We start from the raw sequence: 230,686 nt of genomic DNA, 5'->3' as shown, positions 1-230,686 counted from the left end.
GCCTATTGCACTTACTGGATGGAGAAGACCTTCGGTGCTGATGCTAGTCTAGAGCGCTGCTTATTATTCACCACTTATACATCAACTCCGATGTTCCTTTCAGGATTAATCGGTTTGGTACCGATTCTGTGGCTGGACGTTTTTGTGGTAATGGCAGCAGTTGCTTATACCGTGTATTTGCTATACGCAGGTGTGCCAATCTTTATGAATATTCCAGAGGAGCGTGGTTTCATCTTCGCGAGCTCCATACTTACAGTTGGCTTATGTGCGTTGGTGGGGCTTATGGCCGCAACAGTAGTGCTGTGGAGCATCGGTTTTTCTCCGCAAATTATTATGGGATGAGACTTTCTTAATTAGGGTAAAGGCCAGCTTAGCTGGCCTTTTTTATGTCTGTTTACTGGTTACCCAATCGAGCTTTCCTGTTCTAGACTCAATAGTATGCGAGAAAATTTAGGTTGTTAGTATTACATGGAAGAGCAGCAAGCCGACTTTTGGGACCTGAAGCTATTACCCGGTCAAATCCTTTATCTTGAGTTTGAAGGTTATACAAAAACCCGAGAGAAATCGGTGCTGGTTGGTTATCGGCGTAATGGCTCATTAATTGTCACCACGCCCTATGAAAATGGTACACCAATCAAAGTTAGAAATGATGAACCAATTAATGTGCGCTTATTTGTCGGTAAACGTAACAGTGCATGCGCCTTTCAAACACATGTGCTGTTTGCAACCAATGTTCCGTTTCAACATATTCACCTCAAAATGCCTGATTACGTGATCACCGGAGAGATTCGCAAAAGTGTTCGCGCGGAAGTGGAGATTATCAGCCGCTTGAGTTTTGAGGGGAATGGTGAGGTAAAGAATACGACTGCTAAAATCCTGGATCTAAGCTTTAACGGTGCTCGCATTGCAGGTAAGCGCTTTGAGTTTGAGGCAGGCACCGCTATCGACTTGGAATTTGAACTGCAGGTGGCCGGTATTGAAGTAACGGTAAACGTTCCGGGGGTCGTACGCAGTATACAAGAGATCGATAATGGTATGTCTGCGGGTGTTCAATTTGAGGATGTGGATGATCTTCATAAAATTGCCATTCAAGCATATGTTTTGAGCCAGATTAATTAGCATCGAAGCTGTTACACGCGCAACACACTGATTCATCACTAAAAATCCATCAAAACCCCGTGTTCTCTCGCTTCTCTTGGTTTTAACTAAGGTCGCAACAGGCTATAATTCGCCCCCTATTTTTAGCTCTTTAACACAGGATTTGCCATGCGCTGTCCCTTTTGCGGTGAACAAGATACCAAAGTAATCGATTCTCGCTTAGTTGCCGAAGGTGACCAAGTGCGTCGACGCCGCCAGTGCCAAGCCTGTGATGAACGATTTACCACGTTCGAATCTGCCGAATTAGTCATGCCTAAGCTCATCAAGAGCGATGGCACCCGCGTTCCTTTCGATGAAGAAAAGCTTCGTGCTGGTATTCAGCGAGCCTTAGAAAAGCGTCCTGTCAGTGTTGAAGACATTGAGGCTTCCATTAATCGCATCATGGCTCGTGTTCGTGCCACTGGCGAGCGAGAAGTCCGCAGTTTACTGGTTGGCGAAATGGTGATGGATGAACTGCGTAAGCTTGATCAGGTCGCTTATGTCCGATTTGCTAGTGTTTATCGTCAATTTCAAGACATAGATGAGTTCCGCCAAGAAATTGATCGCATTCGACATGATAAACGCAGTAACGATGCGCAGTTAGATATTCTGGCCGAGGAAATTACAGATAACGTGGCCGAAGGATCAAAACACTAGCCTATGCCATCTCATATTGATTTTATGGCGAGAGCCATACAACTGGCCAAGCAGGGTTTATACAGTACTGACCCTAATCCTCGAGTAGGTTGTGTCCTGGTAAAAGAGGGCAACATCATCGGCGAGGGCTATCATGTGCGTGCTGGTGAAGGACATGCAGAGGTCAATGCTTTAGCGCAGGCAGGCAGCGCAGCTCAAGGCGCCACTGCTTATGTGACATTGGAACCCTGCAGTCATTTTGGGCGAACGCCGCCTTGTAGTGACACTCTGATAAAAGCAGGCATCCGCACTCTGGTTTGTGCGATGCAAGACCCCAATCCAGAGGTTAGCGGACGTGGTTTTGAGAAAATGCGCGCGGCAGGCATTGAGATTATCTCCGGCGTGCTTGAGAGCGAAGCCAAGAAGTTAAACCCAGGCTTTATTAAGCGCATGTCGGGCGGCCTGCCATATGTGCGGGTGAAGATCGCTTCTAGCTTGGATGGCCGCACAGCCATGGCCAGTGGTGAAAGCCAATGGATCACAGGAGGCAATGCACGAGCAGATGTGCAGCGGTTACGCGCACGCAGTAGCGCTATCATTAGTGGTATCGACAGTATTCTTGCTGATGACTCATCATTAACTGTACGTGAAGATGAATTGGCTCTGGCCGATGCTGAGCTTGCAAAGCGTGCCATTGAAAAGCAGCCCCTGCGAGTGATTCTGGATAGTCATGGACGCATTCGGCCTGATCATAAAGTTGTGAATCAATCTGGGCAAACCCTCGTATGCGTTCGACACGGTGTGCAGTTGCCCAATTTTGTAGAGAGTCTAGCCTTAAATCATGGGGAATCAGGTCTTAATCTACGTGAACTGTTAAAAGCCCTTGCGGATCGTCAATGTAATGAAGTTTTAGTGGAAACGGGTTCGACATTGGCGGGTCAATTTATCCAGCAGGGCTTAGTGGATGAAGTAGTGCACTACATGGCGCCATGCTTAATGGGCAGCGAAGCTCGTCCAGTATTTGCTATGGACATCGAAACCATGGCGGACAAAATACCAGTCCAGATTAGCGATGTTCGTCATTTTGGAAACGACATACGCTTTACGTATACGCTTCAAAGCCAAAATAAAGATTGAGTTAATTAATATGTTTACTGGAATCATTGAGGCCCAAGGGCGAGTAGAAAGAAAGCAAGAGAAAGACGGCGATCTAATGGTCACCATCAGTAGTCACTCACTTGATTATAGTGATGTAAAACTCGGAGACAGCATTGCGGTAAACGGTGTGTGCTTAACGGTCGTTGCCCAGAATGGCAATGCTTTTGATGCAGACATCAGTAATGAAACTCTAAGCTACACTCGATGGTCAGATATTCAAGTTGGTGAAACCGTTAATTTAGAAAAAGCGTTAATGCCAACCAGCCGCTTAGGTGGCCATATTGTGAGTGGACATGTGGATGGCATTGGCGAAGTTATGTCACGGCAGGAAGACGCCCGCAGTATTCGCTTTTTAGTAAAAGCACCACAGGATTTAGACAAGTACATTGCGCATAAAGGCTCCATCACCGTGGACGGAATTAGTTTAACGGTGAATAAAGTGACAACAGACGGATTTGAATTGAACATCGTTCCGCACACGGCGAAAGAGACCACCCTGTATAAAACAAAACCGGGTGACAAAGTGCATTTAGAAGTGGACGTCATTGCACGCTATTTAGAGCGTCTGATTAATCCACAGCAGACCACGAAAACCAGTCATGTAAGTGAAGCTTTTTTAGCGGAACATGGTTTTTTAGGTTAACACCCATTTTTTTGTATTTGAGATTGTTATGTCATTAAACAGTATTGAAGAAATTATTCAGGATATTAGCGACGGTAAAATGGTTATCCTTATGGATGACGAAGATCGCGAAAACGAAGGCGATATTATCGTTGCGGCAGAAAAAGTAACGCCAGAAATCATTAACTTTATGGCCAGCAAAGCCCGTGGTTTGATTTGTCTTACCTTGACGCCTGAACGTTGTGACTTTTTAGGTTTGCCATCCATGGTGTCCGGTAATGGTTCTAAGTTTTCAACACCGTTTACCGTGTCCATTGAAGCTGCCGAGGGTGTTACCACAGGTATTAGCGCGGCTGATCGCGCTGTTACTGTTCGCGCTGCGGTAAACCCTATGGGTAAGCCTGATGACATCGTACAGCCAGGTCACATCTTTCCTTTGCGAGCACAGGCGGCTGGCGTATTAAGCCGAGCGGGTCATACTGAAGCGGGTTGTGATCTTGCTCGTTTGGCGGGCCTGCAACCCAGTTCGTGTATTGTTGAGATCATGAATGAAGACGGTACTATGGCGCGTCGCCCTGAGCTGGAAGAATTTGCTAAAGAACATGATATTAAAATCGGAACGATAGCCGATTTAATTCAATATCGCATGGCTAATGAGCAAACCATCGAGAAGATCAGCAGTGATACATTGCAAACGGTTTATGGCGATTTCTTGTTGCACGTTTATCGAGATACCATCAATCAAGATACCCACCTAGCGATTACAAAAGGCGATGTGGAAGCTTGTGAAGCACCGTTAATTCGTGTGCAAGCTGCTGAAACACTGCGCGATCTATTAGGTGCGGTTATGCCCAATTCACACAGCTGGTCCATGGCCAATAGCTTGCAAGCCATCGGTGATAGCGATGCAGGTGCATTAGTTATGCTGAACGCTGGAGAGAAAGAAGACGTGGCAACGGCGATCGAAACCTTCTATGGCCGTCAAAAGCCACAACGCACAACAGATGTAGATAGCTCAGGCGCATATGTGACGATAGGTACTGGCTCACAGATTCTGCGTGATTTAGGTGTGTCTAAGATGCGCTTATTGAGCAGCCCAATGAAATTTGCAGGGATATCAGGCTTTAACTTAGAAGTCGTTGAATATATCCCTTGTGAGAAATAATTTTTAAAATAGGAATTGATAAAAAATGAAAACAATTAGCGGAAACTTTGCCCCGATGGAAGCCAAATTTGCCATCGTTCAGACGACTTGGAACGAGTTCGTTGTAGATAAATTGGTTGATGGTGCAGTCCGTGGCCTGACTCGTCACGGTATTAGCGAAGACAATATTACACTTGTCCATTGTCCAGGTGCATTTGAAGTGCCATTAGTGGTAAAAAAATTAGCACAAAGCGGTGAGTATGATGCTGTGATTGCACTGGGTGCCGTGATTCGTGGTTCTACACCGCACTTCGATTACGTGGCTGGTGAAGCGGCGAAAGGTTTAGGCCAAATCACTTTAAATACTGAAGTGCCTGTTTCCTTTGGTATCTTAACTGTTGATACGATTGAACAAGCGATTGAACGAGCAGGTACTAAAGCAGGAAACAAAGGTGAAGAAGCCGCGATGTCTGCTTTTGAAATGGTTAGCTTATTACGTCAACTGGAGGCTTAATGAAACAGACTCCAATTTCGAGAAAAGAACACTCAGGGCGCCCTAATCCAGGCGCTCGCCGTAAGGCGAGACACTTCGCTATGCAGGCTTTATATCAATGGGATTTGGCTGGAGCAAGCTTAAGCAATATCGAAGCGGAATTTCTCACAGACAATGATATGTCCAAAGTGGATACAGAATATTTTCGTGATATTTTACGCGGCGTGCCGAGAGAGCTAGATGATTTAGATGAAAAATTAGCGCCATGTTTAAGCCGTAACATGCAAGAGGTAACGCCTGTTGAGCGTGCGATTCTTCGCTTAGGCGCGTATGAATTATTACATCGTATTGATGTACCATATCGCGTGGTGATTAATGAAAGTGTGGAGCTCTCTAAAAAGTTTGGCGCTAATGAAAGCCATAAATTTATAAATGGTGCGTTGGACAAACTCGCACAAGCAGTACGTGTTGTAGAAATTAAAAAGTAATCGCTAGTTATTTCTATACAATTGTGGGTAGCAGATAAAAATAAAAAGGAAATGCTGTGAACGAATTCGATATGATTAAGCAGTATTTCCAAGACCCGCAATTACATTTCCCTCATCCCAATGTCCGGTTTGGTATTGGCGACGATTGCGCATCAATTTTGCCCGACGAAAATCATGAACTTGTTTTTTCCATGGACACCTTAGTGGATGGCGTACATTTTTTGCAAACATCGAATAGCTTCGATATTGGCACTCGTGCGTTGTGTGTAACCTTGAGTGACTTAGCCGCTATGGCAGCAACCCCCATAGGTTTTACATTAGCGTTAACGATTCCAGAGGCGCACTCTACATGGTTGCAAGGGTTTTCCCAAGGCTTGGCAGAAATAGCTCAACGATTTCACTGTCCCATTGTTGGTGGTGACACTACTCGTGGTCCTCATTGCGTGATTACCATTCAGGTACATGGCCAAGTGAAAAAAGGTAAAGCCTTGATGCGTTCAGGAGCTAAGCCCGGTGATAAAGTATTCGTCAGTGGAGACCTTGGTGATGGTGCTGGAGCGTTATCACAGGTATTAGAAAACCCGTTAGATTCAACTGGATTGGCGCAGCGCTATTTCCAACCATTACCTGAAATTGAATTTGCTCAAGCCATTCAATCCTACGCAACCAGTGGGATGGATATTAGTGATGGTCTGCTTCAAGACCTAGAACATATTTGTCGAGCAAGCCAAGTCGGGATGATGATTGATCCCGAAAGCATTCCAATGTCAGCGGACTTAATCGACAAGGTGGGTTACCAGCGAGCAATGAAGTTTGCTCTAACGGGCGGTGATGATTATCGCCTTGTTTACACTGCACCTGATTGCGCTCATGGTATACAAATTGGTGAGGTGGTAGCAGAACCTAAGTCGGTCAATGTTTCAGGTTTGGATGCCGATGATTTGCTTAGCACCGGATACCAACATTTTCGCTAGCAAAGCTATTCTTCAGGCACAAAAAAGCCAGCGTTAGCTGGCTTTTTGATTCACGATAGTGAACTATTGGTTTTCCATGTTGGCGATTTCTTTAGCCAACTCATCAAACCCTTTCTTGGCTTGGAACTTCTGCCACATTGCACGCTCGTTATTCATAGACGTCTTAAGGGCTGTCTCATGAATCTTACTGGCCGCTTGATCATCAAGACCGACTAATACATACAGCGCACCATTCGGGCTACGACGAGTTTTGTAGATACGAGTACCAACCAAGCTCTCATTAGTGATTTGCTTAGTAACAGATGAATTTACTAGATCAACGGTTTCACTATCGGCTACACCTGTGGTTTCAGCAAATTGCTTCACCATGTTTTGTACTTGTACTTTCATCATTTGCGCTAGTTGCACGCGAGCTGCTGCAGTAGCTTGTTGTTTCATGAAGTTAATACCAGCACCAGACTTATCTGCAGAGCCTACAGCTGATACCGCAAGACCATCTACTGGTTCATCACATACCCAGCCAGGCGCTGCAACTTGCGGTGCGTCCGGGAAGGTACAATCAGGCACAGCAGCTTGTTTTGGGCTACTTGAACATGCAGCCAATGTTGCAGCTAAAGCACTAACAGAAAGAATACGTAACAAGGTCATCCTTATCTCCTTGAAGGAAGGGTTATGAGTTCCATAACCATAACCAATAACTGGGTTTCTCGCCACCTCGGAGTGCGACAAATCGTGAAACAGTCAGCTGTTTTTATGAATCTTAAAACCAGCCAAGGTTATAGGCTAGGCCAAGGCTTACCAATGGAATAATAACGAATACATGTATACGCCAAACTTTCCAGAAGCGTTTACGCTGATAGCCCTCGCCCATGAGCGCTTTCAAGATATGATGTTGGCGAATGTACCAAGCTAAAACTAACGTAATTAATACACCGAGTAGGGGTTGCATGTAATTCGTGGTGAAGGTGATTAGTGTGCCAAACATTTGCGCCATATTTTGTGTTGTAAACCCTATGACGAGCGCGGCAACGGCGGTAACAGCGATTAGGCATGCTTTACGGTTTAAGCCAGTCTTTTCTTGTAGGGTATTGACTGGAGGCTCCATCATAGATATCGATGATGTAATGGCTGCGATCAAGAGCAATACAAAAAACAATATGCTTATCAATAAGCCAGTCACACCTAAGTTTGCGAATAGTGCTGGTAGAATATCAAACACTAGTTTATCTGAGCCGATTAATTGTCCAGCGCCATTAAACACTGTAATACCCTGTGCTTGAGCCGCACTTAATGCAGGTAAAATGAGCAGGCCAGCCAAGAATGCTACAGAAGTATCCAACAGTGTCACACTGGCAACCGTTTTTGGTAGACCGCGACTGCGTTTAAGATAAGCGCCATAGGTCATCATTCCGGTAACACCAATGGACAAAGAGAAAAATGCTTGTCCTAAAGCACGACCTAGTAGCTCAGGTGATAATTGTGAAAAATCGGACGTAAAGTACCAGCTAATACCTTTACTGGCGCCATCTAATGTTAGCACCCAGATAATCATAATGATCAACAAGAGTAACAATGTGGGCATAAGAATTTTGGATAAGCGTTCTATACCATTTTTAACGCCTAAAACGATTACACAGGCAGTTAAGGCGAGAAATCCATATGCGCTCAACCACAAGGGGATGCTTGGCATTGCTATATTCAGCAAGGAGTTTACTTGCTGAATGACTGCGTTCATGATCCAAGCACCGACGACGCTATAAAAGCTGAGAATTAAAAGAATCGTTAACGTGCCGGCCCAACCGATACCTGCTAGAACGATACGAGATTTGGCTTTTTGAGTTAAACGAGACAGCGCGTCAATGGGATTGGCTTGTGCTAAGTTGCCAATGGTCACTTCAGCCAAAAGCATGGGGTAGCCCACCAAGACAACCATGGCAAAGTAGATTAAGAGGAAAGTACCGCCACCATTGTTTGCTGCTTCAGTAGGAAAGCCCCAAATATTACCCAAGCCCACGGCGGAACCAGCTGCAGCGGCAATAAAGCCAAGTTTTGATGTGAAATGTGCATGCGCCATGAGAAGGGAAAATCCTATATTAGCTATTACAAGGGCTGCGGGTCTGGACAGCTCGAAAAATTAGCGGCGAATTCTCCCACAGAGGGGTAAAACCTGTCTACAAGGTCAGATAGCTTGTTACAAAAAATTATAAAGAGGTTTGCTCGTCTTCCGCAGAATCAGTTTTGCGTTTTTGCACAAGATTGCCGAACAAAATACCCGCCTCAAACAATAGATACATAGGCAAGGCCAATACAGTCTGACTAATGACATCCGGCGGTGTCACTAGCATTCCTACCACAAAGCAACCAATGAAGATGTACGGGCGTTTTTCTTTGAGGCTTTCTACTGTGGTAATACCAGCCATGATCATAAGTAAAGTGGCCACAGGTATTTCAAACGCGATGCCAAAGGCAAAAAATATTTTTAAGATGAAATTAAGGATATTATTGATATCGGGTAAAAAACTCACGCCTTCTGGCCCAATAGCCGTAAAAAAGCCAAACACGATAGGCAATACGATAAAATAAGCGAAGGCTATGCCGGCATAAAACAGCAGGATACTGCTTAATAGCAATGGAATGGCAAAGCGTTTTTCATTTTGATAAAGACCTGGGCTAATAAACGCCCATGCCTGATGCAAAATAAACGGGATCGCTAGAAAAACGGCAGCAAACAAGGATAATTTGAAGGGGACCAGAAAAGGCGAGGCCACCCCAGTCGCAATCATTGAGCTTTGTTCAGGTAATAAGTCTTTCAATGGCTGAGAAACTATCAAATATAGCTCGTTAGAAAAGCTATAAAGACCGGCAAATACAATCAACACCAGAAGTAATGATTTAAGCAAACGATTGCGCAGCTCAATTAAATGACTAATAAGCGGCTGTTCTTGCTGCATGCGCGCTTTTTCTTCTTTGCTTTGCTTGGCCATGATCTATTGGCGATCCTGATCTTTTGTCGGAGTGCTTTCAGGTGGTGTAAGACTGGTTTGCGATTCGCCACTCGTCGGTGACTCTTGGTACTCTTCGTAGCGGCGATTTAATTCTTCTTCGCTTAAGTAGGTACGCATCGGATCCTTGAGTTTCTCGCGAATTTCTTGATTGCGAACTTCTTGCTCAATTTCCTGTTGTATACCACTCATGGTGCGTCGAATACGCCCGATGAAGAGACCCACAGTGCGCGCTGCTTTAGGCAAGCGCTCTGGACCTAATACAATTAGGGCCAGTACGCCAACAATGAGCAACTCGGCAAAGCCAATATCAAACATACGGTATTAGCCTACTTGGTTTTGTCTTTTTCAGATTCGTCGTGCTTCTCTGAAAACTGCGCATCTTGCTCTTTCGCTTCGAGTTTATCGGTTTCTTTGTTTTTCTCCTCGTCACTCATGGCTTTTTTAAAGCCTTTTACAGCGCCGCCTAGATCACCACCCAGAGTGCGTAGTTTCTTTGTGCCGAAGATTAAAATTACAACCACTAAAATAATCAGTAGCTGCCAAATGCTGATACCACCTAACATGGGATTCTCCTATTTAAAAACCGGGCAGGCTTTTTCCTGCCAAAACATGCCAGTGCATGTGAAAAACTTCTTGTCCGCCTTTTTCACCATTATTGGTGATCACACGAAACCCTTCTAGCTTTTCTTGCTCGGCGATTGTATTGATGCTTTGTAACACCTTAGTGACAAGCGGCCATTGATCCTCTTTCACATCGGGCAAATTTACAATATGCGTTTTTGGAATCACCAGAATATGGGTTTCTGCTTTAGGAGCAATGTCATGAAACGCCAATACATGGTCATCTTCGTACACTTTGTTAGCAGGAATATCACCTGCAATGATGCTGCAAAAAATACATTGGCTCATGGCGATTACTTCTTCGTCCGATTCGCTTTTTCTTCTAAACCGGATAGATCAAAGCGGCGTTCGAGTTCAGCGATAACCGCTTCTGGGCCTTCTCCTAGCTCAGATAGCATAACAAGAGTATGGAACCAAAGGTCAGCGGTTTCATAGATGACTTCTTCATTGTTGCCGTTGGTTTTAGCATCTTTAGCAGCAATGATGGTCTCAGTGGCTTCTTCGCCTACTTTTTCGAGAATCTTATTGAGGCCACTGCGATAAAGGCTAGCCACATAGGACTTTTCAGCATCTGCCGCTTTGCGCTCTTCTAGAATCTTGCCTAGCTCGCTTAATACCTGACTCATAGTCTGTGCCGTATCCTGTTCATTTGCGTTGAATCATACCGCAAATTGAGCCATTGGGAAAAACTAACCACGCAGCAGGATCCAAGCAATGCCAAGCGCAATGAGAGAACTACTGGCTTGTGCATCCCACATGTAGGGCGTATGCAGGCTGACCAGCCCAAGAGCCGCCACAAGGGTGCCTACTGCTCTGTGTTTGCGACCTTTTGCTTGGCCGTCTAATGAGGACTCGATGTTTTCTAAACGTTTATTCAGTTGCGCTTGATGTTGCGGATATTGATTAAAGCTAATTAGGCTATTGCGAATAAGTTCGGGCATTTGTGGACCATGGGCGATCCATGCAGGGGCTTGGCGTTTAATTTCTTGCCAGATGGCTTGCGGACCCATTCGACGCTTCATCCAGCTTTCTAAATACGGCTTGGCAGTACTCCAAAGGTCTAACTGTGGATAAAGTTGGCGACCTAAGCCTTCAATGTTCAGCAAGGTCTTTTGCAATAAGACGAGTTGAGGTTGCACTTCCATATTGTAGCGGCGTGCCACTTGGAATAGGCGCAGTAATAATTGACCAAAGCTGATTTCTTCTAAAGGCTTTTCAAAAATTGGTTCGCATACACTGCGGATAGCGCCTTCAAATTCATTGATACGAGTTTCAGCTCCTACCCAGCCAGATTCTACATGTAGACGAGCTACTTCGTGATAATCTTGATTAAAGAAAGCCAGAAGGTTGCGTGCTAGATAGTCTTGATCCACCTCACTCAGTGTTCCGACGATGCCGCAATCAATAGCGATATAGCGTGGGCTTTCTGGATCTTGGCAATCCACAAAGATATTGCCAGGATGCATATCCGCATGAAAAAAGCTGTCTTGGAATACTTGGCGAAAGAATATCTCCACGCCGCGTTCGGCCAAGACTTTCATGTTAGTGCCTTTGCTAATTAGGGTTTCCACATCACCAATGGGTGTGCCATAAATACGTTCTTGCACCATGACGTTCTCGCGACACCAATCCCAATAAACGTCAGGCACATAGAGCAAAGGGCTGTCTTGGAAGTTGCGACGTAATTGTGCGCAGTTTGCTGCTTCCGACATTAAATCTAGTTCACCAAAAATGGTATGGCGATAATCTTCAACTACTTCGATGGGCTTTAAGCGCTTGCCGTCACGGGCGTAGCGTTGAAACAAACGCGCCGCAACTAGCATCAAGCGAATGTCTTTTTCGATGGTTCTTTCAATGTTTGGGCGTATCACTTTTACGACGACTTCTTCACCGCTTAACAATTGGGCTGCATGCACTTGCGCGATAGAAGCACTTGCTAAAGGATCAGTATCAAAGCGAGCAAAGATTTTACTAACATCATCTTCAAGCGCTTGTTCAATGATGTTTTTCGCCAAGCGAGAAGAAAAGGGTGGAACCTTATCTTGTAGTTTGGCGAGTTCTGCAGCCAGTTTTGGTGATAATAAGTCACGGCGAGTAGAAAGAATTTGCCCAAACTTAATAAAAATTGGCCCTAATTTAATTAATGCTAAACGCAGTCGTTTTTCTTTGGGCATGCGTTTCGGAAGTGGATTAAGACGCCAAGGTGCCAAATAGAATGCAAGGCGTAGATACCAAGGCAAAAGATGCACGGGTACAAAGTCATCTAAACGGTATTTAATGAACACGTAGGCGATGGTAATCAGGCGTCGCAATTGCTGCATCTTGGTTCGTCTTATTTGATTTTTTGTTTTAGGCGCTCGATACGCGCTTGTAAACGTTCGGTATCGAGTTTTAGTTTGTGAATCTGGCTAAAGCGCTGTTCGCCTTCTAAAGCATGGGGCGCTAGCGCCAATTCATCACGCACATATTCAACACTGTCTTGCTTGAATTTGTCGCCACTGGCTTTTAACCATGAGCCCAGCTTGCGCAGGTTTTTGCCCAGCATATGGGCGGCCACAGGGCCTGTAAATTTAGCGACCATGGCTTCAAAGTCGATATCCAAGTTGGCCATAATATTGGCCACAGACATGGCTAGTTGGCTTGAGCCTTTAATGTGAATATCACTTTTCATGAGCGCAGCTTGCTTGTCGCTGGCTCTGGCCAAATTCAAAAAGGCAGATAGCTCACCACTGAGCAAAGTGTCTGCGTCATGCTCTTGATGTTGAGCCAAGCGAACCTCGCCATTGTCCATAAAGTTCATAAAGAGCGTGATATCAGGAGAACTGATGTGTATCGCAAGGCAACGTCCGCCGAGTTCAGCCAGCGCCTGCTTGCTGGCTGGATCGTATTGCAATGCTTGCTTGATACTTGTTTCAGCAAGACTGAGACCGGCTTGAATCAAAGTGGCGTCCATAAGAGATTCCTAGGGCTTGATGCCTTTATGCAGGGCCACAATACCACCGGTTAAGTTGTGGTATTCACAGTTAGCGAAGCCTGCTTGTTCAAACATGGCCTTAAGTGTGTCTTGATCCGGATGCATGCGAATGGACTCCGCCAAATAGCGATAACTGTCGGCATCGTTGGTAATGATTTTACCCATAAGTGGTAACGCCGAGAAACTATAGAAGTCATAGGCTTTGCTTAACAACGGATTGTTGGTTTTTGAGAACTCCAATACCAATAAACGGCCGCCGGGTTTCAACACACGATTGAATTCGCGAAGTGCTTGGTCTTTATCCGTTACATTGCGCAGACCAAATGCCATAGTGATAACATCGAAGCTGTTATCATCGAAAGGTAAAGATTCAGCATTGGCTTGTACGCATTCAATATTCCCGCTGTAGCCCTTGTCTAATAGGCGATCACGTCCGACTCTGAGCATGGATTCATTAATATCGGCTAGAACCACTCGCCCCTCAGGGCCGACTAAATCCGAGAACTTCATGGTGAGATCGCCGGTGCCACCAGCAATATCCAGTACAGAATCACCTTTGCGCACACCGGTAAACTCCATGGTGAAACGCTTCCAAAGACGATGAATACCAAACGACATAAGATCGTTCATTAGGTCGTACTTTGCGGCAACACTGTGAAAGACTTCGGCGACTTTGCCTTGTTTTTCCTCTCTGGCCACGGTTTCGTAACCAAAGTGCGTGGTTTTTTCCTCAGACATGGACACTTCTCTCTGATATTTGTCGCTATTTTAGCGAGGTTGAGGCGCTATGTCTTGATATACGTCGATTCTGATGAAAAGGCTCAAGTAAATAGCGAAAGATGAGATTAATCCACCGATTTAAATTGAATGGTTTTGGCTTCTCTACTTGCACCAGCAGCTTGTAATTTGTCCAAATACGCCTGCCAGAATTTCGCTTGTTCGGCTGCCAGTTGTTTCAGGTAAGACCAGTTAAACAAGCCTGAATCATGACTGTCATCAAAACTGATTTTTAAGGCGTAGTTTCCAACCGGTTCCAGTTTGAGAATACGCACATCCTTTTTTCCTGTTTGAAGAACTTCATTGCCCACGCCATGTCCACGCACTTCAGCACTGGGACTATGGACACGCAAAAACTCGGCACTCATTTGATAACAGTCGGCTTGCCAGCATAGCTCTAACATTTGGCTTTGCTTGTGAAATTTGATGTGACTTGGGATATCAGACATGAGACTGCTCAGCTTCAACTTGATTTAATAGAGTCATGCTATCAATACAAGGACTGCCTTGTCCCATAGCATGGGCGGTTTTAACTAGCTCGATGAGTTTACTGTTTACCGGGGTTGGCACATTCACTTGTTGGCCTAGCTTTACAAGCTCTCCGGTAATGTAGTCCACTTCTACTGGTCGTCTATTTTGCAAGTCCTCCCACATACTTGAACGTGCTTCTGGGTCAATGGCCAACATTTTTTGGGCAACCCGTTTGAATAAGAAAGTGGGTAGAGCCAAGACAACGGGGACAAGTCCCATAGGAACGGCAGCGACTTGTCCAGGATTGATACCAGCAGAACGTAACACGGCTAAACCTTCCTGAATGGCAAGGCGAAAAATTTTGCGGTAATGCTTATCTTCTAGCTGCTGCTTGAGCGGAATACCGGCTAATGCATTGATAGGATTATTTAGATTAAGCAGTAGCTTACTCCAAAGAATATTCACCATGTTTGGTTTGTACTCCATGGCTAATCCAGCTTGCTGAGCAGCTAACATCAAGGTTTCTGATGCACTGTCGTTTTGGCAGAAAAGCGTACCCTCTGTGCCGCAATGAAAATGAGCGGCTTTGTTCTTGGACCCTGGGGTGTATAAAACATTATAAGGAACCATGACTGGCATGATGGTATGTTCAGGCAGTTCCGTTTTTAGCACCGCAACATTACCGACACCGTTCTGAAAGCTAAAGATAGTTGCTGTTGTATTACCAGAACGTTTAATGGTTTGTGCCATGGCTAACGTATCTCGGCTTTTCACGCTGACAATAATAATATCGGCATCTTTTAGTATTCGATCGTGAGAACTAATTTCGATGCTAGATGGGTCTAAATTAGCTGAGTAGCCTTGCCAATCACTTACTTTCATTCCATGTAGGTCGATATCATTCTGAATACGCTCGCGAGCAAGAAAGCTAACGCGCGCCCCCCCATGAGCTAAACGACCACCAACATAGCAGCCAACACTACCCGCTCCTGCGATAACAATGTGGGGTGAATTTGATGACATGTAAAAGTTTCCGTTTTTATTCGTATTTTATAATGGTCGGTTGCGCATTTTTATAGCGCGGCATTGTCATGCCAAGTTTCGCATTGATATAAGTCGGATCGGCAACCACATACTGAGTTCCATTAAATGGTACATGGTCTCCTTCTATACCATTTACTGCAATGGCCGTGGCCACATGGCCATCATACAAGAGGCCGATACTCCTTATGTCGAGTATTTGGTCCAGCAAATAGGCATACAAAGCGGAGCGATCTTCGCAGTCACTGTAGGGGTAATACAAGGTCTCTGTGGCGAACAGATAGTTTTCTTGTTGGAACTGTTGCTGATCAGTTTGATAAGGGAAAGCACTATGAATAAATGTTAACAAAGTTTGAGCCGCTTCCGCTTTACTTTGTCCCTGAGTTATTGCTTTTAAATAACTAAATAAAGAGTTGGCCGTGATGTCAGTCAAACCAGAGTTAAAATATATATCCATATCTAACTGAGGGTAGGTATCAAGTAGCTGAATGTGTGGCTCAGAATACTGCACCTCAATAACTTGATCGGCAAACTTTAACTTTCGGATTTTGAATTGGCCTGCAACCAGTGGAGCCTGTTTGGGCTTAATAATGAATTCACGGCTGGCACTGTCATGCTGTTGCTTATAAGTGTAAACGGCACCACGATGATTATGCTGAGTACTACCTGGTCGCAATGTGTAGTAGCGCTTGCCTGAGAAAACGAAGTAGCTTGCGCGATAAAGCGTTTGTGGACTGGCGGTTAGTAAAATAAGTTTTTGCTTATCATGAGCAAGCCGAACATCAAAATTGGATTTTAATAAAAAGAACCAGTTGATTAAGGTTTGCTTATTGTCGTCACGTGTTAGTTGTCTGGCGAAAGCATGTACTAGATTGGCATAAGCCCAATTATCTAATCGTAGTTTGGATTGGTAATGCTGTAACGCTTGCAGTGTTTTATCGTACGTTGACTTAGCTAGGTGCTCAAAACCATTAGCAATGTTCTTGTTGTTCACAGAGTAGAAAGAGAAGCTCGCCATGGTTTGGCTACCAGGAATCTCTAAGGCGTGTCCTAGAAACTCTACTTTTATGGAAGGGGCGTTTGGTTTTTTTGCAGGAGGCGCGACTGGAGAAACATTTATCGCTGGTGGTTTGGGTTTCGAGTCAATAACAGGTTTTACTTCTGGGATAGAAATGATTGGTTTACTAGGTGCCTCGGGGATATTAACCGGCTTTGGTGTAGAGTCACGCTCTGGAGTCTGGTCTATTTGCTTTTTAACCCAATCCTGTTTAATGAAATTACTAAAAGCCTTGTCCTGTTCTGATAGATAACTGTCAAATTCGTCTTGGGTTTGTTGCAGCCATGCTTCATATTCCGTCAATGCTAAGGCAATACCACTGATCGTAAATAAGCAAAGAAATAGGATTACACGCATGAACTTGGCTCCAATGGGATGCGACAGTATTGACGTCCGTTTAATCCACTATTGTAGCGAGATTAAAGTCGATGGGAAGTGCTTTGCTGCAATCGTTTTTCTAATTCTGCTTGCTGCTCGATGTAGTGCTCCCGGTAGGCTGGTTGGTCGGTTAAGCGAAGTGCTTTGCGATAATTTCTAAGTGCGGCTGCTAGGTCTTGGTTTTCAACTTGAATCGATGCTAGTTGATGGTAAAAAAAGTGCACATCAGATTTCAATTGTATGGCTCGCTTTAATGAACGCATCGCCAAACTGAGTTGTCCTTTTTTCTTGGCATTTTGTGCCTTCCATGCCAAATAGTATGGATTATTATTACGATAAGGGTTGGCCAGTTCATCGATTTCTTGGGCTTTTTCTATATCACCTTTATCTCGATATAAGAATGCCAGATTGCTCCAAGCAACAATGTTGCTTGGGCTAAGGTGTATGGCTTGCTGATAACTGATTTCTGCTAAATCGTGATGGCCAAGACGTCGATACAAGGTGGCAAGGTTGTTCCACAAATTGCTGTTATGTGGATCGAGGTTAACGGCCGCTAGCCCATGACGAAACGCTAAGAGCACGTCATCTTGTACCATGTATTCGATACTGCGATTAGCGAAAAATAAAGCTTTGAAGGCATTCTCAGAAAGAGTACGCATGGGCATTGTAGGGTGAAAATTTTCGGCGCTGAAATCCACATACTCTACGCCATGAAAGGGCAAGATCACTTTTGCATTAACGTGGTCGTAACGCAAAAAGGTTTTCTGGCTTTCACTGATTTGCCATCTTGGTGGAACTTTGACGTGATTAAATTGCACATTGAGATTGAGAGCCTTTGCATAGGCATAAAACACAGCGGTTAATGATAAACAGTTACCGACACCATGACGGATCGTTTGCATAGCTGTACGCGTATAGTCATTGCGGTACAGCATAAGTGTTTGCTCGCCACTCTTGAGCCAATCGATTAGGGCTCTATATTTGTGCGAGCTGCGCCACTTTGGATTTACGTGTTTGAATAGTGCTTGCTTGGCATCCTCACTGAGGTAAAGCACGTCATCATTGCTGATTAAGTTAAGGGGTTTGGCAATGGCTTGGCCATAGACATTCAAACCTTGCTGAGCTCGCGCTAGCTGAAGATTATTTGGTTGATTAGTCTTTGGCAGCGAACTGCATGCAGATAGTAAAGCAAAAACACATAGCAGCGTTGGAATAAGCTTTAGCATAAATTCACCTCACTATGCTCAGTATAGTCCAGCTAACGCTGCAGAATGAGATTGGCGAATCAGAAACGAAAAAACGGCCCATTTGGACCGTTTTCGTTATATAGCGAAGGTGATGTTATTACAAAATGAAGCGACTTAAATCTTCATCCTGAGCAATATCGCCTAAGTGCTCATCTACAAATGCTGCATTGATTTGCAGAGGTGTTTGACTGTACTGTGTTGCCAAGCTCTCTGCATCAAAGCTGACTTTTTCCAGTAGGCGTTCCATCATGGTATGCAGGCGTCGAGCACCAATGTTTTCTGTCGTCTCGTTCACTTTGAATGCGGTTTGCGCAAGGCGCTCAATACCATCTTCAGTGAATTCAACGCTTAACCCCTCAGTACCTAGTAATGCCTTGTACTGTTCGGTGAGAGAAGCACTCGGCTCCGTCAAAATGCGTTTAAAGTCATCTGGCGTCAGGGCTTCTAATTCAACACGAATAGGAAGACGACCTTGTAGTTCTGGAATTAAATCCGAAGGCTTGCTTAAGTGGAACGCACCAGAGGCAATAAACAAAATATGGTCAGTTTTCAACATGCCATATTTGGTGCTCACGCTGCAGCCTTCGATCAGAGGCAAGAGGTCGCGCTGTACACCTTCTCGGCTAACATCACCGCCACCGGCTTCTTGGCGCTTGGCCACTTTATCGATTTCATCAATGAAAACGATGCCGTTCTGTTCAACCAGTTCCACAGCCTGAGATTTCAATTCGTCGATGTTCAACATGTTGTGGGCTTCTTCATCTTGAATCATTTTCAGCGCATCTTTCACATTCATTTTGCGCTTATTGGTTTTATTGCTGCCGCCCAAGTTGCTGAACATGCTTTGAATTTGGTTGGTCATGTCTTCCATGCCTGGAGGCGCCATGATTTCCACACCCACTTGTGGCTGTGCCACATCAATTTCAATTTCCTTGTCGTCCATTTCGCCATTGAGAACTTTTTTACGGAATAAAATTCGAGTGCTGCTATCTTCAGGTTTATCGGCTTCTGTTTCATAGCTGTTGCGAGCAGGGCGCAAAAGGGCATCCAGTACACGCTCAACCGCTGCTTCTTTTGCGCGTTCGCTGACGTTAGCCATCTCTTGTTCGCGCAGTAGTTTGAAACCCGTTTCTACAAGGTCACGAATAATGGTTTCGACGTCTCGACCCACATACCCAACCTCAGTAAATTTTGTGGCTTCGACCTTAATGAAAGGTGCGTTTGAAAGCTTTGCCAAGCGGCGTGCAATCTCTGTCTTACCTACGCCTGTAGGGCCTATCATTAAGATATTCTTAGGCGTAATTTCATTGCGAAAATCTTCTGGCAGTTGCATGCGGCGCCAGCGGTTACGTAAGGCGATGGCAACCGAGCGTTTAGCAACGGATTGGCCAACGATGTGCTTATCCAGTTCTTTGACTATTTGAGCAGGTGTTAAGTTAGCGTTGTTCATATTCGGTATCGCAATCGGTTATTTGATTTTTAGGCTTTCGATGGTGAGATTGTGGTTGGTAAACACACATATATCTGCGGCTATGGTTAAGCCTTTTTCCACAATGTCACGAGCCCCCATATCTGTCTCATGGTAAAGCGCTTTTGCAGCAGCCAAGGCATAATTGCCTCCACTGCCAACAGCAATAAGACTGTCCTCGGGTTCCAGTACATCGCCATTGCCCGTAATGATTAAACTGGCGTCTTTGTCGGCTACTGCCAAGATGGCTTCAAGTTTGCGCAATGCGCGATCACTACGCCACTCTTTGGCCATTTCCACCGCGGCCCGAGTAAGATGCCCACCGTGCTTTTGCAAATGGCCTTCAAACTTTTCAAACAAAGTAAAAGCGTCGGCAGTGGCACCAGCAAATCCTGCGATGACTTTACCGTCGTATAAGGTGCGTACTTTTCTCGCGTTTCCTTTCATCACGGTATTGCCAAGACTTACTTGGCCATCACCGCCCATGACGACTTCGTCTTCGCGGCGCACACTTAGAATGGTTGTCATATGGAAATACCACCTACGGAAATAATTTGACGTTAATGGACCGTAATGGGGGTATTCTATGAAAATTCAAGCCAGTTAAAACTGATAGCCTACACCTAAAGCAAATCGCTTCGTGGTATCACCGCTAGTGAGAGGGCTGTTGTTGAAATCACTACCATGTTGGTAGTGGCGATAAACCACAATCAGTTTCCAGTTAGGATTGAGATCATAGCGGCCTAATAGCTCTGCTTCGTAGGTCCACTCTGCATCTGGCTTATATTGTTCTGTGCCTACGTAGTACTGCATTAAATCTTGGCTTTGATATTGGCCTGCCAATGTCGTCACCCATAATCCACCCAGCACCGAAAACCTCTTATATACGGCCACCTCCAGTTCCTGTGCTTCGTGACGTTGGCTAACATCTTGCAAAAGGCTCACCTGAGCGACATAGCCAGAACCTAACAGAATTGAAGCTTGTGGACCTAGCTCGATGGCTCGCTTACGATCTTGATCGGTGAGGGTGGTTTCACTGGCATCCAAATATTGATGGGTGCGCAATTGTCCCATGAGGCTGAGACTGCCCCAAGCAAAGCGCTTTAAAGGTAAACCCGCTCGATTACCCTCAATAAATACAGAACCTAAGCGACCGAGGATGAGTAAAGACGCTTGAGTTTCAGTCTCTATCTGCTGGTAGGGCAAGTCTTCGTGTAATACGGCGGGAGCAATAACTCCTGTGAACTTGGGTAGTTCAACCGCGAAGCTCAAGGTTGGAAATAAGATAGTAACGAAGATCAGAATTCGGCCCATGGCGCCCTCGATAGGATAGTCTTTCCCTATCTGACGCCACAGTCGAAGGTTTCTTACATGCTGGCTTGCTTAGGAATGGTCTGCTTGATCACAACGCTTTTAATGCCCAGCTCCACCAATTGGTCTTGGGCCTTATTCATTTGAGAGCGATTAGCAAAAGGGCCAGTGAATACGCGATACCAGGTTTTGCCATTCACTTCGGCGGGTTGAATATCAACGCTAAAGCCATTAAGTAGCAACTGTGCTTTTTGACGATCGGCACCGTCGCTTGAAGAAAATGAGCCTGTACGCAATTGATATTGGATACGATTACCTTCAGCATCCATCCCCTTTGGTGTAGATTTGTATTCAGGGACTTCTTCTACTTTGACTTCACTTTTTTCCAAAATCTCGAAGAACTGGTAATTATCCAGTACCTTGTTGGCTGTATCTTCCGATACCCCCTCGGGCAGCTGAGATTTGATTTGTTCTTTCAGTTCGTCTTCAGCCAGAGTTTTACCTTTGTCTTTGAGCGCCTGTTGAGCTTTTTGCATTTGCTCATTGAGCTCTTGCGTTACTTTATCCACATCATTGCCTGCTGGCACAGTGGTGAGGTAAAGCAAGAAACCCGCAAACGAAAGCGCTACTAGCGGTGTAAAAATCCAAATTAAACGGGGACCACCGTCTTTTGCCATGAATAACTCCCTTACATTTCCTCTGGTGCAGCAATGCCCAGAAGGTATAGACCATTAAACAGAACCTGACGTACCGCTTGCGTTAATGCAATGCGTGCATCTCTTAGATCCTGATCTTCCACAATGGTTTTATGATTATTGTAATAACCGTGGAAGTCACTGGCTAATTCATGCAAATAGTTAGCGACCTGGTGTGGAGCGCTTTGTTCACCGGCAATCGCAACAACTTCAGGGAAGCGTGCTAGTTTATTGGCCAGTAGTTTTTCTTGATCTTCTTCTAAACGATCCAGTTTGCTTAAACCATTGTGCTGATCCCAGCTCTGACCTTCGCTTTCCAGTTTGCGCAAAATGCTGCAAATACGAGCGTGTGCATATTGAATGTAATAGACCGGGTTATCGTTAGATTGGCTACGGGCCAAATCAATATCAAAAGTGAGCTGTGAGCTGGGTGCACGGGCAGCCAAGAAATAGCGTGTTGCATCACGACCCACTTCATCAATCAAGTCGCGCAGAGTCACATAGCTACCGGCACGCTTAGAAATTTTCACTTCTTCGCCGCCTTTCATAACCGTTACCATTTGGTGCAAGACATAGTCAGGATAGCCCTCTGGAATGCCGGCTTGTAGTGCCTGAAGGCCAGCACGTACTCGAGTGATGGTTGAGTGGTGATCCGCACCTTGCTCGTTGATGACCTTTTTAAAACCACGTTGCCATTTGTTTTGGTGATAGGCTACGTCTGGCACGAAGTAGGTGTAGCCACCATCTTTTTTGCGCATAACGCGGTCTTTGTCATCGCCAAATTCAGTGGTCTTTAACCACAGGGCGCCACCATCTTCATAGGTGTAACCGTTTTTAATGAGGTTTTGTACGGTTTCTTCTACTTTTCCATCGGCGTATAAAGAACTTTCAAGGAAGTACACATCAAAGTCTACTTCAAACGCTTTCAAATCTAAGTCTTGTTCGCGACGCAAATAAGCCACAGCAAAGTGACGGATACCTTCGAGATCATCGGCGTCTTTTGTGCCAGTAAAGCTTTGATCTGCGCTCTCAATGGTATCGCCATTCATGAAACTATTCGCTAGATCCAAAATGTATTCACCGCGATAGCCATCTTCAGGCCAGCCAGCATCGTCGGGCGTTAACCCTTTGCAGCGTGCCTGCACGGATAGCGCAAGGTTGTCGATTTGAGCACCCGCGTCGTTGTAGTAAAACTCACGAGTGACTTTCCAGCCGTTGGCTTCCAACAGGCGAGAAATACAGTCACCCACTGCTGCGCCACGACCATGACCTACGTGTAAAGGGCCCGTCGGGTTAGCGCTCACAAATTCAACTTGTACCGATTGGCCTTTACCAGAATCGTTGTGGCCAAACGTCTCTTTGGCATCCAGAATAGTTTCCACTACCGAGAAGCTAGCGGCTTCGGTAACAAAGAAGTTGATAAAGCCTGGTCCTGCGATTTCAGCCTGCTTGAGAATTGGGCTGTCGGGTAGGGCGTTAACAATCTCTTCTGCCCATTGACGAGGATTCATGCCAGCCATTTTAGAGCTAACCATGGCGATGTTAGATGCATAGTCCCCATGGGCTTTGTCTTTGGTGTTATCCACCATGATTTTTGGGCTGGCATCTGCAGGGAGTTGGCCTGCTTGCTTCAATGATTCTAGAGTTTGTTCAATAAGGCTGGTGAGTTCTTGCTTCATAGATTCAGGAAACCTGTGTTCAGTGCGTGAGTGCACTTGTGTGTATGCACAAAAATTGCGCGCATTATCCCAGTTTGTTGGTAGCTTTTCCAGATAACCACTGTAAACCTGTAAGCTTTTTGTTGCATTCTCGACCAATGCTGAAATAACAAGGATTTCCTATGCGCATTCTATTCGTCTGTACACACAATCGCTGTCGCAGCATCTTGTCAGAAGCCTTAGCCCAGCATGCCAAATTGCCTCATATCCAAGCAGCCAGTGCGGGTAGTGACCCTGCAGGAGAGGTACATCCAGATACTTTGCTTCACTTGGCTGAAGCTGGTGTGAGTACGCAAGGCTTGCGCAGTAAAAGCTTGATGGAAGTAGAGGACTTTCAACCGCAAATGGTGATCATGGTGTGCGATAGTGCCGCGCAAAGCACATGTCCAACTTGGACAGGCGAGGCTTTAGAGGTGCATTGGACGCTTGAAGATCCTTCTAAAATTGACGACGAAGCGCGACGCCGGCTTGCTTTTAAAGAATGTATTCAAGAAATACAGACGCGCATACTTAAGCTATCTCAGGCAATCGAGAAAAGTGCAGAAAATAGAGACGCTCTGATCATAGAGTTAGAGCGTCTCGGTGCCGATGTGGTGGATCACTCGTCGTTAAACTCGTAATCCATGCCTTCAGTCGGGCCTTGCAAGTAGTACCCTTGAATAAAGCTCACGCCACTGGTCCATAATTGCGCGACGATATTGGCGTTCTCCACGAACGGCACAATGGAGGCTTTCTCGTATTCACCGATTTTGGCCAATAGCTCTTTCAAGCTATCCATACCCTTGTCGGTATTAAGTTCCTTGGTAAAGGAGCCGTCGATTTTGACGAGGTCCACGTGCAAGTGTTCAAACAGCTTGAATGGATCGATACCGCTACCAAAGCGCGTGATGGCCACTTTACAGCCCAGTTTGGCAAGGGTTTTGGTCATGGCTTGGGCTTGCTTCAAGTGATTGATGGCGTCCGATTCAGAGAACTGGAAAATCATTGAGCCACTTGGAACCTTGCTGGCTTGCAAGACTTTTTGTAACCAAGGAATCAAGCTTTCATCGATCAAGGATTCGTTGGTGAGGTTAATAAACAAGCGTGTATCATTACCCTCAGAGCGCTGCTTGGCTAAACGCTTACTTGTATTAAGAATCACCCAACGGTCTACTTTGCGCTTCAAATCTGTGGGAATCTCAGATAAGAAGTCTTGTGGTGAAACATCGCTACCATCGTCCACAAGGCGCAGCAAAGTTTCGTAGTGTTCCCCTGCTTCGTCGCGCAAATTGATCACAGGTTGGAATAAGAGTTTAAAGTTGTTGTCGTTGATGGCTTCTTCAACTTTAGCCTGTAGGCGCTCACTATCAGAACCTGCCAATTGAGCAGGATTGTAAAGATAAACTCCATTGCCTTTGTCGTGGCCTTCTAATTTGCGCACATGGTAGCTGGCTTCATGGGCGTGCTGAAGCACTTCTTTTGGATTACGGGAGCTATCGTTGATTAGTGCTAAACCGATGCTCACCGTCACTTGAATCGTGCGTTGATCTACCGCCACTAGATGTTCTTCAATGGCTTTGCGGATATGTTCTGCAAATCCTTGCGCTTGTTCAGCGTTGCTACCGCTTAGTAAGATTCCAAAAACATCCTCACCAATACGTGCCACCAAGTCTTCTTCGCGACACTTGCTGCGAATTAAATGAGCGACATCGCAAATCACAAGGTCAGCGCCTTCGATACCAATACTGCCTTTGCACTGACCGAAGTTATCGATATTAATGTAGGCAATGGCACCTTTGGCGCCACCAATGACCGCTTGGTCAACAGCGTCGCCTAACTGCTCATTAAAATACTGCTTGTTATACAGACCCGTGAGCAGGTCTTGAGAGCTGATTTGTTTTAGCTTGTGCTCGAGATCCGCGTTCCCCGTATTCGCGCGAATAATCACTTGAATGCATGGTTCATCGTCGTAGGTCGCACGGGCGAATAGCATGCGTGTATCAATTTCTTTGTCGGCGACATTGAGCATTTTGCATTGAAATTCGCCGCTACGGGTTTTGCCGCTATTAAAGTCTTTCAAGAAAATTTTGAAACGTCCCTGGTCTTTGGTGCTGACCATGTCCATCAACGGCATAGTGAGTAAATCGTCTGCGTCCTCATAGCCAAAGATATTGGCGTAACTGTCATTGACGAATAAATGCATTCCGTCTTGCACATAAGCGATAGCGTCTTGCGCACTTTCTAATAGTACTTGGCAGCGCTTTTCTGCTTCGCGCAACAAGGCCTCTGCTTCGCGCAGTTCACGACGCAGTTTTAAGTTTTTTATTTCACGCAAGACCACTTGCAGAATATGGTTATATTCTCCGGCGGGTACAAGATCGACGGCACCACCTTTCAGTGCTTTTTCTACGGCAATGCTGTCGACATCATCATGGAAATAGATGGTAGGAATATCTTTGCCCTGACGCAGAATTTCACTGAGCACGTCTTTGCCCGTGACTTCTTGCATCTCAAGCCGACATAGGCAGACATCCCATGTTTGCTCGTTCAGTTTTTCTTTTAGGCCATCAATGCTCTGTACCAAGCTGGCACGAGTCGCATGGCCAGCGTTGCGTAACAGGCTGGTTAGGGTTTCCGCTTCGTGCTGCGATTCACTACAAATCAGCAAACGAATCGCTTCTTTAGCCTGCATATGGGGTTTCCAGTTAATCTTGTTCTAATTCGGTTTCCTCTGATTATAGCGCGATGTGCAAGTCGCTATAAGGGGCAAACCGGTATTAGATAGTATTTTCTGAAATCTAAACTGAACGGCTTTACAGTTTGTCCCAGATAGAGGCAAATTCATCATCGCCGCCATCAGCTTGATTTTGCTTGTTTAGAAGCTGAGTAAGCGGGTTGTAGCTGTATTGAACAAAACTGCGAGAAGTATTGTGGCGTTGCAGTAGCTGAACTTTTTGCTGCTGGATGCCATCCATAATCTCGGCTTTAGAGCCTACTTTGAAAGGCATAATTGGCAATACAAGCGTGGCATCTTGGCCGGCAGCCGGTAAAGCGGGAATGCGTAGACCACGTAAAAACTCACCGTTTTCACCGGTTTTATTAAGTATGCGAGCGGCGATGGCTTCTGCCTTGGGTGCAATTAATTCAATGCCTAATTGTGTCGGTTGATCTTTTTGCGAGCGAATCCAGCGAATACAACCTAAAGACCAGTTCAGCATTTTGGGTTCTTTTATCACAACCAGCTCACCGGTTTGAACGCTGGCGGGAGGGTTGTCGATAGCGATACCGTAACCTCCGGGGCTCGTGTCCAATATTTTTGAAACGATGGCAGTACCTTTAGGTCCAGTATCCGGTTCTTCTTTGTCACCATGTTTACTAATAAACGAGATACTATCGAATTCGATAGCATCACTATCAAAACCGCTACCACCTGCATCGAAGCTTTGATCCCAAACGTCCATGCTGGCTTTTTTACTACTTTTCTTTTTCTCGGGTAGATCCATGTTCCAAGATTTAAGTAGGAAGGGAAAGCTTTTTTCTTCTGCACAAAAATAGTGGCAAGCCAATAAACCGATTGCAATTTCTGCTTGGCCGGAATGCTGAGTGCGATGGAAGCTGCGTTGCACCATTGCTCCCCAAGCATTGGCAATGTGATTCACCAATGCATCACTCAAGTTACCAGGAACCGTGATGCCAGAACTTTCTTTATTTAAATGCTTTTGCAAAGCGGTTGCTAAGTTACTGGGATTTAAACCGCGGCTGACTCCACTGGGTAGGCTTTTTATTAGCGAACGATATACCGGTGCATGATCTTTGTGCTGCGCCAAAATAAATAAAGATTGCTTATCGCTACCAATGGAGACTTTGACTAAGCTGGTCCACAGTTCCGTGGCCGCGTAGAGCAAGCTTAATTCTTTTTGGCGTAATTGGTTGGGTTTGGCGCATCCTAATAACAGCGTACGAACATAGGCATCGGTAATGGAACAAGCGGAAACGTATTTGCCTCGGTTATCTTTGACCGAATATTCATGAATACGCTTGGCTTCTGCAAGACCGTAAAGTTGGTGAAGCTCCAACCAAGCATTTGCAGGCGCAGGGCTATACAACTGATACGCTCTTAAAATCGTTTGGCTTAAGTCCGCAATGGCGCGGTGAATAGCAAATGTTAAAGCCTTGGTTTCTTTGCCAGGGCCTTGCGCAATTTCATCGAGTACAATGTGCTTGTAACCAATGGCGAGTTGATTTTGTAGGGTTTGTGCAAGGGTGAAGACTTTTAAATCACTTTCACCCAGTTTGATCGATTGACTTAGGATGCGTTTGTTTAAAACTTCACAAATGTCGTAAATCGCATTACGAATAATTTCAAGCATTTTGTAGCGCTTGATGGGGGGGATGCGAGTCACGTTGAGTTCGCGGCTAGCTTGAAAGAGGAGTTTCGCGGCGGCACCGGTGTTCGCCATGGGCAATGAGTTTGTCCATGCTTCGAAGCCGTCTAGTGAACCATCACAGAACGACAACTTGCTCTGCTGTATTTTGGGTACAGCAATGCGTATTGGCGACTTTTGCCCTTCCATGTTCGCTCTCTCGTTGATATCAGCCAGCAAGATAACATCCCCTATTATTATTCTGCGCTGTGTCTTCTTATCCTTAAGTACCGACAGGAATATAGAACTCCGTCTTTTACATAGTAATCACTAACGTCGCTATTCGCCATTCAAACGGCGGATTTAAGCGGTAAAACCCGCTATTTTGGCGGTTTCTGCGTATAAATCAGGGTCTTACTGGCCTCTCCGGGGACTTCTCTTACCAGCTTGGGCACTAAAAAGCCCGGAAGCTGTGCTTGTAGTTGGTCCATTAAAGACAGTGCGACATCTGTGGCGACATGGTAATGATGGGCGCCAATTACCGGATCCAGCAAATGCAAATAATAGGGCATTACGCCCGCGGCAAATAATTGCTCGCTTAAATCGATCAACGCTTGGGTTGTATCGTTTATTCCTTTAAGCAATACGGTTTGATTCAGTAAGTGGATGTTTTCTGAGCGCAATCGCGTCATGGCGCTATGAACGTCTTGACTGATTTCATTGCCATGATTGGCGTGCACCACCATCACGATATTAAGGCGACTACTGCCTAGGCGCTGGCACAGGTCTGGGGTGATTCGGTTGGGCAGGGTGATTGGCAAACGGGAGTGAATGCGCAGGCGGGTAACATGAGGGATGGCCTCAATGGCGTCAATGAGTTTAAACAGGCGCTTATCATTACTGCTAAGGGGGTCGCCTCCACTCATAATGACTTCGTTAATAGATGGATTATTTTCGATGTATGTGAGTGCTTGCTCCCATTCGGATAGGCTAAGGTTATTATCTTCGTACGGGAAGTGGCGTCGAAAGCAATAGCGACAATGAATCGCACAGCTGCCGTTTACGATCAAAAGCACACGTCCTTGATACTTATGCACAATGCCCGGTACCGGGTTAGCAGCATTCTCTTCCAGTGGATCCGTCACAAATCCTAATGGCGGTGTTTCTCCCTCAGCGGAAAAAGGCCAGATTTGTAAAAATAGCGGGTCCTGCGGATTACCGGGTTCTATGCGATCGATAAAGCTTTGCGGCACGCGGATGGGGAATTGCGCCGCGCCAAGCTCTGCGCCTTCCAGTAATTCAAGTGGCATACTTAACTGTTCTAGCAGGTCTTGAGCACTGATTTGTGCTTGAGATAATTGCTTTTGCCAGCTTGCTGGGGTTGATTTTGCTGCGGTTGCGATTAAATCCGAGGGCATATTGCGTGTTAATAACCTGCATATTGAGAGCGGAATAAGGTATCATGGCCGCCCTTTTTGTAAAGTTTGCCCATGTAAGATGTGAATCCGCAGGGCGTTTGATTTAAGAGAGACGATTCATGGCTAGCTATTCTACCAACGAATTCAAATCCGGTCTTAAAGTAATGCTGGATGGCGACCCTTGTTCCATTCTAGAAAACGAGTATGTAAAGCCTGGCAAGGGCCAAGCCTTTAACCGTGTGAAACTGCGCAACCTAAAAAGCGGTCGTGTATGGGAGCGTACCTTTAAGTCGGGTGAAAAACTCGATGGTGCTGACGTAATGGATTACGACCTAGAGTACCTGTACACAGATGGTGAATTTTATCACTTCATGGCGACTGACGGTTCTTTTGAACAGTATGGTGCGAGTGAAGCTGCCGTTGGCGACACCAAGAACTGGTTGAAAGAACAAGAGAAATACGAGGTTACACTATACAACGGCGAGCCTATCTCTGTGACTCCGCCAAACTTTGTTGAATTAGAAGTGACTGAAACCGACCCTGGTTTGAAAGGTGATACAGCACAAGGCGGTTCTAAGCCAGCAACCTTATCCACAGGCGCAGTTGTGCGTGTACCATTATTCATCGAGCAAGGTGAAGTATTGCGCATTGATACGCGCTCTGGCGAATACGTATCACGCGCGAAAGGCTAATTCCTTTCTGTTTGCTTAATACCCGTTAAACGATTAAGGCTGCAATCATTGCAGCCTTTTTTATGAGGTTTTTATGACTTGGCAACCGAATGCATCTATCCCTGCTTTGCAGGAGCGGGCGAACTTTTATCGCTACCTTCGTGAGTTTTTTTTACAGCGCTCTGTATTAGAAGTAGAAACCCCAATGCTGTCGAAAGCGGCGGTCAGTGATGCTAATTTGCAGCCAGTAAGCGCACAGGTAATGAATGCCCCTGCGTTTTTGCATACCTCCCCTGAATATCCTATGAAGCGTTTACTCGCGGCAGGCAGTGGTGATATTTATCAAATTTGTAAAACCTTCCGCGATGGTGAACAAGGCAATCGACACAATCCAGAATTTTCCATGCTGGAGTATTATCGTTTAGGGTTCAACTTAGAAACATTAATGGATGAAGTTGCACAATTGGTTGGCGATTATTTAGCGATTCAGCAGCGCCAAAACTTCACTTATGCGCAAGCACTGGATACCTATGCGGACCTTGATCCATTTAATATGAGTGATGATGAGTTACGTGCGCGTTGTAACGAGTTTGTAGGCACCGACGTAGACCTCGGTCGTGATGCCTGTTTAGATATCATCATGAGTCATGTGGTGGAGCCTCAGCTACCTAAAAATACGCTGGTTTTTATTTACAATTATCCTGCATCTCAAGCTGCACTGGCAAAAACATACGAGCGCTTTGATGGTATTCAAGTGGCAAAACGTTTTGAGCTTTATGTAAATGGTTTAGAACTGGCTAACGGTTATGATGAGCTGGTGGATGTGCAAGAACAAAAAAGCCGCTTTGATGTAGAGGCAAAAAAACGTGAGCACGAACAACGAGTGGACGATGAATATTTCTTACAAGCATTGGCATCCGGTTTGCCCGATTGCAGCGGTGTGGCTATTGGTTTAGATCGCATCTTAATGCTCAAGCTTGGTCTAAGTAATATAAGTGACGTGTTGAGTTTCGACTTTTCGAGAGCATAAAAAAAGCCGATGATGCGTTTTGCATCATCGGCTTTTCATTTCACTTAAGAGCTGACTTAGACGTTTGCTAGCGCCTGTTCAACATCCGCAATGATGTCATCAATGTGTTCGATACCTACACTGATGCGTACCAAGTCTTCGCTAACACCTGCGCTTTTTAGCTCTTCAGGGTTTAGCTGACGGTGAGTGGTTGTAGCAGGGTGACAAGCCAGTGATTTAGCATCACCAATGTTTACCAAACGCAAGATCATTTGTAATGCATCAATGAAACGAGCACCGGCTTCACGGCCACCTTTTACACCAAAGCTCAAAATACCTGATGCTTTACCACCAGAGGTTTTCTGACAGGTTTCATAGTATGGGCTGTCTTTTAGAGCAGCATAATTCACCCAGCTTACTTTCTCGTGGTTATTCAAATATTCAGCGAGTTTCTCTGCGTTTTCACAGTGACGTTCCATGCGCAATGCAAGTGTTTCTAAGCCCTGAAGTAACTGGAACGCATTCATTGGTGAAAGTGCCGCACCGGTATTACGCAAAGGCACTACACGACAGCGACCAATAAATGCAGCAGCGCCTAGCGCTTCTGTGTATACCACACCATGGTAAGAAGGATCGGGTTCATTCAATACCGCGAAACGTTTTTTGTCAGCGGCCCAATCGAACTTACCGCCGTCGATAATCATACCGCCTACAGTAGTACCGTGACCGCCGATATATTTGGTAAGCGATTGAATAACAATGTCCGCACCTAATTCGATAGGGCGACAAAGAATTGGAGACGCAACGGTATTATCCACCATTAAAGGTACACCGTGCTTATGTGCAATTTCCGCAAGCTTAGCAATGTCTACAACATTACCTGCTGGGTTACCAATCGACTCGCAGAAAACCGCTTTTGTATTTTCATCAATGGCTTTTTCAAAGCCTTCGAAATCGTTGGCGTCCACCATTTTTACGTTAATACCCTGTTTAGGCAGAGTATGAGCGAACAAATTGTAAGTACCACCATATAACTGGCTGGTGCTAACGATATTAGAACCCACTTCACATAGACACTGAATGGCATATGTAATCGCAGCCATACCCGACGCCAGCGCCAGACCAGCGATACCGCCTTCCATTGCAGCCACGCGTTGCTCAAGAACCGCATTGGTTGGGTTCATGATGCGCGTGTAGATATTACCTTCGACTTTCAGGTCGAACAGATCTGCACCGTGTTGAGTATCATCAAAGGTGTATGAAGTCGTTTGATAAATAGGTACAGCGGCGGCTTTAGTCGTCGCTTCTGACTCATAGCCATGATGTAGAGCAATGGATTCCAATTTCATTGGGCAAGGTCCTTTATGATTCTTATGTGTGAATTTAGGAACGGCAATAATGCATCTAGACATAAGCTGACGCAAGAGCCAGCGGTGAAAGCTTTTTATATGTTAAGCTGATTGAAAACAATAATAAGTGATCGAAACTATGGACTTCTCGTTAAGTGAAACACAGCAACTGATTCAAGATACGGCCCGCCGATTTGCACAGACTCAATTACAACCTAATGCAGCCGCATTGGCAGACCCACAGAATCGCCCACAATTTTTGGATAATATTAAAGCCCTAGCGGAATTAGGTTTTATGGGGCTTGAAATCCACGAAGACCATGGCGGTACGCAAGCAGGCACAGTAGCCTTTAGCCTTGCTATGACCGAGATCGCAAAAGGCTGCGCGTCAACCGCAGTAACTATGTCCGTCACCAATATGGTGGCCAGCGTGATACAAGCCGTGGGCAGTGATGAGCAAAAACAAAACTATTTACCCAGGCTTTGCAGTGGCGAATATCGCGCGGGCGCATTTTGCTTAACCGAAAGCCAAGCCGGATCTGACCCAAGTGCCATGAAATGCCAAGCCAATAAGACCGAAAAGGGTTGGCAAATCAGCGGCAGCAAACTGTATATCACCAGTGGCGCCTACGCCGACGTACTTATTGTATGGGCGGTTACCGATAAAACTGCTAAACCGGGCAAGGGCATCAGTTGCTTTGTAGTGGAAGCCAATCGACAAGGCATCAGTATTGGTAAAGAAGAAAATAAAATGGGACAAAGCGGTAGCGCCACCAACGAAGTCATCTTTGAAAACGTTGTCGTTACTGAAGGCGATTTATTGGGCGAGGTAAACCAAGGTTTTAAGATTGCGGTCGGTGAACTAGCTGGTGGACGCATTGGTATAGCCTCTCTTGCCTTGGGGATAGCGCAAAGTGCTCACGATTACGCCATAGAATATGCAAAAGAACGCCAGCAGTTTGGCCAAAGTATTGCTGACTTTCAGGGCATTCAGTGGATGCTGGCCGAAGCCGAAACTAAACTTAATGCAACGCGTTTATTAGTATTAGAAGCGGCGCACCGTAAAGAACAAGGTCAAGAGTTTGCCACCCAAGCCTCAATGGCAAAGTTATTCGCCAGTGAAGAAGGCAATCGTATTTGCTACAACGCATTACAAATCTTAGGTGGGGCGGGCTACTTGAAAGACTATCCACTGGAGCAAAAAGTTCGGGATATTCGCATTACTTCTATTTATGAAGGCACCAGCGAAATTCAAAAACTGATTATTGCACGCAACTTACTGGCGCAAGCACGCGCTTAAGAAGGCGAAAAAGTGAAAGCGGTATTACACGATACCGCTTTGTAAAATCCCATCAATCATAAACTGAACCGCCAACGCACATAACAACACACCGAAAATACGGCTAATGACATGCATACCGGTTAAGCCAAAAAACCTCTGAACGTTTTTAGCAAGCAATAATAAAACAAGTGAGATCGCCATAATTGAAAAGATGGCCAAAATCACCATGGCTTGATGGGACACATCACTACTGGCTTTTGCCATTAATAGAATCGTGGCACCCATGGCACCAGGGCCTGCTAACAGTGGCGTTGCCAATGGGAAAACAGAAATATCTTGCTTGCCGGAAGCTTCGGTTTGCTCCTCATCCGTAGTGGAATTACCAGAGGAGCTACGGGCATACACCATATCTACCGCCATCAATAGCAATAAGATACCACCGGCGATCTTAAGGGCAGGTAATGAAATCCCAAGCTTGGCTAGAAGCAACTCACCAATAAAAGCGAAAATCAACAAAATAACAAGGGCAATAGCAACGCCACGGTACGCCATACTCTTACGCTCAGCCGAGCTGGTACCCACTGTAATAGCGGCATACACAGCGCTCACATCAATAGGGCCGACCACTGCAAAAAGCGTGGTAAATGCAATAACAAAGGTTTCTAACATAAAGCACGTATTATTTAGATTTTTTTAGAACAAGTGCGAAGTGTAACGGGTTTTGGAAAAAGCGCTAGAGTCTACTCCTATGCAGGTTTTAAACGGTATGCATGCCGCATAACACAAAATCAGCCGATAGGCTGAAAGGTACGTGAGTAGGGCGCTATAGGTGTTTATCAACAAGTAGCTTAAGTTATGCGGCACTGTGGATGAGTTATGCGAACCGGCGTTTTCAAACTAAAACTGGCGTGCTATGGTTGTGGATAACATTAACTCGGCTAATGGATATAGCGGTAAGTCATTGAGAAGAAAGGGATATTCATCCCCTCCTCCAAGCCGCATATAGTTTATTAACAGTATCTAGGCCGTATAACACGCTGTTAGCATGCAAGGAAAGCCGTGAAGCACATTTCATTCTTGGTTGCAGTACTTCTGATTGGGTGTTCCTCTTCTTGGAGTGAAGGACCCTATGAAGTTTACTTGATAGACGGCGTTAAAAGCCTTGGATTTAACGTTGGTGATGGAGCATTTATTGGTCGTATTGATGAGCCTAAGAGTATCAATGCAAATGAAAAATACATTTCAGTATATGCTTGCCCAGAACAATCGTGTGCTTACTACTACATAGATCGGGAAAAAGACCATAAGTTTGCGGATGCTACTGAGTTTGTCTTTGGTCCATACACGAGAGAATCGTTCATTGATATTCAAAAGAAATTGGTATTGCCAGAGATAAATGAGCAGTAAAAATGCTAACAAGGCCAGGCACGGCGACGACTTTTCCGTTACGGCTTCGCCTCCACAACAAAGCCGCGCGTGCTGGCGGCGTTATGCCCTGAGGAGAGACAGTGGCAATAAAAATTAGTCCTGAGTGCGGTAAAATAAACGCCCTATTATTTAAAAATGAGAATGTCGGCTTGCCGATGACTCTATTTTTATCGATCTCGATAGATTTAGATGAGCTTGAGTTTCAAAACGAAACTGAAGAAACCTGTATCCAGCTAGATTTTATTAAGATCCACTTTAGATCTTTTTCCGATCTTCAGGACAAAGAATTCGAGTTCCCAGTTAACCCTGAAGAGGGGTATATAGACGGGTCTGTTTATCTTGATAGCCAGCACATACCGGTTGATGTAACCAAGATAAGCTTTTGCTCATTTGATGGAGATAACATTAAAGCTAAAATATTCGGCGAAGTCCTATTCGATTACTGCGGTTACAAAGAACCTAACCAAGAGTTTAATCTTGAAGCTACTTTGAAGTTTGAAAATATATTCATACCTCCTGATATTGTTTCACCGAGTGAACAGAATCTCGATATAGTCAAAAATATGCTCTCTGAGTTTTTCAATATCAGTGAATTATCCGAACCAATAATAGAAAATAACGGGTTTCGTGATGCCATTGTATTTCACAAATCAACAAAATAGGCATAACAAGCCAATGCACGCGGAGCCAGCTACGTTGCGCAATTTTTGTGGTGTCGCTTCGCTCTTGTACCACAAAAATTGCTCCACTACACTGGCTCGGTGATTGGGGCGTTATATTTTTCAGGAAGAATTGTAGATGATTGTAGGTGATGCATATTTAAAGCTGGATAAAGATTGGGACATGCAAGAGTTGGCATCCCTTTCCAAGTTATATATACAGTGCTACAGCCTAGTATACTCTTTATCTGGCTTTGAAGTTGACTCTACAGATGAAAGAGTAATCGACTGGTTTCAGGGCGCTTATGCGAAGTACCCATGGCGCGGTGGATTTAGTACAGTTAATTTTTATCGTTCTTTGTACGCTAAAGTCCCATATGCGGAAAGGCCACAAATCCAAGAGATTCAGTATGCATCACCGGGCCACATTAAACTTAAAGAAGCTCTTTTGGTCGCAGGGATATTGGCAGGTATCGTTACTGCTGTTACGTCATCTATCGACGAAATTCACGATACCTATAATTCTATACAAAAGGGGCTATCCGAAAGGAAGCTAACAAAACTTGAAGTGCAGCTCAAAGAGTTGGAGCTTGATTCTGCACGCCTTAAGTATGTTCAAGAATCTAAGAAAGCACTTATCGAAGGCATGAGTATTCCTCCCAAAATGCAAAAAGAGCTTATGCGTCGAAGTGAAGGGAATGAATTAATGGAACTAAAAATATTAATGTCTTTTCATCGCCGAATCGAGCCAATTGCGATTATGCAAGGTGTGGGTATGCTTGAGGTGGAAGCACCAGAACAAGAAATTCAAGATGATGAGTAAATCGGAATACAGAAACGTATTTTATTGGGCTGGCATTCCACTTCACTCCGACCAGTCTAAAATGCAAGTGTTATATGTCTAAATGGCTTAGAGATAAATGAAGTTACTTAGTGAAAATGCCCTATTAGGGGCTTTCGTTGCAGGCATTGCAGTCATCATTGTTGCAGCAATAGCTCAGTGGCTTTACCGGAGGTTTGTAAGGGCTCCAAAGGTATACTCAGCTTTAGAGGCCGGTTTGATTAAGCATAAGTGCACTTTTCTACCATCAACATTTCTCGCTTCGGAAACAAACTATACAGTCGCTGAAATTGAAAGGCTCTGTACAATACATCCCAAAATCATGAGGAATAAGAAGCAACTTGAAAGTTGGTGTATCAAATAATGCGCAATACATATAACAAGCGCAACCAAAATCGCCCCTTCGGGGCTAGGACGCCTGGCGGCGCCCTTGTTGCGAACGTTAGGTGTCCATGAGAACTGAAACTAAAACTCAAGAGTGGTTCCTGAAAGATCCGAGAACAAGAAAATGGATAAGGCAGTGTGCTGCCTGCGGCCAGTACGGCAGAGATCCAGAAACTCCGGATAATATTCCAAAGGTAAATTTTGAGAATATGTTTCCTGAAATGGAGTTAGATGATCGCGGGTTATGTCAATTTTGTGCTCCAAGGTTTAAATAAACAATGTGCCAAACGAAAACACCTAACAAGTTTGTCAACGATCGCCCTTCGCGCTGGACCGCTAAAAGCGTGGCTTCGCCACAACGCGGCCCGTTACAAAGGCGTTAAGTGTTCAAGGAGCGAAGATGAGTATGCTTAAATTTTTATTCAAGAAAAAGAAACCATCTCTTGAGAAAGAAGATGGATCGCCCAAAACAAGTGGCGAGCTTATTGCCGAAGTCACAGATGGGGCTAATTTAGTAGATGGCAAACAAACATGGGAGATTGCTGAAGACAGTAAGCATGATATTGAGGCAATGAAACGTTGCTGTGATGCCGAGCTAAAAACAATGGATAAATCCGGCTTGGTCCCTGCACCATACTATTTTGAGCGAGTCGCTATTCTTTCCAGAAAAGCAAAAAACTACAAACAAGAAGTCTTCTATTGCGAGCAGTATATTGAGAAAGTTGAGGCGTTTTATTCTAAAGTTGGCTCAGAGTCAGTGGCTGACGTAAGAAAAGGTCCTAGGTATCAAGCTATCGTAAAACGGTTGCCAAAGGCGCGAGAACTTTATGCCAAACAATGCACTTAACTAGGCCATCATAGGGACATTGTTTGCTCCGCGGCGCTTTGGGGTGGCTTCGCCACTTTACCCCAAAGCACCACTCCACAAACAATGCCCCAAATGCGGGCGTTATTTGTATTCATGCAGAAATAGGTGAATAGACATGAACGATGATCAACTAGATCGAAGTCTCCGCTCTATTGGGAAGGCATGCTTTGTTAAATACTTTGCCGAATTTTCGGATCTAGCTATTAGTAGTGAAGACTTGATTGACATGCTTATGCAACAAGAGGGATATACCGAGTCTGGATGTAAAACGAGAATTTCTAACTCGCGGCGAATAATATCTTCGGGGCGTCAAGATGAAGCGCTTGCGATGATCATTGCTTCGGAACGTGTTGAAGCCGAGATAGTAGATAAAGCTCGTGAACTACGACGCAACAAATAACAAGCGGCCGTTGAGGCCACTGAAAAGCGTCGCTGGACGCGAAAAAAGCACGCGCCCCAAGGCCGGGCGTTAGGAGGCCGCAATATCTAGGCTCACGGAGGGCAAATGAACGATATTATTTCTTCTTTGAAGGAAAATATAAACGTAAGGCTCAAGAATCCACTATTAGGTGCTTTTGTTTTTGCTTGGGTTTCCTTACACATAAAAGGCTTTGGCATATTTATTCTCGTAGATACACAAGAAAAAATAGCAATGCTACGGAAAAAGGAATGGTTGTTGTTTGATGATGTATTCTTGCCTTTTCTTCTTTCCATAATTTTTCTTATATTTTTGCCTTTAGTAAACTTACTTTACGATAAGTTTGAGGGAGGTTGGATTGTTCCCAAAAGGCTCAAGATTCTAAGAGCAAAAACTATTGCTGAAGTTCGCGCTGAAAGAAGTTATGTAAAAGAGTTCGAATATGAAAACTTATCAACACTCGCAAACTCCAAAAGAAAACTAGAACTTTCAACTGCTGATTTGTCTGATATCGTCGAAGAGATCAAAGATAATTGCACAAAAGCGGATGAAGAAAGGGTTATCAAGCTACTATCCGCAACTCACGAAATTAAAAGTGCTGTCACGGAATTATCATCATCGGCTAAAAATCTCGAAAAGTAGTTTTTGAGGATTAGGATTCACTGATTTATAGACAGCTAACAAGTCATTAAAGAAGGACATGAACTTCCCCCGATAATGTGGACACTTTTAAATAACTTAACGGTGTATCAATGCCAAAGCATAATAACCCGCGACCGGCCATGCCCTAAAAAACAAAAAGCCAGTTAATTTTTAACTGGCTTTTCTCTTAAGTGTTGGCAGATCTTAAAGTTAAGCGGTTGCGCAGCACTTCTTGTATTTCTTACCTGAGCCGCATGGGCAAGGGTCGTTGCGACCCGCTGCTTTAGTGGTTTGAGCTTGAGCAGTGTTCTTACGTTCTTGCAGGATTTCTAGGTCGCGAATATTTTCTTCTTGATCTGGATTCACTTCAATTTTGCTGGCCCAGCCGTGCTCAGTGAATATGGCAATGAGTTCTTCTTTACGGTCTTCACTTTGCACACTGATTTGAGCTGGGGCTTTGTCCGTCCCTAAGTACACGGTGGCATTGGTTTCAAAACCCGGGCTCGAATGAGAGGGCTTTTTCATGGGGCGGCCTTTATAGAAGAATTTGGACATGGATTACCAGTTGGTTTGAAAATTGTATAGTTGTTGACGGATATTATAGCGTAATTCTCTTTCTATAGCCCTTAATTCATTGTGCAGCGCTCACGGCGTTGGTGCGACAGACGTTATAAGGCGTTGTTTCGGGATATTCGCGCCTTTTGCCATGTTCAGGGAGTCAAAATTGAAACATTATCTATTTCTTGGATTATTAGTGATCGCAGCGAACAAAGTCTGTGCTGAGTCGGTTCCTGTTATGGTAGGAGGTTATGAAGAGCTAGATGCATGCTCTACCTTGGCAGCCATCACCGAGAGAATGCCATTGTTTTCAGCACCGAATGCAAGCACTAAGGTGGTAGTAACCATGGAAAAGGGTACGTATTTTGTGATCTGCGATTCTGCTATCGGTGGATGGAGTGGGATTGTTTTTGGAGATGATTTATCTTCTTGTGGATTAACTAGTCCTATAGCAACACGTAAGCCATATGGAGGGGAGTGTCACTCTGGCTGGATAAAAAGTGAGAAGATTGAGATTATTGCAGGTTGATTCTATCGGATAGCTGAAAACTATTTTTAGAGTTCGTATTCGGCTATTCTGGATTTCTATAATTATCTACTCTTCCTAAGTTGAGAAAATGAAAAACCTATTACTAGTAATACTACTATTCTTCGTCACTGCGCATTCAAATAGTGAATCGCTGTGCTTGCCTTCTGAGAAGACCTACTTTAGCTGTGCGACTAAAAAGAACAAATTCATATCAGTCTGTGGCTCTCCAAAAATAAAATCCAATCAACGTTCTTATATCCAATATCGATATGGAACATTCGATAATATTGAACTCGAGTATCCCAAGGATAGAAAGGGTTCCCTGAACTCCTTTTCTTTCACGCACTATTTCCGATCTCAATACGATTTAACTGAATTAGAGTTTGTGAACTCAGATTATCAGTATTCGATATTCTGGATATATGATGGTGAATCAAAGCAGGATCGGAAGGTGGATTCGGGTATTAGAATTAAAAAAGTTGGTACACAGAAGAAATTTAAGATTAGCTGTAGTAGCCAGATAATTATGAACCTAGCAGATTTAGAGGATCTTGTTCCTTGTAATAAAAGCAACCCATTGGCATTCTGCTGATGAGTTTCAAGATGTTTATTAAAAGTTTTATGGCTCCGTTTTTATGAATAGATTATTTCATCTTATAAAGGAGAAGCTATCCAGTAGGGCTGCCTTAAAATGGAATTTTATTTTTACATTAGGCGTCAATGTCTTTAGCTACTTTAGTTTTATTCATATAGATCCTACCTTCTTACTTGCACCGATATTCTTGTCAACAATTTTTTCTGTGGCAATATTGTATAAAGGCCGTGGCACTATCGTTAATCTAGAGACACTGGATGGCAAGTATTTTCTGCCTTTTATTTATTTAATGCCCTATGCGATCTTCACTTTTTTTTCTGGAAGTATCGGTGCGCCAGATGGCAGTACTAGAGCACCCTCAGAAGACGTTCGTATAATTGATGGTTTTTATTATTTAGTCCGTTCCGGGCTTCCTGCAAGAGAGATATCAGAGTCAGAATACTGGTCATATTTGTACGGTGGCGTGCGGATTTTTACTGGGCACTCAATTATTTTTGCTTACCTTGCTTATATAGGTAGATACGGAACTAGACGGACTTAATGTAATGTTCCTCTCGTTTGTCAGTAGCATATTCTATATCCGTGCTAGTTGAACGTCGGTATTAGAACTTACTTTTTATCAGTTATACCTTTGAATAATAACATCAGACTCTCTTTTCTTTTTCTGTTAAAATTTAGGTTTTACGTCGTTACCAGTATTTCCAGTAAAGACCCTGAGTGAGTTGTCTATGTCGGGTATTTTATATTCCTTTCGTCGCTGTCCCTACGCTATGCGCGCACGTTTAGCTATCGCCTACTGTCTGCCTGCAAGCAGTTTTGAATTACGGGAAGTCGTGCTGAAAGATAAGCCGGTTGAAATGATTGAGATCAGCCCAAAAGCAACGGTTCCTGTGCTTCAGCTTGCAGATAGTGATGTCATTGAGGAAAGCTTAGATATTATGTTGTACGCGCTTGCTAAGAATCCTGAGGTGAAAAAAGTTTTATTACCTGAATCGAAAAAGGCAGAAATAATAGCTTTGATTCAAGAAAATGATGGTGACTTTAAGTGGGCTTTGGATCGCTATAAATACAGTGATCGATTTGAGCATAGTGAGCAGCACTATCGCGAAAAAGGAGAGGTCTTTCTAAGTCAGTTAAATGAGCGACTACAAAATCATACTTATATCATGGGAGCTGAGATGACCTTGGCTGACTTAGCGATTTTCCCATTCATCCGTCAGTTTGCTCATGTGGATAAAACATGGTTTGAGGCAAGCCAGTATACTGCGTTGATTCAATGGCTTAATCATTGGCTAGATTCGGATCTGTTCAAAAGTATCATGAAAAAGTATCCACAGTGGCATGCAGGTGATGAGCCTGTTTATTTTCCTGAGTCATAAGAACACGCGATGCGTAAAACGGATAAGAAATTAGATAATCAGCTGAGGCAATCCTTAACGGATGTATGCGAAATCGCATTGCAGGAGTTAGCTGGGTTTCAGTGGTTAACGCATACGGTTGATTATTCTCGTTTTCCACAAAGCCTGAAGATTGTCTGTGTATTTGATATGAACGATGAATTGCAGGGGTATCTAGAGTCAGACAAAAAACATTTATTGAAAGGCCTAATTGAGGCGGAGCTCAGTAGCTTAAATATTACGTTACCGAACAAAGCCAAGCAGGTTATTTACGATACAGAAGAAAACTGTCGTGATCAGCATGATGGCAACTGGTCGAAACGATTATCATAAAGATATTCTCTTCCAAAATTCTTTGTGCCATGTCGGAAATATTCAATATCTTATATCACTTGTCTTCTATCTTATCTTCTAAGCTTAATAACTAAGGAGATAAGCCCCATGAGAGCCAATTACTTTGAACTTGCTGGCAAAGCCATGAAAATCCTAATGTCTCAAGAACAGTATCTGATTGAGCAGTTTACCCAGTCAGAAACCGTTCCCAAAGCCACTTGGGAATTGGTTAAGCTGCGTATTTCACAAATCAACCAATGTGCTTTCTGCATTGATATGCATACGAGTGAAGCATTAGGCGATGGCGAATCTCCAGAGCGTATTATTGGTTTAAGCGCATGGAAAGATATGCCTTTTTATTCTGAAAAAGAGCGCGTTGCTTTAGCGTGGGCTGAGCAGCTAACCTATGGTAATCTTGTGAACGATGAACAATATCAGAATGTGGTAAAGGTATTAGGTGAGCAAGCTGTGGTGGATTTAACCATTGCGATTAATGCCATCAATAGTTGGAATCGTATTGCTAAAACCTTCAAACCTGAGGTAGGAAGCTATAAAGCAGCTTAGTGTGGATAAGCAAGGTTTTCACTTTCAACTGTCTCAGCCTTCGGGACGGTTGTCTGCCATGATACAAGGGTTTTGGGTTGCTTCTGTCGATCAGGCAGAGGCAATCACAAAGCCGCTGTATTCGGACGCAGGCAGTGGAATTGTGTTGAACTTAAACGGTGGTGTGGAAATCGAGGGTCAATCAATTCCCAGCGGTATCATCATGTTGCCTACAAGTATGCAGGCGGAGCACGTTTGTATGCAACCTGGATGTCTATTTGTAGGCATCCGCTTTCATCCTGCTATTGGCTATGGAGTGTTGGGTCGTCACTATATTGAACCGACGCTGCTGGCAAAAGAAGACGACATATTTCAACTTCATTCATTACATACATCATTGAAAAATGAGCCTGATATACAGCAATACATACCTATGCTGTACGAATGGGCAGAACAAAATCTAGACTTCACAGATGTTATTCCTCAAACCCTTGAAAAGTCATTGCAGTACATTAGCCAAGCCGCTTCTTTAAGCACCTTACAAAGTGAGGTAGATGTCAGCCAGCGACAAATTGAACGTATCTGCAAACTCTGGCTGGGTATGACACCAAAACACTATCAGCGCATATTACGAATTCGTAAAGCCATTGAGTGTTTGCGCGAAAATCCATCGGCCAATCTTGCCGATGTAGCCCATGATTTTGGTTTTAGTGACCAAGCCCATATGACGCGGGAGTTTCGTACGATTGCACGCTTGACGCCCAAGCAAGTTTTGCAAAAGAAAGTCATTCGCTGATAGCGTTAGGCTTTGTCCCCATCATTTAAAGTATACTTTTCAATACATTATCTTTACACACAAAGTGATGATGCAGTGCCGAATACTGAATAGACTGTCTCATTCGATTTTGATGTTTATTAACGCAGGAGTATGAACAAGCTGTCAGCAATAAAAGAGCTTTTCCTGACCCTCATCAATGACGCAGTTGTACTATGAGACATAAGCTTTTAGAGGGTGCCAGTGGGAGGCAGATAAAAGGAGTCTTATCATGGAATATATTACCCTTACGCCGGAAAACATCAGTGAAGAACATATTTGCTGCGCTTTTTCCGATAAAAAGTGTCAGGATAGTTATGATGCAAAGAAACAGTGGCTGAAACAGGAGTTTAAAAACGGCTATGTTTTTAGGCGCCTAGATGAGCGCGCTAAAGTCTTTATTGAATATGGTCCGGCAGAACACTTCTGGGCACCGGTCAAAGCCGATAACTTTTTAATGCTAGGGTGCTTTTGGGTATCCGGAAAGTATAAAGGGCATGGACAGTCGATTTGATAAGATTATCAATGCCGCTAAGTGAATCGAGAACGGCAAAAAAAGCACCTCTATGGTTGTCCAAATAAGCTGGCTTAGTTTTGACCCTTTCGTATCGCTATTTGAGTGAGAACCGGACCTATCAATTCAAATATAACGGTGGTGCTGATCACCAAAGACAGCAGTAATTGACGCTGTTCCGGCAAGGCGTTGCTTGCCACCAACGCCATACCAATGGCGACGCCCGCTTGTGGTAATAGGGCCAGCCCCATCCAGTTTTGTGTGGCTTGGGGTGCATGAGAAAGTTTGCCAGCTAGCCAAGCGCCACTGTATTTCCCGAATGCACGCAGACCAATGTATAGCAAACCGATGGCGCCGATGTTCTGTAGTGTGGATAACTCTAATGATGCACCGGCAAGAACAAAGAATGTCACCATGAATGGCCATTCTATGTTTTCGATGGCATGGAACGGATAATCATGATGTTTAGCCAGATTCGCAATCACGGCCCCCATCACCATGGTCGCTATGAGATGACTAAAGCCAAAGAAAATTGCAATACCGCCACATACAAACACCACACCCAGCGCTTCCGTGATACCGGGTTCACCGGGATTAATACGGCCGGTTAAATAGGCGGCGGGCAGGCCAATCAATAAACCAACGACTAAAGCCCCTCCTATTTCTCGACCGGCATGCAAAAGCGATGTCCATTCTAATGTGCCGTTTTGCATGCCTGACACGATGGCTAAGCCAATGGCAAACAAAAGTAATGCCCAAACATCATCTAACGCAACAATGGCAATCAATAAACGGCCAAAGCGCGACTCAGGACCATTTTCCATGACTAGGTCGAGAATGGCGGCAGGTGCGGTCGCTGCTGCGATACAACCTAGGATGATAGAAAGCTGCACACTGACCCCACAAGCATAAAGGCCAAGGGCAACAATCAATGTGGTTGCGAGGGCGGCGATAATGGATATAGCCAATACCTGTGATGCCGTCTCCTGTAGATGTTCTTTTGTGAGTTTACTGCCAATCAAAAAGCCCACCATTAGCAATGTCATGTCGGCAATTAAATCAAAATGGGAGGTAAATAAATGAGGAATTAGATTAAGTGCTTCAGGACCAATGAGAATACCGAACAGTAATAATAAAGTAATACGTGGTAGCACCGTCCTTTTAGCGATAGTGGATGTGATTAAGCCAATAAGCAGAATGCCGCCGATGGTTAAAACAAAACTATCGCTACTAACCATGTTATAAGTTCCTTAGTGAGTGGCCTTACTTTTGCCCTTTAATTTTTGAATCAGTATGCCTGCAATAATTAAGCATAGCCCCCAAATCGTTGCACTATGAATGGCTTCTCCCAGTATTTGTGAAATAAACACAAGAGACAAAAATGGGCTTAAAAATATTAGGCTACTGATACCGGCCGTATGCTCGGTTTTGTGCAAGGCTGTTTGCCACAGCCAAAAGGTCACACCCATTTCAAATAGACCAACATAGCTGGCGGCTAGCAAACCCTGCCAACCCCATGTCACAGGTTCTGAAAAAACCAAAGCAATAAGCCAAACGGGAATCAAAGCAATGGTAAAACCAATGAATAAGCTCAACACTGGATCATCTTGGTTACGGGTATTAAATATCCAATACAAAGCCCAGAATAGTGTGCTGGCAAACGCGAGTATCACACCGGGGATATTCGAGAAGTTAAGCCCTAATACATCCCCTTCCGTGGCGATAATCAGCGCCCCTGCGTAGGCCATGATTAACGCAATGATGTCTTGCAGTTTTAGCTTGTGACCAAGAAAAGGCACACTCAATAAGCTAAGGGTGATGGCCCATGTATAGTTGATGGTTTGTGCTTGCTGGGCGGGTAAAAGATCATAGGCTTGAAATAGAATAATGTAATAAAGTGTTGGATTAATAGCCGCTAATAAGAGATACAGTTTTTTTTGTTTTTGAAAGTGAGGTAAAGCTTGTGACAGCTTGCCTTGCTTAATTAAAACCGCCAATAAAAAAACAGCAGATACAGAAACAGCAATAGCCAATAAATAAAGTGGCGTTAAAAATTCCAAAGCGATCTTGAAGGCAGTAGCTACCGTGGACCAAAGTAGTACTGCTGATAGAGCGTAGATGTAGGCTTGTTGATGCTGGCTCATATTGTCCCGAATAAAAACTGAAATATTCTTTTATTATTTGCGTTGCTTTAACCACCCGTTACGAACAGCCAACGCTATTTTTTCTTTAAACCAAGCATGCACATCTGGATTAATATCTGCAATAAAGGCATGGGCTTTTTCTACTTGATCTACGTAAACCCCGTTTTCTTGCCACGCTTTTCCTTCGCTTTGCACATTGAGCATAAAGGGTAAAACGCGATCCATTACTTTTAAGAGTTTCGTTTCTTCTGAGTCGCCGTATTCTTGTTCATCCCACAGGGTTAAAAGCTGTTGGATGGGATTGCCATCATGGTTTTGCAATAGCTCTAAACCTTTGCGCTCTTCGCTATCGGCTTGCGATCGTTTATCGCTATAAAGAAACGTATCGCCTGCATGGATTTCACCAAGGTCGTGTACAAGTGCCATCTTGATAAGTTTTTCCTGATCATAATCATAGGGCAGGTATTCCGCCATGGCCCAGCAGGCCATGGCAAGATGCCATGAATGTTCGGCACTATTTTCATAGCGCTCAGCCCCAGTCACGTAGCTTTTACGATTAACCAGTTTCAGCTCATCAAGGGCATAAAAAAAATCAGTGAGTGAATGGATGTTTGTGGATTGCTTAGACATAAGAATAAACGCACGGTAAATGTGCGTTTATTCTACTGGCAAAAGAGAGGCTTTTATAGCGAGATGGAGAGTTTACTTTTAGAACCGTTTTTCCAGGGTGGCTTTGATACCTGCCGCATCAATGCCCATTTCCGCCCATTGTTCTTTTTGGCTACCATGTTCAATGCATTCGTCAGGAATACCCAAGAAAGTAACGTTTGTTTGAATATCTTTCGAGGCAAAGAATTCGCTCACTGCACTGCCGGCACCACCCATAATGGCGTTGTCTTCTAGGGTCACGAAATACCTATGATCGCTCGCTAACTGGATTAGCAAGGTTTCATCTAAAGGTTTAGCGAAGCGCATGTCTACTAGGGTAATGTCTTGACCATTTGCCAATTCTGATAATGCTTTTTCGGCTTCTTCCAGTAGTGGGCCAAAACATAACACTGCAATGCCAGACTGACCCTTTTGCAATACTTTAGCTTTACCAATTTCTAAGGTCTCTTGTTTAGCGGTGACGTTTACTTCTTTACCGCTTCCGCGTGGATAACGCACTGCAGCCGGTCCATTGAACTGATAAGCCGTATTTAAAAGTAAGCGACATTCGTTTTCGTCACTTGGGCAAGCAATTACCATATTAGGAATACAGCGCATAAAGCTAATGTCGTAGGCGCCTGCGTGAGTTGGGCCATCGGCCCCTACGACACCGGCACGGTCTACTGCAAACGTCACATCCAAATTTTGAATGGCTACGTCATGAACCAGCTGATCATAACCGCGCTGCAAGAATGTGCTGTATATGGCGACCACAGGTTTGCTGCCTTCGCAGGCCATGCCCGCGGCTAATGTCACTGCATGTTGTTCTGCAATAGCCACGTCAAAATAACGATCAGCATAGTCTTCACTGAATTTTACTAAATCGCTGCCTTCGCGCATGGCTGGGGTTATACCAAACAGCTTTTTATCCGCCGCAGCTTGGTCACAAATCCATTCACCAAAAATATTGCTAAAGCTTTTGGCTTTTTTCTGATTGGGATTCACTTTCGTCGTTTGCGGTGAAAGTGCGTGATATTTAATTTGTTCCTGTTCAGCGGGTTCGAATCCTTTACCTTTTTTGGTAATGATATGCAGGAATTGCGGGCCTTTCAGCTCGCGCATATTGCGCAAGGTACGAACAAGAGCATCCACGTCATGCCCATCAACGGGGCCTACGTAATTGAAACCCAGTTCTTCAAATAGAATGCCCGGTGTTAAGAAACCTTTAACATGCTCTTCCGTCTTCGTGGCCAGTTCCCACGCGTGAGGAATGTTACTTAATACTTTGCGTGAACCTTCGCGCATCACGGCATAGGTCTTACTGCTTAAAATTTTGCTGAGATATTTATTAAGGCCACCAACGTTTTCACTAATCGACATATCGTTATCATTTAAGATCACTAACATATCGGTATCGGTGTGACCTGCGTGGTTCAATGCTTCAAATGCCATCCCCGCAGTCATGGCACCATCGCCGATAACGGCGGCGACTTTTTTATCACTACCTTGCTGGCGTGCGGCTATAGCCATACCTAAAGCGGCGCTAATTGAGGTAGAGCTGTGGCCGACACCAAAGGTATCAAAAATACTTTCTTTGCGTTTAGGGAAAGGCGATAAACCTTCTTTCTGGCGAATGCTGGGTAATTGTTCGCGACGACCCGTTAGCGCTTTATGAGGGTAAGCTTGATGACCCACATCCCATACAAGCAGATCCTCCGGTGTATCGTAGACGAAATGCAATGCCACGGTCAGCTCGACTACACCAAGACCGGCACCAAAGTGTCCACCGCTTTGTCCGACACTATAGAGCAGGTAATGACGTAGCTCTGTAGCCAGTTGTGGCAGTTGCTTGGCATCGAGCAAGCGTAAGTCAGCAGGCTCGTTTATCGTATCAAGCAAAGGCGTTGATGGCCGAGTGGTTGGGATATGATGGAACATGAATTACCGCAGTTCTTTAAAAAGGCGCCATTTTACCCATAAAACAGTGAAATGGCATGATTTGATTTAATACGTTCGCTCAATAATATAGCGAGCGATATCCTCTAGTGGGCTTGTGTCCGCATCCAATTTCCTCAAGGCATCCCGCGCTTGTTGATGTAGATCTTGCGCTTTGCGTTTAGCACCATCCAACCCTAATAAGGAAACATAAGTGGGTTTATTGCGCGATTCATCAGACCCTTGAGGTTTCCCTAGTGTACGGGTATCACTGATCACATCCAAGATGTCATCCTGTACCTGAAAGGCTAAGCCAATTGCTTGGGCGTAGACAGATAAGTAGCTGAGTTGTTGCTCGCTGGCATTGGCGCATAGGCCACCCAATTTTACGCTAGCCTCAATTAATGCGCCGGTTTTGTGCAAGTGCATGTTTTGCAGATATTCGATATCTACTTGTTTGTCGACGGCCTCTAAATCAAGACTTTGACCACCGGCCATACCCGCCAAACCACTAGCGTGAGCCAAGGTTTGTACCATGCGTAATTGCTGCTGTGGTGCCATGCCATCAATTGGCTGTACTAATACTTGGAAAGCTTGTGTTTGCAGGGCGTCACCGGCCAATATGGCGGTGGCTTCGTCAAACGCAATATGACAAGTGGGTTGGCCGCGGCGCAGTTCATCGTCATCCATGGCAGGTAGGTCGTCATGCACAAGGGAATAGGCATGGATCATTTCCACGGCAAGGGCACATTGATCAGCGGCTTGCAGATCTCCAGAGAGTGATCGTGTCGTGGCATATACCATTAATGGACGAACACGCTTGCCACCGTTGAGCAGGCTGTATGTCATGGCGTCTTTTAAACGTTGCGCATCGACGTTGGGAAGTACGTAATCAGCCTTCAAAATCGATTGGAAGCGATCTTGACTCCATGTTTGAAATTCTTGAAATGTCATGGCGTTAGTCTACGTCGCTCTCAAAATCTTGAGCAATGCTTTCACCATTTTGCTCCATCAAAATCTGTACTTTTTGTTCCGCATCCGACAGAGCTTTTTGACATTCGCGAGTCAGTTTTACACCGGTTTCGAACGCTTTAAGAGATTCTTCTAGGCTGTATTCGCTGTTTTCTAGTTTATCTACGAGCTCTTCTAACTGCTTGAGGGACTTTTCAAAGTTCTGTGCCATGACTGATATCGTCTATCCAAATATGCGTGCTTCGGATTGTATCGCAATCTGCAGTGCAAACTCTAATTTCGTGTCTAAACTTTAAATGAGATCGGTATTTTTAACGCCAGACGGGACTGCAAAGGACGTTACAGATGGTGAAATGGAGTAAAGCGTGGATTTAGCGACACTGGTTGGCCTCATTGGTTGTTGGGTCATTATCGCCGTAGCCATGGTGCTTGGTGGCGACCCAGCTATGTTCTTCAACGTACCTTCTTTATTAATCGTGGTGGGTGGCGCCTTGTTTGCCGTGCTCATGAAGTTTGAGCTTGGGCAGTTTCTTGCTGCCGGCAAAGTGGCCGGTAAAGCGTTTAGTTTTAAGCTACCCAAGCCAGATGCCATGATTGATGAGATCGTTGAGCTGGCAGGTGAGGCTCGTAAAAATGGCTTATTGGCCCTTGAGGGCAAGGAAGTGAGCTACGACTTCTTAGCCAAGGGTATTCAGCTTTTAGTGGACGGACATGATCCAGAGGTTGTGAAAACACTTCTTAGCAAAGATATGCGTCTTGCCGCAGATCGCCATAATACCGGCAGTGCTATATTTACCCAGATTGGTGATGTGGGGCCTGCCATGGGCATGATCGGCACACTGATTGGTCTCGTTGCCATGCTTGCGAATATGGATGATCCCAAGGCCATCGGGCCTGCCATGGCCGTTGCTTTGTTAACGACCCTATATGGTGCAATGTTGGCCAATATGTTGGCCTTACCGATTGCTGACAAATGTAAATTGCGTGCAGCAGAAGAGGGAAGATTGCAAGCCATGGTCTTGGACGCTTTGCTGGCTATTCAAGCTGGCCAAAACCCTCGTGTGATAGATTCGATTCTGCGTACCTATTTGCCTGAATCAAAACGCGGCGCAGAGGCAGAGTAAGTATGGAATTACCTGTGCTCATGATGATGCACATGGGAGAGCATCATGGCAGATGAAGAAGAACAAGAATGTCCCGAATGCCCCCCTGGGTTACCCGCATGGTTAGCTACCTTTGGCGACTTAATGTCGCTATTGATGTGCTTCTTTGTGCTTTTACTGTCGTTCGCTCAGATGGATGCTCAGAAATTTAAGCGGCTTGCAGGTGAGTTGCGTATGGCGTTTGGTGTGCAGACCACGATTCGTGCGGATGATCCACCTAAAGGAACCAGTGTTATTGCTAAACACTTTAGCCCTTCTATCCCCGAACCTACTCCGATTAATGAGATACGACAAAAGACATCTGATGTGACGCAAAGCTCATTAGAGGTCCTCTGCCAAGATGCTATTACCGCGCAAACCGAAGCTAAGGGTAATACGGGCAAGCAAACCCGTGAGATTACGGTGCCAAAGGAAAGTGAGTCACAGAAAAAACAAGCAGAACAAGCAGAAGAAACCGCCTTTGAATTGGCAACCGAGCTTGAGCGAGAAATTAGCAAAGGCCAAGTAGAGCTGGAAACACAAGGCAGTAAAATAGTGATTCGCATTCGTGAAAAAGGCTCCTTTAATGCGGGCGGTGCTTACGTGGAAGATGAGTTCCTACCGGTGTTGGATACCATTCGAGAAGTTTTGGTTGAAGTTCCTGGGCGCATTAGTGTTGAAGGGCATACCGATAGCACTCCTTTAGGAAGAGGGGGGCGTTATAATTCTAACTGGGAACTCAGTGCTGCTCGTGCAGCCGCAGTCGCGGAGTATTTATTCATTGCACCTGAGATGCCAGAGAGCCGTTTCCGAGTGGTTGGTCATGGTAGCGTGCGTCCTGTGGCTGAAAATAAAACCGCTGAAGGGCGCGCTAAAAACCGTCGAGTGGAGATCATCGTATTACGCAGTAAGCCTCAAGATAATGATGATCAGCCTGACTTGGCTCCAGGTGAAACCGGTTTTGAGAATCAACTAAATGCAACACCCGAAGACTTTGGGTTGGACCCAGAAGAAATATTTTAAGGTAGCGTGAATGCAGCAGGAACGTCGGCGTTATTTTCGTATTGATGATGAGATTGCACTGAGTTTTACCTTGGTGGATGATTTGCAAAAGGTTGAACCTGATCATCAGCAAATGGACGAGGATACGCGAGAATACCACATGAGTTTAGAAGTGCAGCTGCGTCACGCCATGGTTGATGTTCGTGCGCAATCCCCTAAATTAGCTCATGTGCTAGATCTAATGAACCAAAAGATCAATTTATTGCGCTCGAGTGAGAATTTACACGAAAACCATCCAACCATGAAAAGCGCCAATATCAGTGCTTGTGGGATGGCCTTTACTTGGTCGGAAAAACTTGATGTTAATCAGGCTCTTATGGTTAATCTGTATCTTCAGCCCCATCATGAACTCGTACGAACCAAGGCGTACGTGGCTGCGGTTAGTGACAATCCAGAGGCCGAAGATGAGCAAGATGCCTATCTCATTCGTTTGGACTTTGTAGAGATGAATCAAGCCTATCAAGAGATCTTGATTCAGCATGTGGTACAGCGTCAAGGTCGACAATTACGCCAACGTCGCGATGATGAAGAAAGTAGTGAATAATACGCTGTCACATCCTTAAAAATTTCATCTAAATGCAAGGTGTTTGACGCATAAGCGTGTATAATCGGCCCCATGAGTAAAACAAAAAAGAGCAACAAAACTATCAAAGATCCTTTCGCCAAGCGTGAAGCTGGCAAATATGACAATCCTATCGTGAGCCGTGAGGCGATTTTAGCCCACTTAGAAAAGATCAATACTCCCCAAACCCATTGGCAAATGGTAGAAGAATTCCATCTGCAAGACGATGAACAAATTGAAGCCTTACGTCGTCGACTGATTGCTATGTGTCGTGATGGGCAACTTTTTGAGAACCGTCGTCGTCAGTTTATGCCCATTAGTGCGGCCGAATTAATCCAAGGTCGGATTCAAGGGCATAAAGATGGCTATGGTTTTGTCATACCAGATGACGGCAGTAGTGATCTTCATCTAAGTCAGAAGCAAATGCGTAAAGTGTTTGATGGCGATAAAGTGAATGTGCGCGAAGTGAGTGATAACCGAGGTAAGCGCGAAGCCATCATTGTCGAAATTATGCAGCGTAATACGCATCAAATCGTGGGACGTTTTTACATGCAAGGTGAGGCAGGTTATGTGGTACCTGATAACCGTCGCATTACCCAAGAGATTCTTGTCAATCAGCAGGACATGAAAGATGCGCAGCATGGTCAGTTTGTGGTGGCCGAGATTCTAGTGCAACCTGATAACCGACAGAATCCTATTGGACGAATTACAGAAGTATTAGGTGATCATCTGGCACCAGGTATGGAAATTGATGTAGCCCTTCGTAGCCATGAGATTCCCCATGAGTTTAATCAAGCAGTTTTAGATCAAGTCAAAGCCATTCCTGATGAAGTAGAAGAAAAAGACAAAGCCCAGCGCATCGATTTACGTGACTTGCCGTTAGTGACTATCGATGGTGAAGACGCAAAAGACTTTGATGACGCTGTGTATGCTAAATACAATCCTAAGACTAAGGGTTATACCCTGTACGTGGCGATCGCAGATGTTAGCCATTATGTGGGTGTGAATACACCGTTAGATATAGAAGCACAAAACCGTGGTAATAGTGTTTATTTCCCTGAGTTTGTGGTGCCTATGCTGCCAGAAAAACTCAGTAATGGATTATGCTCTCTAAAACCTAAAGTGGATCGCCTTTGCATGGTTTGTGAAATGACCATCAGCCAAAAAGGTCGCCTAAGTGGTTATAAATTCTATGAAGGCATTTTGCATAGTCATGCTCGCTTAACCTACAACTTAGTAGGCAAGATCCTGAGTGAAGACTCAGAAAACGAAGCAGCTATGGAAGAGCGTGAGCAATTAAGAGAGCAATACGACTATATCGTTCCGCAATTGGAAGACCTACACGGCTTATATAAAGTTTTGCGTAAGTCTCGCACAGAGCGCGGTGCTATTGATTTCGAAACCACTGAAACACGGATTATCTTTAACAGCGAGCGCAAGATTGAAGATATCGTACCGGTAGTACGCAATGACGCCCATAAGTTAATTGAAGAGTGCATGCTGATTGCCAACGTGGCGACAGCGCGCTTTTTAGAAAAACAGGGTATGCCTTCACTGTACCGTGTACACCAAGGTCCTACTGAACAAAAACTGGCAAACGTAAAACAGTATCTAAACGAGCTTGGCATTATCTTAAGTGGTGGTGAGAAGCCCACACCCAAAGACTACGCAGAGGTATTGCAACAGGTGCAGGATCGTCCTGATGCGCACTTAATCCAAACCATGTTACTACGTAGCATGAGCCAAGCAGTGTACCAGCCTGATAACGAAGGCCACTTCGGTTTAGCGTTTCCCGCATATACACATTTTACCTCGCCGATTCGTCGCTATCCTGATTTATTGGTGCATCGTGCTATTCGCGGCTTAATTCGCAGTACAAAAGATGATGAAGCTTTGCTAAAACACATTCGTCGAGTGGATGGCGCTAAACCGATTCCGCAAAAGCACATTTATCCATACGACACCACAGTGTTATTGCAGCTAGGCGAGCAATGCTCAATGACGGAACGCCGCGCAGATGATGCTACCCGTGATGTGGCCGACTTCCTTAAATGTGAATATATGCGCAGTCATATTGGTGATCAATTTACTGGTGTGGTGAGCTCGGTTACCAACTTTGGTTTGTTCGTTGAATTAAATGAGCTTTTCATAGAGGGTCTCGTGCATGTCAGCAACTTAGATAGTGACTTCTATAATTTTGACCCAGTGCGCATGGTGTTGAAAGGCGAACGCACAGGCAAGCGTTTCCACATGGGTGACACAGTGGAAGTGATTGTCAGTCGAGTAGATCTTGATGATCGCAAGATTGATTTTCAGCTGGTGGATGGTAGCAGTGTTAAGCGCTTTAAACCGAAGAAGAAATCATCGAGCAAGTCAGCCAAAGGTGTGCGTAAGCGTGCAGTGTCTGACAGTGATAAGAAAGAGGTGATTGAGCATAGTCGCAGTAAGAAAAAGGCTTTAATGGAAGAAGCTAAGCAAGCTAGCAAAAAGAAAAAACCTAGCAAACGACAAAAGCTCAATAAAAAGAAAAGCGCGGCTAAAAAAAGCAAGAAGTCGAAGAAAAAGTAGTAACCGAAAATGAATGACGAAATTGTATTTGGTATCCATGCCGTTAAAAATTTGCTAAAGCGCAGTCCAGAAAGGGTTCGCGAAATCTTTTTACAAAAAGGTCGTGACGACGAGCGCTTGATGGATATTGTTCAGTTAGCTAATAAGAACAGTATTAATTTACAAGCGGTTAAAAAGACCGTGCTAGACGATCGTGCCCAAGGCAACCACCAAGGTGTGATAGCGCGAGCAAAGCCTGTTCAATCGAAAGACGAAAATCAATTGTTACAGCAGCTTGATAGTTTAGATGAGCCGGCCTTTTTATTGGTCTTGGATAGTGTGACGGATCCACATAATTTAGGCGCTTGTTTGCGCACAGCGGATGCAGCGGGTGTGCATGGTGTGATCGCTCCAAAAGATAAAGCAGTGGGCTTGACTGCAACCGTTAGCAAAGTAGCGTGCGGTGCTGCTGAATCAGTGCCGTTTTATCAGGTGACGAATCTTGCCCGTACCATGAAAGAACTTCAAGAGCGTGGAATCTGGCTGTATGGCACAGCAGGAGAAGCCAGCGAATCGGTTTTTAAAACGGATTTAAAAGGTCCGATTGCCATCGTCATGGGTGCCGAAGGAAAAGGTTTACGCCGTTTGACTCGAGAAGCGTGTGATCATTTGATTAACATTCCTATGGCAGGCGATGTGAGTTCCCTGAATGTCTCTGTGGCAACCGGTGTGTGCTTATTTGAAGCCGTGCGTCAGCGTCAATCGTCGTAATTTACACTGACCCAAATTGATCAATCTATGCTAAGGCGATTGCTTGATTTGGTTCAATGTATCTAGGGACACTTTAAGCCGATCACGCGGCGATTGCATTTCTAAAATGGCTTGTTGTACGTCGCCATTCATGCGAATCACAGAGAACAGTTTAAAACTAAATTCCTCTACTGGCATATCCACCCATTCTGATGAGGCTAATCGATCATTTATGCTGGGGTCACCGCCACTCAATGCCATTAAGCGATGTAATATTTTATCTTGCAGTTGCGATGCTTCTTCGTGTTCGTTTTCGCTCATGGGCTTGTCTTTATACAAGCGGCACTTCGCGATCATGAATGGCAATGTTTGAACTTCTTCAACCCATTCATAACGCTTTTCAATTAAAACGTTTATCAATAAGCGTCCGTCTGTCGTGGTATCTACTAATTTACAGTGACCTGCACCAAAAACGGCATACGGTTTATAGGTATCTTGATTGCTTTGTAAGGCTTCTCGGATGTCTTGCTCCGGTTGATGCTCATGCAGTAGCTTTTCAGTGTGACAAACAGCAAGGGGTAAGTTGTTGTCTAAGCAGTGTTTGACCATAGTACGATATCGAGGCTCAAACACATGCAACGGAAAAACAGTGCCTGGAAATACAGCACATTCCGGTATGGGAAAGAGGGCAATATCGACTAATTTCTCATCATTCATATTACCTCTATACGGTAAGTGTTGGATAATAGATGACTGCCAGTTTTTACCAGAATGCTTCTTCGTCCACGTCGGGTGGTGGCGAGTCGTATGGATTATTCTCACTTTCGCGACGTTGTTGCAGTTCCTCTAGTATAGTTCCTGTGCGACCGATGGCCTCATCGCGTTCTTCTTCTTTAACGGCAGCGCCCGCTTCTTGAATATACCCACCGGCACGAGACTGAATGGCTTGTTCGGTGCGTTTGTTCAATACAACAATGGCGATACGGCGGTTCACCGGATCGGTTGGGTCTTCGATATTAAAGTGCGCCTTATCGCCCATACCCACCACCTGCGCGATTTTTTCACTGTCCAGTCCCGCATCGGCAAGAGCTCGACGAGCTGCGTTAGCGCGACCGGCTGAAAGCTCCCAGTTACCCGTATCCCATGGATTGGCGCTACCTGAGCTGTCGGTGTGGCCTGTAATTGAAATTCGATTCGGCACCGCTTGTAAGATAGGCGCCATTTCGTAAAGAATGTCCTCGGCATAATATTTTAAACGCGAACTTCCTGGGTTAAACATAGGGCGATTGGTTTTATCCACGATTTGGATACGTAGGCCTTCCCGCGTGATATCCACTTTTAACTGATCTTTGTAGGGAGTGAGTGTGGCACTGGCATTGATTTTATCCATGACCTCGGATTGCAATGACTCCAAGCGTGCTCGCTCAATAGCTTCGGCGGCACTTTCAATCTCTTCGGCTTGCAAAACTTTGGTGGGATCTACGGTTTCGCTGACGGCTACGTTGTCTTGCACACTGGGGCTACCGCCTAAGTCGATGACCCATTTACTCGGCACTTTGTTGCCATCTTCATATGCGGCAGGATCATTAAAGTAACCTGCAACGGCTTCGATTTCTTCTTGGTTTGAACTATTGATTAGCCATAAGATCAGGAAGAGGGCCATCATCGCCATGGCAAAGTCAGCAAGCGCTACCTTCCATGCGCCACCATGATGGCCATGGCCACCTTTTTTTACGCGTTTGATGATGATCTGTTGTTGATCAAACTTGTCCATAAGACCTCAAAGGGCTTAGCGAGCCCGAACTTTACTTTCCAACTCGCTGAATGTTGGGCGGTCATGGGCGAATAACACTTTACGACCAAACTCTACTGCTAGCTGAGGTGGCAGACCGTTCACGGATGCTACTATGGTTGCTTTAGCGCTTTCATATAGCTTGATCTCTTCGTGAGCGATGTGCTCCATTTTGGATGCGATGGGGCCAAAAAAACCGTAGCCAAATAGCACACCGGAGAAAGTACCCACCAATGCGGCAGCAATGTGTTTACCGATTTCTTCCATTGGGCCATCTATGGCTCCCATGGTTATGACGATGCCTAATACTGCTGCAACGATACCAAAACCGGGCATGGCGTCAGCGATTTTTTGAATGGCACTACCCGGTTGACTCAGTTCATGCATGCGCGTATCGATTTCCATATCCATGAGGGCATCAAGTTCATGAGCTTGCATGTTACCTGCGGCAATTAGACGAAAATAGTCAGCAATAAAATCGGCAAGATGATGATTTTGCTGAATGGCCGGATATTTAGAGAAAATTCCAGAGCTTTGTGGATTTTCCACATCGGCTTCGATGGACATCATGCCTTCTTTCCGGCTCTTGTTAAGAATGTCGTAGATGAGACTGAGACAATCCATATGCATGGCTTTATTAGCTTTACCGCCAGTAATTACCTGCGGCAACATCTTGAATACGTCTTTGTGCACACCACCGGGGTTGCTAACGATGTGGGCCCCAATGCCAGACCCTAAAATGATAATGAATTCATAGGGTTGCCAGAGGGCAAGTAATACACCGTGCGCGCCAAGGTAGCCAAAAATTACGCTACAAATGACCACGGCCATACCAATGAAAAATAGCATGCGTCTTCCCTTAACGGCTCATTCCTACATCCCTGAGCCAAAACCTTTCAACATGAACTAAAGTTAATTAAAGGTCAGAAAATCATATTCCACAAATACATGAATGCAAAAATGGCAAATGGAACCCGGCAATGGGTGGAGAAGTTAGTATCAACTCCCCTGCCAGTGCAGAAGGCGTCAGCCAAACTGTTAACCAAACAAATCAAAGAGCAAGCGTCATTGGCGGATATGGCCCATACGGTGGCCCGAGATCCCGCTTTGTGTCTGCATCTGTTCCGCGCGGCCAATCGCGTAACTCAGTCTGATGATGCCGAAGTGTTGAGCTTGAATCATGTCATGTCTACTTTGGGTATGCAGGGCATTATTGATATTGTGAAAAAGGCACCCAAGATTCAAACCCCCGCCAAAGACGCATTTCGTGGAGCCTATGTGCAAGCGCAAATCAGCAGTGGTTTGTCAGGTTTTTTGGCAGAACATTGGGGGCAGAAATGCCATATTGGTAATCCCGAGCGCTTAAAGTGGGCTGCCATATTGGCGGGCGCTCCTTACTGGGGACTATGGCGCATTGGTTATCAGAAAATGCGGCAGTGGCAATGGCAAGTATGGGTAGAGGGCAAGCACCACCAAACCGTAGAGCAACAATTGTTCGGTTCTCATCTGGAGGACATCGTGCGCATAGCGGGTCGCCAATTGGGACTGCCAAATCTGGCTCAACACTCTCTAGAGCGGGCGGAACTGCCGGATACGAAACAGTGGGCCATGTTAGCGGAGGATAATTATCGCGAGTTTATGGATGAAGACGCTTCTCTTCGACATCTTTGGCGTAAGCCAGAAACCTTGCTCTCCATTTTGCAGCGCTTGTCACAACAACAAGAACTGGGCTGGTGGCACGGGCGCAATCAAATGTTTCATATCATGCTTGCCCATCTCAGTAACCAGCCTCTTTTCAAGGCTTATCAACAGCATCATCAAATTGCAGTTGCCTATAGTCGAGAGTTTTCTATGGTCGATGGTTTTTTACCTGCGTATTCGTTGGTTTGGAGTTATACACCTGAGACACCTTTCATTCGACGTCCAGTAGATTGTGTACAGCAGGCTCAGGATGCAGTGGTTGCTAAACCTAAAAAAACGGTGCCCAAGGTAGAAAAACCTCGTGCGGCCAATGTCGACCTGATTCAAGAGTTAGTCACTAAATTTAGGCAACAAGTGAGCGACTTCGAAAACATCCATGATATCTTGTTAACAACTAACCGGGCTTTATATGAAGGTCTGGGTATGCAGCGGGTTTTTGTTTGTGTCTTAAATAAAGATGGTTCGGCGTTGCGTCCGCTTTATTGCCAAGGGGTTAGCAAAGAAAGCCCTATTCGAAGCTTGAAGATCGTCCTAGATAAAAATCGATTATTTTCGAAGCTGCTTAATCATCAAAGCAGCTTTAAAGTTGATAAAAGCAACTATCGACAGGCGCAGAACATGTTGTCTTCTGACGTCGTCATGACACTTGGTCAAAAGGACTTTATGGCCATGAGTTTGTTCGCTAACGACAAGCCCATTGGTGTGGTCTATGCCGATACCACAGGCGGTGAATCCCCTCTTACTGAAAAAGAGTACAAGGCCTTTAAAACCATTTGCCAAGGGGCAAGTCATGCGTTAGGGGCATTCGCTCGGCAGCGATCATCGTAAAAGATTACCTGACACTCTCGCTTAGCTTGTTTAGAATAGCGCCAATCCCATAAAAGAGGTTACGCATGGCATTACCATTGATTATTGAGCCACAGGACTTGCAAGCTGCAATGCAAGCGTCTCAGAAATTGCTCATTATTGATTTAGGCAAAGCCGAAACCTATCAACAGGCTCATGTTCCTGGCGCGGTACACGTACCTCCGGCGGATATTCAGCTAGGTACCAAACCGGCGCCAGGTAAATTACCGCCAGCACAGCAGTTAAGTCTGCTATTCAGCCGCTTAGGTTTGACCCCTGATACACATGTTGTGGTATATGACGATGATGGTGGTCCTTGGGCGGGGCGCATGATTTGGGTATTGGATAGTATTGGTCATCGCGATTACAGCTTTTTGAATGGCGGTATTCACGCTTGGTTGGCAGAAAAGATGCCAGTGGAAAGCCAATCGGCTCAGCCTCAAGCCAGTGATTACACCGTAGGCGAGATTGATACCAGTGTAAGCATTACGAAAAATGAATTGTTGAAGGCGATTCAAGAGAATCAAATTCAGATATGGGATGCCCGTTCTTATCAAGAATATACGGGTGAAAAAGCCGTAAGCGCTCGCGGTGGTCATTTACCCGGAGCCCGTAGTTATGAGTTCAGCCGAGCCTTAGACATGAATGCCCATATGCGCTTGCGCCCTCTAGATAGCATCAAGCAAGAATTGATGGATATGGGGATTAATGGCGAACAAACCATTGCCACCCATTGTCAGACCCATAGACGCTCTGGATTAACCTATGTGATTTGCAAAGCATTGGGTTGGCCGGTGCAGGCCTATGATGGTTCTTGGAGTGAGTGGGGCAACGACGAAAGCACCCCAATTAATACTGGCGAACAGCCGTAACGAATTAATTTAGCAATATATTGGAATTAACTGAGTGAATAAAAAAGATCTATTTGTATTAAGCCAATACTTGGTGCCTCAGCATTCGCTATCCCGTCTTGTGGGATGGTTTGCAAGCACTGAGATTAACTGGATTAAAAATACCTTTATTGAAAAGTTTGCTGCCAAATACGACGTCAATATGGACGAAGCATTGGAAGAAGACTTGCGTGCTTATAAATCCTTTAACGATTTCTTTACGCGCGCATTGAAAGACGGTGCGCGTCCCATTTCTGACGACAAAATTGTTAGCCCAGCAGATGGTGCCGTTAGCCAACTTGGTGAAATTGAGTTGGGCCGTTGCTTTCAGGCGAAAGGTCGTGACTTTGGTGTGAATGAACTACTAGGTGGTGACGCTGAACGTGCCGAACCTTTCATGAAAGGGGATTTCGCCACGATTTATTTATCACCAAAAGATTATCACCGTGTGCATATGCCATGTGATGGCGTATTGAAGGAAACCGTTTACGTACCGGGTGATTTGTTCAGTGTAAACCCTGCCACAGCGGAAGGTGTGGATGGATTATTTGCGCGCAATGAACGCCTTGTGTGTATGTTTGAAACCGAACACGGTCCTATGGCCATGGTTTTGGTGGGCGCCATGATCGTAGCGGGTATCGAAACGGTATGGTCTGGTCAGGTTTGCCCACTACCGAAAAAAGCTCAGGTTCAGAAATACGATGGTGGAGAAATTCGACTGAAGAAAGGTGATGAAATGGGACGCTTTAAGTTAGGTTCAACCGTGATCCTTTGCTTCCCACCGGATACCATTGATTTTAATGACGAGATCAAAGCGGAATCGCCATTGAAAATGGGTCAAGGCATCGCCGATTAATTGGCCTATACACCTCTGACGTTAACGTCGCCGAGACTGGCTATAATTTGCTGATAGCTTTCAAAGCGACGTTGACTAATTTGTCCATCCTTTATGGCTTGCTTAATGGCGCAACCCGGTTCTGCTTGGTGTTTGCAGTCGCGGAACTTACAGTGTCCCGCAAACGGCTGTAGCTCTTTAAAGCCTTGTAAAATATCTTCCGGCTCCATGTGCCATAGACCGTATTCTCGAATTCCAGGACTATCAATTAAATCGCCGCCACTGGGGAAATGGAACAGTGTTGCATTGGTAGTGGTATGACGTCCCTTGCGAGTTTGCTCGCTAAGATCGCCAACACGAATATCTTCATCGGGCAATAACTGAGAAATAATACTGGATTTACCCACACCGCTTTGACCCACAAATGCACTGATGCGATCTTTTAACAGCGCTGACAATGGTGCCAGACCATTATCCAGTTTGCTGCTGACTTCAATAAAGCGATAGCCTATTTCACTGTAATCTTTAATCAGCTCTGCAAAATGTTCTCGATTGTCGTCGTTGAGTAAATCGATCTTGTTTAAGCATAAGACGGGTTCGATGCCACTGATTTCTGCCGCCACTAGATAGCGATCAATGAGATTGCGGTGGGCATGGGGTTCGGGGGCGATAACAATAACGAGGTAGTTAATGTTGGCGGCAACGGTTTTCAGCTCACCATACATATTAGGGCGCTGCAGTTCGCTTTGGCGATCTGTGCGAGCGACGACCACGCCTTGCTCATTGCCAGCACGATAGGCGACGCTATCGCCGGTAACCAAACCACCTAGGTTGGTACGCATATAGCAACGCATGCGTTCACCAGTGGCGTTTTCCACTAAAACTTGGGTGCCAAAGTGGCTGATGACTTGCCCAGATTGCTCTGGGCCCAGGTCTCCGCCTTCTAACTCGTGGTGTATTTGAGATTCTTTTTTGCTGGCACGTTCTTCACGTTCCGCTTGAATCTTCTTTACTCGCCACGCCTGACGCTTGTTGAGCTTGCGCTTTGCCATGTATTAATAATCGGTTTTGTGTTCAAATTACCTGATTATATCTGACAAACCGCGCAAATTCAGTGAATACGCAGAGAACTGCTCTAAAATGAAAGTATGCGCGCTGCAAGGAAATCTCATGTCTGAAAAAGAAACTCTCAATAAGCACAATTTAATTTGGATCGATCTTGAAATGACGGGTCTAGAGCCGGCACAAGATCGCATTATCGAAATCGCCACCATTGTTACAGATAGCGAGCTCAATGTATTGGCGGAAGGCCCGGTTTTGGCCATTCATCAGCCTGATAGCTTGATGAACAATATGGACGAGTGGAATACACGCACTCATGGCAATTCTGGTTTAACTAAACGTGTGAAAGAAAGTGATATTGATGAGCAAGAAGCGGTAAAGCAAACCATCGCCTTTTTACAGCAGTATGTGGGTAAAGGTGTCAGCCCTATGTGTGGCAACAGTGTGCATCAGGATCGCCGATTCTTGAACAAGTACATGCCTGAGCTAGAAGACTTCTTCCATTATCGCAATTTGGATGTGAGCACGCTAAAAGAATTGGCTCGCCGTTGGGCTCCAGAAAAACTAAAAGGCTTACAGAAAAAGGGTGCACATCAAGCGCTGGATGATATTCGTGAAAGCATTGAAGAGCTGCGCTATTACCGCGAGCACTTGATGAGCATTTAAGCCGCACAGGTAAGTTAAAAAGAAAGGCGATTACTGCAAAGTAATCGCCTTTTTTATCACGGCTATATCAGCAATGATTCATCAATGTCCCTAAATACATCGCAACTCTTTATTAAGCCATTGGCGGTTAAAAACTCTACGCCATAGACTTTGCTGGTGGTTTGATAGTGATCGCGGATGTGTTCAAGTAAAATTGCAAAGTCACCGTCACCACTTAGTAGCACTACTTCCTCTACGTCTTTTGCCGCTTCCATGATATCAATGGTTATGCCCACGTCCCAATCGCCTTTCGCACTGCCATCCCGTCGTTGGATAAAGGGTTTTAAATGAACGTCAAAACCCATATTGCGTAAGGCATCCTGAAATTTGATCTGACTATCAATGCCGCGGTCAATGGCATAGGCATGAGCTTGTACAATGACGCCTTCATTTTTTAATTGTTCTATTAGCGCTTTGTAATTAAATGAGCGCTTGAAGCGATCTCGCGTGGTGTAATAAATGTTTTGCACGTCGGCAAATACAGCAATGTGTTTCATAGTCTGTCTACTAGTGGATATGACGATGCTGACAGACTAGCACAGTCATCCTAGCTCACCTATGGATTGTGAATTTTTTATTGCAGTCATGTTTTTCGACGGCTATTTGAATGTAATTTCGCTAGACTGATTAGGCTATTTACCTGCCTTTTTTGGATGGCTGCTACTATGACCGTGAAGGACGCGATAGACCAAACCAATCAACCTAATGTGCCTCCCAAAGCGTCATTGTTTTCAATAGAAACGATTTTTGACGACAAAGACGATTATGAAGCCTTGCAAAATTACATTCATAAAAACAAAGATACACTTCGTCAACATGTGCCTGAGTTGATTCAGCTGGATAAGTTGCTAGATCAGTCTCTGGGTATGATGCAGGTTAAGATCTTAGATTGGATTCGCGTTCAGAATATAGCGTTACCGATTCCCTTGTTAACCTTGGGTAATGTGTCAAAGGCAGATCATATCCTTTTCATTAGTGCTAGTTTGCATGGAGTAGAGCGTATCGGAACACAAGCGCTATTGGCCTGGATGCAAAGCCTGATTCAACGCTTACGTTGGGATAAATTGTGGCGTAGCCAGTTTGATGAAGATGTTGCTTTGGTAATTATGCCTATGGTTAACCCAGGAGGCATGTATAAAAATACGCGAGCGAATCCCAATGGGGTGGATATCAATCGTCATGCGCCTATTGATGCAGAAGACAGCCCTTCATTTTTGGTGGGTGGTCAGCGTTTTAGTTCATGGTTGCCTTGGTATCGCGGTAAGCATGGGATTGCACCAGAGAAAGAGTTTAGTGTGCTGGAAAGCGTAATTGATACGATTACAGCAGAAAATAAAACGGTTATCGCACTGGATATTCATAGTGGCTTTGGTTTGCGTGATCAGTTGTGGATACCGTATGCATTTCGTAAACAACCGATCAATGACGTGGCGATTTATATGGCGTTGAAAATATTGTGGGAGCGTAATTATCCTCACCACCGATATATATTTGAACCACAAAGTATTCGCTATTTAACCCATGGTGATGTTTGGGATTATTTTCACCGAAAATGTCAGAAATTAAATAAACGTCTACTTCCAATCACATTGGAAATGGGTTCTTGGAATTGGGTTAAAAAACGTCCTGTGCAGCTACTGAGTTTTAGTGGTTTGTTTCACCCCATGGTGCCTCATAGACACGCCCGCGTAATGCGTCAGCATTTAGGGTTATTGGATTTCATGTTGTCTGCCACTCGCAACTTTGATGAATGGTGTCCACAAGGTGATAACTGGTATGCTATGGAGCAAGTTGCTCATGCTATGTGGTATCAGTCGGGCTGATGTTTTGTCATAGTGAATGTCTATGCGGCTTTATCATGAATGATCACATCATGTTTATTGGCGTTATAACTTTCAGTGTTACGTATTTGTTTTTGTTTACGATAATGCCTAACTCTGCGCTGGAACCAGGTATCAATAGCATCCATCAGGATTCCGCTAGCAAGTAATACCAGTTCTGATGAATGAGTGAACTGAAATTCCAAAATAACCAGATATAACCCATAAGCAAAGACTCTGTGGCCTCGCTCTAAATAGTACACAATATCTTTTAATTGTTCGCTGGATACGTGTCCACTTAATCGCCAATATTGTTCCGCCCAACGCCACACATCACTGCTTACCCACAATAAAGCGCCCAAAGCCATGGCTTCAGTGAAAGGAATGAAGCTCACATGCCATAAGGCAAACAATAAAAAACTAACTCCATGATGAATTAAATAGAACTGGCGATAGCTGGGTTTTAATGACTCGCGATCACGCAAAATAATAGCAACATCATAAAAATAAAGTGCCATTAAGGTTTGCATCCACAAGTTACGGAATTCTTCACTATCGAATTGGTAGAAAACGATATACGCGATGACGGCAGCGATACTTAATAAATAGTGGCTGCGCTCGGCGCGATGTGGGCCTTTTAGTGACGCCATAACAAAGGCATCCAGTAAAAACCATATTCCGCAAAGGGAGAACACAAGCTGCCAATAAGAAGCCTGCAAAAAGTAATAGGTCGGATCTTGAAAGAAAATATCCATAGTTTCTCAACTGGGAAATATGGCTATTCAGTCAAAAGCATAAGTTAAGGTAAATTGGTATAAAGCATTAGATGTTTTGCGCAATCTTATTGTTTTTTTGCAATAAAAAAGCACGATCATAGATCGTGCTTTCTCCGTGGAGTAAGTGACTGCTTAATTACTTTACTGTTGTACGGCTGCTTCTCGAGCTTCTTTTAACCAACTATTGAATGTATCTTTGTTCTTTTTAATCCAGTTATCGACGTGTCGATTAATATCTGCAACCGTATTTTCACCATCGGCAATCAACTTATTTTGAGCTGACACCGCATTAATATTAAGCGACGCGATTTCAAATAGCTTCGCGGCGGCGGGGTTTGCCTCGGCAAACTCAAGGTTGGCGACGATTCGTTCGCTATTTACGCTAAAGCCATAGTTTTTGCCATTAGCCAGTTCTGTATCAATGCCTTGAGGATGCGCAGAGTAAGGTACTTCTAACCAAACCACATCTTCACCAGGGATTAGCACTCCGGAAACCCAATATGGAGTCCACGTGTAGTAGACCACGGGCTTTCCTGCTTTGTAGCGCTGAATCGTGTCAGAAATGATAGCGGCATAAGAGCCTTGAACATGGTTTACTGTATTGCGTAAATCAAATGCATCCAATTGATGGTTAATGACTTTTTCACAACCCCATCCAGGCTGACAACCTGTTAAGTCTGCTTTGCCGTCACCGGAAACATCAAACAATTTAGCGATCTCAGGATCTTTTAAGTCATCTATCGTATCAATGTTGTATTTTTCCGCTGTGGCTTTATCTACTAAATAGCCCTGTGCTGCGCCAACGATGTAGTAACCTTTCTTAAAAAATTTTTCATTACCCCCAGCATTATTAAACATTTCATTGTGCAGGGGATCCCAGTTTACAGGCGTCCATTGAATATCATTTTGAGCAATAGCTGTATATCCGGCGCTGTAATCGATTTCTTGAATTGGCTGTACATCATAGCCCAGTGCTTCTAATGCTCGGTTAATGATGATGGTCTGAAATTTTTCTTCTGCTATCGGGCTATGGAAGCCTTTTACTTCGACACCTTTACCCGGCATCTCTGACGATGAGGTGACTGCATTACTCTCTGACTCTTGCTCGCTACAACCCCAAAGGGTCACAGCTAGAGCTGGCAGCAGTATCAGTTTTTTCATATTGATCATGTCGTGCTCCTCGGTATGGTTTTTTATGTCTCAAGACTGGCGACTGCCGCCAATATGTTGTGTGATCCGATCTAAAATTATAGCTAAAATTACAATGCCTAATCCGCCTACAGTGGCGATACCGATATCGTTGCGGCCAATACCTTGTAAAACCATAAGGCCTAAACCGGGTACGGCAATCATGGACGCAATGACCACCATGGATAGCCCTAACATTAACGTTTGATTTACCCCAGCCATAATCGTAGGTAATGCTAGGGGAAGTTGTACTTTGAAGAGCAGTTGCTTGGGACTAGTACCAAATGCTCGTGCAGCTTCGATTAAGTCTTCTGGTACTTGGCGAATACCTAAATTAGTTAAGCGAATCATTGGTGGTACGGCGAAGATGATGGTGACGATGACACCGGCAACTTTGCCGGGACTAAATAGCATGACAATAGGAATGAGATAGACAAATGCTGGCGTGGTTTGCATAGCATCAAGAATCGGCCGGACAATGGACACGGCTTTATCACTTCGGGATAACCATATCCCCATAGGCAATCCAATTAGAATACAGAAAAATAACGACGTAATGACCAATGATAGTGTAGTCATTGCTTGATCCCATGCACCAATTAAACCAATCGCCAGCAAGCCAAACAGAGTGGCGATACCAATACGGCGATTCGATAGCTTCCATGCCAACGCTGCTAAAGCAATGATAATAAGTGGGGCGGGAATAACTAATAACAAGGATTCGATTGCGTTTAAAAACCATGTAATAGGTTGTGCAATCACTTGAAAGACAGGACGCAAGACCGGAACAATGGCATTGATCGCGGTGTCTACCATGCTATCTAAAGGCACGATTCCACCATCAACATCAAAGGGTTCCATCCAATCGAACTCTTTCACTTGGTTGGTATCTTTTTGCGCTAAATAACTGGTATCTTCTTGGGAGCTGGTTCCCCATGCACTGCCATCACTCATGCTAGCTCCTCCGTTTGACGATCTAATGCTTCGAGTAAAATAGTTTTACTAATGGCGCCTAAAAACTTTCCGTCTTCGTTGATCACAGGTGGCGAACATGGTGCTTGAGCAACTTCACCAATGAGATCGCCCAGTGGAATATTTCCTTGTATTGCGTTTACATTTTCCAATAGCGCTTCTTCAATGCGCCTATTGTTTTTTTGAGCTTGTTTAAGGGAATCCACGGATACGACACCTACAAAGGTATTGTCGGGTTCTACCACGTAACCGAACTCGCGATCGTTATCACGTAATAATTGAAGGCCAGCGCCGACACCGGAATCCGTCGTGCGTTTGATTAATGTCTTTTGCATTTTACGGGCAATGTCTTTCGCACTTAATACCGATGTGACATCGACACCTCGGAAGAACGAACGTACATAATCGTTAGCAGGGTTATTGATGATGTCATCCGGTGTGCCCACTTGTACAACCTCACCACCTTGCATGATGGCGATACGATCACCAATGCGTACGGCTTCGTCGAGGTCATGAGAGATAAAGACGATAGTACGCTTGTCTTCGTTTTGTAGGCGCAGTAATTCGTCTTGCATTTCGGTACGAATGAGTGGGTCGAGTGCACTAAATGCCTCGTCCATTAATAATACGTCTGGGTTGATGCAAAGCGCGCGAGCTAAACCAACACGTTGCTGCATACCTCCGCTTAATTCATTTGGATAAGAATCAGCATTGGCTAAAAGACCAACACGATCTAGCGCACTACTAGCCCGTTGATTTTTTTCTTGTTCGGATACTTCACCTGCCAAGTCCAAGCCAAAAGCGACGTTTTGGCGAACTGTTAAATGAGGCATGAGTGCAAAGGATTGAAAAACCATGGACATTTTATGCAACCGCATTTGACGAAGTTCTTCATCATCGAGTTTTGCTATATCAATGTCATCCAATAATACTTTGCCCGCCGTCGGTTCGATTAAGCGATTGAGCATACGCACCATTGTGGACTTTCCAGAGCCAGATAAACCCATTATGACGAATATTTCGCCCTCATAAATATCGAAAGAGGCATCTTTGACACCAACGGTTTGACCGGTGGCTTCGAAAATTTCATCTTTGTTTTTACCTTGCTCAACCATTTTCAAGGCTTTCTTCGGATGTTTACCGAACACTTTATATAGATGTTGTACAGATAACTTGGCTTTCATCTCACCGCCTTTGGGGTGTAGTGAATATAAATCAGGTGGGGCGTATGCACATTTTTAGACATTGTCTCAACATGCCATAAGTTTTTATTATTTGGTTATTTTATACACTAGCATTGCTATAAATATAAAACCAGTTCGGTCGGTTTATGACCAAAATATAGGTTTCACATCATTACTACGGCGGATATAGCGAATTAGATTATTGTTTTCTTTTCGCGATTTGCTGCTCAATTGCCCAGTCGATGTGTTCTTGGACCATTTCAGTTGAGTTCGCACGCTTTTCTTCGAGTGCTTGAATGATATGTTCACTTTGCGCTGCATTGCCCAGCGCAACTGCGATATTTCGCTGCCATAATTCAAAACCGGAACGGCGCAGTGGCATGCCCTCTGTTTTTTGTAAAAAAGTGGATTCATCCCAATGAAAAAGCTCAAGTAATTCCACATCGTCTAATTGATGGCGCGGTGTAAAATCTGTTTCTTGTGTATTGTCCGTAAATTTTGTCCATGGGCAGCAAAGCTGACAATCATCACAACCGAATATACGGTTTCCGATTTTACTGCGCAGTTCGGTTGGAATACTGGATTTCAATTCAATGGTGAGATAAGAAATGCATTTTCGTGCGTCCACTACATGATTATCTACAATTGCGTCAGTGGGGCAGGCAGCAAAGCAAGCGGTGCAACTTCCGCAATTCATGTCGTCATAGGGCTCATCCATAATCAGAGGCAGGTTAGTGAATAACTCGCCCAAGAAAAAATAACTTCCTGCTTTGGGGTTGATTAACATAGCGTTTTTGCCGATCCAGCCTAAGCCTGCTTTTTGCGCGATACCACGTTCAAGCACGGGGGCGCTATCGACAAATGCCCGATAAGCAACATCATTCGACAATTGAGAGAATAATGACTCTATGCGTTTACCTAACTGAGTTAGGCGCTTACGAATTAATTTATGGTAGTCACGACCCAGTGCATAACGACTTATATAAGCTTTGCTAGGATGATCTAGGATCTCAAGTGTTTGCACATCCTCAGGCATGTAATTCATGCGTACTGAGATAATGCGCAATGTTCCTGGAACCAGCGCATCTGGTGTATAGCGCTTGTTTCCATGGTCTGCCATATAGCTCATTTCGCCATGGTAGCCTTTTGCTAACCAGTCTTTTAACGCTTTTGCGTGCTGCTCCATGTTCACATCTGTGATGCCGACCTGTGCGAAACCCAGCTCGTAGGCCCATTGCTTTATTTGTGCAGTGAGTTGGTGCCAATCGATGTTAGAAATGGAATCCGGAGTTTGCGTCATGAGGTTAGTGGTGCAAGGGTTCAACAGGTATAATGACGGCATTGTAACAGCTATCAAGGTAGAGCGATGCCCAATACACAAGGAATATCTCTTTACAGCGCACCGCAAGTGGCTGATATGGATCGCCATGCCCAGCACCAAGGTATCGATGGGTTTGAATTAATGCAGCAAGCTGGCGAAGCGGCATTTGTTGCTCTGCTTAATCAATGGTCCAGCGTCTCTAAGCTTGTCATTTATGCTGGTGCCGGTAATAACGGCGGTGACGGCTATGTAATAGCTAAGTTAGCGAAAGATCATGAGATTGACGCAGAAGTTATAGCACTCAAAGCCCCCAGCGAGTTACAAGGCTCAGCATACAAGGCCGCACAGCTTGCGAAGTCTGCAGGCGTTATGATCTCTATGTATTCTCGGCAATGCGTTCAGTTCCAAGCGGGCTGTATTATCGTAGACGCGCTATTGGGAACCGGCTTAGAGCGTGATGTAGAAGGTGCCTATCGAGACGCGATTGATGATATCAATAATTCAGGGATTCCTGTGCTCTCTGTGGATGTGCCGTCTGGAATCAATGGCAGTACTGGAGCCATCATGGGTACAGCAGTTAAGGCGGAACTTACCGTTACCATGATTGCCTATAAGCGGGGTTTGTTCACAGCTAAGGGGGCAATTTACAGTGGTCAGGTGAGATTGGCGCCCTTATCGGTTCCTAAAAATCTAGGCCCTCACGTTGCGCAGCAAGACTATAGAGTGTCTCTCAGTTCTTGGCGAGCTTGTGCTTCGCTAAAATGGTTTGAGAAAAGAGAGCTAGATAGTCACAAAGGCGACTTTGGTCATGTACTTGTTGTTGGTGGTGATATTGGATTTGCAGGTGCTGCCATTCTTGCCGCAGGCAGTGCGTTACGCTCTGGCGCAGGTTTAGTCAGTGTGGCCACTCGTCGTGAGCATGTAAACGCGGTTTTATCCCATTATCCAGAGGCCATGGTGTTAGGTGTCGATTCTGGTCAAGAATTAGGCATGTTGCTGAGTCAAGCGGACTCAGTGGTCGTCGGGCCTGGGTTGGGACAAAGCGCTTGGGGGCAAAGCCTGTTGCAAGCCTGTTTTGCTACTAGGCAGCCTATTGTTTTGGACGCAGATGCGCTCAATTTAATTGCCCAAGGTTTCATACAACACAATCTAAATCAACGTACCAGTGTAATGACCCCACATCCGGGTGAGGCGGCAAGGTTGCTTGGTTGCACCGTGAAAGATGTACAAGCGGACCGTTTTAAGGCGGCCCATGAGTTATCAATCCGTTATCACTCTACCACTGTTTTGAAAGGCAATGGCAGCTTAGTGTGTGAAGGTGAGCAAATTAGTGTATGCGCGGATGGTAATCCAGGTATGGCCAGTGGTGGCATGGGAGATGTATTAAGTGGTATTAGCGGCAGTTTCTTGGCACAGGCTAGCCACGATTTGCCAGAGGCTTCGCAGCAGCTAATGACCAGCGCGGTTTGCCTACACAGTGCCGCAGCGGATGAAGCAGCCAAAACAGGCGAAAATGCCTTGTTGGCCAGCGATCTTATTAAGCAGTTAGGAAATTTATTGCCATGAGCGATACCTTAACAGAACACTTTATAGACGAGGACGCCATGCTAGCGTGGTGTGACCTTGGAGCAAAAAAATTAAAGTCCGGCTTGGTGATACATTTGCAAGGTGACTTAGGGATGGGCAAAACGACTTGGAGCCGCGGTATTATTCAAGGCATGGGACATGAAGGACGCGTGAAGAGCCCTACCTATACCCTGGTTGAACCCTATGAATTAAGTACTAGAAAGGTATATCATTTTGATTTATACCGCTTAGCTGACCCTGAAGAACTGGAATTTATGGGTGTGCGCGATTATTTTACCGACGATACATTGTGCTTAATTGAATGGCCCGAGAAAGGCGCAGGAGTGTTGCCGGAAGCAGATATCGAAGTACAGCTGACTCAGTGGCAGGATGGACGCTGTATGACATGTAAAGCGTTAACAAAAAAAGGGGAGCAACAATTGGGAGCATGGTCGTAATCCAATGAATATAAGGGCGTGGAATCCAATTCGCTTAATTCTGCTTGCATTGTCGATCTGTGCGTATTCACTGCCATTATTGGCTAATGTTGAAGGCGCTCGATTGTGGCATGCACCAGATGGCTCGCGATTAGTATTGGATCTGGATAAATCTGTCGAGCATAAAGTGTTCGGATTAAGTGAACCAGATCGCTTAGTCATTGATATTGCGGATGCCAAATTGCTGGGCAGTTTTGATGGTCTGCCAACAAAGACGGGTCCGGTAAAAAATATTCGTTCTGGCATGCGCCATGGAAAGGATTTGCGTATCGTTTTGGATTTGCGCGAAGGCGTCAAACCTAAGAGCTTTCCATTGTTACCGAATGATCAGTATGGCCATCGTTTGGTGATTGATTTAGAAACCCAATCCGTGTCTCGGACTCCGGTTACCATCAGTAAGCCTGTTTTAGATATCAATAATCAAATAAACCAAAAGCGCGATATCGTCATCGCGATTGATGCCGGCCACGGTGGCGAGGATCCCGGTGCCATAGGTCATAACGGTGTATACGAAAAGCACATCGTCATGTCGATTTCGAACAAGCTGGCGCAAATGCTTGAGCGGGAAAAGGGTTTCCGAGCCTATCTGGTTAGAACGGGTGATTATTATATAGGTTTAAGAGAGCGCACTGAGCGGGCGCGCAAAGCCAATGCTGATCTATTCATTAGTATTCACGCTGATGCCTTTAAGAGTCCTTTAGCTAAAGGTGGTTCTGTGTTCGCCTTGTCGCAGCAAGGCGCTACCAGTGAGGCAGCCCGTTGGCTGGCCGACAAAGAAAATAGCTCGGATTTAATTGGCGGTGTTGGCGGCGTAAGCCTAGGCGATAAAGAAGATGTTTTAGCTGGCGTATTATTGGATTTATCCATGACAGCAAGTCTAGGTGCTAGTTTGGACGCAGGACAAACCGTATTAAACAGCATGGGGTCTGTGGCACGCTTGCATAAACGCCATGTAGAACAAGCAGGCTTCGCCGTACTGAAGTCTCCGGATATTCCATCGCTTTTGGTCGAAACAGGTTTTTTATCTAACCCGGGTGAAGCTCGAAAGCTCAGTACTCGTTCTTATCAGCAGCGCATGGCATCGGCTATTTTCCAAGGTATCAAGCGTTACTTTTATGATACGCCGCCACCCGGAACTTATGTGGCCAGCATTAAGCGCAGCGGCAATGGCATGAAGGAATACATCATTGCGCCCGGAGATACCTTGTCGGTTATTGCAGAAAAGCATGCGACGAGTTTATCTAAGTTGAAGCAGATTAATGGTTTAAGTTCCAGTACCATTCGCGTTGGCCAGATTATTAAAATTCCTGCCAGTTAATTCATTACACGGCTCAGTCATTAAATTTTTATGAAGCGTATTCACGTCTTATCCCCCCGTCTTGCCAACCAAATAGCGGCTGGTGAAGTGGTAGAACGTCCTGCCAATGTTGTAAAAGAGTTGGTCGAGAATAGCCTTGATGCCGGCGCTACGAGAATTGAAGTGGACGCTGAGCAGGGCGGGGTGAAGCTGATTCGAATTCGCGACAATGGCAGCGGCATAGAAAAAGACGATTTACCGTTGTCTTTAAGTCGTCACGCTACCAGTAAAATTGTCGATTTGGATGATTTGGAAAGCGTGCAAAGCTTGGGCTTTCGTGGTGAGGCCTTAGCATCCATAGCCTCGGTTTCTCGTTTATCTCTTAGTAGTCATGAGCAAGAGAGTGAACTTGCTTATCAAGTGACCGCCGAAGGCCGTGATATGGCGACCGAGGTGAAGCCCTGTGCGCATCCGGTGGGTACCACGGTGGAAATGCGGGATTTATTTTTCAATACACCCGCCCGTCGAAAGTTTTTGCGGACAGAAAAAACCGAGTTCAACCATCTTGAAGAAGTCGTTAAACGCATGGCGTTGAGTCGCTATGACGTAAGTTTTCAATTGCGCCACAACAATAAAGTGATTCATTCGTTGCGTCCGTGCAGCAGTGCTTTTGACCAAGAAAAACGCATTGCAACCTTGTTAAGCGCCCAATTTATGAAAGAAGCGGTGCGTATTGATATGGAAGCGGCGGGGTTAAAACTCTGGGGCTGGGTTGGTTTACCGACCTTTAACCGCAGTCAAGCGGACATGCAATATTTCTTTGTGAATGGGCGCATCGTCCGCGATAAGTTAGTTGCCCACGCCATTCGACAAGCGTATCAGGACGTTTTGTATCATGGGCGCCACAGTGCCTTTGTATTGTATTTAGAATTAGATCCAGCGCTGGTGGATGTAAACGTACATCCAACTAAACATGAAGTGCGCTTCCGTGATGGTCGTTTGGTTCATGACTTTTTATTCCGTACATTGCATAAAGCCCTTGGTGAAGTGCGACCTGAAACACCGTCAACGGATCACGCAATACCGGGCCAGCTGCAGGGTCAAAGTCAGGTTTCAGGTATCGAAGCAGGCGAGTTCGCTGGACAAAACGCCATGGCTTTAAGTCAAGTACAAGGGCAAAGTTCAAATGCACTTACTCAATCACAACCTTGGCAAGCCAATCGTCCAGAGCCCGGTCAGGTACAAGAGCAAATGGCGGCTTATCAAAACTTGTATCAAGCGCCGCCAGCGGATTCGGGGTTGGCAAATCAACCGATTCAAAGCAATCCATTCCAAACTCAGCCACAAGCAACAGACGAAAATCAACAAGACATTCCGCCTTTGGGTTATGCCATTGCTCAACTTCATGGCATTTATATTTTGTCGCAAAATCAACATGGTTTAGTGGTTGTGGATATGCACGCGGCTCATGAGCGTATTACCTACGAGCGTTTAAAAATGACCTATGACGCGCAGGGAATTCAATCGCAGCCATTGCTTGTCCCTGAAACCATTCATGTGTCGGTAGAGCAAGCTGATATTGCAGAACAACATGAAGCGGATATACAAAAGCTGGGGTTCCAGTTGCAGCGCTTGGGGCCGGAAAGTTTAGTGATTCGACAAATGCCTGTGCTGTTAAAGAATGCCAACATTGAGCATTTAGTCGTAAAAGTATTAGAAGACTATCGAACAGCTGGATCGTCGCGACATATGACGGAATTTCGCAATGAGATTTTAAGCTCCATGGCATGTCATGGCTCTGTTCGTGCGAATCGTCAATTGACCATTGCAGAAATGAACGGTTTGCTGAGAGATATGGAGCAAACGGAGCGCAGCGGTCAATGTAACCATGGTCGGCCTACCTGGACACAGCTCTCAATGAATGAGTTGGATAAGCTATTTTTACGAGGCCGCTAGTGACAGCAATATCGACCAACAAACCTTTGGCTATTTGTATTATGGGGCCAACTGCTTCGGGCAAAACAGCGTTAGCATGTGAGATTTATGATCACCTCGATTGCGAATTAATCAGTGTCGACAGTGCATTGGTTTATCGCGGAATGGATATTGGTTCGGCAAAGCCCAGCGCTGATGAGCAAGCCCGTTATCCACATCATCTAATTGACATTCGAGATCCTTCTGAACCATATAGTGCCGCTGATTTTCGCGAAGATGCGATAGCATTAATGCGGGACATTACGGCAAAAGGAAAGATTCCGGTTTTAGTGGGCGGGACCATGCTGTACTTTAAGTTCCTTATGGAGGGCAGTGCAGACTTGCCTAATGCGGATGAAAAAGTGCGTGCTCATATCGAGGAGCTAGTAGTAAAACACGGTAAACAATATATTCATGATTTGCTCAAAGAGGTGGATCCAGAATCTGCCCAGCGTTTAAATCCCAATGACCCACAACGCGTTCAGCGTGCTTACGAAGTGTATTTAATCACAGGTAAAACTCTTACTCAGCATTGGGCAGAGCAAGAAAATCCGGAGTCAGAATATGATTGGTTGCAGTTTGCCATTGCACCCACCGACCGTAAGGACTTACACGAACGCATTGCATTACGTTTTCAACAAATGGTTGAGCAAGGGTTTGAAGAAGAAGTTCGTGCACTTTATGCGCGTGGCGATTTAAATCCAGATTTACCGTCGATTCGCGCTGTTGGATATCGACAAATGTGGGATTTCATTGAGGGTAAAATAAGCCACGATGAGATGATTGAGCGTGGTATTATAGCAACGCGTCAATTGGCAAAGCGTCAACTGACTTGGTTGCGCGGCTGGCAAGATATTCACTGGCTGGATACATTTGATCCTGCTTTATTGCAGAGCGCTGCGAAACATTTGCGTACAAAAGGTATCGAACTAGAGTAATCGCGCGATGTTTGACAAGCAAAATGATCAGAATGCGCTAAATCAGCCTGTTCCAAGCGCTTAAACCTTGAAAAGACTGGAATCTAATACCATAGTTATGGCATAGTCCGCGCTTAAGTGCATAGGGCATGGGCGGAACGCTCAAATTCACAGGAGATAAAAATAATGTCAAAAGGGCACTCCCTACAAGACCCTTATTTGAACGCGCTGCGCAAAGAGCGTATTTCAGTGTCGATCTTTTTAGTTAATGGTATCAAGCTGCAAGGACATATTGAGTCTTTTGATCAGTTTGTGATTGTTTTGAAAAATACCGTAAGCCAGATGGTGTATAAGCACGCGATTTCTACCGTGGTGCCATCTCGCAATGTGCGTTTGGCGCCGCCTGAAAAAGACGACGACAGCGCAGAGTAATTTCCATTCGAATAAGTGAAGGGCTGTCTTGGCCCTTTCATTCATACCCGAGGTAGCCGTTGTTTTTTGACCGACCCGACACCGGAGAAGGTGCAGTACTGGTTCATATCGATTTCCCTGAAGGCGACGACAAAGAAGACCCGGCCGAGTTTGAAGAGTTAGTTCGTAGTGCGGGTGGTGCGCCACTGGCTTTGATTACGGGTACTCGCAGTGCGCCTGACGCCAAAACATTTATCGGTCGCGGTAAAGTAGAAGAAGTCAGTGACGCGATTGAGTTCTGCGAGGCAGAGCTTGTTATCTTCAATCATCAATTATCTCCCAGCCAAGAACGTAATCTTGAACATGCGCTGAAATGCCGTGTGTTAGATCGTACAGGGTTGATATTGGATATTTTCGCCCAGCGTGCTCGAACACATGAAGGTAAGTTGCAAGTAGAGTTGGCTCAACTTCAACACCAAAGCACTCGCCTGATTCGTGGTTGGACTCACTTGGAGCGCCAAAAAGGGGGTATTGGTTTACGTGGTCCAGGTGAAACCCAGCTTGAGACTGACCGTCGTCTGTTGCGAGATCGAATTAAGCTTATCCACAAACGCTTAGCCAAGGTTCAAACTCAGCGAGAGCAAGGCCGTCGGGCCCGCAAGCGCTCTTCAACACCCAGTGTTTCTCTTGTGGGTTATACCAATGCAGGTAAGTCAACTTTGTTCAATGCTTTAACCGAAGCCAAGGTATACGCTGCAGATCAGTTGTTTGCTACCTTGGATCCAACCCTGAGACGTATTCCTATTCAAGGTTTAGGTGAAGTGGTCTTGGTGGATACAGTAGGTTTTATTCGCCACTTGCCACATAAGTTAGTTGAAGCATTTAAGGCGACATTGCAAGAAACTCAAGAGGCTGACTTGTTGCTTCATGTTATTGATAGTGCCGACGAAGATCGTCAGCTTAATATGGAACAAGTCGAAATCGTATTGGATGAAATTGAAGCTTTGGACCGACCGACGCTGCAAGTATTCAATAAGATTGATTTACTGCCGGGACAGAAGCCGCGAATCGATCGAGATGATCAAGGCTTGCCATGGCGGGTTTGGGCAAGCGCGAAAGATAGCCAAGGTCTGGAGTTGATTCGCCAGGCCATCGGCGAACTTTTATCGCAAACCTTGTTCGAACAAACGATAGAATTAACACCGCAAGAATCACAGTTAAGAGCATTGCTGTATGATCATGGCGCGGTATTGCATGAGGAATTTACTGAAAATGGTCACATGATGTTGGATGTGCGCATTGAACAAGACGATTTTCAACAGATGCTAGCCAAAGTCGGTATACCCCTGGAGCGCTTTATCCCTCAGGAAAAAGAATTTTGGCAGCTTTAAATCTATTCACGTATCGCTATCGTAAAAGCATAGCGGTATGATTCAGAAACATTTGTATAGTCTAACTTAGAAATGGAGTGCTTATGGCTTGGAATGAGCCGGGTGGCGGCAACAACGGTAAAGACCCGTGGGGCAACAACAATCGTGGCGGCGGTAATCAGCCACCCGATTTAGATGAGGCACTAAAACAGCTGATGGATAAACTCAACGGCATGTTTGGTGGCGGCAAAAAACCAGATGGCGGCAGCGGTAAATCCGGTAGCGGCAACGGCGGTATTTTTGGTCTCATTATCTTGGTATTGGTGGGTGTATTAATCTACAACTCGGTTTATACCATCGACGAACAGCAGCGTGGCGTTGTGCTAACTCTAGGTAAGTATGATCGTACTCTGGAGCCAGGTTTGCAGTTCGTTATTCCTTTTGTTGAAAGTGTTCAACAAGTTAACGTCACTAGCGTTCGTAACTCTGAATCTAAAGAATTGATGCTGACTCAGGATGAAAATGTTGTGGAAGTGGCTATGAATGTTCAGTACCGAGTGGCTGATCCTGTAGCCTTCAGTCTACGCATTGAAGACCCTGTGCGCACGTTAGAGCACGCTGCAGAATCGGCATTGCGTCATGAAGTCGGTTCAACCAACATGGATCCAATCTTAACTAGTGGTCGTGCTTTCCTAGCGGATAGCGTTTTAACCCGTCTACAGAACTACCTAGAAAATTACAGCACAGGTATTTATGTAGATCGAGTCAACATCAAAGAAGCCTCAGCGCCATCACAGTTGCAGGCAGCATTCGATGACGTAATCAACGCCAAGCAAGATAAAGAACGTTTCACTAGTGAAGCAGAAGCTTACGCCAATACGGTAATTCCAGAAGCCCGTGGTAAAGCTCAGCGTATGCTTGAAGAAGCAAGTGCTTACCGTTCTCGCGTCGTTTCTCGTGCAGAGGGTGAAGCAGATCGTTTTGTTAAGCTTTATAACGAGTATCGCAAAGCGCCACAGGTTACACGTGAGCGTTTATACCTAGATGCCATTGGTAATGTGTACAAGAACGCAAGCAAAGTACTTGTCGACGTAGAAGGTGGCAACAATATGATGTACTTGCCTCTGGACAAGATTATGGAGCGCAGTCGCCAATCGGCTAGTGAGGTGGAGTCGGGATCAATGAATATCAATGATCTGACCAACCGTGTTGTAGAAGAGCTTCGCGCTCGTCAAAACAATAGCTCACGAGGAGGCCGCTAATGAATCCTAGAAACTTAGTATTGGGCGTTGTTGGCCTGATCGCTGTCATTATTGTTCTAAATAGCGTCTTTATCGTTAAAGAGACTGAGCGTGCTATTAAACTGCGCTTTGGTAACGTTATTGAAAGTAATATCGAACCTGGTATTCATGTAAAAGTGCCGGTTATGGATAAAGTACGCAAGTTTGATGGACGTCTACTCACCTTGGACACGCGTCCAGAGCGTTTCTTGACTGCGGGTAAAAAATTCCTAGTCGTAGATAGCTTTGTAAAATGGCGTATTAGTTCAGTCGATTCGTTCTATAAAGCCACTAATGGTGATCGCTTCCGTGCGTCCAGCTTATTGGGCAACTTGGTGAACGACGGCTTGCGTGCCGAAGTTGCTAACCGGACCGTACAAGAAGTGGTTTCTGGTGAGCGTGATGAGCTAATGGCAAAGCTTACGGAAAATCTAAACGAACAAGCAAAGGCTCAGTACGGTATTGAGATCCGCGACATTCGTGTCAAGGGTATCGATCTACCAGACGAGTTATTGCAAAATGTTTACCGTCGTATGAGTGCTGAGCGTGAGCGAGAAGCTCGTGAACTGCGTTCACAAGGTAAAGAGTTAGCCGAAGGTATTCGCGCAGACGCGGACCGTCAAAAGACTGTGCTTGAAGCCGATGCTTATCGAGAAGCCGAGAAAATTCGCGGTGAAGGTGATGCTAAGGCAGCAGCTATCTATTCAAAAGCATTCAATCGTGACCCTGAGTTCTATGCGTTTGTTCGTTCTTTGAAGGCCTATGAAGAAACCTTCAATGATGAGAGCGATGTGTTACTGCTTAAGCCTGACAGTGATTTTTTCAAGTATATGAAGGATACACGCGGCAAATAAGCCAGTAACTCATTTCTCGCGTTATCGAATAGAAGCCGTCTCAGAATACTGAGGCGGCTTTTTTATTGGTTACCGAGAATTTTCGGCTATTGGGATTCTGACGAAAAACGTGTAAAATCCGCGAAACCGGGCTGAAGGGCTACCCCTCACCCCGGTTTTTTTGTGTAATCACCTAACTCTGTGGATCTGTATGGACAGCCCTTTTTGGCAACATTTATGGATCGCGCTCAGTCTTGTACTTGTGATTGAAGGCATAGTGCCATTCCTCTATCCCAGCCGCTGGCGCCGTTTAGTGGCTCAAATGGCTATGATGGATGATCGTACAATGCGAATCATTGGGCTGATCAGCATGTTAATCGGGTTAGGACTTCTATATTTAGTGACGTAAGAGACAAAACTATGAACCAGGCCGACCGCTGGTTGCTGCCCGACGGTATCGAAGAACTCTTGCCTCCCGAGGCGAACAAGTTAGAAACAACCCGACGCACCCTACTAGATACGTTTCATCGCTGGGGTTATGAGTTAGTCGTACCGCCTCAACTGGAATTTCTAGAATCTTTACTAACAGGTGTTGGTAAAGACCTAAATCTGCAAACCTTCAAGGTGACAGACCAATTAACGGGTCGAATGATGGGTTTAAGTGCAGATATCACCCCTCAAGTTGCTCGCATTGATGCCCATAGTTGGCCTAAAGAAGGCATTAATCGTTTGTGTTATTGCGGTCAGGTATTGCATACCCGTGCAGAATCCTTGATCAGCAGCCGCGCGCCAATGCAAATTGGCGCCGAATTGTTTGGTGAAGCGGGTAGTCAAGCAGATATTGAAACTCTTAGTTTGCTGATTGAAAGTTTGCAGTCAGTGGGTATTAAGAATATTCACATCGATCTCGGTCATGTAGGTATTTATCAGGCATTGGTTGCCAAAGCGGATTTTGATGATGCATTGAATGCGCAATTATTTGAGCACTTGAATACAAAGTCTGTTACTGAATATCGCACCATGATTGACGAGCGAGTTCAGGATGGTGCTTTAAAGCAAGCCTTCTTGGATTTATTAGAATTAAACGGCGGCTTAGACGTGCTAGAGCGTGCGCAATCATTGAATGCTGTGGCTGATGTTCAGGCTTCATTGGATAATCTAAAAGAAATCTGTGAAGCAATTCAGGCGCGCTACAGTAACGTAAGTCTATTTTTAGATTTAGCTGAATTGCGTGGTTTTGATTACCACACTGGAATCGTCTTCGCGGCTTATACTCCGGGATTTGGCCAGGCATTGGCTTTGGGTGGTCGCTATGATGATACCGGTGCAGTGTTTGGTAGAGCGCGCAGTGCAACAGGATTTAGCGGTGATTTAAAGCAGTGGAATCGCCTCATTGAACAACAAATAGAAACCACAGAAGAAACTATTTTTGCACCACTAGGTGCATCTTGGACTGTGGTGACGGAGCTGCGTGCTAGCGGTAAAACCGTCATTTGTGGACTGTCCGATGCTGACACTCCGGCGGCTAATGGCTGCACTTCGCAACTGGTCGAAAAAGATGGCCAGTGGATTATTGAAACCGTTTAAAAGTAATAGCTAGAGCAAACCAGTTATGGGCAAGAATGTCGTTGTACTCGGTACCCAATGGGGTGACGAAGGTAAAGGTAAGATTGTTGATCTGCTAACCGAAAAAGCCACTGCCGTAGTGCGCTTTCAGGGTGGTCACAATGCCGGTCATACACTTGTTATTGATGGCGTGAAAACCGCACTTCATCTGATCCCTTCCGGTATTCTACGTGAGGGTGTGCAGTGCATCATTGGTAATGGTGTGGTTTTGGCACCTGATGCGTTGCTGAAAGAAGTACGTGAACTAGAAGCGCGCAACGTACCGGTTATGGAGCGTTTACGTGTTTCTCATGCCTGTCCTCTTATTCTGCCATACCATGTTGCTCTAGATGTGGCTCGTGAAGAAAAACGCGGCAAAGCGAAAATTGGTACTACAGGCCGTGGTATCGGTCCTGCTTATGAAGATAAGGTTGCTCGCCGCGGTTTACGCGTTGGTGATTTGTATCAACCTGAGTTTGCTGACAAGTTAAAGGAAGTTATGGAATTCCATAACTTCTCCTTGAAGAATTACTATGGTGTTGAAGAAGTTAGCTACGAAGAGACGCTCAAATCTTGCATGGATTGGGCGGAGCAAATCAAAGACATCGTAGTTGATGCGGTTGATTTGGTTCATACCATCCGTGAACAAGGTGGTGATATCATGTTTGAAGGTGCGCAAGGCACTTTGCTTGATATCGACCATGGTACTTATCCATTTGTGACCTCTTCCAATACCACTGCCGGTGGTGTTGCTTGCGGTTCAGGTGTGGGTCCTTTGTACTTGGATCAAATCATGGGTATTACTAAAGCCTATACGACCCGTGTTGGTTCAGGTCCTTTCCCAACGGAATTACCAATGGAAGGTGGCGTTGGTGAGCATCTTGCCACTGTAGGTCACGAAAAAGGTACAACAACTGGGCGTTCAAGACGCTGCGGTTGGTTTGATGCGGCACTGGTTAAGCACGCAATTCGTGTTAACTCTGTAAACGCTATTTGTTTAACCAAGCTTGACGTGCTCGATGGTCTTGAGACGGTAAAGGTCTGCGTTGGCTATCAAGATGAAAATGGCAATCGCATGAACGTGCCAGCATCTGCTGATCAGTTTGAAAAAATCACCCCTATTTACGAAGAGCTTCCTGGTTGGACAGAAAGCACAGTAGGGGCGCAAAAGCTTGAAGATCTTCCGCAAAATGCTCGTGATTATATTGCGTTCGTGGAAAAAGCTATTGAAGCGCCTATCGATATCATTTCAACCGGCCCAGATCGTGTTGAAACCATTGTGTTGCGACACAGTTTCGATATTTAATTCAAACTTGGATTAAACTCAAGCCCAGATTATTCTGGGCTTTTTTGTATCTGTTCGAAAATAAGTAACATCTAGCGAGGATGTCATGTCTAAGGAAACTGGAGAGAAGATTCGCCGAGAGGTTATGGGCGATGAATTTGTTGATCGAGCATTGAATAATGTAGATGAGCTAACTGCGCCATTGCAAGATTATATAAATGAACATGCATGGGGCTCTACATGGCAACGCGAAGACCTGGATCGCAAAACCCGAAGCCTGGTGACCCTTGCGATGCTAACGGCGCAAAAAGCGGTGACAGAGATAAAAGGGCATACCCGTGGCGCATTGCGTAATGGCGCGAGTAAACAGGAGATTGCGGCTGTGTTTCTGCACAGTGCTGTGTATTGTGGTGCTCCTACAGCTCAAGAAGCCTTTCGAGCGGCCAAAGAAGTGTTGGATAACTGGGAAGAATAGGTTAGTTTTCCGGTAACTTTTTAGGGAATCATTGCATGAAGCAAGCGCTGCTGGATATTTTGGCTGATGGTCAGTTCCATAGTGGGGAAGAAATTGGAGAGGCTCTAGGGGTGAGTCGAGCGGCTGTCTGGAAGCAGCTCAAGAAACTAGAGGCCTTAGATATTCCTCTGCACAGTGTCAAAGGCAAGGGTTATCGTCTGCCCGAGCCTGTGGGTTTGCTGTCGCTTTCCAAGCTTGAGCAGCATGGACTCACGCAAGACTATTTTGACTCCATCGATTTGGCGTTAAGTTTAGATTCAACTAATAGTGCCATGATGAGGCTTGCCGAGACTCAGCCAGGTGGAAGGCACTTGATTTTTGCGGAAATGCAAACCCAAGGCCGTGGGCGTCGAGGTCGACAGTGGGTAAGCCCATTCGCGCGTAATCTTTATTTCTCTGTGTTGTGGACGTTTGAGCAGGGCATTGCAGCCATACAAGGATTAAGTCTTGCTGTGGGCTTGTCTATTTACCATACACTAAAACGCTATGGTCTTGAGAGTCATGGTTTGAAGTGGCCCAATGATATTCTTGTAGCCAAAGACGCGGATACTTTTGCCAAACTTGGCGGCATCCTTATCGAGATCACTGGTGATGTTAGTGATCAGTGTCAAGTTGTGATTGGTGTAGGTTTAAATTTGGACATTCAGACTCGAGATCTAGCTCATATTGATCAGCTTGCTACGGGTCTTAGGCAGCAAGGTATTGAGTTCGATAGAAATGAACTGGCCGCTACCCTGCTTATGGATTTGTCGGACACTCTAAATGGATTTTCACAGCATGGATTCTCTCCTTTACAGCAACACTGGAACGAGGCGGATGCATTACATGGACATAAAGTGAACCTAATACTGCCTAGTTCTGAGCTAACTGGGATTGCTCGCGGTGTGAATGCTATTGGTGAGCTGCAGCTAGAGATTGACGGTCAGCTACAAGTTTACAATGGCGGTGAAGTCACTCTAAGAAGTCAGGGTAAGCATCATGAGGCTTGAGCTGGATGCAGGAAATACTCGCATTAAATGGCGGACAGTAGATGAAGCTGGTGAGGTGGGTGGCGATGATTTTGCTGCAGCACTCACGCAGCAAATGATTGCCATGGATAAAGTCAGTACAGTGTGGGTTTCGAGTGTTCATGAACAGCAAAATCAATGGATCAAACAGCAGTGTCCCAATGCACAGTTTGCGCAATCACAAGTGAGTAAAAATGGCTTAAGCAATAGCTATGAAGATCCCCATAAAATGGGTGTGGATCGCTGGCTCGCGATGTTGGCGGCTTGGACTCGGCAGCCAGATAATGCGCACTTAATTATTGATGCGGGTACTGCTTTAACCATGGATATAGTCGATGCGTTTGGTCGTCATGTGGGTGGTTACATATGCCCGGGTTTGGGGTTGATGAAAGATAGTTTATTAGGTGCTACTAGTCGTGTGCATGCGAAAGATGATTGGTTAATTGGCCGAGCACCGGGAGAAAACACACAAATGTGTGTCGATCACGGCATATTAGATTTAGTGGTTAGCTGGATTGAGAAACACAAAGCTTTACAACCAGAGGCAAATGTTTGGTTGACCGGCGGCGCTGCTCCTCTATTAATTCAGCTTTTTGAAAAACCTGTTATACATGAACCTCATTTGGTGTTGGACGGATTGCGTACCTATTTTGAGTGAATTGCGTTTGAGTAAATTATGCGTTGGATATTAATTTCGTTAGTGATTATCAATCTTGCTTATTTGGGTTTTCAGTTTATGCAACCTGAGCCGATTAAGCATCGCCAAGAGGTGGAAGTCTTCTCGGTCAAGGATGCTAAACCCATTCGCTTGCTTTCAGAAGTAAATGCAAAACCTAAGCAAAGGCCGACAACTGCCAGAAAACCCTCTGATCAATTGTGCTGGTTGGCGGGGCCCTATAAGGTTGAATTAGATGCTAAGCATTTATACGCGCGTATGATTGCCCTAGATGTTAAGGCGCAAGTAGTGCCCCAGGCTGTAGTGAGTAAGCTGGAATACTGGGTGCATATCGAACCACTGCCCAATAAAAAACAAGCACTGCGACGTTTAAAAGAGCTTCAAAAACGTAATGTGGATAGCTTTATTATCACTGAGGGTGAGCTTGAAAATGGAATATCTCTCGGCTTGTTCAGCCAGCAGTCTTCGGTTGATCGCATACTTGCTCAATTAAAGAAAAAAAATATTGATGCTCAGGTAAAGGAGCTACCGCGAACACGTGATCGCTATTGGGTTAAATCTCCCATTACAGAAGCAGTTGAACTGACTGACGAGTTGCGAGAGCGTTTGGCGGATGATGTTGAAACCGAATGGACGCAGATTCTTTGTAATTCGGCATTGCCTCAATCTTAAATCTTGGGTATAGTGCGCACCGCTTCCAAAAGCGGGTCTAATTGAGCAGGTGTTGTTGGACTAAAATCTTTGTAAGTCCGTAATTTTTAAAGGAAATTACTTGACAAGCAAGGATCTCAGCGGCAAAATCTGCGCCACAAAATTAGGTGGGGTTCCCGAGTGGCCAAAGGGATCAGACTGTAAATCTGACGCGAAAGCTTCGCTGGTTCGAATCCAGCCCCCACCACCATTATTTCAGCACATCTTAAAATAGTATAACCGTATATTTTGAGTGGACTGTAGAGCTTTGCGGGTATAGTTCAATGGTAGAACCTCAGCCTTCCAAGCTGATGATGCGGGTTCGATTCCCGCTACCCGCTCCAGTAGTGTCGCTGATATAGCTCAGTCGGTAGAGCGCATCCTTGGTAAGGATGAGGTCGGCAGTTCGAATCTGCCTATCAGCACCAAAAATGATTTAAATTGAAGGTAGTTTTTGGCCAGTGGTGGTTGAACTGCCTTTTTCTGTATCTAATACATGCAAAAAAAACTGAGGCGTTATTATGGCTAAGGGTTCTTTTGAACGTAGCAAACCCCATGTAAACGTGGGCACCATCGGTCACGTTGACCACGGTAAAACTACACTAACAGCAGCGCTAACTCGCGTATGTGCTGAAGTATTCGGCGGTGAAGCGGTAGCGTTCGACGGTATCGACAACGCACCAGAAGAGCGTGATCGTGGTATTACCATCGCGACGTCTCACGTTGAGTATGAATCAACAGATCGTCACTACGCACACGTAGACTGCCCAGGGCACGCCGACTATGTTAAAAACATGATCACTGGTGCTGCACAGATGGACGGTGCGATCCTAGTATGTGGCGCGACTGACGGCCCAATGCCTCAGACTCGTGAGCACATCCTACTATCTCGTCAGGTAGGTGTACCTTACATCGTAGTATTCCTAAACAAAGCAGACCTTCTAGCAGAAGACTGTGGTGGTTTCGGTACTGAAGAATACGAAGAAATGCTAGAGCTAGTAGACATGGAACTACGTGACCTACTATCTGAGTACGACTTCCCAGGCGACGACACGCCAATCGTTCCAGGTTCAGCGCTAATGGCTCTAAACGGTCAAGACGACAACGAACTAGGTACAACTGCGGTTAAGAAACTAGTAGAAACTCTAGACTCTTACATCCCAGAACCAGAGCGTGCAGTAGACGGTGCATTCATCATGCCGATCGAAGACGTATTCTCTATCCAAGGTCGTGGTACTGTAGTAACAGGCCGTGTAGAGCGTGGTATCGTTAAGACTGGTGAAGAAGTAGAAATCGTAGGTATCAAAGAAACTACGAAGACTACCGTAACTGGTGTTGAGATGTTCCGTAAGATGCTTGACGAAGGTCGTGCAGGCGAGAACTGTGGTGTACTACTACGTGGTACTAAGCGTGATGAAGTACAGCGTGGTCAAGTATTGGCTCAGCCTGGTTCAATCACTCCACACACCAAGTTCGAAGCAGAAGTATACGTACTAGGTAAAGATGAAGGTGGTCGTCACACTCCATTCTTCAAAGGTTACCGTCCACAGTTCTACTTCCGTACAACAGACGTAACAGGTGAGTGTATCCTACCTGAAGGCGTAGAAATGGTAATGCCTGGTGACAACGTACAGCTAACTGCTGAATTGATCGCTCCAATCGCGATGGACGAAGGTCTACGTTTCGCGATTCGTGAAGGTGGTCGTACAGTAGGTGCGGGTGTTGTTGCTAAGATCGTTGAGTAATATTTAATTACAGACGATTAGCACTACGCTAAAAGAAAGGTCGCTTCGGCGGCCTTTTTTTGTGCCAGTAAGAAACGTCTAGTCGATTGGTTTTTGTGGTGTTGAATTTTGAATGTTGAGTTCAATGCGTCATTCCCGGCTCGATCGGGAATCCATGTTTCTGTGTAAAGGTAATTGGATGGATTCTCAGTCAAGCTGAGAATGACGATGTAGCTTGACTCGGAAGCTCAAATACCAATTATTGCCCACTCAACACTCAACACTCAACACTCAACACTCAACACTCAACACTCAACACTCAACACTCAACACTCAACACTCAACACTCAACACTCAACACTCAACACTCAACACTCAACACTCAAATTGCTCTATAATCGCGCTTTTCAAATTTGACTGTGGAGTTAAGAGTGTCGTCAGTTCAAGGTGTCCCAGTTAAGTATCAGTTGATGTTGATTTTTGCCATGGCGGTATGGGGTTCAACATTTGTTGCTATGAAGTTGGTTGTTACGGGTATGCCCGCCATGGTGGCGGTATTTATTCGTATGTGTCTCGCGGTCGCTGCCTTTGCTGTGCTGATTAAATATGTGCGTAAGGGAGTGGTGTATCGCAAAGGTGATTGGCGCTATTTGGTGTTGATGGCTTTGTTTGAGCCTTGCTTGTATTTTTTGTTTGAAAGTCAGGCGCTGCAATATACTAGTGCAGGGCAGGCAGGCATGATTACGTCGTTGTTTCCTATCTTGATAGCGGTGAGTGCGTTTTTTGCTTTTGGTGAGAGGTTGTATCGGCGTCAGTGGTTGGGCTTATTTATCGCGGTTGTTGGTGTTATTTGGATGACGCTTGCAGGCGAGGAGAGTGATCAGGCGCCTAATCCATTGTTGGGTAATCTGCTGGAATTGGCAGCTATGGGGGCTGCAGTAGGTTATACCTTGCTTGTAAAGCATTTAACTTCACGCTATCCGGCTCTGTTTTTAACGGCCATGCAGGCATGTGTTGGGGTTGTTTTCTTTTTGCCGTTTGCCCTTGATAGTCAATGGCCAGATTCCATTGGTGTAGATATGTGGTTGCTGTTAATTTATTTGGGGGTGGGTGCTACCTTGGGTGCTTATGGTTTGTTTAATTATGCGCTAACTCATGTGGATGCCACGGTGGCCGCGGGCTATGTAAATTTAATACCTGCTTTTGCGGTTTTGTTTTCAGTGGTTTTTTTGGGGGATGAAATCAATCTTTGGCAGTGGTTGGCGATTGCTTTGGTGTTTGTAGGTGTATATCTTAGTCGAGATAGTAAGGTTGATGCGCAGGCTAAAGACAATATTCCTGCTGCATAAATTCGGTTTATTCCATGTAAAGTGTTGATTTTCCTAAAATCCTAGGTAGAATGCACCGCCCGTATGTGGGATAGGCCAGTAGTTCAATTGGTAGAGCGTCGGTCTCCAAAACCGAAAGTTGGGGGTTCGAGTCCCTCCTGGCCTGCCAAGTATTATAAGGAAGTGGCACTTGTTGCCACTTTTTTGCTATAGGAATTCGCGAATATGAGTGGCAATGAAAAGTCCACAGGATCGCCGTTAGACGTAGTTAAATGGTTGCTAGCAATTGCTATCGTGGCCGGAGCTATCGTAGGTAATCAAGTTTATGCGGAAGTAGGTTTGCTATACCGTTTTGTTGCTGTTGGTGCGCTAATGCTGTTTGCATTGGGTATTGCGGCTACAACAGCTAAAGGTAAGGCATTCTTGGTTTTGCTGAAAGAAGCGAATATCGAGCGTCGTAAAGTTGTATGGCCAACTCGCCAAGAGACTACGCAAACAACCTTGATTGTAATTGCAGTTGTTATTTTAGTGGCTATCTTGCTGTGGGGTTTAGATTCCCTGTTAGCGTGGATGGTTTCTAGCGTTATTGGATAGGAGAGCCCAATGGCTATGCGCTGGTATGTGGTACATGCCTACTCTGGTTACGAAAAGCGAGTGATGAACTCGTTGAAAGAGCAGATCGAAATCAATGGTATGCAAGACTGTTTTGGTGAAGTCTTGGTGCCGACTGAAGAAGTGATCGAAATGCGCGACGGCAAGAAGCGCAAAAGCGAGCGTAAGTTCTATCCTGGTTATGTTTTGGTAGAGATGGATATGAATGACGCAACGTGGCACTTGGTTAAAGAAACGCCACGGGTTTTGGGTTTTATTGGTGGTACTGCTGATAAGCCTGCTCCGATTACTAAGCGAGAAGCGGATGCGATTCTGCAGCGCGTTAAAGAAGGTGAAGAAGGTCAGCCTACTCATAAAACTATTTATGAGCCGGGTGAGATGATCCGAGTAATTGATGGTCCATTCGCAGACTTTAATGGTGTTGTTGAGACAGTTGATTACGAGAAGTCTCGTTTAAAAGTAGCAGTAACAATTTTTGGGCGTTCTACCCCGGTTGAACTTGAGTTTGGCCAAGTAGAAAAATCGGCTTAATTACAAGCTAATCAAAATACAGTGTCCAGCTTGTGCTGGAGTTAAAGCTGGCAAGGACGGTCTTGGTGTTATCAAGAGTGAGCTTTGTCGGCTTTTTACGCACCTAGTTTGGCGCTGGTAAACATTAGGGGAGCCGAAAGGCGTTATCACCCACGAGAGGTAAACATGGCTAAGAAAGTTGAAGCTTATATCAAGCTACAAGTTCAAGCTGGTGCTGCAAACCCAAGTCCTCCAGTAGGTCCTGCGTTAGGTCAGCATGGTTTGAATATCATGGAATTCTGTAAGGCGTTCAATGCTGCAACTCAGCAAATGGACGGTCCTGTACCGGTAATTATCACTGTGTACAATGATCGCAGCTTTACGTTTGAAACCAAAACTCCACCTGCATCTTACTTGCTTAAGAAAGCAGCTGGCATCAAGAGTGGTTCTGGTCGTCCAAACACTGAGAAAGTGGGTAAAGTAACTCGTGCTCAGTTAGAAGAAATCGCCGAAGTTAAGATGAAAGACTTAACTGCTGCTGATATGGATGCGGCCGTACGCACAATTGCCGGTTCTGCTCGTGCAATGGGTCTTGATACAGAGGGTGTGGTGTAATGGCTAAGCTATCTAAGCGCGTAAAAGCGATCCGTGAGAAAGTAGATCCAGTTAAAGTTTACTCGCTATCTGAAGCGGTAAGCATTCTTAAAGAGGTATCTAGCGTTAAATTCCCAGAGTCTATCGACGTTGCGGTTAACCTAGGTATCGATGCACGTAAATCCGACCAAAACGTACGTGGCGCCACTGTACTTCCAAACGGTACTGGTAAGGACGTTCGCGTTGCAGTGTTTACTCAAGGTGCAAATGCAGATGCAGCTAAAGAAGCTGGCGCTGATGTTGTTGGTATGGACGAGTTGGCAGCTCAGATGAAAGGCGGCGACTTGGACTTCGGTGTTGTTATTGCGTCTCCAGATGCAATGCGTGTTGTCGGTCAGCTTGGTCAGGTACTGGGTCCACGTGGTTTGATGCCAAACCCTAAAGTGGGCACTGTAACGCCAGACGTAGCTACTGCAGTTAAAAACGCAAAAGCAGGTCAGGTTCGTTATCGTAACGATAAGAACGGTATTATCCACGCTTCTATCGGTAAATTGGCTTTTGATGAGAAAGCAATTGCTGAAAACTTGTCAGCACTTGTAGCTGATCTTAAGAAAGCGAAACCTGCTAATGCAAAAGGTACATACCTGAAGAAAGTAACGCTTTCTACCACCATGGGTCCTGGTATTACCGTTGATTTATCTGGTATCGAAGCTTAATCGATCCGGAAACAAGAACTTTGGGGTCCTTGCTTCGGCGAGGGTCATCAAAGACCGCAGGTGAAGCGCGATCATAAGGCTTAATGAGTCTTGCAGTAGATCGTTAATCTTAATTTCCTGCGCAGATGGTGTGAGCCCCGATTCAGATTTCTTAATTAAAGTGCTGAATTATCACACCTAACTTGCTCAATTATGAGCGTAACCACAACTTGTAGGAGTTGAACGTGGCTTTAGGTCTGAACGAAAAAAAAGCGATCGTAGCTGAAGTTCAGGAAGCTGCTTCTAACGCGCAATCAGCAGTAGTCGCGGACGCCCGCGGCGTGACAGTTGAAGCGATGACAGCTCTGCGCAAAGAAGCTCGCGAAAACGGCATCTGGTTAAAAGTTGTTCGTAACACGCTAGCGAAGCGCGCAATTGAAGGTTCTGACTACGAGAGTATTAACGACTCTTTGACTGGTCCTAGCCTGATTGCTTTCTCTATGGAGCACCCTGGTGCTGCAGCGCGTATCTTTAAAGATTTCGCGAAAGAGAACGAGAACTTTGAGCTGAAAACAGCAGTTTTCGAAGGCGAAGTAGTAGACGTAAATATGTTGGCATCACTACCAACTTACGACGAAGCTATCGCGAAGCTAATGAGCGTAATGAAAGAAGCAGCGGCTGGCAAATTGGTACGTACCATTGCAGCTATCCGCGATCAGAAAGAAGAAGCAGCTGCTTAATTTCTTGGAAATTAATCTGCTTTTTATTTTTAAAGAATTTACGGGCGTATACGCCCCATTAAGTTAGGTACTTTATTATGGCTATCTCTCAAGAAGATATTCTAAACGCCGTTGCTGAAATGTCTGTTAAAGACGTTGTTGAGCTAATCGAAGCAATGGAAGAAAAATTCGGCGTAACTGCAGCAGCAGCTGTTGTTGCTGGTGGTGCTGCTGGTGGTGACGCTGGCGGTGCAGCTGAGCAAACTGAATTTGACGTTGTTCTTACTGCCGCTGGCGACAAGAAAGTTAACGTTATCAAAGCAGTTCGTGAAGCAACTGGTCTTGGTCTTAAAGAAGCCAAAGGCATGGTTGATGGTGTACCTGCTTCAATTAAAGAAGGTGTATCTAAAGAAGAAGCAGAAGAGCTTAAAGAGAAGCTTGAAGCTGCTGGTGCATCTGTTGAGCTTAAGTAATTTTAAGCCGCAATTTGCATTGTATGACGTGAGCCGCTAACTTAGTTAGCTGCACACTGGCTGGTGGACTTTTGTCCGCCGGCCTTTTTCCGTTCTGAAGTTTCGTATCTAGTAGTTTGCATTTAGATGTGTTGCGTCAAACGGAGGCTAGAAAATAGCCAATAATCGCAGGGCCAAAGTGCTCAAACAGAAGGTCTTCGTCCAAGATCTTAGTCTAGGTGATACAGCTGGGGATTGCTGATGGCGTACTCTTATACAGAGAAGAAACGTATCCGTAAGGATTTTGGCAAGTTACCAAGGGTGATGGATGTCCCCTACTTACTTGCTATCCAATTAGATTCATATCGAAGTTTTTTACAGGCAGACAAGGGAGTTGATGCTCGTGGTGACATCGGCTTGCATGCGGCGTTTAAGTCCGTCTTCCCGATTGTCAGTTATAGCGGCAGTGCAGCCCTTGAGTACGTGAGCTATCGCTTAGGTGTTCCTGTATTTGACGAAAAAGAATGCATGTTGCGTGGTGTGACTTATGCCGCTCCTCTACGCGTTAAGGTGCGTCTAATCATTTATGATAAAGACTCATCTAATAAGGCAATAAAAGACATCAAAGAGCAAGAAGTTTACATGGGTGAAATGCCTTTGATGACTGATAATGGTACTTTCATTATCAATGGTACAGAGCGAGTTATCGTATCCCAGCTTCATCGCTCACCAGGCGTGTTCTTCGATCACGATAAAGGTAAATCACATTCTTCTGGTAAGTTGCTGTACAACGCACGAGTGATTCCTTACCGTGGTTCTTGGTTGGACTTTGAGTTCGATCCAAAAGACCTTGTATACGTTCGTATTGACCGTCGTCGTAAACTACCTGCGACTATTCTCTTGCGTGCTCTTGGTTTCGAAAGCCAGCAGATGCTAGAGATGTTCTTCGACAACGACAAATTAGAAATCGTTGGTGATACCGTACGTCTAGAATTGATTCCTGAGCGTTTACGTGGTGAAACTGCCTCTTTCGATCTTAAAGATCCAAAAGGTAAGGTGATTGTAGAAGAAGGCCGTCGTATTACTGCGCGCCACATTCGCCAGATGGAAAAAGAGGGTATGACTAGCCTAGAAGTACCATCTGACTACATCTTTGGGAAAGTGATCGCTAAAGACATCGTAGATCCTTCTACTGGTGAGCTGGTTGCTGAGTGTAACAGTGAAATCACTGTTGAGCTTTTAGAGAAGTTGACCTCTGCAGGCATCAAAGAAATTGAAACCATCTACAGCAATGAGTTGGATTGTGGTTCGTTCATCAGTGATACATTGCGTATCGACCCATCGCGTACTCAGCTAGAAGCGTTAGTTGAAATCTACCGCATGATGCGCCCTGGTGAGCCACCAACAAAAGAATCTGCTGAAGGCTTGTTCGAAAACCTATTCTTCACTGATGAACGTTATGACCTTTCCTCTGTTGGTCGTATGAAGTTCAACCGCCGTTTAGGCCGTGAAGAAGTTGAAGGTGAAGGCACGCTAAGCAACGATGACATTATCGATGTACTGAAAGAGTTGATCGGCATCCGTAATGGTAAAGGCGAAGTGGATGATATTGACCACTTGGGTAACCGCCGAATCCGTTCTGTTGGTGAAATGGCAGAAAACCAGTTCCGCGTCGGTCTGGTTCGTGTTGAGCGTGCTGTGCGTGAGCGTCTGTCTATGGCTGAGTCTGAAGGTTTGATGCCGCAAGACCTAATCAACGCCAAGCCTGTTGCCGCTGCAATTAAAGAGTTCTTTGGTTCGTCTCAGCTGTCTCAGTTTATGGACCAAAACAACCCGCTTTCAGAAGTAACTCATAAGCGTCGTATCTCTGCGTTAGGCCCTGGTGGTTTGACTCGTGAGCGTGCTGGCTTTGAGGTACGTGACGTACATGCTACGCACTATGGCCGCGTATGTCCGATCGAAACACCTGAAGGTCCAAACATCGGTTTGATTAACTCATTGTCTACTTATGCTCGTACTAACGATTATGGTTTCCTAGAAACGCCATATCGTAAAGTCGTAGATGGTAAAGTGACTGACGATATTAACTACATCTCAGCGATCGATGAAGCTAAGTACACCATCGCACAGGCATCTGCTCCTGTTGATGAGGATGGTCGTCTAACGGGTGACTTAATCAGTGTTCGTCACAAAAATGAATTTACAGTAACGCCGCCAGAAAATGTAACCCTGATGGATGTATCTCCACAGCAGGTTATCTCTGTGGCAGCTTCTTTGATCCCGTTCCTAGAGCACGATGACGCCAACCGCGCATTGATGGGGTCGAACATGCAACGTCAAGCTGTGCCAACGCTTGTGGCTGATAAGCCGTTAGTAGGTACAGGTATCGAGAGCAACGTAGCTCGTGACTCTGGTGTGTGTGTGGTTGCTAAGCGTGGCGGTAAGATCGACTCGGTTGACGCAAGCCGTATCGTTGTTCGTGTAAACGATGACGAGGTGCAAGCAGGCGAGGCTGGTGTTGATATTTACAACCTAACTAAATACACCCGTTCAAACCAAAACACCTGTATCAACCAGAAGCCTCTGGTTCGTCAAGGTGACAGTGTTGTACGCGGTGACATCATGGCAGACGGTCCATCTGTTGACTTGGGTGAATTAGCCCTTGGCCAGAACATGCGTATCGCGTTCATGCCATGGAATGGTTATAACTTCGAAGACTCCATCTTGTTGTCTGAGAAAGTTGCACAAGAAGACCGTCTAACCACTATTCACATTCAGGAGTTGACCTGTGTGGCTCGTGATACCAAGTTGGGACCTGAAGAAATTTCAGCGGATATTCCAAACGTGGGTGAGTCTGCGTTGAGCAAGCTGGACGAGTCTGGTGTGGTTTACATCGGTGCAGAAGTGAATCCTGGTGACATCCTTGTAGGTAAGGTAACACCAAAAGGTGAAACTCAACTAACGCCAGAAGAGAAGCTACTACGTGCGATCTTCGGTGAAAAAGCGTCCGATGTTAAAGATACGTCTTTACGTGTTAAAACAGGTACTACTGGTACGGTAATCGATGTTCAAGTATTCACACGTGATGGTGTTGAGAAAGACCAGCGTGCATTGGATATCGAAAAATCTCAGTTGGATAAGGTTCGTAAAGATCTTAACGAAGAGTTCCGTATCGTTGAAGAAGCAACATTTGAACGTCTTAAGCGCAGTCTTGATGGCGTAAAAGTGGCAGCTGCTCCTGGCCTTAAGAAAGGCGATGTACTGAGCGCAGAATACTTTGATGGCTTAGAAAGCAGTGATCAGCTGTTCAAGATTCGTCCGCAAGACGAAGAAGCCGCTGAGCTACTTGAGCGTGCAGAAGAAGCACTGACTGATCGTCGTAAACTTCTTGATGAGAAATTCGAAGACAAGAAGAAGAAGCTTCAGACGGGTGACGATCTTGCTCCAGGCGTATTGAAGATTGTTAAAGTTTACCTAGCGATTAAGCGGAAGATCCAGCCAGGTGACAAGATGGCGGGTCGTCACGGTAACAAAGGTGTTATCTCAGCAATCATGCCAATCGAAGACATGCCTTATGATGAAAAAGGTGTGCCGGTTGATCTTGTATTGAACCCGCTAGGTGTACCGTCGCGGATGAACGTTGGTCAGATCCTAGAAACACACTTGGGTATGGCGGCAAAAGGCTTGGGTGAGAAGATCAATGAAATGATCCGTCAGCAGAAAGCCATTGCAGAAATTCGTGACTTCTTAGGCCAGATTTACAACCACAGTGATGAGGTCAAGCAAGAAGCTCTTGATACCTTCAGTGATGAAGAAATTATGGAGCTGGCTGGCAACCTTGTGGGTGGTGTTCCTATGGCAACACCAGCATTCGATGGTGCGCAAGAAAGCGAAGTGAAGAGCTTATTGCGACTAGCGGATGTACCTGATTCTGGTCAGGTGACCTTGTTTGATGGTCGCACTGGTGATCAATTCGATCGTCCTGTGACCGTTGGTTACATGTATATGCTGAAACTGAACCACTTGGTAGACGACAAAATGCACGCTCGTTCTACTGGTTCGTACAGCTTGGTTACTCAGCAGCCGTTGGGTGGTAAAGCTCAGTTCGGTGGTCAGCGTTTCGGTGAGATGGAAGTATGGGCACTAGAAGCATATGGTGCGGCTTACACCTTGCAAGAAATGCTAACGGTTAAATCCGATGACGTAGCCGGTCGTACCAAGATGTATAAAAACATCGTGGATGGTGATCATCGCATGGAACCAGGTATGCCTGAATCCTTTAACGTATTGGTTAAAGAGATCCGTTCTTTGGGTATCGATATCGAACTCGAGAACGATTAAGGCTCTGATCCTATATCAGATTAAGGACGCGGGTTTCGGCCCGCGGTTATTAACTCCGCTAGGAGCTAAAGGCAGATGAAAGACTTATTAAATTTGCTACGCAAAGAGTCTCAGGCTGAAGAATTCGACTCTATTCGAATCGGCCTTGCGTCACCTGATATGATCCGTTCATGGTCATTCGGTGAGGTTAAAAAACCCGAAACAATTAACTATCGTACGTTCAAGCCCGAGCGTGATGGTTTGTTCTGTTCTCGTATCTTTGGTCCGATCAAAGACTACGAGTGCTTGTGTGGTAAGTACAAGCGACTAAAACACCGCGGTGTAATCTGTGAGAAGTGTGGCGTTGAAGTAACGCTGGCAAAAGTTCGTCGTGAGCGTATGGGTCACATCGAATTGGCTTCTCCTGTTGCTCATATTTGGTTCTTGAAGTCTCTACCAAGCCGCATTGGTTTGATGCTAGACATGACGCTGCGTGATATTGAACGCATCCTGTACTATGAGTCATTCGTAGTAATCGACCCAGGTATGACGACGCTTGAAAAAGGTCAGCTACTGAACGATGAGCAGTACTACGAAGCCATCGAAGAATTCGGTGACGAGTTTGATGCTAAGATGGGTGCGGAAGCAGTCCAGAGCTTGCTAAAAGACATCGATCTTGGAGAAGAAATTCAAGAGTTGCGTGAGATGATTCCTGCGACGAACTCTGAGACCAAGCTTAAGAAAATTTCTAAGCGTTTGAAGTTGCTAGAAGCGTTTGATAAATCTGGAAACGATCCAAAATGGATGGTGATGGAAGTACTACCAGTACTACCACCTGATTTACGTCCTCTGGTTCCTCTAGATGGCGGTCGTTTCGCAACTTCGGATCTGAACGATCTTTATCGTCGTGTGATCAACCGTAACAACCGTTTGAAGCGTCTACTTGAGCTTAACGCGCCTGACATCATCGTACGTAACGAAAAGCGTATGTTGCAAGAGTCTGTAGATGCGTTGCTTGATAACGGTCGTCGCGGTCGTGCGATTACCGGTTCTAACAAGCGTCCTCTAAAATCGCTTGCCGACATGATCAAAGGTAAGCAAGGTCGTTTCCGTCAGAACCTACTAGGTAAGCGTGTTGACTACTCTGGTCGTTCCGTAATTACCGTAGGCCCATACTTGCGTCTACACCAGTGTGGTCTTCCTAAGAAGATGGCACTTGAGCTATTTAAGCCATTTATTTTCAGCAAGCTTGAGCACCGTGGTCTAGCCACAACCATCAAAGCAGCTAAGAAAATGGTAGAACGTGAAGAGCCGGTTGTTTGGGATATCTTAGATGAAGTGATCCGTGAGCACCCAGTTATGCTTAACCGTGCACCAACACTTCACCGTTTGGGTATCCAAGCATTTGAACCTTTGCTAATCGAAGGTAAAGCGATTCAGCTTCACCCACTAGTGTGTGCGGCTTATAACGCTGACTTCGACGGTGACCAAATGGCGGTACACGTTCCACTGACCACAGAAGCTCAGTTGGAAGCACGTGCGCTAATGATGTCTACCAATAACGTACTTTCTCCTGCGAACGGTGATCCGATCATCGTACCGTCTCAGGACGTTGTATTGGGTCTGTATTATATGACCCGTGACAAGATAGCGGCTATTGGTGAAGGTTCTATTTTTGGTGGTATTGATGAAGTTCAGCGTGCTTACCGTACAGGCCAAGCAGAGCTTCATGCCAAAGTAAAAGTGCGCATCACTCAAACTGTTTACGATGAAGATGGTACTGAAGTAACTACCACTAAAGTGGAAGATACTACTGTTGGTCGTGCGCTATTGTTTGAAATCGTACCAAAAGGTATTCCTTTTGAAGCGGTTAACCAAGCAATGAAGAAGAAAGCGATCTCTAAGCTTTTGGATATGGCTTATCGTAACTGCGGCCTTAAAGATACCGTTATCTTCGCAGACCAAGTTATGTATACCGGTTTCTCATACGCAACCAAGTCCGGCGCTTCTATCGGCGTAAACGATTTTGTTATTCCTGATGCGAAAGCGGACATCATCGGTGATGCAGAGAAACAAGTAAAAGACATTGAAGATCAGTTTGCTTCTGGTTTGGTAACCCAAGGCGAGAAGTACAACAAAGTAGTTGATATATGGTCTCGTGCGAACGAGCTTGTTGCAAACGCGATGATGGAAAATATCGGTACTGATACCGTGACGGATCGCGATGGCAATGAAGTAGATCAAGAGTCGTTCAACAGCGTTTATATCATGGCGGACTCCGGTGCTCGTGGTAGCCCAGCTCAGATTCGTCAGTTGGCGGGTATGCGTGGTCTGATGGCGAAGCCGGATGGCTCCATCATCGAAACCCCGATCACAGCGAACTTCCGTGAAGGTCTGTCGGTAATGCAGTACTTTACCTCAACCCACGGTGCTCGTAAGGGTCTAGCCGATACCGCACTGAAAACAGCTAACTCCGGTTACCTAACGCGTCGTCTGGTAGACGTTGCTCAGGACGTAGTTGTAACCGAACACGATTGTGGCACTCAAGAAGGTCTGAAGATGACCCCGCTTATCGAAGGCGGCGACGTTGTTGTACCTCTAGGTGGTCGTATTCTTGGTCGTGTTGTGGCGCAAGACATTATTAAGCCAGGCACTGATGACGAAGTAGTTGCACCAGCAGGTACGTTGATCGACGAGAAATGGGTAGACATCATTGAATCGGCCAGTGTTGATGACGTGATGGTGCGTTCACCAATTACCTGTAGCACTAAGTTTGGTATTTGTGCCAGCTGTTACGGTCGTGATTTGGCCCGAGGTCACCTTGTTAACCCAGGTGAATCTGTGGGTGTTATCGCAGCACAGTCAATCGGTGAGCCAGGTACACAGCTAACCATGCGTACGTTCCACATCGGTGGTGCGGCATCACGTGCAACGGCTATCGATAGCGTGCAGGTTAAAAACCCAGGTACAGTACGTCTTCACAACATGAAGACGGTAGAACGTGAAGATGGCGATCTAGTATTGGTATCTCGTTCTAGTGCGATTGCCATTGCCGATGAATTCGGTCGTGAGCGTGAGTACTACAAGCTGCCTTATGGTGCAGTGATTAGCTCTCACGATGGTACGACGGTTGAAGCCGGTCAGAAGATCGCAAGCTGGGATCCACATACTCACCCAATCATCTCTGAAGTAGGTGGTCGCGTTGAGTTCGTAGGTCTAGAAGAAGGTATTACTATTACTCGTCAAACAGATGAGCTAACAGGTCTGTCGATCCTTGAGGTGATGGACCCTGCTAACCGTCCTGCAGCGGGTAAAGATATTCGTCCAATGATCAAGTTGGTGGATGCGAAGGGTGAGGATATTAACTTCCCTGGCACCAATACACCGGCTCAGTATCTATTACCAGCGAATGCTTTGGTTAACCACGAAGATGGTTCTGAAGTAAAAGTGGGTGACGTAATTGCACGTATCCCGCAAGAAAGCTCTGGTAACAAGGACATCACCGGTGGTCTACCGCGCGTAGCAGACTTGTTCGAAGCGCGTAAACCAAAAGAGCCTGCTATTTTGGCAGAAGTGTCCGGTGTGGTTGGTTTCGGTAAAGAAACCAAAGGTAAGAAGCGTTTAGTGATTACTCCGAAAGATGGCAGCGAGCCGTATGAAGAGTTGATTCCGAAGTGGCGTCAAATGAACGTATTCGAAGGTGAAAGTGTAGAAAAAGGTGAGGTGATCTCTGATGGTCCGCTAAACCCACACGATATCCTTCGTCTATTGGGCGTAAGCGAGCTAGCGCTATACATTACCAACGAAGTACAAGAAGTTTACCGTTTACAAGGCGTAGGTATTAACGATAAGCACATCGAAACGATCATTCGTCAGATGCTGCGTAAAGTGGATATCCTAGATGCGGGCGATACTGACTTCATTCAAGGCGATCAGGTTGAATACTCTGACTTCCTAGAAGTGAACGCGGGCATTGATGGCGAAGACAAGATGCCAGCCAAAGGCCAGCGTCAATTGTTGGGTATCACCAAAGCATCGTTGGCTACTGAGTCCTTCATCTCTGCGGCATCGTTCCAAGAAACGACGCGCGTACTGACCGAAGGTGCAGTGACCGGTAAACAAGATCACCTACGTGGTCTGAAAGAAAACGTCGTGGTTGGCCGTCTGATTCCTGCGGGTACAGGTTTGGCTTACCATGCCGAGCGCCGCCGTAAGCGTGAGCAGCGTGAAGCCGATAAGTTCGGTCCACAAACCACGCCAAGTGTGAGCGCAGACGAAGTTGAAGCAGCGCTTTCAGAGGCATTGAAAGACAACATCTAAGATGTCTCGGAAGTAGTAACTTCCAGTTATAAGAAGGGTGTGCAATATTTGCACGCCCTTCTTGACTATGGGAGGGACTGTGATTAGACTTCGCGACCCATCCGTCAGATACCGGTGTGTCTGGCGTTTTTGTATTTACTCATTGGAGTTTACTAATGGCAACGATCAATCAGTTGGTTCGTAAGCCACGTAAGCGTCAAGTTGCGAAATCTGACGTTCGTGCTTTGCAGGCTTGTCCTCAGCGTCGTGGTGTATGTACTCGTGTATATACTACTACACCTAAGAAGCCTAACTCTGCACTACGTAAGGTATGTCGTGTTCGCTTGACCAACGGCTTCGAAGTGTCTTCCTACATTGGTGGTGAAGGTCACAACTTACAAGAGCACAGTGTTGTGCTAATTCGTGGCGGTCGTGTAAAAGACTTGCCTGGTGTGCGTTATCACACAGTACGTGGCGCTTTAGACTGCGCTGGCGTTAATGACCGTAAACAAGGTCGTTCTAAATATGGTGCTAAGCGTCCTAAGTAAGACTTTTCAATAAAAAGTCATATTAGACGGTTACATTTAAAAGATAAGAGTAAGGCCGAGGCTTAAGAACTCTCGGGTACTCCTGAAGATAAGAGGCTTATCAGATGCCAAGAAGACGCGTCGCCGCTAAGCGTGAGATCCTACCAGATCCTAAATTTGGTAACTTAACGCTAGCTAAGTTCATGAACCACGTAATGGAAAGTGGTAAAAAATCCGTCGCCGAGAAAATCGTTTATGGTGCGTTGGATGTAATTGCTGAGCGTAACAAAGACGCTGAGCCAGTAGAAATTTTCGAAAAAGCTCTTGAAGCTGTACAACCCATGGTTGAGGTTAAATCTCGTCGTGTTGGTGGTGCAACCTACCAAGTTCCTGTAGAGGTACGTCCTTCTCGTCGTATGGCTTTGGCTATGCGCTGGATTGTTGATGCTGCGCGTGGCCGCGGTGAGAAATCCATGGGTCTACGTCTAGCTAACGAACTACTAGACGCTGCAGAAGGTAAAGGTTCTGCAATGAAGAAACGTGAAGATGTGCACCGCATGGCAGAAGCCAACAAAGCTTTCTCTCACTATCGTTTCTAATCTAATAAGGACAACTAAGTGGCACGTACTACACCAATAAATCGTTATCGTAACATTGGTATTTGTGCGCACGTAGACGCGGGTAAAACCACGACTACTGAACGTGTTCTTTTCTACACCGGTCTTAGTCATAAGATCGGTGAAGTTCACGATGGCGCAGCCACCATGGACTGGATGGAGCAGGAGCAGGAGCGTGGTATCACCATCACGTCCGCTGCCACCACTTGTTTCTGGTCTGGCATGAGCCAGCAGTTTGACCAACACCGCATCAATATTATCGATACTCCAGGGCACGTTGACTTCACCATCGAAGTAGAACGTTCTTTGCGTGTTTTGGATGGTGCGGTTGTTGTACTTTGTGGTTCATCTGGTGTGCAACCACAAACTGAAACTGTATGGCGTCAAGCCAATAAGTACGAAGTACCGCGCATGGTCTTCGTCAATAAAATGGACCGCACTGGTGCAGACTTCTTCATGGTTGTAGAGCAACTGAAGAAGCGTCTTGGTGCGAACCCAGTCCCAATTCAAATCAATATCGGCGCCGAAGAAGACTTCAAAGGCGTGGTGGATCTTGTGAAAATGAAGGCCATCATGTGGAATGAAGAAGACAAGGGCATGACTTACCAATTAGAAGATATTCCGGCAGACTTGGTGGATACCGCCAATGACTACCGTGAGCAGCTATTGGAAGCGGCCGCTGAAGCGTCTGAAGAATTGATGGACAAGTACCTTGAAGAGGGTGATTTGTCCGAAGAAGAAATCAAACAAGCATTACGTCAGCGTACATTGGATAACGAGATTGTCCTTGTGACCTGTGGTTCTGCTTTCAAAAACAAAGGTGTTCAGGCGGTATTGGATGCAGTCATTGAGTACTTGCCAAGCCCGACTGAAGTTAAAGCGATTGAAGGTGTATTAGATGATGCTAAAGAGTCTGTAGAGACTCGTGAGGCTGATGATAAAGCCCCATTCGCCGCTTTGGCATTTAAGATTGCTACTGATCCATTCGTAGGAACTTTAACCTTTGTGCGCGTTTATTCCGGTGTCTTGAACGCTGGTGATAGTGTCTATAACCCAGTTAAAGGCAAAAAAGAACGCGTTGGCCGCATGGTGCAAATGCACTCCAATAACCGCGAAGAAATTAAAGAAGTACGTGCGGGTGACATCGCTGCTTTGATCGGCATGAAAGATGTGACCACGGGAGATACCTTGTGTGATTTCAACAACAAAATCACGCTTGAACGTATGGAATTTCCTGAACCGGTTATTTCGGTTGCGGTAGAGCCAAAATCAAAAGCGGATCAAGAAAAAATGGGCATTGCCTTGCAGAAACTTGCACAGGAAGATCCATCTTTCCGCGTAGAGACTGACGAAGAATCAGGTCAAACCATCATCTCTGGTATGGGTGAACTACACCTAGATGTACTGGTTGATCGTATGAAGCGTGAGTTCAGTGTTGAAGCAAACATAGGTAAGCCACAGGTAGCCTATCGTGAGCACATCACTACAACTTGTGAGATCAACAAGAAATTTGCGAAGCAGTCCGGTGGCCGTGGTCAATATGGTCATGTAGTCATTCGCTTTGAGCCTAACGAAGGCGAAGAGCTAGAGTTCGTGAATGAAATCGTTGGTGGTACCATTCCGAAGGAATACATTCCTGCGGTAGAGCGAGGCATTCAAGATCAAATGAAGAATGGTGTGCTTGCGGGCTATCCTCTTCTTGGTTTGAAAGCAACCTTGTTTGATGGTTCTTTCCACGATGTTGACTCAAACGAAATGGCGTTTAAGATCGCTGCTTCCATGGCTACCAAAGAACTGGCACGTGAAGGTAAACCTGCTTTACTTGAGCCAGTGATGAGCGTAGAAGTAGTCACCCCTGAAGAATACATGGGTGATGTGGTTGGTGATTTGAACCGTCGTCGTGGCTTAGTTCAAGGTATGGACGAAAGCCCATCTGGTAAACTGGTAACGGCTGAAGTACCCTTGTCGGAAATGTTCGGTTATGCAACCGATCTACGTTCCGCTACACAGGGCCGCGCAACGTATGCCATGGAATTTAAGAAATATGCTGAAGCGCCTAACAACGTCGCCGAAGCTATAATTAACAAAGCCTAAATCTAGAGATAAAAGAGGTCTATTATGGCTAAGGGTTCTTTTGAACGTAGCAAACCCCATGTAAACGTGGGCACCATCGGTCACGTTGACCACGGTAAAACTACACTAACAGCAGCGCTAACTCGCGTATGTGCTGAAGTATTCGGCGGTGAAGCGGTAGCGTTCGACGGTATCGACAACGCACCAGAAGAGCGTGATCGTGGTATTACCATCGCGACGTCTCACGTTGAGTATGAATCAACAGATCGTCACTACGCACACGTAGACTGCCCAGGGCACGCCGACTATGTTAAAAACATGATCACTGGTGCTGCACAGATGGACGGTGCGATCCTAGTATGTGGCGCGACTGACGGCCCAATGCCTCAGACTCGTGAGCACATCCTACTATCTCGTCAGGTAGGTGTACCTTACATCGTAGTATTCCTAAACAAAGCAGACCTTCTAGCAGAAGACTGTGGTGGTTTCGGTACTGAAGAATACGAAGAAATGCTAGAGCTAGTAGACATGGAACTACGTGACCTACTATCTGAGTACGACTTCCCAGGCGACGACACGCCAATCGTTCCAGGTTCAGCGCTAATGGCTCTAAACGGTCAAGACGACAACGAACTAGGTACAACTGCGGTTAAGAAACTAGTAGAAACTCTAGACTCTTACATCCCAGAACCAGAGCGTGCAGTAGACGGTGCATTCATCATGCCGATCGAAGACGTATTCTCTATCCAAGGTCGTGGTACTGTAGTAACAGGCCGTGTAGAGCGTGGTATCGTTAAGACTGGTGAAGAAGTAGAAATCGTAGGTATCAAAGAAACTACGAAGACTACCGTAACTGGTGTTGAGATGTTCCGTAAGATGCTTGACGAAGGTCGTGCAGGCGAGAACTGTGGTGTACTACTACGTGGTACTAAGCGTGATGAAGTACAGCGTGGTCAAGTATTGGCTCAGCCTGGTTCAATCACTCCACACACCAAGTTCGAAGCAGAAGTATACGTACTAGGTAAAGATGAAGGTGGTCGTCACACTCCATTCTTCAAAGGTTACCGTCCACAGTTCTACTTCCGTACAACAGACGTAACAGGTGAGTGTATCCTACCTGAAGGCGTAGAAATGGTAATGCCTGGTGACAACGTACAGCTAACTGCTGAATTGATCGCTCCAATCGCGATGGACGAAGGTCTACGTTTCGCGATCCGTGAAGGTGGTCGTACAGTAGGTGCGGGTGTTGTTGCTAAGATCGTTGAGTAATATTTAATTACAGACGATTAGCACTACGCTAAAAGAAAGGTCGCTTCGGCGGCCTTTTTTTGTGCCAGTAAGAAACGTTATACGCTTATTAACCTTAGGTGCCAATTATTGGCTTATGCGGTCAAGACTGTTTTCCCTCTTCCGATTATCTTTATTCGAAATGTAAATAGAAGTGTCACTATGCAGAAAGCATCTAGCAAAATCGTCTTGATCACCGGCGCAGCAAGCGGTCTAGGCCTTGAGATGAGTAAGGTCTTCATCAAAAAGGGTCATCAAGTGATCATGGTGGATTTACAAATCGACAAGCTTAAGCAAGAGGCAAAAGAGTTAGGTGTTAATGCGTTTGCCTACGAGCTAGATTTGACAAATGGCGATTCCGTGTCTCAATTGGTTGACGACATTACAAAGCAATTTAAGACCCTGGATGTGTTAGTTAATAATGCGGGTATCACCCATCGTTCATTGGCGGAGCAAACCGATATCAAAGTGATCGAGAAAGTGATGGCTGTGGATTATTTGGGACCAGTACGGTTAGCACAGTCTTGTTTACCACTACTAAGTGAATCTAAGGGGGATGTAATTAATATTGGCTCAATGGCGGGTTGGATGCCTGTATTAGGCCGAGCTGGGTATTGCGCTGCTAAAAGTGCTTTGCATCAGTATTTTGAGGTTATGCGTTGTGAAGTGTCTCGGTTAAATGTAAGCGTCTTAATGGTTTACCCAAGCTTCTTAGATACACCTATAGAAACGAATGCGCTATCTGGCAATGGTGAAAAAGCAAAGCACAAGCGCTCTATGATAGGCCGCATGGGTAATCCAAGTGAGCTTGCAGAGCGAATCTATGAAGCTTATGAAGAGCGCAAAGAGCGTTTGTTCCCTGATACGTTTACTTTCATCGCGTCTATCCTCTATAAAATTGCGCCCAAAATATTTTTGCGAGCAATGACAAAGAAATTCGCAAGCGAATTAGAACAATAAAAATTAGTCAAAATAATAATTAAAAAATTAATAATCAGAGTGGTTAATCATGGAACCAGTTTCAATAGATTTTAATCCCGAAAGTCTAATGGCGCTTAATGTCATTATTGCCATCATGATGTTTGGCGTATCCTTGGAGCTTAGTCCTAAAGACTTTAAGCGAGTATTGGTTAAGCCAAAAGCCCCTATCATTGGTTTAATTATTCAGTTCATTATTCTACCGCTTGTTACATGTATGGTGACTTGGTGGTTAAAGGTAGACCCTCTGTTAGCGATGGGCATGATATTGGTTGCATCATGTCCTGGTGGTACTTTCTCCAATATTATGACTTGGATGGCAAAGGGAAATGTTGCAGTCAGTGTCAGTATGACGGGTGTTTCCAGCTTGGCGGCCAGTTTTATGACGCCATTCAATTTCGCTTTATATGCATGGTTGAATCCTTATACACGAGACTTGTTAACAGAGATCAGTATCGATCCTATTAGTTTATTACTACTTGTGACCATGGTTTTAGGCTTGCCATTAGTATTCGGAATGATCGCAGGTCAGAAGTTTCCGAGTCTTTCTCGAAAGGTTGAAAAGCCATTACGCATCAGCGCCATGCTAGTCATGCTTATTCTAGCGGGCATTGCTTTTGCAAAGAATACCGATCAGTTTTTAGAGTATTTTGATTTATTTTTCATCTTAGTCGTTGCTCATAATGGACTCGCACTTCTACTAGGATATTTCGGTGCCTATCTCGCAGGTCTTCCAGAGTCACATCGTCGTGCCATTTCACTGGAAGTAGGTATTCAAAACGGTGCGTTGGCGTTGCTGATTATTTTTACTTTCTTTCCACAAGCTTCAGGCATGTTGTTAATTGCTGCATTTTGGGGTGTTTGGCACCTGGTAAGCGGCTTATTACTTTCTACTATTTGGTCTCGTGTATCTACAGAGAAATCAGAATCCGATAGTCGCACAGCCGAGGTGTCCTAATGGAATGGCTCTGGGTTTTATTTGGTTTCATTATATTAATTGCCTATACATTAGAAGCAGTCACGGGATTTGGCAGTATTGTTATCGCTTTGTCGTTGGGTGTTCTGTTTTTACCGTTTGAGAAACTCTTACCTATTTTAGTCTGCTGTAATATCTGTATGACTAGCGTGTTGGCTTATCGCAATCGCCAAAATATAGATCGTGAGCTACTGATAAGGGTGATCATGCCCGGCATGTTGCTTGGTACCGCTACAGGTTACTTTATCGCCCCGTATTTGAATGATGTCATCATGAAGCAGGCCTTTGGTGTATTAATCGTTTGGTTTGCAGCACGCGAATTATGGCGAATGTTTCATCGACATGAGGATAAGGCTCGACCTCTTTGGAAGACGCGTGCTATCACCTATGGTGCCGGTATCACTCATGGTTTGTTTGCCAGTGGTGGACCTTTGTTAGTGTATGCAGTAGCAGGCACAAAAATTAATAAAGCACGCTTCCGCGCGACCATGGTTTTTGTCTGGTTTACATTAAATTTTTTGTTAACCATAGCGTTCCTTGCAGACGGCTCTTTGCAACCTGTTCTGATCAATGTGCTGTTTTATATCCCTGTGTTATTTATGGCCGTCAAGCTTGGCAATTTTTTACATGAAAGAGTCGACGAGCGTCACTTTAAAATGGGTGTGTATTGGTTATTGCTTTTAACCGGCGTCATTTTAGTCATCAGTCGTTATTTAATGAGTTAAGGCTCACTCAACGAATTTTAAACTATTAATAGGTATAACTATGTACGATATTCTAATAAAAAATGGTACCTACTTTGATGGTAGTAAGCAGGTTGAAAAAATTAACGATGTTGCGGTTCAGGATGGAAAGATTGCTAAAGTTGCCGCTAACATCGAAGGTGAAGCATATAAAGTTATAGATGCTAAAGGTAAGTGGGTGACGCCGGGTTTTCTTGAAATTCACAGTCATTATGACGCTGAAATTATTGCGGCACCTGCTTTAAAAGAATCAGTACGTCATGGCGTTACAACAGTGGCTATTGGTTCTTGTTCTATTTCCATGGTGAATGCCGAACCAGAGGATTGTAGTGACTTATTTACTCGTGTTGAAGCAGTCCCGCGTGAATCAGTATTACCTATATTATTTGAAAAGAAAAAATGGAAAGACGCCAAAGGTTATCGTGAGTTTTATAAGAGTCATCCGTTAGGTCCAAACGCGTGTTCATTCATTGGCCATAGTGATATACGGGTGGCAGCCATGGGAGTCGATCGGGCTACGAGTGATATCAAACCTACAGAAAAAGAAATGCAAGCCATGGAGCGTATGCTGGAAGAAGCGCTTGATCATGGTTGTATGGGACTATCTATGATGACCACCAAGTTAGACAAGCTGGATGGTGATAGAGCATGGTCGAGGCCCTTACCGTCAACGTATTCCACGTGGTGGGAGTTCAAGCGCTTATTTAAAATTTTGCGCCGACGCAACGGGATTCTGCAGGGTGCACCAGACGCGGTTAAAAAAGTAAATGTATTCGGGTTTTTGTGGCAAGCGCATGGTCTGTTTAGACGACCAATGAAGGTAACCATGTTAACGGCATTGGATTTAAAGTCGAATCCGCTATTACCGTACATTACTCGCATCAGTGGTTTTATAGCGAATAAACTCTTACGGGGTAATTTCAAATGGCAAACCCTATCGGCACCTTTTACGATTCATTTGGAAGGTCTAGAGGTGAATGCATTTGAGGAGTTCGAAACAGGCGCGGAGCTTCGTGACATGATGAAAGATGAAGAGGCACTTTACAAACGTATTAACGATCCAGAGTTTCGTGCTGCATTCAAAAAACATGTGTCTGAAATTTTTACAGTCGGTTTATGGCATCGAGATTTTAGTGACGGTTGGATTACAGATTGTCCAGACAAATCCTTGATTGGAAAAAACTTTGAGCAAATTGGAAAAAGCTACAATGTCGATCCAGTGGATGCCTTCTTTGACTTGGCGACTAAATATCGCAGCGAATTAAAATGGAAAACGAATTATGGTAATCATCGTCCACGTATTATGCATAAGCTATTAGTAAGCCCTTATACCCATGTAGGTTTCGGTGATAGTGGCGCTCATATTCGCTCATTGGCGATGTATAACTTTCCACTACGTTTATTAAAATATGTTCGAGATGCGCAATTAGAGGGTAAGCCATTCATGTCCACTGCTGAAGGCGTGAATAAAGTGACAGCCGACTTGGCAGATTGGTTTGGTTTAGATGCAGGGTATATACGTGAAGGCGACAGAGCGGATATTGCTATCATTAATCCTGAGGGTTTGAATGAGGACCTTGATGCCATTGCTGAAGCGCCTATGGAAGGATTTGGTATTGATCGCTTAGTAAAACGCAATGACGATGCAGTGGATGCAACCATTATTAACGGTAAGATCGCGTACACTAAATCAGAAGGTTATAACGATGACCTTGGTAAGCAACAGGGCTTTGGTCGCTTTTTAGAGAATCATTTTGTCGAAGGGCGTACAGAGTGCAGTAGTGATTTGATTGAACGCCCTGCATAAAACAAAAAAGGCCACATTTAAAAATGCGGCCTTTTTTATTTTGGTGTCTAGCTGTTTTGCACTAGCAAGCAACGATGTTAAAGCGCTTTAATTGCTTCTAACTGTTCTGCCAATTTTGCGTGAGTGCTTTCAAAGTCAGCCAATTTAGCTTTCTCTTTTTCGATCACGTCGGCTGGAGCTTTATCCACAAACTTAGGGTTATTCAGCTTGCCACTGACTCTATCCAACTCTTTTTGGTTCTTCTCAATGGCTTTGCTTAGGCGATTGACTTCAGCATCAACATCAATGTTGCCGGCCATAGGGATCAATACTTCCATCTCGCCTACCAGTGCGGTCGAGGCAAGCGGTGCTTTGTCACCTTGATTCAACCAAGTAATTTCTTCAAGCTTGGCAAGATTCTTCAAGAACGTTTGGTTGGCTTCTAAGCGACGTTGATCATCAGCGTTGCCGTCTTTGAAGAAGCATTTAACTGGTTTGCCAGGACCAATACCCATGTCGGCACGGATGTTACGAATACCCGTGATGACACCTTTCAACCATTCAATATCCGTATCCGCTTGTGCGTCGATTTTAGTCTCATCCGCTTGCGGGTATTGCGCCAGCATAATGGTATCGCCACTTTTGCCAGCGATAGGGCCAATGGTTTGCCAGATCTCTTCTGTGATGTAAGGCATCATCGGGTGAGACATGCGCAAGATCGCTTCTAGTACATTGACGAGCGTACGGCGAGTACCGCGCTTTTGCGCGTCGCTGGCGTTGTCGTCCCAGAGTACAGGTTTCGAAAGTTCCAGATACCAGTCACAGTACTCATTCCAAACAAACTCATAAATAGCCTGAGCTGCATGGTCAAAGCGGTAGCCATCGAGTGCATCTACAACGGTTTTTTCTGCTAGCTGGAGGCGAGAGATGATCCAACGATCCGCCAACGAAAGCTCAACGTCACCGTTATTTAAATCATCAATCTGTTGAGCCGTTAACGCAATGCCTTCTTCTTGTTCAACGTTCATTAGAACATAGCGTGTTGCGTTCCAAAGCTTGTTACAGAAGTTGCGGTAGCCTTCCAAGCGGCTCATATCAAACTTGATATCACGGCCGGTAGAGGCCAAAGACAAGAATGTGAAGCGCAATGCATCAGTTCCGTAAGCAGCAATGCCGTCAGGGAAATGCTTGCGGGTTTGCTTTTCAATCTTGGCGGCCATTTGTGGCTGCATCATACCGCTCGTACGTTTTTCTACTAGGCTTTCTAGCTCGATGCCGTCAATGATGTCCAGTGGATCCAATACATTACCTTTGGACTTCGACATCTTCTGGCCTTCTTGGTCACGAACCAAACCGTGTACATAAACCGTCTTAAAAGGCACTTCGCCAGTGAACTTCAAGGTCATCATGATCATGCGTGCAACCCAGAAGAAGATAATGTCGAAACCTGTTACCAATACATCCGTCGGATGAAAGGTTTTTAGCTCAGGTGTTTCTTCGGGCCAGCCTAAAGTGGAGAACGTCCAAAGAGCTGAACTAAACCATGTGTCCAATACGTCTTCGTCTTGGCTAAGTTTGATATCATCGCCTAGGTTATTATCTTTGCGCACTTCAGCTTCGCTACGACCGACATAGGCATTGCCTTGCTCGTCATACCAAGCTGGAATACGGTGGCCCCACCATAGCTGACGGGAAATACACCAGTCTTGTAGATCGCGCATCCATGAGAAATACATGTTCTCATAGCTTTTAGGTACAAATTCAATATCGCCTTTTTCAACGGCTTCGATAGCTGGCTTTGCGAGGCTTTCCACACGCACATACCATTGGTCTGTTAGCATCGGCTCAATGACAACGCCACCGCGATCACCATACGGCACGGTAAGATCGTGATCTTTTACTTCGTCTAATAAACCCAGTTCATCTAATTTGGCAACGATGGCTTTACGCGCTTCAAAGCGATCCATTCCGGCAAATTCTTGTGGCAGTTCGCGGCTGTATGCATCGCTTGCTTCGCCTTTGCTATCGAATACTTCTGCTTCAGCGCGGATTTCAGCGTTGTAGGTTAATACGTTAATCATGGGCAGGTTGTTACGCTTGCCCACTTCATAGTCGTTAAAGTCGTGGGCAGGCGTAATTTTTACGCAACCTGTGCCTTTTTCCATGTCGGCGTGTTCGTCTGCCACAATCGGAATGCGACGACCCACCAAAGGTAATTCGATTTCTTTACCAATTAAATCTTTGTAGCGAGGATCTTCGGGGTTAACGGCTACACCTGTATCACCTAGCATGGTCTCAGGACGCGTAGTGGCGACGACGATATAGTTCGCGCCAGTGGAGGTGGTAACGCCATCCGCTAGAGGATAACGGAAGTGCCACATGTGACCTTTTTTATCCTTGTTTTCCACTTCCAGATCCGAGATCGCAGTGTGCAGTTTCGGATCCCAGTTTACTAGGCGTTTACCGCGATAAATGAGGTCTTCTTTATATAAGCGAACAAATACTTCTTGAACGGCGTTGCTTAAGCCGTCATCCATAGTGAAGCGCTCACGGCTCCAATCCACAGAAGAGCCAAGGCGACGGATTTGTTGAGTGATGGTGCCACCGCTGTGGTCTTTCCATTCCCAAACTTTTTCTAGGAATTTCTCACGGCCTAATGCTTTGCGGTCTTGGCCTTGTGCGGCCAACTGACGTTCCACGACCATCTGTGTAGCGATGCCCGCGTGGTCGGTGCCTGGCTGCCATAGGGTGTTCTTACCCTTCATACGGTTGTAGCGCACCATGCAGTCCATGACCGCATTGTTAAACCCATGACCCATGTGCAGTGAGCCAGTGACGTTTGGCGGTGGGATCATGATACAGAAGCTATCGTCACCACCTTGTGGGGCGAAGTAGCCTTTGTCTTCCCAAGTTTGATACCAAGATTTCTCGATTTCGTGAGGCTGATATGTCTTGTCCATCGCCATACTGACTAGTCACCTAAAATTCGCTGAAAAATGACCCAGATTATAGCGGGTTTTCAGACCGGATAGTAGGCGATAGAAGATGGATTTATTGAGGTGTTTTAGCCGCGTAAGTCACGATGAGTAACCTCATAACCACGGTCGCGATAAAACTTGTAGTGGGCACGTGATTGAGCAAGACTGGTTTCATCTTGAATGACGATTTCCAAGACACGATCAAAGCGGCTAAAGAAGCTAGGTTGAGGGCTGACTAGGTTGATAAGTACATCAAAGTGGTGACTTGGGTGATCTTGCCAGCCAATCTCCACTTGAGTTTGAGAGGCTTGCTCTCCAACGATTTGGTGGGGAAGAAAGGACTCTGGTTTGTATTCCCACATGAGGTCGTCTAGTTGCTTGGCCTGCTGCTCATCTTGTGCATGAACATATATTTGTCGACCTTCCTTAAAGGCTTTTTCAGCTAAGCGACACGCAAAGCTTAAGCGAGCTTGCTGTTGGCTGTGGCCTAAAATGTAAAAATCGATGGACGTCATGTTGATCACTAGGTGCGAAAAGTGACGAGCAGTATACCCGTCTCGGCTATAGCCTCCAAGGGAGGAGGCCATTTTCGGGTAACGTAGTAAATGCTTTAAATACGATCTTCGATCAGGCTATCGCTAGCGAATGCGTCTTGTGCAAAAGCCACTCGAGCAGCAGCGTCCCGATTTAGTATTGATCGATCAATCTTTTCAATTGGCTTCAAGCGATGCAGCAGGCCGACACCATTAGCGACTTGTATAGAAAGTCCAGGCCTGGCATTTAACTCTAAAAGCATGGGGCCACGGGTGTTGTCTAATACGATATCAGCACCTAAATATCCTAAGCCAGACATTTCATAACAACTGGCTGCAAGGGTGAGTAGTTCTTGCCAATGATCGACTTTGAGTTCACTCAAGGCTTGTCCCGTGTCTGGGTGAGTCAGAATACTCTTACCGTGTTGTACCGCATGTAATGGCTTCCCTGTGGCTATATCTAATCCCACACCAATAGCTCCTTGATGAAGATTAGCTTTGCCATCTGAGTCTCGTGTTGCAAGGCGCATCATGGCCATGACAGGAAAACCTTTGAAAATGATAACGCGAATATCAGGCACGCCTTCATGAGAAAACGACTTAAATAGAGGATTGAATTCGATCAGCCTTTCAATGATTGCCACATCAGGAGCACCCCCAAGACTATAAAGACCTGCCAGAATATTCGAAGCATGACGTTGTAAATCTTGCAAGCCGACGACCTGCCCGCTGCTCTTGCTAAAGTGTTGCTCGTCGACGCGTGAAAGTACCATAATGCCCTTGCCGCCACTGCCTTTTGCGGGTTTGATGGCGAACCCAGAGCAGCCTTCGAGTTTATTTTTCAAGTACGCAACATCATGCTGACTCTTTAGTGTCGTAATCAGCTCGGGCACTGGAATGTTCGCTTCTTCTGCAAGCAGTTTAGATTGTAATTTGTCATCGACTAAGGGGTACAAACGCCGTGGATTATATCGACTTATGTAATCGATATTACGTTTGTTCATACCGAGTATGCCGCGCTGTTTGAGTATCCATGGATAAATCATTGCGCTACTTACTCAATGCTTTGAAGCGAAATAGTTCTAACACTCTGTAACCTGTGTAGGAGCCGATCAATAAAATACAGGACAAAACGATGAACTGGATGCCAATGAAATTGAATGTCAAATGGCGAATCCATGGATCGTTCATCGCCCAGTAAACTAACACTGCGGTAAGTAAACTGCCGCCTCCTTGAATCATTACTTCTTTACCACCTTCTTCTTCCCAAAGGATGGACATTCGTTCTATGGTCCAAGATAAAATAATCATAGGGAAGAAAGTGATCTTTAAGCCTTCGGTTAAGCCAAGTTTGAACGCGAGAACGCTAAATAAACTAATGATTGCAATGACCGAAATGATGACAGCGGTTATTCGAGCAACGAGCAACAAGTTTAATTTCGATAGATAACTACGAATAAACAATCCTGCTGTAACCACAAGAATAAAGCCAACTAAGCCGGTTATAAGTGATGTTTGTATGAATGCCAGCGCAATGAGCACCGGCATAAATGTGCCTGACGTTCGAATGCCAATAAAGATTCTAAGAATACAAACGATTAAGGCGCCAATCGGAATGAGTAGAATTGTTTTAAACATAGCTTGCTCTTCAATTGGAAGGCTATGAATAGAAAAATTCATAAAATCGTATTGACTGGATAACGTTTGAGAAATGTTTGCGTAGGTTGATTCTTCTCGTTTGATCATCGAGAAGTGAATATCTGATTGGGTCCCTCCTGTTACCTCAATAATGGGCGATGCAACTTTTTGCCAAAGTAAAAAAGGCTTGTCAGCATGAGTACTATACTCAGAAAAAGAATCGGAGGGATAAAAGAATAGCTGGTGATCATCACCATTCCAAACTCTCAGCATGGGGACCAGAGATTGACGGCGTCGGCCATCCTCTAATTCCAAACCATAAATAATGCTGGCCGGGATGTTCGCTTTGTGCAACATTTTTGTAATAAGTACTGGCAAGGATTCATTATAATGGTTGCGTAATAAACTTATTTGCTGGTTTTCTTTTTCGAATTCAAATCGACTTAACAATTCACGAGTGAAACTGAAGTTATCTGACGAAGCACTGTAAACATCTGCGAGAATTGCGTCTGCCGTTTTATCAAAAGGTTGAGGGAGTGTGACGTAAGGAACTTTAGGAGCTTTAATTGTTTCTGCCTGCTCCTGCTCATTGACTAAAACTTCAGCTCGATAGAAAAGGGTCTGCTTGCCATTCGCATTACGGATGCTCCATTGTGCTTGCGGTCGATCACCATCCAAAAAGTGCAGTCCATAACCTGGAGAAGCAGCCGCTTCTTTCAATACCGTAAACCCTTCCTGATTTGGTGGTCGCGCCATACTTACTTTTACTGGTTTGTCTTCTGCCATGAATTCAACTTTAGCTTCAATTGACCAAATCGTTTTTGTTTCACCATACAAAAGCGGTACATCATATACCCAGTGACGCTGTAAAATCAGAACGATACCGACGATAAAAATCAGTAAGATAAAAAAGTAAAATGAAAGTCGAGAGGGAAATCCGAAGCGAGTCATTATTGTTTGTCTCCGGAATCTTTTGGCTTATATTTCGAATGTATGAACTCTCTACCCACATCAATAAGCGTAATGTCACGCAAGAATTCGCGACCAATCAAGATTGGGTAAGTCATTTGAGAGCGATCGGTCAAAGTAAATTCAGTATCGTAGCGTAGATCATTGCCTAGCTGCACAGTAAGAGAGACGACAGGACGTCGATCCGGCTCTGGACTTGATGATTGCTTGATTAACACATGGCGAATTAACTTTGCTTCAAGGCTAGCCGATTCAGATTCATCATCATGCTGCAATACAAAGCGAACCCAGCGTTCACTATCACGATCGAAGTACTCGATATCAACTGCACTAAGAGATGATGTTGCAGCACCGCTATCAATGCGGGCTTGGTAGTGGTGTCCAGGCGGAGATACATAGATCCACTCTTTAGAACCGACAATGGTTCGATTTTTATAGGCATCGTTACTTTGATCTGCGCTGCACTCGCTATTTAGAAACCCTGGAGTAGCCGCTATAATCCGCTCAAGTTGTTCATTCATGGTGTTTAATTGTTTTTGCTGTTCTTTTATCAGCGAAATTTCGAGTTTGTCGGTTGACTGTGATGAAGTACTCAATTGAGAACAGTGAGCTTTAATTTGCTCTGCGATGCTTGCATTGGTGACTGCAACATGTTCTTGGCTTGGCCAAACTGCACATCCAGAAATGGTCAGTGATAATGAACTGAGTGCGGCAATAAAAGCAGAACGGATGATCATACGAAAACCAATATTAAATAAAGATGCATATTTTAGAGGAAAATGCTTGCAGTCGCATTACGGCCCACAACAAACATATATAACGCCTCCATTAGATTGCTATTACGTAGAAAGTTTCAATATGAGTCAAATTTAAAAAGCTGTATGAGCCGGTATCGGTTTATTGCACATCGGCTTTGCGCAAGAGTACCAGCTCAGCTGTCTCTGAGCTGTTGAACTAGACTATAATAATAAAAAAACCAAGGTTACTTATGGTACGTTTCGTTCGTTTTTTTTTAATGCTGTTGGTAAAACTTCTAAGTGTATTGTTTTATCGTTTTAAGTTGAACTGGTTGAGCGAGGAACGATTTGATCGCTTCTCTGATGTCCAGCTTATTGTGTTTTTAAATCACACCAGTCTATTCGAGCCTTTATTCATAGGGGCCGCGCCGATTCCAGTATTATGGCGCTTAAGTGGGGACTTACTGGCACCTGGTGCAGATATCACGCTAAATGATCGACCTATTGCTGGTAAAATTTATCATAGTTTATTACCGGGCCTGATTCCGATTACGCGCAAGAAAGATGAATCATGGCACAACTTTATGAATCTTGTGACGAAAGATAATTTGGTTGCCATATTACCGGAGGGGCGTATGAAGCGTCGGGATGGTATGGACAAACATGGAAAGCCTATGACTGTCCGCGGTGGTGTGGCGGACATATTAGAAAAGAAGCACAAGGGTAAAATACTGTTCATATACAGTGGTGGCTTGCATCACATTCAGTCGCCAGGGCAAATTTTACCAAAGGTGTTCAAAGTGATTCGCGCGAATCTGCAAATAATGAATATTGATGAATACAAAGCCAGCCTTCCCTTTGAATTTGGTCATGATTTTCGTGACGAAGTGGTAAAGGATATGCAAAAGCGCTTAGATACTCATGTGCCATTAGAAAAGTAGTACTGTGACTTACTTCTCATTTTAATTCCTGATATAAATGGCGTTATATACCTAGTACGCAGATATCTCCGATGCCAGTCACTACTTATCGTTATACTCGCAACGCCGAGCGATACGCTAAATCTTTAGCCCGCAGTCGTTTTCGAACGCGACGTCTACCTGGATGGTTACCAGGAACTCAACGCAAAATTGCCATCCTAACGGAAGGGGACTCTTGGTTCGATTATCCTCTCAAGAGTCTGAGCAGTGGTATTGGATTTGTTTTGCGATTCTTTACGGGCTTGCAGGGGTTTGATGCAACCAGTAAGACTAATGTCATTGATTGTTTAGTTTCTGACTCGAGTCTTAATAGTACGACGTTACGAATCGAACGTAGTGGCGACCATGCTGACGAATTATCGGCGAAGACCAGTGATAAAACTCATGGCGTTATGGAAGAGCGTTTGCCGTCACCCACCTTGTATGCCGTGTTAAAGAACAAGGATATAGGCCAGAATCTGGATTGTATTTTACTCAGTGCCGGAGGCAACGACTTAATTAATCATATGCGTCGCCATGTAATGCAAGACTATTGTGGTAGTGCAGAGCAGTCCATAGACGTTCATGAGTTGAGGTCTATGGCTCAGCGTGTTGTTCAGCATTACCTCAATGCGCTGTTGTATCGGGATGAATTTGCTCCGCAAGCCCATGTTATTTGCCACAGTTATGCTTATCCCATTCACCTTTATAGCGGCACCAGTTTTTGCTTCGATATTAATGATATTGGGTTGATCTTAGGGCGTCTATTTAAGTTAATTGGTCATACATGGACGCGCCGAGCATTTGCCACAATTGGTGTTGATATTAATGAACAAGGACAGATTTTTACGAAGGACGACGCGAATTTACACGAGAGCTTCGATAAAAAAGGATGGCCCAGCAACCCTCAGGCAGTTGATGGAAAACGAATAGGCGTGCATGCAGAAAGAGCCTATGCCATTCGTCTTATGTTAGATGTGTTGATGGAGGAAATGTCTGAACTGCCAGAGTTATACCGCCAGCGAACGGGTCAAGACTTAGATCGATTCCATTACATCGACTTGCGCAACGAAGTACAAAAACCTGAGTATTGGGCTGACTTTATTCACCTTAATGATAAGGGTTGTACACAGGTAGTGAAACGCTTCTTGTCGGTGATTGAAAAACTGGACTTCGCTTAAAATGAAAAAGGGACCATGCGGTCCCTTGTTTTCAGAGTAGATAAATTTATTACGCTTTGCTCGCTATGTAATTCACTAGCAAAGGAACAGGTCGCCCAGAGGCTCCTTTATTTTTACCACCGCTGTGCCATGCGGTACCTGCAATGTCCAAATGAGCCCATTTTTGCCCTTCAGTGAAACGAGACAAGAAACACGCTGCAGTCGTTGCACCTGCTAAGCGGCCACCAATATTTGCGATATCGGCAAAGTTACTGTCTAGCAATTCTTGATACTCATCTTGCAGCGGTAGGCGCCATACCGCATCTTGGGAGACATCGCTCGCCATTTGCAGGTCGTGAGCCATTTCTTCATCTTGTGTGAACAACCCAGAATTTACGTTTCCAAGAGCCATCATGCATGCGCCAGTTAACGTGGCAATATCGACGATGCTGGCGGGTTTATAGGTTTCGATGGCGTATGTCAGAGCATCACAAAGGACCAGTCGACCCTCTGCATCCGTATTAAGGATTTCGATGGTGGTGCCGTTCATGGCAGTGACGATATCACCTGGCTTGGAAGCGTGACCTGCCGGCATATTTTCAGCTGCTGCAATGACACCGATGAAGTTGACCGGTAGATTTAATTCTACGATGGCAGCCATCGTACCCAGTACAGAAGCAGCGCCGCACATGTCGTACTTCATTTCGTCCATACCAGCACCTGGTTTCAAACTAATGCCGCCGGTATCAAAGGTAATGCCTTTACCTACTAGCACATGAGGAGCATCACCTTCTTTGCCACCCTTATACTCCATACAAATGAGTTTGCCAGGTTCAATGGAGCCTTTTGATACGCTCAGGAAAGAACCCATACCTAGTTCTTCCATTTTATCTTCGTCAAGTACTTGAGTGTCCAAGCGATCATGACCTGCGGCGAGTTGCTGTGCCTGTTCAGCCAAATACGAAGGAGTTGCAACGTTGGCTGGTAAGTCACCTAATCGTTTTGCTGTCATCATGCCTCGGGCAACGGCTTGGCCAAAGCTCACAGCGGTTTTCATTTCTTTTCCAGCGAGGATTTCAATGCCTTCAATACTTGGCTTTTTCTCTTCTTTTTTGCTTTTACACTCGTCGAATTTGTACACGGTGCCCTGCAGCGCGATGGCTAGCTGTTCGTGTAACCAAGCGGCATCGCGGCCATTTACTTTGATACCTTCTAAGCTGACGCTGGCGTTATAACTTGGGCTCGCCTTAAGTGCTGCCGCCGATGCGTTAAAGGCTTTGATTACGTCCTTTTCGTTGGCTTTGCCAACGCCTGTAACTATTAAACGGGGGCCATCGGCCTGAGGGATAGTGTGTGTTTCGCCCGCTTTACCCGAAAGGTCTTTGCTCTCTAATAACTTGCTCAGGAAACCGTTTAGCTTCTCATCAATATCTTTACCAGGCTGAAACAAGCTGTTGTCTTCTGCCACAAATAGCAGGATGGCGTTATTTTGACTTTCAGTGATTGATTTTTGATTAACCAGGAATTCCATTGTATCTCCAGTTGTGCCCAGTTTGGGTATGAGAAAGTTGACTGCTTAGGTAGTGCTGTAAGACTTTTTCAGGGATAATGTAAAGTCTACTGTAAATGGCCTATTTTTCCATTGCACACTGAGCAGAGCTAGATACAACTCAGTGCCTAAGATCTACAGTGATTATTGGGATCTTAAATTAAAAATACAAGGCTAATATCAGATACGCCTCACGGCTTGGATAACACTTAAGGTTTACGCTTGATTTTAACGCGGTATTTTCTTCGGGAGCTACTTACGTCGACATTTGTGATTACCGGCATTCTTATGCTGATAGTGACGAGTGCGCGTATGGTTATCCATCTGAATAAGGCGGTTGCAGGCATCATCCCCCCGGAGGCTGTGTTCTATACCATTCTTTACAACAGCCCTGGTTTTTTGCAGCTGATTTTACCTCTGGGTTTTTACATTTCTATTTTGCTGGTCTATGGCCGAATGCACAGTGAGAACGAAATGACGGTGCTGTATGCCACGGGCTTTGGCCCCAAGCAGGTGTTTCGTATTACCATGGCGCCAGTCACTGTGATGATGCTGTTGATTGGTTTCCTCAGTTTATATCTGGCGCCTACGGCAGCGGATAAGCTGGATCGTTATTTACAGGAGCAGCAGCAAGAGAGTGAATTTTCGTTCGTGACACCGGGCCGCTTTAATGCTCTTGGAAAAGGCGGTGAAAAAGTCTCTTATGCAGAGGATCTAAGTGCTGATCGTAAGCAAATGCAGCAAGTATTTATGGCCGATGGCAATGTACTCTTGTTGGCAGAATCGGGTCAGCAATTTGTAGATCCCAATAGCGGGTCACGGTATTTAGAACTCAACAACGGAAAGCGTTTTTCTGGGGTCCCCGGTGATCCTAATTTTGAGGCCATGAGTTTTGATCGCTACGCCGTTAAAATCGCGGAAGAAAGCGATGTGGCGAAAAAAGCGCGCTATGAAGCAGTTAGTACTATGGAGTTGTTAGATCGAGAGCATCGTGTTTATAAAGCACGTTTGCACTATCGAATTGGTTTGTTCATTCTTGTCCCTATTATCGTCATCATGGCCTTCCCGCTCAGCCATGTTAAACCCAGACAAGGACGCTACGGTAAAATGTTACCCGCAGTGGTTTTATACATGGTCTATTACACTACCTTGATCACCGCTCGAAAGTGGATGGAGCAAGGAGATACGCCAGAATGGCTAGGTCTTTGGTGGCTGCACGGTATCTTTTTGAGCATTGGTCTTATGCTCATGTATTGGCCAGTGATCCAGTTGAAGCGCCAAGCCAAAAAGCGTGCAGCGATTACGCCGGCTCCTGTAGGAGAGGGCCATGCGTAAGATAGATGCTTACATTCGAAGTTCCGTCATCAATTCTATTTTAGCCGTACTGTTCGTACTTGGCATGCTGGACTTGGTGATCGCACTCTTGAATCAGCTGGATAACCTTCGCGATACGTTTACGTTTGCTGATGCGCTTTACTATGTAGTGGCGTCGGCGCCTACTCGATTGTATGAAATGATTCCCATGATTACCTTGATTGGTTGTCTCGTGGGTTTAGGAAGCTTAGCGACTCATAGTGAATTGACCGCTATTCGTGCGGCTGGTGTTAGTACGGGCCGAATCATGCTCAGTACGATCAAAGCCAGTGCCATTATGATGGTTTTGAGTTTAGTCATGGGTGAATACATAGTGCCCGACTTAGAGCGCATGACCACGAGTTTTAGAACCATAGCGCTTGGAAGAGAAGTCGCAGTGACCAATGAAGGCAAAGGTCATTGGCACAAAGAAGGTAATAATTACATGCGCTTTGCTGCCATCGAGCCTAATGGCGTTCTGCATGGCATGACACTATATGAGTTTGATGAGAATAAGAATCTCACCAAAATGACCCATGCAAAGCGCGCGATTTATCAGCGTGAACATTGGAGTATGGAGAATGTTCGTATTACTCACATCGAAGATGTAAGGACCGAATACAAGGCCAAATCGATTGCACCGTTTGATACTGAGTTAACACCTGAGACCCTAAAGTTTGTGGCGCAAGAACCCAAGGATATGGCGATTTCTACTCTGTATAAATATGGCCAGTACTTGGATGCCCAAGGTTTGGGTGGCGGCGAGTTTAAACTCGCATTTTGGAAAAAGTTACTACAACCTATCAGTACCCTGGCTTTGGTGCTGGTTGGGATAAGTTTCATCTTCGGACCTTTGCGAAGCGTGACCATGGGTCAGCGACTTTTCACAGGAATTCTCGTGGGCCTTGTCTACAAAATTGTTGTGGATTTACTCGGCCCTATTGGCTTGCTAGTGGGCATTGGGCCCTTACTTGCGAACCTCATTCCTATTGGCTTGTGCATGATATGGGGCAGCTGGATGCTGCGACGTGCCGGTTAATAGCCTAATCTTATTTCAATTACATTCATTTCAATTTTGCAGTAGGTATTTCATGGATAAAGTTTATATTAGCGCTCAGCAGCTATTAGAAGACTCGTTCAAATTGGCTATTCAAGTATATGAGAGTGGTTTCCGCCCTGATTACATCGTTGGTGTGTGGCGCGGTGGTGCTCCAGTGGGAATTGCGGTTCAAGAGCTACTGCATGTATTTGGTGTGGAAAGCGATCATATTGCGATTCGTACTTCGAGCTATACGGGTATTGGCGAGCGTTCTAAAAAAGTACGTGTCCATGGCTTAACGTACTTGATCAAGCGTATCGAGAGTGAAGACAGTTTATTGATTGTAGATGACGTGCACGATAGTGGTTTGAGTATCGACCAAACCATCGTTGATTTGAAAAAAGCGTGTAAAAAGAACACGCCAGAGATTCGCGTAGCGACGCCTTACTACAAGCCTAAAAACAATAAGACGGATCGAGTGCCGGATTACTATATCCATGAGACGGATGAATGGTTGGTATTCCCCCATGAAATTGATGGCTTGACCACAGAAGAGTTGCGTAAGAATCGCCCAGAAATGGCTTACATAGCAGATCGCATCGACGCGTTAAAAGGCGAAGGTAAGTAATTACTTCGGCTTCCTTTCGTTCATCTGGCTTAGAGTATCCATCTAAGCCAGATATCATGATAGATCACTATCTTTAATAGACTTAAGCGTTTAGCTGACTATCGAGTCAAATTTCACCCTACGAGGTGAAGAAGCTCATTCCTGATCTTGCTCTAATATCCGTCCTAGTAAACTCACTAAGGACGCGAGATGATACTAAATATAAATTTACGCACTGTCGCCTTTGCTTCAGTTACTTCAATGTTACTTACCGCGTGCGGTGGGTCCTCTGATGATGATACAACTCCAACTGTTAACCTAGACGCCTATACCGACTTAACTTGGACCGCCGGAAGTGATGAACTCGTGGGTCTAACTTATCCACAAGGCGCTGAAAATGGCAATCTATTTGCGTTAAAGCGCAGCGAAGACAGCTCTGGAGCGCAATCTCATACACTGTTGCGTGGGGATAGTGCTACTAAAGAATTAAAAGCACTGACAGAAATCAACTTAGAGCAAGACTATTATCGGGATGTCTTGGCTTTGCCTATTACGGCGAATGTAAATGATGAGACTGTGAATACTGCGATAGTCGCTACCTGCGGCTATGCAAAGCAAAGCATTCTTGAAGGTGGTTCTGGCCCCAACGCGATGGGAGCGCGAAACATAGCACTGCCAGCTGAGCCACAAGACCCACAAGAACCAGCCCAATTAGAACTATATATTCCTGACATGGACATATCAGCCAGTATTGATCTAACAGACCAAGGATCTTCCTCTTTATCATTGATCAACTGTCACTCGATGGGTGGATTAACTGTTTTTGACCTGGCTAACAAATCAGAGGGCGCGAAAACGCAATATGTTGTTTCTTTGTATCTTCATGGTGAAAGTACGAGCTCTAGGTTTTCAACGTTTTACGTAGAGTTTCTTTATGATTATGGCACCAATGAAATCGATACGGACGAGCTTGATATTTATGAAGAAGACTCAGTGCTTTGGAGTAGTGCCGCTGTTGATGTGCTGGATTCGGGAAATTCGAAAGAATTCTACATACTCAGTACAAATGTAGAGGGCGAAACAGGTTTGTATGACTTTTATGATCAGGAACCGGTTTTTGGCACGGATGGCAATCCGTTTACTGGATCCACCGATGAAGGCGCAGACATACTGGATTTCATTAATAACGGAAACGATGTCTTCGCGGTATCGTCCAATCCTGGTTTAGTGGGTATTGATTTTACGGGTGACGACTATGTTGAATTATCAGCTGGCGATTACCAATATTGTATTGACGCGTTAGCGATTAATGGAGAAACCGCGTGGTGTCACGATTCAACCGAGCAAGGAAGCCTTATTGAATTTACTTTACCAGAGGTTCCTCAATCGGAAGCGCCTCCTGTGGTGGCTGCCGGTCTTTCTATTAATAAATCCACTTCTTATAAAGTATCTAAAGAAGAGGCTGAACAGATTAAAGCCGAACTTGAAGGTGCCGGAGCAGAAGTCGAAGTTAAGTAAATTGAAGTGACTTCCATTATAAAGCCAGCGTAAAAAACTGTGTTTATAGAGCCCTCAAACGAGGGCTTTTTTATTTAAATGTTTAACGTCTTAAAATCACCTAAGTGGGTGAAGAAGGTGTGTGGTTGATCTCATAAAGTGGTGGTGTTTAGAAATAAAGGAAACGTTCATGCAATACAACACGATTACCTCGTCAATCTTAGTCAGCATTTTTGCCGCATCACTTAGCGCTTGTGGTGGATCAAGTTCTAGTAGTGAAACACAAGATCCATCTAATCCAAGTAGTAATACTGGCAACGACAATAACGCAACATTAATCGATACAACTTGGTCAGCAGGCAATGATCGAATGCTAGGGCTAGCTTTTACAGGGTCTAATGACGCACCGACGATTACTATGCTAAAGGGAACACCTAAAGCGGGGCAGGATGGCGATATTTTTTCTGTTCGTACTTCTACCTCAGCTAACAATGAATTATCTGAAATAAAAAACATTGATAACCTCAATGACCGCACAGATCTTCAAGATCTGGAAGTGATAACAGCCAATGGCTCGGACTATGCGATCGCATGCCAAGACGGTGCAAATACTTCTGGATATGAGAAGTCAGCGAGCCTACATATCTTTAAATTATCCGATCCAGCTAAACTTAAAAAAATCGATGTAGAATTAATTAACGACTTTGAGATGAGGGCATGCAATAGCATATCGGCTTCATTTGGACAGGGTACTTCTACGGCAATGGAGGCCAAGGTATTCATGGTTGGCCAAAGTTGGATTGAACTACCTAGTGGTGGGGGTGAAAATAGAGAATCACTCGCCAAGGTTTTATTGACTATTGATACAGAAAAAGCAGTAGATGAAGTCAATGCTATTGACGTGGATGCAATCAGCCTAGAGCACAAAGAGTATTATAGCGACGCTATTTCATCAGTTACTAGTTGGAATAGTCATGTTTATTTCACAGTTTTTGACGATAGTGAGGGCACAAATATCTTAAAGTATATGAATACGGCTTTGACCTCTCCGACCGTAGAAGTGGTTGATGAAACTGTTTATGATCCATTTGTGAGTGGTACTGCTCAGTCTATGATTGTAAAAGATATGTTTATGATTCCCGCCACTTCAGCTACCGACTACGATACAATTTACTTGGTTTCGAGTTCTAGTGAATCTGGTATTGTCGTTGCTCGATATCGCAGAGATTTAAAACTGAGCGATGCAATGTCCCTATCAACGGATTCAGGTACGATAAACTGTTCCGATGTAATTACTGGTGTTGCCAATCAGGGTGTTGGGCAAAAGCTTTGGTGTCATGATGCGACGGATGCAGGTAAGATAATTGAAACACTTTCTCCAGTATCCTCTTAGCTTTCTGATCAATCGTAGCATTGGTTAAGAAGGGTCATAGATGGCCTGAGATCAGGTCATCTATTTTTATGGACGAATAAATTGAAGTCATTAATTGAGACAATTAAAACTAGACTGTCATCAGGTTGGGAATCACATCCTTTAGCTCAAGAAATCCAATGGGAACGACATAACTTGTTTATGAAAGAAGTTGGCTCTCGCATGGTCACTTCTGTTATCGGCGCAGTCCTTGTTGGTATGATGTTTTATTCATCTAGTTCAATTGAAATTCTGTGGCTATGGTTTTCTGCAATCACATTCGTTGCTCTTAATTCTTTTTTTATTATCCGATATCACCATAAAAACCCTCCTGAAAATCAAGGCCGTAATGACTTGCAATACGTAAGGATTTGGCATTGGTTAAATCTTTATTTGTCGATTATCTGGGGGATCTTGTGGGCTCTTACACCATTCCTTTTCTTTCCAGACGCTTCTCAGGTTCAAGTTTTGTCCGTATTGATGCTGGTGGTTGTATTAGTTTCAACGCCCTCTGTTACTATGGGTTGTTATCCTGATATTTATATCACCTTCTTAACCCCGGTCTTTTATAGCTTTGGCTGGCACTTGCTGGATGTTGATTTTGGTGATGAATGGTTGCCAATCATTATCGCGCCCTTCACATGGGTCTCGCTGGTTGTGTTCAGTATTATGATTCATCGAACTCATATGGAAGCCATTATCTTACGGCTTGAACATCATAGTTCTGAGAAATTGGCCCTTAGACGCAATCAAGCAAAGACTCGATTTATAGCCGTTGCGAGTCATGACTTAAGGCAACCTATACAAGCAGCTCGGTTATATGCAGAAGCGATGCAAGCAAACAGTCAGCTGCGCAATGATGATACTGTCAATCGTTTAACGGATAGCTTGCATAGTGCAAGCGGCCTGCTCGATCGCTTACTTGATATTTCGAAAATTGATGCAGGCGTTGTCGAGCTTCATAAGACTGTTCAGCCTATCGATGCATTGCTGCAACGCTTGATTTCTACTCATAGTATCCAGGCTGAGCAGAAGAACCTGAAATTACTAAGTGACATAACCTCTACACATGCGAACGTGGATGCCAACATAGTATCTGAGATATTGGACAATTTATTAACTAATGCTATTCGTTATACCCATAAAGGTAGTATTCACTTAAATGCCTACAAGAAAGATGATCAAATTATAATTGAGGTTCTTGATTCGGGTGTGGGTATGACCCGACTACAGATTGATGAAGCATTTGAGGAGTTTGTTCAATTTGAGAATCATGTGTTGACGCCAACACAAGGCATGGGGTTGGGGCTACCCATTGTTAAAAGACTATGTACATTACATGAGATTGAGTTAACCATAGATTCAGAAATTGAAAAAGGGACGTGTGTAAGACTTTCTTTACCAGCCAGCGATGTCAAGCAGTTAAAACCTGAAATAGAGCCTATACCATCGACACAAAGAAATTTACGCATATTGTTAGTGGAAGATGAAGAGCAGGTTGCAGATGCAATGTCTGCTGTATTAGTTAGTGTAAATCACGATGTATCGTTAGCAACAAGTTTGGACGAAGTACAACAGACTTTAACTTTGGATTGGCTGCCTCATGTTTTAATCACAGATGATCGGCTAGCTGATGGGAAAGATGCTTTGGATGTTATTGCGCTGGTGAAAAAGTCTCTGCCCGACATCTCTATTATTGTTATAACGGGAAATACATCGCCTGAAAGACTGCAGGTATTACGTAACAGCGGTCTAACGGTTTTATTTAAACCTGTTTCGTCTAAAGCAATTTATGAAGCTCTCGATCTTGTTTTAAATGGGATCGATTAGTCCTAACTCCCGGGCTTTGTTGATACAGGCAATTCGACTGTTTACATCCAGCGAATTGTACATTAATCGAACGTGAGTTTTGATGGTGTTTGTACTGACGTATAGTGCTTCTGCCATTTCTGAATTGGATAGACCCGATTGCATTAAACCCAAGATAATGCGCTGTCTGTTCGATAATAAAGATGTCTGTGTTTCTGATAAGTACTGGCAAGCTTCTTTAGGGTATGTTTTCCCTGCTAAAAGCGCTTCGATAGCTTCACGTATTTGTTGCATGCCTTCGGTTTTGCTTAAAAAACCTTTGGCCCCTGCATTAATGACACGTTGCTTGTTATGTTCATTAAGATTGCCAGAGCAGATTAGAATTGGAATGTTCTGACGATTTTGAGAGAGTATATCAAGCATAATCAATCCTGTTATCCCAATCATTTCTAAGTCTAGAATAATTAGATCGGGTTGGATTCTATCAATGCTCTCTAAAGCTTTTTTGGGATCAGTAAAAATATCAATTTGGCTATCATTAAAGAAGCCTTGCACCACAGTTCGCATCGCTTCAGCGAACATTTGGTGGTCATCAATAATAAAAATAATCATTTATGGTTTCGCATCGATACCGAACATCATACTAATAGATTAAATGTAACACAGGCAGCTATTTCCGCTAGCTACCTGTGTTAAAAAGACGTGTTGATATTAGGCTGATATTACAGGTTCAGTTCAGCTTTGATTTCCGCATACTGTTCAGCGCGTAAACGGGGGCCAAATTGGCTAACTACTTGGGAGCTAATGCGGCTCGCCAATTTGCCTGCTTGCGCAAAATCTAGGCCGTTGGTAATGCCATAAAGAAAGGCTCCTGCAAAATTATCTCCCGCTCCATTGCTATCAACGGCTTTCGCTGCAAATGGCTCAATGATGTGTTCTTGCTGGCCATCAAAAACCAACGCACCTTTTGCACCTCGAGTAATCGCATATGTTTTGGCCAACTTGCTTATAGCCTGCTTTGCGTCTTCAAGAGATTCGACTCCTGCGTACAACTTAGCTTCTTGCTCGTTGCAAAACAGAAGATCAACACCTCCATCTAGCATTTCTGTGATTCCATCTTTAAAGAACTGTACCATGGCGGGATCACTAAACGTCATGGCTGTTTTCACGCCTTTTTCTTCTGCTAGACGTTTACATTTTATGGCGGCGTCACGAGCACCGTCATTAGTGACCAAGTAGCCCTCAATATAAGCGTATTCACTTTGATGCAGTGCATCAGGGGTGATATGTTCATGATTGAGATCGGCAGTGATACCCAAATAGGTGTTCATCGTGCGCTCGGCATCAGGGGTAATCATAACCATGCACTTTCCAGTTGTGCCGTCTTCACGATCATCGCCAAGATTGGTATCAATACCTGCGCTGGTTAAGTCCTTGATGAAGAAATCACCAGTCTCATCATTGGCAACGTTGCAGCTGTAGAATGTTTTGGCTCCTAAATACTGGGCTGCGAAGATGGTGTTTGCCGCAGAGCCTCCACCAGCTCGGTTTTTTAAACCAAATTGGTCCATAAGTTTAGTCAGTAATGATTCTTGCTGAGCCTGATCTAATAAAGTCATTTGACCCTTTTCGATACCATTTTCGGCGAAAAACGCATCGCTCACTTCAAACTCTTTATCTACAAGGGCGTTACCTATGCCATAAACATGATACTGGGCCATGATGTTTCCTTTTCTTATTCGATGAAGACAATTGGCGAAGAAGTGTAGCAGGGTGTGAATCAGGTGGGAAATTGCCTCATGCCTTCGTTCATCAGGTCGGCTATACTGGCGCAATGAAAAAATCAGCAACTCGCAGTCGTTTTAGAACATTCTTATCTTGGAGCTTCAAGTTAGCCATCGTCGGCATGGTTATTTTGGGGATATTGCTTGCCTATCTTGATGCTCAAGTACGCAGTAAATTTGAAGGCAAACGCTGGGCGTTACCGGCTAAAGTCTATGCGCGTCCGATGGAACTATATCCGGGTTTGGATTTAAAGGCGAAATTCCTTATCCAAGAGCTGGAGCAGGTTGGCTACCGCCGTGTGCCTAATATTGTCGCCCCTGGCCACTACACTATGACGGGTAGTGGTGCAGATGTGGATGTGGATATCTATCGTCGTTTCTTCCCTTTGTTTGACGGCAATGAGGATGCCGCCCGAGTACGGCTAAGTATTCGTGGGCACCAAATAAAAGCTTTATGGGTGGATGGCGCGCCTGCTGATATTGCGCGGCTTGAGCCACTAATGATAGGTGGCATATATCCCAAACATAATGAAGATCGAGAGCTCATCCAACTTGAAGAGGTGCCACAGCTATTGATTGATACTTTGGTTGCTGTTGAGGACCGAGATTTCTACGATCATTTTGGCATTAGTCTAAAAGGCATTGCCCGAGCCATGGTTGTGAACATACAGCGCGGCGGGCTGGTTCAGGGTGGCTCAACATTAACCCAGCAATTGGTGAAAAACTTTTTCTTAACCCGTGAGCGTTCGCTTAAGCGTAAGGCTACTGAAGCATTAATGGCCTTGCTAGTTGAATTGCATTACAGCAAAGACGAAATTCTTGAGGCATATCTTAATGAAGTATATCTCGGGCAAAGTGGACGTAGAGCTATTCATGGTTTTGGTTTAGCCAGTCTACATTACTTTGGAAAACACATTTCCAATTTGAATGCCCCTGAGATGGCCATGCTTGTGGGTATGGTGAAAGGTCCTAGTGTTTATCACCCAAGGTATAAAACGGAAAACGCCAAAGCACGACGAAATGTTGTTTTAACCGTGATGAATGAACAGGGATTAATCTCCGACTATCAGGCTTTGCAGTGGACCAACCGCGATTTAAATATCGTTGAGTATAAACAGTATCAACAGGTTGAATATCCCGCTTATTTGGATTTGGTTCGCCGACAATTGCGTCAGGACTATGCCGAAGAGGATTTAACCAGCGAAGGTTTGCGGATCTATACGAGTTTGAATCCTATCACTCAGCGACAAGCTGAGCAGGCATTGCAAAAGCGCTTGAACCGGATTGAACAAGATTTTCGTCTTGAAACAGAGTTGCAAGGAGCCATGGTAGTAGCAAGCACACAAAGTGGCGAGATTGAAGCTTTGATTGGTGATCGTAACCCGCGTTATTTCGGTTTCAATAGAGCGTTAGATGCGAAGCGCTCTATCGGATCTCTTGCTAAGCCTGCGGTATATCTAACCGCATTGCGTTCCGGTCCGTTCAATCTAATATCCCCGATTGATGACAGCGAAATCGCTATTGCTGGTGCCCAAGGACAGATATGGGAGCCGCAAAACTATGATAAAGAAAGTCATGGTGTCGTGCCCTTATATCAAGCAATGGCCAAATCTTATAATCAGGCCACAGCTCGTTTGGGTATGAATGTGGGGTTGGCAAAAGTGAAGCAAACCTTTGCTGATTTAGGTGTCGAAGAAGGTGTGCCACCTTATCCCTCAATGCTGTTGGGTGCCTTTGAGTTGGCACCGATTGACGTTGCGCAAATGTATCAAACCATCGCTGCGTCTGGTTTTAAGACGCCACTTAAAGCTATTCGAGGCGTGACAACAGCAGATGGACAATTGCTGTCACGCTACGGGTATGAAGTGAAGCAAAGTATCGATAGTGATTCTATTTATTTGATTCAGCGTGCTATGCAGCAAGTGGTGAAAATGGGTACCGCTCGATATCTGAATCAGATTTACGATGAGCAACTGGGTTTAGCGGGTAAAACCGGAACCAGTGATAGTCAAAGGGACAGTTGGTTTGCTGGATTCAGCGGCGACACCTTGGGTATTGTGTGGGTGGGCAGTGACGATAACCGAGCTTTACCTATTACCGGGTCATCGGCAGCGCTACGGGTTTGGGCGAATACGTTTAGAGAGATCCCGTTAAAACCCTTGATGCCAATTCCTACTAAAAATATTGTTGAGAAGTGGGTGAATATCGAAGAAAACGCAGTGAGTGAAGAAGGCTGTGACGATGTCGTGCAATTTCCGTTTATCCACAATAAAATGCCACCCAATATCAGTGATTGCTCTAACCAAAAAGAGCAAGGCACGGGGTGGTGGTCACGTTTTTTTGGTAATGAATAAGCGTCAAAGCATAGGTGGTGCTTGGAGTAAAAATGCAAATTATTAAAGTAGTGTGTTTAAGCTGGTTGCTAGTGGTTTTGCAGGCGTGTTCACCCATTTCAATGCAACCAGAACAGGCGCAGCAAGCGAATGTTCTCGCGCAGTTACCAGATTGGTATCATCAATCGCTTGGTTACCAAGTTTATGGTGGAAATAATTATACTCAGCAACCTCCGGCACTTGCTCGACTAATGCAAGAAGCCGATGCGGCATTTATGCGTGGTGACTATGATCAGTGCCAAATCTTATTAGAGCGAGCTCAGCGTATTAACAGCCAAAATGCCAGTGTGTATATTCGTTTGAGCATGTTGGCATGGCTACAAAACAACGCACAACTGGCTATTCAAATGGCTCGCCGCGCATTGGTGTTTGTTGGTGATGATGTACAAGCACGACAAGAGGTTGAGCGCTTGATCCAAACTATAGAAGATCGTACTTACACCCTTTAACGATTTATTTTTTAGGTTCCCGCATGACCTTGGTTTCGCTATAACGGTCTTGCCAAGCAAGATTGTCTTTATCAAACCAGATCCAGAAATATCCTAATCCTGCCAATGCAAAAGCGGGTACGGCCATCACCAGTCTTAATAGTCCTTGCAATAAAGTCAGCGGTTTACCTGTTGTGCTATAAAGCGTTAATCGCCATGCACGCATACCAAGGGTTTGCCCTCCTCTGCGCCAAAAGTGCAGATTAAACCAAACCCAGCTTAGGAACATTAACGCTGGCATAATAGGGTTATTGGCTTCTACGCCTTCACCGCCATTGATCGCGACGACAATACCACCTAGTAAAAACCAAACGGCAACGATTAGCAGGCTATCGTAGAGAAAGGCTGCAAGCCGAACTAATGGGCTCGCAGGGATGAGGTTTTTTTCTTCGCTATGCTGCGTCATGTTTATCAAGGCGCCTATGAATTAGTAGGGCACATTATAAACAGAAAATAGAGCTTTTCAGTAGCCGCGAGCGGATTTGTATTTTGTTTCCTTTACAGGCTAAAAATGAAAGCCTAATTGCAAGTGTATGTTGGCAACGTCAAGCTCGTCCGGATAGTCACCAGCAATATACCCTTGATAATGCAGTGCTAATTGCGCGGGTTTCCACGCGTATCCCAATCCAAGATCCAATACCAAGCTTGTATACTGCTCACCGCCAAAGCTAGATGAGTACTCATCATGGCTAATACCAAGTCCGCTGAAAAGCTGAAATCCTTGATAATGGTTAGTGCTGACAATCATGTCGACGGACGCACCAAAGTAATCTACATCAGGTAGGCTATTGGAAGAGACTGTTTGGATAACATAATCGTCTTCGTCAGTGTATTCAATTGAGTCGAGCGACCCTTTTCTAATGCTAAAATGTGTAGCGACGTTCTTGGATAAATTGTTTTGGAACGCTAGCTTTAATCCAGTGAAGGTTTCTGTGAAGGTAATTGTCTCTGAATAGAAACCATTGTAGATATCCATATCGCTGGATACGGTATGGGCTAACGTAGAAATATAAAATACGTTCGCAATCTTTTTGTCCGATGGAGCATCGACATTTGGCATTGCTGGATGGTTTAAAAGGGCTTTTTCGGTTGTCGCTCTGCCTTGCAACTTACTGCGACTTTCATCTGCCAAGCTATTGAGTTCTTTTTCTGTCTCACCTTGAGATACAGATTGATCAGCCACTGCCTTCTCTTTGGTTATTTTTTCAATGTCGGCCTGGTTTACGACGAATACACTGCCGCCTATCAATTCAATTTTGTAAACCCCATTACTAAAATCTTGCTCAATGAGTTCGCCTCTCAGTACGCTACCGTCTTTTTTATATATAACGTCTTGACTGGCACTATGGGAAAATGAGGATACACAAAAAGCAATGCAGAAAATTACATAGGGAAAGAATTTCATAAACGGTCCGATGTTTATTGGGTTTGTGCTGCGCATAAAAAAAGCCAGCTGATATGATCAGCTGGCTTTCACAATTCATGGTACCAGTGGGCGGACTCGAACCGCCACTCCCGAAGGAATCGGATTTTGAATCCGACGTGTCTACCAATTTCACCACACTGGCATGATCTTTCGATCGCTTATTCCCTTGCACTGAAGGTTAGCTCGCAAGCCATGAATAAGTGGTGGTGGATAATACCAGCAACTTCTTGTGAGTCAATGGCTTAGCGCTGGAAATTACAAAAATTAGGCCTTCGATTGGATTGAAAATAGGCAATTTTTTCAGGCTTGCTGTACAATACGCGCCGCAATGTCCACTAGTAGTTGGTTTCTCCATATAGGTTCCCATGAAAACCAGTGATTTTCATTTTGAGCTGCCGCAAGAGCTAATTGCGCAGTATCCCCCCAAAGAGCGCACTAGCAGTCGCCTATTGTGTGTGAACAGTGAATCAGGTCGTGCCGATATTCAGCACAAAGTATTCAAAGATATTTTGGCTGAGGTGCAACCAGGGGATTTAATGGTATTTAACAATACCCGAGTGATCCCAGCCCGCCTTTTTGGTGAGAAGGAAAGCGGTGGCAAGCTGGAAGTCTTGATTGAGCGTATGACCGGCACGGATACGGCATTGGTGCACATGAAATCTAGCCGTAGTCCTAAACCTGGCAGCACCATTACCCTCGAAGGATTAAAAGTCAGCGTTGAAGGACGACAAGATGCATTGTTTGAGCTGAAGTTTCACCTCGCTCCCGATCAGGATTTGGTTCACTGGCTCGAACAAGTTGGACATATGCCATTACCGCCCTATATGGAACGGGAAGATGAAGATAGCGATCGAGAACGCTACCAGACGGTTTATAACGAAAAGCCCGGCGCAGTAGCCGCGCCAACTGCGGGTCTTCATTTTGATGACGCACTGTTAAATGCTCTTAAGGACAAGGGTGTGGGTATTGCCTTTGTAACTTTGCATGTAGGAGCCGGTACGTTTCAGCCCGTCAAAGTGGATGATGTGAACGAACACAAAATGCACAGCGAATATTTGGAGGTATCCGAAGAAACCTGTGAAGCCATCCGCAAGACCAAGGCTCTAGGCAAAAAAGTGATCGCGGTGGGAACGACATCGGTTCGCTCTCTAGAAACCGCTAGTCAATCGGGTGAAATTCAGCCTTATCAGGGTGATACTGAGATCTTCATATATCCAGGTTATCAGTTTAAGACGGTAGATCGTTTGCTAACGAATTTTCACTTGCCGGAATCCACACTCATTATGCTGGTCAGTGCTTTTGTTGGTCGCGGGCCCATATTGAATGCGTATGATGAAGCGGTGCGCGAACAGTACCGCTTCTTTAGCTATGGCGATGCGATGCTGCTTGACAAAAATCCAAATGCCGAAGCGCTTTGGGAAAAATAGACGAATTATTCACAACTGCCCGAGGTGACATAGGGCAATTTATCAAGGGTGATCAATCTATATTGACTGGCCCTGAGGAAGCTTCATGAGTTTTATGAAATTTGATGTCAAAACCACTCAAGGCAAGGCCCGTCGCGGAACCTTGAGTTTCCCTCGTGGGGACATTCAAACCCCAGCATTTATGCCGGTTGGTACTTATGGCAGTGTCAAAGGCATGCTGCCAAGAGATGTTAAAGATACTGGTGCCGAAATTATTCTAGGTAATACCTTTCATCTTTGGTTGCGTCCAGGTACTGAGATTATTGAGCAGGCCGGAGATCTTCACGATTTTATGCAGTGGGATAAGCCTATTTTGACAGATAGCGGCGGCTTCCAAGTTTTCAGTCTTGGGAAAATGCGCAAAATTACTGAGCATGGTGTGACGTTCCGTAGCCCTGTAAACGGCAACAAGGTGGAATTAACCCCTGAAAAATCCATGGAAATTCAAAAGTCTTTGGGTAGTGACATTGTCATGATTTTTGACGAATGCACGCCGTATCCTGCTACTGAAAAGGAAGCCAAAGACTCTATGGAGATGAGTTTGCGTTGGGCTAAGCGTAGTAAGGATGCACATGGCGATAGTCCTTCAGCATTATTTGGCATCATTCAGGGCGGCATGTATGAAAATTTGCGTGACGAGAGCCTTGCTGGTTTGACCGATATTGGCTTTGACGGTTACGCCATTGGTGGTTTGTCTGTTGGTGAGCCTAAAGAGGATATGGTGCGCATTCTGGATCATCTCGCTCACAAAATGCCCGAAGACAAGCCTCGCTATTTAATGGGTGTCGGCAAACCTGAAGACTTGGTAGAAGGTGTGCGTCGTGGTGTGGATATGTTCGACTGCGTTATGCCTACTCGAAACGCCCGCAATGGTCACTTATTTACCAGTAAAGGTGTGTTGAAGTTACGCAATGCGGCCAATAAAACGGATCATGGTCCAATTGATCCAGAATGTGATTGCTACACGTGTCAGAACTTTAGTCGTGCTTATTTGCATCACTTAGATAAGTGCAAAGAAATTCAAGGATGCACTTTAAATACCATTCATAACCTCCATTATTACCAGACCGTCATGGCAGGTTTGCGCCAAGCCTTGGAAGAAGGTAAATTGGACGACTTTGTTAACGAGTTCTACGCCAAGCAGGGGAAAGACGTTCCCCCACTGTCGGAATAATGAGCGGAAAAACGATTTATATTAGAGGAAGAAAAACTATGTCTAAATTAATGCTATTACTGGCTGCTTTTGCACCTGTTTCTGCCATGGCTGAGGGCCAAGCTGCACCGCAAGGTGCTGGCGGTATCGAGCAGCTTATCTTCTTGGGCGGTTTCGTACTGATCTTCTATTTCTTGCTATGGCGTCCACAATCAAAGCGTGCAAAAGAGCACAAGAACTTGATTGCATCTCTTGAAAAAGGTTCTGAAGTCGTGACGTCTGGCGGTATTGTTGGTCGTATTACTAAAGTTACTGAAGAGTTTGTTGTACTGAAAGTTGCTGACTCTGTGGAAATGCCTGTACAAAAGCAAGCGGTTGCTGCGGCTTTACCAAAAGGCACCATTAAATCTATTGCTGAGTAAATCATCAGCTGTAAAGGCCGGATTCTCCGGCCTTTACTGTTTTTAGAACTCGCTAAATCGCCTTAAAAGAATAAATGATGGCCAGCTCAACAAACGGGTTAGGTCTTATTAGGAAGTCACTTATGCTGAATAAGTATCCTCTTTGGAAATACTGCCTGATTCTTGTAATCAGTGTGCTTGGGGTTGTGTACGCACTACCTAATTTATACCCGCCCGATCCTGCGGTACAGATCACGCCGGCGCAAAGTGGCGATGCGGTTGATCAATACACGTTAAGTAAAGCATTGGATGTTCTGGATGAAGCGCAAATTCAATACTTTGGTGAGGAATTGCAAGAGGGTAAAACCGCGCTAATTCGTATTAGCGATGAAGAAAAACAGTTGCAAGCAAAAGGACTTATTCAGCGCGAGCTGGGTGACGGCTTTATTGTGGCATTGAATTTAGCACCGACAACACCGCAATGGTTAGTGGACATGGGTGCAGGTCCCATGACATTAGGTCTTGATTTAAGTGGCGGTGTGCACTTCTTGATGGAAGTGGATATGCAGCAATTCCTAACTCAGCGTATCGATGGCTATCGCGATACATTGAAGCGTAACTTCCGTGAAGAACGGTTGCGCTATAAGCGTGCGGTTTTAGACGAAGAAAAACGTATAAAGTACGAATTTATCGACGAAGAAACCCGCGATAAGGCGGAAAACTTCGTGCGTCGAGAGTACGCAGAGTTCTTAACAGATACCCGTGACGAAGAGGGTCGTCATTGGTTAGTCCTAACGATGACGCCGGCTAAAATCAAAGAATTGGAAGATTATGCTTTAAAGCAAAACTTAACCACTATTCGTAATCGTGTAAACGAATTGGGTGTGGCGGAGCCAATGGTACAACGCCAAGGTCGTAATCGAATTGTGATTGAGCTGCCTGGTGTTCAGGATACCGCAGCCGCGAAAAAGATTTTGGGTAAAGCGGCAAACCTTGAGTTCCGATTAGAAGCTAAACCAGGTGCGAGTCGTTTCAGCTCAGAAGAGTTTGAATTTAAAAATCCCGAGCGTGGTCGTACTTCTGCCCGCTTAGAAAAATCCGTTATCGTCACCGGTGATAATGTTTCTAACGCGCAACCTGCATTCGATGAGAATGGTCAGCCTCAAGTTAATATTACCCTAGACAGCACCGGCGGTGCGCTAATGGGTAAAGTCACTAAAAAAGCGATCAAGCGTCGCATGGGTGTACTTTTCATTGAGCATAAAACTCGCACCCGTTACGTGGAACGTGACGGTGTAGAAGTTCCGGTAGAAGATAAATACACCGAGAAGAAAATTATTTCTCTGGCCACTATTCAAAGTGCATTAGGTAGTTCGTTCCGCATCACAGGTTTGCAAGCCGCGGAAGCATCCGAGCTCGCACTGCTATTGCGAGCAGGTGCTTTAGCTGCGCCGATGTACTTTGTAGAAGAGCGCACAGTGGGCCCAAGCATGGGTAAAGAAAACATCGATTTAGGTGTGACCTCTGTGAAGTTAGGCTTAGCATTGGTGTTGATCTTTATGATCGCGTATTACCGAGTATTCGGTTTGATTGCCAATGTAGCGTTGGCAGTGAATTTAACCTTGTTGACCGCTGTTATGTCTGCGCTCGGGGCGACACTCACGCTACCCGGTATTGCAGGTATCGTATTGACTGTGGGTATGGCGGTGGATGCCAATGTGCTCATATTCGCGCGAATAAAAGAAGAATTGAAATCAGGTATGAATGTGCAGCAAGCTATTCATAGCGGCTACGACAAAGCGTTTCTAACCATTTTGGATGCGAATATTACAACACTTATCGTAGCAATTATTCTATTTGCTGTAGGTACCGGACCGGTTAAAGGTTTCGCCGTGACTTTAAGCATTGGTATCATTACTTCAATGTTTACCGCGATTATGGTGACTCGTGCATTGGTTAATTTGATTTATGGTGGTCGTCGTTTACAGAAGATCGCTATCGGCGGGGGCGTATAACCATGAGTGAAGCGAAAGATATTAATTTCATGGGTGGTCGTAAAATCGCGGCCTTCCTATCCATCGCATTAATCGTCATTTCTTTGGGTTCACTAATCTTCCAAGGTTTAAAGCTTGGTTTGGATTTTACCGGTGGTACGCTTATTGAAGTGGCCTATGAGTCCAGTGCTGACGTCAATTCTATTCGTGAAGATTTGGTGGCAGCTGGCTACAAAGATGTGGCTGTGCAGCATTTTGGTAGCGAAGAAGATGTGCTGGTGCGTATGCAAGAGGCTTATCGCGCTGATTTAGGTGATGAAGTTTTATCTACATTGCGTGCAAACACTGATGAAGATATTCAGTTGCGTCGTTCAGAATTCGTAGGTTCTCAAGTGGGTGAAGAACTTCGCGATGATGGCGGTATTGCTATGTTGCTAGCGCTGGCGGTTGTTATGATATATGTGGCAGCTCGTTTCCAGTTTAAGTTTTCGGTTGGCGCTGTTGCCGCCTTGATGCACGATGTGATTATTGTGTTAGGTATCTTCAGTTTATTGCAAATTGATTTCGACCTAAATGTATTGGCTGCCTTGCTTGCGGTGATAGGTTATTCGCTCAACGACACCATTGTTGTGTCTGACCGTATTCGCGAAAATTTTCGGATCATTCGTCAGATGCAGGCCATTGATATTGTGAACCGCTCGTTAACCAATACTTTGGGTCGTACCTTGGTTACCTCCTTAACCACATTGCTAGTTCTATTGGCGCTACTTTTTGTGGGTGGGGAATCCATTCACAATTTTGCATTGGCGTTAACCATTGGTGTGGTTGTGGGTACCTACTCCTCTATATATGTTGCGTCAAATATCCTGTTGGCCATGAATATTACTCGTGATGATTTACTTCCACCTGAAGAGGAAGAAGATCCTGAATTGGCAGAGCGTCCATAGCTACATTCAAATTACGAGCTTATTAAAAAACGGGGCGCTATGCCCCGTTTTTTATTGTTGATGAATTTGGCTGAAATTCCCCTTTCTCTTTTCTTTTGTGTTGAGCACACTTGTGGGCAAAAAAATAAAAAGGTGATATTTGAAATGCGCTATGCTTTTGTTCTGACATATATCGCACTATGCTTTTTTGCAGCCGCTGTGATAACTCTTCCTAACGTCCCTCATAAAGCCAAATTTGAAGAAAAAGCTACACAATACGATGTAGAAATTATTCGTGATTCGTTAGGAATTCCTCACATATATGGACAATCCCATGCGGATACCGCGTTTGGTCTAGGTTATGCTCAAAGTGAGGATGACTTTTCAACGCTACAAACCGTTATCTTGGCAACCAGAGGCACATTAGCCGCTGAAAATGGATATAAAGCAGCCAAAACCGATTTTGTTGTTCAATTCATGGGTGTGTGGGACGCAGTAAATAGTCGTTATGAGCAAGATGTGCCTGAGCATATTAAAGCGCTTGCTCAAGCCTATGCCGACGGCGTCAATTTATATGCAGCGCAAAACCCGAATGAGGTGAGCGATTTTTTATTACCTGTAACAGCCAAAGACTTGATCGCCGGTTTTACTTTCAAGACACCTATGTTCTATGGGTTTGATGATCAGTTGGGAAAATTAGTCAATGCCGATGAGCCATTGGCTTTAGCAAAACAAAATGAAAACGCACTATTGGTAACACCGCAAGAGTCACTGCCTTTAGGTAGCCAAGGTATTGCCATCGCACCAAAGCGGTCGGCGGATAACTCAACATATTTATTGGTCAATAGCCATCAACCCCTAACAGGCCCCGTTGCTTGGTATGAGGCTCGACTACATAGTGCAGAAGGCTGGGATGTGGTTGGGTCAACATTTCCTGGCGCGCCTGTGATTATTCACGGTCATAATCGAAATATAGGTTGGTCCAATACCGTAAATAAGCCCGACTTGGTCGATTTCTATAAGTTGATAATCAATCCTGATAACTCTAATCAATATAAGCTCGATGATCAGTGGCATGATTTTGAAACCAAACAAGCGGAGATGATCGTTAAATTTTGGGGACCGCTACGCTGGACTTTTAATAAAGATATAAAACTTTCACAGCATGGCCCAGTAATGGAAACCGAGCATGGAGCCTACGCGGTGCGCTGGGCGGGCATGAATGAAGTAAGAACTCTCGAATTTATGCATGCTGTTAATATGGCAAAAGATAAAGATGAGTTCGAAGCAGCACTGGCCATGAATGCGATGCCATCGATTAATTATGTCTACGCAGATATAGATGGCAATATTGCTCACTACTATAACGCCATGTTTCCAAAACGGATTAGTGGATGGCAGTGGGACAAGGTTTTGCCTGGCGATAACAGTGAATTGATTTGGCAAGGCTATTGGGATTTCGACATGATGCCCAAGACCATTAATCCACAGTCAGGCTTTGTTTACAATGCAAATAACCCACCGAATATGTCTACAGATGGCGATGATGACGTAGATTTGGCAGATTATCCTGCATCTATGGGGATAGAGACTTTTATCACTAATAGAGCCTATCGAATCGAGGAAATTGCCAAGTCGCTGGATGCTATTAGCTTTCAGGACTTAAAGAATTTAAAGTTTGATTTAAATTATAGCGAACAGTCGAATCAGATTAAGCAACTGAAATACTGGTTGAAAGCTGTCGATACAAGTGTGCTAAGTCCGCAGGAAAAGCAAGCATGGAAAGATTTACATGAGTGGGACTACTCCACCGATAAACACAATGAATTGGCCGCATTAGCGGTAATGACATTAGATCCTGTACAAAAAGCTCGAGGAAGCGATGTTGACTTGAATGAAACAACGAAGGCTTTTCAGTCAGCGGTCAAACAGTTAACTCAATACTATGGGCGTCATAAAGTAAAATGGGGGGGCGTGATGCGACTGCAACAAGGGGACGTTAATCTACCCATTGATGGTGGTCCGGATATCTTAAGAGCTGTTTATGGAAAGGGTATGAATGAGCAGGGGCAAATGATTAATCGTGCTGGAGATGGTTTTATGATGTTTGTTCGTTGGGATCAGAAAGGACAAGTATCTAGCCAAGCTGCACACCAATTTGGAGCTGCATCAACCAGATCAAATAGCACCCATTACAATGATCAAATGAACGCATTTGTGGAGCATGAATTACGCGAGGTTATACTGGATAGATCTAAGGTTAAAAATACTGCCAAATCGATTTATCATCCTCTAAATCCACAAAACTAAATTTGACTCTACAAGAGAAAAGAAGGTATCAAAAGATACCTTCTTTGATGATGCGAAATCGAATGGCTTTGTTCTCTTTATTAGCTCCAAAGAAACTATTGCTATTACCCTCTAAGAACTCGATAGATATTTGAGTTTTAAAGTTATCGAACCATTCGTAGCTTAATTGTGGTCGAACAAAATATCCTTCACTGGCTAAATCAAAAGCTAGGTCTATTTGCAGTTCCCATTTTGGTAAGTTGTCCATTCCAAAGCGTGTGAATAATGTGTTCTCAAAAATATGATCAAAATCATTTGTTTGATATTGGATGTCAGTAATTGCATGCTGGTAACTGTACTCCAATAAGAGAAATAAATCTTTTTCAAATATTATATTTTGGAATGTTCGATCTATGCCCAAAACCATATGTAGGTAGGGGTCGTCTATATAGGGATCTTCGCCTTCATTATCGCTAGTGTGCTTGTAAGCAAGTTCGCTTCTAAACGTGTAGTCCTCGATTAGCCAAGCACTGTCAAATCCGATGATGTGTTGCCGATAAAATGTTGGTTCTAGGAATACTTTGACAGTAGTACTATTGATAAACTGATTGCTTGTATAAAATAGTGGTACGTCATTCCATCCGTAAAAGTAAGATACCGCCCAATCAAATCCTCGACCGCGATGGCTCCACTTCACACCAGTTTGCCAATTATCAATACCAGTCTCTGGTTGATTAGCTTCGACTACAGTGTATTGGATATCCTGACCCAGTGGGGTTTGGCTTGGCAAATTGGAAAACCATATACTTTCAGGCTTGGGAAGTTCACTATCAATAAAATAGGGTAGTACAATCCATTGTATCTGTGATGTTTCAAGGTAATAACTTAGGTTAAAACCAGCAACTGGTAAATCTTCGTTATCATCATCCAATGGATCGCGAAAATCTTGTGGTGAAAAGTCCAAAGGATTGACAATGTCTGCGCGTCCCCAATTGATATATTGTAACCCGCTACGTAAATCAAAACGTAAATGCCTATAGTCAATATATAGTTCAGATAGTCTTTCTTGATCTCGCGTATCCCCTGGATCAGATCGTCTAAAGCTAATAGCAGTAAAGAATCTCATATCATGATTTATAATATGTTGATAATCTAGGTTGACTCTGCCAAAAACAAAAGATTCATCATCGGTCTCTTCTATTTCTGGATAGGTAATCCATTCTACCTCTGTTTGATAACCCAATTGCGCAAAAACGCAATTGGATATGCCGATCATCAGACACAGCGTAATGTAGAATCGAACGTACATTACCAGCCTCTCTCTAGAGATCGCATAGAGAACTGATTACTTGATAAACCTTTGTTGATCAAATAGTCCTCATACGTTAGCTGAGTTTGGTGTCCGGTTTTGAGGTTTTTCATTGTGACTTTATGGGAGCGACTTACATCTGTTCCAGATACAGGGCGGATGTTTTCCGCGATAAGAGTCTTAACGTGTTGACCCGCTTTATTAAAATAAAACGCTTTTGCTAGAATATAGTTTGTACTCTCGATCCATAATAATCGTCGACTATAACCAGATTCGTTTAACGTTTCTTCGTTGTTGGCTATGGCCTCTATTTTATAATGTTTAGTGCCATTAATGATCTCTTCTCCTAATAAGGAATAGCTATATTCTTCAAGATTCTCTGTCGATAAGTCTTCATAGCTAAAGTCTGTTCCCATAAAGCTATCGCTTTGATTGGCAGCGCTGATACGCCGTGAGCGTTTCAAGGCAGGTAGGTATAACCACTGGTCGTCATCATTATTCAAATTTTCGACTGTGAGTAATCCGGTACCTGCAACGTTTTTAGGGCTTTTAAACTTAATTAATGAGCTTTGCAATTCATTATTATCCGTTTTGGTGCTTATCAATATGGTTCGCTCGCGAACGTCATTTTGCTTGTTGATAAGTCGCATTCGAACAGATACTTGTTCATCTTGAACTTTTAGCTGCGCATCATTCTTTTTCATGATTTGGAATGCTGTTAATTCAGCATATGCATTACTCATCGATAAAAAACTGAAAAGTATAAGAATTATTAATTTCATGGTTTTCTCCTAGTTAATGGATTCACAGGCATTGTCGGTATTTACTTCAATATTGGTTTCCTGTTTGTTAAGTAAAGGCTTACCAATCAAGCTGATCACGCTAGGAAAAATAATTAACGTAGCTAATGCACTTGAAATCATCATGAGCGAGATTAACCATCCAAAGAATTGAAGTGGCTGAAACCCCGAAAGTATGAATACCGAGAAACCCGCGACGTTTGATATAGTGTCGTAAAGTACTGCTTTCCCTGCAGTCTGACTGGTAATGATCATACTGTGGCTTAACTCTTTACTGGCTCTATATTCTTGTAAAAGACGTTTCAAGTAGTGAATGGTGAAATCGACACCAATACCCACACCGATAGCAGTGACAATGGCCGTACCTACATCAAGACGAATACCTAGGAATCCCATCATAGATAGCGTAATTAGGGTGGCGATGCTAAGTGGAATGATGCTAAGAATACCGCCAACACCAGACTTGAAAATAAAGCTACAAAATAGAAATACAACGATGACACTAGCGATAATGTTCCATACTTTACCCTCAACAATATATTGGATTTGAGCGAGCCAGAACATGACATCGCCACCAAAGTCGACAGTCAGTGCAGAGTCAAAAGTTTTATCAGCCTGCTGTTTTAGTTGTTTGTATAAAGCTTTATGATCTTCCTGCTCCGAGGTTGTTAACATAATACGGATTTTTAATCGCTGATTTGGATAGTCAATTAAATTACTTTGGTCACCAGGGTTGCCTGACATGCTATACAGCAACTGGTATTGAGCGATTGTGGATTCATCATCTGGTATGCGTTCATATGATTGCTTGTTTTCATGCATTGCGCTATTGATACGTTTAATTACATCTGCAAATGACAGGCTATAGCCAACGTGTTCTAGGGATTCAGCATAGTCTTGAAATTGTGCTACTTGTTTTAGGTAGAGGGGAGATTGCATACCATCTTCTGTCGGAGCCTCTATCATGACATCCATATAACGAGCGCCACCTAATTGATTATTGAACTCTTCAAACGCGATTCGCAATCGATGTTCCGGTTCGAAGTACTCAATAAAATCCTGTCCATACTTTAGTTGGCTGAGCCCAAAAATAACTGAAGCAGATAGAGCGATGATTGTAGTGCCGACCATCAAGTGTCTGTGCTTTAGAGAAAAAGTTGTGATACTGGATAAAAGGCTATCTAACTTTCTATCTATTTTATTGAATCGATTGCCCGCAGTTGGCTTTAAAATGGATAACCATGCAGGGATAAAAACTATCGATAATACCGTCGCGGATAAAACACCAATTGCCGTTGCTAAACCAAACTCTTGTATGGAGGTTACTTTAAATACGATTAGGGTTAGTGCGCCAAGAGCTGATGTAGCACCGGTCAATATGATTGCAGGCGATATATTTTTAATGGCTTCAGCAGATGCTTGTTTTTTGGACTTTCCTTTATTGACTTGTTCATAGTATTGAATCATCACGTGGATGCCATAAGAACTGGCCACAGCGACCATTAACGCAGGCAGTGCAGAGGAAACAACGGTAACAGCTAAGCCTAACCACCCCATAGCGCCCATTGTCCAGATAATGCTGAGTACGACTACGCTAAAAGGAAGAATAACGCCTCGCATGGTTCTAAGAGCTAGTAGAAAGCAGATGAGGATTAGGGCAAGAGCGCTAGGCAATAATATTCCTGTATCTTTTTGAATCCCACTATCAATCTCTTGAGCTTGTATGGCATCACCAGCGACAAAAAACTCCAAGTCATTATTTTGATATTTGGACACTAAATCAAAAACAGCATTAGTTACTTGAGTTTGGTTGTATCCCTCCTCAACGTAGGCTGATATGGCAACAAAAGTTCCATCTTTAGAAACTAAACGACCATAAACCTCATCATTTTGAATGACGTCTTCTTTTAATTGACGCATCGCTTCTTTGGAGTTAGGGATTTGCTTTAGGAAGGGGTCTCGCTCAAGTCCCCACTCTCTTGCTGTGAGATTTTGGAAAGTCGATAGACTTGTTACTTCGTCACTAATAACGAAAGGAATTGATTTAATCGCCTCGGATATTTCATCGATAAGAATCAACGTTTTTTGATTATAAATTGAGTCAGGATTCTTGATACCAATAAGTATGATACCTTTTTCTCCAAACACATCATCTAATCGCTCATTGGTAGCAACAATTTCATTGTCTTTAGGTAATTCTGATTCTTGATTATTATCTATTTTCAGCTGGCTTAAACCACCACCTAAAAACAAGGTAACCAATAAGAGTAGTACTAAGGTTTTGATTGGCCTGTTCGTGACGAATTCAAATATCCGATTTATAACAGTACGCATGTTCCTGATCTCGTTTTATTAGGGTGCCGTTAAGCTATGGGTGCAAGAAAAAATGAACAAGCGTTAAATATTTTTATATAAGTTAATAAAATTAAATCGTTAAGCTGCTGATTTTACGGATAATACGCAGAATTACTTATCAATTAGCGTAAGATTTATTTACTATAAGTTAATAGCCTGATTAACAAGGAAGGTGTATGGCAGCGAAGTTACCAGCAATCCATTGGCTACAAGCATTTGATGCATCAGCGCGTCATTTGAGTTTCAAAGAAGCTGCTGATGAGCTGCACCTGACTTCTTCGGCTGTCAGCCAGAAAATTAAGCTGTTGGAGGAGTATTTAGAGGTAAGTCTGTTTACTAGAATGACACGTTCGCTAGCACTGACCTCAGAGGGACAAGACTATCATGTCATTGTCAAAAATATACTGAACTATTATCAGCAACAGCAGAGAGAGTTTCTAAGACGCTATAGCCGAAGGGATATAAGAATTTCAATGATTCCATTCATTGCCAATGATATTGTGTTACCTGCACTGCCAGAGTATCAGGAAGCTAATCCCGATTCTGAATTAAAAATTGAGGCGTCTACCTCATTAGTTAATTTCCAAGAAGATGATATTGATGCAGCAATTCGATTTGGCATGGGTGAGTGGTCGGGTCTTGTTGCAACCCCTTTGTGTCGTTCAAGAATTATTCTGGTTGCCAATCCTAAGTTGATTGAAAAAAAGCCTGTTCTGACTATGTCAGATATTAACCGCCATGCACTTATTACCATGCGTGGGGTAGAAAATGCTTGGGACACAGTGGCGGAAAAACACAACTTAAATGAATTCGATCAGTGTCGAACTCTAGAGGTAGATAGCTATTTAGGTTCTATGGTGGCAGCACAGCAAGGGTTAGGTATTGCTATGGGGGTACGGCCTTTGATTCAACCTTGGCTTGATGATGGTCGTCTAGTGCAAGTGTTAGATCTCGAAATTGAAATTCCACAGACATATTATTTTGTGCGCCGTATCCAGGATCGTGATGATCTAAAGCTTCAGCAACTCTATGTTTGGCTAAAAGGGCTTTTCTCGGAACGCGAACGTCTTACCAGAGCAGCCTAGTGATAACTAGGCTGCAATGGAATTATTATTTATATCTAGCAACCACCTAAGTACAGCAGGCAATACCTGACTATCAATGACGTCAACTGCTAAATGGCCAGCATCTTTAATGAAGAATGTCTCTAAACGATCATGATCTAGTAGCTGTTCTAGTACTCTTGCTTCTCGATCAGAAACAGTTTTATCCTGTCCACCATTGACATATAGTAACTTTGCAGTGCCTTTTGTCCAATCTTGATTATTGAGTAATGATAGACCGCTGATAAACCTTTTTACGGATGTAGTTTTCTGTAAGCCATGTTCAATCATGGCTCTTAAGAAACGAATTTCTTGAAAATGAAAGAGCAAGCGTTTTAGTCTGGGTTTAAAACTATAGTGTATTGGACCGCCCTGGTTAATTGCTGCTAATACATAGTCCGTGTTCAGAAGTTTTGTTGCCCAATAACCACCAAATCCTAACCCCCATAATATGATTGAACGTCCTGAATAATCCTGATCGTCTAAAATTTTTTGGCATAATGACTCAAATACAAGGTTACTTTGAAGCGACATGGGGACTGGGTTTTCTCCCATTCCGGGAAAATCGATAGCTGCGATATCATAACCCATACTAAGCAAGTGGCTTTCATCCCAATAACTAACTTCTTTATAGGAATCTAAACCACGAATAAACAGTATGCATTGGCCTTTGTGATTACGAGGGTTACCTTTTCTGAAAGTGTAGGGGATATCGTATTGCAGAAATATTAGACTTCTATATTTTACTGGGTATCCCTCGGCTAAGCACCGCTTTTTATAGCTATCTTTCAAGCCCCTGTAACTTGCATCTGTCTTCAATTCCTGAAGATATGGATAGCAAGCAAGAGCGTACAATGCGGATGCTCTTTTGTAGAGGCTGACGCGATCGTCATTTAAAACAGATTTTTCTGCTAACTCTAAATTAGCATTAGCTTGCTTGTGCCAATGTTGAGTCCAATTAGGATTTTGCCAGCTTCTCAATTTACGTGCTTCGTGTAATATTCGCGAATCCCCTTGCAGCATGGCTTGGGCTCGAATATAGAAGTCTTCTGGTAATGGAATCATTACACCGCCTCGTCTAGGTCCTGCATATTGCTATTCGCTATTGGTCGAGAAAATAGAGAATAAGTTTTATATAGTCCACCACCCATTCTTTGTGCCTGTTTTATTGAAGCGTAGTTATCCTCAAGGATCCAGGAGCGTTCGATGTAGCGGCACCGACTCTTTATAGCAGACTCTAAAAGCGCTTTATTCATTAGTGAACTGAGTTTTTTCCCTGTATGTTCCGAATCTACGCCGATTATTGCAGTTTTCAATCCATGCACTTTGCGTTTTAACTTGTACTCAAATAGGAACCCTAACAATTTAATAAGGCTAGTCCGACCTTGCCATTGCTTTAACGTTTGATTAAAGTCGGGAAAGGTAAATAGGTATCCACAAAGTTGATTGTTTTTTTCTACGACAAAACAAAAACGGGTATCTAGATAGAGTTTCATATTCCGTATGAGATGATGAAGCTCCTTACTACTTAGTTCGGTATGAGCAAAGTTACTCTGCCAGCGCTCATTGTAATGATGTAGGCAAGGTTCGATATCAGACTTTTTCATTAATCTTACGCGATAGCCGCTATCTAGAGCGCTATTTGCATCATTCACTAAGATTGGTGGAACTTGATAGTGCTCGTTGAGATCCACGCAATAGGCATTTAGTTGCTTTTCCGAATGAAAACCGTTTTTAGATAAAAGCTCGGCGTAATAGCCTGGTTGTTTATTCATTAGAAAGGTGTGCTGCTTGTCGAAACCACTAGTCTGGATGCCGACTGGATAGTTTAAGGAAAATCGAACGCCAGCCCAGATCTCAGAGCAATCTTTTTTTGAGAAGTATGCCTCGCAATTCATTAGTAAAGAATTGAGTACAGCCTCATCTTCGACGAACTCCAAATACCCAATTAAGCCGATGGACTTACCCATCTTTTTATTTAAAGATGGGTTGATAATACATACGCAACGCGCGCATGGATTTCCATTTTTGTAGGCAACTAGGCTCTGCACAGTACATTGTGTTGCGACTGGATTTTTATGGCTCAGTTCGGTTTGGGTTTCAGATTTTATCTCCAAGCAGTAGTCGGCATCTTCTCGGTAAATAATGTTGGGGATTGATAAGAAATCAGTCCACCTTTGTTTGTTATTAACGGGTTCAATAATAATCTCCATGGTATTTACCCGTAATGCTTGATGAAGCTAATTGGGTTTCCGCCATATATTGAATTACTTTCAATAACCTTGTCTTTTGGAACAATTGCGCCTGCGCCGATGATGACATTGTCGCCAATAATAGCGCCGGGCATGATCTGACAGTATTGACCGATCGTGACGTTCTTGCCGATTTTGACTTTTTTACAGGTAAAGTTTTTACCTTCGGTTGTATGTGGAACGATAATAGCATTTTCGCCAACTCTACTGTTGTCACCAATCTCGAGTAGGTGTGGTTCGTATATAAATGAACTATTAAAAAATACATTATTTCCAATTCTTGCTCCCATAAATCGGTAGAACAAATTCATTAATGGTGTTGTTCTGAATACGGGTAAAAAAACTGTATTTAGGAAATTCATGAGTAAATATTGAACCGCCCACACAGCCATTTTTGAGCCGTAGATACTGGATTGACCCTCTTTAATTGGGGCAATTACAGATACCAAACGTATGAACACGGCGGTGCTAAACATGAGTACAGTAAGTGTAATCACGAACGCCATTCCAGAAAATATTAATGAGCTTAGAATTGCTTCAGAATTCCATGTGTTCACAACGACAAAATAGCCTGGATAGGCAGAGAGGCCGATCAAGGTTGCGATTAGCGAAAATAGAATAATAAAGCCTATAAAATAAAGTGCTTTAAATAGAGCGAACATATTTGAGTCCTTATTGAGTAACGAGTCGATTGGATTTGGTTGCGTATAACCGCTCGATGATGTCACGATGACTGTTTTCGATGGCGAATCGGCGTTTTTTCATTGTCGATGTTAACTGTTGATTCTCGATCTCAAATGGTGGAATTAATGCAAATTGTTTAATTTGCTCATGTCGTGATAAGCGCTGGTTTACATGAGATACGATATCGCCGATTGTTGAATAGACATATTCGTCACTGCATTGGTTCTCTGTCGGTACGATGAGTGCTGTCAGGTAAGGTCTGTTATGACCAATCACGATGATGTTCTCGATATCAGCATGAATCAAAAATTGGTCTTCTATCCAACTTGGAGCTATATTTTTTCCATATGCATTAATGATTAAGTCTTTTTTTCGATCACTTATCCTGTAGTAACCAGATAAATCAACTTCAGCAATATCCCCTGTGCTTATCCATTCATCGAACCTCTGTAGGCCCGTCTTGCTCAAGTATCCAAGGGCTACGGATGGACTTTTCATCAGTAACTCGCCATCCTTCTCGGTTTTACATTCCACTGGCAAAATAGGTTTACCTATCGATCCAATCAGTGAGTCTTTGGGGTAATTGAATATCCCTAGGCCCCCGGATTCTGTTGACGCGTACCCTTCATAAACAGGAATGCCAATGGACCAAAAATATCGGCAAACTTCTGGGCTAAGATGCCCACCTCCAGCTCCGACAAAGCGGAGGCTACTACCAAAAATTTTCCTAAGAGAGTTTAGAATCAATCTATCGGCTATGTAATACAAAGGGCGGGTAACTACTTTAGGAAGTGGAGAGGTGTTGTGTAGTCGTCCAGAGAACAAAGAGAAGCGATAAAGTAATCGAGATAAAAGATTTTTTTCCGCTACATTCTTTTCAATGTTGGCCATGACTTTTTCTAATAGCCTTGGTACCACTAACAAAGTAGTTGGATTCACTAATTTTAACTGTTCAACTAGCTCGTCTACTGATTCCAGATAATAATGATTTTGTCCCCAATGAATACTCGCGTAAAACATTACTCGAGCAAATATATGGCTCATCGGCAGGAATAGTAGAGTTTTATCTTCTTGAGAGATTGGATAATGTTCTTTATAAACTTGTGCAGTGTGATATAGATTTCCTTGGGTAAGTACTACAGCCTTCTGCTCTCCACTTGTGCCTGATGTGAATATGTACGAAATGATCTCATTTGATGCAATATTATTGATATCATTCTCAATGATCTGACTTTTTTTTTCACAGAGTGGTTTTTTGAGTATAGACGCTAAGTGGTAAACAGGTTCAGCTTGACAATGGTTTGCATCCATTACAATCACCGGTTTAGACCAACCCCAGTCTGAGTCAATAGATTGAATTTTTGCTAATTGCTCATAGCTTTCAAGGACTAACAGCTTTGGATTTGTAAGTTTAAGGCAATTATTAATATTTCTATCCGAGTCGTTACTATAAAGCCCAACAGTTATGCATCGGTTGGCTTGTATGGCAAAGTCTACTAGGTTCCACTCGATACGTGTCTTAGAGAAGATCGCAATGCTCGACTGGGCATCAATATCAATTGATCTAAAAAAAGCGGAAAGTTTCAGGTAGCTATTTAAAAACTGTGAGTAGGTAATCGGAAGCCACTGATTATGCTTTTTTTGATAAGCAAAAATGGCTTCTTTCCGAGACTGGATCAGATGGTGAATGGACTTAAATGTATTCATGAGAAACCCTATTTGATAATGACCCCAAAACCGATAGGTCCTGGGGTAGGCTAATTAAAATTGATAGCTGTTTTTCATTTTTTGTAGGATTTCCAAGGCCCGATCTAACTGTTCTCGGCTGTGCTCTGATGTATAGCTCGTTCGCAGTAATGCTTGATTGCGCGCCACAGCAGGATATATAACAGCGTTAACGTAAACGCCTTCTTTTAAGAGTTCACGCCACAGTGTTAAGGCTTTAATATCTTCGCCTACTATGATTGGTATGATGGGAGTCTCGGTATGGCCGATATTAAAGCCGCGAGTTCGCAATTGTTCGCGCATGTATTGTGCATTTTTGTTCAATCGATCTACCCGTTGTGGTTCTTGCTGCATAATACGAAGAGATTCCAAGGCGGCAGCAACAGAGGCAGGTGGTAAGCTGGCCGAAAATAAAATTGAGCGACCAAAGTGCTTGATACTTTCAATAACTTTACGATCGCCAGCAACAAATCCACCAATAGATGCTAGGGCTTTACTGAATGTACCTGCAATCAGATCTACATCATCTTCAAGTCCGAAGTAGTTTGCGGTACCTCGACCAGCTTCACCAATTACACCAACGCCATGAGCGTCATCAACTACAAGTCGAGCGCTGTATTTTTTTGCGAGTCTGTTAATATTGGGTAAATCTGCAAGGTCACCTTCCATACTAAAGACGCCATCAACCATGATAACTTTACCATGCTCTTCTGGGATGGATTGAAGGACACGTTCTAGATCGTTCATATCATTGTGCTGATAATATACGGTTTTTCCTTTCGCTAAATCAGCACCATCAGTAATGCTCGCGTGATTAAACTTGTCTAAAATCAGATAATCATTTTTTCCTACTAGAGCAGTAGTGATGCCGATATTTGCCTGATAGCCGGTTGTGAATACGAGAGCAGCTTCTTTGTTTAAAAACTTGGCCAGTTCTTCCTCAAGCTTTTCGTGTAATGCATGTGTGCCATTTAATAATCGAGAACCTGTTAAGCTTGTTCCGAACTGTGCGATAGCGTCAATCGCCGCCTGGCGAACGCGAGGTTCAATCGTTAGTCCCAAGTAATTGTTAGATCCGAGCATTGTACAAGTCTTGCCATTCACAATAGCTTCAGGTCCTTCGTTCTGATCAATGGTTTGATAATATGCATAGCAATTTGCTTGGCGCATTAAATCAATAGAGTCGAAGTCATAAGCTTTTTGGAATGGATCATTAGACGTTTTGTTATTGATTAGTTTATAGCGATTAGCTAAAGATTCCTGAACGCTATTTTCCGTTGCTAGCTCTTCCATGTCTGTCTCCTAAAATGTAGTGATAGTTCCGTGCTAGCTCATCCCTTGAGTTTGTTTGGGTGATTATTTTTATTGTTAATTAAGCTAGTAACGGACTGCATACTAGCACTCAGCTTTTCTTATCGAATACTAAGAAATATTTATTTGAGAGTAAGAAAACTTAACCATTAATGTAGATCGATTTCATAACGCTAATACTATGGATGTGGTATGTAGGCTGCATTATTACTGACATAATGGTCAGCAAATTAGTCTTCGCTAAGACGTTATTATTAATCGTTAAAATAGATATAGGCTTTAAGAAAACTAATCCCTCTGGTTTCTTATTGCATCGTCATTCCATGCCATTTGATTCAATCGCGTCACACTGCTGAGCAATTGACGCATCAATCAAAACTGCGTATAACAGGCTATGCTAACGAGTGTCTTGGTACTATTGTCTAAGACCTCAGGGAACCTAGTGAGATTCTAGGGCTGTACCCGCAACTGTGAGTATGTTTTAGACGTACCAGCCAGATACCTGAAGTTAGCCCAAGCATGGAGCTTGGCATTATGCCGTTCCATGTGTTTCCAGGCGGGAAAACCTGGTGGAGAGTCCCCATCATCTCTTAAAGCACCTATTGTGCTTCCCGCAATGACGTTGCAATCAGCAGGTAAAAGATGGCTAGTCCATTGTTAAGTGTTAAGAATCTATCTTGGAGAATACAAACTAGATCGATTCTTGATGACATCAGTTTTGATATTCAACCACACCAGTTTGTGGGTTTGCTGGGCCCTAATGGTGCGGGTAAGTCTTCGTTAATGCGCTGTTTGTTTGGTCTATATGAATGTGACTATTCGGCGTTGTTATTTGAAAACCAGTCGTTGTCCTCTCTCAGTGTAAAGCAAAGAGCTCAGCGTATGGCGGTTATCCATCAAGAGCATACTCCTCACATGGGAATGTTAGTGAAGCAAGTGGTTGCCTTAGGTTTAATGCCGAATAAATCATGGTTAGATTGGCCGTCACCTAGCGATAAGCGCAAAGTGGATAACGCTATGGAAATCATGGATGTACTGCCGTTAGCAAAGCAGGAATATGTATCTCTCTCTGGTGGTGAAAAACAACGGGTGATGTTAGCGCAAGCACTGGTGCAGGATACGCCCTTCCTTATCCTAGATGAGCCAACCAATCACTTAGATGTGCACTATCAAATCGACTTACTGCACCGTGTTAAGCGTTTAAATAAGACGGTTTTAGCGTCAATTCATGATCTTAACTTGGCTGCCGCTTTTTGTGACGAATTGTTGTTGCTAGACCACGGACAGCTTGTTGCTAAAGGTACTCCAAAAGAGGTGCTCACTGAGGACCGTATCTCACAGGTATTTCAAGCTTGCGCTATTGTTGATTCATACCCATTGGATGAAAATCAAATTCGAATTACTTATGCATTTCATGAATCACCTCGCAACCTAAAACATCATGAGATAAAGCGATGAAGTTTTCTGATCTGTTTTTGACGGTACTCTTTTTACTGAGCCCATTTATGGCAATCAGTATTGGTGTTGCTGATATTGATACCGTTGACGTTATTAATGCGATGACTTCATTGTTAAGCAATGACGTACAAAAGGACGCCATTACGCATACGATTATCTTGGAGTTGCGGGCGCCCCGTGTATTGTTAGCAATGATGGCCGGTGCTGGCTTGGCTATGGCCGGATTTGTATTGCAAATTATTACACGTAATTCGTTAGCAGACCCTTATTTATTTGGTATCAGTTCTGGCGCCACGTTAGGTGCGGTCCTGGTTATATCCGTCAGTGCCACTCTGGGATTCAATTTCCCTGTTATTCAATCGTTGGGGATTCCATTGGCTGCGTTCCTAGGAAGTGTCGTAGCCGTTTTTCTGGTGCTATCACTCGCTGGTACGGGTATACAAGTTGAGCGATTGGTACTCGCAGGTGTAGCAACATCATTTATGCTCAGTGCGTTTAGTAGTTTGGTGCTTTATGCTTCTGACCCTCAAGCGGCAGCGTCGGTATTATTTTGGACCCTTGGGAGTTTCGCCCATGCTCAGTGGAGTGATGTGGGGATTGTCTTTCTAAGCATCATTTTCACAGCAGTTGTTTGCATGTTGCTTTGGCGACCGCTTAATACGCTTTTGGCGGGTGATGTACAGGCTCTCACATTAGGAGTTAATGCTAAAAAGTTACGGACTGTTATGCTTCTTATTACTTCGTTTCTTACTGCTATGCTTGTGGCTCATACGGGCGGTATTGGCTTTGTTGGTTTAATGATTCCGCACATTGTTCGCCGCATATTCCTTGGCAGTGTCCTCACACAGTTGATCTATAATCTACTTCTTGGTGCTGTGTTTATGCTGTGGGTCGATGTAGTTGCACGTAGTTTGCTTGATGGCCACGAACTACCTATTGGAATTATTACTGCCGCTATCGGTAGTATCTTTTTTCTATTTGTCTTACGTCGTCCTGCGGCTAATCAATATTGACTTTCATGATGCAGAATATCCTATTAAGAAGTACAAACTTTAAAAATAAAAAGCATACGATTGTAATTCACTCTTTAATCGCAATGGGGCTCATGTTAAGTGCCTCAGGGATTTTGGCTGAGCAGAAAGAAGCGCAAAGAATCATCGCACTCTCTCCTCATAGTGTGGAGTTATTATTTGCTTTAGGTGCTGGTGAGCGAATTATTGCAACTACAGAGCATGCAGATTATCCCAAGGCTGCATTAAATATAGAGCGTATTGGCGGCTTTCACGGATTACAAATTGAACGTATTGTCGAACTCAGGCCAGATTTAATAGTTGCATGGCAGGGCGGCAATCGGGCTCAAGACTTAGATAAGCTGGAGTCTCTTGGGCTAAATGTCTATCGAAGTGAGACTAAAACCTTGTTTGGTATTGTGGACGAACTTAATGCGCTCGCGAAAAGTACAGGGACACAATCTAAGGCGCGCGCTTTAGAGGTAGAATTTAGGGAAGCATTTACTGAGCTTGCGCAACAATATCAATCAAAATCATCCGTTTCTTTTTTTTATCAGTTATGGCAACAACCATTAAGAACTATGGCAAGCGGTAGCTGGATTAATGAGATCTTCGAAACCTGCAATGGTCAAAATGTGGTTGATAGCAATAGTGGTTTAAGTGACTATCCACAGATCAACTTAGAGTCTGTCATTCTTGAAGCACCGCAAGCGATCTTTATACCGTCTGACCATGGTAGTTATAGCCAAGCTGGGGGATTATGGCAAAAATGGCCGCAAATACCTGCAGTAAAACAAAACAACATCTTCTTCATTGATGGAGACTTACTCCATCGTTTCTCTTTGCGCGTCATGGATGGGGCAAAAGAAGTGTGTAACAAACTCGACGAAGTTAGACAAAAAAGCAGACAGTTATGAGTGAACAAGCAAAGAACGAAGCGCACAAGCGAAAAATGCAAAAGCAGAAAGAGAAAGTCGATGCCAACATTGCTAAAGCGGATGAAGAGCGTGGTGTTCTGATTTTACTGACTGGCAATGGTAAAGGTAAAAGTAGTTCAGGCTTTGGTATGGTTTTGCGCGCACTGGGCTATGATCAAAAAGTGGGGGTGGTTCAGTTCATTAAAGGCCAACAGCTTTCTGGCGAAGAAGTCTTTTTAAAAGAAAAAGCAACGCTACTGCCTAACTTTGAAGAGCAAGACTTTTATCAAATGGGCACAGGCTTTACTTGGAATACGCAAGATCGAGGCGGTGATATCAAGGCGGCGGAAGAAACCTGGGCTCATGCTGAGCGTATGTTACGTGATCCGCAATACGATCTAGTTTTGCTTGATGAGTTAACTTATATGATTGCCTATAAATACTTAGATGAAGAGAAAATACTGGATACGATTCGCAATCGTCCTCGGGAGCAAAGCGTTGTTGTAACCGGTCGTGGCGGGGGTTCGGCTTTACAAGAGCTGGCTGATACCGTCAGTGAAGTAAAAGATATTAAGCATGCTTATGCCAGCGGTATTAAGGCTCGAAAAGGCGTCGATTATTAATACTAAAGCAGCGGCGACTTTACAGTATTGGAAAGTCGCCTCTTAACACTTTAGCGTGGAGGTGTTTTTTTCAAACACAAAAAAGCCGCCTCTCATTCGAGGGCGGCTTTCTCATATCGATAAAGTGTAAACTATCGATTAGTACAGAATGCGAGCACGAATGGTCGCTTCTACTTCTTGCACTTTTTCTAGTGCCAGTTCGCCGGCGCTTTCTTCTACATCGATCACAACGTAACCAATGTCGGCACTAGTCTGTAAGAACTGACCTAAGACGTTGATATTGTTTTCAGCAAAGATGGTGTTGATAGCATTCAATACACCAGGCTGGTTTTTGTGGATGTGAAGAATGCGGTGGAAGTTTCCATGCTGAGGCAGCGCTACTTCTGGGAAGTTAACGGCAGATAAAGTCGTACCCGTATCAGAATAGCCTGCTAGCTTTTCACCTACCTCTTTACCAATGTTTTCTTGTGCCTCTTGCGTAGATCCACCGATATGCGGCGTTAAAATCACATTGTCGAACTTGCGTAGAGGCGATAAGAACTCATCATCATTGCCTTTAGGTTCAACTGGGAAAACATCCACTGCGGCACCTGCGATATGGCCAGTTTCAAGCGCTTCTGCCAATGCTGGGATATCGACAACGGTACCACGAGCAGCATTAATGAAAAGGCTACCTTTTTTCATTTTGGCAAACTGTTCAGCACCCATCATGTCTTTCGTGTCGCCAGTTTCAGGGACATGAAGAGTAACAATGTCAGAAATAGACAGCAGCTCGTCCATGCTCTCTACTTGTGTAGCGTTACCGATCGGAAGCTTAGTTACCACATCGTAGAAGTAGACTTTCATACCAAGGCCTTCAGCTAAAACAGATAGCTGAGTACCAATACTGCCATAACCCACGATACCTAGGTTTTTACCACGACATTCGAAGCTGCCAACAGCAGACTTTAACCAGCCACCACGGTGACACACAGCATTCTTTTCCGGAATACCGCGTAGCATTAGGATAGCTTCAGCAAGGACTAACTCTGCAACTGAGCGAGTGTTTGAATATGGAGCATTAAATACTGGGATACCGCGTTTGGCTGCTGCGTTAAGATCAACCTGGTTGGTACCGATACAGAAGCAACCAACACCAATCAGTTTATTGGCCACTTCAAACACGTCTTCAGTTAACTGGGTGCGCGAGCGGATACCAACAAAGTGGGCGTCTTTAATTTTTTCTTTCAGTTCGTCCCCAGCCAATGCCGTTTTTACATACTCGATATTCGTATAGCCAGCAGCATTTAGTGTATCTAGGGCGCTTTGGTGAACCCCTTCCAATAAAAGGATACGAATTTTGCTTTTATCCAGAGAAGTTGTGCTCATGGTCTCGCCTTCATAGTGTCGAAAAAACCGATTTAGAGTGAGTCGCCTAAATCTTAGTCATCAAATTAAGGCGCGTATGGTATCATAATCCACCTTTATTGAAGCCCCAGTGGTGTGGAAAAGTCTGCAACAAGACTTGCAAGGGACTCATATAAACCCGATAACACCACCTATATTGACTAACTAGGGTAGTTCGAAACATGAGCAGTGATAATCAAAGCCAGATTCTAAGCCGCCTACAAGGCATCGTAGGTGAGGATAAAGTCAAAACAGACCAAGACAGTTTAGACACCTTCGGTAAAGACTGGACCAAGATTTATGAGCCTAAGCCTTTGGCTATCGTATTTCCAAAGTCGACAGAAGAAGTGGCTGAGCTGGTAAAGGCGGCTAATGAACTGGAATTCGCGATTGTACCATCCGGTGGCCGTACAGGTTTGAGTGCTGGCGCCGTTGCCGCTAATGGGGAGGTGGTAATTGCCCTAGATCGTATGAACACGATTTCCGATTTCAATGCCATCGATCGAACCGTGCGCTGTGGTGCAGGTGTGATTACCGAGCAGCTTCAAGATTATGCTGAAGAGCAAGGTCTTTTTTACCCCGTGGACTTCGCATCTGCCGGTTCTAGTCAGATTGGCGGTAATATCGGCACCAACGCAGGCGGTATCAAAGTAATCAAATACGGCATGACTCGTGATTGGGTGGCTGGTATGAAAGTGGTTACAGGTAAAGGTGACGTTCTAGAATTGAATAAAGACTTGGTGAAAAACAATACCGGTTATGATTTACGTCAGTTGTTCATTGGCGGTGAGGGGACGTTAGGTATCGTTACGGAAGCAACTATGCGCTTGGATCGTGCACCAAAAGATTTGAGTGTTTTAGTGCTAGGTGTGCCTGAATTTGAAGCCATCATGGATGTCTTGCATGCCTTCCAGAATAAACTGGATTTAACGGCTTTCGAGTTCTTCTCCGACAAAGCCATGCGCAAAGTATTAGCCCGCGGTGATGTGCCAGCGCCCTTTGAAACGCAAGCGGAATACTATGCTCTGCTTGAGTTTGAAGCCGAGAATGAAGAGTTAGTAAATTCCGCCATGGAAGTTTTCGAATATTGTGTTGAGCAAGGCTGGGTATTAGATGGTGTGATTAGCCAAAGCGAAACCCAAGCGCAAAATCTATGGCGTTTACGCGAAGATATTAGTGAAACCATTGCTGAATGGACGCCATACAAAAACGATATCAGTGTCGTAGTGTCAAAAGTACCACCGTTCCTGCGTGAAATCGAAGAAGTGGTAAACCGTGAATATCCCGATTTTGAAATCATATGGTTTGGTCACATTGGTGACGGTAACCTGCACCTTAACATTTTAAAACCAGAGGGTTTGGCGAAAGAAGAATTCTTTGAAAAGTGTGCCAAAGTTAGCACTTGGGTGTTTGAAATTGTAGAAAAATACCAAGGATCTGTATCCGCGGAGCACGGTGTGGGTATGACCAAAAAACCATATCTTCAATACACGCGTAGCGAAGTTGAGATCGAATATATGCGTGCTATGAAGCGTGTGTTTGATCCAAAGAATGTTATGAATCCGGGTAAAGTTATCGATTTATAACACTCTGTAGCCTGCTTCCTCGCTCTAGCTGTGTTGCAGTGTATTTTCAAATACACTGCAACACAGCTAGAGCATCTCAACCAATTAAAAATTAAACACTCATAACTCTCAAAACCCTATGTTTCAGCATCAAAGTATCGACAATAAAAAGATAGATCTTCCTGTGGGCAAGGTTGTTTGTGTTGGGCGCAATTATGCTGAACATGCGAAAGAATTGGGGAATGAAATACCCGCTGAGCCGATTTTATTCATGAAACCGGCGACAAGTTTAGTAGCGCTAGAGCCAAGTTTTACTATCCCAACGCATCAAGGCAGTGTGCACCATGAATTGGAAATTGCACTTTTGATCGGTGAAACCGCGAAGAATATCGAGGCAAAGAGTGCGTGGCGTATGGTCAGCCATGTGGGTTTAGCGTTGGATTTAACATTAAGAGATGTGCAGACCAAACTAAAAGAAAAATCCCACCCATGGGAAATCGCGAAGGCCTTCGATGGTGCCTGTCCGATATCTAAATGGTTACCGTTAAGTGATATTGTTAATCGTAACGATATGGAAATTTCTTTGTACAAGAATGGACAGCTACAGCAAAATGGTCGTTCGACGCAAATGCTCAACGACATCCCAAGACTGCTTAGTTACATGAGTGAATATTTCTCTTTGCAGCCAGGCGATGTCATTCTCACTGGCACGCCTGCTGGTGTTGGTCCTTTGCATGTGGAAGACGAATTAACTTTGATGTTGGATGATAAGCTGCGCTGCTCTGCAAAAGTGAACCAAGCGCAGTAATAGATTATCATCCGTTTATCGATAATTGGCGTAAGACCGTTATGGAACTTTTAAATTGGTTTAAAAAACCCGTTAAATGGTGGGCTGGTTTAGCTCTCATTGTTGTGGGCATGCCTCTAGTGCGCGGCGTCGAGGGTTGTGAAAACTGCAAACTCTTTGGTGCCATCATTATTTTCACTGGTCTCGCCATGGTGATGTTATTTGGCAAGGTAGACTCATCAAAAAATGATTCTACTCTGAGTCAAGACGATGAAGAATTTAAAGATGGCACTGATGATCATTCCAAGTCTGGCGGTCCTAAAGCATAATTCGCCCATAAAAAAAGGCGCTACCATTTCTCAAGTCAGCGCCTCTTCGTTGTCTATCATTTATTGTTGGTGAGTCAGTTCTTAGCCTTGATGGTTTTGACACCATCTGCCGTACCCATTAATAAAACATCAGCAGGTCGACAAGCAAATAAACCATTGGTGACCACGCCCACAATATTATTAATGCGCTCCTCCAATGCCGTGGCGCTTTGAATACTCATATTGTGTACATCAAGAATGACATTACCGTTATCGGTTACGAAGCCTTGGCGGTAAACCGGGTCGCCCCCTAAAGCAACCAACTCTCTAGCAACATATGAACGGGCCATGGGAATGACTTCAACCGGCAAAGGGAATGTGCCCAATAAGTCGACCCATTTGCTTTCATCAGCGATACAGATAAATTCTTTAGCACAGGCGGCGACGATTTTTTCCCGAGTTAGTGCACCACCACCGCCTTTAATTAACTGTAGGTGATCGTTGGTTTCGTCGGCACCATCAATGTAAAAGTCGAGAGTGCCAGAGGAATTCAAGTCATAGACGGGAATGCCATGGCTTTTTAGTCTTTCAGCGGTCGCCTCGGAACTGGCAACGGCGCCATCAAAATCATTCTTTAGTTCTGCAAGGGCATCAATAAAGCAATTTGCTGTGCTACCTGTGCCTACGCCAATAATGCTATCTTTTTGTAGATGCGGCTTGATGTAATCCACAGCAGCTTGGCCGACTGCTTGCTTGAGTTGATCCTGATTCATAATATCCCGTCGATGAAGGTATGCTGAACCGGAATTATAGCGAAAATCGAGGGCTTTGCCTGCAGGGCATCTCTAATAATTCAACCCTAAATAGCCTGAGCAGACAGTGAATTATCAGAGGTGCTCTGTAGTGAATCCTTAATCGCTGATACAATCTTTGTCCTTTTTAACTCTGAACACATGAGATACCCATGGCGGAAAACTATATAAAGCGCATATTGGAAGCCAACGTTTACGATGTGGCGGTGGAGACACCGCTGTCGGAAGCTAAGTTTTTGAGCAATCGTTTGGGTAATAACATTCTCATTAAGCGTGAAGACAAGCAGCCGGTTTATAGCTTCAAATGTCGCGGCGCTTATAACTGCATTGCCAAGAAATCACCTGAGCAATTGGCCAAGGGTGTGGTTACCGCATCAGCAGGAAATCACGCGCAAGGTGTTGCGTTATCTGCGCAGCAGCTAGGTATCAAAGCAACTATCGTTATGCCGCGCACCACGCCCGAAATTAAAGTGGCCAATGTGCGAGCTCGTGGTGCTAAAGCGGTTCTGCATGGGGACACATTCGACGAAGCCTTTGCGCACAGTCAGAAGTTGGTGGAAGAGAAAGGCATGACCTATATCCATCCCTATGATGACCCAGATGTCATCGCTGGGCAGGGCACTATCGCTATGGAGATCTTGCGTCAGCACTCTGGTCCAATCCATGCCATATTTGTCTGTGTAGGTGGTGGTGGTTTAGCCGCAGGAATAGCAGCCTATACAAAATACTTGCGTCCAGAAACCAAGGTCATTGCGGTCGAAAGCACCGAGAGCGCATGTCTGGATGCGGCAATGAAAGCAGGTAAGCGTGTTAAGTTACCGCATGTTGGTATCTTCGCGGATGGCGTAGCAGTGGGCCAAATCGGTAAGCACACTTGGAAGGTGTGTAAGGAACACATCGATGAGGTTATCACAGTAACGCCTGACGAACTTTGTGCCGCTATTAAAGACATCTTCGATGATACGCGCAGTGTCGCTGAGCCAGCGGGTGCTCTTGGCGTTGCGGGCATGAAAAAGTACATCGAGAAAACCGGTATAAAAGATGAAACCATGGTGGCGATCGAGTCCGGTGCCAATATTAACTTTGATCGCTTGCGCTATGTCTCTGAGATGGCCGAAGTGGGTGAAAAGCGCGAAGTCCTTATGGCGGTGACCATTCCTGAGCGTCCTGGTAGTTTTAAGCAGTTCTGCAACGTTTTAGGAAAGAGCAATATTACTGAGTTCAATTATCGCTATGGCAAAAGCGATCAGGCTCAAATTTACGTGGGGGTAAAAATCGCCGAAGGCGGCAAGCAAGAGCTGTTTGATGAGCTAGAAAAAAAGGGCTATCCAGTGTTAGACCTTAGTGAAAATGAGATCAGTAAGTACCATATTCGCCATATGGTCGGCGGTCATGCTCCAGAAGAAGTACAAGACGAAATTCTTTACCGCTTTGAATTTCCAGAACGTCCGGGGGCACTGATGCAGTTTTTGAAACATTTAGGTGAGCGATGGAATATATCCATGTTCCACTATCGCAATCATGGGGCAGCCAATGGTCGAGTACTGGCAGGCTTGCAGGTTTCTAAAGACGATCAAAAGGCCTTTAAGCAACATATTAAAGAGCTCGGCTATCCTTGTTGGGATGAGAGTGATAATCCCGCTTATCAGCTTTTCTTAAAATAATGAGGATTACCTCAGTGTGATCAAAAGTGTGATCAATAAGGCGACCAAAGGGTCGCCTTTTTTGTTGGAAAAACCTCTGATTTCAAGCAGCTAGAGCAGCGGGGTGATTACTTTGGCTTGTAATTTCTAGTCATATAGAGTCACTTGGTGCGGACGATAAACGCCATGAGTGGCAGTCGAAATGCCTCAATGCAAGACTGTTAGACAATCTTAAGTCTTTGATTTTATTAGTGAAAAATAACTGTGTACAAACGTACCTGTATAATCTTAACAAAGCGTTACAAAAGCCTTTATTAGAGTAAAAATTCCATGTTAAGGTTCTGCCACCTGATATGGCATCAAAATAATAAAAAAACCGCTGTTCAGTATCGGATCAGCTGCTCCTAAGTCATCGCAAGTGACTCTAACTGCCATCAGAAAAATATAACCCGAACTATAAGAATTCTAACGGGAGCCAGTTATGGCAGATAAATATAAGATCATAGGTCCGCTTTACGATTTCCTTAGCACCATTTACAGCGGCCGCCAAATACACAAATGCAAAATCGCCATGAATGATGGCTTGAAGACAGACGACAAGATTCTATTTGCAGGTGTAGGTCATGGTAAAGATGCCATTGACGCTGCAGAGAAAGGTTTGAAAGTGACGGTAGTAGATCTGTCTGCCACCATGCTTAAAAATCTAGAAAAGAATATTAAAGGTAAGCAGTTTAAGCATCCTATTCGTTTGGTTCATAGCGACATCCTGAAGTTCGATGAAACTGAAGAATACGATCAAGTGGTTGCTAACTTCTTCTTAAACGTTTTTCCAGAAGACTTTATGGTTACCGTGATGAAGCATTTAACCACATTGGTTAAACCAGAAGGTTCTTTTGTGGTGGGTGATTTCCATTATCCAAAAGGGAATATTTTTACCCGCGCATTTCAGAATGCATACTGGTACGTGGCGGTCTTCATCTTCACAGTTTTTGCGAAAAATGCATTTCATAAGATTTATAACTATCCCAAACATATGGAAAGCTTGGGATTAAAAGTGGAAAAAACAGAATCTTTTAACGTGCTGTTTGTGCCTTCTTTATGGTCTATCAAGGCGGTTCGTAAGCAACAAAATAAACCTCAGCAAGTTGATGCCGCTTAAGCGTATACAGCTTGCTTAAAATAATAATTAAGAGGTGTCACACATGAATAAAGCAGAAATGGAAGTTAGCACACTCGAGGAAGAGTCAAAGGTTGCCCATGGTGGTGGTGTTTTCACATTCTCAGAGCGTGTGGAGTATTTGAAAAAATACGGTAAGCACTCAATGGCATTTAGTGCGTTGCAACCCAAGATGCGCTATTTCGACATGGAAGGTGTTGGTTATATCGCTTACCGTCGTCAGTGGGGCAGTGTCGTGTGTTTAGGTGATCCAGTTTGTTCACCAGAAGATCGAGAAGCGCTTCTTGATGCATTTTTTACTAAATATCCAGCGCCTATCTTTATTCAAGTGACGCCGGACGTTGCCAAACTGATTCATGAGCGCATGGGCTATCATGCTACGCAATTTGGCAAAGAAACTTTAATCGATCTCAATAGCTGGACGCTTTCAGGTAAAAAGAAACAAGTTATTCGTACCGCTATTAACCATGCTAAGAAAGAAGGCGTAACGGTTCGTGAAAGCTATGGCGATATGAAATATCGTGATCTTTCTGAGTCATGGCTGAAAACTCGAAAGTGTAAAGGACGTGAAATCATCTTCTTAATTCGTCCTATGGAGATGGACTACAAAGAAGGCACTCGTCGCTTTTTCGCCTATCAAGGTGATGAAATGATTGGTTTTATCTTCTTTGACCCCGTTTATGAAAGTAACAAAGTCGTCGGTTATGTGCCTAATATTAGCCGTGCTAGTGAAAAATTCCCGCAGGGGATTTTCTACATGCTCATGGTGCAGGCCATGGAAAAATTTAAAGAAGAAGGTGTGCCTTATATCTATCTAGGGCTGTCACCTTTAGCATTGGATTATCCGCCTAAAGGCTTTGAATCTACGGCACTACGCTGGATGCTGGAGTTCACTGCCAAGCACTTGAACTTTTTATATAATTTTAAAGGCATCGATTTCACAAAATCTCGTTTTCGTGGTGATGAGCAACCAACCTATGTTTTGCACAAGAATCGCATACCCGCGAAAAACTTCGTGGCCATGTTCCGTTTGTGTAATGTTATCTAATAAAGCTTATGCCGAGTGATGTGTGGTGCTCCGCCGAGCCCCACACATAGCTTGAAAACACTGTTCCCACTCAATATCTTCTGCATTCACATCCAAACCTCCATAATTTAAGTGTTAGCCTATGGGCATCTTTAATAAGTCACTTTAAGCTCTGGCCTTGATCTTGTTTCAAGATCAAGGCGTGGTATTGAAGGTCTAACGGGTTAAATCGAAATGCCCCATATACGAATGTACTGTTTGTGAGGTTTGAGCCGTCATGGAACCCTTTAATTTAGATCGAAGCCAAGTATCCGTTATTCGTACCCAAGAACAGGCTTGGCAAGACTCTCCCATGGCCGGTGTACGTCGTATCCCATTGGAGCGTGAAGCGGCCGAAAGCGGTCAGGTGACTTCTATAGTGGAATACGAGGCAGGTAGTGAGTTTCGACCCCATAAGCATCCAATGGGAGAAGAAATCTTTGTACTTGAAGGCGTGTTTAGTGATCAATCAGGTGACTATCCGGCGGGCAGTTATTTGCGTAATCCGCCTGGTTCACAGCATGCTCCTTTTAGTAAGTCAGGTTGTAAGTTGTTTGTGAAACTTAACCAATTCCAACAAGGAGACCAGCAAACCATTGCGCTCCAGTCTGATGATCAACCTTGGTTGCAGGGCCAAGGGGGTCTAATGGTGAAGCCGTTGCATGACTTTCAGGGGGAGCATACGGCGTTAGTATTTTGGCCTGCAGGTGAGCGATTTGTGCCTCACCGTCATTTCGGCGGGGAAGAGATCTTAGTCGTTAGTGGATGTTTCAAAGATGAGCACGGTGAATACCCCGCCGGTACTTGGATTCGTAGCCCACACATGAGCGAGCATTATCCTTTTGTGGACGAAGATACCGTGATCATGGTGAAAGTGGGTCACCTACATCCCGATTTACTTACCCAAGATAGAATCCGCTAATCGGATTTTCTCAATTTGGCTAACTGGTTTTTGCTTTCTATCCACTGAGACATATATTGTGTGCTCTTCATGCTGTGATGACGCAGTATAGTGCCCACAATATTTTGTAATCGATGTTGAACCAGTTGTGATGATAATTGATTTAGTCGATTTACCAACGATTGCTGATGGTCTGCTTGCTTAAATTTAGACAGTACTTCAGTGCACTGACCATGTCGTTGTTGCCAAGTATCTTGATTGCTATAAAGTTCAATCGCTGCTTGTGCGAAATGTGCAAAGTCATCGTGAACGACGGCATGGTTTTTTTCTTGAGTATCGCTAATACCCTCAATGCCGATACTGGTTGTTACCGCAGGTGTACCGCATTGGGCCGCCTCAATGATTTTTCCTTTTAATCCTGCGCCAAAGCGTAACGGTGCTAATAAAACGCGCGCCTGACTCACCATTTCTTGGGCATTTTCACACCAACCTTTGACCAAAAAACCTTGTTTAGGATTATGTAGTTGTGTCGCTTTTTTCGGAGGGTAGGCGCCGTAAATATGCAGTTCTGCTTTAGGTAACGATCGTCGAATCAAAGGCCAAATGACTTGCTTCAGTTGCAACACAGCATCCCAATTGGGTTCGTGACGGAAATTGCCAATGGAAACAAAATGCTGCCGTTGCTGAAACTCTGTAGTGTTCATTTGGCATTGATCTTCCGTGAGCATAAACGGTGTGTAATGTAATAAGTCGGCGGGTACTGCCAAGCTGTCTTGTAATAACGTCATTTCAAATTGGCTAATCATGAGCGTTATATCGCATCGATAAATGGCCGCTAGTTCTCTAACGCAGCGTTCGTCCTGCATAAGTTGTTGCAAATCAACAGTATCAACAACGTCTTGATTACCTTTGGCTAGTCTTTGACGAGTGAAGCGCAAGCAGTGAAGGTCTTCCGTATCCAAAACACGCAGAGCATTTGGACATACTTTTTCGACACGCCATGAGAATTGTTCTTCCATCATAAAACGATCAAACAGAACCGCATCAGGTTCCAGTTCGCGACAAAGACTATCAAAGCTACTATTGTTCACTTTAATAGCGTGCGGCGTTATGTGTTGGGAAGCAAAATCGATGGCATGATCACTGGCTTGTGCCGGACTAGCATAGTGAACTTGATAGTCCATGGCTTGAAAGCTTTGGATCAGCTGCATCATACGGCTACCTGCCGCGCTGGAATTGGGTTCTGGCCAGACGTAGCCAATAACAAGTAATGTTTTCATGCGCTAATTATACATGGCAGTGAAGAAAAAAACTGTGGAGTCATGTAATCTATGGCCTGAATTCAAAATCAATCATGCCATGACACAGATTAAACCGAACATACGAAATCCCATTCATTTACTGGCCTTTGGCTTAGGCAGTGGTTTGAGCCCCAAGGCACCAGGCACCATGGGTACGATTGCCGCATTGCCCATCTATTGGTGGGGGCTGTCCTATTGTTCTCCACTGATTTTCGCCATTATCGTGGGCGTAAGTTTTGTTGTGGGTGTATGGGTAAGTGAAAAAACGTCACAGGATCTGGGTGTACACGACCATGGAGGCATCGTCATTGATGAATGGGTGGGAATGTGGATTGCACTTTTCTTAGTCCCCAAAACTTTGACCATGCTACTGATCGCTTTTGCTTTGTTCCGTTTCTTCGACATCATCAAACCTTGGCCGATTAAATGGTTAGACCAACATGTCAAAGGCGGTTTTGGCATTATGATTGATGATGTCTTAGCAGGATTAATGGCGCTAGCTTGTATGCAGGTTATTTTGCTGTGGATTTAGCGGCGGAAAAATCGAAGCCAGCGCCACACATTCAATAAACTCGCCAATGCGCCGCTCACATAAGTGAGCGCACAGGCTAATAAGATACGTTGAGCGGCTTTGTAATCCTTGTTACTCAAGTATCCACCTTTTTTAATTTCTGGAAGTGCTTTCGAGAAGCTGGCATTGAACTCCACTGGTAAGGTAATGAGGTGAACAATAAAACTGCCTAGTATGCCGAATATCACCAGTAGCATGGATATACGACCAACCACGGGAATAAAGCTTAATAGCAGAGGGGTACTTATCAACGCCACTTGTGCAATGCGTTCAATGTAAAAAGCGAACTTTGCCAGTGGTGTACGAAGCAACAGTAACGCCATGCGTTGCTGGTGCTGCATGGCATGTCCCACCTCATGGGCCGCCACTACAACGGCGGTCAGTGATTGGCCGTTATAATTTTCCTCACTAAGACGTACCGCTCGATCATTGGGATCATAATGATCCCCTTGTGACGTGGTTTCTAATTTCACATCCAAGTCTTGTTTTGCAATTAAATGACGCGCAAACTCTCCACCTGTGCCAGGGAAATCGGATCGATGTTCGCTGTATTTTTTGAGGATGCGTTGAGTCCACCACTGTGGGATAAGCATAATAGCGAGTATGGCAATAAATAATAGGATCCACAGCATGGCAGATATTCCAGTTTGAAAATAAGGATAACGCTTTGAAATCGTTTACGTTCATTATTCTAAGTTTTTCATTGCTATACACAAGCCAATTATGGGCTCAAGTCACGGCTGTGGGTTTGATGCCAGGCATGGCTATTTTGGAGCACGAAGGCTCACGACTCATACTCAAGCAAGGACAAACTAAACAGGGTATACACTTACTCGAAGCGGGCAGTGATTTTGCCATCATTGAAATCAACGGCCGCGAAATCGAATTAGAGTTAGGTGCTAGTGTTGCCGATGGTTATGCTGAACCCAGTGGCGCTCAGGTGCGTATTACACGTAGCGATAATGGACAGTATTTTACGCCGGCCAATATAAATGGACGCTCTATTAATATGCTGGTGGATACGGGCGCTACTCACGTTGCTATGAGCGAGGAGCATGCTCAGCAATTAGGTATTGACTACTCTAAGGGAACTAGAGGTCGAGCCTCTACTGCAGGTGGAATCGTAAATAGCTATAAAGTACAGTTAAACAAGATGCAGGTAGGCGGTATCACTCGCTATAACGTCGATGCAACCATTATCCAAGGCAGCTTTCCTGCCATTCCCCTTTTGGGGATGTCATTTCTTAATCAGCTTTCGATGAGAGAAGAGCAAGGAATACTCATGCTCTCGGACTAAGTAGCTTAAATCATTTAAAAACATGTTTTGAATGATCTAATATTTGCCCAAGTTTCGACAAAAAAGTTCGTTCCAATGGGTTAGCCTTGTAACTTGAATAAAATCACATATGTTAAAGAACAAGTTATTTAATAGGAGCAATACATGTCGAATGATACCTATACACCTCCAAAGGTATGGCAGTGGGATGCAGAAAGTGGCGGTAAGTTTGCGAATATCAATCGACCAGTAGCGGGCCCTACTTTTGAGAAAACATTGCCACAGGGCGAACATCCTTTTCAGTTATATTCCTTAGCAACCCCAAATGGTGTGAAAGTTACCATCATGTTTGAAGAGCTTTTAGAAAAAGGTATCTCTGAAGCGGAATATGATGCGTATTTGGTAAATATCATGGAAGGGGATCAGTTCTCCAGTGGTTTTGTGGATGTGAACCCTAATTCAAAAATACCAGCATTAATGGACCACAGTGTGAATCCGCCGCAACGTATTTTCGAGAGCGGCTCTATTCTTTTGTATCTTGCCGAAAAATTTAACGCGTTCTTGCCGAGTGATCCTCGAGCTCGTACCGAGGCATTATCTTGGTTGTTTTGGCAAATGGGCAGTGCGCCGATTTTAGGCGGTGGCTTTGGTCACTTTTACGCGTACGCACCGGAAAAATATCAATACCCGATTGATCGCTACACCATGGAAATCAAACGTCAGCTAGATGTATTGGATCGTCACCTGGCGGATAATGAATACATGGCGGGGGAGGAATACAGTATTGCTGATATGGCAATCTGGCCATGGTATGGCGCGTTAGTGAAGAATAAGGTTTACGACGCTGCGGAGTTCATTGAAGCGCACACCTATAAAAACGTGATTCGCTGGACCGAGCAAATTGCTCAACGCCCTGCTGTTAAACGCGGTGAAATGGTGAATAAAGCCTGGGGTGAATTACATGAACAATTACGTGAGCGTCATGATGCCAGTGATTTCGAAAATAAAACCCAAGACAAACTAGATCAAGTAAAAAAATAAGCGCTTATAGTTCTAATTCGTCTCGTAACGCCTTTAAGTGTTGTAGATTTGCTTCACCACTTAAAGGCGTTGTCGTTTCTTGTGGTAAGGCCTTAGGGATGGGGTCGTCCAAGGTTTCCCCTTTAATCACCCGTTCGCATAACATTTGATAGTTATGTTTAAAAATAGGGAAGACTTTGTCTTCTGGCTCTGAGCTCAAAAAGAACCAATCCGTTGCTTTGCCCGCGTAATAAATCGCCGGATGAGTCCAATTGAAATTGGCCTTAGGCTGCGGCGCTCGGCAAGCTTCGATATAAGCTCGATGCGAATCGGGTAAGCCAAACAGGCTATATGCATTTTCGCAATATTGACGAAACGTGGCTAGGTTTGGCAAGTAGCGTTCGTTGCGGATGACTTCCTCCGCTACTTTTTGAATGAGATCAGCGGAAAAATCTTTCAGATTGGTTAACCACAGGCGCATAGCGGCAGTGGAACTTTCCACATTAGGATAGGCCGCATTGAATTGATTGCCGTAATTAATGCGCATTAATTCAAAAGAGGCTGCTAAGGCCTCTTTTTGCTCTTTAGAGATCGTTTGCCCAGCTGAGATCTTGGACTCGGTCGGCAATGCTTGTATTTGCTGTGTGATCTCGTTGAGAGGTTGCTGAGTTGCCTTGTCCATTTAAGCGCTTACTCCAAATGTGTTTGGCATGTTGTAAAAACTTGCTATTCCAAGAGGTATGCAATTGATTGCTGTCTCGCCAGTATAAAACAAATTCTTTGATGAGGCTCTGTGCAAATTGCCGATCAATATTCGCCATTTCTAAAATCTCATAGACTTCTACAGCCGGTTCCCAGCCATCTTGCATGGGAACTGGATCAGAAGGATGCGCAAGGCTTGCACTAAAGCGAGCCCATTGACGCCGAACCCAGGCTACAAACTTGGTGTTCCATGTATCGTGGGCTTCGCCTTTTTCCATCCAGAACAGGACAAATTCGCTAACGCAATCTTGAATAAAGCTGGGCTCCACGCCGGCTTTTTGCAAAATGTCCAAAGTGGCCGCTTGCGGCTGCCAGCTATCCCACATGGCTTGCTTGCGTTGCGCATCTCCTTGGAAAACCGCAGGGTGAGCTTGGTCCTCTTTAAAGCGCTTGTTCACCCAGCGGATGAACATGGTACTCCAGCTTGTGGCCAGTGTGCCTTGGCTTTGATAGTGGAATACAAAATCCTGCAATTGACTTTGTGCATAGCGTTTAGGGATGCCAAGCGTTTGCTCGATGTATTTGAGAGTCTCTGTGTCCGGACGCCAGTCAGGGTGAATGGCTTGCTTGTACTGCTGCTTGGCCTGTTCAAAAGCTTGTTCGTTACGACTGCGTTTACTGTCGCTTGGGGCTTTTTCTTCAAAGCTATAGAAAAGCTGCTCGCTTTGGCCAAAGGGCGGACTATTGAAATGCACAATGCCTTTATCACTGAGGCTCTTAAGAATGCGCTTGATATCCGCATCCTGCCAAAACGGGAGCCAATCGCGCAACGTCCCCTTGTTGATAAAACTCCAGTTTTCATCATGGGGCTGTTTGCCATCATTGAGAGCATGCAGCATTAACGCCTCCTCTAAGCCGATGGTGGCGGCTAAGCTGGGGGACACAACTAACATGCGTTCTGGAATTAAACTATGAGCCATACTGCAACAATCAAAGGAATTGGTAAAAGCGAATAATACCTGAGCAACTAAAAACCACTTCTTCAGGTATGCCGTGAAAGATCTGCCAGTATACCGCAAAGGACTGAGTGGTTGATATGGTAAACCCAGACACGGCTCGAAAAAATCGAAATTCTGGCAAAATACGTAAATTGTCTACACTTATACCATTGGCAATACTCCTAAAGTCTATGGAACAAATGTTCGCTAAAGGCCCCCAAAGGAGTCATTTTTGGGTATAATTCACGGGAATTTTTCGCTGGGGTCAAAAAACGCCAGCATGCCCTGCCACGAGGCTTTTACCCAAAGCCAATATGTGCACCTAAATGGGTCAGACACATGGGCAGTGGGCCAGCATTCCTTTAAAAAAGAGTGATATCCATGACTGTAAAATCAGTAGACGTCTTATTGGTTGGTGCGGGCGCCATGAGCAGCACACTGGCCATGATCCTTAAACAGCTTGATCCAAGTTTGAAAATCACAGTGGTAGAGCGCTTGCCCAGCGTAGCCAGCGAAAGTACCGACGGTTGGAATAACGCAGGTACGGGCCATGCTGCTTATTGTGAGTTGAACTACACGCCTGAAGATCAAGATGGCCATGTGGATATCAGCAAAGCGCTGACGATTAATTCTTCATTTGAGATTTCTCTTCAGTTCTGGAGTCACCTAGTAAACAAGGGTGTTTTGCCAGAGCCTTCTAATTTCATCAATCGTACACCGCACATGAGTTTCGTGTGGGGTGAAAAGAACGTAAATTTCTTGCGTAACCGCTATTTAAAAATGAGCCAGCATCACCTGTTTGAGCAAATGGAGTTTAGTGATGATGCGGAAACCTTGCGTCAGTGGATGCCGCTCGTGATGAATGGCCGTAAAAGCGATGAACCCGTTGCCGGCACTTATGTGAAGCACGGCAGTGATGTGGACTTTGGTTCCCTTGCTCGCTACATGGTTGATCATCTAAGCAAGCAAGACGATTTCGAAGTGTTGCTTAATCACGATGTAGAAGACCTAAAGCGCTCAGAGTCTGGCGGTTGGTCAGTGAAAGTCGAGGATCGCAGTTCGGGTAAAGAAACTCGCATTAAATCTAAATTTGTTTTTTTGGGTGCGGGCGGTGGTGCTTTGCCATTGCTTCAGCGTTCAGGGATCGACGAAGCGGATGGTTACGGAGGCTTCCCGGTTAGTGGTCAGTGGTTAGTGTGTACCGACCCAGAAGTCGTCGAGCAGCATCACGCGAAAGTCTATGGTAAAGCCGCGATTGGTGCGCCTCCGATGTCGGTTCCACATTTAGACACACGAGTGATTAACGGTAAGAGAGGATTATTATTTGGGCCTTTCGCTGGATTTACTACCAAGTTTTTGAAGAAAGGCTCGATAATGGATTTACCTTTGTCTGTACGCCCTAATAATTTATTGCCTATGATGTCTGTTGGCAAAAACAATATGGATCTCACCCGTTACTTGATCAGTGAAGTGTTTCAGAGTGATGGTGCTCGCATGGAGGCCCTCCGTCAGTATTTTCCACAAGCGCAAGATGGAAACTGGACGCTAGCGGATGCCGGCAAGCGTGTGCAAATCATTAAGAAAGATGAGAAAGGCAAAGGCAAATTAGAGTTTGGTACTGAAATTGTGGCTGCTAAGGATGGTTCAATTGCCGCTCTTCTTGGCGCTTCACCAGGTGCATCGACAGCCGTGCACGCAATGATTGATGTGATAGAGCGTTGCTTTGCCGATCGCCTAGAGCAAGACGGGTGGAAACAGCGCTTAAAAGAAATGGTACCGAGCTATGGTGAGTCGCTAAAAGACGATGCTGAACTTTTGAAAAGAGTCAGAGATGAATCCCATAAGACATTAGGTCTCTACGAATAGGCTGAAACCATCCATAAGCATTATAAAAAAGCAGCTATGCTAAAACATAGCTGCTTTTTTGTGATGGCGTTAGTGATTTGCACTTGGTTTGTGCAATACTACGAACAATGACTGAAAAAGTTTGTTCATTATCCGTGGCTAGTTATAAAATTTGCATTCATTACAATGACGTTTTATTCCATTAGGGACAATTAACTGTGACCTTGGCAAACAGAAGTACAGCGTTCAGCCTTATCGTCGTCTTATTGCTGTGTTCTCCATTCAGCTGGTCGGACAAGGGAGAGACCCTGCAAGATGATTCAGGAGAAACTTGGGGTTGGCGCACAGCTATGATCACCAGTTTGGCTTTGACTTTAGCAACTAATCCTTTAGATGCCGATGAATACAGTGTGTCTATGATGTCCGCGAAGGATACTGCTGCACTTAAGGTTGGTTTTCGCTGGCATCAAGATGAAACGATGCAACTTGGAGGCCTGACTCTAAGCCACTATTACCATTTTGGCTATAACTATTGGCAAAGCCTTGATGTAGATGGTCAGGAAGGCGTGAATAATGCGTTGGAGTTTATTCCCGTATTTCGATTTAGTGATGGTGAGCAAGACTTCTTTAGTTACGTAGAAACTGCTGTCGGTGTTTCCGTGTTTTCTCGAACACAATTTAACGACAAAGAATTCAGCACTAACTTTCAGTTTGCGAATAGTCTAGCGTTTGGCGGGTACTTTACACCACGTGTGTCTTGGTCCTTACAATTGCAGCACTACAGCAATAACAGTATCAAGTTGCCCAATAACGGCATCAACTTCTATAACTTCAACATCGCTTATCGGTATCAATAGACGGTTTTAAACTTTGCTTTGCAAGTAACTTACCGCGTCTTTTACAGCTTGGCGAGTACGCCGATTGATCTCTTCGTGCTCGTGAGCTGACATGTAAAACGCAATATCCACTTCATGTCGATAGTAGCGCGTAGGGAGATTATTCAGTGCTAAACATGCCAAATCGACAAGTTGATCTTGACTAAAGCCTTTATCAGCCGTTTCTTCTGCTAGCACCTCCAAAACCTTGTGCTCATAGTAATTATGAATTTGATCGGTAATGGACATGGCGCACCTCCTTTTCTTTTAATTGTAGACCATGATCTAGGTCATCCGGGTGCGTGACCTATATCAAAAGGACTGTTCGCCAGCGAGGTATGCTGATCAGACTAAAAAAGGAGTCTGATCATGATAGATGCTTGTGAAATTGATGTGCGACTACGAAAAAAACAGCATGAATTAGAAATACGTGCCTCCAAGCTGAGCGAGGAATTAACTCGTTACAATATCGAAGTAAGCAAAGACAGCGAGGATCGTGCGCAGCAGCTAGAAAATGAAGAAGTCGCAGAAGCCATCGCTCAAGAAACTCAGCAAGAGCTCCAGCAAATCAAGCATGCCATTTTGCGTCTTAAGCAAGGCCAGTATCAGGTGTGCGAGCTATGTCAGCAAAGTATCGAGCCCGAACGCTTGCTGGCACTGCCATATACGGCTCTGTGTGCCAGCTGCGCCAATGAGCAGTAAGGGGGCTTACTGAGGCTCAATAATCACTTCGCTTTGCAATGAGTTACTGATGAAGCAGTGCTGATGAGCTTTATGGTGCATAGACTCAATCGCACTGGCTTTTACCTCACCCGCAAAGCGCACTTGTGGGCGCAAGCGAATGCGCGGCACATAGTATCTACTGTCCTCATTTTGCTCTACATAAGCAATGGGATTGTCCTCGTAGTGTTCAACGACTAAGCGCTTTTTCGCTGCCAGTGCCAAGAACGTCAGCATATGACAACTGGCTAAGCTCATGGCCAGAGCTTGTTCCGGATCCACATGCTGTTCAGTATTAGCAGTAGCCATGGCGAGGCTTTGTCCGCTCGCTTCTGCGTTATGGGCGGTATTGTAGCCTTCATGGGAGAAGTCACCGTCTTTCTGCCATACTATGTGGGCGTGATGTTCACTCATGTTTTTCGTCCTTATGCTGCTAGCCTTGATACTGGTTCTCAGGCACTTCGACCTTGTGTACCGTACCCGCCCAATCATCGAAGCCACCGCCCAACATGCGCACGGTTTTAAAGCCCATTTTTTGTAAAAGGTCTGCTGCCAGTGTGGAACGACCGCCGTTTTTGCAATACACCACAAGAGGTTGATCAAAGTCACTGAGCTTGGGGTGGTTGCCTACCATGAATTCCAGTAAACCACGGGGAATATGCACAGAGTCAGGCAAGTGGCCAGCATCAAATTCAGATGGTTCGCGCACATCTAACAAGGTAGCCCCTTGCTGCATCATGGCCTGAGTCTCATCGGCATCAATGATATGGATGTTCTGGCGAGCTTCGTTCAATAATTCGTCTTTTGTCAGTGACATAAGCACCTCCATTAAATATTAGAAAAGCCTAATATTAACCATGTTAGGCCGAATGGGATAGAATGACAAGACCTCAGCTCAGGTTGAGAGGTAGAAGCTTGGTTCAGTATAGACCTCGGGTTAGACTAGCCATTATCACGACAATAGATAGCATTATGTTTCAACAACAAGACTTGCTCGATTTAGCCAATATGAAGATGCCGTTCGGCAAATACGCCGGCAAAGCATTGGTGGATCTACCCGAAGAATACTTGCTTTGGTTTCAGAAAAAGGGGTTTCCGCAAGGGCGCTTAGGCATGCTGTTAGGCTTGTGTCTTGAAATCAAAATCAATGGACTGGAATACATTTTACAGCCATTGAAAGGTAAGACCCGCGTTGTTAATGAATAAACCACTGGACTATGCTATCCGCTACAGCCGCCGTAAAACCGCTGCCATTCATATTACGCAACAAGGTGTAGAATTGCGTTTACCTCATGGCGTTAGCGAATCGTGGGGCCATCAGTTTATACAGCAGAAACGTGATTGGATTGAGCGTAAATTAAAAGAACAAAGTCGATATACGCAACACATTCCCAATCTTGAATGGGGCTCTACTATTTTATGGCATGGTCAGCCAGTCCCGTTAACCTACCAGCCCGCAACACAGGCATCCTTGAAACTAACGCCACACGGTTTTGTATTTTCGGCTAAAACCGAACCCAATAAAGAAATCAGAAAAAAATGGCTGGCGGATTTTTTTAAGCAAGAAGCTCGAAACTATCTAACATCATTAACCAACGAAAAAGTCGCTGCTTTAAATCTGCAAGATCAACTCAAAGCCGTTCGCCTACGCTATACCAAAAGTAAATGGGGACATTGCTCTAGTGTGGGCAATATTCAATATAACTGGCTGATTATGGGTGCGCCATTTGAGGTAATTGATTATTTGGTATGTCATGAAGTCAGCCATTTAATACATTTGAATCACAGTCCAGCGTTTTGGCAGCAAGTTGCGAAAATTTGTCCTGATTATAAAAAGCATCAGGCTTGGTTGAAGCAAGAGGGTGTCAGACTTGCTTGGTTTTAAAACGATACATATAAGCCACTAAAGAAACCGTCAATGGTCGTTGGCCCCGCAGACCACTTTTTATAACCAAGCGTGATACCAACGTATTGGTAGTGATAGTTGAGGCTGAATTGCCGTTCTGAAATAGAGCCTCCATTATAGCTTGACCAGATGGGATAAAACTCTGCATGAAGGTAGTGATTAACGCGAAGGCGTATGGGCATCGCAAATACATCACCTTTGTGGCTCTGGTTTCCATTCATTTTCCCTCTTCCGTAGGCCAAGTCCCAAGAGAAATTGTTGCCGAAGCTCATACGATAATGCAGCAAGGTATTCTCCAAGGAAAGCTCGTCGTCTTGTTCATTCAGAATGTTTTGTGAGTAGCTCACTCCCAAAGAGCCATAACCCAGCTCTACCCGATTTAGTTGTGCGTATATATCATCTGTTGAATCGAAGAACTGAGTGGATAATTTAAGAGCAGGTAAAATGGGATCACCTACTTGTCTAAAGAAACTGTTCGAAGCACTATCACTGGCGGCAGAGGCTTCATTATCGTCATTGGTAGAGTAAACTGGCTCAGATTGACGGTAGCGTTGCATACTGTGTGAACCACCGACTGAAAGAATGTCCACGCTGTATTCGGCCAGCTTGATTGTGGTTTTAAAGACGATCTCGGCGATGGCTTCGCTGATTGCAGAAGAATGGCTATCGGTGCTCGCTTTTTTGGAAGTTGATTGACTCGACGAAGAGGTGTTTTTTGACTGTGCTTGAGTACCATTGCGTTCCAAATCGTCCAGAGTGCCAGCCTGGCTGCTGAGAGCAAAACACATTGGTAGGGCGAAGACGCCTGTAAAACGATAGATCGTATTCACAAAAAGTTCATCCTTGGATAATTTGATGATCATGGTGCTCGTCCCGAGACCGACACCGGTTTTAGAGCTGCGCGATATGGGGATTGATAAGTTCGGTCTTCTGTTTCTTAGAAAGTCGTTTAATCGCGCTTTCTCTTTTACATGCCTCACTGCGATTTTCCGCCTTTTCAGAATACACTAACTTTACCGGACGACGATTGCGTGTATATTTGGCCCCTAGCTTGGCTTCATTATGTTCCCGTAAGCGTCGTTCTAAGTCTGTTGTGACTCCGGTATAAAGCGAGTCGTCGGCACAGCGTAAAATATAAACAAACCACTGACTCATTTTCTTAAAAACTTATCCACGTACCAGCAGCTGGCTTTGATTTGTAGGTTTTGTTCTTTGGCCCAAGCTAGGCCATGGTGTACGAGCTTTTCGGCCAATCCCTGTCCTCGCAGAGAAAACGGCACAAAGGTATGTGTGAAGTCGACAGAACCTTGCTGTGAGTCCAGTTGGTAGTCGAGGTGGCAGCTGCCCTTTTCATGATCGATGAAAAAACGCTGATGCTTTGTATCGTGCTGTATTTCAGTCATAGAGCCATGCTAACCTTTTAGTATGAAGAATAATTACTGTGTGACTGTATGAAGCGTTTACTCATTGTATTTCATGCTCCGTCGGATAACACCCGTAAATTGCGCGATGGCATGCAATACGCCGTTGAACAATGTATCCAAACCGATGAGCTTGGTGTGCAATTGCTGATAAAAAGTCCATTCGATACAACCCCTGACGATGTGTTAGCAGCAGACGCCATAATACTAGGGACAACTGAAAATCTAGGGTATATGAGTGGCGCATTGAAAGACTTTTTTGATCGCTGCTATTACCCAGTTTTGGAGAAAAAGCAGGGTACGCCGGTAGCGGCTGTGGTTCGTGCAGGTCATGATGGTACTGGTACGTGCAATGCGTTAAAAACTATTCTGACCGGTTTGCGTTGGCGTTGGGTGCAAGAGCCCCTGGTATGTCGAGGTGAGTGGCAAGAGCAATTTGTGCTAGATTGTGAAGAACTGGCGCAAGCCATGGCTTACGGCTTAGCGGAAGGAATGATTTGATGAGATTGATTACGGTGTTACTGCTGTTTGCGAGTATGGCTGTTGAGGCAGATACACTCAGTATTCGTGCCGATCCTTGGTTTCCCATGAACGGTCAGCCTGCAGCTGATAAGCCTGGCTATATGATCGAGCTAGCGAAAGCGGTGTTTGAGCCAAAAGGAATTAAGGTGGATTATCAGATTATGCCGTGGAGTCGATCTATTGATCTCGTGCGTGAAGGTCGATTTGATTGTGTGGTCGGCGCTTACAAATCTGATACGCGTGACTTTATTTTTCCGGAACAGCATTGGGGATTGGATCGCCCTCAATTTTTCATTGCCGAAGAAGATAATTGGCGCTTTAACGGCGACTTGAGTGATCTTGCCAATCGCAAAGTAGGTATCATCGCCGACTATTTTTATGAGGAAGCGTTTGATGCTTATGCTCAAGATCATAAAGGATTAAATTTCCAGTTTATGACCGGCAGTGACCCACTAAAGAAAAATATTGAAAAGTTTTTAGCGCGACGCATTGATACAGTGTTAGAGAGTCAATTGGTAATGAAAGCCAAGCTTAAGCAAATGGGCTTGGTAGGTTACCTTAAAAGTGCAGGTAACTTAATTCCTCCAGTAGCTATGTATATTGCTTGCAGCCCTGCATTGGAATCCAGTAAGCAATACGTAAAATGGGTAGATGAGACTACAAAAGCCATGAAGCAAGATGGTCGCTTAGAACGCTTGCTCGACCGCTATGGCGTACCGCCTTGGTGGTAATTGTGGTCATTCCAATAACACTAGCTGAGTGAACCCCATGCAAGACTGGATTATCCAATATGAACCACAGGTACGCATGAGCGTTTTCTTTGGTTTGTTAAGCTTCTTATTTTTAGTACAGCAGTGTTTTCCACGACGTCCCCTGTCTGGATCAAAGCTCTATCGTTGGGGCAATAACCTTGGTCTGGTCTTCTTTAATAGCTTTGTCATGCGAGTATTTATTCCTACTACAACGGTTGCCGTAGCGTTGTGGGTCGAACAAAAGCAGTGGGGAATATTTAATGTTTGGCAACCAAATTTTGCGCTTCAAGTTATATTGAGCTTGTTGCTTTTAGACTGTCTGATCTACTGGCAACATCGCTTGTTTCATTCAGTGCCCGTGTTATGGCGATTACATCGAGTGCATCATATGGATCAAAATATCGATGTCACCACTGGTTCTCGTTTTCATCCCATTGAAATTGCCTTGTCACTTTTCATTAAATTTATCGCGGTTCTGTTATTCGGCGTTGATGCTGTCGCTATTATTTTGTTCGAGGTGATTTTGAATGGTACCGCCATGTTTAATCATGCAAACTTAAGATTACCGCTTACATTTGATAAATGGCTGCGCTTGTTGATTGTCACACCTGACATGCATAGGGTTCATCATTCACAAAGACCTGAAGAGACGGACTCTAATTTTGGTTTTAATTTGTCGATATGGGATCGAGTATTTAGATCCTATGTCGATCAACCACGGTTTGGGCATGAAAAAATGCGCATTGGTCTGCGAGAATTTACGGATGCAAAAGTGACTCAATCATTCATAGGTATGTTGGTATCACCGTTTCAAACCTCAAGACATTCGGTCAAAAAAAAAGCCAGCTAAGCTGACTTTTTCTGGATGTAAGATATTTCTTTAAAACAGATACAAAATTGAAAGGCTGGTTTCTGTATCTGTCTTCTCTGTATCGTCTGGAACGTTTGTATTATGGTCCACTGTAATCGCGGCTTTTATACTCAAGTTTCCAATTAAGGTCGCAGCCAAGCCCGTTTCTGACTTGCTCTTGGTATTATCATCGCTCTCGAAAGCTGCTTGTGTGCTGATTTTTTGAGTAAAGCGGGCGTTTTCACTGATTCGATAGCGATAATCAACCGCCAAACGCAAGAAACCACCTTCTTCGGTGTCGCCGTCGTTAAGTTCGCTAAAGCTATAACCAGGACCCACATTGTAATTAAGTTTATGCACTTTATTGTTTAGCACTTGGTTTGAATAACCTAATGCGTAAGATTGTTGGTAGTTGTAACCGCTAAATCGGTCATCTTCATAAGAGGCATAAAGGAACAGCGCGGAACCGTTGTTAATGAGCTTATAGTCGCCCTGCACTGAGGCAAAGTATTTTTCTGCACTCACCTCTGTTGTTTCGACGCCGTTTTCTTCAACAGTTTCATCTTTGTAAAAACTACTGAACTGATAGTTGTTGCGCCAATGATCTAAGTCGTGAATGACCGCTAACTTGCTTTTCAGAGAGCTGGTTTCAGTATTGCCTGTCGTACTGATAAAGCCTAGTTCGAATTCACCCTCGATGGCCTTTTTCTCTTCCGATTGCGCATCCGTATTGTTTTTATTAGAGGTTTCTTCTTCAGCCATGGCGACGTTGCTTGCCAATAAACTGGTTAATAAAAGGCTGCCAAAGCGAATCATAATGCTCCCCATGGATAGTAATAAGTCATAAAAATAGTTTAAGAGTTGCTGATGCGAACATCCATTTGCGGGAATGGAATAGAGATATTGTTAGCATCAAGCTCAAGTTTAATTTGCTCGTTGAGTTCGAGTCGAGTGGTCAAAAAGTCTTCACTTTTCACCCATGCACGCAAAAGGATATTCACACTGGAATCTGCCAGTGCATCTACGCCTACCAAATACTCTGGATCTGATAGCACTTTTTCGTGCTGATCTAAGCATTGTTTGATGACTTTTTGTGCTTCTCTTAAATCGGCTTCGTACGCGACGCCAATAATGAGATCAACACGGCGAGTCGCATTGCTTGAATAATTAACGATGTTGCTTGAAGTGATCTGGCTATTGGGAACAACCACTTGCTTATTATCGGGCGTGTTTAAATAGGTAAAGAAGATTTCGATTTTTTGTACGATACCTGCGGTACCGCCTGCTTCAATATAATCCCCCGCCTTAAAAGGACGAAATACGGAAATAAGAATGCCAGAAGCAAAGTTGGATAAAGAGCCTTGTAGTGATAAGCCGATAGCAAGACCAGCGGCACCTAAAATGGCAATGAAACTGGTGGTTTCCACCCCTGCATGACTTAAAGCAATGATGATAACGCAGGTGATGAGTATGGCTTTGAATAAGCTTTTTACAAAGCCCACAACGGCAAGGTCGGTATTACGTTTATTGAGGATTGCGGCTAATAGGTTGGCAATAATACTGGAAATTTTGATGCCCACCACAAAAATGAGGAGGGCAATCAAGGCATCGAAAGTATGGTCGATAATCAGCTCTTGGTTTTCATTTACCCAGTTTACTATCGAATCCATACTTTCTCCTATGTTGTTTTATCCGATAAAGATAACCTTTAATAATAATAGCGCGGAAATAATCCACACGCTTACGGTAACATCTTCACGCTTATTACCCAACAGTTTTGCTGCTGCATAGGTGATGAAGCCAAGCGTAATACCGTGTGCGATAGAAAATGTGAGAGGTGTTAGCAATAACACAACCACAACGGGCGCAGATTCGGTTAGGTCTTCCCAATTTACGTCTTTAAGGCTAAACATCATCAAGACGGAAACATAAAGGATTGCGCCAGCTGTTGCGTAGGCAGGGATCATCCCAGCTAGTGGTGCAAAGAAAATGCTCACGAGGAATAATAAACCAACGGTGATGGCCGTTAGACCAGTTCGACCACCTGCAGCAACGCCAGAAGCACTTTCGATATAGCTGGTAGTAGTTGATGTACCTAAGGCAGCGCCGGCAATAGTTGCTGAACTATCGGCCATTAATGCTTGACGTAAACGAGGTACCTTACCATCTGAAGTGGTTAAACCCGCACGCTGTGTCACTGCGATTAGCGTACCGCTGGTGTCAAACAAATCTACGAATAGGAAAGCAAAGATTACACTGATCATGGCGACATCAAGAGCGGCTGCCAGATCCATTTGCATGAAGGTTGGCGCCATTGATGGTGGCATAGACATGATGCCTGCATATTCAACATCTCCTACCGCGATACCGATAGCAGAAACAGCAAGAATGACGAGCATTACGGCTCCTGGCACATTGCGCTGAACCAATGCAATGATGGCGAAGAAGCCAGCCAATGCGATAGCTGGTTTGAATTCGTTGATTTCGCCTAGTGTCACAAGCGTTGCTGGATGATCCACAATGATACCAGCACTTTTCAGCGCGATAAGCGCAAGGAACGCACCGATACCAGCGGCAATTGCGAGCTTAAGCGCTGATGGTATCGCGTTAATGATCATTTCGCGAATGCGCAAGACACTCAATATGATGAAGAGCACACCACTGAAGAACACAGCACCGAGTGCAGTTTGCCAGTCATGTCCCATACCTAATACGACGCCATAGGTGAAGAAGGCGTTAAGACCCATACCTGGAGCGAGGGCAACAGGTAAGTTGGCCCAAAAACCCATGATGAAACAACCGATAGCTGCGGCAATACAGGTGGCGACAAAAACAGCGCCCTTGTCCATACCGGCATCGGCAAGGATGGCTGGGTTAACAAAAATGATATAGGCCATAGTTAGGTAGGTGGTGAAACCGGCTATGACCTCGGTTTTAGGTGTAGTGCCGAATTGACTCAGCTTAAAGAGTTTCTCAAGCATAGGTTGTGTTCCTAGGGTTATCTAAGGTTTTGGTCGTTTATAGTTTTAAGTCTTTGCAGACTGTGTTTTGGCCTATTATAGGGGGTGAAGTTATAATTTCACCAATAACCTGACCAGAGGGTTAAAAAATATTAAAATCCCCGTAAAATGGCGGGTTTGAGCACTCTTAAGGTGCTCATGAGTGCTAATAGTAAACCTTGTGTGAACCAGTATAGAGCGTCCAAAAAATAGGGTGTCAGTGGAAAGCGGAATTTTGGCTTTAGAATGGTGCATGCAGTAAATTGACTAAAATCTAGTCACCTGATTTTGTGAATGGATTTGACCAGAGAAAAACATGTCTGCATACGAAAACGAAATTAAGCAAGCGGTTCGAACGATAGAGAACTGGCCAGATGAAGGTGTGATGTTTCGCGATATCATGCCCTTGCTGCAAGACGCCCATATTTTTAGAAAACTAATCGATAGCTTTGTACACCGTTACCAAAAAGAAACTGTGGATGCGGTCGCTGCCATTGATGCCCGTGGCTTTATCCTTGGTGCGCCTTTAGCATATGAGTTGGGAGTACCGTTGGTGCCGGTGCGTAAAAAAGGAAAACTCCCTTACGAAACCGTGAGCCAAAGCTACAAACTCGAGTACGGCGAAGCAGAGATCGAGCTGCACACAGATGCTCTAAAAGCCGGCGATAACGTAGTGGTAATGGATGATTTAATCGCAACTGGGGGAACCATGCTAGCGGCCTGCGAGCTGATCAAGAAGCTGGATGCGAATGTATTGGAAGTAGCGGCTATCATTGATCTACCAGACCTAAAGGGCAGTGAGCGCCTGAGGGACGCTGGCTTTAATATCTACAGCATTTGCCAGTTTGATGGTCTGTGATATTGATAATTTGCTTACATTAGAAAATTAAAAAGGGGCTAGCGCCCCTTTTTTAGTATGCTTGATGTGGCAATACACATCAGCGTAAGAATGGGTTAATAAGAGCTCCCCAGAAACCAGTCAGTTTCAAGGGCGCATCCATAACCGCAAAGCAGATACAATCCATGTCGTTATGAGCACGAGGGCTGTGTTGAGTCTGCTCGTTTGCGAGAATGAAGTCACCACTATGGTAGCTGCCAGCCTCGTCACTGAAGGCTCCACTCATCACTAAAGTAAACTCGTTGCCCTTGTGTGTATGCTCAGGTAACTCTTTGCCCGCCTTAATTTTGTAAAACTTGGCAACGTACTGATTGTCGTCGCCAAAATTAAGATCATACTGTTGGATATTGCTGCTAAAGCCATACCAAGGCAAGTCGTCGAAATTCTTGGGTACGAAACGACGCAATGGCTTGGGAATATTTTTGTCTACACCCGTATCCTCAGCTGATGCTGACGACGAGCGACTGTCTCCCAAGCGGGCGATCGTTTTACTTAATAAATCTTCGCTAACGACAATGTTGTCGTCGGCTTTTGTCCACATTGTTTCTAGCAGCTCACCGCCCAGGCGCTCGTACGTTCGGACCTGATTGCGACAATGGGGACACTGCTGAATGTGGCAGGCCACCATAATGCCTAGGGCGTTGTCGAGCTGCCCTGCAGCGAACTGCATTAAAAGTTCAGCGTTAGGATGATAATTAGCCATGTTACCTGCTCTTTTGCTAGGGTATCTAACTTTTTCATCGCTAGGCGTAGCCTAGACTTGATGGTTCCTAGAGGTAGGTCCAATTCCCCAGCAATTTCGCTATGGGACTTACCTTCAAAATACACCTTAAAGACGATCTGTTTCTGCTCATCTGGTAAGGCTTGTAGTAGTGTACGGATAACCTTCCCATTCAGATCACGTTCGACCTCAGATTCTACATCCTCTGAGCCCTCTTGATCGTCTTCCCAGTCTGGCCACAAATCCTCGGAATGTATGACATCCAATTTATTCTTGCGCGCTAGGTCGATACGCTTATTCCGGATGATGGTATATAACCATGTACTGGCACTGGCCGCCTTTGGATTATAAAGGTGCGCTTTACGCCAAACAGTGAGCAAACACTCCTGCACCAATTCTTCGGCTTCACTGTCATTGGCACCGCAACGAAGTGCATAGGCCTTCAAGCGAGAAGATGACAATTCGAATAGCTCTGCAAAGGTGCGCTGGTCTTGATCTTCGGCCAATTTAACAATGAGTTCGCCCAGCTTATTGTTGGACTCACTTCGCGAGTAACTCAAGGAAATATCCTTTTTAAATGCTTTTTTTTAAAGTAAATCAATGGCGAGTTCTGGTAAAGCAAAACTTTGTCGCAGCAGTGATCTGAGTCAGTCCGTGGAGCGTAAAAGGCTCACAAAATGCATGGTATCAGATAAGGTTTTATCATCATATGCAGCACTATCCAATTATCATCATCGGAGCGGGTTTGGCGGGCGTGAATGCCGCTTATACTTTGCAGGCTCAAGGACATCGAGTTTTGTTAATCGATAAGGCGCGCGGCACTGGCGGGCGTGCGTCTAGTAAGCGCCTGCAATGTGACGATGAGCATTCGGTTGGCTTTGATATGGGGCTAAGTGCATTCGAAGCCAACAGTGCACAATGGCAAGCGCGTCTCGCAACATTACAAAAAAATGAACAAATTGATTTGTGGTTTCAACGAGACGATCACGATTTTTATTGCGGTCGCGGACGCAACTCGGTGGTCACGCGAGCCCTAACAGAGAATTGTGATTTTCTACTGTCTACTCGTGTGCTTTCTTTGGCATCAAGCGTAAATGGTGGCTGGCAGTTGTCGCTTGAAAACACGGAAGGGAAGAAAACGGACGTGAGTGCTTCTCACGTGATTATAACGGCTCCAGCACAACAGGCATCGGCCATATTGCCAAATGAGTTTGCCAAGATTAAATCTGCGCTAACGTCACTCAGTTGTCATCCAAGTTTTGTTACGCTGGTGGCGACCAATAAAAAAATATCGAGCAGTGATGCCATTATGAAGTTGGACGACAATGCTCTGCACAGTATTGCTTTCGAGCATTGCAAACCTCAACGGGATAGTGCTGGTCATAGTTTGTTAAAGCTGCAAGCAACTACCGAATTTTCCTTGACGCATCTTGACGATGATAAAGCCAAAGTAGGTGAAAAGTTGATTCAGGCGGCAGAGGCGGTTCTGGGTCCATTGCGTCCAATTGCTCAGCACACGCATCGATGGCTTTATAGCCAATATGCGGACGGTATCGGCCAAGAATTAATAGACAGGGACATTAGGCTATCATCAGGATATATTACTCTTAGACCAGATTTATTAATTGCATCTGATTACGCCTATAAAGCCTATACGGAGCAGCAACCTCAGGCATTGCGAGTGAGTGATGCCGAGTCGGCTTGTTTGAGTGGTATGGCCGCCGCAGAAGTGATACTAGAAAGTCATTTGGAGAGCGCTTGATGTCTAGTTTTAATGCCGTTTGGTTTCGACGAGACCTTCGTGTTCACGACAATCCGGCGCTATTCCATGCCATGAAAAACGGTCAGTGCATTGCGTTCTATTGCTTAGCGCAAAAACAATGGGACGAGCATCAAGTCTCTCTACGCCAGCGATCACTTATACGTCAGCAGTTAGAAGATTTAACGCAATCACTTGCGGCTTTGGGTGTGCCACTCATTGTCATTGATACCGCGGATTTTAAATCCATTCCTAAAACATTCGTGAGTGTTTTGCAGCAATACAATGTTGAGCAACTGTTTTGCAATGCTGAATACGAAGTTAATGAAGTGGCGCTGACTAAAAATGTGACAGAAGCTTTACAGCAACAGGATATAAAATGTCATGAATATCATGATCAGTGCTTAATACAACCAGGTGTTATTGTTAACAAACAAGATCAACCTTACAAAGTTTTCACCGCGTTTAAGAAGGCATATTTAGCGCAGTTGGATATTTACATGAGGGATTTATATCCGTTGCCAAAGAAACAGCAAGCACCCAAAGTAAAAACCGATATCAGTGCTTTGCAATCTATTGCTCAGGTGGATATTGACCCTTGGCAAGGTAGTGAACAGGTTGCGCTGGATGCATTGGATGAATTTTGTAAAGATCGAATCAAAGCCTACAAACGTGATCGTGATATTCCATCGCTGGATGGCACTAGTACGCTAAGCCCTTATTTAGCCATCGGTAGTTTGAGCGTTCGTCAGTGTTGGCAGATGTCGCAGCAAGTGAGCCCTTCGGGAAGCAAGCCTGAGGGTATAGCGACCTGGCAATCTGAATTGATTTGGAGAGATTTTTATCGTCACCTCATTTATTTCTTTCCTCATGTTTGTCAATACAAAGCCTTTAAGCAAGAAACCGATCATTTGCCATGGAAAAAAGATCAAGCCTTGTTCCAAGCGTGGTGTGATGGTCGTACTGGCTATCCGCTGGTTGATGCAGCCATGCGCCAATTAAATCAAACTGGATGGATGCATAATCGTTTGCGCATGGTCGCCGCTATGTTTTTAAGCAAGCATTTATTTATTGATTGGCGCTTAGGTGAGGCCTATTTCATGCAACAGCTGATCGATGGCGATCTCGCCAGTAACAATGGCGGTTGGCAGTGGAGTGCGTCTACTGGTGTGGATGCTGTTCCATACTTTCGTATTTTTAATCCAATTCGCCAAAGTGAACGTTTTGATAGTAAAGGTACATTTTTGAGGCAGTACGTGCCCGAGCTGGCTAGCTTAGATGATAAGCGAATACATAACCCAGATCCCATTACGGTTAAGAAGCTGGGCTATCCAGCCCCGATTGTGGATCATAAACAAGCAGTGGTACAAACTAAGCAGTGGTTTAAAGAGTTGGATGCCTCAAATAAAGAATTTTATTCTCAGGAGTCTTTAATATGAGCATTAGCAGAAGCGCTGGCTCGTTGTGGCGAACGATCAAGTTATGGGTGGACGCTGAACAGCAAGACGCCCCCTTAAAAGACGGCGCCGAAAGCCGTGAAATGAACTGGCTGCGGGTCATGCCATTCATCTTTATTCATTTAGCCTGTATCGCCGTAATTTGGGTGGGCATCAGTCCCGTCGCCGTTGCCGTATGCTTACTAATGTATTGGGTAAGAATGTTTGCCATTACCGCGTTTTATCATCGCTATTTTTCCCACCGCAGTTTTAAAACTAATCGCTTTTGGCAATTTTGCTTCGCGATTCTTGGTAATAGCGCATCTCAGCGCGGACCTCTTTGGTGGGCAGCCCATCACCGCAAACATCATAAGCATAGTGACGAAGACGAAGATTTGCACAGCCCAGTGAAACACGGTTTTTGGTGGAGCCACGTGGGATGGTTTACTTGTGATGCGGCCTTTAAAACTGACTATTCAGTGGTAAAAGATTGGGCAAAATTTCCAGAGCTTAAATTCCTAAACCGCTACGATAGTCTCGTCCCTGTTTTAATGGCGGTATGCATGTTTGCTTTGGGTGTAGTATTGAATGCCTTATGGCCCAATCTAGGTACTAGTGGTTGGCAGATGCTGATCTGGGGGTACTTCATTTCTACGGTGCTTTTATTTCACGGCACTTTTACGATTAATTCTTTGTGTCATCAATGGGGCAAACGCCGTTTTGAAACCCGCGATGATAGTCGAAATAATTTTTGGTTAGCCCTAATTACCTTGGGCGAAGGTTGGCACAACAACCACCATCGATTTGCTACGTCTGCTCGCCAAGGGTTTTACTGGTGGGAGATTGATATTTCTTATTATATTTTGAAGGCCATGAGTAAGCTGGGCATTATTTATGATCTAACTCCCGTGCCTGAGAAAATCTTGCGCGAAGGTCGTGAGAAGGGGAAGTGATATGCAGCAAACCGATTTAGCTCAGCATCCTCTTGATCGATTCGAGCAGCTTTACCACTCTTTGAATAAAGACAGCATAGAGTTGGTAAAAGATGTTTATGCCGATGATATTGTGTTTATTGATCCGTTTCATCGAATCGAAGGCATGTCGCAGTATCTAAAGTACTGTGCCGATATGTACGAAAATGTAACCCGTTGTGAATTCCAGTTTCATGATCGCTATGTAAAAGATGGCGCAGCCGTGATCACGTGGACGATGACCTTCGTCCATCCCAAGCTCAATAAAGGTGAGCCAGTCACCGTTGATGGTGCTTCGAAATTAAAGTTTCACGATAAAATTTACTCTCACAAAGATTATTTTGATGGCGGTGCTTTGCTTTATGAGCACGTGCCCGTTTTAGGTTGGGCGATTGGCGCATTGAAAAAGCGTTTTGGTTAATTTTTAGGGATAGTTAATAGATGCAAAATAATAATGAACAACAAAGAATCGCTATTGTTGGTTCTGGTATTTCTGGTCTCACATGTGGATATCTTTTATCGCAGAAACACGAGATCACATTATTCGAAGCCAATGATTACCTTGGCGGCCACACACATACCTACGATGTTGAATCCAATGGTAAAACCTATCCAGTGAATACCGGCTTTATCGTATTTAACGACTGGACCTATCCTAACTTTATCAAGTTAATGGACAAGTTGGGTGTGGAGAGCGAAGAGTCGGACATGAGTTTCAGTGTGCGCGATGAAAACTCAGGTTTAGAATACAACGGCACCAGCTTGAATAGCTTATTTGCCCAGCGTATTAATATAATTCGACCACGCTTCTTGCGCATGGTGCGGGACATTCTGCGCTTTAACAAAGAAACCGTATCCGCATTGAGTCAGCAAAAGATAGACGAGGGTCAGACACTTGGTGAATTTGTGGAAGAGCAAGGTTACGGCAAAGAATTTGTGCATCACTACATTGTCCCCATGGGCAGCGCCATTTGGTCCGCATCTGTGGATGTGATGATGGACTTTCCATTAAAGTTCTTCCTTCAATTCTTTAATAACCATGGCATGCTCAGTGTCGATGATCGACCAACCTGGCGAGTGCTGACCGGTGGCTCTCGTTCTTACATTGATCCTATTACCGCGCCGTTTAAAGAACGTATTCATTTAAATACGCCAGTGACCTCTGTGAAGCGCCATGATACTGGTGTGACAATCACGACTAATCAAGGCACTCACGAGTTTGATCAAGTAATATTCGCCTGTCATAGCGATCAAGCATTGTCCATGTTAAGTGACGCCAGTATGGATGAAGAGCATATTCTGGGCACCATTCCTTATCAAATGAACGACGTGGTATTACACACAGATGAGCGCTTGATGCCCAAGCGAAAATTGGCATGGGCGGCATGGAACTATCATATTCCGCAACGTAAAAGCGAATATGCCATGGTCACCTATAATATGAATATCTTGCAAAATTATCAGGACGCGGACGAAACCTTTTTGGTTACCTTAAATCGCAATCAAGAGATTGACCCTGATAAGATTATTGCTAAGTTCCGTTATGCACACCCCGTCTTCACACTGGATGGTGTCGCGTCGCAAAAACGCCATAGCGACATCAGTGGCAAAAATCGCACGCATTTTTGCGGAGCCTATTGGTTAAATGGTTTCCACGAAGACGGAGTGAATAGCGCACTGATGGTGTGTAAGGACTTTGGCATTGGAATCGATTGATATGAGCATTAAGAATTCATGTATTTACCAAGGAGAAGTACGCCATCGCCGCTTTTTACCCAAGCGTCATGAGCTGAACTACTCTTTGTACATGATGTTCATTGATCTTGATGAATGGTCTGAGATCTTTCGTGGAAAATGGTACGCCTCCCTTGAGCGTTTTAATTTGTTGAGCCTAAGACGCGATGATTACTTTCAAGGTAATCAGTCAGATTTGAAACAGTCGATTATTGACCATGTGGAAAAGGATTTTGCTGAGCGTGGTTTACAATATCAAAACATTACGCGAGTGATGTTGCTCACTCATGGGAGACACTTCAATATCATTTTTAATCCCGTAAGTTTTTATTATTGCTATGATGAATTCGATCAACTGGTTGCAATCGTATCGCAAATAACCAATACGCCCTGGGGTGAGCGCCATAGTTATGTCTTGCCGAAAGGGCAAAGCGACGCGGCCATGAAAGTGGAGCTGAAAGGCGATAATAAGCATATTTTCCATTTTGCAAAACAGTTTCATGTATCGCCATTTAACCCAATGAATATGGATTATCGCTGGGTGTTTTCTGAACCTGGCGAGAAACTGCATGTGCATATGGATAACTTTATGCAGGATGCAGACAATGAAAAGCATTTTGATGCTACCTTAACCATGGAAAAGCGCAGTTGGCAGGCGTTACCTAAGAGCTTGATCCAAACCCCTTTAATAACCGTAAAGGTGATGTGGGGTATTTACTGGCACGCCTTGAGATTGTGGATGAAGGTGCCTTTTTACGATCACCCAAAAACCAAAACGGCTACCCCTCAAGGGGCCGACAATAAAACAAGATAGGAGTCTCCGGTATGGCCACGTCAGTAGCGGAACTGGATATTAAAAAAAGTCGATTGAGTTTTTTGCGTAAATTGGCGCGTAAGCTAATTCACGGGCAGTTACAAAAACTGCATACAGGATGCTTGGTGATAAAAGAGGGCGATGACGCCTTTGTCTTTGGTGAAAATCTAACTGCAGATCATGATCTTTATGCAGAACTGCATATCCAAGATGCTAGCGCCTATGTTGATATCCTTACTGGTGGCAGTATCGGTGCCGCGGAGGCGTATATGACAGGTGATTGGACCACTCCCGATTTGACCAAAGCCGTGCGCGTGATGGCTAGAAATATCGATCTGATGAATGCCATGGAAGGGGGCATTGCCTCGCTGATCTCTGGCCCTTTCTTAAAGTTCTTCCACCGCTTAAATCAGAACAATGAAAAAGGCAGTCGCCGTAACATCGCAGCCCATTACGATCTGGGTAACGAATTATTTGAGTTATTTTTAGATCCGACCATGATGTACTCCAGTGGTATTTTCCCCACCGCTGACGCGACGATGGAAGAGGCCTCCCTGAATAAACTCAAAACGATTTGTGAGCGATTGCATTTAACCGCTGACGATCATGTGGTGGAAATCGGCACAGGATGGGGTGGGTTTGCAGTTTATGCCGCGAAAAATTATGGCTGTAAAGTCACGACGACCACTATTAGCGAAGAGCAATATAATCTTGCCAAAGAGCGTATTAAAGAACACGGGTTGGAAGGTCAAATTACATTACTCAAAGAAGATTATCGCAAGTTAGAGGGAACTTACGACAAGCTGGTTTCTATTGAAATGATTGAAGCGGTTGGCCATCAGTTCTTTGATACTTACTTTGAGAAATGTGCGTCGCTACTCAAGCCCGATGGCCTAATGTTGATCCAAGCTATTACCATTGAAGATCAGCGCTATGATCGTGCTCTCAAAAATGTGGACTTTATTCAGCGCTATATTTTCCCTGGTAGCTGTATTCCTAGTATTCAAGCAATGCTTACCTCAACCAAGAAGCATACGGATTTAAATTTGGTAGAGCTGCATGATTTTGGCGCTCATTACAGTCATACCTTGAAACTCTGGCAAGACGCTTTCAATGCCCATGATGAAGAAATTTCTAAACTTGGCTATAGCGAAGACTTTAAGCGCATGTGGCGTTTTTATTTAAGCTACTGTGAAGGTGGTTTTGCTGAGCGAGCTATTGGCGTTAGTCATCTGGTTTGGGCTAAGCCTGAGTATAAGCACAATCCAGTTTGATATGATAAGTATTCCTTTCCCTGTGTAATATACAATTAGGGAAAGGGATTTAATCCTCTTTCCCTTTTCTTATAAACTGAACCTTTGTTCATTCCTACTACTTATAATTAAACGTTTTTGGCGCAATTGGTTTGTTTTCAAGTGTACTAAATCTTGTTACTGTCCAAAGCATAATAATAAAAAAACTTGCCGCTGGTATTGATATCAATACCCAATTAAAAATAAGAGCAAGATAAAAATGGCACTGGAACCTTGAAGTAAAAAGGAACCAGGTGTGAAAAAAATAATAAAATGGGTGTTAAGCTTTTCGTTGCTATCAAACTTTTGCTGGGCAGAGTTGGTGCCTCTGTCGGATGAGCAAATGCATGAGCAACACGGGCAGGCATTAATCACCATTGATCAATACAATGAAAACGGACTCAATTTCGTCCGTGTTAATACAGGCTTTGATGTCAAAGTGCAGCTGAATGCCGACAAAGTGGTATTTGGTGAGTACCCTCGCGCTGGTGAAACTCAAAGTGCTGATATCGATTTTGATAATTTCGCCCTAGGCCACATAGAGAACGGCGAAATTATTCCGTTCGAACTCAATGAACCTTTCTTTGAGTACGCTTATGATCCCAGCTCTGGTAGTAACGACCTGGTAGGTTTACGCGTGGGTTTTGGTGACTCCCGCGGAAAGATGAGCTTTGATATTAATAGCCTCACGGGCAATATTGATGTGTTGCTGCAAGGGGCATACGATGCCGATACATGGATTGGCACTTTCACCGTGGAAGCGACGAGTCGCGCTAATCTCGTGAATGCGAATGGCGATATCGACCCTATTCGCGCCACACAAGTCGGGGTGCCCAACGGAAGCACGTTTGATGCAGTGGCCTTTGGTTTTATCCCTATCAGTCTCAATGTGAATAACTGTACCGTTAGCGGTTTTGGCGTAAACGACAATGTGTGCTTTCCGCTATCAAATTATAAAACCCTGGATATTGGTGAGAAAGTATCTGATACCCAATTCGATCCGGCACCAGGATTATTCTTGTCGTTTCAAAGTCGCGATATGGTTTGGGGGACCGGTGATCCTGGCGACCCTGCTACGCAAACCTACCAAGGTGCATTTTTTAATATTCCCAATGGTAGTCTGACGTTAACCCCTGAACAGGCACTGAACGGCATTCCCAGAGCCCAGACAGAGTTCATTAATCGTGGCGTTGGTCGCTTTACCACACCTTAAATTTCCCACACCCTTTACTTTTTATGGTTATTAAAAAATCCCTCGGCGAACCGAGGGCAAGGGCACTGGACCTTACGGTCTAGGGTGGTTATTAAAGTGTCTTATTGACAGATTGTCAAACAATCCATCAATTTATGGCGAGTATCGCCTATCTATAGCTGATCTAAACTGTGGTGAGAGGCGTAAGTGATGAGTAAAGGAGGAAGTTATGCAACAGATATGGGTTATCGGTGCATCAAGCGGTATTGGTTTATCGGTGGCACAAGCGTATGCAGATCAGGGTCATAATGTACTTGTTAGCGCACGTAATGAGCAAAAGCTGAATGATATTTGTGACAAAAATGATCATTTGCATGCTGTACCCTTGGATGCGACAGATGCTGCCAGTATTCAGCAAGCTCAGCAGAAAGTTAAAACAATCACTGGCCATCTCGACAAAGTGATTATTAACGCGGGGACGGCAGAATACGTGGATCTGTTGCCCGTGGATGTGGATCTTGTTCGCCGTGTATTTGAGATTAATTTCTTTGGCGCGATCAACATGATCAATGCCTCTCTACCTTTTCTTTATGACGCTGTGACTGGGGGGCAAAAACCTCAGCTTGTGATTGTTTCCAGTAGTGTGAGCTATCAAGCTCTGACTAGAGCACATGCTTATGGTGCAAGTAAGGCTGCCATTCGTTACTTTACAGAATGCTTGAAAGCCGATGTGCAGCATCAAGGTATTGATGTGCGCGTTGTCAGCCCAGGTTTTGTGAAGACGCCGCTTACTGATAAAAATGACTTCGAAATGCCGTTTGTTATTACCAGTGAGGATGCAGCTAAACGCATTGTTAAAGGGTTGGATGGATCCCGTTTCGATATTCATTTTCCTAAACGTTTTACCTTATTGCTAAAGCTTTTCTCATTCTTACCTCACCGCTTAAAGTTTTGGCTGCTCGGTAAGATGTCGCGCTTCGAACCTCAAGGTGAAAACTCATGAACAAGCAGCACATACTTTTAAATGCCGTCTTGTTTCAGTTCGCTTGGTTTAGCGCGGCATTGGTTTCATGGTTATTGTCTTCGTTGTTTGTCATTGCTGGCTTGATTCAATTATCAGTCGTATATAGATCAGGCGTGGCCAAGCAAGCTCTGCTTGTAACGGGAGCGATTCTGTTGGGGATCGCTATGGATTCAAGTTTCCATCATCTTGGTATCTATACCTTTTTAAATAACCCAGCTCACGTTTTAGGTTTTCCGTTTTGGTTGCTTTGTATGTGGTTTGCCTTTGCAACCAGCCTTTGCTTATCTCTGGCTTGGCTATTTGCAAAGCCTGTGATTTTTATTGTAGCTGCTGCGATTATGGGGCCAGTTTCATATTTGGCGGGTAGAGAATTAGATTTACTTATGTTTGTCAATTCAGATATTCCTTGGATGATTGCTGCTTGGGGATCGTGGGCCGCTTTAACGCAAGGGTTTGCTCATTTAATTGGGCAATCGTCAGAATCGGATTCGATACAAGATTCGGTATAGCAGTCGAATCAAAAAGGATATAAACATGTTAAGAGTTATACATTTCGCGTGCCTGCCCGTGTTTCTTTTATCGTTGGTTAGTTTCTCAGGGATTGCCGAAGAGAATAAAGAAGAGCGTTTTACGGGTAAGGCTTATGATCAACAGAGCGGTGATTTAATCTACACTGAGCAGCATTCTATTAAGGTCGATGAGAGCGGCGCTCCAGTGTCGGGTAACGTGGTGTATACCCAAGCCAACGGAGAAGAGCTTGCAGTTAAACAGCTTAATTATGGCAAAATTCCATATTCACCTAGTTTTCAGTTCGATGATCAGCGCCTAGCCAAAAGTCTTGAAGTGCAGGTTGAAGTTGATCGCTTATTAATTCGTAGTGCCGAAGGGGAAGAATCCGTTAAATTGCCGCGAGATAAGCCGGCTGTTGTGGATGCTGGGTTTAACTATTTTATGCAGCAGAGCTTGCCCGAGCTAAAGCAAGGTAAAACCCTTTCTTTGGCTTTTCTTGCAGTGGGTCGTGCCGAGTTTTATGGATTTGAAGTAAGCCCTGAAAAGATAAACGACAAGACGATACGTATTAAACTCGCGCCCAGTGCCTGGGTGTTATCCGTTTTAGTAGACCCGACATACTTAACCTATGATGTAAAAACAAGTCGATTGATTCGCTATGAAGGACTGGGCAATATTGAGCGAGTAAGAAGTGGCAAAGGACTCGACGAGAATTATGTCGTGCGTATTGAGTATGAATATCCAGAATAGGTCGATTTCATGATTACTTTAAGAATCATTGGTGTTTTGTATTTATTATCAGGTTTGTGGTGCGTGGCAAACCCAGACGTGAGCAGTCAGTTCTTAGGTATGACTTTAAGCCAGCAAGGCTTGGCAGAATTCATTGCGGTTTATGGCGGGCTGCAGGTTGGTATTGCTGTGGCCATGCTGGGTAGCACGTTCAATGCACAATTCGTCCCTGGTGCATTGTATTTTGCACTTTTGGTTTCTGCAGGATTGTTTGTCTTTCGCCTCATCGGCATCGTATTGCACGGCGCTTACGAAGGTTTGCTGATGATGGCCGTGTTGGAAGGTGTGTTTGTGGTGGCGCTATTGAAAAGCTATCTAAAGCGACGGGATGTGTCGCTCTAGATATTCACATGGATCAAGTTTATTTGCTTTGATTGCCATTGTGGTTTGAATAGGCTTCGGGCTTGTCCCATTGGGTGCTTTGGCGGTCAATCTTACCGACATCCAAGAACGGTGAGGCATCAATATGGTCAGCATCCATCATTGATGCCACTCGCTGCAGCGCAGAGATGATCATGGTTTGTTCCCATTCTTGCAAATCAGAAAACTGGCGGGCAAATTGATCTTGTAAGGGCATGGGGGCGTCTTTGAGCATTTCGTATGCGTCATCAGTGAGGTATGCGTGTACCTTGCGTTTATCCGTTTTGCTTCGTTCACGAAAGATTAGCTGTCGCTTTTCTAGGCGATCCATGATGGACGTGACCGTAGCTTGGCTTAAGCTCATTTGTTGTGCAATCTCGCCAATGGTTACTTGGCCTTTGTCGCGTATGGTTTGTAATAGCAAGATTTGCGGAGCCGTAAGCCCTGTGGTTTTAGCTAAATGCTTACTGTGCAGGTCAGTGGCTCGAATCACGCGGCGCAGTGCCACTAAGACTTCATCAATGCGGTCCAAAGTAATGTCCTGGGGATTTAAAGACGAAGCGTTATTGTATCCTGCTTTTAATGTGTCGACTATCTCACTCATGTGGCGGCTAAACATCTATTATTGATACGACATAGAGGAGCAGAGCTCCTGAATTAGTTAGACTTCTAAGCAATTGATCCACTCCTGAAACACTTGGTTACTGGAATTGGTCAGATGTTTAGTGTACGATATTTAGTGTACTAAGCAATCATTAATTGTTTATTCAAGGTATATGCGCCTTTTTAAGTGCTTTATACAGTATTAGGCGCCTTAACTTAACGCATTCATCTTGCATAAATAATTAGAACTGAAACTATTAGTGTTGATAAAAAGATGAGCGAAATTACTTTACGCGTACCCACAGCCGAAGACGGTATGGATTTACATCAGCTTGTAAATGACTGCCCGCCTCTCGATCCCAACTCCTCCTATTGTAATCTTTTGCACTGTAGCCACTTCGCTGACACTGCTGTCGCAGCGGAAAAAGATGGCCAACTTGTTGGTTTTATCTCTGGATATTTAATCCCTAACCGTCCTGATACGCTGTTTGTGTGGCAGGTGGCCGTTTCCGAAGCGGGTCGTGGACAGGGTCTTGCAGGGCGCATGCTGCAGGATATCTTGAAGCGTCAACCGCAAGTGAAGTATATAGAAACAACCATCACCAAAGATAATGAAGCCAGTTGGGGTTTATTCAAAAGCCAAGCGCGTAAGCTAGACGCTAATCTTGAGAGTGAAGTATTCTTTGATAAAGAGAAGCACTTTAAGGGTCATCACGATAGCGAACACTTGGTGAAAATTGGACCATTCAATACACCCGAGTAATCATATAGCATCTGTTTTTAAATACTTAATTACTGCATAAAAGGTTTATTATGATCGTACGTCAATTACAGGATTGCCAAAAATCGGATCGTTTCATTAAAGACCCGAAAGGTAACTGGGACAGCACCCGCATGTTGCTGAAGAACGATAATATGGGTTTCTCTTTCCATATTACAACGATTTACGCTGGCGCTGATTTCATGCTTCATTATCAGAATCACCTCGAATCTGTGTACTGCATCAGTGGTGAAGGTGAAGTTGAAACCTTAGATGATGGGAAAAAGTATGCAATCACTCCAGGAACGATTTACATCCTAGATAAAAACGACAAGCATATGTTGCGTGCGACGAAAGATATGCAAATGGCATGTGTTTTTAATCCGCCTCTAAATGGCAAGGAAGTACACAACGAAGAAGGTGCCTATGAATTGGATGCCGAAGAAGTATCGGATTAATTCTTATTAATATTCTTTAACCTAAACTTGGTCAATGGAGAGTGAGTGGTGGTCGTCGTATTGATGACGGCCTAAGCGGAGATAACATGTCTTATTTAGAGCATAGCGTAGAAAAAATCGGTGGCACGTCCATGAGCGACTACGCCAGCGTGCGCGATAACATCATCAAGCAACCTGATAATGCGAGCGGCGACTTATACCAGCGTATATTTGTGGTCTCCGCTTATGGTGGCATTACAGATAAGTTACTTGAGCATAAGAAAAGCGGGCAGCCTGGTATTTACGCTTTATTTTCTGATGCGATTGAAGAAGATTCTTGGGTTGAAGCGTTCGAAAATCTAGAAAAGCAGTTATTAGATATTAACCACGAACTGTATGGCGACACCGACTTGCTCGAGAAAGCCAATGCCTTTTTGTATGAGCGATTAAAAAGCGCAAAAGATTGCTTGTTAGATCTGCAGTCTTTGTGTAAACACGGCCACTTCTCCCTAGATGAACACTTAGATACTGTGCGTGAAATGTTGGCCAGTATTGGTGAAGCCCACAGTGCCTACAATACAGCGACACTGCTAAAACGCGATGGTGTTAATGCACGCTTTGTGGACTTAACCGCTTGGCAAAGCACAGAACATGTAAGTTTGGATGAGCGTATTAAAGAAGCATTCTCTGATATAGATCTATCAAAAGAACTGCCGATCACCACGGGTTATGCTCACAGTGAAGACGGTTTGATGCGGACATTCGACCGTGGCTATAGTGAGATGACGTTTAGCCGTATCGCGGTTCTAACTAATGCCCGCGAAGCAGTTATTCATAAAGAATTTCACTTAAGTAGTGCAGACCCTCGTTTAGTAGGCGAAGAAAATGCTGTGCCGATTGGCCGCACGAATTATGATGTTGCTGATCAGCTGGCAAATTTAGGTATGGAAGCGATCCACCCGAAAGCGGCCAAAGGTATGCGTCAACAAGCTATTCCTCTTCGTGTGAAAAACACGTTTGAGCCAGACCACGCGGGTACGTTAATTGACACGGATTATGTTAGTGATAAGCCTTGTGTAGAAATCATTGCTGGTTGTAAAGGTGTTTATGCGATTGAGCTGTTTGACCAAGACATGGCTGGCAATCTTGGCACCTATGACGAAAAATACTTGGCGGTATTGAAGCGTTTCAAAGTGAATATCATTTCTAAGGACGTGAATGCTAATACCATTACCCATTATGTATCCACGAACTTGAAAACTGTAAAGCGTATCTGCCAAGCCTTAGCAGAGATTTCAACGGATGCGGAAGTAAGTCAGCGCAAAGTGGCTATCGTTTCGGCCATTGGTAGTGATATGCATGTGCCAGGTATTTTAGCAAAAACCGTACGAGCTTTAGCCGATAGCAATATTAGTGTGCTAGCATTACACCAATCAATGCGACAGGTTGATATGCAGTTCATTGTCAGTGATCAAGATTATGATCAAGCGATTAAGAGTTTGCACGCCTGTCTGGTGGAAGTCCATGACCATGGAGATGCTATATGCGTCGCATCGTAGCGGTGATATTACTCTCAACATTTTGGGCCCATTCTTGGGCCCAAACTGATTCTGAGCAAGAAAAATCCTTTTCTAAAAAAGAAGAAGAGCGGGTCAACAACCTGCAGCAACCCTTGTATACGCCTTTTGTTGAGCGCTATGTGCTGGATGAATTAAAAGCCTTGCGTACCGAGATGAACAATCAGCGGGTGGATTTACAAAAGCAAATTCTAGACCGTGAGCATCAGAGTGTGGATCGGGCGGTGCGCTATGCGACTGATACGGTGACGTATTTCTTCTATTTGATCGCCGCAGCTACTTCCATCTTGGTTGTTGTCGGGTGGACATCGATCCGCGATATCAAAGATCGTGTTCATAGTTTGGCTGATGAAGAAATTAATCGCTTGATCAAAGAATATGAAAAACGATTGCGCGGTGTAGAGAAGCAGCTTAAGCAGAAGACGCTGGATATCCAAGAGAACCGTGAAGAAATCGAACTCACTCAGGAAATTCAAAATCTATGGTTAAAGGCCGCGCAAGAAACCAATGTGCATCAGAAGGTTGCGGTTTACGATCAGATTTTGCAAATGAAACCGAATGATGGCGAAGCATTAACTTATAAAGCGGACGCCGTGCTTGAGATTCCTGAGCCACAATGGGCAATTAATCTATGTCATCAAGCACTGAAAATTGATCCTGAGAATATACATGCTTTGTATCAGTTGGCCTGTGCCCACGCGGCCATGGATCAGTTTAATGAAGCGGTAACATATTTGTCGCGTGTCTTAGAGAGTTCAGAAAGCTACCGTGACGCGATTATGTCCGATGAAGCACTCTTGCCATTGCAGGGTTTTGAGCCATTTGATTCACTAATGAATCCAATCTCAGAAGAACAGGTATAGCTTAAATTTGCATAAGAGCTTAGTCGCTGTTTACCAGCGAATAGGCTCTCCGGCCCAATCTAGATAACTTAACTCCCCATCAATATGCAACGACTCCATAATTTCTAGGAGTCGTTTTGCCACAAATTCTGGCTCGAATAATTTACTCTCGGCCACATTAGCTTGAAAAGGCTTGCTCAGAGGGGTGTCTGTTGTTCCTGGATGGAACGCCATGAGCTTTATCTTTTTGGCTCGTCGGCTGTATTCAATAGCAGCGGTTTTTAACAGCATATTGAGCGCCGCCTTACTGGCGCGATAACTATACCAACCACCCAGCTTGTTATCTTCAATGCTACCCACGCGAGCACTAAAAACGGCGATTTTACATTCCTGTTTGCTCAGCCAAGGGAGAAGCGCTCTCAGCCACAGCAAAGGCACTAAAGCGTTGCTGTTAATAATTTGATGGAAGCTTGATTCCTGCAAATCTTGCAGTCGTTTTTCCACAACCAAGCCATCACCATGCAATTGGCCGTTGCAGATTACAACGCGACTTATAGGTTCGGTGATGGTTTCTTGCAAAGACTCTACTAACTGCTCTATATGACTTTCCCCATAGTGGCATATCCACCAATGTAAATTCTGATCATGGGGAACTTGTGCCGGTTGAGGATGCTGACTAATGCCATGAACAACCTCGCCTGATGACAGTAACTGTCGAGTAATGGATTGAGCGATTTCACTGCTCGCTCCAATAATCAGATTAGTCATACTTATTGACCTGACGACAATTTGAATGGCATTGCCTATTGAATAATAGCCCAGTAATTCGGTGGCGGTACTTGGCAAAGAGCCAGTAAGCAGGTTCTAACAGTCGCCGACTCCAATTCCAGCGCAATGGAAGCATCCAGTTGCCTTTTCCCACCGACTCCCAAACCACGTAGGTTGCCGCCAGTCCGGTGTGCCAAATACCTTGACCGTCTAACGCGTGGAGCCGTGCATCCAGTTCAGCGATGTCTAAGTCCGGATAGCGCTGTGCAAAATCAGGCTGGTGGATGTCCTCAAATATCACGCGGTGTTGTGTGTCCCAGCGTCGCAAGTGTCGTACTTCGTATAGACACAAGGGGCAATTACCATCATAAAACAGCGTTACATTGGACATAATTATTTCTCCAGCTTAACGTCACTTTGATCAAATAATGGCTAGCATTACGGCATGCATGACTAACACAACTAGGGTAATTCGCGCACGCAGCATTAGATAATAATCGGCGACAGTGCCCAAGCCGCTCCAACGTAACTCAAGCCCAGCCAAGGCCAAGAGTGCCAAGCCATTGATCGCGAGACTCATCATGGGTGGTGCCAGCATATAAACAAACCATGCCACTAGAGTAAGAACGTTAGTGCTTATGAGAATAAAGGGTCTACGCTTTCTTTCTGCATGCAGTAGAGAATGTCCCCAAACACTGCCTGCCATAAAGCTCACGATGACAAGTCCGTAAGTGATGAACCAGCTTCCGCCATCTAGACCCCACAACTTCGTTTGACTGTATTCGAGGACCAGAGCGACAGCAAAGGGTATGGCACCTGCGTAAGTTAGTAGGCTGGTGAGACGTTCAATTTTCATAAATCCCCCTCGGTTTCTCTGGGATTACGGAAAAAAGACCGAATAAGATCACTAAAAGTCTTGAATCAAGCAATGGGTTTTAATCCAAAGGCTGTTATGCTTCGTAAACAAATGGTAATAAAATACAAGAAAACAGGAGTCAAAGGTGACGAATGTAATGCCTATTAGCTATGCCACAATTCGTATCACCAATTTGCGTTTGCGCACCTACATTGGGTTCAACCCGGAAGAGCAAGAAAAACAGCAGGATGTCGTGATCAACGTAGAAATTCAATATCCCGCTGACAAAGCGACGCAAACGGATCAGGTTGAAAATGCCCTGAATTATAAAAGCATTAATAAAAGTATTATTAAACATGTGGAGCAAGGTCGTTTCTTGTTATTAGAGAAATTGGTCTCAGATGTATTGGCTATTTGTTGCGATCATCCTTGGGTTCGCTACGCACAAGTGACTATCGACAAGCCTCACGCTTTACGTTTTGCTGATAGCGTGTCTCTAACGTTAGAGAAACACCAGAATTTTGAAGAGTAAAATATCATGACAGAGTTAAGTGCAGAGGCCGTTATGGTCCGAGATATGTTAGTGGAGAAGGGTTTAGAAACTCCGCTCAACGACAATGGTCTGTCTTCTGAAGTTAAGCGAGAACGTATCGAAGGTTATTTTACGGAGATATTGGGAACGCTTGGCTTAGATCTTGATGACGATAGTTTAAATGAAACACCGCATCGAATGGCTAAGCTCTATGTGAATGAGATTTTCTCTGGGCTTGATTATTCAAATTTTCCTCGCATTAGTGTGATTGAAAATAAAATGTCTGTAGACGAGATGGTCAAAATCTCGGAGATTCAAGTGAGTAGTACTTGCGAACATCACTTAATCACGATTGACGGCAAAGCAAAAGTGGCATACATCCCCAACAAAAAAATTATCGGTCTATCAAAAATCAACAGACTGGTTCGTTTCTTTGCTCAAAGGCCACAGGTACAAGAGCGCCTTACACAGCAAATTTTAGTTGCATTACAGGCGTTATTGGAAACCGATAATGTTGCCGTATCTATTGATGCGACGCATTACTGCGTCAAAGCTAGAGGGGTGATGGATGTGAATAGTGAAACCTCGACGACAGCTTTGGGTGGAATATTCAAGACTAATATTCACACTCGTGCTGAGTTCCTTAACTAATTAGACGCATGTTGCTATGCACTCTATATCTGAGCTGCTAGTCTAAAAAGAGTGGAGATAAATTATGAAAATCACCCTCTTTGCTTGGCTAGTAGCTCTTTTCTATTGCTTTCCTATTACGCTTCGTGCTGAACCAGTACAGCCAATCCCCATTTTTGAATATCACACATTTCCGCCCATGATTGTGAGTGAGTCGCGAGAGTCTGGTCTAACTTTTGGTTTTGCTCGACTCCTTAATCGGAGTTCAAAGCAATTTAATTTTCAAGTCGAATTGCAAAGTTTACCCGCGACTTTATCAAGGCTAAAAAATGGTGAGCCAGCAGTGGTGTTATTTGTGTCCCCTATTTGGTTTGACGATATTCAGCGAGAAAAATACCTATGGACTGAGCCTGTTTACCAATTAAGAGATGAGGTTGTAAGTAGAAAAGAAGTGGCGTTTGAGTATCAAGGGCCTGAAAGCTTGCTGGGGCTGACTGTGGCAGGAATTGAAGGGTATACCTATTCGGATTTAGAACCCTTGGTTCAGCAAGGAAGGGCAAAACGAATTAACTTTGCCAATGACAAAGAAGTACTTAAGGCTTTAATGAGGAACAAGGAAATTGATATCGCTATTGTGAATTCAGGTCCGTTGTCTTTTTATCGTAATACCATGACGTTAAATGAACGCTTGCATATCAGTGAACTGCCTCAAGGTGAGTACCCTGTGAGAATTCTTGTCTCCAAAGCTCTTCCAAGTGTTTTTAGCTACATTCAAAATACAGTGGAAAACCTGCCCAATAATAAAATGTGGCAAGATATGCGTGCACTTTATTTACAAAGATAATATGTCTATACATAGCCTTCATTCTTCTGACATTGATATAACAGGCTTTGCTGGTATTCGGGAGCGTGTGCTCGTCATGAGCCCGCAACGTTTCCCTCGTCGTCCTGATCATGTTTGGTCTGGGATTGGTAGTCTGCAGTACATGGCTCATGCGTACTTCACTGCTAAAGGTCAGACCGGCATGCACTTCCATGAGCATGTGGATATTGTGTCCATTATTACGCGCGGTGAAATCGAACACAGAGGCAGTTTAGGTGATGGTTCCCGTATTGCAGCGCATCAAGTGCTTGTGCAGTGTGCTGGACAAGAGGGTTTTCGTCATAACGAAATGAACGTGAATGATGAAATCACTGGCATGGTGCAGCTGTGGCTAACTCCTAGCTTAGTAACAAGCAAACAACAATCCCACCAGATTTTTAATATTGAAACGCAAAACACTCATGTTTATGGTTTAGGTAGTTGTTTTGAAAGTGATACTCAGATCAGTATTCTGCAAGTAAATGATCGTCAAACAATTCAATTAGACAAAGGCGACTGGTTTTATGTGTTAGCGGGAAAGCTGCGCCAAGCAGACAGGCAATATGAGCGAGGTTGCTTAATGAAAAGTAACCAAACGGAACAGCTCACGTGTGAGTCAGCTGTTACGTTAATAAAATTTACCATACGGCCTTGATTAGCAATCCAACTCCAGAAAATAAAAGTAAGCAGCGACAGGCAAACATGAATTGCTTTTCGCTTAACAGCGATTGGATTTTATGGCCTAAATAAATACCTAAATAGGCAATAGGCAATAACAGAAGGCTTTTGAAAAAACCATCCCATTGCCATAACCCGCTTAAACTATAAGGTATTACTTTTATCCAATTCATAAACGCAAAGAAGATACAGGTAATGGCGATCCATTGCCGTTTCGGCAAGCCGAGAGTTAATAAGTACATATTAATAGGTGGTCCACCGGCGTGTAATAGGGTACTGGTAATGCCCGAGAAACTTCCCCAGAAAAAACCTTGAAAATGCAATTTGGCAAACCATCGACTCAAAGATTGCCATAGGGCAAAGCCAATACTTAAGATGGCTAATATAAGAAGCATGGTGTTTTCTGGTAGTTGATTTAATAAAAAGCTTGCTAGTGTAATGCCAAGAAGCGCGGCAGGTATTAAAGGCTTGAAAATGCGCCAATTAATGTCACGCCAATATAAATGCACCGCTTGCAAGTCCATAGCAATTAATACCGGCAGCATGATGGCAATGGCTTGCTCTACTGGAATCCAAAGAGCTAACAACGGCACCGCGACTACGCCAGCGCCGCCGGCAAATCCTGATTTGGATATGCCGGTGAGCACAACCCCCAAAATGGCTAAAAGCCAAAATACTAAATCAAATGTCATTCTTTGATACCAGGTAAATCAAACCAAAGGGCAACAAAATCATTACTTTTACTGTGGATCTCGATGCTTTCTGTTGTCATCAAACCTATACCGTCGCCTTGTTCAAACATCTGGCCGTTAATTTCTGCACGACCCGATACAATATGCAGATAGCTTGTACGTAGTGATTGACGCTCTAGCCTAGTAGATGATTCTTTTTCCAACGTTAAGCGATAAAGCCTAGCATCGGAATTGATGGCTAGGCTGCCGTCCTCAGGTTCCGGCGACATCAATAACGTTAAACCGGTCTTTTCAGGCAGCTGTATTTGCTCATAACTGGGCCGTATGTTGTGCTGCTGGGGCTCAATCCAGATTTGAAGAAATTTTAGAACATCATTCTGACTGTGATTATATTCACTATGTGTAATTCCCGTACCCGCGCTCATACGCTGAATGTCATTCGCGGGAATCACGTATTCATGCCCCATACTGTCTTTGTGTGCGATACGACCATGGGTAATGTAGCTGATGATTTCCATGTTGGCGTGACCATGGGTATCAAAACCAGCACCAGGGGCAACAGTGTCGTCGTTAATCACTCGTAGGGTGGAAAACCCCATATGGCGTGGGTCGTAATAGCTACCAAAAGAGAAGCTATGATGACTATTGAGCCAGCCAAAGTCGGCATGGCCTCGATCCGATGCTTTGCGAATGTAGTCCATGATGAACCTCCTAATGAATCGTTAAGAGGTATATTAATATCTATTTTATGTAGGAAAGCGGCTCTATTTTGTGATTATTTATCGACTTATTAGATTTATCCGGATTTGCCTTTATTCGGTAAGGGCGTGAATTCATCATCGTCACCGGGGATTTTAGGGAATCTCTGGTGTTTCCAATCATCTTTGGCTTGTTCAATGCGATCTTTACTAAACGAAACAAAGTTCCAATAAATATGGGGCGTTTGCGACCAAGGTTCACCGCCTAATAATATAAAGCGACTGTTTGTTTCGACTTCAATGTCCTCTTCTTCATTGAGTAATACAAAATCACCCTTAATGTGCCGTTCTCCTTTTATACTGATTTCACCATTGCATACATAGACGGCACACTCACTGGTTTGCCAGCGCTCCGCATCGGGGCGTGATATTGTGCGGCCAGCCTTAGCTAAAACATCTAAATAAAACATATCACTGTAGGTCTTAATACGTGCACTCTTGCCGTAGGCATCACCGACGATAAGACGCATAAGCACACCGTCTTGCATGAAGTGAGGCAATTCAGCTTTCTTGATGTGATGGAAACTTGGTTCAATTTCGGCTTTGTCTTTCGGTAATGCAACCCAGCATTGTAAGCCGTCTAGAGCGTGACTATGGGCCTTGATCTCCAGTGTCTCTCGTTCGCTATGCACTATGCCTTTGCCTGCGGTCATCCAGTTGACATCCCCTGGCACTATTTCCAAATTGTTGCCTAGGGAATCGCGGTGTAATATCGCCCCTTCAAATAAATACGTGATAGTGGCGAGTCCGATGTGAGGGTGGGGGCGCACATCAATACCCTCTCCAGGAGCAAATTGGGCTGGACCCATATGGTCAATGAAAATAAAAGGCCCAACCATTTTCTTTTCCATGTGCGGAAGTATTCGGGTTACGCTAAAACCATCTAAGTCCTTTTTAAGTCCAGTTATCGTGTGCGTCATACTGTGCTCCTCTGTCGTTAATACTATCTTAGCGCATTAGGCTACAACTAAAAGTCAGGTCTTTAGCCAACAAAATTCGACGCAAATGATCGAAAGCTTTAATGTCACCTGGTGGTGGCCTTGGCTGTCTAGTTGTCACAGAACCCTCATTAATTTGTCTTTGAATTGCAGTTTACTTGTCACCCCGCTGTCATTTTTCCTTTTTACTCTAGCCACACGTTCTAAAAAAGAACGTCTTAAAGAATAAAGAGCCAAGGAGCGGCAATTCAATCTGTCTCAGGTTTAAGAAAGAGACGAAAACGAGGTGAAGCATGAGTCAAAATCAGTACCAAGTGTTGTTTTTCCCTGGCCTCACTATGGCCCCGGACGATTTAAATTTATTAGTTGCCGAACTGCGTGAAGTAGCTTCAGAATGCTTTCATGAGACGCCTCTTTATCAAGCGTTATCAGGTAAAAAACAAGAACTTGACAGAGCGGTTATCTGCTTGGCTCGAGATAAATCAGGCCGATTATTGGGATTCTGCTCTGCTTTGGCGTTGCCAGTAGAAGGGCATGGAGACGTGCTGCACTTAGGGTTGACGTGTGTCCATCCTGATGCTCGTGGTATGAATTTAACACACCATCTCACTAGTAAGTTATTGCTCACCTATTTGTGGAAAAAGGCGCCATTGAAAGGCACTTGGATTAGTAACTGCGCTTGTGTTTTATCAAGCCTAGGCAATGTAGCTATGTACTTCGAGCAACTCTATCCTTCTCCATATGGCGTTAAGCAACCCTCCCAAACCCACTATAAAATCGCTGGCAGTATCGATCGCCACTACCGAGACTCCATCGCCATTAATGATGCGGCCTTTTTCGATGCCTCGCGATTTGTATTCAAAGGTAGTGTAGATGGAACGGTTTTTGAAAAAGACGCAGAAGATGCTAGGTTCCATCACCGCGATCCGGCTTTGACTCAGTTTTATCAAGATCTACTCAACTTTGAACAGGGAGATGAAGCCTTGCAAATTGGTCGAGTAAGCTTGATGACGTTTCCTAAGTATGTCTTGCGCAAAGGACTGGTTAAGCTCAAGACGCTTATGCCTAAGCCTCGCAAAGCGCCAAATTTTGCGAACTAATACATATCACAGCGCAGTTTCTTATTGCTAATCTTTGTCTAGACTGTAAAGAAAGGCAATAAAGGACTGTGTGAATGACTCCCGCTGATTTACATCCTCAGGAAAGCGAGCGCTTAAAAGAGCTATTGCGTCTTGAAGTCTTGGACACTGACGATGAATCGGCCTTGGATGAGCTTACCGAGCTGGCGAGTGAAATTTGTGGGACCCCTATCTCGCTTATCTCCTTGATCGATAGTGATCGGCAATGGTTTAAATCACGCAAAGGTCTAGATGCAGACGAAACGTCAAGAGAGGTGGCATTTTGTTCCCATGCGATTCTGCAAGATGAGGTGTTTGAGGTTCCAAATGCTGCTACAGACGAGCGCTTTCATGATAACCCATTAGTAACAGGCGCACCTGATATACGTTTTTATGCTGGCGCACCGCTTGTAACAGAGAGTGGTATGCCGATTGGAACACTTTGTGTTATTGATACGGAAACGCATAAGCTTACCGAACATCAAACGCGCGCGTTAAAAATCTTAGCCAATCAAGTCATCAGCCAATTAGAACTTCGTTTAAAGCACCGACAGCTAGAGCACTTAAACAAAGAGCGCGACCAGATCTTTGCGGTCATGGCCCATGACTTGCGCACACCTTTCAATGGTATTCTCGGTTTGTCTCGCATTCTTCATGAGAAAGCCAACAAGCTAACACCAGAGCGCTTAAAGCAAATGGCAGATGCCATCCTTACTTCGAGTATGCAGGTATACAATTTATTAGATGAACTGCTTCAGTGGTCAAGGAACCGCTTGGGTGCCATTAGCATAAGCTTGGAACCGATAACTTTAATGCCTGTGATTATGGAAACCGTCGATTTTTTGAAGGATGCGGTCGAGATGAAGCAGCAGACGATTGATCTTGATGTGGATCATGATGCAGTGGTAATGGCCGACAAAGCGCTTATCAAAACAGTCATTCGTAACCTGTTAAGTAACGCTATCAAATATAGTCCTGAACAAACGACAATTCAGTTGCAAGGAATAATAAATCAAGATCAAGTGGAAATCGCGATTATCGATCAAGGATCTGGTATGAGTGATGAAATCAAACAAAAAGTGTTTCGTACCAGTGTGAAAAGTGGAGAGGGCACTATGGGAGAAAAGGGTCATGGTTTGGGGCTTGTGCTCAGTGCCGAGTTTGTGCGCAATCAAGGTGGTGATATCTGGGTGGATGAGCAATACTCGCCGGGAACTCGAGTGGTTTTTTGTCTGCCACTTTCTAATGGCCATGAATAGTTAAGTTTCCTGCCTATTAGAACGGATATCAAATGCGAGCAAAAGTAATCTAAAGTGCTTCGATATCATTCAAGTAAGTTTTGGCCTGTTTTAAAACCGCTTCCTTATTTTCTGGTTTTTGTTTCTGCCAATTTTTATAGGTTAACGCCATTCTCGGGTTCTTAGCGAATTTTTCTTGATGCCGATCTAGGAAATGCCAATATAAGCTATTAAAAGGACACGCCCGATCACCTGTTTTTTGATTGTGCTTGTAGTAGCAGCTTTGACAGTAGTCACTCATTTTATTGATATAATTGGCACTACCTGCATAGGGTTTACTGGCTACTAGCCCGCCATCTGCAAATTGACTCATGCCGCGAGTATTTGGCATCTCTACCCATTCAATGGCATCGATATAAACGCCTAGGTACCAAGCATCAACAGCCTTAGGATCGAGACCGGCTAATAGAGAAAAATTACCAATGATCATAAGACGCTGTATGTGATGGGCATAGGCATGCTCGAGGCTTTGAGATAAGCATGCTCGCATGCATTGCATTTTAGTTTCACCATTCCAAAAGTAGTTTGGCAGTGAGCGGCTTGCGTCCAATGAATTTTTATTCTGATAATCAGGCATATTGATCCAATACATAGCACGAATGAACTCGCGCCAACCCAGAATCTGACGAACAAAACCTTCTATTTGTGCAAGGTTGATTTGATTGCTTTGCTCATAGGCTTGTATGGCTTTTTGTATCACTTCTAGCGGACTGATCATTTTCGTATTAAGTGCGAAAGACAAGCGACTGTGATAAAGGGACCAAGCATGAGCTGAGTGCAGCGTCATCGCGTCTTGATAAAGGCCAAATTTAGGTAAAAGAGAATCACAAAAATAATCCAATACTTGGCGCGCTTCACTGCGTGTTATAGGCCAAATGAAACTCTGCTTATTGTTTAAACTACCAAAATATTCAACACCATGTTTGTCTAAGCGCTTAATAGTGGAGCGAGCATCATGGCTAAAACTAATTGGTTCAGGGATATCTTGGATGGCTTCTTCACTTAGGCTGCCTCGATTGTCTTGGTCAAAGTTCCACTTGCCTCCTGCAGGCTCATCACCATTCATAAGAATATTAAACTGTTTACGCATTTTTCTATAAAAAGCTTCCATGCGATGTGCTTTATTTGGTTTGAAGGTTTTTTCTATCTCTTCAAAGGGCAATAAGAAATGCTCGGTATCACTTTCTTTTGTTGCTGTATTTGGTAGATCTAAATTGCGAAGTTGCTCTAAAAGTCGATACTCATCAGGCCGCTGATAGTGAAATGTGGTCGCCTTGTATTTAGATGTTAGGTGCCTGATTAGCTCTGGTAAGTTTGAAAATTCCTGAGTGTCATCTAAAGAGAGATGCAAAACCTCGTGACCTGCTTTTTTCAGGGCCTTTGCGAATTTATCCATGGCCATAAAGAAACCGCATAATTTTTGAATGTGATGCTTAGTGTATTGGGTTTCTTGATAAAGCTCGGCTATTACAAATAAAGTGTCTTGATCTTTCTTTTGGAACCATGAGTGACCAGCATTGAGTTGATCCCCTAAAATCAGACAAATGTTATCGTAGTGCATAGGATTTATGTCTCCTGCATCGTTCACTGCAATATTTCACGTTTTGCCAGTCTTTTTCCCATTTCTTCCGCCAAGTGAATGGTCTTTGACAGACAATACATTGCTTTTCCGGTAAATGATTTTTTTTGTGCGCCATTCAATGTTTACCTAACGCTTTGCTTGTTGTCGGGTTTCGCTGTTGGGTGTGACATGAGTGTTCAATATTCGTTTAGCTTCAAGCTTTACTTTATCTCGGCTGCGCCAGCTCCATAGGCGTTCTCGATTTATTTGGATGCAGTCCGCATTCACCATGGGTTCAGGATAGTCCAGCGCAAACATTTGCTTTTCTAAGGGACCAAGCAACCATGGACTATGAATAACATCATTACTTAAGCTGGAGAGCTCTGGGCACCATAGACGAATAAACTCACCCTCAGGGTCTTGCTCTTGGCTTTGCTTAACTGGGTTATAAATCCGAATTGTGTTTGTTCCAGTGATACCTGCTTGCATTTGTATCTGGCTGTAATGAATACCTGGATCAAAGTCGAGAAAGAGTTTTGCTAAGTACTCTGCAACAGATTTCCAATGCAAGTTAAGATAATGGCAGGCAAAGCTCACTAGCATAGCCCGCATACGAAAATTTAGATAACCCGTTGTTTGGAGACAGCGTATGCAAGCATCCACTAAAGGATACCCTGTTTTTCCTTGTTGCCAGATAGCCAGTTTTTCATGAGCACTATCACCGATATCATAAGGGAAGTCCAAATAGCCACGATTGACAGCTTCAAATTCCATTCGGCTTTCAGACTCAAATTTTTGAATAAAATGACAATGCCAGTGCAAACGTGAGCTAAATGCATTTAAGTGTTGCTTGCCTTTACTTTGCGCGAAGGCCAATTGTGTTTGCTGATAGCAATAGCGCAAGCTTAAATTTCCCCATGCGAGATATGGCGAAAGTCGAGAGCAATAGTGTCGAGATCGCGAGGGGCTGGATATGCTGCCACGATAATGAAGGTGACGATCCGTTAAAAAGTCTTCTAGTGTTACCATCGCACTGGACTCACCCCCGTATTGAAAGTGGGGATTGGTTTGTTTGTAGATATCATCAAACGCGTCAACATCATGTAGGCAGGATTGTTCACTTTTGAGTTTATTTAGCTCAATCGGTGGAATGCTTCTGGCCATGTAGTTGTACCAATGATCCTGCCAATAGAGTCGATGTTGTAAACCTCTGACGACAGCGCCATGAGGACTTTGCTGCCAAACTATGCTGTTATTTTTACACCAATATTCTATTTTTCGGTCGCGAGAAAAAGTACGTGCGATACCAATTTCTTGGTGGCTAAAAATGGTATGAATCTCGTGACGCTGATGTATCGCCTGCAGAACATCCAGAGCCTCGCCCTTAATGACAGTTAAGCGATGCCCATAAGGCGAAAGTTGTTTGTTAAGGTCTTGCAGCGATTCGTAAACAAAACGCCAATGGCGATCATCATAGTGAGTATCTTCTATTAAGCTAGGCTCAAGAATGTAAAGTAGAAGACAGGGCTTGCCGAGTGAAATTGCTTTAAACAAAGCATCGTGATCGTGTAAACGTAAATCTCGTTTAAACCAGACGACATTCATTTTTGCGATCCTACAGGCCAATCAGCGGCATCGACCGTATGAATACTTGCCGTACTGTTGCCAGACCACTTGTCAATGAAGAGGTTGTCAGGGTCATATAGCTGAGTTTGCTTTTCTATATTAAAGTGACGTCCGCCTCTTGGGTCCGCGCCAACGCCTGCGATGTACTGCCAGTTACCCCAGTTGGCGGCAACGTCATAGTCCAGCAAATAATGTTCAAATGCTTGTGCTCCTGCCCGCCAATCAACTTTTAGTTCATTCAGCAAACAGCTAGCAACGATCTGCCGACCGCGATTACTCATGTAGCCTGTTGTGCGTAGTTGATTCATACAGGCATTTACTAGCGGCCATTCAGTATGGCCTTCTAGCCACATGCGAAACGCTTGTGGGTAAAACGTGGTGAGTGGACGTTTCTTCTGAATACCCGAGAAATAAAAAAGCTGCTTGCCATAAAAGTGGCTATACCATTGGAAAAACTCCCTCCAAAGAAGCTCCATGTAGAGATGCTCAGTAGATTCATTATTGCTGTGTAAGGATTCAAATTGACGTAATTCCTGCAAAATTAAGCGTACACTGAGACTCCCTTGAGCCAGCCAATAGCTGAACTTAGAACTATTCTCCCAACCATCTAGGGCATTGCGGGTTGCTTTGTACTGCAACGCATAGCTGCCGTTAAAATAGTCGTAAAGGTGTTCAAGCCCTTTTTGCTCACCCCCGGTAATACACAGCGCAGAGGAACGGTTATCGTCTAGATTTATTCTGGCAGAGTCTGTGGCAACCGGCATGGCGGCAGGCAGGCTCAAGATCGTCGCCATAGGTAAAGGCTGGGGCCATTTTTCTGCTTGGCGGCGAAACTGGCTAAAGCTATTGTAAAAGGATTTAGATAAATCGGGTTGATCAATATTGAACAGGGTGTGGCTGTCAACTAAATGAATCTTCAAATTTGGCTGGCGCTTTTGCAAACTAACCCATACCTGATTCTCATAGGTTCCCGCGCATCGTGAAGCGAATACAGCCTCGATTTTGTTTTGTTCTATGATGCGTTCGAGACCTGGAGCCACCTTCTCCTGAAACACATGCAGCTCGTGATCAATGTCATTTAAACTGTTTCTTAAATCGCACAAGCCTTGCCGTAAGAACTCATAGCGTTGCTTTCCCATTGGGCAAACGGAAAAACTTTTTGGTTCAAACTCGTAAGGTGACAGAAAATATACACAAGCCAAACGCTCACTGAGATCATTGGCTTGTTTTAATCCTGGGTGATCATGCAGTCTTAGGTCTTTACTAAAGACAAATAGAGAACGTTGATATAGTTTCATAAGGAGAATTGTGTGCGAATATCATTGCGTAAGCGTTGCGAACTGGGGGTAACACTCGATTCATAGCGTTTCAACACTTCGCCATTTGGGGAAACCAGGTATTTGTTGAAGTTCCATGAAGGTTCTCCACGCTGCTGATTAAGATGCTTAAATACCGGGTGAGCGTCTTCACCGCGAACGTTGACCGGCTTACTCATTAAGAAAGTGACACCAAAATTTTTGAAGCATACGCTGGCTGTTTTTGCTTCGCTGCTGGCTTCTTGGTTAAAACTGTTGCTCGGGAAACCAATGATTACCAAGCCCATATCTTGAAAATCTTGATGCAAAGCTTCTAAGCCAGAAAATTGCTTCGTATAGCCGCAGTGACTGGCCGTATTGACAATCAATAGTGGGTGGCCTGTTACAACACTGCAAAGATCTACTGTTTCCTTGCTATGCAGTTTATGCAGTGTCATATCGAGCCACTGTGGGCAGTCTTTTGTATTGTCTTCACCGGCTTTCGCTTGATAGCTGACGATCAAAGTAACGCCAATCATGAAAGCCAGAGTTATTGTACTTCGTAGCATGTGGGCCTCCTCATCTTATGCATATTTACGCAGTGTTGCCCTAATCGGTTTTCAATACTAAAAAGTTTGAAAGTCTAGGCGCATGGGCAATTAATATAATCAAATGCTATTATGATAGTTTAATCCTATTCGATACTGAGGCTTTCATGGCGAAGGTGCTGTTACTATTTGCCCATCCTTCTCAAGGGCGCAGTGAAGTAAATGTGCCCCTATATCAATCTAGTGAGATGCCAGGTGTGACCTGCATTGATTTGTACGCGGAGTATCCCGATTTTAGAATCAACATTGATCGTGAGCAGCAGCGTCTTTTGGAGCATGATGTGGTTATTTTTATGTTCCCACTGTATTGGTATTCCACGCCGTCTTTATTGAAGGAATGGCAAGATCTTGTGCTTGAGTACGGTTTCGCCTACGGCAAAGAGGGCAAGGCACTAGAGGGTAAACATTTCTTTTGCGCAATAACAGCAGGGGGAGCCGAAGTGGCGTATCAAACTGACGGCTATAATCACTTTACCATATTGCAGCTACTGCAACCCTTAGAGCAAACCGCCTATCTTACGAAGATGAACTACCTTCCTCCATTTGCACTATTCAGTTCACGCACAGCCAAAGAAGACGGTCGTTTGCAGCAACACATTAGTGAATGGCAGATGCTGTTGAAGGCGCTTGTAGAAGAGACATTGGATATACAGGCATGCCAAAGCCTCGCTAAACTCAATGATTGGAATCGCGATCTTGGAGGCGCATCGTCATGACAGAATATTTTATACAAGCCTTCATTTACTTGTGTGCAGCGGTGATAGCTGTACCTTTGGCTCGACGTCTGGGTTTAGGTTCAGTTTTAGGTTATTTGATTGCAGGTTTGGTTATCGGTCCTGTTTTAGGGTTAGTAGGCAGTGAAACAGATACCATTCAGCATTTTGCCGAATTTGGCGTAGTGATGATGCTGTTTTTGGTTGGGCTAGAGCTTGATCCAAAAGAGCTCTGGGGAATGCGCAATCGGTTGCTTGGCCTTGGCGGATTACAAGTGGCGTTAACCACAATTTTAGTTGCGATTATCGCCTGGTTAGCCGGGCTTAATGCTAGTACGGCACTGAGTGTTGGTTTGATTTTTTCTCTGTCGTCCACTGCTATTGTCTTACAAACCTTTAATGAAAAACAATTGACCAAAACCGAAGGGGCAAAAACGTCTTTCAGTGTTTTGCTTTTTCAGGACATTGCAGTCATTCCTATGCTGGCCTTGCTGCCTCTGTTGGCGTCAAGCGACTTAATGGAAAGCGCTACGGCTGCAGCAGGACATGGTGCCCATGGATATTCTCTTGTGGACCACTTATCTGGCTGGAGTTATGGTTTGGTGGTGCTAGCTGCTATTGGTTTTGTTGTCGTTGGTGGTCACTATTTATCGTATCCCTTGTTTCGTTTTATCGCTGATTCGGGTTTGCGAGAAATGTTTACAACCAGCGCTCTGTTCATTGTCATCGGTATTGCAGCGTTGATGTCATTGGTGGGATTGTCTCCTGCGTTAGGTGCTTTTTTGGCAGGGGTAGTGTTGGCCAATAGCGAGTTTCGTCCTGAATTAGAAAGCCACATTGAGCCTTTTAAAGGATTGCTACTTGGCTTATTTTTTATCACGGTTGGCGCGGGTATTAATCTTAACCTGTTACAGCAAGAATGGTTTGCTATCGCAGCCATGACAATCGGAATTATTTTAGTTAAAGGGATTATTTTGTATGGCCTGGGTCGTATATTTAACGTGTATGGCAGTAACCTTTGGCTATTTACTTTGGCAATGGCCCAAGCCGGTGAATTTGGTTTCGTCTTACTGAATTTCTCCGCACAGAACTTTATTATCTCAAATGAGTTGAAGCAGTTGTTGTCTCTGCCGGTTGCATTGTCAATGTTCCTAACACCCGGCCTTTTCATTTTTTATGAAAAAGTGGTGGTGCCGAATTATCGACAAAAAGGCGAGCAAAAAGCGGATGAAATTGAAGAACAGCATCCTGTTATCATTGCGGGTAGTGGTCGTTTTGGCCAGATCGTCAATCGGTTGCTTATAGCTAACGACATTCCTACTACGGTTTTAGATTATCAGAGTGCGCAAGTGGATCTTATGCGTCGGATTAATATAAAAAGCTATTTTGGTGATGCTAGTGATCCTAAGCTTTTACACACTGCTGGTATAGAGGAAGCAAGCATGGTGGTGGTTGCTATCGATCAGCGAGATCAAGCAGTTGATATGGTGAGATATATTCGCTCTATTCGCTCGGATATTCGTATCTTGGCGCGCGCGTTCGATCGTGGTCATGGTTATACTTTAGAAAAATCTGGTGCAGATTGTGTCATTAGCGAAACCTATCATTCGGCATTGCAGCTTGGTCGTCAGGCTTTAGTGGAATCAGGTATGCATCCATTTTCTGCGTTGCAGAATATGCAAACCTTTGAAGAACTGGAGCGCAAACAAAAACCTAAGTTGTACAAGGTGTGGCGTGAGACGATGGATGATGGTGGCTTTACCTCTCATTATCGAGAGCTCTTCATGGAATTAGAGAAGCAAATTAACCATGCCATGGATGAAGAGAGAGACGATGCTCATGCCAAGAGTGAACGCGGTTGGACTCCTCCACCTAAAAACTATGAAGAAGGCTTGCTAAAAGAACTAGATGATAAAAAAAGTGCCGACTAATTTGAGTTGTCTATTTGATTTTTAAAAAAGGAGAGATCGCTTTTTGTAAATCGCTCATGTCGACAGGTTTGCTTAAATAATCAGACATGCCTGCGTCAAGACACTTCTCCTTATCTCCGTGCATGGCGTTAGCGGTTAGCGCTATGATGGGAACGTTTGTCCACGCCTCTCCAGCCACACCGCGTCGAATAGCGCAGGTTGCTTCATAGCCATCCATGACTGGCATCTGGCAGTCCATTAATACGCAGTCAAACTGTGTCTCCGTGGACTGTAAGAAATCAATGGCTTCTTTACCGTTATTACAAATTTCAATTTGAGCGTCCAAGTCCTTCAGCATGTCGGATACCACGATCTGATTAATTTCATTGTCCTCGACAAGTAAAATGTTTGATTTATCAAGGCTTAAAACGGGGGGGAGGAATGTCACGTTTTGGTCGGTCCTTTGACGGCATTCAGCTTCTCTAAGTGGTAAATGTAGCGTGAATTCACTGCCTTTACCCTGTTCGCTGATCACACTTATTGTTCCATTCATCAGTTCGCTTAAACGCTTACAGATGGTAAGGCCCAGCCCAGAGCCTCCATACTGGCGAGTAGTAGAGGAGTCAGCTTGCGTAAACGATTCAAAGATCTGTCCCAGACGGTCGCTTGGAATACCTATTCCAGTATCTTGAACAGAAAGTTTTAAATCACGATTCTCTCCTGATTGGGCTCTTACTATAATTTGTCCATTTTGGGTGAATTTGTTCGCGTTACCAATCAGGTTAATGAGCATCTGACGGATACGACCTTCATCTCCCCAGTACATATCGTGTTGCAGTAAATTCTCTATATGAATGGTACTTCGCTTCTTTTCGACCTCGATGTTGAACAATTCTTGCAACGATGAAAGCAATTCTGACATAGAAAATTCAGTGGAATCGAGCACTAATTTCCCTGCTTCAATGCGAGAAAAGTCTAAGATGTCATCCAAGATGGTCAGTAAGTTTTTGGCGCTGTTACTGGCAATCTGTAATCGACGTTTGTTCACTTCTTGTTTTACGCTGCCTTCCATTAATTGCAGCATCCCTAGTACGCCGTTCATTGGGGTGCGTAATTCATGACTCATACTGGCTAGAAAAACACTTTTTGCGCGATTAGCCTCTTCTGCAGCGTGACGTGCTTGCTCTAATTCACTAATGGCGCGTTTGCGTTGGTCAACGTCTTGGAATAAACCAAACATTCTCAGCTCGTCACTGCTGTCGTCCTTAATACCTATTGCGCGGACCCATTTCTCGTTACCATGTATGTCCACGATCTCTAGCTCGACGTCGTATGGCGTACCGTGTTCAAGACAAGTTTGAACGGCTTGTGTAATGGTGTCGCGAGAATAGCCAGCTTTATAGAACTCGATAGCCGTTTCCAAGTCAGGTTTATAGTTTTCGTCTACACCGTGAATTAATCGGGTTTTCTTATTCCAATAAATGTAACCAGTATCAAGATTGACCTCCCAAAAACCGATATCGGCAATTTCTCCGGCCCTTGCTCTTAATGTGCGCTCTCGATTGAGTTGTGTGGTTAATCGCTGGTGATCTTCTTGGGAACCTTTCAGTTCATCGGCGGGAAAGTGAATGCCAAAAATGATATCGGGTGTTTGATTATCTGCTTGCAGAGATTCGACTCTGCCTTTGGATATAATCGTTCGATATTGTCCGTTCTTACATTGTAAACGGAACTCTACAATGTTGGTCGCGTGTGGATGGCTGAAAAAATAAGCGACTTGACGTTCAGCTTCTGCACGATCGTCTGGATGAAGCAGGTTTTCCCATGCACTGAAATCAGACTTAATCTCATTATCTTCATAACCCAGCATGGCTTTCCATTGCGGACTGTAGAAAACCCGATTCTCTGATACATGCCAGCGCCAATAGCCAACATGTGAAAGCCTCTCAATTTGCTCCAATGCATGGGTTTGCGTCGTCGCATGGCAGGCAAGGTACTGACTACGGAATGCTTTAGTGAGTGCTTCGGCGATTTGTTGTTTATCCGCAGAGGGCAAGTAATTAAAGAAATAGCCAGCCCCAAGGTCTAGACATTGTTTATTGTGCTCAATGCAAGGCTTAGGGTTGATACTAACCTCAGAGAAAGCCTGTGTTTCCAATAGTATTTTTATGCCTTGCAGACGCAGCTGTTGGCGACTTTCAAGAGCATACAATGCTGTCAATGCGTGTAATAAATTGCTATCCATACTGACTATTCTATTGAGTACAAACTCAGTATAGATAGCTTAGGTGAAATCGCCGAAAAGAATACACGCATTATTGCTTAATCGGGTTATATCAGATTTTATTGACGGTTTTGCGGGTTATCGTTGGAAGTTATATGTAATGTGATTAGCCGGATTTTATTCAATTTGTGAATGAAGAATCACTAAATTGGTTACAGTCTCTTGCTGCCGGAACTAATGAGCTGGAAAAATCGTCAATGCGTGATCTAGAATAAAGTAAGCTTACTTCTACTCTTCTAAAAATGTTGTTATATACTTCGAGTCTAAGTTATCTGCATTTTGATTGTTAAAAGATACTGCCGGAATATATATGTCAGTTTTTTCTTGTGTGATATCTAATACTAACTTGTTTTGCTTTTTATATTCAGAATCAGTTGAAATATCACCCATCTTTGATTTTAAAAAGCTACCACTTACAATCGAGCTTTCAAACTTTTCATTCATTCCACTTTCTGTAGTTAAAACCGATAGTGGGTTCTCACTATTGCTAGATAAGTTAATTTTTCGTTGAAATCCACCAACTTCAAAGTTCAAATTCCCGTCGAACGACTTAATAACTGAATTTGACTCTGATAGAGCTTCAGACAACTCCTTAATCTGATTTGAATTAATACTGGTTTCGCCTTGGAACTGAGTGCTGATTTCTCCTAGTTCATTTAATACTGTTTTAACTGCAGTATTTTCCTCATTAGTTAACTCTTTGGTTGACTGATAGCTAATATTGATATCTCGAGACATGCCATTAGAACCCATTGTATTTATTTTATCTTTTACATTAAGTTCTATTTTTATTTGTTTCCCGCTTTCTGTTACGATATTGTAAATGCTTTGGGTTTCGTTGCTCTCTCTCATAATTGAACCAGTGAATTTCTGAGCGATAATATTCCCATTATCATCGAATAAAAAATCTCCTCCTCTAAAGTCCCCAATCTCTACGCGTCCACTTATCGTTACATCCTTACCGTTACTCTCTAAAGCGCCTGCATTACTTAATATGTTAGTTAAGCTAATATCTTGCTTTTCAAAATTCTGAAGCAATTTACTCAACGAGCTAGATTCTGGCGGATTATCGGTATTAAGAACCTCTACCATACTGATTCTTTTATCCATATTGTCATATTCATTGAGATAAGAAATGGATTCTTGTTTTACCATTACACCAGGTAACGGTTCGAAAACACGATTCTTTTCTGTTTTCTCAATCGAAGTAGTTTCGCTAAGTTGCTTAGCGTCATTTGATATAGATATCCTTACACCTGAGGAGTCCTGCTGGGAAGCTTTGGCAATCTTATCTTTAAGAGTAGCCCTTTCTTCGCTGGCTAAGGGAGTAGACGTTACATCCTGAGGGTTAAATTTCAGAGACTGTGATGTAAAAACGTTATAGTAATTATCCATCATTTTTACCGTCTATATGGCACCTCGTATAGCCCTTTATCGGCAAGTTTTTACTTTACATTAGCTATTTTAATTAGATGAGTCGTATTATATACAATAACTTTATGGTTAATTTTTATATTAAGGTAGGTCACATAGGGGCTATTGCTTTTTGAAAATATAGGGGTGTTTACGCATCTGTGTTTATCCGCCTCGTAATAAAATAGCGTCTTGCTCTTCAAGCCCTAAGTTTTCAGTCCTAGGTATAGGAGTTAACTAGTATTTTTCAACAGCCCGCATCATTATCTGGGATGAAATCAGATTTGCTGCGGGCTGCTTTCCCTCGTTGTAAGAACCTATTGCGTTCCATTGAGCTAATCTACTACGGCTAGCTGTCCCAGCGTGCTCCACCATTTGCTTATCGGTTAACTTCGTATGACTGTCAATTTTCATATTCAGCATTAACTCGCGGCCAAAGATAATATCCTTGAAGTTCTCTTTGTTTATGTCGTAACGCTCTAAGCCACCAAAGTCTGCAATCTCTTCTGGCCCTCTCATACCTACGCCCCAATTTATAATATGGTCAGCTAGCTTGTTCATGGCATCGCCCACGCCATTGTCTTCTAGTATGTCTTTCAGTGTCATTTTTTCAATATCGCTTAGCTTGTCTCGCTCTTCGATAATCACTAGCTCACCTTTGCTATCCACAGAGAAATCCCAATCTTTTTCCATTAGGTCTGGTGCTTTTTTTAGTAAGTCATTTTGGACGCCAGTGTATAGCTCGCGCATTTTTTCACTGGCACTTGTCATTCCTATTTGTGCCTCACCAGCAAGCTTGCTGTATGGTGCCCATTCCGCTTGGGTGTACCTACCTTCACCTCTATTTACCTTTACTAAGCTTTCTAAAGTTTCAGGATCTGTCTTGAGAAACTTACTAGGCTCTGATGGTTGTACTGAAGATGCTATTGCTGGGTTACTTGAAATATCCATAGTTAAATCCTTAAGGACGTAATTCAGTTAGCGGCCTCAAGCCTTATTCATTTAGGCTTTTGCAATGAATTGTGGGTACTCCAGGCAAAAGGATTTACAATCAAGATTTAATATGTCTATTAATTATAAAAATATAGTAAGTCGTAAGACTACACACCGATTACCAGGGTGTTGTGACCAGTTCAGATACTGTAACGGATTGCGATGGTTATATGGAACATTCATATCTGAATGTGCGCTATAATTTTGGGACATACAAAATTTATGCGCCGTTTTTTGATCAGTTTGGACTTGTAACGCATAACGATATTTTCTTGCAAGTCTGTGACGACTATTAATTAGTCGCTTAAATAGGGGGGTGTTTTACACCTCTATTTGTATACGACGATATGTTAGATCAACCTTTTCTTCTAGCCCTAGCTTTTCAGCAGCGTGGTCGACCTGTTTAGAAAAAGTCCCTTCAAGATCACTCCAGTCAGCACGACGCTGTTCCATCAACTCACGGCCTCTTAGAATCCCTGATATATTATCAGTATTAATGTCATATTTGGTCATACTATTTGAGTTGTTATAAGAGTTTACGGATAACTGGCTTTTGCCTATTAAGCCCATGGCCATGTCTTTGAAGTGATAATCAAACTCTGAGCTGTTCAATGCGTTTTCCAAGTCCTTTAAAGCCTGACTACTAAGCTTGTCTTTGCCTTCCAGAACCTTGATGCCGCCATTTTTATCTATGGTGAAATCCCAATCTTTGAACTTAAGATCGTACTTCTCTATTGCACCTTGAATCTTTGGATTATCTTTATAGTCCACCCAAGCCTGAGAGAACCCTGAAATAGCTTTAGCACCAGCGCCAACGTCATTAAATCCATCTTTATTGAACAGTGGTGCATTGTTGTTTTGTTGCCAGTTATCGAAGTTTATTTTCGGCTCCCGATTCATGGCTTTGATCGAGGTTAATGTCACCGTTGTCGCTTCCATTTTGGGTTTTGTTGACTCAGGCTCTATGTTCTCTGGAGGCTTTGAAGCAGGGGTGATCTTTGGGTCTACCAATGATTTAGCAGTACCTAATACGGTTGATGATATTGGAAGTCCTGAAATATTCATAACGAATCCTATGATTATCAACTTAGTTAGCGGCTAAGAATGCTTGAGCTTTAGGCTTTTCATTCCAGTTCCATGCATTTCAGAAAAAGGACTAGGTGGCTAATGCATTCTAATAACCAATTGTTATTAGGAATGTAGGAACCTGTACGTAATGCGTGGATAGCTGCAACTGATGGCTATTTAGGACTTAATTGAGGGTGTAAGCCAATTGCTAATGAGTTTTATTGAAGGGTATAACACCTGCTTGTGTGTGAAAAATTTACCCTTCTATGTTTTAACTGGAGCCTGTAGATAAATCTGTGTAACTGCTTATCATCTTTGACTCACCCCAGTTTATTATTCGATACAGGAGTACAAAATCAGTTTTTTATGAATGCTACTTTAGTAATAGCTATTTTATTTGTCCTAGGTATAGGAGTTAACTAGTATTTTTCGACAGCTCTCATCATTATCTGAGTAGCGACAAGCTTTGATGGGAGTTGTTTGCCCTCGTTATAAGCCTCTCGAGCCCTCAATGCCACATGGTTAATATTACTTTCAGACGTAACAGCCACCTTTTTTGAGGCATATGCTAAAGTATCGGCATTCGTCAACTTAGTTTCGTGGTCGATTTTCATTCCCAGCATCAGCTCACGGCCAAAAATAACATCTTTAAAGTTGCCCTTATTTACATCATAACTAGCGAGGCTCCCATCCTCAGAAAAGCCCTCAGGCCCTCTAGCACCAATGCCATGATTTATCACATTCTCTGCTAACTTTTCCATGGCAGTATCTATTCCATTGTCCGCAAGCACTTTAGTGAGCTTGTTGATCTCCGATTCAGAGAGAGAATCGTCGCCCTCAATTATTACAATCTCTCCAGCTTCATCAATCGAAAAATCCCAGTCCTTATTCAGTAGCGTGGCATCACTTCGTAGAAGGTCACTTTGAACTTGTGTGTATTTTTCTCTCATCTGATTGCTGCTACTAATGATACCCAGCTGTGAATCACCCATTAAATTAGAGTAAGGCCGATATTCATCGAGGGAAAATTGGCCTCTTTTAGACAAGGTCACATCTAAGGTCTCGGACTTCGGAGGGGATGATACAATGTCAGTAGCGACTCGAACTAGGGGGGAGCTTGCTGGGATAGTTGGGTTCATTCCTAGACCTCGCCAATTTGTATATAGCTCTTTATCGGCCCGATGAGGCTGTTTTTCATATCAGCTATAGATAAAAAACACATAAAATCTTCGAATAATCCATATTAAGTATATAACGCAATTGATAATGAGTTTAAGCGTTTGGCATAACACCTATTTGTGTCTCAAAAACTTTCCGTGTTCGATTGCTTTAAGCAACTAAATGAAGACACTACGCGAGAGTTTGATGGTTTGGGAGTGGGCTTGTCCACCGTGCATGAACTAGTGACGTCAATGGGTCTGAAGGTTCGTGCTAGTGGCATTTCATGACGTAAGTGCCAAACAATAGTGGCTTTTTTAAAAGCCTTTACTTTACAGGGTAATCCAGCTTATGGTCGAGAGCGTACACTGACACTCGATGACATAAGGAGATATTCATGAAATTCATTGCTTCCACCCTGATTTTACTTCTAAGCGCTAGCCTAACTTTGGCTGACGTTCGCTTTGAGAGTAAAAAGCTCGAAGATAATATTTACACCGTGTTTGGTGCCGGAGGCTTTACCGGTGGTAATCATTTACTGATAAGTGGTGACGATGGCGTTATTCTCGTTGATACATCCATGCCGGATTATGCCGATATGTTGATAGCTACCATTGACGATCTTGTGGATGAAGATGAGGTAGACTTTTTGATTAACACCCACTTGCATGCCGACCATGTTGCCAATAATGGTTTTTTTGCTGACGAAGGTGCGACCATTATTGCCCATCAAGGCACCTACGATACGCTAAAAAATAAAGGTCTTGTTTCTGGTGGCGGCGTAAGTGACGCCGGTGAAAACATGTTGCCCCATGTGGTTTTTTCACAAAGTATGACGCTTTATTTAAATGGTCTTACGATTGAGCTTAGTCACATTCCTAACGCACATACCTTGAGTGATATCATTGTGTACATCCCTGAAAAGAATATGATTCATGTAGGAGATATGTTGTTCAACGGCATTTTTCCATTCATTGATCTAAACAATGGTGGTGATGTTGACGGCTATATTGCTGGGCAAAAACAGATCCTAGATATGATTGATGATGAAACAAAGGTGGTTGCGGGCCATGGTCCATTTGCTAGCAAAGCTGACTTGAAGAAAGCTCATGATATGCTGGTGGATGCTAGATCAATCATCGCCATGCATAAAAACAAAGGTAAATCGGAAGACGAAGTGGTAGAAGCCAATCCACTTAAAAAATATCACGATGACTGGAATTGGGGATTCATTACTACTGAGCGCATGACTCGCCAAGTATATCGCGGATTATAAACTTATTTATCATTAAGTTTGCTTGAACTGGCTGGGGGTTAAACCACACCAGCGCTTAAAGGCGCGGCGGAAATTTGCCGTGTCTTTATATTTCAAAAATGAAGCTACCTTCTGATTTTCCCATTCCTTTTCTTTGAACAAATACAAAGCAACACTTAATTTCGATAATCCATCAAGGTGTTTAAATTGCGTTTGATGGGTCTTTAGTTTTCGTTTGAGTGTCGCACTACTCATGGCGAAGCAATCTGCCAAGTCATTTAAGCTCAATTCCTTATCTATATTGTTTGCGAGCACATCATATATTGTATATAGCAAGCCTGGCTGTATTGTGGATCGAACATTAGCTTGATGTGCGTGAAATAAACTTGGGCTGGCGGAGGCAAACGCTTGGCTCAGATAACGGATAGGTAATCGCATAACATCGAGAGGTGCCTGTGTGCGAAAATCACCTAAGTGAACTGTCATAAGTGGATCTAATTGTGAGTTTCCTTTACAGCTGAGAAAACAAGTCCATGGCCAGTGGGTTTGTGATAAATGTCGAATACAAGAAATCAGACCAGACATGTGGGCAGAAACTAAAAAGGGCTTTAAATCATCACAGCCATAGGCATCAATCCACTGTACGTAAAAATAGTGCTCGTCCCAATAGAAGCGTGGTTGTAGCAATGGAGAAAGTTCTGCTCCATAGTTTTCAAAAACATTAACGAGTTGTCTCAGGTTTTCGCAAAAGCTTAATAGTGGAGCCGCTTGGCTATAGTGGCCGGGCCAAAGACGATGACCTAGCAAGAACGCCAGTTCATCGTTAGCGAAAAGTCTCTTTGCATTTTTCATGCAGCAAAGTATTTGTTCCGCGCTAATTAATGTTTCGGGTTTGAGTAAATCCTCATAGAACAAACCTGTACCATGTAAAACCGTATTTAAACTGGCTTTGCCTTTACGAATACGGATAATGTCGAGCAATAAAAGTAGTTGGCCCTGTGCAAGATGAACCTTATGAGTTCTTTCATGATATTGCTGACGAGTAACAAGCATAGGGTCTAACTCATACCAATGGCATCTTTTTTAATAAGAGATTCATTGGCTCGATCAATGAGTGTCGAGATACTGTCAGGACTTCTCAGGGAGTCAGAAGCCAGCCCATAGCTAAGATCAATGAGTAATCGATGATTGCCGCCGCTAATTCTAAAGCATGTCTGGCGAATCATGTGACGTAACTCCTGTGCGATCATATGGGCGTCTTCAGGATTCGTATTGGGTAGGATTAAGGCAAAGCGATCACCTGCATAGCGGCATAATATGGCCGTATCTGGGATACCGATTAATAGCAAATCGGTAACTTGTTGTAGTAGTTTGTCCCCTGCATCAAAGCCATAATGTCGATTGAAATTATTAAACTC

230 protein-coding genes, 5 tRNA genes and 1 riboswitch (2 of these 236 running past the window's edge) are annotated in these 230,686 nt (G+C 44.3%); of the genes, 139 read left to right on the top strand and 96 right to left on the bottom strand.

Translation table 11 applies throughout. The annotated features are described in order from the left end of the window. The 9 genes from HF888_RS15045 to thiL form a co-directional block, all read left to right on the top strand. On the top strand, positions 1-342 hold the 3' portion of the coding sequence (locus HF888_RS15045) for a Yip1 family protein (RefSeq protein ID WP_007018184.1). The gene continues 264 nt to the left of window position 1, outside the view; 342 of the gene's 606 nt are visible here — the last part of the coding sequence; its start codon lies off the left edge, out of view; it ends in the stop codon at positions 340-342. A gap of 126 nt (positions 343-468) precedes the next feature. Further along, on the top strand, positions 469-1,119 hold the full coding sequence (locus HF888_RS15040) for a flagellar brake protein (RefSeq protein WP_007018183.1): 651 nt from the start codon (positions 469-471) through the stop codon (positions 1,117-1,119). A gap of 147 nt (positions 1,120-1,266) precedes the next feature. Further along, positions 1,267-1,794 carry a transcriptional regulator NrdR gene (gene nrdR, locus HF888_RS15035; RefSeq protein WP_007018182.1) on the top strand — a complete coding sequence of 176 codons (528 nt, stop codon included), beginning with the start codon at positions 1,267-1,269 and terminating at the stop codon, positions 1,792-1,794. Between the two features lie 3 nt (positions 1,795-1,797). Continuing rightward, the gene (gene ribD, locus HF888_RS15030; RefSeq protein WP_007018181.1) at positions 1,798-2,910 is read left to right on the top strand and encodes a bifunctional diaminohydroxyphosphoribosylaminopyrimidine deaminase/5-amino-6-(5-phosphoribosylamino)uracil reductase RibD; all 1,113 of its coding nucleotides are present in this window, start codon (positions 1,798-1,800) and stop codon (positions 2,908-2,910) included. 10 nt (positions 2,911-2,920) lie between these two features. After that, complete coding sequence (locus HF888_RS15025; RefSeq protein ID WP_007018180.1) at positions 2,921-3,574, top strand: riboflavin synthase; 654 nt, start codon at positions 2,921-2,923, stop codon at positions 3,572-3,574. Positions 3,575-3,602: 28 nt separating this feature from the next. Then, on the top strand, positions 3,603-4,718 hold the full coding sequence (ribBA, locus tag HF888_RS15020) for a bifunctional 3,4-dihydroxy-2-butanone-4-phosphate synthase/GTP cyclohydrolase II (RefSeq protein WP_007018179.1): 1,116 nt from the start codon (positions 3,603-3,605) through the stop codon (positions 4,716-4,718). A 25-nt stretch (positions 4,719-4,743) separates the two neighbouring features. Continuing rightward, positions 4,744-5,211, top strand: coding sequence for a 6,7-dimethyl-8-ribityllumazine synthase (gene ribH, locus HF888_RS15015; protein ID WP_007018178.1), 468 nt, complete (start codon positions 4,744-4,746; stop codon positions 5,209-5,211). Further along, positions 5,211-5,678 carry a transcription antitermination factor NusB gene (gene nusB / locus HF888_RS15010; protein WP_083771922.1) on the top strand — a complete coding sequence of 156 codons (468 nt, stop codon included), beginning with the start codon at positions 5,211-5,213 and terminating at the stop codon, positions 5,676-5,678. The genes ribH and nusB overlap by 1 nt, the downstream gene beginning before the upstream one ends. A gap of 56 nt (positions 5,679-5,734) precedes the next feature. After that, the gene (gene thiL / locus HF888_RS15005; RefSeq protein ID WP_007018176.1) at positions 5,735-6,652 is read left to right on the top strand and encodes a thiamine-phosphate kinase; all 918 of its coding nucleotides are present in this window, start codon (positions 5,735-5,737) and stop codon (positions 6,650-6,652) included. A gap of 63 nt (positions 6,653-6,715) precedes the next feature. Here the strand turns inward: thiL and HF888_RS15000 are convergent, their stop codons facing one another. The 19 genes from HF888_RS15000 to argS form a co-directional block, all read right to left on the bottom strand. Next, on the bottom strand, positions 6,716-7,300 hold the full coding sequence (locus HF888_RS15000) for an LPP20 family lipoprotein (RefSeq protein WP_168367078.1): 585 nt from the start codon (positions 7,298-7,300) through the stop codon (positions 6,716-6,718). A 112-nt stretch (positions 7,301-7,412) separates the two neighbouring features. Further along, positions 7,413-8,726 carry a sodium-dependent transporter gene (locus HF888_RS14995; protein ID WP_168367077.1) on the bottom strand — a complete coding sequence of 438 codons (1,314 nt, stop codon included), beginning with the start codon at positions 8,724-8,726 and terminating at the stop codon, positions 7,413-7,415. Between the two features lie 127 nt (positions 8,727-8,853). Continuing rightward, complete coding sequence (gene tatC, locus HF888_RS14990; protein WP_007018415.1) at positions 8,854-9,636, bottom strand: twin-arginine translocase subunit TatC; 783 nt, start codon at positions 9,634-9,636, stop codon at positions 8,854-8,856. 3 nt (positions 9,637-9,639) lie between these two features. Next, the gene (tatB, locus tag HF888_RS14985; protein WP_007018414.1) at positions 9,640-9,972 is read right to left on the bottom strand and encodes a Sec-independent protein translocase protein TatB; all 333 of its coding nucleotides are present in this window, start codon (positions 9,970-9,972) and stop codon (positions 9,640-9,642) included. Positions 9,973-9,983: 11 nt separating this feature from the next. Beyond that, positions 9,984-10,220 (bottom strand): Sec-independent protein translocase subunit TatA, encoded by a 237-nt coding sequence (tatA, locus tag HF888_RS14980; RefSeq protein ID WP_007018413.1) that lies wholly within the window; start codon positions 10,218-10,220, stop codon positions 9,984-9,986. A gap of 13 nt (positions 10,221-10,233) precedes the next feature. Continuing rightward, entirely contained in the window at positions 10,234-10,566 is a 333-nt protein-coding gene (locus HF888_RS14975) for a histidine triad nucleotide-binding protein (protein WP_007018412.1), read from the bottom strand. 5 nt (positions 10,567-10,571) lie between these two features. Beyond that, a complete protein-coding gene (locus tag HF888_RS14970) occupies positions 10,572-10,904 on the bottom strand; it encodes a phosphoribosyl-ATP diphosphatase (protein ID WP_007018411.1) in 333 nt (110 codons plus the stop codon). Between the two features lie 63 nt (positions 10,905-10,967). Next, a complete protein-coding gene (ubiB, locus tag HF888_RS14965; RefSeq protein ID WP_007018410.1) occupies positions 10,968-12,599 on the bottom strand; it encodes a ubiquinone biosynthesis regulatory protein kinase UbiB in 1,632 nt (543 codons plus the stop codon). A gap of 11 nt (positions 12,600-12,610) precedes the next feature. Then, positions 12,611-13,231, bottom strand: coding sequence for a ubiquinone biosynthesis accessory factor UbiJ (locus tag HF888_RS14960; RefSeq protein ID WP_007018409.1), 621 nt, complete (start codon positions 13,229-13,231; stop codon positions 12,611-12,613). A 9-nt stretch (positions 13,232-13,240) separates the two neighbouring features. Continuing rightward, on the bottom strand, positions 13,241-13,990 hold the full coding sequence (gene ubiE, locus HF888_RS14955; protein ID WP_007018408.1) for a bifunctional demethylmenaquinone methyltransferase/2-methoxy-6-polyprenyl-1,4-benzoquinol methylase UbiE: 750 nt from the start codon (positions 13,988-13,990) through the stop codon (positions 13,241-13,243). 107 nt (positions 13,991-14,097) lie between these two features. Further along, a complete protein-coding gene (locus HF888_RS14950) occupies positions 14,098-14,478 on the bottom strand; it encodes a gamma-butyrobetaine hydroxylase family protein (RefSeq protein WP_007018407.1) in 381 nt (126 codons plus the stop codon). Then, on the bottom strand, positions 14,471-15,523 hold the full coding sequence (locus HF888_RS14945; protein WP_007018406.1) for a 2-dehydropantoate 2-reductase: 1,053 nt from the start codon (positions 15,521-15,523) through the stop codon (positions 14,471-14,473). The genes HF888_RS14950 and HF888_RS14945 overlap by 8 nt, the downstream gene beginning before the upstream one ends. A 16-nt stretch (positions 15,524-15,539) precedes the next feature. Then, positions 15,540-16,955, bottom strand: coding sequence for an SPOR domain-containing protein (locus tag HF888_RS14940; protein WP_007018405.1), 1,416 nt, complete (start codon positions 16,953-16,955; stop codon positions 15,540-15,542). Positions 16,956-17,017: 62 nt separating this feature from the next. Continuing rightward, positions 17,018-18,202: a tetratricopeptide repeat protein gene (locus HF888_RS14935; RefSeq protein WP_007018404.1), complete on the bottom strand. Its 1,185-nt coding sequence runs from the start codon at positions 18,200-18,202 to the stop codon at positions 17,018-17,020. Positions 18,203-18,320: 118 nt separating this feature from the next. Then, complete coding sequence (hslU, locus tag HF888_RS14930; RefSeq protein ID WP_007018403.1) at positions 18,321-19,673, bottom strand: ATP-dependent protease ATPase subunit HslU; 1,353 nt, start codon at positions 19,671-19,673, stop codon at positions 18,321-18,323. An 18-nt stretch (positions 19,674-19,691) separates the two neighbouring features. Beyond that, the gene (hslV, locus tag HF888_RS14925; RefSeq protein ID WP_007018402.1) at positions 19,692-20,219 is read right to left on the bottom strand and encodes an ATP-dependent protease subunit HslV; all 528 of its coding nucleotides are present in this window, start codon (positions 20,217-20,219) and stop codon (positions 19,692-19,694) included. Between the two features lie 75 nt (positions 20,220-20,294). Continuing rightward, positions 20,295-21,005, bottom strand: coding sequence for a MipA/OmpV family protein (locus HF888_RS14920; RefSeq protein WP_007018401.1), 711 nt, complete (start codon positions 21,003-21,005; stop codon positions 20,295-20,297). Between the two features lie 53 nt (positions 21,006-21,058). After that, positions 21,059-21,679: an SPOR domain-containing protein gene (locus HF888_RS14915; RefSeq protein WP_007018400.1), complete on the bottom strand. Its 621-nt coding sequence runs from the start codon at positions 21,677-21,679 to the stop codon at positions 21,059-21,061. A gap of 11 nt (positions 21,680-21,690) precedes the next feature. Then, positions 21,691-23,376, bottom strand: coding sequence for an arginine--tRNA ligase (gene argS, locus HF888_RS14910; RefSeq protein ID WP_040297913.1), 1,686 nt, complete (start codon positions 23,374-23,376; stop codon positions 21,691-21,693). A gap of 161 nt (positions 23,377-23,537) precedes the next feature. Between argS and HF888_RS14905 the strand changes: the two genes are divergently transcribed. Next, positions 23,538-24,035 carry an arsenate reductase ArsC gene (locus tag HF888_RS14905; protein WP_007018398.1) on the top strand — a complete coding sequence of 166 codons (498 nt, stop codon included), beginning with the start codon at positions 23,538-23,540 and terminating at the stop codon, positions 24,033-24,035. Here HF888_RS14905 and HF888_RS14900 read toward each other — a convergent pair. From HF888_RS14900 to epmB, 3 genes are all read right to left on the bottom strand, one after another. After that, entirely contained in the window at positions 24,014-26,086 is a 2,073-nt protein-coding gene (locus HF888_RS14900; RefSeq protein ID WP_007018397.1) for an EAL domain-containing response regulator, read from the bottom strand. The genes HF888_RS14905 and HF888_RS14900 overlap by 22 nt on opposite strands. 121 nt (positions 26,087-26,207) lie before the next feature. Continuing rightward, positions 26,208-27,968, bottom strand: coding sequence for a hypothetical protein (locus HF888_RS14895; RefSeq protein WP_007018396.1), 1,761 nt, complete (start codon positions 27,966-27,968; stop codon positions 26,208-26,210). A 170-nt stretch (positions 27,969-28,138) separates the two neighbouring features. Further along, positions 28,139-29,176: an EF-P beta-lysylation protein EpmB gene (epmB, locus tag HF888_RS14890; protein WP_007018395.1), complete on the bottom strand. Its 1,038-nt coding sequence runs from the start codon at positions 29,174-29,176 to the stop codon at positions 28,139-28,141. 119 nt (positions 29,177-29,295) lie between these two features. Here epmB and efp point away from each other — a divergent pair, with 119 nt between their 5' ends. After that, on the top strand, positions 29,296-29,868 hold the full coding sequence (efp, locus tag HF888_RS14885) for an elongation factor P (RefSeq protein ID WP_007018394.1): 573 nt from the start codon (positions 29,296-29,298) through the stop codon (positions 29,866-29,868). A 73-nt stretch (positions 29,869-29,941) separates the two neighbouring features. Further along, positions 29,942-30,877, top strand: coding sequence for an EF-P lysine aminoacylase EpmA (gene epmA, locus HF888_RS14880; RefSeq protein ID WP_007018393.1), 936 nt, complete (start codon positions 29,942-29,944; stop codon positions 30,875-30,877). Between the two features lie 56 nt (positions 30,878-30,933). Here the strand turns inward: epmA and HF888_RS14875 are convergent, their stop codons facing one another. Continuing rightward, positions 30,934-32,205 (bottom strand): O-acetylhomoserine aminocarboxypropyltransferase/cysteine synthase family protein, encoded by a 1,272-nt coding sequence (locus HF888_RS14875; RefSeq protein WP_007018392.1) that lies wholly within the window; start codon positions 32,203-32,205, stop codon positions 30,934-30,936. Between the two features lie 139 nt (positions 32,206-32,344). On the opposite strand from HF888_RS14875, the gene HF888_RS14870 reads away from it, so the two are divergent. Beyond that, positions 32,345-33,505 carry an acyl-CoA dehydrogenase family protein gene (locus tag HF888_RS14870; RefSeq protein ID WP_007018391.1) on the top strand — a complete coding sequence of 387 codons (1,161 nt, stop codon included), beginning with the start codon at positions 32,345-32,347 and terminating at the stop codon, positions 33,503-33,505. A 24-nt stretch (positions 33,506-33,529) separates the two neighbouring features. On the opposite strand, the gene HF888_RS14865 is transcribed toward HF888_RS14870, so the two are convergent. Then, positions 33,530-34,156: a MarC family protein gene (locus HF888_RS14865; RefSeq protein ID WP_007018390.1), complete on the bottom strand. Its 627-nt coding sequence runs from the start codon at positions 34,154-34,156 to the stop codon at positions 33,530-33,532. Between the two features lie 390 nt (positions 34,157-34,546). On the opposite strand from HF888_RS14865, the gene HF888_RS14860 reads away from it, so the two are divergent. The 6 genes from HF888_RS14860 to HF888_RS14835 all read left to right on the top strand — a co-directional run bounded on the left by HF888_RS14860 (position 34,547) and on the right by HF888_RS14835 (position 38,727). Further along, entirely contained in the window at positions 34,547-34,894 is a 348-nt protein-coding gene (locus HF888_RS14860) for a hypothetical protein (RefSeq protein ID WP_007018389.1), read from the top strand. A 101-nt stretch (positions 34,895-34,995) separates the two neighbouring features. Then, positions 34,996-35,577: a hypothetical protein gene (locus HF888_RS14855; protein ID WP_007018388.1), complete on the top strand. Its 582-nt coding sequence runs from the start codon at positions 34,996-34,998 to the stop codon at positions 35,575-35,577. A 136-nt stretch (positions 35,578-35,713) separates the two neighbouring features. Next, positions 35,714-36,397, top strand: a complete 684-nt coding sequence (locus tag HF888_RS14850) for a hypothetical protein (protein WP_007018387.1) — start codon at positions 35,714-35,716, stop codon at positions 36,395-36,397. An 802-nt stretch (positions 36,398-37,199) separates the two neighbouring features. Continuing rightward, a complete protein-coding gene (locus HF888_RS14845) occupies positions 37,200-37,646 on the top strand; it encodes a hypothetical protein (RefSeq protein WP_007018385.1) in 447 nt (148 codons plus the stop codon). Between the two features lie 136 nt (positions 37,647-37,782). Continuing rightward, a complete protein-coding gene (locus tag HF888_RS14840; RefSeq protein ID WP_007018384.1) occupies positions 37,783-38,067 on the top strand; it encodes a hypothetical protein in 285 nt (94 codons plus the stop codon). Positions 38,068-38,172: 105 nt separating this feature from the next. Next, complete coding sequence (locus HF888_RS14835) at positions 38,173-38,727, top strand: hypothetical protein (protein ID WP_007018383.1); 555 nt, start codon at positions 38,173-38,175, stop codon at positions 38,725-38,727. Between the two features lie 210 nt (positions 38,728-38,937). Here HF888_RS14835 and HF888_RS14830 read toward each other — a convergent pair whose 3' ends face one another. Next, a complete protein-coding gene (locus tag HF888_RS14830; RefSeq protein ID WP_040297886.1) occupies positions 38,938-39,282 on the bottom strand; it encodes a PBPRA1643 family SWIM/SEC-C metal-binding motif protein in 345 nt (114 codons plus the stop codon). 199 nt (positions 39,283-39,481) lie between these two features. Here HF888_RS14830 and HF888_RS14825 point away from each other — a divergent pair, with 199 nt between their 5' ends. From HF888_RS14825 to HF888_RS14795, 7 genes are all read left to right on the top strand, one after another. Then, on the top strand, positions 39,482-39,814 hold the full coding sequence (locus tag HF888_RS14825; RefSeq protein ID WP_133308491.1) for a hypothetical protein: 333 nt from the start codon (positions 39,482-39,484) through the stop codon (positions 39,812-39,814). A gap of 635 nt (positions 39,815-40,449) precedes the next feature. Next, positions 40,450-40,950: a hypothetical protein gene (locus HF888_RS14820; RefSeq protein ID WP_007018379.1), complete on the top strand. Its 501-nt coding sequence runs from the start codon at positions 40,450-40,452 to the stop codon at positions 40,948-40,950. Positions 40,951-41,137: 187 nt separating this feature from the next. Beyond that, positions 41,138-41,788, top strand: coding sequence for a glutathione S-transferase (locus HF888_RS14815; protein WP_007018378.1), 651 nt, complete (start codon positions 41,138-41,140; stop codon positions 41,786-41,788). A 9-nt stretch (positions 41,789-41,797) separates the two neighbouring features. Continuing rightward, positions 41,798-42,139, top strand: a complete 342-nt coding sequence (locus HF888_RS14810; RefSeq protein ID WP_007018377.1) for a hypothetical protein — start codon at positions 41,798-41,800, stop codon at positions 42,137-42,139. 108 nt (positions 42,140-42,247) lie between these two features. Next, positions 42,248-42,703 (top strand): carboxymuconolactone decarboxylase family protein, encoded by a 456-nt coding sequence (locus HF888_RS14805; protein WP_007018376.1) that lies wholly within the window; start codon positions 42,248-42,250, stop codon positions 42,701-42,703. 1 nt (position 42,704) lies between these two features. After that, positions 42,705-43,478, top strand: coding sequence for a helix-turn-helix domain-containing protein (locus HF888_RS14800; protein ID WP_007018375.1), 774 nt, complete (start codon positions 42,705-42,707; stop codon positions 43,476-43,478). A 250-nt stretch (positions 43,479-43,728) separates the two neighbouring features. Beyond that, the gene (locus HF888_RS14795) at positions 43,729-44,010 is read left to right on the top strand and encodes a hypothetical protein (protein ID WP_007018374.1); all 282 of its coding nucleotides are present in this window, start codon (positions 43,729-43,731) and stop codon (positions 44,008-44,010) included. Between the two features lie 74 nt (positions 44,011-44,084). On the opposite strand, the gene HF888_RS14790 is transcribed toward HF888_RS14795, so the two are convergent. The 6 genes from HF888_RS14790 to HF888_RS14765 form a co-directional block, all read right to left on the bottom strand. Further along, entirely contained in the window at positions 44,085-45,248 is a 1,164-nt protein-coding gene (locus tag HF888_RS14790) for a cation:proton antiporter (protein WP_007018373.1), read from the bottom strand. A 12-nt stretch (positions 45,249-45,260) separates the two neighbouring features. Beyond that, on the bottom strand, positions 45,261-46,154 hold the full coding sequence (locus HF888_RS14785; RefSeq protein WP_007018372.1) for a DMT family transporter: 894 nt from the start codon (positions 46,152-46,154) through the stop codon (positions 45,261-45,263). Between the two features lie 33 nt (positions 46,155-46,187). Continuing rightward, on the bottom strand, positions 46,188-46,784 hold the full coding sequence (locus tag HF888_RS14780; protein WP_007018371.1) for an HD domain-containing protein: 597 nt from the start codon (positions 46,782-46,784) through the stop codon (positions 46,188-46,190). 78 nt (positions 46,785-46,862) lie between these two features. Next, positions 46,863-48,740 (bottom strand): 1-deoxy-D-xylulose-5-phosphate synthase, encoded by a 1,878-nt coding sequence (gene dxs / locus HF888_RS14775; RefSeq protein ID WP_007018370.1) that lies wholly within the window; start codon positions 48,738-48,740, stop codon positions 46,863-46,865. Between the two features lie 66 nt (positions 48,741-48,806). Continuing rightward, on the bottom strand, positions 48,807-49,691 hold the full coding sequence (ispA, locus tag HF888_RS14770; protein ID WP_007018369.1) for a (2E,6E)-farnesyl diphosphate synthase: 885 nt from the start codon (positions 49,689-49,691) through the stop codon (positions 48,807-48,809). Positions 49,692-49,695: 4 nt separating this feature from the next. Then, entirely contained in the window at positions 49,696-49,920 is a 225-nt protein-coding gene (locus HF888_RS14765; RefSeq protein ID WP_007018368.1) for an exodeoxyribonuclease VII small subunit, read from the bottom strand. Between the two features lie 154 nt (positions 49,921-50,074). On the opposite strand from HF888_RS14765, the gene pomA reads away from it, so the two are divergent. The 5 genes from pomA to rlmB all read left to right on the top strand — a co-directional run bounded on the left by pomA (position 50,075) and on the right by rlmB (position 55,793). Further along, a complete protein-coding gene (pomA, locus tag HF888_RS14760; RefSeq protein ID WP_007018367.1) occupies positions 50,075-50,833 on the top strand; it encodes a flagellar motor protein PomA in 759 nt (252 codons plus the stop codon). A gap of 45 nt (positions 50,834-50,878) precedes the next feature. Continuing rightward, positions 50,879-51,874, top strand: a complete 996-nt coding sequence (locus tag HF888_RS14755; protein ID WP_007018366.1) for a MotB family protein — start codon at positions 50,879-50,881, stop codon at positions 51,872-51,874. A gap of 10 nt (positions 51,875-51,884) precedes the next feature. Then, complete coding sequence (locus HF888_RS14750; RefSeq protein ID WP_007018365.1) at positions 51,885-52,457, top strand: hypothetical protein; 573 nt, start codon at positions 51,885-51,887, stop codon at positions 52,455-52,457. Between the two features lie 72 nt (positions 52,458-52,529). Continuing rightward, a complete protein-coding gene (gene rnr / locus HF888_RS14745) occupies positions 52,530-55,043 on the top strand; it encodes a ribonuclease R (RefSeq protein WP_007018364.1) in 2,514 nt (837 codons plus the stop codon). 9 nt (positions 55,044-55,052) lie between these two features. Then, the gene (rlmB, locus tag HF888_RS14740; RefSeq protein WP_007018363.1) at positions 55,053-55,793 is read left to right on the top strand and encodes a 23S rRNA (guanosine(2251)-2'-O)-methyltransferase RlmB; all 741 of its coding nucleotides are present in this window, start codon (positions 55,053-55,055) and stop codon (positions 55,791-55,793) included. Between the two features lie 30 nt (positions 55,794-55,823). Here rlmB and HF888_RS14735 read toward each other — a convergent pair whose 3' ends face one another. The 3 genes from HF888_RS14735 to motA are packed head-to-tail and all read right to left on the bottom strand — an operon-like array spanning position 55,824 to position 58,413. Then, a complete protein-coding gene (locus tag HF888_RS14735; protein WP_007018362.1) occupies positions 55,824-56,489 on the bottom strand; it encodes an LON peptidase substrate-binding domain-containing protein in 666 nt (221 codons plus the stop codon). Between the two features lie 46 nt (positions 56,490-56,535). Beyond that, complete coding sequence (gene motB, locus HF888_RS14730; protein ID WP_007018361.1) at positions 56,536-57,546, bottom strand: flagellar motor protein MotB; 1,011 nt, start codon at positions 57,544-57,546, stop codon at positions 56,536-56,538. A gap of 15 nt (positions 57,547-57,561) precedes the next feature. Continuing rightward, a complete protein-coding gene (gene motA / locus HF888_RS14725) occupies positions 57,562-58,413 on the bottom strand; it encodes a flagellar motor stator protein MotA (RefSeq protein WP_007018360.1) in 852 nt (283 codons plus the stop codon). Between the two features lie 111 nt (positions 58,414-58,524). On the opposite strand from motA, the gene HF888_RS14720 reads away from it, so the two are divergent. The 3 genes from HF888_RS14720 to asd all read left to right on the top strand — a co-directional run bounded on the left by HF888_RS14720 (position 58,525) and on the right by asd (position 61,857). Continuing rightward, the gene (locus HF888_RS14720; RefSeq protein WP_165837039.1) at positions 58,525-60,093 is read left to right on the top strand and encodes an HDOD domain-containing protein; all 1,569 of its coding nucleotides are present in this window, start codon (positions 58,525-58,527) and stop codon (positions 60,091-60,093) included. A gap of 65 nt (positions 60,094-60,158) precedes the next feature. After that, a complete protein-coding gene (locus tag HF888_RS14715; protein ID WP_007018358.1) occupies positions 60,159-60,983 on the top strand; it encodes a sulfurtransferase in 825 nt (274 codons plus the stop codon). Between the two features lie 34 nt (positions 60,984-61,017). Further along, positions 61,018-61,857: an archaetidylserine decarboxylase gene (asd, locus tag HF888_RS14710; RefSeq protein WP_007018357.1), complete on the top strand. Its 840-nt coding sequence runs from the start codon at positions 61,018-61,020 to the stop codon at positions 61,855-61,857. 5 nt (positions 61,858-61,862) lie between these two features. Here asd and rsgA read toward each other — a convergent pair whose 3' ends face one another. Further along, a complete protein-coding gene (rsgA, locus tag HF888_RS14705; RefSeq protein ID WP_007018356.1) occupies positions 61,863-62,888 on the bottom strand; it encodes a small ribosomal subunit biogenesis GTPase RsgA in 1,026 nt (341 codons plus the stop codon). A gap of 118 nt (positions 62,889-63,006) precedes the next feature. Between rsgA and orn the strand changes: the two genes are divergently transcribed. Continuing rightward, positions 63,007-63,564, top strand: coding sequence for an oligoribonuclease (gene orn / locus HF888_RS14700; RefSeq protein WP_007018355.1), 558 nt, complete (start codon positions 63,007-63,009; stop codon positions 63,562-63,564). Between the two features lie 62 nt (positions 63,565-63,626). Here orn and HF888_RS14695 read toward each other — a convergent pair whose 3' ends face one another. After that, positions 63,627-64,100 (bottom strand): LabA-like NYN domain-containing protein, encoded by a 474-nt coding sequence (locus HF888_RS14695; RefSeq protein WP_007018354.1) that lies wholly within the window; start codon positions 64,098-64,100, stop codon positions 63,627-63,629. A 168-nt stretch (positions 64,101-64,268) separates the two neighbouring features. Between HF888_RS14695 and HF888_RS14690 the strand changes: the two genes are divergently transcribed. Continuing rightward, positions 64,269-65,426, top strand: a complete 1,158-nt coding sequence (locus HF888_RS14690) for a M14 family zinc carboxypeptidase (protein ID WP_007018353.1) — start codon at positions 64,269-64,271, stop codon at positions 65,424-65,426. A 20-nt stretch (positions 65,427-65,446) separates the two neighbouring features. Here HF888_RS14690 and HF888_RS14685 read toward each other — a convergent pair whose 3' ends face one another. The 5 genes from HF888_RS14685 to queG form a co-directional block, all read right to left on the bottom strand. Next, positions 65,447-66,178, bottom strand: a complete 732-nt coding sequence (locus HF888_RS14685; protein WP_007018352.1) for a hypothetical protein — start codon at positions 66,176-66,178, stop codon at positions 65,447-65,449. Between the two features lie 162 nt (positions 66,179-66,340). After that, complete coding sequence (proX, locus tag HF888_RS14680) at positions 66,341-67,369, bottom strand: glycine betaine/L-proline ABC transporter substrate-binding protein ProX (RefSeq protein WP_007018351.1); 1,029 nt, start codon at positions 67,367-67,369, stop codon at positions 66,341-66,343. Positions 67,370-67,399: 30 nt separating this feature from the next. After that, on the bottom strand, positions 67,400-68,341 hold the full coding sequence (gene proW / locus HF888_RS14675; RefSeq protein WP_007018350.1) for a glycine betaine/L-proline ABC transporter permease ProW: 942 nt from the start codon (positions 68,339-68,341) through the stop codon (positions 67,400-67,402). Beyond that, positions 68,338-69,543 (bottom strand): glycine betaine/L-proline ABC transporter ATP-binding protein ProV, encoded by a 1,206-nt coding sequence (proV, locus tag HF888_RS14670; RefSeq protein ID WP_007018349.1) that lies wholly within the window; start codon positions 69,541-69,543, stop codon positions 68,338-68,340. The genes proW and proV overlap by 4 nt, the downstream gene beginning before the upstream one ends. A 199-nt stretch (positions 69,544-69,742) precedes the next feature. Then, on the bottom strand, positions 69,743-70,885 hold the full coding sequence (gene queG / locus HF888_RS14665; RefSeq protein WP_007018348.1) for a tRNA epoxyqueuosine(34) reductase QueG: 1,143 nt from the start codon (positions 70,883-70,885) through the stop codon (positions 69,743-69,745). A 24-nt stretch (positions 70,886-70,909) separates the two neighbouring features. Here queG and HF888_RS14660 point away from each other — a divergent pair, with 24 nt between their 5' ends. The 38 genes from HF888_RS14660 (at position 70,910) to HF888_RS14475 (ending at position 111,047) form a co-directional block, all read left to right on the top strand. Further along, positions 70,910-72,430: a bifunctional ADP-dependent NAD(P)H-hydrate dehydratase/NAD(P)H-hydrate epimerase gene (locus HF888_RS14660; protein WP_007018347.1), complete on the top strand. Its 1,521-nt coding sequence runs from the start codon at positions 70,910-70,912 to the stop codon at positions 72,428-72,430. After that, positions 72,427-72,888: a tRNA (adenosine(37)-N6)-threonylcarbamoyltransferase complex ATPase subunit type 1 TsaE gene (tsaE, locus tag HF888_RS14655; RefSeq protein WP_007018346.1), complete on the top strand. Its 462-nt coding sequence runs from the start codon at positions 72,427-72,429 to the stop codon at positions 72,886-72,888. The genes HF888_RS14660 and tsaE overlap by 4 nt, the downstream gene beginning before the upstream one ends. A 4-nt stretch (positions 72,889-72,892) precedes the next feature. Then, on the top strand, positions 72,893-74,245 hold the full coding sequence (locus HF888_RS14650) for an N-acetylmuramoyl-L-alanine amidase (protein WP_007018345.1): 1,353 nt from the start codon (positions 72,893-72,895) through the stop codon (positions 74,243-74,245). Positions 74,246-74,275: 30 nt separating this feature from the next. Next, positions 74,276-76,180, top strand: coding sequence for a DNA mismatch repair endonuclease MutL (gene mutL, locus HF888_RS14645; RefSeq protein WP_007018344.1), 1,905 nt, complete (start codon positions 74,276-74,278; stop codon positions 76,178-76,180). Further along, complete coding sequence (miaA, locus tag HF888_RS14640; RefSeq protein ID WP_007018343.1) at positions 76,180-77,136, top strand: tRNA (adenosine(37)-N6)-dimethylallyltransferase MiaA; 957 nt, start codon at positions 76,180-76,182, stop codon at positions 77,134-77,136. The genes mutL and miaA overlap by 1 nt, the downstream gene beginning before the upstream one ends. Positions 77,137-77,301: 165 nt before the next feature. Beyond that, complete coding sequence (hfq, locus tag HF888_RS14635) at positions 77,302-77,547, top strand: RNA chaperone Hfq (protein ID WP_007018342.1); 246 nt, start codon at positions 77,302-77,304, stop codon at positions 77,545-77,547. A 59-nt stretch (positions 77,548-77,606) separates the two neighbouring features. After that, positions 77,607-78,917: a ribosome rescue GTPase HflX gene (gene hflX / locus HF888_RS14630; RefSeq protein WP_007018341.1), complete on the top strand. Its 1,311-nt coding sequence runs from the start codon at positions 77,607-77,609 to the stop codon at positions 78,915-78,917. Between the two features lie 83 nt (positions 78,918-79,000). Beyond that, positions 79,001-80,158, top strand: a complete 1,158-nt coding sequence (gene hflK, locus HF888_RS14625; RefSeq protein ID WP_007018340.1) for an FtsH protease activity modulator HflK — start codon at positions 79,001-79,003, stop codon at positions 80,156-80,158. Beyond that, a complete protein-coding gene (gene hflC, locus HF888_RS14620; RefSeq protein WP_007018339.1) occupies positions 80,158-81,030 on the top strand; it encodes a protease modulator HflC in 873 nt (290 codons plus the stop codon). Before hflK ends, hflC begins: the two co-directional genes overlap by 1 nt. Positions 81,031-81,220: 190 nt before the next feature. Further along, entirely contained in the window at positions 81,221-81,418 is a 198-nt protein-coding gene (locus tag HF888_RS14615; protein ID WP_007018338.1) for a DUF2065 domain-containing protein, read from the top strand. An 11-nt stretch (positions 81,419-81,429) separates the two neighbouring features. Further along, positions 81,430-82,596, top strand: coding sequence for an ATP phosphoribosyltransferase regulatory subunit (locus tag HF888_RS14610; RefSeq protein ID WP_007018337.1), 1,167 nt, complete (start codon positions 81,430-81,432; stop codon positions 82,594-82,596). A 25-nt stretch (positions 82,597-82,621) separates the two neighbouring features. Next, positions 82,622-83,920 carry an adenylosuccinate synthase gene (locus HF888_RS14605; RefSeq protein WP_007018336.1) on the top strand — a complete coding sequence of 433 codons (1,299 nt, stop codon included), beginning with the start codon at positions 82,622-82,624 and terminating at the stop codon, positions 83,918-83,920. Between the two features lie 85 nt (positions 83,921-84,005). Further along, positions 84,006-84,374 (top strand): carboxymuconolactone decarboxylase family protein, encoded by a 369-nt coding sequence (locus tag HF888_RS14600; RefSeq protein WP_007018335.1) that lies wholly within the window; start codon positions 84,006-84,008, stop codon positions 84,372-84,374. A gap of 35 nt (positions 84,375-84,409) precedes the next feature. Then, positions 84,410-85,402, top strand: a complete 993-nt coding sequence (gene birA / locus HF888_RS14595; RefSeq protein WP_007018334.1) for a bifunctional biotin--[acetyl-CoA-carboxylase] ligase/biotin operon repressor BirA — start codon at positions 84,410-84,412, stop codon at positions 85,400-85,402. Beyond that, positions 85,392-86,078 carry a type III pantothenate kinase gene (locus tag HF888_RS14590; protein ID WP_007018333.1) on the top strand — a complete coding sequence of 229 codons (687 nt, stop codon included), beginning with the start codon at positions 85,392-85,394 and terminating at the stop codon, positions 86,076-86,078. The genes birA and HF888_RS14590 overlap by 11 nt, the downstream gene beginning before the upstream one ends. Before the next feature lie 18 nt (positions 86,079-86,096). Then, a complete protein-coding gene (locus HF888_RS14585; protein WP_007018332.1) occupies positions 86,097-86,768 on the top strand; it encodes an SPOR domain-containing protein in 672 nt (223 codons plus the stop codon). Between the two features lie 145 nt (positions 86,769-86,913). Continuing rightward, a tRNA-Tyr gene (locus tag HF888_RS14580) sits at positions 86,914-86,997 on the top strand. Between the two features lie 59 nt (positions 86,998-87,056). Further along, positions 87,057-87,130 (top strand) — tRNA-Gly (locus tag HF888_RS14575). 8 nt (positions 87,131-87,138) lie between these two features. Then, positions 87,139-87,214: transfer RNA gene (locus tag HF888_RS14570), tRNA-Thr, on the top strand. Between the two features lie 93 nt (positions 87,215-87,307). Next, complete coding sequence (gene tuf / locus HF888_RS14565) at positions 87,308-88,531, top strand: elongation factor Tu (protein ID WP_007018319.1); 1,224 nt, start codon at positions 87,308-87,310, stop codon at positions 88,529-88,531. 410 nt (positions 88,532-88,941) lie between these two features. After that, entirely contained in the window at positions 88,942-89,859 is a 918-nt protein-coding gene (locus tag HF888_RS14560) for a DMT family transporter (RefSeq protein WP_243469384.1), read from the top strand. Between the two features lie 72 nt (positions 89,860-89,931). Then, a tRNA-Trp gene (locus HF888_RS14555) sits at positions 89,932-90,007 on the top strand. 56 nt (positions 90,008-90,063) lie between these two features. Further along, entirely contained in the window at positions 90,064-90,432 is a 369-nt protein-coding gene (gene secE, locus HF888_RS14550; protein WP_007018330.1) for a preprotein translocase subunit SecE, read from the top strand. 9 nt (positions 90,433-90,441) lie between these two features. Then, a complete protein-coding gene (gene nusG, locus HF888_RS14545; RefSeq protein ID WP_007018329.1) occupies positions 90,442-90,981 on the top strand; it encodes a transcription termination/antitermination protein NusG in 540 nt (179 codons plus the stop codon). A gap of 165 nt (positions 90,982-91,146) precedes the next feature. Continuing rightward, positions 91,147-91,575 carry a 50S ribosomal protein L11 gene (rplK, locus tag HF888_RS14540; RefSeq protein WP_007018328.1) on the top strand — a complete coding sequence of 143 codons (429 nt, stop codon included), beginning with the start codon at positions 91,147-91,149 and terminating at the stop codon, positions 91,573-91,575. Next, entirely contained in the window at positions 91,575-92,270 is a 696-nt protein-coding gene (gene rplA / locus HF888_RS14535; RefSeq protein WP_007018327.1) for a 50S ribosomal protein L1, read from the top strand. The genes rplK and rplA overlap by 1 nt, the downstream gene beginning before the upstream one ends. A gap of 224 nt (positions 92,271-92,494) precedes the next feature. Continuing rightward, positions 92,495-92,989, top strand: coding sequence for a 50S ribosomal protein L10 (gene rplJ, locus HF888_RS14530; RefSeq protein WP_007018326.1), 495 nt, complete (start codon positions 92,495-92,497; stop codon positions 92,987-92,989). Between the two features lie 77 nt (positions 92,990-93,066). Further along, positions 93,067-93,441: a 50S ribosomal protein L7/L12 gene (gene rplL, locus HF888_RS14525; protein ID WP_007018325.1), complete on the top strand. Its 375-nt coding sequence runs from the start codon at positions 93,067-93,069 to the stop codon at positions 93,439-93,441. A 240-nt stretch (positions 93,442-93,681) separates the two neighbouring features. Continuing rightward, the gene (gene rpoB, locus HF888_RS14520) at positions 93,682-97,761 is read left to right on the top strand and encodes a DNA-directed RNA polymerase subunit beta (RefSeq protein WP_007018324.1); all 4,080 of its coding nucleotides are present in this window, start codon (positions 93,682-93,684) and stop codon (positions 97,759-97,761) included. 75 nt (positions 97,762-97,836) lie between these two features. Then, positions 97,837-102,060 carry a DNA-directed RNA polymerase subunit beta' gene (gene rpoC / locus HF888_RS14515; RefSeq protein WP_007018323.1) on the top strand — a complete coding sequence of 1,408 codons (4,224 nt, stop codon included), beginning with the start codon at positions 97,837-97,839 and terminating at the stop codon, positions 102,058-102,060. A gap of 155 nt (positions 102,061-102,215) precedes the next feature. Continuing rightward, complete coding sequence (rpsL, locus tag HF888_RS14510) at positions 102,216-102,587, top strand: 30S ribosomal protein S12 (RefSeq protein ID WP_007018322.1); 372 nt, start codon at positions 102,216-102,218, stop codon at positions 102,585-102,587. Positions 102,588-102,691: 104 nt separating this feature from the next. After that, positions 102,692-103,165: a 30S ribosomal protein S7 gene (rpsG, locus tag HF888_RS14505; RefSeq protein ID WP_007018321.1), complete on the top strand. Its 474-nt coding sequence runs from the start codon at positions 102,692-102,694 to the stop codon at positions 103,163-103,165. An 18-nt stretch (positions 103,166-103,183) separates the two neighbouring features. After that, positions 103,184-105,277: an elongation factor G gene (fusA, locus tag HF888_RS14500; RefSeq protein ID WP_007018320.1), complete on the top strand. Its 2,094-nt coding sequence runs from the start codon at positions 103,184-103,186 to the stop codon at positions 105,275-105,277. A 24-nt stretch (positions 105,278-105,301) separates the two neighbouring features. Further along, a complete protein-coding gene (gene tuf, locus HF888_RS14495) occupies positions 105,302-106,525 on the top strand; it encodes an elongation factor Tu (protein ID WP_007018319.1) in 1,224 nt (407 codons plus the stop codon). Positions 106,526-106,705: 180 nt separating this feature from the next. Continuing rightward, positions 106,706-107,503, top strand: a complete 798-nt coding sequence (locus HF888_RS14490) for an SDR family NAD(P)-dependent oxidoreductase (RefSeq protein ID WP_007018318.1) — start codon at positions 106,706-106,708, stop codon at positions 107,501-107,503. A gap of 49 nt (positions 107,504-107,552) precedes the next feature. Continuing rightward, positions 107,553-108,479 carry a bile acid:sodium symporter family protein gene (locus tag HF888_RS14485; RefSeq protein WP_007018317.1) on the top strand — a complete coding sequence of 309 codons (927 nt, stop codon included), beginning with the start codon at positions 107,553-107,555 and terminating at the stop codon, positions 108,477-108,479. Then, positions 108,479-109,222, top strand: coding sequence for a sulfite exporter TauE/SafE family protein (locus HF888_RS14480; protein WP_007018316.1), 744 nt, complete (start codon positions 108,479-108,481; stop codon positions 109,220-109,222). The genes HF888_RS14485 and HF888_RS14480 overlap by 1 nt, the downstream gene beginning before the upstream one ends. A 40-nt stretch (positions 109,223-109,262) precedes the next feature. Beyond that, entirely contained in the window at positions 109,263-111,047 is a 1,785-nt protein-coding gene (locus tag HF888_RS14475; RefSeq protein ID WP_007018315.1) for an N-acyl-D-amino-acid deacylase family protein, read from the top strand. 77 nt (positions 111,048-111,124) lie between these two features. Here HF888_RS14475 and HF888_RS14470 read toward each other — a convergent pair whose 3' ends face one another. The 5 genes from HF888_RS14470 to HF888_RS14450 form a co-directional block, all read right to left on the bottom strand. Then, on the bottom strand, positions 111,125-113,986 hold the full coding sequence (locus HF888_RS14470; RefSeq protein WP_007018314.1) for a valine--tRNA ligase: 2,862 nt from the start codon (positions 113,984-113,986) through the stop codon (positions 111,125-111,127). A 104-nt stretch (positions 113,987-114,090) separates the two neighbouring features. Beyond that, a complete protein-coding gene (locus HF888_RS14465) occupies positions 114,091-114,519 on the bottom strand; it encodes a DNA polymerase III subunit chi (RefSeq protein ID WP_007018313.1) in 429 nt (142 codons plus the stop codon). 95 nt (positions 114,520-114,614) lie between these two features. Next, positions 114,615-115,583 carry an alpha-L-glutamate ligase-like protein gene (locus HF888_RS14460; RefSeq protein WP_007018312.1) on the bottom strand — a complete coding sequence of 323 codons (969 nt, stop codon included), beginning with the start codon at positions 115,581-115,583 and terminating at the stop codon, positions 114,615-114,617. A gap of 4 nt (positions 115,584-115,587) precedes the next feature. Beyond that, complete coding sequence (locus tag HF888_RS14455) at positions 115,588-117,126, bottom strand: inactive transglutaminase family protein (protein WP_007018311.1); 1,539 nt, start codon at positions 117,124-117,126, stop codon at positions 115,588-115,590. Beyond that, positions 117,126-117,881, bottom strand: coding sequence for an ATP-dependent zinc protease family protein (locus HF888_RS14450; protein ID WP_007018310.1), 756 nt, complete (start codon positions 117,879-117,881; stop codon positions 117,126-117,128). Before HF888_RS14450 ends, HF888_RS14455 begins: the two co-directional genes overlap by 1 nt. A 251-nt stretch (positions 117,882-118,132) precedes the next feature. On the opposite strand from HF888_RS14450, the gene HF888_RS14445 reads away from it, so the two are divergent. Both HF888_RS14445 and HF888_RS14440 read left to right on the top strand, forming a co-directional pair. Beyond that, the gene (locus HF888_RS14445) at positions 118,133-118,822 is read left to right on the top strand and encodes a hypothetical protein (RefSeq protein ID WP_007018309.1); all 690 of its coding nucleotides are present in this window, start codon (positions 118,133-118,135) and stop codon (positions 118,820-118,822) included. 71 nt (positions 118,823-118,893) lie between these two features. Further along, positions 118,894-120,021: a hypothetical protein gene (locus tag HF888_RS14440; protein ID WP_007018308.1), complete on the top strand. Its 1,128-nt coding sequence runs from the start codon at positions 118,894-118,896 to the stop codon at positions 120,019-120,021. A gap of 49 nt (positions 120,022-120,070) precedes the next feature. Here HF888_RS14440 and HF888_RS14435 read toward each other — a convergent pair whose 3' ends face one another. Then, positions 120,071-121,531: a leucyl aminopeptidase gene (locus HF888_RS14435; RefSeq protein WP_007018307.1), complete on the bottom strand. Its 1,461-nt coding sequence runs from the start codon at positions 121,529-121,531 to the stop codon at positions 120,071-120,073. Positions 121,532-121,771: 240 nt separating this feature from the next. On the opposite strand from HF888_RS14435, the gene lptF reads away from it, so the two are divergent. The 6 genes from lptF (at position 121,772) to HF888_RS14405 (ending at position 129,286) form a co-directional block, all read left to right on the top strand. Continuing rightward, positions 121,772-122,884, top strand: a complete 1,113-nt coding sequence (lptF, locus tag HF888_RS14430; RefSeq protein WP_040297885.1) for an LPS export ABC transporter permease LptF — start codon at positions 121,772-121,774, stop codon at positions 122,882-122,884. Next, on the top strand, positions 122,877-123,941 hold the full coding sequence (gene lptG / locus HF888_RS14425; RefSeq protein WP_007018305.1) for an LPS export ABC transporter permease LptG: 1,065 nt from the start codon (positions 122,877-122,879) through the stop codon (positions 123,939-123,941). The genes lptF and lptG overlap by 8 nt, the downstream gene beginning before the upstream one ends. Before the next feature lie 52 nt (positions 123,942-123,993). Next, positions 123,994-124,569, top strand: coding sequence for a phosphoribosyltransferase (locus HF888_RS14420; RefSeq protein ID WP_007018304.1), 576 nt, complete (start codon positions 123,994-123,996; stop codon positions 124,567-124,569). A gap of 189 nt (positions 124,570-124,758) precedes the next feature. After that, entirely contained in the window at positions 124,759-126,066 is a 1,308-nt protein-coding gene (locus HF888_RS16575) for a ribosomal protein L7/L12 (RefSeq protein WP_007018303.1), read from the top strand. A 169-nt stretch (positions 126,067-126,235) separates the two neighbouring features. Beyond that, positions 126,236-127,438 (top strand): hypothetical protein, encoded by a 1,203-nt coding sequence (locus tag HF888_RS14410; protein ID WP_007018302.1) that lies wholly within the window; start codon positions 126,236-126,238, stop codon positions 127,436-127,438. 81 nt (positions 127,439-127,519) lie between these two features. After that, positions 127,520-129,286 carry an ATP-binding response regulator gene (locus HF888_RS14405; RefSeq protein ID WP_133308488.1) on the top strand — a complete coding sequence of 589 codons (1,767 nt, stop codon included), beginning with the start codon at positions 127,520-127,522 and terminating at the stop codon, positions 129,284-129,286. On the opposite strand, the gene HF888_RS14400 is transcribed toward HF888_RS14405, so the two are convergent. Beyond that, on the bottom strand, positions 129,269-129,877 hold the full coding sequence (locus tag HF888_RS14400) for a response regulator transcription factor (RefSeq protein ID WP_168367075.1): 609 nt from the start codon (positions 129,875-129,877) through the stop codon (positions 129,269-129,271). The genes HF888_RS14405 and HF888_RS14400 overlap by 18 nt on opposite strands. Before the next feature lie 110 nt (positions 129,878-129,987). Then, a complete protein-coding gene (locus tag HF888_RS14395; RefSeq protein ID WP_168367074.1) occupies positions 129,988-130,986 on the bottom strand; it encodes an adenosine kinase in 999 nt (332 codons plus the stop codon). Positions 130,987-131,099: 113 nt separating this feature from the next. On the opposite strand from HF888_RS14395, the gene mrcB reads away from it, so the two are divergent. Both mrcB and HF888_RS14385 read left to right on the top strand, forming a co-directional pair. Beyond that, the gene (gene mrcB, locus HF888_RS14390; RefSeq protein WP_007018629.1) at positions 131,100-133,403 is read left to right on the top strand and encodes a penicillin-binding protein 1B; all 2,304 of its coding nucleotides are present in this window, start codon (positions 131,100-131,102) and stop codon (positions 133,401-133,403) included. Between the two features lie 32 nt (positions 133,404-133,435). After that, positions 133,436-133,891 carry a tetratricopeptide repeat protein gene (locus HF888_RS14385; RefSeq protein ID WP_007018630.1) on the top strand — a complete coding sequence of 152 codons (456 nt, stop codon included), beginning with the start codon at positions 133,436-133,438 and terminating at the stop codon, positions 133,889-133,891. Between the two features lie 4 nt (positions 133,892-133,895). On the opposite strand, the gene HF888_RS14380 is transcribed toward HF888_RS14385, so the two are convergent. From HF888_RS14380 to HF888_RS14370, 3 genes are all read right to left on the bottom strand, one after another. Beyond that, positions 133,896-134,336, bottom strand: coding sequence for an RDD family protein (locus HF888_RS14380; RefSeq protein WP_007018631.1), 441 nt, complete (start codon positions 134,334-134,336; stop codon positions 133,896-133,898). 99 nt (positions 134,337-134,435) lie between these two features. Further along, complete coding sequence (locus HF888_RS14375; RefSeq protein WP_007018632.1) at positions 134,436-135,335, bottom strand: hypothetical protein; 900 nt, start codon at positions 135,333-135,335, stop codon at positions 134,436-134,438. Between the two features lie 78 nt (positions 135,336-135,413). Then, positions 135,414-135,498, bottom strand: a tRNA-Leu gene (locus HF888_RS14370). Between the two features lie 223 nt (positions 135,499-135,721). Between HF888_RS14370 and queA the strand changes: the two genes are divergently transcribed. The 6 genes from queA (at position 135,722) to HF888_RS14340 (ending at position 143,606) form a co-directional block, all read left to right on the top strand. Then, entirely contained in the window at positions 135,722-136,783 is a 1,062-nt protein-coding gene (queA, locus tag HF888_RS14365; protein ID WP_007018633.1) for a tRNA preQ1(34) S-adenosylmethionine ribosyltransferase-isomerase QueA, read from the top strand. Positions 136,784-136,877: 94 nt separating this feature from the next. Continuing rightward, a complete protein-coding gene (gene tgt, locus HF888_RS14360; RefSeq protein ID WP_007018634.1) occupies positions 136,878-137,996 on the top strand; it encodes a tRNA guanosine(34) transglycosylase Tgt in 1,119 nt (372 codons plus the stop codon). A 38-nt stretch (positions 137,997-138,034) separates the two neighbouring features. Next, a complete protein-coding gene (gene yajC, locus HF888_RS14355) occupies positions 138,035-138,397 on the top strand; it encodes a preprotein translocase subunit YajC (protein WP_007018635.1) in 363 nt (120 codons plus the stop codon). 122 nt (positions 138,398-138,519) lie between these two features. Beyond that, positions 138,520-140,391: a protein translocase subunit SecD gene (secD, locus tag HF888_RS14350; RefSeq protein WP_007018636.1), complete on the top strand. Its 1,872-nt coding sequence runs from the start codon at positions 138,520-138,522 to the stop codon at positions 140,389-140,391. A 2-nt stretch (positions 140,392-140,393) separates the two neighbouring features. Further along, on the top strand, positions 140,394-141,317 hold the full coding sequence (gene secF / locus HF888_RS14345; RefSeq protein WP_007018637.1) for a protein translocase subunit SecF: 924 nt from the start codon (positions 140,394-140,396) through the stop codon (positions 141,315-141,317). Between the two features lie 144 nt (positions 141,318-141,461). Continuing rightward, a complete protein-coding gene (locus HF888_RS14340) occupies positions 141,462-143,606 on the top strand; it encodes a penicillin acylase family protein (protein ID WP_040297977.1) in 2,145 nt (714 codons plus the stop codon). 28 nt (positions 143,607-143,634) lie between these two features. Here HF888_RS14340 and HF888_RS14335 read toward each other — a convergent pair whose 3' ends face one another. The 3 genes from HF888_RS14335 to HF888_RS14325 are packed head-to-tail and all read right to left on the bottom strand — an operon-like array spanning position 143,635 to position 148,028. After that, entirely contained in the window at positions 143,635-144,894 is a 1,260-nt protein-coding gene (locus HF888_RS14335) for a DUF1302 family protein (RefSeq protein ID WP_007018639.1), read from the bottom strand. After that, positions 144,894-145,676, bottom strand: a complete 783-nt coding sequence (locus tag HF888_RS14330) for an outer membrane lipoprotein-sorting protein (protein WP_007018640.1) — start codon at positions 145,674-145,676, stop codon at positions 144,894-144,896. Before HF888_RS14330 ends, HF888_RS14335 begins: the two co-directional genes overlap by 1 nt. 9 nt (positions 145,677-145,685) lie before the next feature. After that, positions 145,686-148,028 carry an efflux RND transporter permease subunit gene (locus HF888_RS14325; protein WP_007018641.1) on the bottom strand — a complete coding sequence of 781 codons (2,343 nt, stop codon included), beginning with the start codon at positions 148,026-148,028 and terminating at the stop codon, positions 145,686-145,688. 197 nt (positions 148,029-148,225) lie between these two features. Here HF888_RS14325 and HF888_RS14320 point away from each other — a divergent pair, with 197 nt between their 5' ends. Next, positions 148,226-149,134 (top strand): LysR substrate-binding domain-containing protein, encoded by a 909-nt coding sequence (locus tag HF888_RS14320; RefSeq protein ID WP_007018642.1) that lies wholly within the window; start codon positions 148,226-148,228, stop codon positions 149,132-149,134. A 6-nt stretch (positions 149,135-149,140) separates the two neighbouring features. On the opposite strand, the gene HF888_RS14315 is transcribed toward HF888_RS14320, so the two are convergent. The 5 genes from HF888_RS14315 to HF888_RS14295 are packed head-to-tail and all read right to left on the bottom strand — an operon-like array spanning position 149,141 to position 155,106. Further along, entirely contained in the window at positions 149,141-150,217 is a 1,077-nt protein-coding gene (locus tag HF888_RS14315; protein ID WP_007018643.1) for an alpha/beta hydrolase family protein, read from the bottom strand. Beyond that, entirely contained in the window at positions 150,217-151,365 is a 1,149-nt protein-coding gene (locus HF888_RS14310) for a GNAT family N-acetyltransferase (protein WP_007018644.1), read from the bottom strand. Before HF888_RS14310 ends, HF888_RS14315 begins: the two co-directional genes overlap by 1 nt. Before the next feature lie 5 nt (positions 151,366-151,370). Then, positions 151,371-152,066: a DapH/DapD/GlmU-related protein gene (locus tag HF888_RS14305; RefSeq protein ID WP_007018645.1), complete on the bottom strand. Its 696-nt coding sequence runs from the start codon at positions 152,064-152,066 to the stop codon at positions 151,371-151,373. Positions 152,067-152,076: 10 nt separating this feature from the next. Then, a complete protein-coding gene (locus tag HF888_RS14300; protein ID WP_007018646.1) occupies positions 152,077-153,795 on the bottom strand; it encodes an AMP-dependent synthetase/ligase in 1,719 nt (572 codons plus the stop codon). Positions 153,796-153,849: 54 nt separating this feature from the next. Beyond that, a complete protein-coding gene (locus tag HF888_RS14295) occupies positions 153,850-155,106 on the bottom strand; it encodes an aminotransferase class I/II-fold pyridoxal phosphate-dependent enzyme (protein WP_007018647.1) in 1,257 nt (418 codons plus the stop codon). 402 nt (positions 155,107-155,508) lie between these two features. Further along, a riboswitch (cobalamin riboswitch) is annotated at positions 155,509-155,648 on the top strand. Between the two features lie 118 nt (positions 155,649-155,766). On the opposite strand from HF888_RS14295, the gene HF888_RS14290 reads away from it, so the two are divergent. From HF888_RS14290 to cobO, 4 genes are read left to right on the top strand one after another with little or no spacing between them, the layout of a single operon-like run. Then, entirely contained in the window at positions 155,767-156,582 is an 816-nt protein-coding gene (locus tag HF888_RS14290) for an ABC transporter ATP-binding protein (RefSeq protein ID WP_007018648.1), read from the top strand. Then, positions 156,579-157,595, top strand: coding sequence for a FecCD family ABC transporter permease (locus tag HF888_RS14285; RefSeq protein WP_007018649.1), 1,017 nt, complete (start codon positions 156,579-156,581; stop codon positions 157,593-157,595). The genes HF888_RS14290 and HF888_RS14285 overlap by 4 nt, the downstream gene beginning before the upstream one ends. Before the next feature lie 5 nt (positions 157,596-157,600). Beyond that, positions 157,601-158,509 (top strand): cobalamin-binding protein, encoded by a 909-nt coding sequence (locus tag HF888_RS14280; protein ID WP_133308499.1) that lies wholly within the window; start codon positions 157,601-157,603, stop codon positions 158,507-158,509. Further along, entirely contained in the window at positions 158,506-159,132 is a 627-nt protein-coding gene (gene cobO / locus HF888_RS14275; protein WP_007018651.1) for a cob(I)yrinic acid a,c-diamide adenosyltransferase, read from the top strand. Before HF888_RS14280 ends, cobO begins: the two co-directional genes overlap by 4 nt. 138 nt (positions 159,133-159,270) lie before the next feature. On the opposite strand, the gene serA is transcribed toward cobO, so the two are convergent. Next, positions 159,271-160,500 (bottom strand): phosphoglycerate dehydrogenase, encoded by a 1,230-nt coding sequence (gene serA, locus HF888_RS14270; protein WP_007018652.1) that lies wholly within the window; start codon positions 160,498-160,500, stop codon positions 159,271-159,273. Between the two features lie 200 nt (positions 160,501-160,700). On the opposite strand from serA, the gene HF888_RS14265 reads away from it, so the two are divergent. The 3 genes from HF888_RS14265 to HF888_RS14255 all read left to right on the top strand — a co-directional run bounded on the left by HF888_RS14265 (position 160,701) and on the right by HF888_RS14255 (position 163,199). Next, a complete protein-coding gene (locus HF888_RS14265) occupies positions 160,701-162,104 on the top strand; it encodes an FAD-binding oxidoreductase (RefSeq protein WP_007018653.1) in 1,404 nt (467 codons plus the stop codon). 118 nt (positions 162,105-162,222) lie between these two features. Further along, a complete protein-coding gene (locus HF888_RS14260; protein WP_168367073.1) occupies positions 162,223-162,891 on the top strand; it encodes a fumarylacetoacetate hydrolase family protein in 669 nt (222 codons plus the stop codon). A 41-nt stretch (positions 162,892-162,932) separates the two neighbouring features. Further along, positions 162,933-163,199 (top strand): hypothetical protein, encoded by a 267-nt coding sequence (locus HF888_RS14255; RefSeq protein ID WP_007018553.1) that lies wholly within the window; start codon positions 162,933-162,935, stop codon positions 163,197-163,199. Positions 163,200-163,273: 74 nt separating this feature from the next. Here the strand turns inward: HF888_RS14255 and rpiA are convergent, their stop codons facing one another. After that, entirely contained in the window at positions 163,274-163,951 is a 678-nt protein-coding gene (gene rpiA / locus HF888_RS14250; RefSeq protein ID WP_007018554.1) for a ribose-5-phosphate isomerase RpiA, read from the bottom strand. A 191-nt stretch (positions 163,952-164,142) separates the two neighbouring features. Here rpiA and ilvA point away from each other — a divergent pair, with 191 nt between their 5' ends. The 4 genes from ilvA to HF888_RS14230 all read left to right on the top strand — a co-directional run bounded on the left by ilvA (position 164,143) and on the right by HF888_RS14230 (position 168,798). Next, positions 164,143-165,654, top strand: coding sequence for a threonine ammonia-lyase, biosynthetic (ilvA, locus tag HF888_RS14245; protein ID WP_007018555.1), 1,512 nt, complete (start codon positions 164,143-164,145; stop codon positions 165,652-165,654). Between the two features lie 460 nt (positions 165,655-166,114). Next, entirely contained in the window at positions 166,115-166,792 is a 678-nt protein-coding gene (locus HF888_RS14240) for a class I SAM-dependent methyltransferase (protein ID WP_007018556.1), read from the top strand. Between the two features lie 43 nt (positions 166,793-166,835). Next, entirely contained in the window at positions 166,836-167,858 is a 1,023-nt protein-coding gene (locus tag HF888_RS14235) for a DUF2156 domain-containing protein (protein WP_007018557.1), read from the top strand. 256 nt (positions 167,859-168,114) lie between these two features. Then, on the top strand, positions 168,115-168,798 hold the full coding sequence (locus tag HF888_RS14230) for a cupin domain-containing protein (RefSeq protein ID WP_007018558.1): 684 nt from the start codon (positions 168,115-168,117) through the stop codon (positions 168,796-168,798). On the opposite strand, the gene HF888_RS14225 is transcribed toward HF888_RS14230, so the two are convergent. Further along, complete coding sequence (locus HF888_RS14225) at positions 168,795-170,057, bottom strand: glycosyltransferase (protein ID WP_007018559.1); 1,263 nt, start codon at positions 170,055-170,057, stop codon at positions 168,795-168,797. The genes HF888_RS14230 and HF888_RS14225 overlap by 4 nt on opposite strands. 13 nt (positions 170,058-170,070) lie before the next feature. Between HF888_RS14225 and HF888_RS14220 the strand changes: the two genes are divergently transcribed. Then, a complete protein-coding gene (locus HF888_RS14220; protein WP_007018560.1) occupies positions 170,071-170,610 on the top strand; it encodes a phosphatidylglycerophosphatase A family protein in 540 nt (179 codons plus the stop codon). Here HF888_RS14220 and HF888_RS14215 read toward each other — a convergent pair. Beyond that, complete coding sequence (locus HF888_RS14215) at positions 170,607-171,281, bottom strand: zinc metallopeptidase (protein WP_007018561.1); 675 nt, start codon at positions 171,279-171,281, stop codon at positions 170,607-170,609. The genes HF888_RS14220 and HF888_RS14215 overlap by 4 nt on opposite strands. A gap of 35 nt (positions 171,282-171,316) precedes the next feature. Here HF888_RS14215 and HF888_RS14210 point away from each other — a divergent pair, with 35 nt between their 5' ends. Together HF888_RS14210 and yghU are read left to right on the top strand one after the other, a co-directional pair. After that, positions 171,317-171,946 (top strand): retropepsin-like aspartic protease family protein, encoded by a 630-nt coding sequence (locus HF888_RS14210; protein ID WP_007018562.1) that lies wholly within the window; start codon positions 171,317-171,319, stop codon positions 171,944-171,946. A 144-nt stretch (positions 171,947-172,090) separates the two neighbouring features. Beyond that, positions 172,091-172,966: a glutathione-dependent disulfide-bond oxidoreductase gene (gene yghU / locus HF888_RS14205; RefSeq protein WP_007018563.1), complete on the top strand. Its 876-nt coding sequence runs from the start codon at positions 172,091-172,093 to the stop codon at positions 172,964-172,966. Between the two features lie 4 nt (positions 172,967-172,970). On the opposite strand, the gene HF888_RS14200 is transcribed toward yghU, so the two are convergent. Together HF888_RS14200 and HF888_RS14195 are read right to left on the bottom strand one after the other, a co-directional pair. Next, a complete protein-coding gene (locus tag HF888_RS14200) occupies positions 172,971-173,627 on the bottom strand; it encodes a replication protein P (protein WP_133308500.1) in 657 nt (218 codons plus the stop codon). After that, complete coding sequence (locus tag HF888_RS14195; RefSeq protein WP_007018565.1) at positions 173,530-174,627, bottom strand: DnaT-like ssDNA-binding domain-containing protein; 1,098 nt, start codon at positions 174,625-174,627, stop codon at positions 173,530-173,532. The genes HF888_RS14200 and HF888_RS14195 overlap by 98 nt, the downstream gene beginning before the upstream one ends. A 399-nt stretch (positions 174,628-175,026) precedes the next feature. Between HF888_RS14195 and HF888_RS14190 the strand changes: the two genes are divergently transcribed. Both HF888_RS14190 and HF888_RS14185 read left to right on the top strand, forming a co-directional pair. Then, positions 175,027-176,511: a malate:quinone oxidoreductase gene (locus HF888_RS14190; RefSeq protein ID WP_007018566.1), complete on the top strand. Its 1,485-nt coding sequence runs from the start codon at positions 175,027-175,029 to the stop codon at positions 176,509-176,511. Between the two features lie 197 nt (positions 176,512-176,708). Beyond that, positions 176,709-177,347, top strand: a complete 639-nt coding sequence (locus HF888_RS14185; RefSeq protein ID WP_007018567.1) for an acyloxyacyl hydrolase — start codon at positions 176,709-176,711, stop codon at positions 177,345-177,347. Positions 177,348-177,353: 6 nt separating this feature from the next. On the opposite strand, the gene HF888_RS14180 is transcribed toward HF888_RS14185, so the two are convergent. Beyond that, positions 177,354-177,614, bottom strand: a complete 261-nt coding sequence (locus tag HF888_RS14180) for a late competence development ComFB family protein (RefSeq protein WP_007018568.1) — start codon at positions 177,612-177,614, stop codon at positions 177,354-177,356. A gap of 120 nt (positions 177,615-177,734) precedes the next feature. On the opposite strand from HF888_RS14180, the gene HF888_RS14175 reads away from it, so the two are divergent. Then, entirely contained in the window at positions 177,735-178,067 is a 333-nt protein-coding gene (locus HF888_RS14175) for a TraR/DksA family transcriptional regulator (RefSeq protein ID WP_007018569.1), read from the top strand. Between the two features lie 6 nt (positions 178,068-178,073). Here the strand turns inward: HF888_RS14175 and HF888_RS14170 are convergent, their stop codons facing one another. Together HF888_RS14170 and HF888_RS14165 are read right to left on the bottom strand one after the other, a co-directional pair. Continuing rightward, entirely contained in the window at positions 178,074-178,499 is a 426-nt protein-coding gene (locus HF888_RS14170; RefSeq protein ID WP_007018570.1) for an OsmC family protein, read from the bottom strand. Positions 178,500-178,518: 19 nt separating this feature from the next. Further along, positions 178,519-178,902, bottom strand: coding sequence for a rhodanese-like domain-containing protein (locus HF888_RS14165; protein ID WP_007018571.1), 384 nt, complete (start codon positions 178,900-178,902; stop codon positions 178,519-178,521). Between the two features lie 155 nt (positions 178,903-179,057). Here HF888_RS14165 and HF888_RS14160 point away from each other — a divergent pair, with 155 nt between their 5' ends. Next, on the top strand, positions 179,058-179,291 hold the full coding sequence (locus tag HF888_RS14160) for a DUF3820 family protein (RefSeq protein WP_007018572.1): 234 nt from the start codon (positions 179,058-179,060) through the stop codon (positions 179,289-179,291). Beyond that, the gene (locus HF888_RS14155) at positions 179,284-179,970 is read left to right on the top strand and encodes a M48 family metallopeptidase (protein ID WP_007018573.1); all 687 of its coding nucleotides are present in this window, start codon (positions 179,284-179,286) and stop codon (positions 179,968-179,970) included. Before HF888_RS14160 ends, HF888_RS14155 begins: the two co-directional genes overlap by 8 nt. Here HF888_RS14155 and HF888_RS14150 read toward each other — a convergent pair. Genes HF888_RS14150 through HF888_RS14140 form a run of 3 tightly spaced genes read right to left on the bottom strand, consistent with a single transcriptional unit; the run spans position 179,967 to position 181,394 of the window. Continuing rightward, complete coding sequence (locus tag HF888_RS14150) at positions 179,967-180,854, bottom strand: hypothetical protein (protein ID WP_007018574.1); 888 nt, start codon at positions 180,852-180,854, stop codon at positions 179,967-179,969. The genes HF888_RS14155 and HF888_RS14150 overlap by 4 nt on opposite strands. Before the next feature lie 28 nt (positions 180,855-180,882). Next, positions 180,883-181,146 carry a GIY-YIG nuclease family protein gene (locus HF888_RS14145; RefSeq protein WP_007018575.1) on the bottom strand — a complete coding sequence of 88 codons (264 nt, stop codon included), beginning with the start codon at positions 181,144-181,146 and terminating at the stop codon, positions 180,883-180,885. Beyond that, positions 181,143-181,394: a GNAT family N-acetyltransferase gene (locus HF888_RS14140; protein ID WP_007018576.1), complete on the bottom strand. Its 252-nt coding sequence runs from the start codon at positions 181,392-181,394 to the stop codon at positions 181,143-181,145. Before HF888_RS14140 ends, HF888_RS14145 begins: the two co-directional genes overlap by 4 nt. Before the next feature lie 48 nt (positions 181,395-181,442). On the opposite strand from HF888_RS14140, the gene HF888_RS14135 reads away from it, so the two are divergent. Genes HF888_RS14135 through HF888_RS14125 form a run of 3 tightly spaced genes read left to right on the top strand, consistent with a single transcriptional unit; the run spans position 181,443 to position 183,536 of the window. Beyond that, entirely contained in the window at positions 181,443-181,913 is a 471-nt protein-coding gene (locus HF888_RS14135; protein ID WP_007018577.1) for a flavodoxin family protein, read from the top strand. Then, complete coding sequence (locus tag HF888_RS14130) at positions 181,913-182,665, top strand: substrate-binding periplasmic protein (protein ID WP_007018578.1); 753 nt, start codon at positions 181,913-181,915, stop codon at positions 182,663-182,665. Before HF888_RS14135 ends, HF888_RS14130 begins: the two co-directional genes overlap by 1 nt. Before the next feature lie 37 nt (positions 182,666-182,702). Continuing rightward, on the top strand, positions 182,703-183,536 hold the full coding sequence (locus HF888_RS14125; protein ID WP_007018579.1) for a sterol desaturase family protein: 834 nt from the start codon (positions 182,703-182,705) through the stop codon (positions 183,534-183,536). 30 nt (positions 183,537-183,566) lie between these two features. On the opposite strand, the gene HF888_RS14120 is transcribed toward HF888_RS14125, so the two are convergent. From HF888_RS14120 to HF888_RS14110, 3 genes are read right to left on the bottom strand one after another with little or no spacing between them, the layout of a single operon-like run. Then, positions 183,567-184,352: a DUF481 domain-containing protein gene (locus tag HF888_RS14120; protein WP_007018580.1), complete on the bottom strand. Its 786-nt coding sequence runs from the start codon at positions 184,350-184,352 to the stop codon at positions 183,567-183,569. Positions 184,353-184,390: 38 nt separating this feature from the next. Next, the gene (locus tag HF888_RS14115) at positions 184,391-185,206 is read right to left on the bottom strand and encodes a mechanosensitive ion channel family protein (RefSeq protein WP_007018581.1); all 816 of its coding nucleotides are present in this window, start codon (positions 185,204-185,206) and stop codon (positions 184,391-184,393) included. A gap of 18 nt (positions 185,207-185,224) precedes the next feature. Continuing rightward, positions 185,225-186,517: an NCS2 family permease gene (locus HF888_RS14110; protein ID WP_007018582.1), complete on the bottom strand. Its 1,293-nt coding sequence runs from the start codon at positions 186,515-186,517 to the stop codon at positions 185,225-185,227. A gap of 334 nt (positions 186,518-186,851) precedes the next feature. On the opposite strand from HF888_RS14110, the gene HF888_RS14105 reads away from it, so the two are divergent. Further along, positions 186,852-187,394: an adenine phosphoribosyltransferase gene (locus HF888_RS14105; protein WP_007018583.1), complete on the top strand. Its 543-nt coding sequence runs from the start codon at positions 186,852-186,854 to the stop codon at positions 187,392-187,394. A gap of 79 nt (positions 187,395-187,473) precedes the next feature. Here the strand turns inward: HF888_RS14105 and HF888_RS14100 are convergent, their stop codons facing one another. Together HF888_RS14100 and HF888_RS14095 are read right to left on the bottom strand one after the other, a co-directional pair. Then, complete coding sequence (locus HF888_RS14100) at positions 187,474-188,136, bottom strand: ChrR family anti-sigma-E factor (protein WP_007018584.1); 663 nt, start codon at positions 188,134-188,136, stop codon at positions 187,474-187,476. Beyond that, on the bottom strand, positions 188,103-188,714 hold the full coding sequence (locus tag HF888_RS14095) for a sigma-70 family RNA polymerase sigma factor (RefSeq protein WP_007018585.1): 612 nt from the start codon (positions 188,712-188,714) through the stop codon (positions 188,103-188,105). Before HF888_RS14095 ends, HF888_RS14100 begins: the two co-directional genes overlap by 34 nt. Positions 188,715-188,863: 149 nt before the next feature. Between HF888_RS14095 and HF888_RS14090 the strand changes: the two genes are divergently transcribed. From HF888_RS14090 to HF888_RS14035, 12 genes are all read left to right on the top strand, one after another. After that, the gene (locus HF888_RS14090) at positions 188,864-189,916 is read left to right on the top strand and encodes an NAD(P)/FAD-dependent oxidoreductase (protein ID WP_007018586.1); all 1,053 of its coding nucleotides are present in this window, start codon (positions 188,864-188,866) and stop codon (positions 189,914-189,916) included. Continuing rightward, on the top strand, positions 189,916-191,352 hold the full coding sequence (gene phrB / locus HF888_RS14085) for a deoxyribodipyrimidine photo-lyase (RefSeq protein WP_007018587.1): 1,437 nt from the start codon (positions 189,916-189,918) through the stop codon (positions 191,350-191,352). Before HF888_RS14090 ends, phrB begins: the two co-directional genes overlap by 1 nt. Continuing rightward, entirely contained in the window at positions 191,349-192,302 is a 954-nt protein-coding gene (locus HF888_RS14080) for an acyl-CoA desaturase (protein WP_007018588.1), read from the top strand. Before phrB ends, HF888_RS14080 begins: the two co-directional genes overlap by 4 nt. 1 nt (position 192,303) lies before the next feature. After that, entirely contained in the window at positions 192,304-192,741 is a 438-nt protein-coding gene (locus tag HF888_RS14075) for a nuclear transport factor 2 family protein (RefSeq protein ID WP_007018589.1), read from the top strand. 20 nt (positions 192,742-192,761) lie between these two features. After that, a complete protein-coding gene (locus HF888_RS14070) occupies positions 192,762-194,036 on the top strand; it encodes an NAD(P)/FAD-dependent oxidoreductase (RefSeq protein ID WP_007018590.1) in 1,275 nt (424 codons plus the stop codon). A 1-nt stretch (position 194,037) separates the two neighbouring features. Beyond that, positions 194,038-194,868, top strand: a complete 831-nt coding sequence (locus tag HF888_RS14065) for a DUF1365 domain-containing protein (protein ID WP_007018591.1) — start codon at positions 194,038-194,040, stop codon at positions 194,866-194,868. An 11-nt stretch (positions 194,869-194,879) separates the two neighbouring features. After that, positions 194,880-196,142 carry an SAM-dependent methyltransferase gene (locus tag HF888_RS14060; RefSeq protein WP_007018592.1) on the top strand — a complete coding sequence of 421 codons (1,263 nt, stop codon included), beginning with the start codon at positions 194,880-194,882 and terminating at the stop codon, positions 196,140-196,142. Positions 196,143-196,416: 274 nt separating this feature from the next. Beyond that, entirely contained in the window at positions 196,417-197,373 is a 957-nt protein-coding gene (locus HF888_RS14055; protein ID WP_007018593.1) for a hypothetical protein, read from the top strand. A gap of 208 nt (positions 197,374-197,581) precedes the next feature. Further along, the gene (locus HF888_RS14050; protein WP_007018594.1) at positions 197,582-198,355 is read left to right on the top strand and encodes an SDR family NAD(P)-dependent oxidoreductase; all 774 of its coding nucleotides are present in this window, start codon (positions 197,582-197,584) and stop codon (positions 198,353-198,355) included. Beyond that, positions 198,352-198,885: a DUF2878 domain-containing protein gene (locus HF888_RS14045; protein ID WP_007018595.1), complete on the top strand. Its 534-nt coding sequence runs from the start codon at positions 198,352-198,354 to the stop codon at positions 198,883-198,885. The genes HF888_RS14050 and HF888_RS14045 overlap by 4 nt, the downstream gene beginning before the upstream one ends. Positions 198,886-198,910: 25 nt before the next feature. Further along, complete coding sequence (locus HF888_RS14040; RefSeq protein WP_007018596.1) at positions 198,911-199,636, top strand: hypothetical protein; 726 nt, start codon at positions 198,911-198,913, stop codon at positions 199,634-199,636. Positions 199,637-199,645: 9 nt separating this feature from the next. Beyond that, a complete protein-coding gene (locus tag HF888_RS14035) occupies positions 199,646-200,017 on the top strand; it encodes a hypothetical protein (RefSeq protein ID WP_007018597.1) in 372 nt (123 codons plus the stop codon). A gap of 19 nt (positions 200,018-200,036) precedes the next feature. On the opposite strand, the gene HF888_RS14030 is transcribed toward HF888_RS14035, so the two are convergent. Continuing rightward, positions 200,037-200,639 carry a MarR family winged helix-turn-helix transcriptional regulator gene (locus tag HF888_RS14030; protein WP_040298007.1) on the bottom strand — a complete coding sequence of 201 codons (603 nt, stop codon included), beginning with the start codon at positions 200,637-200,639 and terminating at the stop codon, positions 200,037-200,039. A 273-nt stretch (positions 200,640-200,912) separates the two neighbouring features. Between HF888_RS14030 and ectA the strand changes: the two genes are divergently transcribed. The 4 genes from ectA (at position 200,913) to HF888_RS14010 (ending at position 204,275) form a co-directional block, all read left to right on the top strand. Next, entirely contained in the window at positions 200,913-201,401 is a 489-nt protein-coding gene (gene ectA / locus HF888_RS14025; RefSeq protein WP_007018599.1) for a diaminobutyrate acetyltransferase, read from the top strand. A gap of 50 nt (positions 201,402-201,451) precedes the next feature. Next, positions 201,452-201,856 carry an ectoine synthase gene (locus HF888_RS14020; RefSeq protein ID WP_007018600.1) on the top strand — a complete coding sequence of 135 codons (405 nt, stop codon included), beginning with the start codon at positions 201,452-201,454 and terminating at the stop codon, positions 201,854-201,856. Positions 201,857-201,942: 86 nt separating this feature from the next. After that, the gene (locus HF888_RS14015) at positions 201,943-203,394 is read left to right on the top strand and encodes an aspartate kinase (RefSeq protein WP_040298009.1); all 1,452 of its coding nucleotides are present in this window, start codon (positions 201,943-201,945) and stop codon (positions 203,392-203,394) included. Next, positions 203,379-204,275, top strand: coding sequence for a tetratricopeptide repeat protein (locus HF888_RS14010; RefSeq protein ID WP_007018602.1), 897 nt, complete (start codon positions 203,379-203,381; stop codon positions 204,273-204,275). The genes HF888_RS14015 and HF888_RS14010 overlap by 16 nt, the downstream gene beginning before the upstream one ends. Positions 204,276-204,305: 30 nt before the next feature. On the opposite strand, the gene HF888_RS14005 is transcribed toward HF888_RS14010, so the two are convergent. From HF888_RS14005 to HF888_RS13995, 3 genes are read right to left on the bottom strand one after another with little or no spacing between them, the layout of a single operon-like run. Continuing rightward, positions 204,306-205,022, bottom strand: a complete 717-nt coding sequence (locus HF888_RS14005) for an SDR family NAD(P)-dependent oxidoreductase (protein ID WP_007018603.1) — start codon at positions 205,020-205,022, stop codon at positions 204,306-204,308. Next, positions 205,015-205,413, bottom strand: coding sequence for a thiol-disulfide oxidoreductase DCC family protein (locus tag HF888_RS14000; RefSeq protein ID WP_007018604.1), 399 nt, complete (start codon positions 205,411-205,413; stop codon positions 205,015-205,017). Before HF888_RS14000 ends, HF888_RS14005 begins: the two co-directional genes overlap by 8 nt. Before the next feature lie 30 nt (positions 205,414-205,443). After that, positions 205,444-205,878, bottom strand: coding sequence for a DUF3429 domain-containing protein (locus HF888_RS13995; protein ID WP_007018605.1), 435 nt, complete (start codon positions 205,876-205,878; stop codon positions 205,444-205,446). Positions 205,879-206,035: 157 nt separating this feature from the next. Here HF888_RS13995 and folX point away from each other — a divergent pair, with 157 nt between their 5' ends. The 4 genes from folX to HF888_RS13975 all read left to right on the top strand — a co-directional run bounded on the left by folX (position 206,036) and on the right by HF888_RS13975 (position 208,557). Further along, on the top strand, positions 206,036-206,410 hold the full coding sequence (gene folX, locus HF888_RS13990; RefSeq protein WP_007018606.1) for a dihydroneopterin triphosphate 2'-epimerase: 375 nt from the start codon (positions 206,036-206,038) through the stop codon (positions 206,408-206,410). 6 nt (positions 206,411-206,416) lie between these two features. Further along, positions 206,417-207,061, top strand: coding sequence for a GTP cyclohydrolase I FolE (folE, locus tag HF888_RS13985; RefSeq protein ID WP_007018607.1), 645 nt, complete (start codon positions 206,417-206,419; stop codon positions 207,059-207,061). A 64-nt stretch (positions 207,062-207,125) separates the two neighbouring features. After that, positions 207,126-207,884 (top strand): type 2 periplasmic-binding domain-containing protein, encoded by a 759-nt coding sequence (locus HF888_RS13980; RefSeq protein ID WP_007018608.1) that lies wholly within the window; start codon positions 207,126-207,128, stop codon positions 207,882-207,884. Between the two features lies 1 nt (position 207,885). Then, positions 207,886-208,557, top strand: coding sequence for a pirin family protein (locus tag HF888_RS13975; RefSeq protein ID WP_040297958.1), 672 nt, complete (start codon positions 207,886-207,888; stop codon positions 208,555-208,557). Here the strand turns inward: HF888_RS13975 and HF888_RS13970 are convergent. From HF888_RS13970 to HF888_RS13960, 3 genes are all read right to left on the bottom strand, one after another. Next, a complete protein-coding gene (locus HF888_RS13970; protein WP_007018610.1) occupies positions 208,541-209,272 on the bottom strand; it encodes a sulfite exporter TauE/SafE family protein in 732 nt (243 codons plus the stop codon). The genes HF888_RS13975 and HF888_RS13970 overlap by 17 nt on opposite strands. Beyond that, a complete protein-coding gene (locus HF888_RS13965) occupies positions 209,269-209,973 on the bottom strand; it encodes a pirin family protein (protein WP_007018611.1) in 705 nt (234 codons plus the stop codon). The genes HF888_RS13970 and HF888_RS13965 overlap by 4 nt, the downstream gene beginning before the upstream one ends. A gap of 95 nt (positions 209,974-210,068) precedes the next feature. Then, positions 210,069-210,950, bottom strand: a complete 882-nt coding sequence (locus HF888_RS13960; protein ID WP_040297960.1) for a pirin family protein — start codon at positions 210,948-210,950, stop codon at positions 210,069-210,071. 311 nt (positions 210,951-211,261) lie between these two features. Here HF888_RS13960 and HF888_RS13955 point away from each other — a divergent pair, with 311 nt between their 5' ends. Next, positions 211,262-212,068 carry a hypothetical protein gene (locus HF888_RS13955; RefSeq protein WP_007018613.1) on the top strand — a complete coding sequence of 269 codons (807 nt, stop codon included), beginning with the start codon at positions 211,262-211,264 and terminating at the stop codon, positions 212,066-212,068. 74 nt (positions 212,069-212,142) lie between these two features. Next, entirely contained in the window at positions 212,143-213,345 is a 1,203-nt protein-coding gene (locus HF888_RS13950; protein WP_007018614.1) for a GAF domain-containing sensor histidine kinase, read from the top strand. Positions 213,346-213,394: 49 nt separating this feature from the next. Here the strand turns inward: HF888_RS13950 and HF888_RS13945 are convergent, their stop codons facing one another. The 5 genes from HF888_RS13945 to HF888_RS13925 are packed head-to-tail and all read right to left on the bottom strand — an operon-like array spanning position 213,395 to position 218,435. After that, the gene (locus HF888_RS13945; protein WP_007018615.1) at positions 213,395-214,945 is read right to left on the bottom strand and encodes a cryptochrome/photolyase family protein; all 1,551 of its coding nucleotides are present in this window, start codon (positions 214,943-214,945) and stop codon (positions 213,395-213,397) included. Next, entirely contained in the window at positions 214,932-215,081 is a 150-nt protein-coding gene (locus HF888_RS13940; protein ID WP_007018616.1) for a DUF2256 domain-containing protein, read from the bottom strand. The genes HF888_RS13945 and HF888_RS13940 overlap by 14 nt, the downstream gene beginning before the upstream one ends. Positions 215,082-215,092: 11 nt before the next feature. Beyond that, positions 215,093-216,550, bottom strand: coding sequence for an FAD-binding domain-containing protein (locus HF888_RS13935; protein ID WP_007018617.1), 1,458 nt, complete (start codon positions 216,548-216,550; stop codon positions 215,093-215,095). Then, positions 216,547-217,869, bottom strand: a complete 1,323-nt coding sequence (locus HF888_RS13930; RefSeq protein ID WP_007018618.1) for a DASH family cryptochrome — start codon at positions 217,867-217,869, stop codon at positions 216,547-216,549. Before HF888_RS13930 ends, HF888_RS13935 begins: the two co-directional genes overlap by 4 nt. Then, complete coding sequence (locus HF888_RS13925) at positions 217,866-218,435, bottom strand: glutathione peroxidase (RefSeq protein ID WP_007018619.1); 570 nt, start codon at positions 218,433-218,435, stop codon at positions 217,866-217,868. The genes HF888_RS13930 and HF888_RS13925 overlap by 4 nt, the downstream gene beginning before the upstream one ends. A 146-nt stretch (positions 218,436-218,581) precedes the next feature. On the opposite strand from HF888_RS13925, the gene HF888_RS13920 reads away from it, so the two are divergent. Both HF888_RS13920 and HF888_RS13915 read left to right on the top strand, forming a co-directional pair. Further along, a complete protein-coding gene (locus HF888_RS13920; RefSeq protein WP_007018620.1) occupies positions 218,582-219,190 on the top strand; it encodes an NAD(P)H-dependent oxidoreductase in 609 nt (202 codons plus the stop codon). Next, positions 219,187-221,118, top strand: a complete 1,932-nt coding sequence (locus HF888_RS13915; protein WP_007018621.1) for a monovalent cation:proton antiporter-2 (CPA2) family protein — start codon at positions 219,187-219,189, stop codon at positions 221,116-221,118. The genes HF888_RS13920 and HF888_RS13915 overlap by 4 nt, the downstream gene beginning before the upstream one ends. A 10-nt stretch (positions 221,119-221,128) precedes the next feature. Here the strand turns inward: HF888_RS13915 and HF888_RS13910 are convergent, their stop codons facing one another. The 5 genes from HF888_RS13910 to HF888_RS13890 all read right to left on the bottom strand — a co-directional run bounded on the left by HF888_RS13910 (position 221,129) and on the right by HF888_RS13890 (position 227,994). Next, positions 221,129-223,342: a PAS domain-containing hybrid sensor histidine kinase/response regulator gene (locus tag HF888_RS13910; protein WP_007018622.1), complete on the bottom strand. Its 2,214-nt coding sequence runs from the start codon at positions 223,340-223,342 to the stop codon at positions 221,129-221,131. 267 nt (positions 223,343-223,609) lie between these two features. Continuing rightward, positions 223,610-224,779: a hypothetical protein gene (locus HF888_RS13905; RefSeq protein WP_007018623.1), complete on the bottom strand. Its 1,170-nt coding sequence runs from the start codon at positions 224,777-224,779 to the stop codon at positions 223,610-223,612. A gap of 252 nt (positions 224,780-225,031) precedes the next feature. Further along, the gene (locus tag HF888_RS13900; RefSeq protein ID WP_007018624.1) at positions 225,032-225,745 is read right to left on the bottom strand and encodes a hypothetical protein; all 714 of its coding nucleotides are present in this window, start codon (positions 225,743-225,745) and stop codon (positions 225,032-225,034) included. A gap of 363 nt (positions 225,746-226,108) precedes the next feature. After that, positions 226,109-226,852: a hypothetical protein gene (locus HF888_RS13895; protein WP_007018625.1), complete on the bottom strand. Its 744-nt coding sequence runs from the start codon at positions 226,850-226,852 to the stop codon at positions 226,109-226,111. A 422-nt stretch (positions 226,853-227,274) separates the two neighbouring features. Continuing rightward, complete coding sequence (locus HF888_RS13890) at positions 227,275-227,994, bottom strand: hypothetical protein (RefSeq protein ID WP_040297963.1); 720 nt, start codon at positions 227,992-227,994, stop codon at positions 227,275-227,277. A gap of 416 nt (positions 227,995-228,410) precedes the next feature. Between HF888_RS13890 and HF888_RS13885 the strand changes: the two genes are divergently transcribed. Beyond that, positions 228,411-229,289 (top strand): MBL fold metallo-hydrolase, encoded by an 879-nt coding sequence (locus HF888_RS13885; protein ID WP_168367071.1) that lies wholly within the window; start codon positions 228,411-228,413, stop codon positions 229,287-229,289. Between the two features lie 12 nt (positions 229,290-229,301). On the opposite strand, the gene HF888_RS13880 is transcribed toward HF888_RS13885, so the two are convergent. Next, complete coding sequence (locus tag HF888_RS13880; protein WP_007018418.1) at positions 229,302-230,321, bottom strand: AraC family transcriptional regulator; 1,020 nt, start codon at positions 230,319-230,321, stop codon at positions 229,302-229,304. 5 nt (positions 230,322-230,326) lie between these two features. Continuing rightward, positions 230,327-230,686, bottom strand: the final stretch of a protein-coding gene (locus HF888_RS13875) for a GGDEF domain-containing protein (RefSeq protein ID WP_007018419.1). 543 nt of this gene lie beyond the right edge of the window; the window shows 360 of its 903 coding nt (coding positions 544-903); its start codon lies beyond the right edge, outside the window; its stop codon occupies positions 230,327-230,329.

The organism is Bermanella marisrubri, from assembly GCF_012295615.1.
In the GTDB taxonomy this organism is placed as follows: Bacteria; Pseudomonadota; Gammaproteobacteria; order Pseudomonadales; family Oceanobacteraceae; genus Bermanella; species Bermanella marisrubri.
Note: the sequence above shows the minus strand (reverse complement) of the source record. Positions and strands in the feature narration are given on the sequence as shown.

What these genes read in the sequence shown, in the direction of transcription:
- HF888_RS15040 (WP_007018183.1), top strand. Translation starts at nt 469, where the DNA reads ATGGAAGAGCAGCAAGCCGACTTTTGGGACCTGAAGCTATTACCCGGT.
- nrdR (WP_007018182.1), top strand. Translation starts at nt 1,267, where the DNA reads ATGCGCTGTCCCTTTTGCGGTGAACAAGATACCAAAGTAATCGATTCT.
- ribD (WP_007018181.1), top strand. Translation starts at nt 1,798, where the DNA reads ATGCCATCTCATATTGATTTTATGGCGAGAGCCATACAACTGGCCAAG.
- HF888_RS15025 (WP_007018180.1), top strand. Translation starts at nt 2,921, where the DNA reads ATGTTTACTGGAATCATTGAGGCCCAAGGGCGAGTAGAAAGAAAGCAA.
- ribBA (WP_007018179.1), top strand. Translation starts at nt 3,603, where the DNA reads ATGTCATTAAACAGTATTGAAGAAATTATTCAGGATATTAGCGACGGT.
- ribH (WP_007018178.1), top strand. Translation starts at nt 4,744, where the DNA reads ATGAAAACAATTAGCGGAAACTTTGCCCCGATGGAAGCCAAATTTGCC.
- nusB (WP_083771922.1), top strand. Translation starts at nt 5,211, where the DNA reads ATGAAACAGACTCCAATTTCGAGAAAAGAACACTCAGGGCGCCCTAAT.
- HF888_RS15000 (WP_168367078.1), bottom strand. Translation starts at nt 7,300, where the DNA reads ATGACCTTGTTACGTATTCTTTCTGTTAGTGCTTTAGCTGCAACATTG.
- HF888_RS14995 (WP_168367077.1), bottom strand. Translation starts at nt 8,726, where the DNA reads ATGGCGCATGCACATTTCACATCAAAACTTGGCTTTATTGCCGCTGCA.
- tatC (WP_007018415.1), bottom strand. Translation starts at nt 9,636, where the DNA reads ATGGCCAAGCAAAGCAAAGAAGAAAAAGCGCGCATGCAGCAAGAACAG.
- tatB (WP_007018414.1), bottom strand. Translation starts at nt 9,972, where the DNA reads ATGTTTGATATTGGCTTTGCCGAGTTGCTCATTGTTGGCGTACTGGCC.
- tatA (WP_007018413.1), bottom strand. Translation starts at nt 10,220, where the DNA reads ATGTTAGGTGGTATCAGCATTTGGCAGCTACTGATTATTTTAGTGGTT.
- HF888_RS14975 (WP_007018412.1), bottom strand. Translation starts at nt 10,566, where the DNA reads ATGAGCCAATGTATTTTTTGCAGCATCATTGCAGGTGATATTCCTGCT.
- HF888_RS14970 (WP_007018411.1), bottom strand. Translation starts at nt 10,904, where the DNA reads ATGAGTCAGGTATTAAGCGAGCTAGGCAAGATTCTAGAAGAGCGCAAA.
- ubiB (WP_007018410.1), bottom strand. Translation starts at nt 12,599, where the DNA reads ATGCAGCAATTGCGACGCCTGATTACCATCGCCTACGTGTTCATTAAA.
- HF888_RS14960 (WP_007018409.1), bottom strand. Translation starts at nt 13,231, where the DNA reads ATGGACGCCACTTTGATTCAAGCCGGTCTCAGTCTTGCTGAAACAAGT.
- ubiE (WP_007018408.1), bottom strand. Translation starts at nt 13,990, where the DNA reads ATGTCTGAGGAAAAAACCACGCACTTTGGTTACGAAACCGTGGCCAGA.
- HF888_RS14950 (WP_007018407.1), bottom strand. Translation starts at nt 14,478, where the DNA reads ATGTCTGATATCCCAAGTCACATCAAATTTCACAAGCAAAGCCAAATG.
- HF888_RS14945 (WP_007018406.1), bottom strand. Translation starts at nt 15,523, where the DNA reads ATGTCATCAAATTCACCCCACATTGTTATCGCAGGAGCGGGTAGTGTT.
- HF888_RS14940 (WP_007018405.1), bottom strand. Translation starts at nt 16,955, where the DNA reads ATGCGTGTAATCCTATTTCTTTGCTTATTTACGATCAGTGGTATTGCC.
- HF888_RS14935 (WP_007018404.1), bottom strand. Translation starts at nt 18,202, where the DNA reads ATGCTAAAGCTTATTCCAACGCTGCTATGTGTTTTTGCTTTACTATCT.
- hslU (WP_007018403.1), bottom strand. Translation starts at nt 19,673, where the DNA reads ATGAACAACGCTAACTTAACACCTGCTCAAATAGTCAAAGAACTGGAT.
- hslV (WP_007018402.1), bottom strand. Translation starts at nt 20,219, where the DNA reads ATGACAACCATTCTAAGTGTGCGCCGCGAAGACGAAGTCGTCATGGGC.
- HF888_RS14920 (WP_007018401.1), bottom strand. Translation starts at nt 21,005, where the DNA reads ATGGGCCGAATTCTGATCTTCGTTACTATCTTATTTCCAACCTTGAGC.
- HF888_RS14915 (WP_007018400.1), bottom strand. Translation starts at nt 21,679, where the DNA reads ATGGCAAAAGACGGTGGTCCCCGTTTAATTTGGATTTTTACACCGCTA.
- argS (WP_040297913.1), bottom strand. Translation starts at nt 23,376, where the DNA reads ATGAAGCAAGAACTCACCAGCCTTATTGAACAAACTCTAGAATCATTG.
- HF888_RS14905 (WP_007018398.1), top strand. Translation starts at nt 23,538, where the DNA reads ATGCGCATTCTATTCGTCTGTACACACAATCGCTGTCGCAGCATCTTG.
- HF888_RS14900 (WP_007018397.1), bottom strand. Translation starts at nt 26,086, where the DNA reads ATGCAGGCTAAAGAAGCGATTCGTTTGCTGATTTGTAGTGAATCGCAG.
- HF888_RS14895 (WP_007018396.1), bottom strand. Translation starts at nt 27,968, where the DNA reads ATGGAAGGGCAAAAGTCGCCAATACGCATTGCTGTACCCAAAATACAG.
- epmB (WP_007018395.1), bottom strand. Translation starts at nt 29,176, where the DNA reads ATGCCCTCGGATTTAATCGCAACCGCAGCAAAATCAACCCCAGCAAGC.
- efp (WP_007018394.1), top strand. Translation starts at nt 29,296, where the DNA reads ATGGCTAGCTATTCTACCAACGAATTCAAATCCGGTCTTAAAGTAATG.
- epmA (WP_007018393.1), top strand. Translation starts at nt 29,942, where the DNA reads ATGACTTGGCAACCGAATGCATCTATCCCTGCTTTGCAGGAGCGGGCG.
- HF888_RS14875 (WP_007018392.1), bottom strand. Translation starts at nt 32,205, where the DNA reads ATGAAATTGGAATCCATTGCTCTACATCATGGCTATGAGTCAGAAGCG.
- HF888_RS14870 (WP_007018391.1), top strand. Translation starts at nt 32,345, where the DNA reads ATGGACTTCTCGTTAAGTGAAACACAGCAACTGATTCAAGATACGGCC.
- HF888_RS14865 (WP_007018390.1), bottom strand. Translation starts at nt 34,156, where the DNA reads ATGTTAGAAACCTTTGTTATTGCATTTACCACGCTTTTTGCAGTGGTC.
- HF888_RS14850 (WP_007018387.1), top strand. Translation starts at nt 35,714, where the DNA reads ATGATTGTAGGTGATGCATATTTAAAGCTGGATAAAGATTGGGACATG.
- HF888_RS14845 (WP_007018385.1), top strand. Translation starts at nt 37,200, where the DNA reads ATGAGTATGCTTAAATTTTTATTCAAGAAAAAGAAACCATCTCTTGAG.
- HF888_RS14840 (WP_007018384.1), top strand. Translation starts at nt 37,783, where the DNA reads ATGAACGATGATCAACTAGATCGAAGTCTCCGCTCTATTGGGAAGGCA.
- HF888_RS14835 (WP_007018383.1), top strand. Translation starts at nt 38,173, where the DNA reads ATGAACGATATTATTTCTTCTTTGAAGGAAAATATAAACGTAAGGCTC.
- HF888_RS14830 (WP_040297886.1), bottom strand. Translation starts at nt 39,282, where the DNA reads ATGTCCAAATTCTTCTATAAAGGCCGCCCCATGAAAAAGCCCTCTCAT.
- HF888_RS14820 (WP_007018379.1), top strand. Translation starts at nt 40,450, where the DNA reads ATGAATAGATTATTTCATCTTATAAAGGAGAAGCTATCCAGTAGGGCT.
- HF888_RS14815 (WP_007018378.1), top strand. Translation starts at nt 41,138, where the DNA reads ATGTCGGGTATTTTATATTCCTTTCGTCGCTGTCCCTACGCTATGCGC.
- HF888_RS14810 (WP_007018377.1), top strand. Translation starts at nt 41,798, where the DNA reads ATGCGTAAAACGGATAAGAAATTAGATAATCAGCTGAGGCAATCCTTA.
- HF888_RS14805 (WP_007018376.1), top strand. Translation starts at nt 42,248, where the DNA reads ATGAGAGCCAATTACTTTGAACTTGCTGGCAAAGCCATGAAAATCCTA.
- HF888_RS14795 (WP_007018374.1), top strand. Translation starts at nt 43,729, where the DNA reads ATGGAATATATTACCCTTACGCCGGAAAACATCAGTGAAGAACATATT.
- HF888_RS14790 (WP_007018373.1), bottom strand. Translation starts at nt 45,248, where the DNA reads ATGGTTAGTAGCGATAGTTTTGTTTTAACCATCGGCGGCATTCTGCTT.
- HF888_RS14785 (WP_007018372.1), bottom strand. Translation starts at nt 46,154, where the DNA reads ATGAGCCAGCATCAACAAGCCTACATCTACGCTCTATCAGCAGTACTA.
- HF888_RS14780 (WP_007018371.1), bottom strand. Translation starts at nt 46,784, where the DNA reads ATGTCTAAGCAATCCACAAACATCCATTCACTCACTGATTTTTTTTAT.
- dxs (WP_007018370.1), bottom strand. Translation starts at nt 48,740, where the DNA reads ATGTTCCATCATATCCCAACCACTCGGCCATCAACGCCTTTGCTTGAT.
- ispA (WP_007018369.1), bottom strand. Translation starts at nt 49,691, where the DNA reads ATGACATTTCAAGAATTTCAAACATGGAGTCAAGATCGCTTCCAATCG.
- HF888_RS14765 (WP_007018368.1), bottom strand. Translation starts at nt 49,920, where the DNA reads ATGGCACAGAACTTTGAAAAGTCCCTCAAGCAGTTAGAAGAGCTCGTA.
- HF888_RS14755 (WP_007018366.1), top strand. Translation starts at nt 50,879, where the DNA reads ATGGCAGATGAAGAAGAACAAGAATGTCCCGAATGCCCCCCTGGGTTA.
- HF888_RS14750 (WP_007018365.1), top strand. Translation starts at nt 51,885, where the DNA reads ATGCAGCAGGAACGTCGGCGTTATTTTCGTATTGATGATGAGATTGCA.
- rnr (WP_007018364.1), top strand. Translation starts at nt 52,530, where the DNA reads ATGAGTAAAACAAAAAAGAGCAACAAAACTATCAAAGATCCTTTCGCC.
- rlmB (WP_007018363.1), top strand. Translation starts at nt 55,053, where the DNA reads ATGAATGACGAAATTGTATTTGGTATCCATGCCGTTAAAAATTTGCTA.
- HF888_RS14735 (WP_007018362.1), bottom strand. Translation starts at nt 56,489, where the DNA reads ATGAATGATGAGAAATTAGTCGATATTGCCCTCTTTCCCATACCGGAA.
- motB (WP_007018361.1), bottom strand. Translation starts at nt 57,546, where the DNA reads ATGGACAAGTTTGATCAACAACAGATCATCATCAAACGCGTAAAAAAA.
- motA (WP_007018360.1), bottom strand. Translation starts at nt 58,413, where the DNA reads ATGCTATTTTTCATTGGTATGGCCGTGGTCATTTGTAGCGTAATTTTT.
- HF888_RS14720 (WP_165837039.1), top strand. Translation starts at nt 58,525, where the DNA reads ATGGCAAATGGAACCCGGCAATGGGTGGAGAAGTTAGTATCAACTCCC.
- HF888_RS14715 (WP_007018358.1), top strand. Translation starts at nt 60,159, where the DNA reads ATGGCATTACCATTGATTATTGAGCCACAGGACTTGCAAGCTGCAATG.
- rsgA (WP_007018356.1), bottom strand. Translation starts at nt 62,888, where the DNA reads ATGGCAAAGCGCAAGCTCAACAAGCGTCAGGCGTGGCGAGTAAAGAAG.
- orn (WP_007018355.1), top strand. Translation starts at nt 63,007, where the DNA reads ATGTCTGAAAAAGAAACTCTCAATAAGCACAATTTAATTTGGATCGAT.
- HF888_RS14695 (WP_007018354.1), bottom strand. Translation starts at nt 64,100, where the DNA reads ATGAAACACATTGCTGTATTTGCCGACGTGCAAAACATTTATTACACC.
- HF888_RS14690 (WP_007018353.1), top strand. Translation starts at nt 64,269, where the DNA reads ATGACCGTGAAGGACGCGATAGACCAAACCAATCAACCTAATGTGCCT.
- HF888_RS14685 (WP_007018352.1), bottom strand. Translation starts at nt 66,178, where the DNA reads ATGGATATTTTCTTTCAAGATCCGACCTATTACTTTTTGCAGGCTTCT.
- proX (WP_007018351.1), bottom strand. Translation starts at nt 67,369, where the DNA reads ATGATCAATATGAAAAAACTGATACTGCTGCCAGCTCTAGCTGTGACC.
- proW (WP_007018350.1), bottom strand. Translation starts at nt 68,341, where the DNA reads ATGAGTGATGGCAGTGCATGGGGAACCAGCTCCCAAGAAGATACCAGT.
- proV (WP_007018349.1), bottom strand. Translation starts at nt 69,543, where the DNA reads ATGAAAGCCAAGTTATCTGTACAACATCTATATAAAGTGTTCGGTAAA.
- queG (WP_007018348.1), bottom strand. Translation starts at nt 70,885, where the DNA reads ATGCCGTCATTATACCTGTTGAACCCTTGCACCACTAACCTCATGACG.
- HF888_RS14660 (WP_007018347.1), top strand. Translation starts at nt 70,910, where the DNA reads ATGCCCAATACACAAGGAATATCTCTTTACAGCGCACCGCAAGTGGCT.
- tsaE (WP_007018346.1), top strand. Translation starts at nt 72,427, where the DNA reads ATGAGCGATACCTTAACAGAACACTTTATAGACGAGGACGCCATGCTA.
- HF888_RS14650 (WP_007018345.1), top strand. Translation starts at nt 72,893, where the DNA reads ATGAATATAAGGGCGTGGAATCCAATTCGCTTAATTCTGCTTGCATTG.
- mutL (WP_007018344.1), top strand. Translation starts at nt 74,276, where the DNA reads ATGAAGCGTATTCACGTCTTATCCCCCCGTCTTGCCAACCAAATAGCG.
- hfq (WP_007018342.1), top strand. Translation starts at nt 77,302, where the DNA reads ATGTCAAAAGGGCACTCCCTACAAGACCCTTATTTGAACGCGCTGCGC.
- hflK (WP_007018340.1), top strand. Translation starts at nt 79,001, where the DNA reads ATGGCTTGGAATGAGCCGGGTGGCGGCAACAACGGTAAAGACCCGTGG.
- hflC (WP_007018339.1), top strand. Translation starts at nt 80,158, where the DNA reads ATGAATCCTAGAAACTTAGTATTGGGCGTTGTTGGCCTGATCGCTGTC.
- HF888_RS14615 (WP_007018338.1), top strand. Translation starts at nt 81,221, where the DNA reads ATGGACAGCCCTTTTTGGCAACATTTATGGATCGCGCTCAGTCTTGTA.
- HF888_RS14610 (WP_007018337.1), top strand. Translation starts at nt 81,430, where the DNA reads ATGAACCAGGCCGACCGCTGGTTGCTGCCCGACGGTATCGAAGAACTC.
- HF888_RS14605 (WP_007018336.1), top strand. Translation starts at nt 82,622, where the DNA reads ATGGGCAAGAATGTCGTTGTACTCGGTACCCAATGGGGTGACGAAGGT.
- HF888_RS14600 (WP_007018335.1), top strand. Translation starts at nt 84,006, where the DNA reads ATGTCTAAGGAAACTGGAGAGAAGATTCGCCGAGAGGTTATGGGCGAT.
- birA (WP_007018334.1), top strand. Translation starts at nt 84,410, where the DNA reads ATGAAGCAAGCGCTGCTGGATATTTTGGCTGATGGTCAGTTCCATAGT.
- HF888_RS14590 (WP_007018333.1), top strand. Translation starts at nt 85,392, where the DNA reads ATGAGGCTTGAGCTGGATGCAGGAAATACTCGCATTAAATGGCGGACA.
- HF888_RS14585 (WP_007018332.1), top strand. Translation starts at nt 86,097, where the DNA reads ATGCGTTGGATATTAATTTCGTTAGTGATTATCAATCTTGCTTATTTG.
- tuf (WP_007018319.1), top strand. Translation starts at nt 87,308, where the DNA reads ATGGCTAAGGGTTCTTTTGAACGTAGCAAACCCCATGTAAACGTGGGC.
- secE (WP_007018330.1), top strand. Translation starts at nt 90,064, where the DNA reads ATGAGTGGCAATGAAAAGTCCACAGGATCGCCGTTAGACGTAGTTAAA.
- nusG (WP_007018329.1), top strand. Translation starts at nt 90,442, where the DNA reads ATGGCTATGCGCTGGTATGTGGTACATGCCTACTCTGGTTACGAAAAG.
- rplK (WP_007018328.1), top strand. Translation starts at nt 91,147, where the DNA reads ATGGCTAAGAAAGTTGAAGCTTATATCAAGCTACAAGTTCAAGCTGGT.
- rplA (WP_007018327.1), top strand. Translation starts at nt 91,575, where the DNA reads ATGGCTAAGCTATCTAAGCGCGTAAAAGCGATCCGTGAGAAAGTAGAT.
- rplL (WP_007018325.1), top strand. Translation starts at nt 93,067, where the DNA reads ATGGCTATCTCTCAAGAAGATATTCTAAACGCCGTTGCTGAAATGTCT.
- rpoB (WP_007018324.1), top strand. Translation starts at nt 93,682, where the DNA reads ATGGCGTACTCTTATACAGAGAAGAAACGTATCCGTAAGGATTTTGGC.
- rpoC (WP_007018323.1), top strand. Translation starts at nt 97,837, where the DNA reads ATGAAAGACTTATTAAATTTGCTACGCAAAGAGTCTCAGGCTGAAGAA.
- rpsL (WP_007018322.1), top strand. Translation starts at nt 102,216, where the DNA reads ATGGCAACGATCAATCAGTTGGTTCGTAAGCCACGTAAGCGTCAAGTT.
- rpsG (WP_007018321.1), top strand. Translation starts at nt 102,692, where the DNA reads ATGCCAAGAAGACGCGTCGCCGCTAAGCGTGAGATCCTACCAGATCCT.
- tuf (WP_007018319.1), top strand. Translation starts at nt 105,302, where the DNA reads ATGGCTAAGGGTTCTTTTGAACGTAGCAAACCCCATGTAAACGTGGGC.
- HF888_RS14490 (WP_007018318.1), top strand. Translation starts at nt 106,706, where the DNA reads ATGCAGAAAGCATCTAGCAAAATCGTCTTGATCACCGGCGCAGCAAGC.
- HF888_RS14485 (WP_007018317.1), top strand. Translation starts at nt 107,553, where the DNA reads ATGGAACCAGTTTCAATAGATTTTAATCCCGAAAGTCTAATGGCGCTT.
- HF888_RS14480 (WP_007018316.1), top strand. Translation starts at nt 108,479, where the DNA reads ATGGAATGGCTCTGGGTTTTATTTGGTTTCATTATATTAATTGCCTAT.
- HF888_RS14475 (WP_007018315.1), top strand. Translation starts at nt 109,263, where the DNA reads ATGTACGATATTCTAATAAAAAATGGTACCTACTTTGATGGTAGTAAG.
- HF888_RS14470 (WP_007018314.1), bottom strand. Translation starts at nt 113,986, where the DNA reads ATGGACAAGACATATCAGCCTCACGAAATCGAGAAATCTTGGTATCAA.
- HF888_RS14465 (WP_007018313.1), bottom strand. Translation starts at nt 114,519, where the DNA reads ATGACGTCCATCGATTTTTACATTTTAGGCCACAGCCAACAGCAAGCT.
- HF888_RS14460 (WP_007018312.1), bottom strand. Translation starts at nt 115,583, where the DNA reads ATGATTTATCCATGGATACTCAAACAGCGCGGCATACTCGGTATGAAC.
- HF888_RS14455 (WP_007018311.1), bottom strand. Translation starts at nt 117,126, where the DNA reads ATGACTCGCTTCGGATTTCCCTCTCGACTTTCATTTTACTTTTTTATC.
- HF888_RS14450 (WP_007018310.1), bottom strand. Translation starts at nt 117,881, where the DNA reads ATGATCATCCGTTCTGCTTTTATTGCCGCACTCAGTTCATTATCACTG.
- HF888_RS14445 (WP_007018309.1), top strand. Translation starts at nt 118,133, where the DNA reads ATGGTACGTTTCGTTCGTTTTTTTTTAATGCTGTTGGTAAAACTTCTA.
- HF888_RS14440 (WP_007018308.1), top strand. Translation starts at nt 118,894, where the DNA reads ATGCCAGTCACTACTTATCGTTATACTCGCAACGCCGAGCGATACGCT.
- HF888_RS14435 (WP_007018307.1), bottom strand. Translation starts at nt 121,531, where the DNA reads ATGGAATTCCTGGTTAATCAAAAATCAATCACTGAAAGTCAAAATAAC.
- lptG (WP_007018305.1), top strand. Translation starts at nt 122,877, where the DNA reads ATGCGTAAGATAGATGCTTACATTCGAAGTTCCGTCATCAATTCTATT.
- HF888_RS14420 (WP_007018304.1), top strand. Translation starts at nt 123,994, where the DNA reads ATGGATAAAGTTTATATTAGCGCTCAGCAGCTATTAGAAGACTCGTTC.
- HF888_RS16575 (WP_007018303.1), top strand. Translation starts at nt 124,759, where the DNA reads ATGATACTAAATATAAATTTACGCACTGTCGCCTTTGCTTCAGTTACT.
- HF888_RS14410 (WP_007018302.1), top strand. Translation starts at nt 126,236, where the DNA reads ATGCAATACAACACGATTACCTCGTCAATCTTAGTCAGCATTTTTGCC.
- HF888_RS14400 (WP_168367075.1), bottom strand. Translation starts at nt 129,877, where the DNA reads ATGATTATTTTTATTATTGATGACCACCAAATGTTCGCTGAAGCGATG.
- HF888_RS14395 (WP_168367074.1), bottom strand. Translation starts at nt 130,986, where the DNA reads ATGGCCCAGTATCATGTTTATGGCATAGGTAACGCCCTTGTAGATAAA.
- mrcB (WP_007018629.1), top strand. Translation starts at nt 131,100, where the DNA reads ATGAAAAAATCAGCAACTCGCAGTCGTTTTAGAACATTCTTATCTTGG.
- HF888_RS14385 (WP_007018630.1), top strand. Translation starts at nt 133,436, where the DNA reads ATGCAAATTATTAAAGTAGTGTGTTTAAGCTGGTTGCTAGTGGTTTTG.
- HF888_RS14380 (WP_007018631.1), bottom strand. Translation starts at nt 134,336, where the DNA reads ATGACGCAGCATAGCGAAGAAAAAAACCTCATCCCTGCGAGCCCATTA.
- HF888_RS14375 (WP_007018632.1), bottom strand. Translation starts at nt 135,335, where the DNA reads ATGAAATTCTTTCCCTATGTAATTTTCTGCATTGCTTTTTGTGTATCC.
- queA (WP_007018633.1), top strand. Translation starts at nt 135,722, where the DNA reads ATGAAAACCAGTGATTTTCATTTTGAGCTGCCGCAAGAGCTAATTGCG.
- tgt (WP_007018634.1), top strand. Translation starts at nt 136,878, where the DNA reads ATGAAATTTGATGTCAAAACCACTCAAGGCAAGGCCCGTCGCGGAACC.
- yajC (WP_007018635.1), top strand. Translation starts at nt 138,035, where the DNA reads ATGTCTAAATTAATGCTATTACTGGCTGCTTTTGCACCTGTTTCTGCC.
- secD (WP_007018636.1), top strand. Translation starts at nt 138,520, where the DNA reads ATGCTGAATAAGTATCCTCTTTGGAAATACTGCCTGATTCTTGTAATC.
- secF (WP_007018637.1), top strand. Translation starts at nt 140,394, where the DNA reads ATGAGTGAAGCGAAAGATATTAATTTCATGGGTGGTCGTAAAATCGCG.
- HF888_RS14340 (WP_040297977.1), top strand. Translation starts at nt 141,462, where the DNA reads ATGCGCTATGCTTTTGTTCTGACATATATCGCACTATGCTTTTTTGCA.
- HF888_RS14335 (WP_007018639.1), bottom strand. Translation starts at nt 144,894, where the DNA reads ATGTACGTTCGATTCTACATTACGCTGTGTCTGATGATCGGCATATCC.
- HF888_RS14330 (WP_007018640.1), bottom strand. Translation starts at nt 145,676, where the DNA reads ATGAAATTAATAATTCTTATACTTTTCAGTTTTTTATCGATGAGTAAT.
- HF888_RS14325 (WP_007018641.1), bottom strand. Translation starts at nt 148,028, where the DNA reads ATGCGTACTGTTATAAATCGGATATTTGAATTCGTCACGAACAGGCCA.
- HF888_RS14320 (WP_007018642.1), top strand. Translation starts at nt 148,226, where the DNA reads ATGGCAGCGAAGTTACCAGCAATCCATTGGCTACAAGCATTTGATGCA.
- HF888_RS14315 (WP_007018643.1), bottom strand. Translation starts at nt 150,217, where the DNA reads ATGATTCCATTACCAGAAGACTTCTATATTCGAGCCCAAGCCATGCTG.
- HF888_RS14310 (WP_007018644.1), bottom strand. Translation starts at nt 151,365, where the DNA reads ATGGAGATTATTATTGAACCCGTTAATAACAAACAAAGGTGGACTGAT.
- HF888_RS14305 (WP_007018645.1), bottom strand. Translation starts at nt 152,066, where the DNA reads ATGTTCGCTCTATTTAAAGCACTTTATTTTATAGGCTTTATTATTCTA.
- HF888_RS14300 (WP_007018646.1), bottom strand. Translation starts at nt 153,795, where the DNA reads ATGAATACATTTAAGTCCATTCACCATCTGATCCAGTCTCGGAAAGAA.
- HF888_RS14295 (WP_007018647.1), bottom strand. Translation starts at nt 155,106, where the DNA reads ATGGAAGAGCTAGCAACGGAAAATAGCGTTCAGGAATCTTTAGCTAAT.
- HF888_RS14290 (WP_007018648.1), top strand. Translation starts at nt 155,767, where the DNA reads ATGGCTAGTCCATTGTTAAGTGTTAAGAATCTATCTTGGAGAATACAA.
- HF888_RS14285 (WP_007018649.1), top strand. Translation starts at nt 156,579, where the DNA reads ATGAAGTTTTCTGATCTGTTTTTGACGGTACTCTTTTTACTGAGCCCA.
- HF888_RS14280 (WP_133308499.1), top strand. Translation starts at nt 157,601, where the DNA reads ATGATGCAGAATATCCTATTAAGAAGTACAAACTTTAAAAATAAAAAG.
- cobO (WP_007018651.1), top strand. Translation starts at nt 158,506, where the DNA reads ATGAGTGAACAAGCAAAGAACGAAGCGCACAAGCGAAAAATGCAAAAG.
- serA (WP_007018652.1), bottom strand. Translation starts at nt 160,500, where the DNA reads ATGAGCACAACTTCTCTGGATAAAAGCAAAATTCGTATCCTTTTATTG.
- HF888_RS14265 (WP_007018653.1), top strand. Translation starts at nt 160,701, where the DNA reads ATGAGCAGTGATAATCAAAGCCAGATTCTAAGCCGCCTACAAGGCATC.
- HF888_RS14260 (WP_168367073.1), top strand. Translation starts at nt 162,223, where the DNA reads ATGTTTCAGCATCAAAGTATCGACAATAAAAAGATAGATCTTCCTGTG.
- HF888_RS14255 (WP_007018553.1), top strand. Translation starts at nt 162,933, where the DNA reads ATGGAACTTTTAAATTGGTTTAAAAAACCCGTTAAATGGTGGGCTGGT.
- rpiA (WP_007018554.1), bottom strand. Translation starts at nt 163,951, where the DNA reads ATGAATCAGGATCAACTCAAGCAAGCAGTCGGCCAAGCTGCTGTGGAT.
- ilvA (WP_007018555.1), top strand. Translation starts at nt 164,143, where the DNA reads ATGGCGGAAAACTATATAAAGCGCATATTGGAAGCCAACGTTTACGAT.
- HF888_RS14240 (WP_007018556.1), top strand. Translation starts at nt 166,115, where the DNA reads ATGGCAGATAAATATAAGATCATAGGTCCGCTTTACGATTTCCTTAGC.
- HF888_RS14235 (WP_007018557.1), top strand. Translation starts at nt 166,836, where the DNA reads ATGAATAAAGCAGAAATGGAAGTTAGCACACTCGAGGAAGAGTCAAAG.
- HF888_RS14230 (WP_007018558.1), top strand. Translation starts at nt 168,115, where the DNA reads ATGGAACCCTTTAATTTAGATCGAAGCCAAGTATCCGTTATTCGTACC.
- HF888_RS14225 (WP_007018559.1), bottom strand. Translation starts at nt 170,057, where the DNA reads ATGAAAACATTACTTGTTATTGGCTACGTCTGGCCAGAACCCAATTCC.
- HF888_RS14220 (WP_007018560.1), top strand. Translation starts at nt 170,071, where the DNA reads ATGGCAGTGAAGAAAAAAACTGTGGAGTCATGTAATCTATGGCCTGAA.
- HF888_RS14215 (WP_007018561.1), bottom strand. Translation starts at nt 171,281, where the DNA reads ATGCTGTGGATCCTATTATTTATTGCCATACTCGCTATTATGCTTATC.
- yghU (WP_007018563.1), top strand. Translation starts at nt 172,091, where the DNA reads ATGTCGAATGATACCTATACACCTCCAAAGGTATGGCAGTGGGATGCA.
- HF888_RS14200 (WP_133308500.1), bottom strand. Translation starts at nt 173,627, where the DNA reads ATGGACAAGGCAACTCAGCAACCTCTCAACGAGATCACACAGCAAATA.
- HF888_RS14195 (WP_007018565.1), bottom strand. Translation starts at nt 174,627, where the DNA reads ATGGCTCATAGTTTAATTCCAGAACGCATGTTAGTTGTGTCCCCCAGC.
- HF888_RS14190 (WP_007018566.1), top strand. Translation starts at nt 175,027, where the DNA reads ATGACTGTAAAATCAGTAGACGTCTTATTGGTTGGTGCGGGCGCCATG.
- HF888_RS14180 (WP_007018568.1), bottom strand. Translation starts at nt 177,614, where the DNA reads ATGTCCATTACCGATCAAATTCATAATTACTATGAGCACAAGGTTTTG.
- HF888_RS14175 (WP_007018569.1), top strand. Translation starts at nt 177,735, where the DNA reads ATGATAGATGCTTGTGAAATTGATGTGCGACTACGAAAAAAACAGCAT.
- HF888_RS14170 (WP_007018570.1), bottom strand. Translation starts at nt 178,499, where the DNA reads ATGAGTGAACATCACGCCCACATAGTATGGCAGAAAGACGGTGACTTC.
- HF888_RS14165 (WP_007018571.1), bottom strand. Translation starts at nt 178,902, where the DNA reads ATGTCACTGACAAAAGACGAATTATTGAACGAAGCTCGCCAGAACATC.
- HF888_RS14160 (WP_007018572.1), top strand. Translation starts at nt 179,058, where the DNA reads ATGTTTCAACAACAAGACTTGCTCGATTTAGCCAATATGAAGATGCCG.
- HF888_RS14155 (WP_007018573.1), top strand. Translation starts at nt 179,284, where the DNA reads ATGAATAAACCACTGGACTATGCTATCCGCTACAGCCGCCGTAAAACC.
- HF888_RS14150 (WP_007018574.1), bottom strand. Translation starts at nt 180,854, where the DNA reads ATGATCATCAAATTATCCAAGGATGAACTTTTTGTGAATACGATCTAT.
- HF888_RS14145 (WP_007018575.1), bottom strand. Translation starts at nt 181,146, where the DNA reads ATGAGTCAGTGGTTTGTTTATATTTTACGCTGTGCCGACGACTCGCTT.
- HF888_RS14140 (WP_007018576.1), bottom strand. Translation starts at nt 181,394, where the DNA reads ATGACTGAAATACAGCACGATACAAAGCATCAGCGTTTTTTCATCGAT.
- HF888_RS14135 (WP_007018577.1), top strand. Translation starts at nt 181,443, where the DNA reads ATGAAGCGTTTACTCATTGTATTTCATGCTCCGTCGGATAACACCCGT.
- HF888_RS14130 (WP_007018578.1), top strand. Translation starts at nt 181,913, where the DNA reads ATGAGATTGATTACGGTGTTACTGCTGTTTGCGAGTATGGCTGTTGAG.
- HF888_RS14125 (WP_007018579.1), top strand. Translation starts at nt 182,703, where the DNA reads ATGCAAGACTGGATTATCCAATATGAACCACAGGTACGCATGAGCGTT.
- HF888_RS14120 (WP_007018580.1), bottom strand. Translation starts at nt 184,352, where the DNA reads ATGATTCGCTTTGGCAGCCTTTTATTAACCAGTTTATTGGCAAGCAAC.
- HF888_RS14115 (WP_007018581.1), bottom strand. Translation starts at nt 185,206, where the DNA reads ATGGATTCGATAGTAAACTGGGTAAATGAAAACCAAGAGCTGATTATC.
- HF888_RS14110 (WP_007018582.1), bottom strand. Translation starts at nt 186,517, where the DNA reads ATGCTTGAGAAACTCTTTAAGCTGAGTCAATTCGGCACTACACCTAAA.
- HF888_RS14105 (WP_007018583.1), top strand. Translation starts at nt 186,852, where the DNA reads ATGTCTGCATACGAAAACGAAATTAAGCAAGCGGTTCGAACGATAGAG.
- HF888_RS14100 (WP_007018584.1), bottom strand. Translation starts at nt 188,136, where the DNA reads ATGGCTAATTATCATCCTAACGCTGAACTTTTAATGCAGTTCGCTGCA.
- HF888_RS14090 (WP_007018586.1), top strand. Translation starts at nt 188,864, where the DNA reads ATGCAGCACTATCCAATTATCATCATCGGAGCGGGTTTGGCGGGCGTG.
- phrB (WP_007018587.1), top strand. Translation starts at nt 189,916, where the DNA reads ATGTCTAGTTTTAATGCCGTTTGGTTTCGACGAGACCTTCGTGTTCAC.
- HF888_RS14080 (WP_007018588.1), top strand. Translation starts at nt 191,349, where the DNA reads ATGAGCATTAGCAGAAGCGCTGGCTCGTTGTGGCGAACGATCAAGTTA.
- HF888_RS14075 (WP_007018589.1), top strand. Translation starts at nt 192,304, where the DNA reads ATGCAGCAAACCGATTTAGCTCAGCATCCTCTTGATCGATTCGAGCAG.
- HF888_RS14070 (WP_007018590.1), top strand. Translation starts at nt 192,762, where the DNA reads ATGCAAAATAATAATGAACAACAAAGAATCGCTATTGTTGGTTCTGGT.
- HF888_RS14065 (WP_007018591.1), top strand. Translation starts at nt 194,038, where the DNA reads ATGAGCATTAAGAATTCATGTATTTACCAAGGAGAAGTACGCCATCGC.
- HF888_RS14060 (WP_007018592.1), top strand. Translation starts at nt 194,880, where the DNA reads ATGGCCACGTCAGTAGCGGAACTGGATATTAAAAAAAGTCGATTGAGT.
- HF888_RS14050 (WP_007018594.1), top strand. Translation starts at nt 197,582, where the DNA reads ATGCAACAGATATGGGTTATCGGTGCATCAAGCGGTATTGGTTTATCG.
- HF888_RS14045 (WP_007018595.1), top strand. Translation starts at nt 198,352, where the DNA reads ATGAACAAGCAGCACATACTTTTAAATGCCGTCTTGTTTCAGTTCGCT.
- HF888_RS14040 (WP_007018596.1), top strand. Translation starts at nt 198,911, where the DNA reads ATGTTAAGAGTTATACATTTCGCGTGCCTGCCCGTGTTTCTTTTATCG.
- HF888_RS14035 (WP_007018597.1), top strand. Translation starts at nt 199,646, where the DNA reads ATGATTACTTTAAGAATCATTGGTGTTTTGTATTTATTATCAGGTTTG.
- HF888_RS14030 (WP_040298007.1), bottom strand. Translation starts at nt 200,639, where the DNA reads ATGAGTGAGATAGTCGACACATTAAAAGCAGGATACAATAACGCTTCG.
- ectA (WP_007018599.1), top strand. Translation starts at nt 200,913, where the DNA reads ATGAGCGAAATTACTTTACGCGTACCCACAGCCGAAGACGGTATGGAT.
- HF888_RS14020 (WP_007018600.1), top strand. Translation starts at nt 201,452, where the DNA reads ATGATCGTACGTCAATTACAGGATTGCCAAAAATCGGATCGTTTCATT.
- HF888_RS14015 (WP_040298009.1), top strand. Translation starts at nt 201,943, where the DNA reads ATGTCTTATTTAGAGCATAGCGTAGAAAAAATCGGTGGCACGTCCATG.
- HF888_RS14010 (WP_007018602.1), top strand. Translation starts at nt 203,379, where the DNA reads ATGCGTCGCATCGTAGCGGTGATATTACTCTCAACATTTTGGGCCCAT.
- HF888_RS14005 (WP_007018603.1), bottom strand. Translation starts at nt 205,022, where the DNA reads ATGACTAATCTGATTATTGGAGCGAGCAGTGAAATCGCTCAATCCATT.
- HF888_RS14000 (WP_007018604.1), bottom strand. Translation starts at nt 205,413, where the DNA reads ATGTCCAATGTAACGCTGTTTTATGATGGTAATTGCCCCTTGTGTCTA.
- HF888_RS13995 (WP_007018605.1), bottom strand. Translation starts at nt 205,878, where the DNA reads ATGAAAATTGAACGTCTCACCAGCCTACTAACTTACGCAGGTGCCATA.
- folX (WP_007018606.1), top strand. Translation starts at nt 206,036, where the DNA reads ATGCCTATTAGCTATGCCACAATTCGTATCACCAATTTGCGTTTGCGC.
- folE (WP_007018607.1), top strand. Translation starts at nt 206,417, where the DNA reads ATGACAGAGTTAAGTGCAGAGGCCGTTATGGTCCGAGATATGTTAGTG.
- HF888_RS13980 (WP_007018608.1), top strand. Translation starts at nt 207,126, where the DNA reads ATGAAAATCACCCTCTTTGCTTGGCTAGTAGCTCTTTTCTATTGCTTT.
- HF888_RS13975 (WP_040297958.1), top strand. Translation starts at nt 207,886, where the DNA reads ATGTCTATACATAGCCTTCATTCTTCTGACATTGATATAACAGGCTTT.
- HF888_RS13970 (WP_007018610.1), bottom strand. Translation starts at nt 209,272, where the DNA reads ATGACATTTGATTTAGTATTTTGGCTTTTAGCCATTTTGGGGGTTGTG.
- HF888_RS13965 (WP_007018611.1), bottom strand. Translation starts at nt 209,973, where the DNA reads ATGGACTACATTCGCAAAGCATCGGATCGAGGCCATGCCGACTTTGGC.
- HF888_RS13960 (WP_040297960.1), bottom strand. Translation starts at nt 210,950, where the DNA reads ATGACGCACACGATAACTGGACTTAAAAAGGACTTAGATGGTTTTAGC.
- HF888_RS13955 (WP_007018613.1), top strand. Translation starts at nt 211,262, where the DNA reads ATGAGTCAAAATCAGTACCAAGTGTTGTTTTTCCCTGGCCTCACTATG.
- HF888_RS13950 (WP_007018614.1), top strand. Translation starts at nt 212,143, where the DNA reads ATGACTCCCGCTGATTTACATCCTCAGGAAAGCGAGCGCTTAAAAGAG.
- HF888_RS13945 (WP_007018615.1), bottom strand. Translation starts at nt 214,945, where the DNA reads ATGCACTACGATAACATTTGTCTGATTTTAGGGGATCAACTCAATGCT.
- HF888_RS13940 (WP_007018616.1), bottom strand. Translation starts at nt 215,081, where the DNA reads ATGGCGCACAAAAAAAATCATTTACCGGAAAAGCAATGTATTGTCTGT.
- HF888_RS13935 (WP_007018617.1), bottom strand. Translation starts at nt 216,550, where the DNA reads ATGAATGTCGTCTGGTTTAAACGAGATTTACGTTTACACGATCACGAT.
- HF888_RS13930 (WP_007018618.1), bottom strand. Translation starts at nt 217,869, where the DNA reads ATGAAACTATATCAACGTTCTCTATTTGTCTTTAGTAAAGACCTAAGA.
- HF888_RS13925 (WP_007018619.1), bottom strand. Translation starts at nt 218,435, where the DNA reads ATGCTACGAAGTACAATAACTCTGGCTTTCATGATTGGCGTTACTTTG.
- HF888_RS13920 (WP_007018620.1), top strand. Translation starts at nt 218,582, where the DNA reads ATGGCGAAGGTGCTGTTACTATTTGCCCATCCTTCTCAAGGGCGCAGT.
- HF888_RS13915 (WP_007018621.1), top strand. Translation starts at nt 219,187, where the DNA reads ATGACAGAATATTTTATACAAGCCTTCATTTACTTGTGTGCAGCGGTG.
- HF888_RS13910 (WP_007018622.1), bottom strand. Translation starts at nt 223,342, where the DNA reads ATGGATAGCAATTTATTACACGCATTGACAGCATTGTATGCTCTTGAA.
- HF888_RS13905 (WP_007018623.1), bottom strand. Translation starts at nt 224,779, where the DNA reads ATGATGGATAATTACTATAACGTTTTTACATCACAGTCTCTGAAATTT.
- HF888_RS13900 (WP_007018624.1), bottom strand. Translation starts at nt 225,745, where the DNA reads ATGGATATTTCAAGTAACCCAGCAATAGCATCTTCAGTACAACCATCA.
- HF888_RS13895 (WP_007018625.1), bottom strand. Translation starts at nt 226,852, where the DNA reads ATGAATATTTCAGGACTTCCAATATCATCAACCGTATTAGGTACTGCT.
- HF888_RS13890 (WP_040297963.1), bottom strand. Translation starts at nt 227,994, where the DNA reads ATGAACCCAACTATCCCAGCAAGCTCCCCCCTAGTTCGAGTCGCTACT.
- HF888_RS13885 (WP_168367071.1), top strand. Translation starts at nt 228,411, where the DNA reads ATGAAATTCATTGCTTCCACCCTGATTTTACTTCTAAGCGCTAGCCTA.
- HF888_RS13880 (WP_007018418.1), bottom strand. Translation starts at nt 230,321, where the DNA reads ATGCTTGTTACTCGTCAGCAATATCATGAAAGAACTCATAAGGTTCAT.